This is a genomic window from Bradyrhizobium sp. CCBAU 051011, from assembly GCF_009930815.1.
Lineage (GTDB): Bacteria > Pseudomonadota > Alphaproteobacteria > Rhizobiales > Xanthobacteraceae > Bradyrhizobium.
In genome coordinates, this window is the sequence record NZ_CP022222.1 from 1,827,937 (window position 1) to 2,058,622 (window position 230,686).

193 protein-coding genes, 2 tRNA genes and 4 pseudogenes (2 of these 199 running past the window's edge) are annotated in these 230,686 nt (G+C 62.5%); 97 read left to right on the plus strand and 102 right to left on the minus strand.

Going from position 1 to position 230,686, the window contains the following annotated elements; translation table 11 throughout:
* From ACH79_RS08750 to ACH79_RS08780, 7 genes are all read right to left on the minus strand, one after another.
* A protein-coding gene (locus ACH79_RS08750) for an acetyl-CoA carboxylase biotin carboxylase subunit (protein ID WP_161856281.1) crosses the window boundary here: on the minus strand, positions 1-276 show its beginning. Its footprint begins 1,686 nt before the window's first position; 276 of the gene's 1,962 nt are visible here — the first part of the coding sequence; its start codon is at positions 274-276; its stop codon lies beyond the left edge, outside the window.
* An 11-nt stretch (positions 277-287) separates the two neighbouring features.
* Complete coding sequence (locus tag ACH79_RS08755) at positions 288-1,904, minus strand: acyl-CoA carboxylase subunit beta (RefSeq protein ID WP_161850659.1); 1,617 nt, start codon at positions 1,902-1,904, stop codon at positions 288-290.
* Between the two features lie 93 nt (positions 1,905-1,997).
* Entirely contained in the window at positions 1,998-2,864 is an 867-nt protein-coding gene (locus ACH79_RS08760) for a 3-keto-5-aminohexanoate cleavage protein (RefSeq protein WP_161850660.1), read from the minus strand.
* Between the two features lie 91 nt (positions 2,865-2,955).
* On the minus strand, positions 2,956-3,750 hold the full coding sequence (locus ACH79_RS08765) for a helix-turn-helix domain-containing protein (protein ID WP_161850661.1): 795 nt from the start codon (positions 3,748-3,750) through the stop codon (positions 2,956-2,958).
* A gap of 162 nt (positions 3,751-3,912) precedes the next feature.
* Entirely contained in the window at positions 3,913-4,569 is a 657-nt protein-coding gene (locus ACH79_RS08770) for a glutathione S-transferase family protein (RefSeq protein WP_161850662.1), read from the minus strand.
* A gap of 16 nt (positions 4,570-4,585) precedes the next feature.
* Positions 4,586-5,755, minus strand: coding sequence for an acyl-CoA dehydrogenase family protein (locus ACH79_RS08775; protein ID WP_161850663.1), 1,170 nt, complete (start codon positions 5,753-5,755; stop codon positions 4,586-4,588).
* Between the two features lie 137 nt (positions 5,756-5,892).
* Positions 5,893-7,047, minus strand: coding sequence for an acyl-CoA dehydrogenase family protein (locus tag ACH79_RS08780; protein ID WP_161850664.1), 1,155 nt, complete (start codon positions 7,045-7,047; stop codon positions 5,893-5,895).
* Positions 7,048-7,261: 214 nt separating this feature from the next.
* Between ACH79_RS08780 and ACH79_RS08785 the strand changes: the two genes are divergently transcribed.
* Positions 7,262-8,476, plus strand: coding sequence for an ABC transporter substrate-binding protein (locus tag ACH79_RS08785; RefSeq protein WP_161850665.1), 1,215 nt, complete (start codon positions 7,262-7,264; stop codon positions 8,474-8,476).
* A gap of 72 nt (positions 8,477-8,548) precedes the next feature.
* Entirely contained in the window at positions 8,549-10,102 is a 1,554-nt protein-coding gene (locus tag ACH79_RS08790) for a long-chain fatty acid--CoA ligase (protein ID WP_161850666.1), read from the plus strand.
* Positions 10,103-10,216: 114 nt separating this feature from the next.
* Here ACH79_RS08790 and ACH79_RS08795 read toward each other — a convergent pair whose 3' ends face one another.
* A complete protein-coding gene (locus tag ACH79_RS08795) occupies positions 10,217-10,426 on the minus strand; it encodes a cold-shock protein (RefSeq protein ID WP_161850667.1) in 210 nt (69 codons plus the stop codon).
* A gap of 280 nt (positions 10,427-10,706) precedes the next feature.
* Positions 10,707-11,471, minus strand: a complete 765-nt coding sequence (locus tag ACH79_RS08800; protein ID WP_161856282.1) for a helix-turn-helix transcriptional regulator — start codon at positions 11,469-11,471, stop codon at positions 10,707-10,709.
* 190 nt (positions 11,472-11,661) lie between these two features.
* Here ACH79_RS08800 and ACH79_RS08805 point away from each other — a divergent pair, with 190 nt between their 5' ends.
* The 3 genes from ACH79_RS08805 (at position 11,662) to ACH79_RS08815 (ending at position 17,108) form a co-directional block, all read left to right on the plus strand.
* Positions 11,662-13,935, plus strand: coding sequence for a marine proteobacterial sortase target protein (locus ACH79_RS08805; protein WP_161850668.1), 2,274 nt, complete (start codon positions 11,662-11,664; stop codon positions 13,933-13,935).
* A gap of 225 nt (positions 13,936-14,160) precedes the next feature.
* Positions 14,161-14,811, plus strand: a complete 651-nt coding sequence (locus tag ACH79_RS08810) for a class GN sortase (protein WP_161850669.1) — start codon at positions 14,161-14,163, stop codon at positions 14,809-14,811.
* 74 nt (positions 14,812-14,885) lie between these two features.
* Complete coding sequence (locus tag ACH79_RS08815) at positions 14,886-17,108, plus strand: acetate--CoA ligase family protein (RefSeq protein ID WP_161850670.1); 2,223 nt, start codon at positions 14,886-14,888, stop codon at positions 17,106-17,108.
* Positions 17,109-17,257: 149 nt separating this feature from the next.
* On the opposite strand, the gene ACH79_RS08820 is transcribed toward ACH79_RS08815, so the two are convergent.
* Positions 17,258-18,019 (minus strand): trypsin-like serine protease, encoded by a 762-nt coding sequence (locus ACH79_RS08820; protein ID WP_161850671.1) that lies wholly within the window; start codon positions 18,017-18,019, stop codon positions 17,258-17,260.
* 107 nt (positions 18,020-18,126) lie between these two features.
* On the opposite strand from ACH79_RS08820, the gene ACH79_RS08825 reads away from it, so the two are divergent.
* The 4 genes from ACH79_RS08825 to recQ all read left to right on the plus strand — a co-directional run bounded on the left by ACH79_RS08825 (position 18,127) and on the right by recQ (position 23,048).
* Positions 18,127-18,762, plus strand: a complete 636-nt coding sequence (locus ACH79_RS08825; RefSeq protein WP_161850672.1) for an HAD-IA family hydrolase — start codon at positions 18,127-18,129, stop codon at positions 18,760-18,762.
* A 110-nt stretch (positions 18,763-18,872) separates the two neighbouring features.
* Positions 18,873-19,820, plus strand: a complete 948-nt coding sequence (locus ACH79_RS08830; protein WP_057860385.1) for a MoxR family ATPase — start codon at positions 18,873-18,875, stop codon at positions 19,818-19,820.
* A gap of 7 nt (positions 19,821-19,827) precedes the next feature.
* Entirely contained in the window at positions 19,828-21,192 is a 1,365-nt protein-coding gene (locus tag ACH79_RS08835; protein ID WP_161850673.1) for a VWA domain-containing protein, read from the plus strand.
* The gene (gene recQ, locus ACH79_RS08840) at positions 21,192-23,048 is read left to right on the plus strand and encodes a DNA helicase RecQ (RefSeq protein WP_161850674.1); all 1,857 of its coding nucleotides are present in this window, start codon (positions 21,192-21,194) and stop codon (positions 23,046-23,048) included. Before ACH79_RS08835 ends, recQ begins: the two co-directional genes overlap by 1 nt.
* A 107-nt stretch (positions 23,049-23,155) precedes the next feature.
* Here recQ and ACH79_RS08845 read toward each other — a convergent pair whose 3' ends face one another.
* Positions 23,156-24,169: a 1-aminocyclopropane-1-carboxylate deaminase gene (locus tag ACH79_RS08845; protein WP_161850675.1), complete on the minus strand. Its 1,014-nt coding sequence runs from the start codon at positions 24,167-24,169 to the stop codon at positions 23,156-23,158.
* A gap of 159 nt (positions 24,170-24,328) precedes the next feature.
* Here ACH79_RS08845 and ACH79_RS08850 point away from each other — a divergent pair, with 159 nt between their 5' ends.
* Entirely contained in the window at positions 24,329-24,793 is a 465-nt protein-coding gene (locus ACH79_RS08850; protein WP_161850676.1) for an Lrp/AsnC family transcriptional regulator, read from the plus strand.
* 27 nt (positions 24,794-24,820) lie between these two features.
* On the plus strand, positions 24,821-25,435 hold the full coding sequence (locus ACH79_RS08855) for a hypothetical protein (RefSeq protein ID WP_246738473.1): 615 nt from the start codon (positions 24,821-24,823) through the stop codon (positions 25,433-25,435).
* A 144-nt stretch (positions 25,436-25,579) separates the two neighbouring features.
* Here ACH79_RS08855 and ACH79_RS08860 read toward each other — a convergent pair whose 3' ends face one another.
* Both ACH79_RS08860 and ACH79_RS08865 read right to left on the minus strand, forming a co-directional pair.
* A complete protein-coding gene (locus tag ACH79_RS08860) occupies positions 25,580-25,849 on the minus strand; it encodes a hypothetical protein (RefSeq protein ID WP_161850677.1) in 270 nt (89 codons plus the stop codon).
* Between the two features lie 19 nt (positions 25,850-25,868).
* Positions 25,869-26,069, minus strand: coding sequence for a hypothetical protein (locus ACH79_RS08865; protein WP_161850678.1), 201 nt, complete (start codon positions 26,067-26,069; stop codon positions 25,869-25,871).
* Between the two features lie 256 nt (positions 26,070-26,325).
* Here ACH79_RS08865 and ACH79_RS08870 point away from each other — a divergent pair, with 256 nt between their 5' ends.
* On the plus strand, positions 26,326-26,631 hold the full coding sequence (locus ACH79_RS08870) for a hypothetical protein (RefSeq protein ID WP_161850679.1): 306 nt from the start codon (positions 26,326-26,328) through the stop codon (positions 26,629-26,631).
* 147 nt (positions 26,632-26,778) lie between these two features.
* On the opposite strand, the gene ACH79_RS08875 is transcribed toward ACH79_RS08870, so the two are convergent.
* Both ACH79_RS08875 and ACH79_RS08880 read right to left on the minus strand, forming a co-directional pair.
* The gene (locus ACH79_RS08875) at positions 26,779-27,357 is read right to left on the minus strand and encodes a hypothetical protein (protein WP_161850680.1); all 579 of its coding nucleotides are present in this window, start codon (positions 27,355-27,357) and stop codon (positions 26,779-26,781) included.
* 99 nt (positions 27,358-27,456) lie between these two features.
* Complete coding sequence (locus tag ACH79_RS08880; protein WP_161850681.1) at positions 27,457-28,722, minus strand: S1C family serine protease; 1,266 nt, start codon at positions 28,720-28,722, stop codon at positions 27,457-27,459.
* 269 nt (positions 28,723-28,991) lie between these two features.
* Between ACH79_RS08880 and ACH79_RS08885 the strand changes: the two genes are divergently transcribed.
* A complete protein-coding gene (locus ACH79_RS08885) occupies positions 28,992-30,230 on the plus strand; it encodes a glycosyltransferase family 87 protein (RefSeq protein WP_161850682.1) in 1,239 nt (412 codons plus the stop codon).
* Positions 30,231-30,463: 233 nt separating this feature from the next.
* Positions 30,464-31,444, plus strand: coding sequence for a tripartite tricarboxylate transporter substrate binding protein (locus ACH79_RS08890; RefSeq protein ID WP_246738474.1), 981 nt, complete (start codon positions 30,464-30,466; stop codon positions 31,442-31,444).
* A gap of 57 nt (positions 31,445-31,501) precedes the next feature.
* On the opposite strand, the gene ACH79_RS08895 is transcribed toward ACH79_RS08890, so the two are convergent.
* Both ACH79_RS08895 and ACH79_RS08900 read right to left on the minus strand, forming a co-directional pair.
* A complete protein-coding gene (locus ACH79_RS08895) occupies positions 31,502-32,371 on the minus strand; it encodes a tetratricopeptide repeat protein (RefSeq protein WP_161850683.1) in 870 nt (289 codons plus the stop codon).
* A 94-nt stretch (positions 32,372-32,465) separates the two neighbouring features.
* Complete coding sequence (locus ACH79_RS08900) at positions 32,466-33,005, minus strand: FecR domain-containing protein (RefSeq protein ID WP_246738475.1); 540 nt, start codon at positions 33,003-33,005, stop codon at positions 32,466-32,468.
* Between the two features lie 578 nt (positions 33,006-33,583).
* On the opposite strand from ACH79_RS08900, the gene ACH79_RS08905 reads away from it, so the two are divergent.
* On the plus strand, positions 33,584-35,992 hold the full coding sequence (locus tag ACH79_RS08905; RefSeq protein WP_246738476.1) for a VCBS domain-containing protein: 2,409 nt from the start codon (positions 33,584-33,586) through the stop codon (positions 35,990-35,992).
* A 49-nt stretch (positions 35,993-36,041) separates the two neighbouring features.
* Here the strand turns inward: ACH79_RS08905 and ACH79_RS08910 are convergent, their stop codons facing one another.
* Positions 36,042-37,034, minus strand: coding sequence for a tripartite tricarboxylate transporter substrate binding protein (locus ACH79_RS08910; protein ID WP_161850686.1), 993 nt, complete (start codon positions 37,032-37,034; stop codon positions 36,042-36,044).
* 275 nt (positions 37,035-37,309) lie between these two features.
* Between ACH79_RS08910 and ACH79_RS08915 the strand changes: the two genes are divergently transcribed.
* Together ACH79_RS08915 and ACH79_RS08920 are read left to right on the plus strand one after the other, a co-directional pair.
* The gene (locus ACH79_RS08915) at positions 37,310-38,224 is read left to right on the plus strand and encodes a 2-dehydro-3-deoxygalactonokinase (protein ID WP_161850687.1); all 915 of its coding nucleotides are present in this window, start codon (positions 37,310-37,312) and stop codon (positions 38,222-38,224) included.
* A 12-nt stretch (positions 38,225-38,236) separates the two neighbouring features.
* Complete coding sequence (locus ACH79_RS08920) at positions 38,237-38,875, plus strand: 2-dehydro-3-deoxy-6-phosphogalactonate aldolase (RefSeq protein ID WP_161850688.1); 639 nt, start codon at positions 38,237-38,239, stop codon at positions 38,873-38,875.
* Between the two features lie 58 nt (positions 38,876-38,933).
* On the opposite strand, the gene ACH79_RS08925 is transcribed toward ACH79_RS08920, so the two are convergent.
* Both ACH79_RS08925 and ACH79_RS08930 read right to left on the minus strand, forming a co-directional pair.
* Positions 38,934-39,410 carry a hypothetical protein gene (locus tag ACH79_RS08925; RefSeq protein ID WP_161850689.1) on the minus strand — a complete coding sequence of 159 codons (477 nt, stop codon included), beginning with the start codon at positions 39,408-39,410 and terminating at the stop codon, positions 38,934-38,936.
* A 72-nt stretch (positions 39,411-39,482) separates the two neighbouring features.
* A tRNA-Ser gene (locus ACH79_RS08930) sits at positions 39,483-39,572 on the minus strand.
* Positions 39,573-39,760: 188 nt separating this feature from the next.
* On the opposite strand from ACH79_RS08930, the gene ACH79_RS08935 reads away from it, so the two are divergent.
* On the plus strand, positions 39,761-40,105 hold the full coding sequence (locus ACH79_RS08935) for a hypothetical protein (RefSeq protein WP_161850690.1): 345 nt from the start codon (positions 39,761-39,763) through the stop codon (positions 40,103-40,105).
* A gap of 155 nt (positions 40,106-40,260) precedes the next feature.
* Here the strand turns inward: ACH79_RS08935 and ACH79_RS08940 are convergent, their stop codons facing one another.
* The 3 genes from ACH79_RS08940 to ACH79_RS08950 form a co-directional block, all read right to left on the minus strand.
* On the minus strand, positions 40,261-41,721 hold the full coding sequence (locus tag ACH79_RS08940) for a trehalose-6-phosphate synthase (protein WP_161850691.1): 1,461 nt from the start codon (positions 41,719-41,721) through the stop codon (positions 40,261-40,263).
* Between the two features lie 196 nt (positions 41,722-41,917).
* A complete protein-coding gene (gene otsB / locus ACH79_RS08945; protein ID WP_161850692.1) occupies positions 41,918-42,754 on the minus strand; it encodes a trehalose-phosphatase in 837 nt (278 codons plus the stop codon).
* A gap of 6 nt (positions 42,755-42,760) precedes the next feature.
* A complete protein-coding gene (locus tag ACH79_RS08950; protein ID WP_246738477.1) occupies positions 42,761-44,230 on the minus strand; it encodes an MFS transporter in 1,470 nt (489 codons plus the stop codon).
* A 306-nt stretch (positions 44,231-44,536) separates the two neighbouring features.
* On the opposite strand from ACH79_RS08950, the gene ACH79_RS08955 reads away from it, so the two are divergent.
* Positions 44,537-44,890: a DUF3175 domain-containing protein gene (locus tag ACH79_RS08955; protein WP_161850694.1), complete on the plus strand. Its 354-nt coding sequence runs from the start codon at positions 44,537-44,539 to the stop codon at positions 44,888-44,890.
* A gap of 191 nt (positions 44,891-45,081) precedes the next feature.
* On the opposite strand, the gene ACH79_RS08960 is transcribed toward ACH79_RS08955, so the two are convergent.
* Positions 45,082-47,052 carry a methyl-accepting chemotaxis protein gene (locus ACH79_RS08960; RefSeq protein WP_161856285.1) on the minus strand — a complete coding sequence of 657 codons (1,971 nt, stop codon included), beginning with the start codon at positions 47,050-47,052 and terminating at the stop codon, positions 45,082-45,084.
* Positions 47,053-47,533: 481 nt separating this feature from the next.
* On the opposite strand from ACH79_RS08960, the gene ACH79_RS08965 reads away from it, so the two are divergent.
* The 4 genes from ACH79_RS08965 to ACH79_RS08980 all read left to right on the plus strand — a co-directional run bounded on the left by ACH79_RS08965 (position 47,534) and on the right by ACH79_RS08980 (position 52,531).
* On the plus strand, positions 47,534-48,019 hold the full coding sequence (locus ACH79_RS08965) for a (2Fe-2S)-binding protein (protein WP_161850695.1): 486 nt from the start codon (positions 47,534-47,536) through the stop codon (positions 48,017-48,019).
* A gap of 84 nt (positions 48,020-48,103) precedes the next feature.
* Positions 48,104-50,443 (plus strand): xanthine dehydrogenase family protein molybdopterin-binding subunit, encoded by a 2,340-nt coding sequence (locus ACH79_RS08970; protein ID WP_161850696.1) that lies wholly within the window; start codon positions 48,104-48,106, stop codon positions 50,441-50,443.
* A 15-nt stretch (positions 50,444-50,458) separates the two neighbouring features.
* Positions 50,459-51,259, plus strand: coding sequence for a xanthine dehydrogenase family protein subunit M (locus tag ACH79_RS08975; protein ID WP_161850697.1), 801 nt, complete (start codon positions 50,459-50,461; stop codon positions 51,257-51,259).
* A gap of 165 nt (positions 51,260-51,424) precedes the next feature.
* Positions 51,425-52,531, plus strand: a complete 1,107-nt coding sequence (locus tag ACH79_RS08980; protein ID WP_161850698.1) for a CaiB/BaiF CoA-transferase family protein — start codon at positions 51,425-51,427, stop codon at positions 52,529-52,531.
* A gap of 97 nt (positions 52,532-52,628) precedes the next feature.
* On the opposite strand, the gene hppD is transcribed toward ACH79_RS08980, so the two are convergent.
* A complete protein-coding gene (hppD, locus tag ACH79_RS08985) occupies positions 52,629-53,747 on the minus strand; it encodes a 4-hydroxyphenylpyruvate dioxygenase (protein ID WP_161850699.1) in 1,119 nt (372 codons plus the stop codon).
* Positions 53,748-53,870: 123 nt separating this feature from the next.
* On the opposite strand from hppD, the gene ACH79_RS08990 reads away from it, so the two are divergent.
* Together ACH79_RS08990 and ACH79_RS08995 are read left to right on the plus strand one after the other, a co-directional pair.
* Entirely contained in the window at positions 53,871-54,338 is a 468-nt protein-coding gene (locus tag ACH79_RS08990; protein WP_161850700.1) for an Lrp/AsnC family transcriptional regulator, read from the plus strand.
* Between the two features lie 95 nt (positions 54,339-54,433).
* Entirely contained in the window at positions 54,434-54,745 is a 312-nt protein-coding gene (locus ACH79_RS08995) for a DUF1272 domain-containing protein (protein WP_161850701.1), read from the plus strand.
* A 102-nt stretch (positions 54,746-54,847) separates the two neighbouring features.
* Here ACH79_RS08995 and fahA read toward each other — a convergent pair whose 3' ends face one another.
* From fahA to ACH79_RS09020, 5 genes are all read right to left on the minus strand, one after another.
* Positions 54,848-56,119, minus strand: a complete 1,272-nt coding sequence (gene fahA, locus ACH79_RS09000) for a fumarylacetoacetase (RefSeq protein ID WP_161850702.1) — start codon at positions 56,117-56,119, stop codon at positions 54,848-54,850.
* Between the two features lie 103 nt (positions 56,120-56,222).
* Complete coding sequence (gene hmgA / locus ACH79_RS09005; RefSeq protein WP_161850703.1) at positions 56,223-57,569, minus strand: homogentisate 1,2-dioxygenase; 1,347 nt, start codon at positions 57,567-57,569, stop codon at positions 56,223-56,225.
* A gap of 2 nt (positions 57,570-57,571) precedes the next feature.
* Complete coding sequence (locus tag ACH79_RS09010) at positions 57,572-58,528, minus strand: MBL fold metallo-hydrolase (RefSeq protein ID WP_161850704.1); 957 nt, start codon at positions 58,526-58,528, stop codon at positions 57,572-57,574.
* A 33-nt stretch (positions 58,529-58,561) separates the two neighbouring features.
* Positions 58,562-58,801: a DUF2783 domain-containing protein gene (locus ACH79_RS09015; protein ID WP_161850705.1), complete on the minus strand. Its 240-nt coding sequence runs from the start codon at positions 58,799-58,801 to the stop codon at positions 58,562-58,564.
* 9 nt (positions 58,802-58,810) lie between these two features.
* Positions 58,811-60,424 carry an FAD-dependent oxidoreductase gene (locus ACH79_RS09020; RefSeq protein ID WP_161850706.1) on the minus strand — a complete coding sequence of 538 codons (1,614 nt, stop codon included), beginning with the start codon at positions 60,422-60,424 and terminating at the stop codon, positions 58,811-58,813.
* A gap of 199 nt (positions 60,425-60,623) precedes the next feature.
* Between ACH79_RS09020 and ACH79_RS09025 the strand changes: the two genes are divergently transcribed.
* On the plus strand, positions 60,624-61,139 hold the full coding sequence (locus ACH79_RS09025; protein WP_246738478.1) for a MarR family winged helix-turn-helix transcriptional regulator: 516 nt from the start codon (positions 60,624-60,626) through the stop codon (positions 61,137-61,139).
* A gap of 112 nt (positions 61,140-61,251) precedes the next feature.
* On the opposite strand, the gene ACH79_RS09030 is transcribed toward ACH79_RS09025, so the two are convergent.
* The 3 genes and pseudogenes from ACH79_RS09030 to ACH79_RS09040 form a co-directional block, all read right to left on the minus strand.
* Positions 61,252-61,596 carry a RidA family protein gene (locus ACH79_RS09030; RefSeq protein ID WP_161850707.1) on the minus strand — a complete coding sequence of 115 codons (345 nt, stop codon included), beginning with the start codon at positions 61,594-61,596 and terminating at the stop codon, positions 61,252-61,254.
* 12 nt (positions 61,597-61,608) lie between these two features.
* Positions 61,609-62,447: pseudogene (locus ACH79_RS09035) on the minus strand (NAD(P)-dependent oxidoreductase).
* A gap of 54 nt (positions 62,448-62,501) precedes the next feature.
* Positions 62,502-63,308, minus strand: coding sequence for an N-acyl homoserine lactonase family protein (locus ACH79_RS09040; protein WP_161850708.1), 807 nt, complete (start codon positions 63,306-63,308; stop codon positions 62,502-62,504).
* A 515-nt stretch (positions 63,309-63,823) separates the two neighbouring features.
* On the opposite strand from ACH79_RS09040, the gene ACH79_RS09045 reads away from it, so the two are divergent.
* The 4 genes from ACH79_RS09045 to ACH79_RS09060 all read left to right on the plus strand — a co-directional run bounded on the left by ACH79_RS09045 (position 63,824) and on the right by ACH79_RS09060 (position 70,361).
* A complete protein-coding gene (locus ACH79_RS09045; protein WP_161850709.1) occupies positions 63,824-65,317 on the plus strand; it encodes a caspase family protein in 1,494 nt (497 codons plus the stop codon).
* 144 nt (positions 65,318-65,461) lie between these two features.
* Positions 65,462-66,133, plus strand: coding sequence for an OmpA family protein (locus tag ACH79_RS09050; RefSeq protein WP_161850710.1), 672 nt, complete (start codon positions 65,462-65,464; stop codon positions 66,131-66,133).
* A 146-nt stretch (positions 66,134-66,279) separates the two neighbouring features.
* On the plus strand, positions 66,280-67,203 hold the full coding sequence (locus ACH79_RS09055; protein ID WP_161850711.1) for an efflux RND transporter periplasmic adaptor subunit: 924 nt from the start codon (positions 66,280-66,282) through the stop codon (positions 67,201-67,203).
* Complete coding sequence (locus ACH79_RS09060) at positions 67,203-70,361, plus strand: efflux RND transporter permease subunit (RefSeq protein WP_161850712.1); 3,159 nt, start codon at positions 67,203-67,205, stop codon at positions 70,359-70,361. The genes ACH79_RS09055 and ACH79_RS09060 overlap by 1 nt, the downstream gene beginning before the upstream one ends.
* Positions 70,362-70,458: 97 nt before the next feature.
* Here the strand turns inward: ACH79_RS09060 and ACH79_RS09065 are convergent, their stop codons facing one another.
* The gene (locus ACH79_RS09065; protein WP_161850713.1) at positions 70,459-71,133 is read right to left on the minus strand and encodes a Crp/Fnr family transcriptional regulator; all 675 of its coding nucleotides are present in this window, start codon (positions 71,131-71,133) and stop codon (positions 70,459-70,461) included.
* A gap of 217 nt (positions 71,134-71,350) precedes the next feature.
* Between ACH79_RS09065 and ACH79_RS09070 the strand changes: the two genes are divergently transcribed.
* The 3 genes from ACH79_RS09070 to ACH79_RS09080 all read left to right on the plus strand — a co-directional run bounded on the left by ACH79_RS09070 (position 71,351) and on the right by ACH79_RS09080 (position 77,561).
* The gene (locus tag ACH79_RS09070; protein WP_161850714.1) at positions 71,351-73,417 is read left to right on the plus strand and encodes an AsmA family protein; all 2,067 of its coding nucleotides are present in this window, start codon (positions 71,351-71,353) and stop codon (positions 73,415-73,417) included.
* A 208-nt stretch (positions 73,418-73,625) separates the two neighbouring features.
* On the plus strand, positions 73,626-76,091 hold the full coding sequence (locus tag ACH79_RS09075; protein WP_161850715.1) for an adenylate/guanylate cyclase domain-containing protein: 2,466 nt from the start codon (positions 73,626-73,628) through the stop codon (positions 76,089-76,091).
* Positions 76,092-76,532: 441 nt separating this feature from the next.
* Complete coding sequence (locus tag ACH79_RS09080; RefSeq protein ID WP_161849768.1) at positions 76,533-77,561, plus strand: IS110 family transposase; 1,029 nt, start codon at positions 76,533-76,535, stop codon at positions 77,559-77,561.
* A gap of 400 nt (positions 77,562-77,961) precedes the next feature.
* Here the strand turns inward: ACH79_RS09080 and ACH79_RS09085 are convergent, their stop codons facing one another.
* From ACH79_RS09085 to ACH79_RS09095, 3 genes are all read right to left on the minus strand, one after another.
* Positions 77,962-78,228 (minus strand): DUF1127 domain-containing protein, encoded by a 267-nt coding sequence (locus tag ACH79_RS09085; RefSeq protein ID WP_246738479.1) that lies wholly within the window; start codon positions 78,226-78,228, stop codon positions 77,962-77,964.
* 201 nt (positions 78,229-78,429) lie between these two features.
* Entirely contained in the window at positions 78,430-78,657 is a 228-nt protein-coding gene (locus ACH79_RS09090; protein WP_161850716.1) for a tautomerase family protein, read from the minus strand.
* 197 nt (positions 78,658-78,854) lie between these two features.
* A complete protein-coding gene (locus ACH79_RS09095) occupies positions 78,855-80,429 on the minus strand; it encodes a winged helix-turn-helix domain-containing protein (RefSeq protein WP_161850717.1) in 1,575 nt (524 codons plus the stop codon).
* 233 nt (positions 80,430-80,662) lie between these two features.
* On the opposite strand from ACH79_RS09095, the gene ACH79_RS09100 reads away from it, so the two are divergent.
* From ACH79_RS09100 to ACH79_RS09110, 3 genes are all read left to right on the plus strand, one after another.
* Entirely contained in the window at positions 80,663-81,523 is an 861-nt protein-coding gene (locus ACH79_RS09100) for a class I SAM-dependent methyltransferase (protein ID WP_161850718.1), read from the plus strand.
* 81 nt (positions 81,524-81,604) lie between these two features.
* On the plus strand, positions 81,605-82,474 hold the full coding sequence (locus ACH79_RS09105) for an alpha/beta fold hydrolase (RefSeq protein ID WP_161850719.1): 870 nt from the start codon (positions 81,605-81,607) through the stop codon (positions 82,472-82,474).
* Positions 82,475-82,545: 71 nt separating this feature from the next.
* Positions 82,546-83,442 carry an efflux RND transporter periplasmic adaptor subunit gene (locus ACH79_RS09110; protein WP_161850720.1) on the plus strand — a complete coding sequence of 299 codons (897 nt, stop codon included), beginning with the start codon at positions 82,546-82,548 and terminating at the stop codon, positions 83,440-83,442.
* Between the two features lie 446 nt (positions 83,443-83,888).
* Here ACH79_RS09110 and ACH79_RS09115 read toward each other — a convergent pair whose 3' ends face one another.
* Entirely contained in the window at positions 83,889-84,728 is an 840-nt protein-coding gene (locus tag ACH79_RS09115; RefSeq protein WP_161850721.1) for a caspase family protein, read from the minus strand.
* A 377-nt stretch (positions 84,729-85,105) separates the two neighbouring features.
* Between ACH79_RS09115 and ACH79_RS09120 the strand changes: the two genes are divergently transcribed.
* From ACH79_RS09120 to ACH79_RS09155, 8 genes are all read left to right on the plus strand, one after another.
* Entirely contained in the window at positions 85,106-86,836 is a 1,731-nt protein-coding gene (locus ACH79_RS09120) for a hypothetical protein (RefSeq protein WP_161850722.1), read from the plus strand.
* Positions 86,837-87,023: 187 nt separating this feature from the next.
* The gene (locus ACH79_RS09125; RefSeq protein ID WP_161850723.1) at positions 87,024-87,755 is read left to right on the plus strand and encodes a thermonuclease family protein; all 732 of its coding nucleotides are present in this window, start codon (positions 87,024-87,026) and stop codon (positions 87,753-87,755) included.
* 166 nt (positions 87,756-87,921) lie between these two features.
* Positions 87,922-88,764 (plus strand): LssY C-terminal domain-containing protein, encoded by an 843-nt coding sequence (locus tag ACH79_RS09130; RefSeq protein WP_161850724.1) that lies wholly within the window; start codon positions 87,922-87,924, stop codon positions 88,762-88,764.
* Positions 88,765-88,924: 160 nt separating this feature from the next.
* Positions 88,925-90,109 (plus strand): alanine--glyoxylate aminotransferase family protein, encoded by a 1,185-nt coding sequence (locus ACH79_RS09135; RefSeq protein WP_161850725.1) that lies wholly within the window; start codon positions 88,925-88,927, stop codon positions 90,107-90,109.
* A gap of 292 nt (positions 90,110-90,401) precedes the next feature.
* Complete coding sequence (locus ACH79_RS09140; RefSeq protein ID WP_246738480.1) at positions 90,402-91,472, plus strand: ABC transporter ATP-binding protein; 1,071 nt, start codon at positions 90,402-90,404, stop codon at positions 91,470-91,472.
* Between the two features lie 27 nt (positions 91,473-91,499).
* Positions 91,500-92,564, plus strand: a complete 1,065-nt coding sequence (locus tag ACH79_RS09145) for an ABC transporter substrate-binding protein (RefSeq protein ID WP_161850727.1) — start codon at positions 91,500-91,502, stop codon at positions 92,562-92,564.
* Between the two features lie 121 nt (positions 92,565-92,685).
* The gene (locus ACH79_RS09150) at positions 92,686-94,401 is read left to right on the plus strand and encodes an iron ABC transporter permease (RefSeq protein ID WP_161850728.1); all 1,716 of its coding nucleotides are present in this window, start codon (positions 92,686-92,688) and stop codon (positions 94,399-94,401) included.
* A 169-nt stretch (positions 94,402-94,570) separates the two neighbouring features.
* Positions 94,571-96,688, plus strand: coding sequence for a S9 family peptidase (locus ACH79_RS09155; RefSeq protein ID WP_246738481.1), 2,118 nt, complete (start codon positions 94,571-94,573; stop codon positions 96,686-96,688).
* A 109-nt stretch (positions 96,689-96,797) separates the two neighbouring features.
* Here the strand turns inward: ACH79_RS09155 and ACH79_RS09160 are convergent, their stop codons facing one another.
* From ACH79_RS09160 to ACH79_RS09190, 7 genes are all read right to left on the minus strand, one after another.
* Positions 96,798-98,240: an aldehyde dehydrogenase family protein gene (locus ACH79_RS09160; protein WP_161850730.1), complete on the minus strand. Its 1,443-nt coding sequence runs from the start codon at positions 98,238-98,240 to the stop codon at positions 96,798-96,800.
* 57 nt (positions 98,241-98,297) lie between these two features.
* Positions 98,298-99,017, minus strand: a complete 720-nt coding sequence (locus ACH79_RS09165; protein WP_161850731.1) for a ribonuclease activity regulator RraA — start codon at positions 99,015-99,017, stop codon at positions 98,298-98,300.
* A 114-nt stretch (positions 99,018-99,131) separates the two neighbouring features.
* Positions 99,132-100,223 (minus strand): SMP-30/gluconolactonase/LRE family protein, encoded by a 1,092-nt coding sequence (locus tag ACH79_RS09170; RefSeq protein ID WP_161850732.1) that lies wholly within the window; start codon positions 100,221-100,223, stop codon positions 99,132-99,134.
* A 113-nt stretch (positions 100,224-100,336) separates the two neighbouring features.
* On the minus strand, positions 100,337-102,073 hold the full coding sequence (gene araD, locus ACH79_RS09175; protein ID WP_161850733.1) for an L-arabinonate dehydratase: 1,737 nt from the start codon (positions 102,071-102,073) through the stop codon (positions 100,337-100,339).
* Positions 102,070-102,933: an ABC transporter permease gene (locus ACH79_RS09180; RefSeq protein ID WP_161850734.1), complete on the minus strand. Its 864-nt coding sequence runs from the start codon at positions 102,931-102,933 to the stop codon at positions 102,070-102,072. Before ACH79_RS09180 ends, araD begins: the two co-directional genes overlap by 4 nt.
* Before the next feature lie 12 nt (positions 102,934-102,945).
* On the minus strand, positions 102,946-103,710 hold the full coding sequence (locus tag ACH79_RS09185; RefSeq protein WP_161856288.1) for an ABC transporter ATP-binding protein: 765 nt from the start codon (positions 103,708-103,710) through the stop codon (positions 102,946-102,948).
* A 5-nt stretch (positions 103,711-103,715) separates the two neighbouring features.
* Positions 103,716-104,723, minus strand: coding sequence for an ABC transporter substrate-binding protein (locus ACH79_RS09190; protein WP_202639297.1), 1,008 nt, complete (start codon positions 104,721-104,723; stop codon positions 103,716-103,718).
* Between the two features lie 108 nt (positions 104,724-104,831).
* Here ACH79_RS09190 and ACH79_RS09195 point away from each other — a divergent pair, with 108 nt between their 5' ends.
* From ACH79_RS09195 to ACH79_RS09205, 3 genes are all read left to right on the plus strand, one after another.
* On the plus strand, positions 104,832-105,551 hold the full coding sequence (locus tag ACH79_RS09195; protein ID WP_161850736.1) for a GntR family transcriptional regulator: 720 nt from the start codon (positions 104,832-104,834) through the stop codon (positions 105,549-105,551).
* A gap of 226 nt (positions 105,552-105,777) precedes the next feature.
* Positions 105,778-106,209, plus strand: coding sequence for a response regulator (locus ACH79_RS09200; RefSeq protein WP_161850737.1), 432 nt, complete (start codon positions 105,778-105,780; stop codon positions 106,207-106,209).
* Between the two features lie 67 nt (positions 106,210-106,276).
* Entirely contained in the window at positions 106,277-109,783 is a 3,507-nt protein-coding gene (locus ACH79_RS09205; RefSeq protein ID WP_161850738.1) for a PAS domain S-box protein, read from the plus strand.
* A gap of 66 nt (positions 109,784-109,849) precedes the next feature.
* Here ACH79_RS09205 and ACH79_RS09210 read toward each other — a convergent pair whose 3' ends face one another.
* The gene (locus ACH79_RS09210) at positions 109,850-110,491 is read right to left on the minus strand and encodes a response regulator transcription factor (RefSeq protein WP_161850739.1); all 642 of its coding nucleotides are present in this window, start codon (positions 110,489-110,491) and stop codon (positions 109,850-109,852) included.
* Positions 110,492-110,633: 142 nt separating this feature from the next.
* Between ACH79_RS09210 and ACH79_RS09215 the strand changes: the two genes are divergently transcribed.
* The gene (locus tag ACH79_RS09215; protein WP_161850740.1) at positions 110,634-110,972 is read left to right on the plus strand and encodes a hypothetical protein; all 339 of its coding nucleotides are present in this window, start codon (positions 110,634-110,636) and stop codon (positions 110,970-110,972) included.
* A gap of 151 nt (positions 110,973-111,123) precedes the next feature.
* Positions 111,124-111,273 (plus strand): PAS-domain containing protein, encoded by a 150-nt coding sequence (locus ACH79_RS09220; RefSeq protein WP_246738483.1) that lies wholly within the window; start codon positions 111,124-111,126, stop codon positions 111,271-111,273.
* Between the two features lie 127 nt (positions 111,274-111,400).
* Here the strand turns inward: ACH79_RS09220 and ACH79_RS09225 are convergent, their stop codons facing one another.
* From ACH79_RS09225 to ACH79_RS09260, 8 genes are all read right to left on the minus strand, one after another.
* On the minus strand, positions 111,401-111,721 hold the full coding sequence (locus ACH79_RS09225; protein WP_161850741.1) for a PilZ domain-containing protein: 321 nt from the start codon (positions 111,719-111,721) through the stop codon (positions 111,401-111,403).
* Between the two features lie 3 nt (positions 111,722-111,724).
* Positions 111,725-112,597 carry a protein-glutamate O-methyltransferase CheR gene (locus ACH79_RS09230; protein WP_161850742.1) on the minus strand — a complete coding sequence of 291 codons (873 nt, stop codon included), beginning with the start codon at positions 112,595-112,597 and terminating at the stop codon, positions 111,725-111,727.
* Between the two features lie 30 nt (positions 112,598-112,627).
* The gene (locus tag ACH79_RS09235; RefSeq protein ID WP_161850743.1) at positions 112,628-113,017 is read right to left on the minus strand and encodes a PleD family two-component system response regulator; all 390 of its coding nucleotides are present in this window, start codon (positions 113,015-113,017) and stop codon (positions 112,628-112,630) included.
* A gap of 27 nt (positions 113,018-113,044) precedes the next feature.
* Entirely contained in the window at positions 113,045-113,521 is a 477-nt protein-coding gene (locus ACH79_RS09240; RefSeq protein ID WP_161850744.1) for a chemotaxis protein CheW, read from the minus strand.
* 55 nt (positions 113,522-113,576) lie between these two features.
* On the minus strand, positions 113,577-116,300 hold the full coding sequence (locus ACH79_RS09245; RefSeq protein WP_161850745.1) for a hybrid sensor histidine kinase/response regulator: 2,724 nt from the start codon (positions 116,298-116,300) through the stop codon (positions 113,577-113,579).
* A 236-nt stretch (positions 116,301-116,536) separates the two neighbouring features.
* Complete coding sequence (gene flbT, locus ACH79_RS09250; RefSeq protein ID WP_161850746.1) at positions 116,537-116,917, minus strand: flagellar biosynthesis repressor FlbT; 381 nt, start codon at positions 116,915-116,917, stop codon at positions 116,537-116,539.
* 169 nt (positions 116,918-117,086) lie between these two features.
* On the minus strand, positions 117,087-119,081 hold the full coding sequence (locus tag ACH79_RS09255) for a flagellin (protein WP_161850747.1): 1,995 nt from the start codon (positions 119,079-119,081) through the stop codon (positions 117,087-117,089).
* A gap of 265 nt (positions 119,082-119,346) precedes the next feature.
* The gene (locus tag ACH79_RS09260) at positions 119,347-119,763 is read right to left on the minus strand and encodes a response regulator (protein ID WP_161850748.1); all 417 of its coding nucleotides are present in this window, start codon (positions 119,761-119,763) and stop codon (positions 119,347-119,349) included.
* A 648-nt stretch (positions 119,764-120,411) separates the two neighbouring features.
* Here ACH79_RS09260 and ACH79_RS43765 point away from each other — a divergent pair.
* From ACH79_RS43765 to ACH79_RS09275, 4 genes are all read left to right on the plus strand, one after another.
* On the plus strand, positions 120,412-120,810 hold the full coding sequence (locus ACH79_RS43765) for a hypothetical protein (protein ID WP_246738792.1): 399 nt from the start codon (positions 120,412-120,414) through the stop codon (positions 120,808-120,810).
* 1 nt (position 120,811) lies between these two features.
* Complete coding sequence (locus tag ACH79_RS09265; protein WP_371419379.1) at positions 120,812-121,474, plus strand: Crp/Fnr family transcriptional regulator; 663 nt, start codon at positions 120,812-120,814, stop codon at positions 121,472-121,474.
* A gap of 284 nt (positions 121,475-121,758) precedes the next feature.
* On the plus strand, positions 121,759-122,151 hold the full coding sequence (locus ACH79_RS09270; protein WP_057838002.1) for a response regulator: 393 nt from the start codon (positions 121,759-121,761) through the stop codon (positions 122,149-122,151).
* A 233-nt stretch (positions 122,152-122,384) separates the two neighbouring features.
* Positions 122,385-122,630 (plus strand): hypothetical protein, encoded by a 246-nt coding sequence (locus tag ACH79_RS09275; RefSeq protein ID WP_161850750.1) that lies wholly within the window; start codon positions 122,385-122,387, stop codon positions 122,628-122,630.
* A gap of 109 nt (positions 122,631-122,739) precedes the next feature.
* Here ACH79_RS09275 and ACH79_RS09280 read toward each other — a convergent pair whose 3' ends face one another.
* Positions 122,740-123,360 carry a response regulator transcription factor gene (locus ACH79_RS09280; RefSeq protein WP_161850751.1) on the minus strand — a complete coding sequence of 207 codons (621 nt, stop codon included), beginning with the start codon at positions 123,358-123,360 and terminating at the stop codon, positions 122,740-122,742.
* 492 nt (positions 123,361-123,852) lie between these two features.
* Here ACH79_RS09280 and ACH79_RS09285 point away from each other — a divergent pair, with 492 nt between their 5' ends.
* Positions 123,853-124,260 carry a hypothetical protein gene (locus tag ACH79_RS09285; protein ID WP_202639206.1) on the plus strand — a complete coding sequence of 136 codons (408 nt, stop codon included), beginning with the start codon at positions 123,853-123,855 and terminating at the stop codon, positions 124,258-124,260.
* Between the two features lie 3 nt (positions 124,261-124,263).
* Here the strand turns inward: ACH79_RS09285 and ACH79_RS09290 are convergent, their stop codons facing one another.
* Entirely contained in the window at positions 124,264-125,289 is a 1,026-nt protein-coding gene (locus ACH79_RS09290; protein ID WP_246738484.1) for a glycoside hydrolase family 3 N-terminal domain-containing protein, read from the minus strand.
* Positions 125,290-125,443: 154 nt separating this feature from the next.
* Between ACH79_RS09290 and ACH79_RS42910 the strand changes: the two genes are divergently transcribed.
* The 6 genes from ACH79_RS42910 (at position 125,444) to ACH79_RS09320 (ending at position 131,419) form a co-directional block, all read left to right on the plus strand.
* Entirely contained in the window at positions 125,444-125,719 is a 276-nt protein-coding gene (locus tag ACH79_RS42910; protein ID WP_202639207.1) for a hypothetical protein, read from the plus strand.
* Positions 125,720-126,051: 332 nt separating this feature from the next.
* A complete protein-coding gene (locus ACH79_RS09300; RefSeq protein WP_161850752.1) occupies positions 126,052-127,092 on the plus strand; it encodes a serine hydrolase in 1,041 nt (346 codons plus the stop codon).
* Between the two features lie 348 nt (positions 127,093-127,440).
* Positions 127,441-128,217: a tetratricopeptide repeat protein gene (locus tag ACH79_RS09305; protein WP_161850753.1), complete on the plus strand. Its 777-nt coding sequence runs from the start codon at positions 127,441-127,443 to the stop codon at positions 128,215-128,217.
* A gap of 15 nt (positions 128,218-128,232) precedes the next feature.
* Positions 128,233-129,438, plus strand: coding sequence for an efflux RND transporter periplasmic adaptor subunit (locus ACH79_RS09310; protein ID WP_161850754.1), 1,206 nt, complete (start codon positions 128,233-128,235; stop codon positions 129,436-129,438).
* A 5-nt stretch (positions 129,439-129,443) separates the two neighbouring features.
* Positions 129,444-130,682, plus strand: coding sequence for an ABC transporter permease (locus ACH79_RS09315; RefSeq protein ID WP_161850755.1), 1,239 nt, complete (start codon positions 129,444-129,446; stop codon positions 130,680-130,682).
* Complete coding sequence (locus tag ACH79_RS09320) at positions 130,679-131,419, plus strand: ABC transporter ATP-binding protein (RefSeq protein WP_161850756.1); 741 nt, start codon at positions 130,679-130,681, stop codon at positions 131,417-131,419. Before ACH79_RS09315 ends, ACH79_RS09320 begins: the two co-directional genes overlap by 4 nt.
* A 225-nt stretch (positions 131,420-131,644) precedes the next feature.
* Here the strand turns inward: ACH79_RS09320 and ACH79_RS09325 are convergent, their stop codons facing one another.
* The 4 genes from ACH79_RS09325 to ACH79_RS09340 form a co-directional block, all read right to left on the minus strand.
* The gene (locus tag ACH79_RS09325) at positions 131,645-133,429 is read right to left on the minus strand and encodes a S8 family serine peptidase (protein ID WP_161850757.1); all 1,785 of its coding nucleotides are present in this window, start codon (positions 133,427-133,429) and stop codon (positions 131,645-131,647) included.
* 233 nt (positions 133,430-133,662) lie between these two features.
* Positions 133,663-133,893, minus strand: a complete 231-nt coding sequence (locus ACH79_RS09330; RefSeq protein WP_161850758.1) for a hypothetical protein — start codon at positions 133,891-133,893, stop codon at positions 133,663-133,665.
* Between the two features lie 62 nt (positions 133,894-133,955).
* Complete coding sequence (locus ACH79_RS09335) at positions 133,956-135,140, minus strand: hypothetical protein (protein ID WP_161850759.1); 1,185 nt, start codon at positions 135,138-135,140, stop codon at positions 133,956-133,958.
* A gap of 152 nt (positions 135,141-135,292) precedes the next feature.
* Complete coding sequence (locus ACH79_RS09340; RefSeq protein ID WP_161850760.1) at positions 135,293-136,021, minus strand: bacterial transcriptional activator domain-containing protein; 729 nt, start codon at positions 136,019-136,021, stop codon at positions 135,293-135,295.
* 391 nt (positions 136,022-136,412) lie between these two features.
* Here ACH79_RS09340 and ACH79_RS09345 point away from each other — a divergent pair, with 391 nt between their 5' ends.
* A complete protein-coding gene (locus tag ACH79_RS09345; RefSeq protein ID WP_161850761.1) occupies positions 136,413-136,667 on the plus strand; it encodes a hypothetical protein in 255 nt (84 codons plus the stop codon).
* 268 nt (positions 136,668-136,935) lie between these two features.
* Here ACH79_RS09345 and ACH79_RS09350 read toward each other — a convergent pair whose 3' ends face one another.
* The 11 genes and pseudogenes from ACH79_RS09350 to hflC (ACH79_RS09395) form a co-directional block, all read right to left on the minus strand.
* On the minus strand, positions 136,936-140,004 hold the full coding sequence (locus tag ACH79_RS09350) for an AAA family ATPase (protein WP_161850762.1): 3,069 nt from the start codon (positions 140,002-140,004) through the stop codon (positions 136,936-136,938).
* Positions 140,005-140,178: 174 nt separating this feature from the next.
* Complete coding sequence (locus ACH79_RS09355) at positions 140,179-143,742, minus strand: Dyp-type peroxidase domain-containing protein (RefSeq protein ID WP_161850763.1); 3,564 nt, start codon at positions 143,740-143,742, stop codon at positions 140,179-140,181.
* A gap of 39 nt (positions 143,743-143,781) precedes the next feature.
* Positions 143,782-145,866 carry a patatin-like phospholipase family protein gene (locus ACH79_RS09360; protein WP_161850764.1) on the minus strand — a complete coding sequence of 695 codons (2,085 nt, stop codon included), beginning with the start codon at positions 145,864-145,866 and terminating at the stop codon, positions 143,782-143,784.
* A gap of 992 nt (positions 145,867-146,858) precedes the next feature.
* Entirely contained in the window at positions 146,859-149,957 is a 3,099-nt protein-coding gene (locus tag ACH79_RS09365) for a CARDB domain-containing protein (RefSeq protein ID WP_161850765.1), read from the minus strand.
* Positions 149,958-151,005: 1,048 nt separating this feature from the next.
* Positions 151,006-151,458: a hypothetical protein gene (locus ACH79_RS09370; RefSeq protein ID WP_161850766.1), complete on the minus strand. Its 453-nt coding sequence runs from the start codon at positions 151,456-151,458 to the stop codon at positions 151,006-151,008.
* Between the two features lie 212 nt (positions 151,459-151,670).
* Entirely contained in the window at positions 151,671-152,642 is a 972-nt protein-coding gene (hflK, locus tag ACH79_RS09375) for an FtsH protease activity modulator HflK (protein WP_161850767.1), read from the minus strand.
* Positions 152,639-153,643 carry a protease modulator HflC gene (hflC, locus tag ACH79_RS09380; RefSeq protein WP_161850768.1) on the minus strand — a complete coding sequence of 335 codons (1,005 nt, stop codon included), beginning with the start codon at positions 153,641-153,643 and terminating at the stop codon, positions 152,639-152,641. The genes hflK (ACH79_RS09375) and hflC (ACH79_RS09380) overlap by 4 nt, the downstream gene beginning before the upstream one ends.
* A gap of 26 nt (positions 153,644-153,669) precedes the next feature.
* Positions 153,670-154,812 carry an FtsH protease activity modulator HflK gene (hflK, locus tag ACH79_RS09385; protein WP_246738657.1) on the minus strand — a complete coding sequence of 381 codons (1,143 nt, stop codon included), beginning with the start codon at positions 154,810-154,812 and terminating at the stop codon, positions 153,670-153,672.
* Positions 154,792-155,403, minus strand: a pseudogene (locus ACH79_RS43770) (cation transporter); the annotation flags it as partial. The gene hflK (ACH79_RS09385) and the pseudogene ACH79_RS43770, both read right to left, overlap by 21 nt.
* Before the next feature lie 43 nt (positions 155,404-155,446).
* Positions 155,447-156,481, minus strand: a complete 1,035-nt coding sequence (locus tag ACH79_RS09390) for an acetamidase/formamidase family protein (RefSeq protein ID WP_161850770.1) — start codon at positions 156,479-156,481, stop codon at positions 155,447-155,449.
* Between the two features lie 33 nt (positions 156,482-156,514).
* Positions 156,515-157,354 (minus strand): protease modulator HflC, encoded by an 840-nt coding sequence (gene hflC / locus ACH79_RS09395; protein ID WP_246738485.1) that lies wholly within the window; start codon positions 157,352-157,354, stop codon positions 156,515-156,517.
* A gap of 1,129 nt (positions 157,355-158,483) precedes the next feature.
* Between hflC (ACH79_RS09395) and ACH79_RS09400 the strand changes: the two genes are divergently transcribed.
* Both ACH79_RS09400 and ACH79_RS09405 read left to right on the plus strand, forming a co-directional pair.
* Positions 158,484-159,884, plus strand: a complete 1,401-nt coding sequence (locus ACH79_RS09400) for an adenylate/guanylate cyclase domain-containing protein (protein ID WP_161850772.1) — start codon at positions 158,484-158,486, stop codon at positions 159,882-159,884.
* Between the two features lie 796 nt (positions 159,885-160,680).
* Complete coding sequence (locus ACH79_RS09405) at positions 160,681-162,093, plus strand: TAXI family TRAP transporter solute-binding subunit (RefSeq protein ID WP_161850773.1); 1,413 nt, start codon at positions 160,681-160,683, stop codon at positions 162,091-162,093.
* Positions 162,094-162,362: 269 nt separating this feature from the next.
* On the opposite strand, the gene ACH79_RS09410 is transcribed toward ACH79_RS09405, so the two are convergent.
* Positions 162,363-162,860 (minus strand): hypothetical protein, encoded by a 498-nt coding sequence (locus ACH79_RS09410; RefSeq protein ID WP_161850774.1) that lies wholly within the window; start codon positions 162,858-162,860, stop codon positions 162,363-162,365.
* 613 nt (positions 162,861-163,473) lie between these two features.
* The gene (locus tag ACH79_RS09415; protein ID WP_246738486.1) at positions 163,474-163,656 is read right to left on the minus strand and encodes a hypothetical protein; all 183 of its coding nucleotides are present in this window, start codon (positions 163,654-163,656) and stop codon (positions 163,474-163,476) included.
* 286 nt (positions 163,657-163,942) lie between these two features.
* Here ACH79_RS09415 and ACH79_RS42915 point away from each other — a divergent pair, with 286 nt between their 5' ends.
* The 8 genes from ACH79_RS42915 (at position 163,943) to ACH79_RS09450 (ending at position 171,435) form a co-directional block, all read left to right on the plus strand.
* Complete coding sequence (locus ACH79_RS42915) at positions 163,943-164,152, plus strand: hypothetical protein (RefSeq protein WP_202639208.1); 210 nt, start codon at positions 163,943-163,945, stop codon at positions 164,150-164,152.
* Positions 164,153-165,278: 1,126 nt separating this feature from the next.
* Entirely contained in the window at positions 165,279-165,842 is a 564-nt protein-coding gene (locus ACH79_RS09420) for an OsmC family protein (protein WP_161850775.1), read from the plus strand.
* A gap of 28 nt (positions 165,843-165,870) precedes the next feature.
* Entirely contained in the window at positions 165,871-167,115 is a 1,245-nt protein-coding gene (locus ACH79_RS09425; protein WP_246738487.1) for an FAD-dependent oxidoreductase, read from the plus strand.
* 10 nt (positions 167,116-167,125) lie between these two features.
* Entirely contained in the window at positions 167,126-167,404 is a 279-nt protein-coding gene (locus tag ACH79_RS44725) for an NAD(P)/FAD-dependent oxidoreductase (RefSeq protein WP_161850777.1), read from the plus strand.
* Positions 167,317-168,294 carry an NAD(P)/FAD-dependent oxidoreductase gene (locus ACH79_RS09435; protein WP_161850778.1) on the plus strand — a complete coding sequence of 326 codons (978 nt, stop codon included), beginning with the start codon at positions 167,317-167,319 and terminating at the stop codon, positions 168,292-168,294. The genes ACH79_RS44725 and ACH79_RS09435 overlap by 88 nt, the downstream gene beginning before the upstream one ends.
* 12 nt (positions 168,295-168,306) lie before the next feature.
* The gene (locus ACH79_RS09440) at positions 168,307-168,759 is read left to right on the plus strand and encodes a MaoC family dehydratase (protein WP_161850779.1); all 453 of its coding nucleotides are present in this window, start codon (positions 168,307-168,309) and stop codon (positions 168,757-168,759) included.
* Positions 168,760-169,013: 254 nt separating this feature from the next.
* Positions 169,014-169,790, plus strand: a complete 777-nt coding sequence (locus ACH79_RS09445) for a DMT family transporter (RefSeq protein ID WP_246738488.1) — start codon at positions 169,014-169,016, stop codon at positions 169,788-169,790.
* A 394-nt stretch (positions 169,791-170,184) separates the two neighbouring features.
* Entirely contained in the window at positions 170,185-171,435 is a 1,251-nt protein-coding gene (locus tag ACH79_RS09450) for an adenylate/guanylate cyclase domain-containing protein (protein ID WP_161850781.1), read from the plus strand.
* A gap of 767 nt (positions 171,436-172,202) precedes the next feature.
* Here the strand turns inward: ACH79_RS09450 and ACH79_RS09455 are convergent.
* From ACH79_RS09455 to ACH79_RS09470, 4 genes and pseudogenes are all read right to left on the minus strand, one after another.
* Positions 172,203-173,211 (minus strand): annotated as a pseudogene (locus tag ACH79_RS09455) (transporter).
* 13 nt (positions 173,212-173,224) lie between these two features.
* Positions 173,225-173,503 (minus strand): annotated as a pseudogene (locus ACH79_RS09460) (efflux transporter periplasmic adaptor subunit); the annotation flags it as partial.
* A 276-nt stretch (positions 173,504-173,779) separates the two neighbouring features.
* A complete protein-coding gene (locus tag ACH79_RS09465) occupies positions 173,780-175,288 on the minus strand; it encodes a site-specific integrase (RefSeq protein WP_161850782.1) in 1,509 nt (502 codons plus the stop codon).
* Positions 175,289-175,373: 85 nt separating this feature from the next.
* Positions 175,374-175,463, minus strand: a tRNA-Ser gene (locus ACH79_RS09470).
* A 125-nt stretch (positions 175,464-175,588) separates the two neighbouring features.
* Here ACH79_RS09470 and ACH79_RS09475 point away from each other — a divergent pair.
* Positions 175,589-176,452: an alpha/beta fold hydrolase gene (locus ACH79_RS09475; protein WP_161850783.1), complete on the plus strand. Its 864-nt coding sequence runs from the start codon at positions 175,589-175,591 to the stop codon at positions 176,450-176,452.
* A gap of 201 nt (positions 176,453-176,653) precedes the next feature.
* Here ACH79_RS09475 and ACH79_RS09480 read toward each other — a convergent pair whose 3' ends face one another.
* Entirely contained in the window at positions 176,654-177,754 is a 1,101-nt protein-coding gene (locus tag ACH79_RS09480; protein WP_161850784.1) for an ROK family protein, read from the minus strand.
* A 372-nt stretch (positions 177,755-178,126) separates the two neighbouring features.
* Between ACH79_RS09480 and rplU the strand changes: the two genes are divergently transcribed.
* From rplU to ACH79_RS09495, 3 genes are all read left to right on the plus strand, one after another.
* The gene (gene rplU / locus ACH79_RS09485; protein WP_161850785.1) at positions 178,127-178,612 is read left to right on the plus strand and encodes a 50S ribosomal protein L21; all 486 of its coding nucleotides are present in this window, start codon (positions 178,127-178,129) and stop codon (positions 178,610-178,612) included.
* 92 nt (positions 178,613-178,704) lie between these two features.
* Complete coding sequence (gene rpmA, locus ACH79_RS09490; RefSeq protein ID WP_161850786.1) at positions 178,705-178,974, plus strand: 50S ribosomal protein L27; 270 nt, start codon at positions 178,705-178,707, stop codon at positions 178,972-178,974.
* Positions 178,975-179,098: 124 nt separating this feature from the next.
* The gene (locus ACH79_RS09495; RefSeq protein ID WP_161850787.1) at positions 179,099-179,695 is read left to right on the plus strand and encodes a GNAT family N-acetyltransferase; all 597 of its coding nucleotides are present in this window, start codon (positions 179,099-179,101) and stop codon (positions 179,693-179,695) included.
* A gap of 146 nt (positions 179,696-179,841) precedes the next feature.
* Here the strand turns inward: ACH79_RS09495 and ACH79_RS09500 are convergent, their stop codons facing one another.
* Complete coding sequence (locus ACH79_RS09500; RefSeq protein WP_161850788.1) at positions 179,842-180,756, minus strand: DMT family transporter; 915 nt, start codon at positions 180,754-180,756, stop codon at positions 179,842-179,844.
* A 186-nt stretch (positions 180,757-180,942) separates the two neighbouring features.
* Between ACH79_RS09500 and ACH79_RS09505 the strand changes: the two genes are divergently transcribed.
* From ACH79_RS09505 to ACH79_RS09560, 12 genes are all read left to right on the plus strand, one after another.
* Complete coding sequence (locus ACH79_RS09505; protein WP_161850789.1) at positions 180,943-181,425, plus strand: MaoC family dehydratase; 483 nt, start codon at positions 180,943-180,945, stop codon at positions 181,423-181,425.
* A 116-nt stretch (positions 181,426-181,541) separates the two neighbouring features.
* Complete coding sequence (gene obgE / locus ACH79_RS09510) at positions 181,542-182,594, plus strand: GTPase ObgE (protein ID WP_161850790.1); 1,053 nt, start codon at positions 181,542-181,544, stop codon at positions 182,592-182,594.
* Positions 182,595-182,687: 93 nt separating this feature from the next.
* Complete coding sequence (proB, locus tag ACH79_RS09515; protein WP_161850791.1) at positions 182,688-183,830, plus strand: glutamate 5-kinase; 1,143 nt, start codon at positions 182,688-182,690, stop codon at positions 183,828-183,830.
* 129 nt (positions 183,831-183,959) lie between these two features.
* A complete protein-coding gene (locus tag ACH79_RS09520) occupies positions 183,960-185,252 on the plus strand; it encodes a glutamate-5-semialdehyde dehydrogenase (RefSeq protein WP_161850792.1) in 1,293 nt (430 codons plus the stop codon).
* 31 nt (positions 185,253-185,283) lie between these two features.
* The gene (locus tag ACH79_RS09525; protein WP_161850793.1) at positions 185,284-185,913 is read left to right on the plus strand and encodes a nicotinate-nucleotide adenylyltransferase; all 630 of its coding nucleotides are present in this window, start codon (positions 185,284-185,286) and stop codon (positions 185,911-185,913) included.
* Between the two features lie 218 nt (positions 185,914-186,131).
* Positions 186,132-186,485 carry a ribosome silencing factor gene (gene rsfS, locus ACH79_RS09530; protein WP_161850794.1) on the plus strand — a complete coding sequence of 118 codons (354 nt, stop codon included), beginning with the start codon at positions 186,132-186,134 and terminating at the stop codon, positions 186,483-186,485.
* Between the two features lie 96 nt (positions 186,486-186,581).
* Complete coding sequence (gene rlmH, locus ACH79_RS09535) at positions 186,582-187,064, plus strand: 23S rRNA (pseudouridine(1915)-N(3))-methyltransferase RlmH (protein WP_161850795.1); 483 nt, start codon at positions 186,582-186,584, stop codon at positions 187,062-187,064.
* 40 nt (positions 187,065-187,104) lie between these two features.
* Positions 187,105-188,487, plus strand: a complete 1,383-nt coding sequence (locus tag ACH79_RS09540) for a murein hydrolase activator EnvC (protein ID WP_161850796.1) — start codon at positions 187,105-187,107, stop codon at positions 188,485-188,487.
* The gene (locus ACH79_RS09545; RefSeq protein ID WP_161850797.1) at positions 188,484-189,839 is read left to right on the plus strand and encodes a S41 family peptidase; all 1,356 of its coding nucleotides are present in this window, start codon (positions 188,484-188,486) and stop codon (positions 189,837-189,839) included. Before ACH79_RS09540 ends, ACH79_RS09545 begins: the two co-directional genes overlap by 4 nt.
* A 167-nt stretch (positions 189,840-190,006) precedes the next feature.
* On the plus strand, positions 190,007-191,194 hold the full coding sequence (locus tag ACH79_RS09550; protein WP_161850798.1) for a divergent polysaccharide deacetylase family protein: 1,188 nt from the start codon (positions 190,007-190,009) through the stop codon (positions 191,192-191,194).
* 94 nt (positions 191,195-191,288) lie between these two features.
* Complete coding sequence (locus ACH79_RS09555; RefSeq protein ID WP_161850799.1) at positions 191,289-191,795, plus strand: RNA pyrophosphohydrolase; 507 nt, start codon at positions 191,289-191,291, stop codon at positions 191,793-191,795.
* Positions 191,796-191,910: 115 nt separating this feature from the next.
* Positions 191,911-192,408, plus strand: a complete 498-nt coding sequence (locus ACH79_RS09560) for an RNA pyrophosphohydrolase (protein ID WP_161850800.1) — start codon at positions 191,911-191,913, stop codon at positions 192,406-192,408.
* Positions 192,409-192,832: 424 nt separating this feature from the next.
* Here the strand turns inward: ACH79_RS09560 and ACH79_RS09565 are convergent, their stop codons facing one another.
* From ACH79_RS09565 to ACH79_RS09590, 6 genes are all read right to left on the minus strand, one after another.
* Complete coding sequence (locus ACH79_RS09565; RefSeq protein WP_161850801.1) at positions 192,833-194,479, minus strand: adenylate/guanylate cyclase domain-containing protein; 1,647 nt, start codon at positions 194,477-194,479, stop codon at positions 192,833-192,835.
* A gap of 193 nt (positions 194,480-194,672) precedes the next feature.
* Complete coding sequence (locus ACH79_RS09570) at positions 194,673-195,080, minus strand: F0F1 ATP synthase subunit epsilon (RefSeq protein ID WP_161850802.1); 408 nt, start codon at positions 195,078-195,080, stop codon at positions 194,673-194,675.
* An 87-nt stretch (positions 195,081-195,167) separates the two neighbouring features.
* A complete protein-coding gene (gene atpD, locus ACH79_RS09575; RefSeq protein ID WP_161850803.1) occupies positions 195,168-196,610 on the minus strand; it encodes a F0F1 ATP synthase subunit beta in 1,443 nt (480 codons plus the stop codon).
* A 54-nt stretch (positions 196,611-196,664) separates the two neighbouring features.
* Complete coding sequence (locus tag ACH79_RS09580; RefSeq protein WP_161850804.1) at positions 196,665-197,543, minus strand: F0F1 ATP synthase subunit gamma; 879 nt, start codon at positions 197,541-197,543, stop codon at positions 196,665-196,667.
* A gap of 94 nt (positions 197,544-197,637) precedes the next feature.
* Positions 197,638-199,167, minus strand: a complete 1,530-nt coding sequence (atpA, locus tag ACH79_RS09585) for a F0F1 ATP synthase subunit alpha (RefSeq protein WP_161850805.1) — start codon at positions 199,165-199,167, stop codon at positions 197,638-197,640.
* The gene (locus ACH79_RS09590; protein WP_161850806.1) at positions 199,167-199,727 is read right to left on the minus strand and encodes a F0F1 ATP synthase subunit delta; all 561 of its coding nucleotides are present in this window, start codon (positions 199,725-199,727) and stop codon (positions 199,167-199,169) included. Before ACH79_RS09590 ends, atpA begins: the two co-directional genes overlap by 1 nt.
* Before the next feature lie 178 nt (positions 199,728-199,905).
* Here ACH79_RS09590 and ACH79_RS44730 point away from each other — a divergent pair, with 178 nt between their 5' ends.
* Positions 199,906-200,040 carry a hypothetical protein gene (locus ACH79_RS44730; protein WP_256380301.1) on the plus strand — a complete coding sequence of 45 codons (135 nt, stop codon included), beginning with the start codon at positions 199,906-199,908 and terminating at the stop codon, positions 200,038-200,040.
* A 345-nt stretch (positions 200,041-200,385) separates the two neighbouring features.
* Positions 200,386-200,886: a septal ring lytic transglycosylase RlpA family protein gene (locus ACH79_RS09595; protein WP_161850807.1), complete on the plus strand. Its 501-nt coding sequence runs from the start codon at positions 200,386-200,388 to the stop codon at positions 200,884-200,886.
* Between the two features lie 270 nt (positions 200,887-201,156).
* Here the strand turns inward: ACH79_RS09595 and ACH79_RS09600 are convergent, their stop codons facing one another.
* The gene (locus ACH79_RS09600) at positions 201,157-203,367 is read right to left on the minus strand and encodes a primosomal protein N' (RefSeq protein WP_161850808.1); all 2,211 of its coding nucleotides are present in this window, start codon (positions 203,365-203,367) and stop codon (positions 201,157-201,159) included.
* Positions 203,368-203,483: 116 nt separating this feature from the next.
* Between ACH79_RS09600 and ACH79_RS09605 the strand changes: the two genes are divergently transcribed.
* A complete protein-coding gene (locus ACH79_RS09605; protein ID WP_161850809.1) occupies positions 203,484-204,458 on the plus strand; it encodes a tyrosine recombinase XerC in 975 nt (324 codons plus the stop codon).
* A gap of 116 nt (positions 204,459-204,574) precedes the next feature.
* A complete protein-coding gene (locus ACH79_RS09610) occupies positions 204,575-205,165 on the plus strand; it encodes a DUF4337 domain-containing protein (RefSeq protein ID WP_161850810.1) in 591 nt (196 codons plus the stop codon).
* 169 nt (positions 205,166-205,334) lie between these two features.
* On the opposite strand, the gene ACH79_RS09615 is transcribed toward ACH79_RS09610, so the two are convergent.
* The 13 genes from ACH79_RS09615 to ACH79_RS09675 all read right to left on the minus strand — a co-directional run bounded on the left by ACH79_RS09615 (position 205,335) and on the right by ACH79_RS09675 (position 219,721).
* Positions 205,335-205,865 carry a hypothetical protein gene (locus tag ACH79_RS09615; protein ID WP_161850811.1) on the minus strand — a complete coding sequence of 177 codons (531 nt, stop codon included), beginning with the start codon at positions 205,863-205,865 and terminating at the stop codon, positions 205,335-205,337.
* Positions 205,866-205,969: 104 nt separating this feature from the next.
* The gene (gene lpdA, locus ACH79_RS09620) at positions 205,970-207,370 is read right to left on the minus strand and encodes a dihydrolipoyl dehydrogenase (protein WP_161850812.1); all 1,401 of its coding nucleotides are present in this window, start codon (positions 207,368-207,370) and stop codon (positions 205,970-205,972) included.
* A gap of 34 nt (positions 207,371-207,404) precedes the next feature.
* Positions 207,405-208,151 carry an SDR family oxidoreductase gene (locus ACH79_RS09625; RefSeq protein WP_161850813.1) on the minus strand — a complete coding sequence of 249 codons (747 nt, stop codon included), beginning with the start codon at positions 208,149-208,151 and terminating at the stop codon, positions 207,405-207,407.
* Positions 208,152-208,162: 11 nt separating this feature from the next.
* Complete coding sequence (locus ACH79_RS09630) at positions 208,163-208,408, minus strand: DUF2442 domain-containing protein (protein WP_161850814.1); 246 nt, start codon at positions 208,406-208,408, stop codon at positions 208,163-208,165.
* Between the two features lie 75 nt (positions 208,409-208,483).
* Positions 208,484-209,719 (minus strand): 2-oxoglutarate dehydrogenase complex dihydrolipoyllysine-residue succinyltransferase, encoded by a 1,236-nt coding sequence (odhB, locus tag ACH79_RS09635; protein WP_161850815.1) that lies wholly within the window; start codon positions 209,717-209,719, stop codon positions 208,484-208,486.
* 190 nt (positions 209,720-209,909) lie between these two features.
* Positions 209,910-212,867, minus strand: a complete 2,958-nt coding sequence (locus ACH79_RS09640) for a 2-oxoglutarate dehydrogenase E1 component (RefSeq protein WP_161850816.1) — start codon at positions 212,865-212,867, stop codon at positions 209,910-209,912.
* 135 nt (positions 212,868-213,002) lie between these two features.
* Positions 213,003-213,887: a succinate--CoA ligase subunit alpha gene (gene sucD / locus ACH79_RS09645; RefSeq protein ID WP_161850817.1), complete on the minus strand. Its 885-nt coding sequence runs from the start codon at positions 213,885-213,887 to the stop codon at positions 213,003-213,005.
* 39 nt (positions 213,888-213,926) lie between these two features.
* A complete protein-coding gene (locus ACH79_RS09650) occupies positions 213,927-214,403 on the minus strand; it encodes a DUF1579 family protein (protein ID WP_161850818.1) in 477 nt (158 codons plus the stop codon).
* Positions 214,404-214,405: 2 nt separating this feature from the next.
* The gene (sucC, locus tag ACH79_RS09655) at positions 214,406-215,602 is read right to left on the minus strand and encodes an ADP-forming succinate--CoA ligase subunit beta (protein WP_161850819.1); all 1,197 of its coding nucleotides are present in this window, start codon (positions 215,600-215,602) and stop codon (positions 214,406-214,408) included.
* Positions 215,603-215,737: 135 nt separating this feature from the next.
* Positions 215,738-216,706 (minus strand): malate dehydrogenase, encoded by a 969-nt coding sequence (gene mdh, locus ACH79_RS09660; RefSeq protein ID WP_057861534.1) that lies wholly within the window; start codon positions 216,704-216,706, stop codon positions 215,738-215,740.
* Positions 216,707-216,942: 236 nt separating this feature from the next.
* Positions 216,943-218,127 carry a cell division protein ZapE gene (gene zapE / locus ACH79_RS09665; protein ID WP_161850820.1) on the minus strand — a complete coding sequence of 395 codons (1,185 nt, stop codon included), beginning with the start codon at positions 218,125-218,127 and terminating at the stop codon, positions 216,943-216,945.
* 171 nt (positions 218,128-218,298) lie between these two features.
* Positions 218,299-218,835 (minus strand): RNA 2',3'-cyclic phosphodiesterase, encoded by a 537-nt coding sequence (thpR, locus tag ACH79_RS09670; protein ID WP_161850821.1) that lies wholly within the window; start codon positions 218,833-218,835, stop codon positions 218,299-218,301.
* A 181-nt stretch (positions 218,836-219,016) separates the two neighbouring features.
* Complete coding sequence (locus ACH79_RS09675) at positions 219,017-219,721, minus strand: arylesterase (protein WP_202639210.1); 705 nt, start codon at positions 219,719-219,721, stop codon at positions 219,017-219,019.
* On the opposite strand from ACH79_RS09675, the gene ACH79_RS09680 reads away from it, so the two are divergent.
* The 4 genes from ACH79_RS09680 (at position 219,720) to ACH79_RS09695 (ending at position 224,724) form a co-directional block, all read left to right on the plus strand.
* The gene (locus ACH79_RS09680; protein ID WP_161850822.1) at positions 219,720-220,433 is read left to right on the plus strand and encodes an ABC transporter ATP-binding protein; all 714 of its coding nucleotides are present in this window, start codon (positions 219,720-219,722) and stop codon (positions 220,431-220,433) included. The genes ACH79_RS09675 and ACH79_RS09680 overlap by 2 nt on opposite strands.
* A complete protein-coding gene (locus tag ACH79_RS09685; RefSeq protein WP_161850823.1) occupies positions 220,430-223,000 on the plus strand; it encodes an ABC transporter permease in 2,571 nt (856 codons plus the stop codon). Before ACH79_RS09680 ends, ACH79_RS09685 begins: the two co-directional genes overlap by 4 nt.
* Positions 223,001-223,243: 243 nt before the next feature.
* Entirely contained in the window at positions 223,244-224,035 is a 792-nt protein-coding gene (locus ACH79_RS09690; RefSeq protein WP_161850824.1) for a Bax inhibitor-1/YccA family protein, read from the plus strand.
* Between the two features lie 143 nt (positions 224,036-224,178).
* A complete protein-coding gene (locus tag ACH79_RS09695) occupies positions 224,179-224,724 on the plus strand; it encodes a GNAT family N-acetyltransferase (RefSeq protein WP_161850825.1) in 546 nt (181 codons plus the stop codon).
* A 146-nt stretch (positions 224,725-224,870) separates the two neighbouring features.
* Here ACH79_RS09695 and ACH79_RS09700 read toward each other — a convergent pair whose 3' ends face one another.
* The 3 genes from ACH79_RS09700 to acnA form a co-directional block, all read right to left on the minus strand.
* Entirely contained in the window at positions 224,871-225,242 is a 372-nt protein-coding gene (locus ACH79_RS09700; RefSeq protein ID WP_161850826.1) for a DUF2794 domain-containing protein, read from the minus strand.
* A 518-nt stretch (positions 225,243-225,760) separates the two neighbouring features.
* Entirely contained in the window at positions 225,761-226,519 is a 759-nt protein-coding gene (locus tag ACH79_RS09705; protein ID WP_161850827.1) for a thioredoxin family protein, read from the minus strand.
* Positions 226,520-226,677: 158 nt separating this feature from the next.
* On the minus strand, positions 226,678-229,398 hold the full coding sequence (gene acnA / locus ACH79_RS09710) for an aconitate hydratase AcnA (protein WP_161850828.1): 2,721 nt from the start codon (positions 229,396-229,398) through the stop codon (positions 226,678-226,680).
* A 226-nt stretch (positions 229,399-229,624) separates the two neighbouring features.
* Here acnA and ccmA point away from each other — a divergent pair, with 226 nt between their 5' ends.
* Positions 229,625-230,227, plus strand: a complete 603-nt coding sequence (ccmA, locus tag ACH79_RS09715; protein ID WP_161850829.1) for a heme ABC exporter ATP-binding protein CcmA — start codon at positions 229,625-229,627, stop codon at positions 230,225-230,227.
* Positions 230,224-230,686, plus strand: partial view of a heme exporter protein CcmB gene (ccmB, locus tag ACH79_RS09720; RefSeq protein WP_161850830.1) — the 5' portion only. 206 nt of this gene lie beyond the right edge of the window; only the first 463 of its 669 coding nucleotides appear in the window; it begins with the start codon at positions 230,224-230,226; its stop codon lies beyond the right edge, outside the window. Before ccmA ends, ccmB begins: the two co-directional genes overlap by 4 nt.

Sequence of the window (230,686 nt, forward strand, 5' to 3'; positions counted from 1 at the left end):
ATTCTCAGCGAGGAAGCCGTAGCCCGGATGCACCGCGCCGGCGCCGCTGGCTTTGGCGGCAGCGATGATCGCATCGACCCGCAAATACGACTGCGCCGGCAGCGCCTCACCAATGCGCACCGCCTGATCGGCCTCGCGGACATGCAGCGCGTCACGATCGGCGTCGGAATAGACGGCGACCACGCCATAACCTAGCCGGCGCGCCGTGCGCATGATCCGCAGCGCGATCTCGCCGCGGTTGGCGACGAGAACCTTGAAGAACGGCGTCCGCTTCATTGGCATCCCGCTCATGGCCGGGCGACCGAGAATTGCATGCGCTGCGGCGTGCGGGACTCGGCTTCGCGGCAGATCGCCAGCACTTCGGCAAGCACGCTGCGGGTATCGCGCGGGTCGATCACGCCGTCATCGAGCACGCGCGCGCTGGTCGAGAACACGTCCATCTGGCCGTCGAACACGCCGGTGATCTGCGCCTTCATCGCCTCCAGCTTTTCCTTCTCAATCGGCTTGCCGCGCCTGACAGCCGCAGCCTCGGTCACGATCGCCATGGTCTCGGCCGCCTGCTCGCCGCCCATCACGGCGGTCTTGGCGTTCGGCCAGGAGAAGCAGAAACGCGGATGGAAGCCGCGCCCGCACATGCCGTAATTGCCGGCGCCGAACGATGCCCCGCAATAGATCGTGATCTGCGGTACGGTCGCCGAGGTTACCGCCTGGATCATCTTGGAGCCGTGCTTGATCATGCCGGCTTCCTCATAGGCTCGGCCCACCATGTAGCCGGTGGTGTTGTTCATATAGAGGATCGGCGTGCGTGACTGGCAGCAGGCCTGGATGAAATGCGTCGCCTTGTTGGCGCCGGGCACGTCGAGCGGGCCGTTATTGGTGATGATCCCGATCGCCTGCCCTTCGATGCGGGCGTGGCCGCACACGGTCGCCGGGCCGTAATTGGCGCCGAACTCGGTAAAATCGGAATCGTCGACGAAACGCGCGATAGCCTGGCGCATGTCGACCGGGCGTTTGTGATCCATCGGCATGATGCCGAGCAACTCCTCCGCATCGTAGCGCGGCGGCTTGAAGGAAGCTTCCGCCGGCTTCGGCCGATCCCATTCCAGATTGGCCATGATATCGCGCGCGATCCGCAGTGCATCGCGGTCGTCCTCGGCCAGATAATCGCCAAGGCCGGAAATGGAGGTATGCATCTCGGCGCCGCCGAGTTCCTCCTCCGTCGCGATCTCTCCCGTCGCCGCCTTCAGCAGCGGTGGGCCAGCGAGGAATGCGCGGGTGCGGCCGCGGACCATCACGATGTAGTCGGATAATCCCGTTTGATAGGCGCCGCCGGCGGTCGACGATCCATGCGTCACAGTGACGACGGGCAGTCCGGCCGCCGACAGCCGCGCCAGGTTGCGAAAAATGTTGCCGCCGCGGATAAAGTCCTCGACGCGGTAGCGCAGCAGATTGGCGCCGGCGCTTTCAACGAGTTGCACATAAGGCAGCTCGTTCTCCAGCGCCAGTTCCTGCACCCGCAGCGTCTTGTCGAGACCGAACGGCTGCAATGCGCCGGCATCGATGCCGGAATCATTGGCGCTGACCATGCAGCGGATGCCGGAGACAAAGCCGATGCCTGCGATCACGCCACCGCCGGGTACGCTCTTTTCGGCGTCCGGCACGTCGAACATGTATCCGGCAAGCGTCGATAGTTCGATGAAGGGCGAGCCGGGATCGAGCACCAGCGCCACGCGCTCGCGCGGCAGCAATTGCCCGCGCTTGTGGAAGCGATCCTTGGCCGCGGCCGATGCGGCGCGCGTGCGATCCTCCAGCGAGCGCATCCGCGCGATCAGCGCCAGCATGCCGTCGCGATTGGCCTTGAAGGCGGCGCTCGAAGGCGAGATGGTGGTTTCGAGAATGGCCATAAACTATTTTACTCCGTCATTCCGGGATGGTCCGAAGGACCAGACCCGGAATCTCGAGATTCCGGGTTCGCTTCGCGCCCCGGAATGACGACCTCAATGCCTTGTCCCGAAAATCTGCCGCGCTTCTGCGGGGCTCGCGATCTCGCGGCCCGCGCGTCGCGCACAGGCGGCGATGGCTTCAATCAACTGCCCGTTAGAGGTCACCTTGGTGCCATCACCAAGATAAAAAGTATCCTCCAGTCCGGTACGCAGATGGCCGCCGAGATTGGCGCAGCGCTGGTGCAGCGGCCAGATTTCGGCGCGGCCGATCGCGGTGACCTGCCAATGCGCTTCCGGCAATTTCAGCTTCAACAGGATCGGAAGTAGTTCCGGATCGGCCGGCATGCCCGACGCGACGCCCATCACGAAGTTATATTCGAGCGGTCCGGAATACATGCCGGTCTGCCGGTACATGCCGACGCAGCGCACGATGCCGACGTCGAAACATTCGAACTCCGGGATCGTGCCGGCTTCCTTCATGACGTCGAGATAGTCCTGCACCTTCTCGACCGCGTTATCGAACATCATCGGCGGCCAGGCCCAGGTGTTGTCGGCCTTCACCTTGAGATAATTCAGCGAGCCGGCGTTGCAGGCAGCGATCTCGGGCCGGGTCTCGCGCACGCAATCAAGCGCGCCCTGATATTTCGGGCCGGAGGTACCCGTGGTGTGGTTGATGATGACGCCGGGACAAGCCTCGCGAATCGCCTGCTGGATCTCCCTGCTGACGCTCACGTCCCAGGACGGCAGATGCCCCTTGTTCGGCTCCTGCTGGCGCAGATGAACATGCATGATGCTGGCGCCGGCGTTGAAGGCAGCCCTGGCCTCGCGGGCCATCTGCTCCGGCGTGACCGGTACGTTATGCTGCTTTGGATCGGTCAGCACGCCATTCAGCGCGCAGGTAATGACGGCCTTGTCACCCATGAATCAACCTTCAAATGCGAGACGCGAAGGATCGCGAGAAAATCCAGCGCGATCATGCGTTCCGCATCAGTCGGCTTCTTGCGTCCACCCGCTATCCGGCGCTCGCATGGCGGTGGCTATAAATCGCCAGATCGCGCGAGCCGGAAAAGATCGCGCGCGGCTTCAGGCCATAGAAGCGGCGGATCGAATGGCTGAAATGCGTGGAATCGGGATAGCCGATATCCTGCGCCAGATGCGCAAGGTTGATGTCCTGGTTGGCGAAATGCAGCAGATGCCGCGCGCGCTTCCAGGCGCGGAACGAGCGGAAGGAGATGCCGGTCTCCTCCTTGAACAGATGCAGGAAGCGCGACGGTGATAATCCCGCCTCCGCGGCGCAGCTCGCCGCCGTCACCGGTTCGCCGGAGAATTTTCCGATCTGCAGAATCGCGCGCGCCACGCGAGGATCGAGTTCGCGCTGCGGCAGGACTTCGCCGAGGCAGAGGGAATCGAATTCGGCGCTGGAGAAGTCGTTGCCCGCGTGATGCTCGCGCAGCTCGCGATAGGCGGCGCGAATGCGGCTGGCGAAAATTGCGCCCTCCGGCCCCGTGAGACGCTGCGCCAGCACTTCGAGCGCACCGGGACGAACGCTCTCCGGTTCGATCACGACGCTGAGCACCGAGCGATAGTCGCTGGCGATGGTGTGCCTGACGTTCGGCAACAGCGCGACCATTTCACCATGGGTTTCACGGCCGTCAGCGGTGGTGAGCCAGAGACTTCCTTCAACCGCGACATAGATGTTGAACCCGCCCGAGCAGCGTTGCCGGGGCCGGCCGAGCAGGCCGGCATAGAACACGCGCTCCGGGGTGATCAGCATCAGATGGCCGGATTTGTGGCCGGTATCGTCCATGGCTCGTCCTCCTCGCGCGGCTCTCTGGCCGCTGCGATGGGGTCAACCATAGCGGAAAATCGTCGCCTGTCACCGACATAAGGGGACTGTCATTCCGGGGCGCGAAGCGAACCCGGAATCTCGAGATTCCGGGTTCGCTTCGTGCCCCGGAATGACACACCGTTAAGCCCGTATCCGTGGCGCGACGTTTTGCTCGACACCCGCCTTGCGTTCGGCCGCAACTGCGCGCTGGTAGCCCTCACGTTCCTGCAACCGAGCCCAATATGCCCTGACATTCGGCCCGAAATCCTTCGCGAGCCCGATATTGCCGGCCAGCCGCAGTGCATAGCCGTTGACGATATCGGCAGCGGTGAAGCGGCCAGCGCACAGGTTTTCGGCATTGGCGGTCGCTGCCTCAACCGCGCGCAGCCGGCCAAGGAACCATTTGGCATAGTCGCCGGCTACCTGCGGGTTCCGCCGTTCTTCCGGTTCGAGCTGGCTGTATCTCAGCACCAGCGTTTGCGGAAAGGTCAGCGTGGCGTCGCTGAAATACATCCAGTTCAGGAAAGCGCCATAGGCCGGATCATCCATCCCCACTACCAGCGGGGTCGGGCCGTATCTGGTACCGAGATAATAACAGATGCCTGACGACTCCGTCATTTTGGTCTCGCCGTCGATCATGAATGGAATGGTGCCGAGCGGATTGATCGCGAGATATTCCTTGGCAAGCACCCGCGGCGGGAATGGCAGCATCTTCAGCTCGTACGGCAGCCCCATCTCTTCCAGCATCCAGAGCGGGCGGAACGAGCGCGCACCGTCGCAGTGATAGAGCGTGATCATCAGGCGTTCCCTCTTGTTACTCTGGTCCGTTCTTATTGGCTTTCGGCAGCGTGCCCATCATCTTGCTCAGCACCGTCAGCATCACCTCGTCGGCGCCGCCGCCGATCGAGGTCAAACGGCTGTCGCGATAGGCCCGGCTGACCGGCGTCTCGTTCATGAATCCCATGCCGCCCCAGAATTGCAGGCAGGCATCGGTGAGTTCGCGGCCCAGCCGGCCGGCCTTCAGTTTGGCCATGGTCGCAAGCCGCGTCACGTCCTCGCCCGCAATCAGCGCCTCGGCGGCGCGGTAGACCAGCGCGCGCAACAGCTCGACCTCGGTCTGCATCTCCGCGAGCTTGAAATGAACGGTCTGGTTATCGAGGATCGACTTTCCAAACGCTTTTCGGTTGCGGGTATATTCGATCGTCTCTGCTATGATGAATTCATGCGCCTTGAGGCAGGCCGCCGCGCCCCACAGCCGCTCCTCCTGGAACTGCACCATCTGGTAGGTAAAACCCTTGCCTTCCTCGCCGATCCGGTTGCGCTTTGGGACGCGGACATTGTCGAAGAAGATCTGCGCGGTGTCGGACGAGCGCATGCCCAACTTGTCGAGCTTGCGCGCGACCTGCACACCCCTGGTCTTCATCGGCACGCAGATCAGCGACTTGTTGCGATGAACCTGGCCGTCGCTGGTATTGGCGAGCAGGCAGATCCAGTCGGCCTGCACGCCGTTGGTGATCCACATCTTGCCGCCGTTGATGACGTAATCGTCGCCATCGGAACGCGCCTGGGTCTTGATCGAGGCGACATCGGAGCCGGCGCCCGGCTCGGAAACGCCGACGCAGGCGACCGCATCGCCCGCGATCGCGGGCTCGAGAAATTCGCGGCGCACTTCATCGGAGCCGAACCGTGCCAGCGCGGGTGTCGCCATATCGGTCTGCACCCCGATCGCCATCGGCACGCCGCCGCATGTGATGGCGCCGAGCTCTTCGGCCATCATGACAGCGTAGGAATAATCCAGTCCCTGCCCGCCGAACTCGACCGGCTTGTTGAGGCCGAGGAAACCGAGATCGCCGAGCTTCTTGAACAGTTCATGCGCCGGGAAGATGTCGTTCTTCTCCCATTCATCAACGAAGGGATTGATCTCGGCAGCGATGAATTTTTGCAGGATGCGGCGGGGTTCGTCGTGGTCGGCGGTGAAGAGCATACGTTCCTTCCTGTCATTCCGGGGCGCGCAAAGCGCGAACCCGGAATCTCGACATTGTGTAACTCATCTCCAGATTCTCCGATGTACAATTGCACATCGTAGTTCGATGCTTCGCGTCGCCCCGGAATGACGGCAACTCACAGCCCCATCTGCCGCGAGGCGAGATCCTTCATGATCTCCTCGGTTCCGCCGCCGATGGCATTGACCTTGACCTCGCGGTAGATGCGCTCGACCTTGACGCCGCGCATGAAGCCGGCGCCGCCGAAAATCTGCACCGCCTCGGACGCGCAGAATGCCATGGTCTGGGTGGCCTGGTTCTTCATCATGCAGATTTCGGCAACCGGGCTCTCGCCCTGCCCGAGCCGCCACGCCAGCATTTCCAGCATCGCCTGCGACGCGGCGACCCTCTGCGCCATGTCGACCAGCTTGTGGCGGATCACCTGGTGCTGCGCGATCGGCTTGCCAAAGGTCTGGCGCTCCTTGGCATAGGCAATCGCTTCCTCGACGCAGACGCGGGCGTAGGCCGTGCAGCTTGCCGCCATGCCCATGCGCTCGCTGTTGAAATTATGCATGATGATCTTGAACCCCTGGCCCTCCTCGCCGATCAGGTTTTCGGCCGGCACGCGGCACTCGTCGAAGTGAAGCGTCGCGGTATCGGACGCCCACCAGCCCATCTTCTTCAGCTTCGTGCGCGACAGGCCCGGCGTGTCGCCCTCAATCAGAAGCAGGCTGACGCCGCCCGGCCCCTCGCCGCCGGTGCGCACCGCGACCGTCAGATAGTCGGCCCGCATGCCGGAGGTAATAAACGTCTTCTCGCCGCTGACGACATAATGGTCACCGTTACGCCGCGCCTTGGTGCGGAGATTGGCGACGTCGGAGCCGCCGCTCGGCTCGGTGATCGCAAGCGCGGAAATCTTCTCACCCGACAGAACCTGCGGCAGCACGCGCGCCTTGACCTCGGGCCGCGCGGCACGGGCGATCGGCGGCGAGCCGATGGTATGACTCATCAGGCTGGAGCTGACCCCGCCAGCGCCGGCGCGCGCCAGTTCCTGCGAGGCCACGATCCTCATAAACTGGTCGGCAGGCACACCGCCATACTCTTCCGGAAAGCCCAAGCCCAACAGCCCGATTTCGGATGCTTTCCGATAAAGCTCGCGCGGAAACTCGCCGGCCTCGTCCCACTCATGGGCATAGGGCGCGATCTCGCGCGCCACGAAGCGGCGCATCACGTCGCGAAACGCTTCATGGTCCGCCGTATAGAACGGGCTTTGCACTTTGGTGCGCTCCAGCATGCTTTCCTCCCGAAGGAAACACGATGCCCCGATTTGGCCTGCTCAAACTTGCGTTGAGCGGCTGGCATCATCGTGCAGGCGCGGCCTGCCGCACCGGCAAACCCGACGCGTGCTGTGTCCAGCAACTGAACGCAAGACCGGTTGCCCGAGCATGCCCTAGCCTTGATGCAAAACCAATAACAACATTGTCGGCCACTCGCCGGGAGAATGAAGCATGATCCGATCGAACAAATTCGTCCCGGCCGCCATCTTTTCAGTGTTGCTCTCCCTCACTGCTGCGACCACAGTCTCGGCTCAGCAACCCGGCATCACTGACACCGAGATCAAGTTCGGCAACATCATGCCGTATAGCGGCCCGGCGTCGGCGCTCAGCGTCACCGGCAGGGCCTTTGCGGCCTATTTCGACCTGATCAACGAGAAAGGCGGCGTCAACGGACGCAAGCTCAACATGATCTCGCTCGACGACGGCTTCTCGCCGCCAAAGACGGTCGAGGCGACGCGCCGATTGGTCGAGAATGACGACGTCGCCTTCATGTTCGGAACCATGGGCACCGCACCGAGTTCGGCGACCGCAAAGTATCTCAACGGCGCCAAGGTGCCGCATCTGTTCCTGATCAGCTCGGCATCCAAATGGAACGACCCGGTCAACCAGCGCTGGCTGATGGCGCTACCCTGGGCGCCCAACTATGTCGAGGAAGCCGGCATCGAGGTGCGCTTTGCCCGCGCCAAGAATCCCAATGCGCGCTTTGCGATCCTTTATCAGAACGACGACGCCGGAAAGGATTATCTGCGCGGCGTCAGGCAAGCGCTCGGCGCGGACGCCGACAAGGTGATCGCGCTGGCAACCAGCTTCGAGGTTGCCGATCCCACCGTGGATTCGCAGATCCTCACGCTCGCCAACACCAAGGCCGATGTCTTCCTGATCTACAGCGTAACGCCGCGCGCCTGCGCCCAGGCGATCCGAAAGGCGCACGAGACCGGCTGGCGGCCGATGCGTTTCATCTCCTCAGGCTGCGCCAACAAGGAATTGGTGATGGTGCCGGCAGGGCTTGAAGCGGCAACCGGTATCATGTCGGTCGGGGCGCTCAAACCCTATTCGGCTGACTCGACCGATCCCGACCTCGTCACCTATCGCGATTTCATGAAAGCGCGGCTGCCCAACATCGATCCGGCCAATCTGGCGGCGGGATATGGTTACATGGTGGCACAGGCGCTGGTCGTGGTGCTGACGCAGTGCAAGAACGACCTCAGCCGCGAAAACATCATGGCGCAAGCGGCCAACCTCAAGGACGTATCGCTGCCGATGCTGATGCCGGGCGTCAAGCTCAACACCTCGCCGACAGACTACCGTCCGATCAAGGACGGCTATATGGTCGAGTTTCGCGACAACCAGTTCAACGTGATCAGTGAGCTGCTGCGGGGTTCGTGAGCGTTGACGCGACAAGACAAGCAATGAGTCCAACGTAGCCGGCAGGTGATCGGGCAGTTTTCGGGAGGAAGCATGTCGTCGGTTCGCTATTACGACTGGATCGCGCATTTCGGCCGCCGCACGCCGGACAAGATCGCGGCCATCGACCTCGCCAGCGACCGCCGGTTGTCCTACGCGCAGTTCGATGCGCGCATCTCGCGGCTTGCCACTCATCTGCGCGACAAACTCGGTGTCACGCGCGGCGACCGGGTCGCCGTGCTCGCGCTCAACACCACCGATACGCTGGAGGTGCAGTTCGCCTGTTTCCGGATCGGCGCGGTGTTCCTGCCACTCAACACCCGCCTCACCGTTCCTGAATTGCAATTCATTGTCGGCGACGCCTCGCCAAAAGTGATGATCCACGACACCGATCTCGCCGAGGTCGCACTCGCGGTCGCAAAGCTCTGCAACGTTTCATCCGCGTTGCTGCTCGGCCCCGGCGGTTCCTACGAGGCGGCAATCGCGGCTTCGGCGCCGCTCGATCGCGCGGAGATGGTCACGCTCGATGACATCTCGACCATCATGTACACCTCGGGCACGACAGGTCAACCCAAGGGCGCGATCATCACCCATGGCATGACGTTCTGGAACTGCGTCAATCTCGGCGGCCCCGCCTACGTCTCGCCATCGACGGTGCTGCTCACCGTGCTGCCGCTGTTTCATACCGGCGGGCTCAATTGCTACACCAACCCGGTGCTGCATGCGGGCGGCACCGTGTTGATCATGCGCACATTCGACCCCGGCGTGGCGCTGCAACTGATCAGCGACCCCTCCTACGGCATTACCCAATTTTTCGGCGTGCCGTCGATCTACCAGTTCATGGCGCAGCATCCTTCGTTCGCGACGTCCGATTTCAGCCGCCTCGTGATCGGAGGCGTCGGCGGCGCGCCGATGCCCGTACCGCTCCTGAAAGTGTGGGAAGAACGCGGCGTGGCTCTGCAGCAGGGCTATGGCATGACCGAGACGTCACCGGCCGTGCTGGCGCTCGACCGCGAGGACGCCGCGCGCAAGGCCGGCTCCTCCGGCAAGCCGGTGCTGCACACGGAAGTGCGGATCGTGCGCCCCGACGGGACCGATGCGGATGTCGGCGAGCTCGGCGAACTCTGGGTCAGGGGACCGAACGTCACGCCGGGTTACTGGAACCGGCCAGATGCCAACCAGTCATCCTTCACCGACGGCTGGCTGCACACCGGCGATGCCACCCGCGTCGACGAAGAGGGCTTCTACTACATCGTCGATCGCTGGAAGGACATGTACATTTCCGGCGGCGAGAACGTCTATCCGGCCGAGGTGGAGAGCGTGCTGCATCAGCTCACGGCAATCGCCGAAGCTGCCGTGATCGGTATCCCGAACGAGCAATGGGGCGAGGTCGGCATGGCGATCGTGGCCGTCAAGCCCGGCCATACGCTGACACCAGCGGAGATTCACGCGCATTGCGCGGCCAATCTGGCGCGGTTCAAATGCCCGCGGCTGATCGAATTCGTCGATGCGTTGCCGCGCAATGCAACGGGGAAAATCCACAAGCCGACATTGCGAAAGAATTTCAGCGCGCCGAAGCCGACCGAAAAAGCGGCCATTGCTTCATGATCGTGCACCGGCATGCGACAAACGAAAAGCCCGCCGGTTCATGACCGGCGGGCTCTTGTCAGAAGCCAATTAGAGGATCCCAGTACATCCGTGGAAATCCAAAATCGGCAACCTTTAACCGACGCGAAGGTTCTCGGCGCTGGTCTTGCCGCGCATCGGGTCCTTCTTCGCTTCGAACGAGATCTTCTGACCTTCGTTGAGCGAGCTCAGACCCGCACGTTCGACGGCGCTGATGTGGACGAAAACGTCGGTGCTGCCATCATCGGGCTGAATGAAGCCAAAACCCTTGGTCGCGTTGAACCACTTAACTGTTCCGGTAGCCATGTAACTATCTCCAAGATGCGCGAAAGCGCTTTGCCCGCACGACTTCCGTGCAGGCTTGATCCGATTTCAACGATGTCTTGGGGATTGGAGCCGGTTCGGCGTGGTCAACAAGGCAGAGCGATAATTCGAATAGGGCTCATATAGTGTGTCTCGCCGGGAATGCAAGGCTGGAGCCTTTTCCGTTCCGATTGAATCGGAACGGGGCTCCAGATTCTTGATTTGACGCGTTTTCTTGACGCGAACCGGCCTCCACTTCGCTGGAAAACGCTCTGGGAGGGCCCTACCCCGGCAAGAACAGCGCGAACGATTCATCCGTCGTTCGCCGCAAATGCTGGCGGTACAGCGTGTAATTGGGATCGTCGGACGAAATCCTGCCAAAGGTCGGGTTAGCCACCATCTTGATCGGAATATAAGCGATTGGCGCTGCGATCGGCGTCAGCAACGAGCCGCGACCCGCAAGCAGCGTCGTGATGATCCCGTACATCTCGCCTGAAATCGCCAGGTGCGCCACCGTGATCAGGCGATGCTGGCCATGCCGGTTGGTGACGAGATAGATATGTCTCGACTGGTTCGGCACTGCCACTTCGCCGAACTGGGTGAAGGCTGCGTCCTGCCGCTCGCTCTCGTGAAACACCAGCGATGAGGCCGCGGTATCCCAGGTGATCTCGGTGCGGTAGGCAAAGATCGCGTCCTTGTCGCCGAACGACGGCCGCACCGTGACATAGGTTCCTTCGATCCACGCCACCGCGCGGCGCGAATAGGCGCCCAGGCCATCCGGCGCAACCTCGCCGTTGACGGCAGCGACAGACGCCGGTGCCTCCGGCGTCTTGCGCAAGGAAACGCCGAGCGCCTGTTCGAGGCGAACGGTGGTGGCCAGCGTAAACGGGCGGCGGCCGCCCAGCACCTTTTCCAGCGTCGAAAGGCTGAGTTTTGCGAGTTCGGCCAGAGACTGCCGGGAGATGCGGCGACGGGCGAGCTCTTCGCGAATGGTGTCGGCAATCTGCCGGCTCTGCTCGGCGGAAAGCTGCTTGTCCGGCGTCGGCATCGTCATCCCTGCTTCAACTCCCGTCATTGTACCAGACGCACAATCCATCACAAACCCGTACAAAGCCGCCCCAGCCGTGGCGGGGCACGGTGGCGGATGACCGAACAAGGCCGATCATTCCGCTCGCGCCAAATCGCTGAATTCCACACCCTTCTCGCACGGCGAAATCGCCGTTCGGGAGTTAAGCGACATGACGACATCAGACGAAATTGAGGCAGACAAATGCAGCGAACAGCCCAGCCTGATCAGGCTGATGCTGTTCTTCGTGATGCAGGGCGTTGCCGTAATCCTGGTCGGGTTTGCGGCATTATTTTTGAGTTTTGAGCCGGTCTGGTCAGCGGAGCGCCTGCAGTCGGCGTTCCTCAAGCCCGGCGACGTCCGCGCCGGTTCGCTGCTGCTGAAGATTGACGAGGGCTATGCCGATGCGTCGCGGCTCGGCGTCGATGTTGATCTCACCGTGTCGGGGCCGACGGTCCGCGCCCGCGTCACCCAGATTTTTCGCAACCCAACGAAGGACTGGGTCGAAGCCGTCTACGTCTATCCGCTGCCGTCGGGCGGCGCGGTCGATACGCTGAAGATGGTGATCGGCGATCGCGTCGTGGTCGGTGACATCAAGGAGCGGCAGCAAGCAAAGATCATCTACGAACAAGCGAAGCAGAGCGGACACAAGGCGGCACTGACCGAACAGGAACGGCCGAACATCTTCACCAATTCCGTCGCCAATATCGGTCCCGGCGAAACCGTGCTGGTACAGATCGAATATCAGGAGCCTGTCGCACAATCCGGCAACGAGTTCTCGCTGCGGGTGCCGATGGTGATCGCCCCACGTTACAATCCCGCGCCCGTCGTGCAGAGCGTCGATTTCAAGCCGGATAGCGGCGGCTGGGGTTCGGCCAAATCCGATGCCGTGCCGGATCGCGACCGCATCTCGCCCGAAGTGCTCGACCCCGCCACCAACGCGCCGGTCAATCCAACCCGCATCACCGTGCGGCTGCAGGCAGGCTTTCCGCTCGGCGAGGTCAGCAGTTACCACCATACGATCAAGACCGAGAAGCCAGACGCCAGTACGAGCATCATCCGCCTTGCTGAAGGCCCGGTGCCGGCGGACCGCGATTTCGAACTGACCTGGAAACCCGCGGCCGAGAAGGCGCCGTCGGTCGGGCTGTTCCGTGAGCATGTCGGCAATTCCGATTATCTGCTGGCGTTCGTGACACCGCCCGCGGTCGAGCAGGCGCAGCAGAAACCGATGCCGCGCGAAGTGATCTTCGTGATCGATAATTCCGGCTCGATGGGCGGCGTCTCGATCATTCAGGCCAAGGCGAGCCTCACCTACGCCCTCGGCCGTCTGCAGCCGAACGATCGTTTCAACGTGATCCGCTTCGATCACACCATGGATGTGCTGTTCCCGTCAGCGGTGCCCGCCGACAGGGAGCATATCGGCCGGGCCACCTCCTTCGTCGGCGCGCTGCAGGCCAATGGCGGCACGGAAATGGTGCCCGCGATGCGGGCGGCGCTGTCCGACAACAGCGGCGACACCGGTTACGTCCGCCAGGTCGTATTCCTGACCGACGGCGCCATCGGCAACGAACAGCAATTGTTCGAAACCATCAGCGCGTTGCGCGGCCGCTCGCGCGTCTTCATGGTGGGCATCGGCTCGGCGCCAAACACCTACCTGATGACGCGCGCCGCCGAACTCGGCCGCGGCACCTTCACCCATATCGGCGCGGTCGAGCAGGTCGAGGAGCGCATGCGCGGACTGTTCGCCAAGCTGGAGAATCCCGCGGTGACTAATCTGACCGCGAAATTCTCCGATGCCACGGCCGACATCACGCCGGTTGCGATCCCCGACGTCTACCGCGACGAGCCGCTGGTGCTGGCCGCAAAACTCGACAAGCTCGCGGGCTCGGTCGAGATCAAGGGCCGCATCGGCGATCGCCCGTGGGTCGTCACCCTTCCGCTAGCGAATGCGGCCGAAGGCAAGGGCCTGTCCAAGCTCTGGGCCCGCCGCAAGATCGCGGATGCGGAGGTTGGGCGCACCACGCGTCAGACGACGCCGGACGAAGCCGACAAGGCCATCCTCTCGCTGGCGCTCGAGCATCAGCTCGTCACGCGGCTGACGAGTCTGGTAGCCGTCGACAAGACGCCGAGCCGTCCGCAAGGAGAGCCGCTCAAGGTTTCGGAACTGCCGATCAACCTGCCTGCGGGATGGGACTTTGAAAAGGTGTTCGGCGAGCGCCCGCGCGTGCCGGCAACGCCGACGGAGCGGCGCGCCGATACGGAAGAGGCGCGCGTTCAGGTCGCGGCGCTGAAGCGGGTGCAGCCTGTCGTCACCCAGCCGCCCAGCACGCTCGCGCTGCCGAAGACGGCAACTGACGCCGAGCTGAAGATGATTGCCGGTGTGATCCTGCTCACGTTCAGCCTGATCCTGTTCGTGCTCAATCGACGTCAGATGTCACGGTGTTGACGTCGGCTGAAAGGAGGAGGGACCCCTGACCTCCTCTTTCCAGAGCGCGCGGCTCCCACCCGTCCCCCCAAGGCCGCGCGCGCCGCCTTTTCCTCAACCGCCGTCATTGCGAGCGAAGCGAAGCAATCCATCTCGCCGCGGAAAGAAAGATGGATTGCTTTGTGCCTTTCGCTCCCTTGCGCAAACGCCTCGCGTTTGTCGCAGGCAATGACGGATAGAGTGTCCATGCGTTTCATCCTCCCTCTCCTCCTCGCTCTCATCGGCCTGATCTTGTTCGGCCAGGGCGCCTACATCCACGCCAAGGCGCTGGTTGCACAGGTCCTGCTGGAACGCGCCTTCGAGAAAACCATCGCCACCGGACACGAGACGAAACCGTGGTCGTGGGCCGACACATGGCCGGTTGCCCGTATCGACGTGAAGCGGCTCCATGCCCGCACCATCGTGCTCGCAGGCAGCAGCGGCCAGGCGCTCGCCTTCGGTCCGGGTCATGTCGAACGGACACCCGATGCCGGCGAGCGCGGCGTCGCCGTTTATTCGGCGCATCGCGATACGCATTTCGTCTTTCTGAAGAACGTCGTCATAGGTGACGAGATCGAGGTCACGCGAAGCGACGGCAAGCAATTCCATTACCGGGTGGATGCCACTTCGGTCGTGCGCTTCGACGCCTCCGGCATCGATCCGCTCGCAGACGGATATCATCTGGTGCTGTCGACCTGCTGGCCATTCGAGGCGCTGACGCCGGGGCCGGAACGCTATCTTGTGCACGCCACCATGATTGTATCAGCTCCTGAATTCTCCGCGAGCCGGGAAATCGTTCGCGACGCGAATGGCACTGCGCGCGCAACGCGTGTTGCCACCCCTGCCAAGTCTCAATAAAAAGGTCGCAATCAAAAGAACGCACAGCGAGCGTTGTCGATCGCCGCTGCCAAACAGCAGAGTAAGGGACATCCATGGACGCTCAGGCAAGCACCGCATCGCATCAAGCCGAACAATGGTCGCCCTCGCCTGACGCCAGCGACATCGTCAAGAGCATCCATGCGATGCTGCACCCGCGCAATATCGTGCTGGTCGGCGCCACCGACAAGCCCGGCAACTATGCCGAGCGCATCTGGAACAATCTGATCAAATACAAATACGAAGGCGGCCTGTTCCCGGTCAACGCCAAGCGCGAAACGATCTGGGGCGTGCCCTGCTACAAGGATTTCGCCAGCCTCCCGGAGAAACCCGATCATGTGCTGGTGCTGGTGCCGGCGCGTTTTGCCGTGCAGGTGATCCGTGACGCGGCGGCAGCCGGCGCACGCTCGGCCACCATCGTCACCTCGGGCTTCAGCGAGTTGCAGGACGAGGAAAGCCAGCGGCTTGCAGTCGAACTGAAGCAGGCCGTGAAAGAGACCGGCCTTGCGGTCACGGGCCCGAACTGCCTCGGCAATCTGAGCGCCGGCGAAAAGCTGTTCACCAATATCGACGACCGCATTGTCACCATGGAAGCAGGCCCCGTGGCGATTGTCGGACAATCCGGCGCGATCGTGATGGCGATCCGCCAGACGCTGGAGGATCGCGGCGTCGGCGTCGGCTACATGGTCACGACCGGCAACGAGACCGGGCTCGAGACGCCCGACCTGATGGCCTATTTCGCGGCCGATCCCTCGATCCGCGTTATCGTGGTCTATCTCGAAGGCGTGCGGAACACAAAAGTGTTCCGCGAAGCCTGCAAGGCGGCCCGCGCCGCCGGCAAGCCCGTGATCGCGCTGAAACTTGGCGCCTCCGAAGGTGGCCGTGCCGCCGCGATGGCGCATACCGGCGCGCTTGCCGGCTCGATCGAAACCTTTGACGCGATCTCGACCCGCGAAGGCGTGATCCGCGTCCGCGGCCTCGACGAGCTGATCGAGACCACCGAATGTTTCGTCCATGCCGATCCGCCGAAGGGCAACCGTCTCGCCGCGGTGTCGCTGTCCGGCGGCAAGCGTGGCCTCCTGATCGATGCATTCTATTCGGCCGGCATGAACTTCGCGCCGCTCAGCGCGAACGCGACGGCGCAACTGGCGGAAATGCTCGGCCCCGGCAGCATTGTCGGCAATCCGCTTGACGCCGGCTTTGCCGCTGTCGTCGACCCTTCCGTCTACATGAAGTCGATCAAGATCATGATCGACGATCCCGACACCGACATCGTCATCATCGACGCCGAATTGCCGAAGGCGCCGCATGAATTGCGCGAGCGCAACTTACGGATCGTCAACGAGATGGCGGGCGCCGCCAGCAAGCCCGTGGTCTACATCAGCGCGATGTCGATCGGGTTCACCGAATTCACCAAGGGTTTGCGCAAATCGCTGCCGAACATCGCGGTCATGCAGGGCCTCGATCGCGCCGTCGGCGCGATCAAGTCGCTGATCGAGTATGCGTCCCTGCGCAAGGAGGTGCCAGACATCCTATCGAGCTCGAAGGCTTCCGCGCGCGCGGTGCTGGAGAAGACGCTCAAGGCCGCCAACGGCGCCGCAGCGTTGGACGAGGTCGCGTCGAAAAAGCTGCTCAAGGCTTATGGCATCCCGGTTTCAAAGGAAGAGATCGCGCAGACGGCGGCGGAGGCCGTGAAGATTGCCAAGAAGATCGGCTTTCCCGTCGTGGCCAAAGTCGTCAGTGCCGACATCCTGCACAAATCAGACATCGGCGGCGTGGTGCTGAACCTCAACAGCGCGGCCGAGGTGAAGAAGGCGTTCAACGACATCACCGCGCGGGTAAGGAAGATCAAGAGCAAGCCGAAACTCGAAGGCATTCTAATCGCGCAGCAGGTCAAGGCCGATCTCGAACTCGTGGTCGGCGCTTCGCTCGACGCCGAGATGGGGCCGGTGGTGCTGTTCGGCACCGGTGGCGTCGATATCGAGTTGATGAAGGACGTAGCGCTCGCCGGCGCGCCGCTGGACGAGGCCGAGGCGAAGCAATTGATCGCCAAGACCAAGGCCGGCGTGAAGCTGAAGGGGTATCGCGGCAAGCCGGCGCTGCACGAGGCTTCCGCCGTGAAGGCGCTGGTCGGCCTGTCCAATCTGATGGCCGATGCCGGCACGCGCATCGCCTCGATCGACGTCAATCCGTTCCTGATCAACAGCAAGGTCGGCGTCGCCGTCGACGGCTTGATCGTGCTGAACAACGATGCAGCGAACAAGGCGGCGAAGCATTAGGTCACTGGTTTAAATCGTCGTTGTCGTCCCTGCGAACGCAGGGACCCATAGCCACCGTCGTTAATTGTTACGAAGACAACCAGCTCCCGTCGTCTTGCCGATGAGCCGCGGCGTATGGGTCCCTGCGTTCGCAGGGACGACGGAAATAGCTACAACCCCGCGCCCCACTTCTGCGCGGTCTGTAAAACCCAGTCGCGATACAGCGTCAGCGGCGTAACCCCGGTCATGCCGCCGCAACCCGCCGAGCCATTCGGCCCCGTTGACCAGCTCACCACGCCGACGATCGCGGGACCGCCTTGCTTGTCCTCGAAAACAGGCGCGCCGGAATCGCCGGTGCAGGCACCGAGGCCGTCGCGCGTGCCCTGCCCCACGGGGTCGACAAGCCTAATCTGAAGTGTCCCCGGCCTGCCCGTCGCAACCAGGCCGGCGACGCGGATGGTGCCGCCGCTCCTGCCATCGCCGCGCACGGTCACGCCGATTCCTGCGATGGTAAAACGGCTCCCGACATTGATCGGGATCTCAGGCAATCCGAGTACGGCCGCCGTCTTGCCCTTGGGCGGCGCGGCCAATTGCAGCAACGCGACGTCTGCCGTCGCACGGTGCCCCGACATCGCCTGCATGTTGAAGCCGGGATGAATGGCGACGCTCTTCACATCCTGCAGCGTCGGCTGCCGGTCGGCGCCATATTCGACGATCTTGTAGTCCGCGCCTGATGGCACGCAATGCGCGGCCGTCAGCACCAGCTTTGGCGCAATCAACGCGCCGGTGCAGAAATTGCCGCGTGAGCCGACGATGGTAACGACCGAGCGGGCCACGCCTTCCGTCGACGGCGCACCGCCGCCGACAATGGCGTGCGCGGGAACGGACAGCAGCAGGACAAGGCTGGCAATCAAGCGAAGCAGGATCTTCATCGCTGCAGCAATAGCCTTTGGTGCGCGTATCGCCAAGCGCCGGATCGGGCTGGTTCTCAAGGGCATTCCGTGTTAGCCGCTCCGCAAAGATATTTTTCAGGCGGGGAATGATGATCGAGGCAGTGATCTGGGATTTCGGCGGAGTGCTGACCACTTCGCCCTTCGAGGCCTTTGCGCGGTACGAGACCGAGCGCGGGCTGCCGGCCGACATCATCCGGCGCACCAACGCCGCCAATCACCTGGAAAATGCCTGGGCCAAATTCGAGCGCGCCGAAGTCGACATCGAAGCTTTTGACGAATTGTTCGCGGCGGAATCGCTGGCGCTGGGCGCGGCGGTTCGCGGCAAGGAGGTGCTGCCGCTATTATCAGGCGATCTGCGGCCCGAGATGGTCGAGGCGCTCAAGCGCGTCAAGGCCAGGTTCAAGACCGGCTGCATCACCAACAATCTGCCCGCCAACGCCATCGGCAGCCACAGCGGCCGCACGCTCTATGTCGCCGAAGTGATGGCGCTGTTCGACCATGTCATCGAGTCCGCCAAAATCGGTCTCCGAAAGCCCGATCCGCGTATCTACCGGATGATGGTCGAGACACTGAAGGTCGATCCCAGGAACTGCGTTTACCTCGACGACCTCGGCATCAACCTGAAGCCGGCGCGCGAGATGGGCATGACCACGATCAAGGTGGTCAGTGCGGCGCAGGCGATCGGGGAGCTTGAGGCAGCTACCGGGCTGGCATTGCGCTAGGCGGAAAAATACCGGAACTTGCGCCCTCGTTATGCCCAAACGGCGCTTGTCCTTTGCCGGGAACGCAGGCAGAACATTCCGAAATCCATCGAATTCGGAGTTGAAAACCCGTGGCTGATACCAGGCCTTCGGCCTCGATCGAGGCAGTGGAAAGCGGTCTTGCGGCGCAGGGCTATATTGCGAGCCGCCAGATCGCGACCGCGGTCTATCTGGCGCAGCAGATCGAAAAGCCCATCCTGGTCGAAGGGCCCGCCGGCGTCGGCAAGACCGAACTGGCGAAAGCGATCGCTGCATGGCGCGGCATGAAGATGATCCGCCTGCAATGCTATGAGGGGCTCGACGAGGCCAAGGCGCTCTACGAGTGGAAATACGCCAAGCAGCTTCTTTACACGCAGATCCTGAAGGATAAGCTCGGCGAAGTGCTCGGCGGCGCGCCGACGCTGGAAGCGGCGCTGAACCAGCTTCACGATTTCGGCGACGTGTTCTTCTCCAAGGAATTCGTCGAGCCACGGCCGCTGTTGCAGGCGCTGGAGCAGCCCGCGGGCTGCGTGCTGCTGGTCGACGAAATCGACAAGTCGGACGCCGAATTCGAATCGCTGCTGCTGGAAATTCTCAGCGACTTCCAGGTCACGATTCCGGAACTCGGAACCGTGGTCGCGGTTTCGCCGCCGACCGTGATCCTGACCTCGAACAGCGAACGCGATCTCGGCGATGCGCTGAAGCGCCGCTGCCTGCATCTGCATATCGGTTTCCCCGAGCAGAAGCTTGAGGAGCGGATCGTCGAGAGCCGAGTATCAGGCATTTCGCAGACGTTGCGCCGGCAGATGGTGGGCTTCATCAACGAGGTCCGCACGCTGGACCTGAAGAAGCTGCCGTCGGTCAGCGAGACCATCGACTGGGCGCGCGTGCTGGTGCTGCTGCAGGCGCCCGAACTCGGCCATGAGGTGGTCAAGGACACGCTGAACGTCCTGCTGAAATACGAGGCGGATATCGAGGCCACCATGCCTCAGGTTTCCACCTTCATCGCCAAGGCTTCGCGTCAGGGCGTCTTCGGGTGAGGCGCGAATGAGGGAGAACCTGCATCGCTTCTTTCGTGCGGCGCGGGGCGCAGGCGTCAGGCTCTCGCCGGCCGAAAGCATCGATGCGATGCGGGCCGTCTCCAAGGTAGGCTTTACCGACCGCACGATCCTGCGCGACACGTTCCTGCTGACGCTCGCCAAGACGCAGGACGAGAAGAAGGCACTCGGCGACTGTTTTGACCTGTTCTTCGACCAGCCGGAGCCCGAAGACAGCAAAGCAGACGAGCAGGAGACACAAGGATCCAACGCGGGCTCCGATTCACCCGGCGAGACAAGCGGCGGCGACGAGCAGGCCGAGGGGCTCGGCCAGCTCGCGCAGATGCTGCTGGCGCAGGACCGTAACCAGATTTCGGCCGCCATCGCCAACGCGGCGAGCGCGGCCTCGCTGTCCGACATCCGCTATTTCACGCAGCGCGGTATCTTCTCGGGCCGCATCCTCGACCAGATGGGCATCCAGCGCCTGCGCGACGACCTCGACAACCTCACGGCAACCAATCCTGCACTGGCGGAACGGCTGACCAATGCACTGGATGGGCTGCGCGGCACCGTTCGCGATACGGTTTCGCAGGCGCTGATGTTGTACGGGCGCGAAGAAGCGGAAAATTTGCGCAACGAAATTTTGCGTAACGCGCCGCTGTCGCGGATCGAGCCGCGGCAGGTCGAGCAGATGCGGCATCTGATCCGCCAGATCGCCCGCCGCCTCCGCGAGCGCTACTCCAAGCCGCGCAAGCGCCAGCGCCGCGGGCATCTCGACGTGCGTCGTACCATCCGCCGCAACGCCGCCTGGGGCGGGGTGCCGTTCCTCACCGCCTGGAAACGCCGGCATCGCGACAAGCCGAAGATCGTCGCACTCTGCGACGTCTCGGGATCGGTGGCGCGGGTTTCAGATTTCTTCCTCCTTCTGATTCACAGCCTGCATGAGGTCGTGGATGACGTCCGCTCGTTCGCCTTTTCGGGGCATCTGATCGAGGTCAGCGACATCCTGGAATCCAAATCGCCGGAAGAGGCGATGGCCGAGATCATGTCCAAGGTCGGCTTCGGCTCCTCCGACTACGGCAGTTCGCTTGACGATTTCGAACACGGCTGGATGAACGCGATCACGCCACAGACGACCGTGATCGTGCTCGGCGACGCCCGCAGCAACAATCTCGATCCGCGCGCCGATATCCTTCGCCGTATCGCCGAGCGATCGAAGCGGCTGGTATGGCTCAATCCGGAGGGCCGCATGGCCTGGGGCTGGGGCGATTCCGAAATGCCGCGCTATTCGACCTTCTGCACCGTGGTCCGCCAATGCGCGACCGCGAAACAGCTCGAACGTGCGGTGTCCGATATCGTGGCGAGCTATCAGTAATGTCGTCTTCGGCAGTTCTTCCCCGTGACAATGCCCCCGACGCGCTGTCGGTGCTGAACTCCGTGTTCGGCCTGCCGACCTTCCGCGGTGCGCAGGAGGAAATCGTTCGTCACATCACCGAGGGCGGCAATTGCCTAGTGCTGATGCCGACCGGCGGCGGCAAGTCGCTGTGTTACCAGTTGCCCTCCTTGTTGCGCGAAGGCTGCGGCATCGTGGTGTCTCCCCTGATTGCGCTGATGCGCGATCAGGTCGCGGGACTGCTGGAGGCAGGCGTCAATGCGGCCGTTCTGAACTCGACGCTGTCGTTTGACGAAGCCTCGGAAGTCGAGCGGCGACTGCTGGCCGGCGACCTCGACCTGCTCTACGTCGCGCCCGAACGCTTGCTGACGCCGCGCTGTCTGTCCCTGCTCGGCCAAGCCGATATCGCGCTGTTTGCGATCGACGAGGCGCATTGCGTGTCGCAATGGGGGCACGACTTCCGTCCCGAGTATATTGGCCTGTCCGCGATTGCGGAGCGTTTTCCGGATGTGCCGCGCATCGCACTGACTGCGACCGCCGACGAGATGACGCGCAAGGAGATCGTGACCCGGCTCGGGCTATCGGGCGCGCCGAGCTTCATCTCGAGCTTCGACCGCCCGAACATCCGCTACGAAATCGTCGAGAAGCAGAACGCTCCGGCCCAGCTCAAGGCTTTCATCAGCGAGCGCCATGCCGGAGATGCCGGCATCGTCTATTGCCTGTCGCGCGCCAAGGTCGAGGACACCGCTGAAGCGCTGACCAGCGCCGGCATCCCCGCCCTGCCCTATCACGCGGGCCTCGACGCCGGCATGCGCGCCCGCAACCAGGACCGCTTCATCAACGAGGATGGCGTCGTCATCGTCGCCACCGTCGCGTTCGGCATGGGCATCGACAAGCCGGACGTGCGCTTCGTGGCGCATCTCGATCTGCCGAAGAGCATCGAGGCCTATTATCAGGAAACCGGCCGCGCCGGGCGCGACGGCAAGGCCTCCAGTGCCTGGATGGCCTACGGCCTCTCCGACATCGTGCAACAGCGCCGCATGATCGACGAATCCACCGCATCCGATGCGTTCAAGCGCGTGTCGATCGGCAAGCTCGATGCGCTGGTGGCGCTGGCGGAAACCGCCGGCTGCCGCCGCGGCCGCCTGCTCGGCTATTTCGGTGAGGACGTCACCGGCAGCAATTGCGGAAATTGCGACAACTGCCTGTCGCCGCCGCAACTCCGCGACGGCAAGGTCGCCGCGCAAAAACTATTGTCCTGCGCCTATCGCACCGGGCAGCGGTTCGGCGCCATGCACCTGATCGACGTGCTGGTCGGCCGCATGACCGAGAAGGTCACGCAGTTCAGCCACGACAAACTGTCCGTGTTCGGCATCGGCCGCGACCTCAACGAGAAGCAATGGCGTGCGGTAATCCGCCAATTGGTCGCGATGGGCCATCTGCGCGCCGATAGCGAGGCGTTCAACGCACTGAAGCTGACCGAGAGCGCGCGCGGCGTCCTGAAAGGCGAGACCGAGATCATGTTGCGCGAGGCGGCGCCCGGCACGCGTGTTCGCGCCAGCCGCGCCAAATCACGGCGCGGCGATCTGGCGCCGCGCGCCGACACCAAGCCCGCCGATGCCGGCCTGCAGGCCGCGTTGCGGGCATGGCGCTCCGACATCGCGCGCCAGCGAAGCGTGCCAGCCTATGTCGTGCTGCACGATTCCACCATCGACGGCATCGCCGCCGCGCGGCCAATGACGCTCAACGAACTCCGGAATATCCCCGGCATTGGCGACAAGAAGCTCGAGCATTACGGCGACGAATTGCTCGCGCTGGTGCGAGCGGCGGACGCGTAGAGCTTCGGTTCTGATTGAATCAAGAATCGAAGCTCTAGATTCTAGTGTTGACGCGTTTTCTTGACGCGAACCGGCATCCACTTCGCTCGAAAACGCTATGGTAGCCCTCAACCGTTGCGGAAGGTGTAGGCGTATCCGTTGATGGCGGGCGCACCGCCGAGATGGGCGTAGAGCACCTTCGATCCCTTCGGGAAATAGCCCTTGTTCACGAGGTCGATCATGCCCTGCATGGATTTTCCCTCGTAGACGGGATCGGTGATCATGCCTTCGAGCCGTGCGCAGAGTCGGATGGCTTCCTTGGTCTCTTCTGAGGGAACGCCGTAGGCCGGATAGGCGTAATCTTCGATCAGGACGACATCGTCTTCGACGAGTTCGCGGCCGAGCTCGACGAGCTTTGCGGTATTGCGTGCGATATCGAGCACCTGGGCCTTGGTTTGCGCGGGCGTGAAGGACGCATCGATGCCGATCACCTTGCGCTCGCGGCCGTCCTTGGCAAATCCCACCAGCATGCCGGCGTGGGTCGAGCCGGTGACCGTGCAGACCACGATATAGTCGAAGGCAAAGCCGAGTTCCTTCTCCTGCGCCCGCACCTCCTCGGCGAAGCCGACATAGCCGAGCCCACCATATTTGTGCACGGAGGCGCCGGCCGGAATCGCATAGGGCTTGCCGCCCTTGGCCTTCACGTCCGCAATCGCCTCTTCCCAGCTCTGGCGAATGCCGATGTCAAAGCCTTCGTCGACCAGCCGCACATCCGCGCCCATGACGCGGCTGAGCAGGATGTTGCCGACACGGTCATAGACGGCGTCCTCATGCGGCACCCAGCTTTCCTGCACGAGCCGGCACTTCATGCCGATCTTGGCCGCCACCGCAGCGACCATGCGGGTGTGGTTGGACTGCACGCCGCCGATCGAGACGAGCGTATCCGCGTTGGAGGCGATCGCATCGGGAATGATGTATTCGAGCTTGCGCAGCTTGTTGCCGCCAAAGGCAAGACCGGAATTGCAGTCCTCGCGCTTGGCGTAGAGTTCGACCTTGCCGCCGAGATGCTGCGACAGCCGCTCCAGCTTCTCGATATGGGTGGGCCCGAAGGTGAGCGGATAGCGTTCGAATTTCTCCAGCATCGTCATCCCCGTAGATGTCTGATCTCCGGAAACGCCCCTACCATTAAGGGCTGGAAAGGTGCTCTCTAAATGATCGGGTATTCTTCACGAAGATTGCAAACGAGCTCTATTTGACTACTATTTCATCCAGTATCCGGCATAATTTCGAGAGATTCTTTCATGGCCGGCAGGCTGGACCGTATCGACCTTAAGATATTGCGTTTGCTACAAAATAGCGGCCGGCTGACCAACGCCGAGCTGGCCGAAATGGCCGGCGTCAGCGCCGCCACCTGTCACCGCCGTACCCAGCGCCTGTTCGACGAGGGCTATATCGCCCAGGTCAGGGCGATGGTGGCGCCGCGCAAGGTTGGCAAGGGTGCACTGGTCATGGTCGGCGTCGTGCTCGACCGCTCCACGCCTGAAAGCTTTGCCGCCTTCGAGCGGGCGGTCGCGCAACTGAAATTCGTGCTGGACTGCCATCTGGTGGCGGGCGATTTCGACTATTTCCTCAAGATCCGCGTCGGCGACATGGAGGATTTCAACCGCATCCACGGCGACCAATTGATCGCGCTGCCAGGCGTCCGCCAGACCCGGACCTTCTTCGTCATGAAGGAAGTGGTCGACAACGCTCCGCTCGATTTCTGATGGGAAGCCAGTCGCGGAACTGGCGAGATGCTGGTCACATCGCACGCCATGTTCTATCAACCGGGCATGATCAGAAAGCTTTGCCGGCGGGCTTTGGCGCTTGCCACCATTTTTATTGCGCCGCCGGCCTTCGCCTCGGACGAACTGCAGCGGCAAGAGCCCGATACCGTCATCTTCGCGATGATGTCCGGCAAGTGCGCTACGCTCAAGGTCGCGGGCCGGGATTTTGGCTGCCGGGCCGTGGCCTTCTTCCAGACCGAGGAAGGCAGGGCGAATTTTACCGTGGCGCTCGACGACCCCGGCGACGACAGCCACATCATCACGTTTTCCGGCGACAACGGGCGAAGGCCGGAGGCCAATCTGTACGAACTGCCGATCGACCGGATGCTGCTGAAATCCAAGGACCGGCCCAAGGCCGATGGCCTGCCGGTGCCGTCAGTCGAATCGACCGCCGGCCTCTGCAAGCAAGTCGGCAACTTCGTGACGCTGGAGCTTTCCTCCATCTCCTGCATTGCGGTCGACAGGAACGGCAAGAAGTACGAGCTGCAGTATCAGTCCGACGGCGCGCCGATGGCGGTGCGTCGCATCAAGCGGATGCGCGTCGGCAGTCCCGCGGTGTCGCCGTTCGACGACGCCAAATGAAAGGCCGCCGGCGGTAAACCGACGGCGGCCAGTGTCGATCCACGCATGGCTCGCGACTGCGCGGACAGCGTCAGGCTAGTTCGAAATTCCTCGTAAGGCGTGCAGGCTATCAGTCAAAGTCGAGCGATTGCCTTCATACCGGCTTTACCGTGAGCCACCGCGCTCGCGCCCGCTCCTCATCGGCAGAATCGAGCTCGCGATATCAAACGCGATCGCCCATCTCGGCTTTTCTTCCTCGTCGCCCGGCACGTTGATTTGAACGCCACCACCATCGCTGACAGTATCGGCCGCAGCCACTACGGCGGCTTCGAGGGCGGCGCCGCGCGAATCGTAGACGCCGCCGATCTTGACGTTATCCGCAAACACCGACCAGCCCAGCGGCGCCTTCACGACTTCGAACACCGATCGTTCCATTAGGTCTCCTGTATCGGCTTCACCGGTATCGCTTCCGCCCCTCGCCGACGCGGCGAATCCTGGCGAAGGAAGCGTGGTGCCGGGACGCCGGCTTGTCGCCGGCGGTGGCCTTGGTCCGCCACTCGAAAGCCCGCAACCCCGTCGGCAAATTCACCACCGGTGCCAGCGCGATTTCCTTCCGCACGGCATCGACAATCCGATCGAACTCAACTTCGCTCATTCGCACGCTCCATTGCGCCAGGCCGGCATTCTGCCGCCAGGACGATAAGAGGGGACCGCGCTGAGCACAGATCGCCATGCAAGTTTGTTGTTTGAAGGCTCGCCCGCGGTCGCTTCGATGGCAAAAAGAGGCCGAAATCGGGAAGGCTCGAATCGTTCCGTGCGAAACCAGTGGCTCCCGAGGAACCCGCCGGTGGCCCCCTTGGCCGAACTTGCCCCTTGCGTGCTAGATTCGGCCGCGAATCAGGAGGGTTTGCATGCCGGTAGACAGTGACAGCGCCATTGCGTGGCACCGCGCCCAGCTCAAGAAGCTTCGTGAGACCTTGAGGAACATCGAGACGACGAGGTTCATGGTGGGCGAGTCCGCCCAGGCAACCAGGACCGGCAAGACCCAGAAGACAGTTGCCGAGCTCGAACAGAAAATCCGGCAGTCGCAGCACATCATCGCCGCCTATGAGCGGCAGACCCGGCGGCCGCTTGCAACGGACCAGCGCAGCCTCGCCAGCGTGAGCTGGAGTAGTTGGACTGCCCAGACGGCGCACGGCCGTGGCAATTCGCGGTAAGCCTTCGCCAGCGTGAGTGCCGCCGGATTAACCGGCGGGTCTCGCACAAGGTTTCGAACCAGCGGTCACCCTTGGCGCGCAGAGAATGCGCCCACTCATTCGCGGCCGGCCGACGCGGTCGACCCCAACTCCATCCAGCGATGGCGCTTAGGGATGGTGCCCTCCCTTCGGCGGCCGCGGGCCCCCGACCCGAGAGCAATAGAGGAGATTCTCCCCGTCGTCGTCCCAAGCTTTGGTCTCAAGGACCGCCTTCCAGCCAAGCTTCGTTTCGTCAAGCTCCAGCACCCGTGGCTTGACCTCAATAAGCGGTGCGGTTTGCACCTCGATTTTCTCGATCTTCCAATCGTAGACCAGTGCGAGCGCGCCCGGCTGATGCGCCAGCCGCTCGAAGTAGAAGAACGGATCGATCCCGATAGAGATTTTCCCACGCAACCAACTTCCCGGTCGCACAGTTGCCGGGGGCTCCCCTTCCTGAAAGACGAGCACACCTACATCAATAACCCACCAATCATTCGCAACGTGGGTAACTCGGCCGACAATCTCGTCGTCAGCATCTCGGATGCGAATTAGGGCCGGAACCGTCTGGAGGTTCGACTCGAATATCTCCAGCGGCGCCGAGGCGTAAAACTCAAGGGCGAAAGCCGCCTTCATACCCCGTGCAAAATCGCCGTAGTTGCCGTCCTGGATTATCCATGAATGGAGCCCTACAACCAGGGTATCAGCCATCTGCACTCCGGCCTTGCTTGGGTCTAAGAACTTTCCTTGAGCTCCCGAGGCAAAAACCAGCTAAGGGCTCCCAAGAGCGAAACGGCGCCACCGCGGCCTTCATCCCGCGTTCTTCGTCATCTCTTTTTCTCTCGCCTTGGCCTTGCACGAAATCAAGAATGTAAACGCCCGCGCGTTGCGCGCGATGTCGGCCGTCTTCAGCTCGGCCCTGGCGTCGGAGATCTGATATGGCACCACGCTGTTGTCGAGAAAATCCCGTAAAGCGCCCATCTTGATGGCGAAGTTGATGTTCTCGGGAATGTTGCCGGTTGCCCGCGCGAACCTGAATGCATTCAGCTTGGCGGCGACGACGCCGACCACGTCGCCGCTCGAGGCCAGCAACGGTCCCCCGCTGTTGCCGGGCTGAACGGCCGCGCTGATCTGCAGAAAGCGCGTATCGTTCAGGATGCCGCTGAGCGAGCTCACGATCCCGGTCGTCACCGTGAAATCGGACGTCAGCAGTCCATGAAAGGGATAGCCGATCGCCACCACGCTGTCGCCGGACTGGATCGCCTTGTCGCGGATTTTGGTAACGTCCTTGAACGAGCCGGTCACCTGCAGCAGCGCCAGGTCGTTGGTCTCATCGCTCGACACCAGGCGCAGTTTGGCGGACGCCTCGCCGGACAGATTGCCCTGGATATCGCCGACGCAGCCCTGCACGACGTGGGCGTTGGTGACGAGGTGCCCGTTCGTGCTCACCAGGAAGCCGGTGCCGGTCTGGTCAAGCAGCCTGTCGGGCTTGGCCGGCGCAGCATCCGGCGCCGCCGCTGCGGCGATCGGCTTAGCCACGGGAAGGACCGAGAGATCGCCGGCACTGGCCAATCCCGACTGCTTGATCTTGGCAACACAGTTCGCCAGCACCGGCAAGAGCTGTCCGGTCTGGTCGAGGTTGAACTGGAAGAGCTGCCCCTGCGTATAGGCGGTCATGGCCTTCGCCCGCCGGAACTGGCCGATCAGCGAGGAATTGTTCGGCATCGGCACGCGAACCAGCTTGTCGGCGATCGGGATGCCATGAACGTTGAACGGTTGCTGGCCGTCGAATGTCAGGGTCAGCGGAAAGGCCTGCCCGGTCGTGAGCCGCCATTCTTCATGCATGAAGCCGAGGCTCCAGCCGCCGGTGTGATCGATCATCACCAGAAAATAGACGCCGCTGGCGTACGAAGCGCCTGCCGCACAGTGCGAGAACGATCCGGTCTGGTCGTTGGTGTAGGCCCCGCCCTTCCAGTTGCCGACGCTGATCGAACCATAGGGTCCGCGCGCATGCGCATTCGCACTGGCAAAAATCGTACACAACAAAGCTGCAACCGCAGCAGCACGGCATTTCATATGCATATTCCCCACATTCCCAGGGTGAGCATATTTATCTTTGCAACCGGAGTCTATTTGGACCGGCACGGGGGGGGCCGAAAATTCTCCCGCGGGGTAGCAGGAAAACAGGCTCGCCGTTGGTCACACACGGTGCGGCAGCGGCGGCCTGAAGCTCACTTCGTTAAGTTCTTTGCCGGATATTCTGCCTATCGTCCCGATCGTCGTAAGATCGAGACCGATTCGCGTCCGCCCGTCGCAAGGCGGCTCATCGCTTGGCAGGACAACGCATGGACTTGGCACACGGCGGAGGCAACTTCGAGAGGGCCGAGCTGCGTCCGCCTGCGGTCGTGCTGATCCCCGCCCTGGCGATGTCGTTTTACATTTGGCTGATTCTCGTCACGACCATTCCCTACCCGGGCAAGATCGGGCTCGACTACAATACCCTTGGCACCGACTGGATGGTGTTCTACGGCGCGATCCGCTCGGTGCTCGACGGCAATGCGCCGCTGATCTTCGATGGCGATCGCTTCACCGACTTCATCAACACCGCGTTTGCCGGCTGGCTCTCCGCGCCGCTGGAATTCCGGCCATGGGCCTATCCGCCGAGCTTTCTCTTGATCCTGCTGCCGTTTGCGCCGTTGGGTTTCTTCGGCTCCTATGTGGCATTTCAGATCGCGACCGCCGCCGCGCTGGCGGTAGCGCTGCGCGCGTCCGCGGCAAAGAGCCTGCCATCAGGCGCCCTGCTTGCAGCCGTGCTGATTTGCCCGGCATCTGCCATCAATGCGATCAACGGTCAGGCCGCCTTTCTGGTCGCAGCCCTGATTGTCGGCGGATTTTCCCTTCTCAAGCGGCGCCCTTACCTGGGCGGATTGGTGTTGGGACTGCTGACGTTCAAACCTCAATTCTGCGTCCTGGTTCCGATCGCACTCGTCGCCGCCGGGCAGTGGCGCGCGTTTTTGGCATCGGGCCTGTCTGCGCTCGCCATGATGATCGCGAGCGGACTGGTTTTCGGATGGGACCTGTGGCTGCGCTGGCTTCCCCTCATCCTCGAAAATCTCAACAGCCCGAACCCGAAATGGATCGAGTACGGCCGCATGTGGGGCCACAGCGTCTATACCTGTGCGGTTCTGCTCGGCGCGCCGCAACGGCTGGCGTCGTGGATTCAGCTGCTCGCTACGTTGGGCGCGGCCATATCCGTCGTCATCGCTTTCCGGTCGAGGTTGGGGATGCCGGAAAAGATCGCGGTTTTTCTCGCCGCCACCGTCCTCGCCGCGCCGCATTCCGGCGCCTATGATGGAACGCTATTGGTGATCGCTGCAGCCTTCTGGTTGATGGCCCGGGCCTCTTCCCTACCGCTGTGGTGCTGGACCCTGGCTTTCATGATCTGGCTGCTGCCGATGCTGAGCCCACCGCTGGTGTTCCCCGTGGGCCGGATCGCCCCGCTTTTGCCCGTGCTGCTGATCGTGCTTCTGCTTCGTCCCGCAGGCCCCGCGGAGAGCGTAAAAGCGCCGGTTCCTGCCGGATAGCTTTGCGCAGCCCTCTCTGGAACGATGGCACGGAAATGTCCAGCGGTAGCGACCAAACGCCCCGGTGCCGCCCTCTTTCCAGCCGATCATTTTGATGGATCGCGCCTGGCATCTTGCATACGGTAGGCGTCCCATTGCCCTGTCCATTCCGGGCGAACGCCGGAACCAGGAAGGCAAAAACAATCGCGCCGCCGACAGCGGACGCCAATTTGCAATAACCGGAGGAAAATGCCGTGAAGCCAAGAGTTGTCCGGTCCGCCCTGTTTACACTTCTGGCGGTCGTATCCGCCATGGCCGGCCAGGCGCAGGCCCAATCATGGCCGGAGAAACCGATCACCTTCATCGTGCCGTTCGCGGCCGGCGGCGGCACCGATGCCTTTGCCCGCCCGCTGGCGGCCCAGCTCGATACGCAACTGGGCAAGCGCGTGCTGATCGAGAACCGCGCCGGCGCCGGCGGCACGGTCGGCGCCTCCGCTGCGGCGAAGGCTGCTCCCGATGGCTACACCTTCTTCGTGGGCGCGGCGCATCACGCCATTGCCCCCTCGCTCTATCCCAGCCTCGATTACAATATCGAGAAGGATTTCATTGCGGTGGCGCTGATCGCGCGTCCGCCGCAGGTGGTTGTCGTCAATCCGGACAAGGTCGCCGCCAAGACGCTGGCCGAGTTCATCACCTATGCCAAAGCCAATCCCGGCAAGCTGAACTACGGCTCCGCCGGAGCCGGCACCACGCATCATCTCGCGGGTGAACTATTCAAGATTTTGACCAAGACCAACATCCAGCACGTCCCCTACCGCGGGGCTGGTCCCGCGATGCAGGATCTCATCGCTGGCCATGTGCCTGTTGTGTTCGACGGGCTCGGTTCGTCGGCAGGACCGGTCAGGGCCGGACAGCTCCGTGCCCTCGCCGTCGCCGCGCCAAAGCGGGTGCCAGCCTTCCCCGATCTTCCGACCGCCGCGGAAGCGGGTCTGGCCGGCTATGAAGTGTCGACCTGGTACGGCCTGTTCGCGCCGAAGAACACGCCGCCGGCGATCGTCGAACAGATGGTCAAGGAGTTGCAGAAAGCGATGCAGACTCCCGCCATCAAGGAGGCCTGGGAGCGCAATGGCTCCGATGTCCCCGACGTCGCTGGTCCTGCGTTCGCAAAAATGGTGTCCGCGGAAGTCGAGCGCTGGCGCAAGGTCGTGACCGAGGCGAACGTGAAGCTGGATTAGCCTGGCGGCCTGGGCGCGGCACCGCTTCATCACGCGTCGCCGCGCCAGGCTTGCTGACTAATTGCCGTGGCGTACGCCATAGCGCGTGAAGTCGTCGTCGATCCCGGCCTGGATCGTCCTTGCCGCGGAGATATCGGCATCGCCGCCGGTCTTGTCACCGCTCTTTAGCCTGGCGAGCCCGCGCCCGTAGAGCGCACTTGCCAGCTTCGGATCTACCCGCAGCGCCGAACTGAAATCATTGATCGCCGCATCTGCTTGCCCCATCTTCAGGCGGATCAATCCACGCGAGTCATAGGTGGCGGCGTCGTTCGGCCACGACTGCAGCACCTTGTTGCAGTCGTCGAGCGCTGCTTGCAACGAGCCGAGAATGGCCCGGGTCCAGCAGCGTCCGCTCCACGCGGCTTCCAGATTGGGCTCGAGGCGGATCGCCTCGTCGTAGTCCCGTGCGGCGCGATCGTACTCGTGCTTTTTCAGGTAGACCCTGGCACGGTTCGCGAAGGCCCTGCCGTAGTTCGGATTGAGCTTGATCGCCTGATCGAAAGATTTGATGGCGAGGTCGTATTCGCCTTTCGTCAGGTAAGCCGCGCCGCGGTTGTTGAAGGGCTTGGCATAAGTCGCATCGAGCTTGATCGATTGCTCGAAATCCAGCAGAGCGCGGTCAATGTCTCCGCTTGCCGTATGGGCATTGCCACGATTGTTATAGGCAATTGCAAGAGCCGTCGTCGTAGCTTGACCAGACTCGATGAGCGCCGTGCAGCCTTTGATGCGGATTGCAAACGACGTGCGATCCGAGCCGTTGCACAGCGCGATGTTCTCGATATAGTCGCTCTTCTTGGGGCTCTGCGCGGCAGCCAGAGACCCGAGCAGCAGCAAGGCAAGAGCCGACGCGAGGCCCTGGATGACGCGCCCGCTCGCACCGACTTTCATGTCAGACTCCCCGATCCTAGCACCAGCGAATGAGCAACCGTCGAAATGAGTTTCCGGACCTGGTTGGCCGACAATTCCCGCGCCGCGAACGGGCCTAGCACCCCCGGCATATGTTCAGATTTGATTTTGGAGGCGGCTTTTGATCGGGTTGCTGCGCCGCCGGTGCGCCGGGCTTTCGCGGGCCCTTGCTCTTGCCTTCTTCAATGAGGGTGGAAAATCTGACTGTCCCGTCATCCGAAATCTCGACGCGTGGCGTGGTGCCTCGAACACCCATGGTCGCGACCGGAGTGTCGATCTTCATGTCGCCGGTCTTCGCGACTTTACCTGCGATAAAGGTGAAGGTTCCCTTGGTCAGACTGAACACGGTCGAGTTGGATAGACTTTTTGGGTCGTACACGAACTCGTCCAAAGCCATGCGCGCATTGTTCGACAGATTGAAGGACGAGCCATCGGTGAAGTTGATGCCGACCCGGCCGTCGGCGCCGGTTGCAACGATATCGCCCTGATAGACGAGATCGCCCTCTTTCGCCTGACCAGCCGGACCTGAGGTGCTCGCCTGAACCACCACCGCATTCGCGCGTTCAATCGTGACCGAACCTGTGGCAACAACAACTTTTCCAATTGGTTTTGCCACGACATCCTGAACGGCGGGCCTGACTTGCGCGTGAGCTGGCGCGACGAAAAGCCCGCCTGTCGCCAGAACGGCGCCTGTCACCAATGCGGCAATCGCATGCGTGCACATGATCCCCCCTTCCTGAGAAGATCTTGTCTGAGATAACGCTCACGGGCTCTTTGAACGCCGGTCGGCAGCGACATTAAACCCGATGTCCGGGGAAGACATCATCTCTCCTTCGCTCGAAAGGATTACTCCTTTTGAGCCTAAAGCCTAATGCCCGTGGATTGGCTAACTTGAAGCAGGAACTCTCGGCTCCGGCCGCCCGGCCGGCAGCAGCGCGATTATTTGACTTCATGGGCCTCGACAAGGCCAGCCGTTGAAAATCGCACGGGGTAAGTTGCAAACGGGGTTGGGCCATGCTGGTCGGGTCCCACGCCGGGACTGGGGATGAACGTAAGGCCGCTGTGGCCCCGCCTCCCCGCATCGGCAACGTTCAGACTGCGGCCGGGTTCGGCACCCTCGAGGGCGCGCCCTGCGCCGCCGCTCAAGTCGCGGATGGTAATCTGCGAAGCCGGGCTCGTGCCGGCAGGTTTGGCATGCTGTGGCTCACGGCACTAACCTTCTTGTTTGGGAAGCAGGCCCAGGCTGCCGGTCCTGATGTCACGTTCCTTGACGACGGCAACATCACATACAAAGACCTCGAACATGGATCATTCGAGCTTGTCACCAAGGAGGCGATCCCTCGACACATCCTCGTTGACGATCCCGGACAGACCATCATTCTGCGTTCGCAAGGGTCCTCGGTCAGCGTAAGTCAGAGCACGAACTCGGCTGCGCGGATGGCTGAATTGCAGGCGGCCCAGCAGGATGCGCTCGCCACCTACGAGAAGGGACTGGGGTCGACGGGATCGAGCACGCCGCCTCCGCTCGAGCAGCTGCCGGTGCAACCGATCAATTTCATCCAGACTGATGACTCTCCCCCAGAGCAGGATGTGCCTGCTTTGCCCGCGGTGATCCTCGCATCGGCCCCGGAGATGATTATCGGGCAAATACCGCCACCACCGCCAACGCCGCCAACGCTGAATGCGGTGATCGGGCCGACCGAAATCGACACCAGCGTCTTTGACCTCTTCACCGCAACAAGCGGCACTTTCATTGCCAGCAGCCCCAACAGCGCGACACTGACCTTCGGCATCAGCGGGGGAACCGTCGGCAGCACCGTCATCGATGGCGTGACCTACAACGTGTCAAGGACTGGTCCCTACGGCACGCTTTACGTCGATAGCACCACCGGCGCCTATGCGTTCGTTCCGGACAATGACGCGATCAATGCGCTTGTTGCGCCGACCACCACGGATTTCACGATCACCGTTTTCGACGGGACGCTCTCGGCCGCGCAGCCCTTCACGATCGCCATCAACGGCACCAACGACGCGGCCATCATCGCGGGCGCCACCGATGGCACAGCGATCGAAGCCAGCGGTGTCGCCAGCACCGCGCTCGGCCCGCTGAGCGCCAGCGGGACGCTCACCAGCGCCGACGTCGACGACGCACCCAATACTTTCACGGTGGTTGACACTCCGACCGCGAGCGCGCGCGGCTTTGGCGCCTTCACGATGACGGCGGACGGCGTCTGGACCTACACGGTAGATGATTCCAACAGCGCGGTTCAGGCGCTCAATATCGGCGACACGCTGACCGACTCCTTCACGGTGACCACCATCGACGGCACTGCACAGGTGGTGACGCTCATCATCAAGGGCGCGAACGACGCAGCGGTCATTTCCGGCACCACGACCGGCTCCGTGACCGAGGACGATGGCTCCAAATGCGATCCACCTACAGCGACCGGCACACTCACCGTTACCGATGTCGATAACGCGTCCGGTTTTGTGGCAGTCAATTGTCCGACGGCCAGCGATGGCGGCTATGGCACCTTCACCATGACGGCGGACGGCGTGTGGACCTACACGCTCGACAACGCCGATTGCGCGGTGCAGGCACTCAATGTCGGAGACACGCTGACCGACACTTTCAAGGTGACCTCACTGGACGGCACCGTGCAGCTGGTGACGGTTACCATCAACGGCACCAATGACGCCGCCATCATTTGCGGAACCAAGGAGGGCTCGGTCATCGAGGCCGGAGGCGTGGCCAATTCCGCATCTTGCAAACCAACCGCGACCGGCACGCTCACCGATACTGACATCGACAACACACCGAACACCTTTACGACGATCGATACGCCGAAGGCGAGCGCGGGCGGCTATGGCACTTTCACCATGACGAAGGATGGCGTCTGGACCTATACGCTCGATAACAACAACTGCACCGTGCAGGCACTCAATTCCTGCGACACGTTGACGGACTGTTTTACGGTAACGACCATCGACGGCACGCCGCAGGTGGTGAAGATCACCATCAACGGCGCCAACGACGCTGCCGTCATTTGTGGCACCACGACCGGCTCGGTAACCGAAGCTGGCGCTTGCACATACGGTACGCCGATCGCGACCGGCACGCTCACCGATACCGACGTCGACAACACGCCCAATACCTTCACGGAGGTATGCAGACCCAAGGCGAGCGATGGCGGCTACGGCAGCTTCACGATGACGGCGGATGGCGTCTGGACCTACAAGCTCGACAACAACAATTGCGAGGTGCAGGCGCTCAACGACTGCGACACGCTGACCGACTGCTTTAAGGTGACCACTATCGATGGCACCGTGCAGGTGGTGACAATCACCATCAATGGCGCCGACGACTCGTTCCACTTCAAGGACAAGATATCCGACGTCAGCAGTTCGAATATCATCGACGTTGCAGAGGACAGCCCGGCGCCAATCAGCTCGCCCGAAAACGCTGCGGGAACCAGTGGCCAGCCAGCGATTTCAGAGGCAGCCCAAACAGCCGAGCCGTCTTCACAATGGTCCGACAGCTTTGCTTGGAACCAGCAAGGTAACGCCGTTACTACCTACGCGCCGCACGATCTGATCGTGTGACGGAGCTGCGCCGGTTTCAGCGCAGCGGCTTCACCCGGCACAGGACGCCCTACTTCGCTTCGCTCGCCTTGATGCCGGAGCTTTCGATGAGCTTTGCCACGCGTGGCAAGTCGTCGGCGAACAGGCGCGCATGCGCCTCGGGCGTCAACTCGTTGGCCGGGAATGGCAAGGTCCCGAGCTGCTTGAGTTTCTCCACAAGCTCCGGCTCCGACAGCGCACCGCGGAGCGCCGAATTCAGCGCATTGATGGTCTCCTTCGGCGTGCCCTTTGCCACGTAGAGCCCATGCCACATCGAGTAGCTGACCTCGGGCATGCCGAGCTCGGCGGTGGTCGGCACGTCCTTCAACTGTTCGAGACGTCCCGGCGACGTGATGGCGATGCCGTGCAGCGTTCCGGCCTGAATCTGCGGCAGCGCGTTGGTCACCTGATCCCACAGCAAATCGATCTGCCCTGCCAGCAGATCGGCGATCGCCGGAGCGGATCCGCGATAAGCCACGATCGTCGGCTTGAAGCCGAGCACGTTACCCATCATCACGGCACACAGGTGGCTATTGGTCCCGAGGCCGCCATGCGCGAAGTTCGCCTTGTCGCGTTGCGCCTTGATCCAGGCCACATGGTCCTTCGGGCCTTCGCCAGGGATCGACTTCCTTCCGATCAAAACCATCGGCGCATTGTTGACGAGGCCGACCGCCTCGAACGCGGTCTTGGTATCGTACCGCAAATTGGTGAACAGGCTGGGCGCCGCGAGCAGCGCGACGTGATTGATCAGGATCGTGGAGCCGTCAGGCGCCGAGCGCGCCACGCGATCGTTGGCTAGCGTGCTGCCGCCGCCGACGACGTTCTCGACGATGACGGTCTGGCCGAGCGTCCTCGACATCCGCTCGCCGATCAAGCGGGCGACCGTATCCGTGCCGCCGCCGGCCGCAAACGGCACTACCAGCGTCACCGTCTTCGCGGTTGATTGGGCATAGGCCTGCGGCGCAAGCGCCGCGATCAAGAGGCCAAGGCCGATAAGCGCGCTGTTACCAAACCGATTGATCACGATGGCGTCCTCCACAGTCTTGTTTGTTGTTATGGCGCATTCTTTTCGATGCGCACTCATTGGCGAAGCCCCCGCTGCTGGCAAGCAGCGTGACCCCGCATGACGTCAGATCATGCTGATTGCATTTCTACAAATCAACTGCAAAGCGAGTGTAATTCGCCCAGGCGAAGCGGCATTTGGTCCATCGCTACACCATCGATCCAGCATCGGGACGCCGGGCAGATCGGCGTGATAACATGTCCAGAAGGCGCAGATAGCATCGGGACGGATTTGAAATGAGCCAGCCTGCATATGTCGCAGTCGATTGGGGCACGAGCAGTTTTCGGCTTTGGCTCGTCGACCGGAGCGGCGACATCCTCGGGGAACGGCGCAGCCAGGAAGGCATGATAGCGGCGGGCAAGCTTGGCTTTCCGGCCGTGCTGCAATCGCATCTGGACGCCGTCGGCGCCGCGAATGGGCTGCCCGTTATCGTCTGCGGCATGGCCGGCGCCCGGCAGGGATGGGTTGAGGCCGGATACGTCGACACGCCGGCGCCGCTCGCATCGATCCTGAAGCAGGCCGTCGCGGTGCCGGGACAGGATCGCGACATCCGCATCCTTCCGGGCATCGCGCAACGAGACCCAAGGGCGCCCGATGTCATGCGGGGCGAGGAAACACAATTGCTCGGCGTCTTGGGCATGGACGCTGCGGGGGATGCGCTCGTCTGCATGCCGGGCACCCATTCGAAGTGGGTCAAAGCCAATGGAGCGACCGTCGAACGCTTCGCCACCTTCATGACCGGAGAGCTGTTCGACGTCATATCGCGCGAAACGATTCTGTCCCACGCGGTGGCCGGCGCTGATGAAGAGACGGAGTGTGAAGCCTTCCAGTCCGCCGTCACGCGCGCATTCGAGACGCCAGCGAACGCCGCCAACCTGCTGCTCCAGGTGCGATCGGGGCAACTCCTCTATGGCGGCACGCCATCCTCGGCCCGAGAGAAAATATCGGGCACCCTGATCGGTCTCGAATTGGCGGGCGGGCTCGCCGGAGGAGCGCCGAGGGCCGCGATTACGCTGGTGGCGTCAGGGAGGCTCCAGACGCTCTACCAATTGGCGTTTGACACGGTCGCCGTTCCCGTCAGATCAATCGGCGCCGAGGATGCGGTCCGTCGCGGTCTTTCGATGGCCGCTCAATCGATTTGGAATGTCTAGAGGATCAGTCGAATGCGCGTTATCCCATTTCCCCCGATGAAGCGTCCGCTGGTCGCGATCCTGCGTGGCGTGAAACCCGACGAGGCGGGCGACATCGTCAGCGCGCTGATCGACAGCGGCATGACGGCAATCGAGATTCCACTCAACTCGCCGGATCCGTTCCGCTCGATCGAGATCGCCGTCAAGAAGGCCCCTGCCGAAATCCTGGTTGGCGCGGGCACCGTGTTGACGCTGGACGATGTCGCGCGGCTCCACGACGTGGGCGGCCGGCTCCTGGTGAGCCCCAATGTCGATCCCGAAATCATTGCCGGCGCCCGGGCGCGCGGCATGGTCACGATGCCCGGCGTCTTTACCCCGACGGAGGCGTTGCTGGCCGCCAAAGCTGGCGCCTCAAGCCTCAAATTCTTTCCGGCGAGCGTGCTCGGCGCCGCCGGCATTACCGCCATCCGCGCCGTGCTCCCCCCGGACCTGATGATCGCCGCGGTGGGCGGCGTCTCCGACAAGAACTTCGCGGACTACACCAGGGCCGGCATTCTGGCGTTCGGCCTCGGCAGCAGCCTCTACAAGCCCGGCATGACGGCAGCGGAAGTAGCCGATCGCGCCAAGGCGACGATCAAGGCGTATGACGCGGCGATTCAGCAGGCGGGGTAGATCAACGAGAGAGCGCTGCGTTCCAGATAACCTTCAGGACCTGGGACGCAGATTTCAGCTATCGCAAGCGCTGAACGCCGATGGCTTTAGACGTACCGTCCACTTTCATCTTGTAGCCGCCGTCTGATGGATATATTTGAACCTTCGGCATGTAGGCGTAGATGTATTCGTAGTGATACTCTGTCTGCTGCCAGATTTGGCCGGTCATCAACTTCACTATCGTTTGACCCTCCCAGCCTTTGAAGTCTCCATCTACTTGTGTCTCGGCCACGCCTGTGCCGATGACCGGGCTTGCTCGGTCCGTACCTTGGGCAGCGCGATAACCCTGTCGGTACATTCTGATTAGCGCGCCACGCATTGCATCGCGTTTGTCGGGCGGCATCGTTGAGATGCCAAGCTTTGTTTGTTCTTCCTTGGTCAGCAACCGCTCCAGCTGCACGGCGTCTTGCGCCGTGGCGGATATGCCGCTGGCAATCCAGGCCCCGATGGCAAGAATTGCAACTTGCGTGCGCGACCGTGCGCCAGTTGTGTTCATTCGGCCATACGCGCAGTTCGAGGGGCGGTACGCGGCGAGATAATCTTGGATATCAAACGCCTGGGCAGATACTGGCGGAGAGAGTGGGATTCGAACCCACGGTACGGTTTCCCGCACACACGCTTTCCAAGCGTGCGCCTTAAGCCACTCGGCCATCTCTCCGGAGGCCCTCTCTTGAAGGGGCAGCACTGATTTTGCAAGGGACGCCGGCCACCACGGCTAAAATTTCCCCAATTCGTTGAATTTGTTTAGAAATTTTGCCCCTCTGCCCTCCGATGTCCGGGTCTTGAACCGGAATCCGGCCACGATCGATGACGATAAGTGACAGCGCAATTGGTGGAGGACGCACAATGATCGCACGGACGCTCTTGCTCTCGGCTCTGGTCGCAACTTTAGCGGCAGCGGCGGCCAGCCCGGCGCTGGCGCAGGCCTGCACCAAGCAGGGCGTGGACGTAACCTGCGACGACGGCCGGCGCGGCATCTTCGCGGGCGACTCCATCGTGTGGGCCGACGGCTCGAAATCGAGGCTGGCATCGCCGCATCCGAGCGTCATCATCGGCAACAAGTCGTCCGTCGTGATCGGCCCCGGCGTATTCGCCGGCAACGGCAAGGGCGGCTACGTGCCGATGGAAAATCCGAGCGCGCCGAGCAAGGCGCGCTGCCCGGTGCTGGATGGCGTGTCGTATTGTTATTGAGCGGGGCCTCGTCGGCCGAGCTCCGTTATCTTGATGCACGGCCGATATGCGGGCCATCGTCCTTCGAGACGCGCGCTATTGCGTGCTCCTCGCAATGGCGGGGAGACAGTTTCACAATCTCTCAGGATGGCAGATCGGCAGATCGAGTGCTAGCACTAGTGATACCGCGCACCGCCATTGGTGGCGGAGCGAACCGGCCATAGCGCGGGCTCCGTCATAACCGGCGCCAACTCGCTCTTGTCGAGCTGGCAGTCGTGCAGCGCTTCGGTGAAGTCGGCGAACCATTGCTGGATGGTATGGCTGCGCAACTTATCCATCATCGCTTCCCAGCGCATCCGCCGTTCGGTGAGCGGCATCGACAATGCGATGGCGATGGTGCGCGCCATGCCGTCGATATCGTGGGGATTGACCAGCAGTGCCGTATCGAGCTCGTTGGCGGCGCCGGCGAATTTCGACAGCACGAGCACGCCGGGGTCGACCGGGTTCTGGGCTGCGACATATTCCTTGGCGACGAGGTTCATGCCGTCCTGCAGCGGCGTCACCACGCCGACCTGCGCGGTGCGGTAGAGGCCCGCAAGCACGGCCTGGCCGTAACCCTTGTTGAGATAGCGGATCGGCGTCCAGTCGACCTCGCCATGCGCGCCGTTGACGTCGGTGACGAGCTTGGCAACCTCGCTCTGCAGATTGCCATAGGCCTCGATCGCGCCGCGCGAGGGCGTCGCGATCTGCAGCAGCGAGACGGTGCGCGCCAGCGACGGATGCAGCGTCCACATCCGGTCGAACGCCTTGATACGGTTGATCAGGCCCTTGGAATAGTCCAGCCGGTCGACGCCGATCGCAAGCTTCTCGCCGTTCAGGCTGCGCCGCAGCCGCGAGACATCCGGATGGGTCGACGCCTTCGTCGCCAACTGGGCGAACTGCTTCGGATCGATGCCGATCGGAAATACCGCGGCACGCGTCCGGCCGTAGCGCGAGATGATCACGCCGTCATGCACGACGAGGCCGAGGTCGGACTGCGCGTAGGACAGGAAGTTCTCGCAATCTTCCTCGGTCTGGAAACCGATCAGATCATAGGCCAGCATCGCCTCGATCAGTTCGCGATGATGCGGCACGCCTGATATCACCGCACGCGACGGCCACGGCGTGTGCAGGAAGAAGCCGATCGGCTCGGTGACGCCGAGATCGCGCAGTTCGGCGCCGAGCGCCAGGAAATGGTAATCCTGAACCCAGAACGCGGAATCGGTTTTCCGGAATCGCAGCAGCGCACGCGCCATGAAGGCGTTCACTTCGCGATAGCTGAGATAGTCCTCCTGCGAGGCGCGAATCAGGTCGGCGCGCGAATGCAGTGCCGGCCACAGCGCGGAATTCGCAAAGCCTTCGTAATAACCGCCGTAGTGCGCGGCCGGCAGATCCAGCATAGCCAGCGCGCCGGCGCCAAGCGCCTCGATTTCGGCAAATGGTTCCTTCTGGTTCCCGTCGCGGACCCTTCCGCTGGAACCAACCCAGATAGCGCCCGACTTCTCGACAATCGGCAATAACGCCGCCGCGAGGCCCCCCGTCATGGGTTCGTTGGGTTTTCCGCGGGAAACGCGGTTAGAAACGACGACGAGGTTCAAAGGTCCCCTCCCGTTGGTACGCTCGCGTTAACAACCGTTCATCAATATGGTTCCTGATCACCCTTTCAACGAATTGAAACCAAATTCGGGCTGCGGCGTGCCGGAACTCACCGGAACTCACGAAAAATAAATTTTGTCGTGAACCTCGGCGTCAAGCGCGAGAATCTATGTTCGAAACTCGTCGAGACGAGAAACATTATGGCAGCGGCGCGTCCCTTTCGTCGTCAAGCAGGTGCGCGAGGAATTCGCGAACGTCGCTCGGCGTATCGAAGTGCCCGGCAACGCCCTTGGCGCGGCGGCCGACGGAGAAGGCAAGCCCGTCGAGGTCGGGCATGATCGCAAATACCGTTTCGTCGGTAACGTCGTCGCCGATGAAGAACGGACGGCGCCCCTTGAACGGCTCGCGTGTCATCAACTCGTGCACGCCGGTCGCCTTGGTGAAGCCGGAATGCTTGATCTCGCAGACGCACTTGCCGGGCAGCACCTCGATCGGCGCGTTGGGAAGATCGGCCCTGATCAGCGACACCGCGGCATAGATCGCCTTTTCGGCATGCGGCGCGAGGCGGTAATGCAGTGCCAGCGAATAACCCTTGTCTTCCAGCAATATTCCCGGGCTGAGCTTGGCGATCGCCGCCAGCCGGCGCTTCAATTCCTTGTCCAGTGGCGGCGCATGAGCGTCTACTGACTCGCTATCCGGCTCGATCCGCATCTCGGCGCCGTGACCGCCGACGGCCGGGAATTGATCAGGCGCGAAAATCAGATCGATGTCATTGAGCGAGCGGCCGCTGACCAGCGCGAGCGCGCCGTTGGTTCGCACAAGCAGACGATTCAGGGTTTTCACCAGGCCCGGCGGCACCCAGACTTCGCGCGGCGTCGGCATCAAATCGAGCAGCGTGCCGTCGATGTCGAGCAGGATCGCCGTCTCGCTCAGGTGCGGCACCAGCGAACTCGGCACCGGTACAGTTTCCGGTGCGGCATCGTCTTCGCGGACGAAATCTTCTTCCAATGGCATTTCCAACAGATCCTCGTTCATCTCATCCTACTCCACAAATGCGAGTGGCCGTGCGACAGATTCGAGCGACTTGCGCTCGGCCGCGATGGCATACCGCCACGCGACGGCAGCGGCCACGATCATCAATGCCGACCCGAACAGGTAGCCGGCGAAGACACTGTTGCGCGATCCGGTATCGATCAGCGCGCCGAACAGCGCGGGCCCTGCCACGCCGCCGATGCCTGTTCCGATCGCGTAGAACAGCGCAATGGCCAGCGCGCGCACCTCCAGCGGAAACGTCTCGCTGACGGTGAGATAGGCCGCGCTCGCCGCCGGCGAGGCAAAGAAGAAGATAACCATCCAGGCGATGGTCTGAGTCTGTGCAGTCAGAACGCCGATCGAGAACAGATAGCCCGACAGCGCGAGCAAAATGCCCGAGACGCCATAGGTTACCGTGATCATCATGCGCCGGCCCAGCGTGTCGAACAGGCGGCCGAGCAGCAGAGGTCCCAGGAAATTACCTGCCGCGAAGGGCAAAATGTACCAGCCGACATGGTTGGACGGGATGCCGAAGAAATCGGTCAGTATCAGCGCGAAGGTAAAGAAGATGGCGTTGTAGAAGAACGCCTGCGAGGCCATCAGCACCAATCCGACCATCGAACGCTGCCGATAGGTCGTGAACAACGTATGCGCCACCTCACCAAGCGGCGTGTGGGTACGCATCTTCAGCCTGATCTTCGGGAATACCTCATCGGCCGGATGATCCGAATGTCGCGTCGACGATCTCTCGATGTCGTCGACAATTGCGTGCGCCTCCTCGGGACGGCCATGAATCATCAGCCAGCGCGGACTTTCCGGAATCCACATCCGCATCACGAACACGATCAGGCCAAGGGCTGCGCCGATGAAATAGGCCAGCCGCCAGCCGAGATCCGGCGCCAGCACGTTGGGATCGAGCAGCACGATAGCGGCGACCGCACCGATCGCAGCGCCGATCCAGAAGCTGCCGTTGATCACGAGATCGGTCCAGCCGCGATAGCGCGCCGGCACCAGTTCCTGGATGGTCGAATTGATCGCGGTATATTCGCCGCCGATTCCCGCGCCGGTCAGGAAGCGAAACAGCGAGTAACTCGCCACATCCCACGACAGCGCGGTGGCGGCGGTCGCGGAGAGGTAGACCGCGAGCGTAATGAAGAACAGTTTCTTGCGCCCGATCCGGTCCGTTAGCCAGCCGAAACCGAGGGCACCGAGCACGGCGCCGGCGAGATAGGCGCTGTTGGCGAGACCAACATCGAAATTCGAGAATTGCAGCGTCGGGCTTTCCTTCAGCGCGCCCGACAGAGCGCCCGCAAGGGTGACTTCCAGCCCGTCCAGAATCCAGGTGATGCCGAGCGCGGCCACGACGCGGGTATGAAAACCGCCCCACCGCAAGCAATCGAGCCGCGCAGGTATACTGGTCTCGACGACGCGGTCCTTGTCCTGCGCCGCCGGTGCGGAGATGGAGACATTCTCACTCACTGCCGCACCGTGCCGTATTGCTGTCGGACCCATCAGATTGGACCAATGAAAAAATACCCCGGAACGCCCCAGCCCCAGGGTTTTCTCGCTCAATTGCGGCAAACATGCTGCCCGCGACCGAGATAACGCCCTCGGCTGGCAGGGGTTCCGGCGATTCTCGCGCCGCGAAAATGCATAGCTGTCATGGTGTGTCGGGGCGTGCAAGATGCTTGCTGCGGCCTTTCTGGGTCATTGCGAGCGCAGCGAATGAAAGGAACAGAACCATCGACCGACCGTTCTTCGGCGAAACAGCAATGGAGCCGATCAATGGCCGAACGCCGGAAGACCGCGCGTCCACACAAAACCACGGCGCGCAAGAGCAGCCGCAAGACCACCGCGAAGAAATCATCGCCGAAGCGCTGGTCGCAGCGCGTGACAACGGAAAGCGACGCGCTCGATCTGAAACGTGGCGTCTTCAAGCAGACCAGCGCCAGGAAGATCGCGGCATCGCTCAAGCGTTCTGCCGAGCATAGTTCGCGCCGCAAGTCCGGCGCCTATCGCTCGGCGCTATCGATGCTGACCTTCTACATCAACCGCGCGGGCAAGACCTTGCCGAAGACGCAACGCGCACGGCTGGAGCGGGCGAAGGTGGAATTGAAACATCAGTTCGGGAGGGAGTAAGTAAGTAAAAGCAGCTCTGGCACGTCAATCAATTCTAGCCGTCATACCCCGCGAAGGCGGGGTATCCAGTACGCCGCTGCTTCTCGATTGATCACAACTGTCTCTGGAATACTGGGTCGCCCGGTCAAGCCGGGCGATGACAGCGGAGGTCTGGTGACGCTTCCGGCTACGACGACCGATTGTAGTCGTCCTCACGCCGCCCTGATATTCTCCATGAAGCGGTCGAGCTCTTCGCGCAGCCGCGTGCTTTCGCTCGATAGCGTTCGCGCCGAATTCAGCACTTCTTCGGAGGCCGAGCCGGTTTCGGTCGCGCCGCGGTTGACGTGCATGACGTTGGTGGCGGCCTCCTGCGTGCCTTGCGCGACGTTCTGGACGCTGCGCGCGATTTCCTGCGTCGCCGAGCTCTGCTGCTCGACGGCGCTCGCGATCGTCGCGGCGATGTCGGAGATTTTTCCGATAGTGCCGCCGATCTCCTTGATCGCGGCGACCGATTCCTGCGTCGCGCCCTGCATGCCCGTGATGTGATTGGAAATCTCGTCGGTCGCCTTCGCGGTCTGGCTTGCGAGCGATTTGACTTCGGAGGCGACCACGGCAAAGCCGCGGCCGGCATCGCCGGCGCGGGCCGCCTCGATGGTGGCGTTCAGCGCCAACAGGTTGGTCTGCTCTGCGATCGCCGTGATCAGCTTGACGACATCGCCGATCTCCTGCGCGGCGCGCGACAGCTTGCCGATCCGTCCGTCGGTCTGTTCGGCCTGACGGACGGCGGCTTCCGCAATCTGGCTGGATTCCTTGACGCGACGCCCGATCTCGTCGACGGAGGCCGACAATTCCTCGGTCGCGGACGCCACCGACTGCATGTTGCTGGAAGCTTCTTCCGAGGCGCCGGCGACCTGGCTCGACAGGCTCTGGGTGGTTTCCGCCGTCCGCGTCAACTTGCCGGCGGCGGATTCGAGCTGCACGGCCGAGGACGACACGTTGGAGACGATGGCACCGACCGCGGCTTCGAACTCATCGGCGAAACGAATGAGTTCGGCGCGGCGCGCGGCGCTCGCCGCCTTGTTCTGAGCTTCCTGTGTGGCGGCGTCGCGCTCGGCGCGGGCGATCGCCTGCACCTTGAACTCCTCGACCGCGCTCGCCATCTGGCCGAGTTCGTCGTTGCGGCCGAGACCGGGCAGCACGACTTCGAAATTGCCAGCGGCGAGTTCGCGCATCGCGCTGCACATCGCAATCATCGGCCGGGAAATGCCGGTGCCGAGCAGGAACGCCCAGACGCAGCCGAGCAGGAAGCCGCCGGCGGCAAGGATCAGGATCAGCTGCTCGGTCTCGCCGATGGTCGCGTTCGATTCGGCTTCGAGCCGCTTCTGATCGGCCAGCAAATCCGACTTCATCGCGAGCGAGCCCTTGTTGATGGCGGCGGCTGAGTCCGCCATTTCCTGGGTCAGCTCATCGATTTCCTTGGCATTGTCGATCAGCTTGGCGAGCGATTGCTGGTATTCCGCCAGCATCCCGGAAACTTCCTTGATCCCCTCGCGGATCTTTTCATTGTTCGACGAAATCGCCTTCAGCGAATTCTCGACGAACTTCAGGCGAGCCAGCGCGCTGGCTGCGACGGTCTTGTCAGAATTGACCACGAACGTATTGGCGAGCGCGGAGACCGCCTGGAACTGCTCGGTCACCTTCTTGGCGCCGAGCGTGATCGCCTGCATTTCGTCATCGTCGGCATTGCTCGGGAGATCGTCGAGCTTGTAGCGCAGCGAGTTGCCGGTGCGCGTGAGCTGGTTCTGCGTGATGCGCGCGCTCTCGTCCTTGACCTTGACGATATCGGCGAAAATCTTGGTGAAGGTGCGGAACTCGCGCTCGAGCTTGGCGACCTGCTCGAGCCGGGTCGGGTTGGTGGTGCCCTTCATCGAGGCGATGATCGCATCTTTCAGGCCGGCCTCGGCTGATAGCGCCGCCTTGCCGTCCTCTTCCTTGCCCGTCGCCACGAAATAGCGGGCGAGCGAGCGATAGGAAATCAGTTCGCGATCGATGTCGCGCGACAGGTCGGCCTCCTGCACGCTGCGCCGGTAAGACTCCACGCCGGCAGAAACATGTTCGAATCCGAGATAGGCAAACCCCATGCTGGCGGCCGAAATCGCCAGCACGACGGCAAAGCCGAGCATGATCTTGGCGCGGAACCGCAGGGTCGGGATCTTGAAAGACGAGCCGCTACGCTTCGAAAATCGCACGTCACCCCCCGTTTTCGTTCTGAAAAACAGGCATCGGAGACCCCCGCCCCCGATCCGGTGCGCAAACTTAAGGCAGAATGGATAAAGGTGCGTAAATCCGGGAAAGATTGGCAAGGGGTGCTTACACCCTCCCCTGGAGGGGGAGGGTCGACGCGAAGCGGCGGGGTGGGGTGACGGTCTCTCCACATCCAACGGTGCCCGAGTGGAGAGATCACCCCACCCCGTTTCGCATTTTCGCTTCGCTCCATGCGAACCGACCTCCTCCTCCAGGGGTAAGAAGAATTCGCATCGCAAGTTTTTCGCGCGCTTTCCGCGAATGTCATCACAATGACAGGGCCACCCAAAATCCTAGTTGCAAGTTCCCTCGCCGCTGTTTCTAATTGGAATAATTATAAAACATCGGGAGGTACCACGCGTGTCTACAGTCAAGCTGACGGTAAACGGCAAGGCCGTCTCGGCCGAGGTCGAGGACCGGACCCTTCTCGTCCATCTCCTGCGCGACCATCTGAACCTGACCGGCACCCATGTCGGCTGCGACACCAGCCAGTGCGGCGCCTGCGTCGTCCATATCGATGGCCGGGCGGTCAAATCCTGCACCGTACTGGCCGGACAGGCCGCCGGCTCCAGCGTCACCACCATCGAGGGCATCGCCAAGGGCGACGAACTGCACCCGATGCAGGCGGCGTTCCGTGACAATCACGGCCTGCAGTGCGGTTACTGCACCCCGGGCATGATCATGTCGGCGATCGATATTGTGCACCGCCATAGCGGCCAACTCGATGAAGAGACCGTCCGGCAGGAGCTGGAAGGCAACATCTGCCGCTGCACCGGCTACCACAACATCGTCAAGGCGGTGCTCGATGCGGCCGGACGCATGAAGGTCGCGCAGGCCGCGGAATAGAAGCCGCGGACGGCAAACTTCGAATTCAATACCGCGTTTCGAAAAGGAACAGCGGAAACAATATTCCGGTCGGGAGGACAGGACATGGGCGTTGAAGGCATTGGCGCAAGCGTCGTGCGCAAGGAAGACCGCCGTTTCATTACCGGCAAAGGACGCTACGTCGACGACATCAAGCTGGTGGGCATGACCCACGCACACTTCATCCGCAGCCCGCACGCGCATGCGAAGATCAAAAGCATCGACACGTCAGAGGCGATGAAGATGCCGGGCGTGGTCGGCGTGCTGACCGGCCAGCAACTCGTCGACGACAAGATCGGCAATCTGATCTGCGGCTGGGCCATCACCTCCAAGGACGGCACCGGCATGAAGATGGGCGCATGGCCGGCGATGGCGCCGGAGACCGTGCGCTTCGTCGGCCAGGCCGTCGCGGTCGTGATCGCGGAAACCAAGAACCTGGCGAGGGACGCGGCCGAGGCTGTCGTCGTTACTTACGAGGAATTGCCTGCCGTTCACGACATCCGCGCCGCGATCGCGCCAGGCGCGCCGCAATTGCACCCGGAAGCGCCGGGCAACGTGATCTACGACTGGACCATCGGCGACGAAGGCGCGACCGATGCCGCCTTCAAGTCGGCGGCCAATGTCATCTCGCTCGACATCACCAACAACCGCCTGGTGCCGAATGCGATGGAGCCGCGCGCGGCGATTGCGGAATATAACGAGCCGGAAGAGCATTTTACGCTCTACACGACCTCGCAGAATCCGCATGTCGCCCGCCTCGTGCTGTCGGCGTTCTACAACATCGCGCAGGAGCACAAGCTGCGCGTGGTGGCTCCCGACGTCGGCGGCGGCTTCGGCTCAAAAATCTTCATCTATCCCGAAGAGATGGTGGCGCTGTGGGCCTCCAAGAAGGTCGGGCGGCCGGTGAAATGGACCGGCGACCGTACCGAGGCCTTCCTGACCGATGCCCACGGCCGCGACCACCTCACAAAGGCGGAGATGGCGCTCGACAAGGACAACAAGATCACCGGTTTGCGCGTAAAGACCTACGCCAATCTCGGCGGCTACATGTCGCTGTTCTCTTCGTCGGTGCCGACCTATCTCTATGCGACGCTGCTGTCGGGGCAGTACAACATCCCCAACATCTTCGCCGAGGTAATCAGCGTCTACACCAACACCGTGCCGGTCGATGCCTACCGCGGCGCGGGCCGTCCCGAAGCGAGTTTCGTGGTGGAGCGATTGGTGGAGACGGCGGCGCGGCAGTTGAAGGTCGATCCGGCCGAGTTGCGGAAGAAGAATTTCATCACGCAATTCCCGCACCAGACGCCCGTCATCATGGCCTATGACATCGGCGACTTCCATGCCTCGCTCGATGCGGCGATGAAGGCGATCGACTATGCCGGGTTCCCAGTCCGCAAGGCAACGGCCAAGTCCGAAGGCAAGCTGCGCGGCATCGGCATCTCCTGCTACATCGAGGCCTGCGGCATCGCGCCCTCAAAGGCGGTCGGCAGCCTCGGCGCCGGCGTCGGTCTATGGGAATCCGCCGAAGTCCGCGTCAATCCGGTCGGCACCATCGAGATCCTGACGGGATCGCACAGCCACGGCCAGGGCCATGAGACGACGTTCTGCCAGTTGGTGGCCGAACGTCTCGGCATCCCGATCAGCCAGGTCTCGATCGTCCATGGCGACACTGACAAGGTTCAGTTCGGCATGGGCACCTATGGCTCGCGCTCGGCGGCCGTGGGTCTCACCGCGATCCTGAAGGCGATGGAGAAGGTCGAGGCCAAGGCCAAGAAGATCGCGGCCCATCAGCTCGAGGCATCCGAGAACGACATCGTGATCGAGAACGGCGAGTTCAAGGTCACCGGCACCGATAAGTCGCTTGCGCTGCCGATGGTCGCGCTCGCCGCCTACACCGCGCACAATCTGCCTGATGGGATGGAGCCCGGCCTGAAGGAAGGCGCGTTCTACGACCCGACCAACTTCACCTTCCCGGCCGGCGCCTATATCTGCGAAATGGAAGTCGACGCCGCCACCGGCAAGACGTCCTTCGTCAACTTCGTGGCGGCGGACGATTTCGGCCGGCTGATCAATCCGATGATCGTCGAAGGCCAGGTCCATGGCGGTCTCGCCCAGGGCATCGGCCAGGCGCTGCTTGAAAACGCGGCCTACGATACATCGGGCCAGCTTCTGACGGCCTCGTTCATGGACTACGCGATGCCGCGGGCGGACGATCTGCCATCGTTCAAGCTATCGCACACCACGACGCTGTGTCCGGGCAATCCACTCGGCGTCAAGGGCTGCGGCGAGGCCGGTGCGATCGGTGCATCGGCTGCCGTCATCAACGCCATCACGGATGCCATCGGCAATAACAAGCTGGAAATGCCCGCGACGCCCGATCGCGTCTGGCATGCGATTCACGGTTGAGAGGGAGGAAGCACCATGTACCAGACCACCTATCACCGCCCCTCCTCGATCGACGAAGCGGCGGCCGCGTTCGCCAAGGGCTCGGACTCCAAATACCTGGCCGGCGGCCACACGCTGATCCCCGTGATGAAACAGCGGCTGGCTTCGCCATCCGACGTGATCGATCTCGGCAAGATCAAGGAGCTGGTCGGCATCGAGGCATCGGGCGATGCGCTGACCATCAAGGCGGCCACGACCTATTACGACATCATGCAAAACGCCGATGTTAAAAAGTCGATCCCGGCTATCGCCTACCTCACCTCGGTGCTCGGCGACCCCGCCGTGCGCCATCGCGGCACCATCGGCGGCTCGATCGCCAACAACGATCCGGCGGCGGATTTTCCCGCCGCCCTGGTCTCGCTCGACGCCACCGTGAAGACCAACAAGCGGTCGATTTCGGCCGATGACTTCTTCAAGGGCCTGTTCACGACGGCCCTTGAGGACGGCGAGATCATCACCGCGGTGTCGTTCCCGATCCCCGCCAAGGCCGGCTACGCCAAGATGCGGCATCCGGCCTCGCGCTTCGCGCTGACCGGCGTGTTCGTCACCAAGACCAAGGCCGGTGACGTCCGCGTCGCGGCGACCGGCGCATCGCAGGACGGCGTCATGCGGGTGCCGGCGATCGAGTCGGCGCTGAAGGCCAACTGGTCGGCGGGCGCGATCGACGGCGTCACGATTTCCGCCGACGGCATGATCAGCGATATTCACGGCACGTCGGATTATCGCGCCAACCTGGTGAAAGTGATGGCACAACGCGCCGTGGACGCCGCGGGCTGATAGCGCCTAGACACAACTTCCACTCGAGGCGGCGTGCAGCGATGCGCGCCGCTTTCGCATTTTTGGTCCGATTCTCGGCAAAAGAAGCTTGCCACGCTATCGCTTCGGCGGGACAATTTAGCTAATCAACTAATTAAGACGCGTCCGCCTTGGGAGAGAAAACAAGTGCTCGACAAACCAGCCACCCAATCCGCTACCCGCACCTCCGGCCCGCTTGCCGGCTTCCGCATCGTCGAATTCGCCGGCATCGGCCCGGGTCCGTTCGCCTGCATGATGCTGGCCGACATGGGCGCGGAGGTCGTGACGCTTGATCGCGTCGGCGCGAAGAAGAATTTGAAATCGGTGGCGGGGCGCGGCCGCAAGGTCGTCGAGCTCGATTTGAAGGACAAGGCCGCGGTCGCACAGGTGCTCGACTTGCTCGCCAACGCCGACGCACTGATCGAAGGTTTTCGTCCGGGCGTGATGGAGCGGCTGGGCCTCGGCCCCGATGTGGTGATGGCGCGCAATCCGCGCCTGGTGTTCGGTCGCATGACCGGCTGGGGCCAGGAAGGTCCGCTGGCGCACGCCGCCGGCCATGACATCAACTACATCTCGGTGACTGGCGCGCTCGCGGCGATCGGCACCAAGGAAAAACCGGTGCCGCCGCTCAATCTGGTCGGCGACTTCGGCGGCGGCGCGCTCTATCTCGTGGTCGGCGTGCTGGCGGCGCTGCTCGAAGCGTCGAAATCCGGCAAGGGCCAGGTGGTGGATGCCGCCATGTGCGACGGCGCGGCATCATTGATGTCGATGTTCTTCGACATGACCGCGGTCGGCCGCTGGGTCGAAGGCCGCGAACAGAATTTTCTCGACGGCGGCGCGCATTTCTACGGCATCTACGAATGCTCCTGCGGCAATTTCATTTCGATCGGCTCGATCGAACCGCAGTTCTACGCGCTGCTGCGCCAGCACGCCGGCCTCACCGACGCCGATTTCGACGCGCAGATGGACCGCAAGGCATGGCCCGGCCTGAAGGACAAGCTGACGAACGTATTCAAGAGCAAGAGCCGCGAGGACTGGTGCAAGATCATGGAAGGCACCGACATCTGCTTCGCGCCGATCCTGACCATGGCCGAAGCGCCGAAGCACCCGCACAACGCCGCGCGCAACATTTTCGTCGAGCGCCACGGCGTGACGCAACCGGCACCCGCGCCGCGGTTTTCGCGGACGCCCTCGGCGATCAGGGATGCGGAGAAGGCGGATATCGGGGAATTGACGAGCGCGTGGAAGCAGTAGCGTAACCTCCTCGTCATTGCGAGGAGCGAAGCGACGAAGCAATCCATCCTTGCGCTTGCGGCGCGATGGATTGCTTCGCTTCGCTCGCAATGACGGATCAGGCCGCGTTCCCCACCTTCAGCACACCACGGCGAATCTGATCCTCCTCGATCGATTCGAACAGCGCCTTGAAATTGCCCTCGCCGAACCCGTCGTCGCCCTTGCGCTGGATGAATTCGAAGAAGATCGGCCCGATCGCATTCGCCGAAAAGATCTGCAGCAGCACCTTGGTGTGGCCGCCGTCGACGACGCCCTCGCCGTCAATCAGAATGCCGTCGCGCTGCAAGCGGACGACGTCCTCGCCATGCTGCGGCAGCCGCGCGTCGATCTTCTCAAAGTAAGTATCGGGCGGCGACGGCATGAACGGCAATCCCGCCTCGCGCAGCGTCTCTACGGTGCGGTAGATATCCCGCGCGCCGCAGGCGATGTGCTGGATGCCCTCGCCGCGGTAGATGTTGAGATACTCCTCGATCTGCCCGGAATCGCCGGCGTCCTCGTTGATCGGAATCCGGATCTTGCCGTCGGGACTCGTGAGCGCGCGCGAGAACAGGCCGGAGGCGCGACCCTCGATGTCGAAGAAGCGGATCTGTCGGAAGTTGAAAAGCTTTTCGTAGAAGCCGGTCCACACATCCATGCGGCCGCGATGGACGTTGTGGGTGAGGTGATCGATGTAATAGAGCCCGGCGCCTGATGGACGCGGGTTCTTTTCGCCAAGCCATTCAAACTCGATGTCATAAGCCGAGCCCTTGGCGCCGTAACGATCCACGAAATAGAGCAGACTGCCGCCGATGCCCTTGATCGCGGGAACATCGAGCGTCTTCTGCGGCGCGGGGATATCGGCCGCCTCCGCGCCGAGCGAGAGCGCCCGCTCATAGGCCTGCTTCGCATCGACGACGCGAAACGCCATCGACGGCGCGCAAGGCCCGTGCGCGGCGACGAAGCCATGGCCATGGGTGCCGGGCTCCTCGTTGACGAGGTAATTGATGTCGCCCTGGCGATAAACCGTGATCTTCTTGGACCTGTGGCGCGCGACCGGCGCGTAGCCCATCAGGCGGAATAGCGCGTGCAGTTCTTCGGGTTGCGGGTGCGCATATTCGACGAACTCGAAACCGTCGGTGCCCATCGGGTTGTCGGCGCTGATGGTGGCGGCCGGCGCGTCGTGCGGAAACGGACCCATGGCGAAATCTCCCGAAAATTGATCTGGCTCAATATCGGTCGAAACGGACGCAAAGTGCATGCAAAGGAGGGCGCATTCGGCTATCATGGCGCACAATCCGTGCATCAAGCCGGTAATTTACGCATGATCTCCGTAGACGCCTTCGACCTCAAAATGCTGGCCGCGCTGCAGGACGACGGCCGGCTGACCAACCAGCAACTGGCCGACCTCGTCGGCCTCTCCGCCTCGCAATGCTCGCGGCGGCGCATGCGGCTGGAGGAAGAAAAGGTCATCGCAGGCTATCACGCCGACCTCGCCGGCGAGGCGCTCGGCTTCAACCTGATCGCCTTCGTCCACATCACCCTGGCGACGCATTCGCCCGACAACGCCAAGAAATTCCGCGAACTGGTCAACCGCGTCGATGATATCCAGGAGGCCTACTCGCTCACCGGCGATGCCGACTACGTGCTGAAGGTCGTGCTGCGCGACCTCAAGGACCTCTCCGGCCTCGTCAACGATGTGCTGATGCCGCACCAGAGCGTCGCGCATGTGCGCTCGTCGATCGTGCTCGACCGGCTGAAGGAGAGTTCGAGGCTGCCGTTACGCGGCTAGATCCGGACCGCATGGCCAAATTCGAGGGAAATTCGTCATTCGCGTTTTCCGTCCGATTTGCGATGATGCGACAGCAAATCACTCACGAGACGACCATGGCGCTGCAACTTCGGCCGAACTGCGAATATTGCGACAAGGACCTGCCGCCGAACGCGACGGATGCGTGGATCTGTTCCTATGAATGCACGTTCTGCTCGGACTGCGTGGACAACAAGCTGCACAATGTCTGCCCGAACTGCGGCGGCGGTTTTGAGCGGCGGCCGATCCGCCCCTCCACCGAACGGCGGCCGGGTGTGTGCGTGACGAAGCAGTTGCCGTCGGACAAGCGGGTACATTTGAAGTACAGCGTGGAGGATGTTGCCGCGCATTCGGCGCGACTACGGGATATTCCGCCGCAGGAACGCTGAACCATCCACGTCATTGCGAGGAGAGCCAGCGACGAAGCAATCCATGCCAACGCTTGCAGCGCGATGGATTGCTTCGCTTCGCTCGCAATAACGGAGAGAGCGTCACTCCGCCGCCAGAATCGTCCCCTCGACCTCGCCGAAGCCGACGCGATAGCCGTCGCCCTGGCACCAGCCGCGCATGACGAGTGAATCGCCGTCTTCCAGGAACGAGCGCGTGACGCCGGACGCCAGCTCGACCGGCTCGGTGCCGTTCCAGCTTATCTCAAGCAAGCTGCCGCGCTGATCTTTCTCGGGGCCCGAGATGGTGCCGGACCCCAGGAGATCGCCGACATTCATGGCGCAGCCGCAGGCCGCGTGGTGCACAAGCTGCTGCACCGAAGACCAGTACATGTACTTGAAATTGGTGCGGCTGATGTTTTTTGGCGCCTTCATCGGCGTGGCGCGCAGGTCCACCTCAAGCGCCATGTCGTAATTGTTCGGCTGCGCCTGCTGCAAATAGGGCAGCGGCTTCGGATCCTGCGCCGGACCATGAAGCCGGAACGGCTCCAGCGCCTCGCGCGTCACCACCCATGGGCTGATCGAGGTCGCGAACACTTTTGCCTGGAACGGCCCGAGCGGGACGTATTCCCATTGCTGGATGTCGCGCGCGCTCCAGTCGTTGAGGATGACGAAGCCGAAGATCATGTCCTCGGCCTGCTTCTCGGTCAGCATCTCGCCCATCGCCGAGGCCTGGCCGACGACTACGCCCATTTCGAGTTCGAAATCGAGCCGCTTGCACGGCCCGAAGCTGGGCAGGTCGGCGCTCGGCGGTTTCAATTGCCCGCGCGGACGGCGCACCGGCGTGCCGCTGACGACCACCGTCGAGGCGCGGCCGTTATAGCCGATCGGCATGTGCAGCCAGTTCGGCTGCAGCGCATTGTCCTTGCCGCGGAACATGACGCCGACATTGGTGGCGTGCTCCTTGGACGAATAGAAATCGGTGTAGCCGGAGACGGCGAACGGCAGATGCAGCGTGACATCCGCCATCGGCACCAGCGCGCGCTTGCGCAAGCTTTCATTGTCGCGCAGCTCGGGATGGTCATGCCGCAGAAGCTCGCTGATACGCGCGCGGGTGCTCGACCAGACTTTTGGGCCCAGCGCCATGAACGGATTGAGCTGGGATGCAGCAAATACGGCGGGTTCGACGAGGTCGAAGCGGCAATCCTGCGCGAGCTGCCAGAGATCGAGTACGTAGTCGCCGATCGCAACGCCAACGCGCGGAGCGAGCCCGTCCTTGGCGGAGAATACGCCGTAGGGGAGATTCTGGATCGGAAAGTGGGACTCGGCCGCGACGTCGATGAAAGAGCGGAGTTTTGGGTCGTTGGGATGGGGCACTTGATTCTCCATTCGGGACGCCGTCATGCCCGGGCCTGACCCGGGCATCCATCCAAGAGTGAGGGATCGCCGGGTCAAGCCCGGCGATGACGAATTGCGCGCGTTACGGCTTGTTCGGATCGAACCGCTTCTCAAGGCCCTTCCAGCAATCGGCGTAGTCATCCTGCAGCGTCGACGCCGTCGCGGCATGCTGCGTAACCCGCTGCGGAAAGCGCGTTTCGAACATGAAGGCCATGGTGCCGGTCAGTTTCACCGGCTTCAGTTCGCCATTGCTGGCGTGATCGAAGGCCTCGCGGTCGGGGCCGTGCGGCAGCATACAGTTGTGCAGGCTGATGCCGCCGGGGACAAAGCCTTGCGGCTTGGCGTCGTAGACGCCGTAGATCAGGCCCATGAACTCACTCATGATGTTCATGTGATACCAGGGCGGACGGAACGTGTTTTCGGCGACCGCCCAGCGTTCCGGGAAGATGACGAAGTCGATATTCGCAGTGCCCGCGGTCTCCGACGGCGAGGTCAGCACCGTGAAGATCGAGGGATCGGGATGGTCGAAGCCGATGGCGCCGACCGGCGAGAAGGTGCGCAGGTCGTATTTGTAGGGCGCGTAATTGCCGTGCCATGCGACGACATCGATCGGCGAATGCGGCAGCGTGGTCTTGAACAGCGAGCCGCCCCATTTCACGTAGAGCTCGGTCGGCGTGTCCTTGTCCTCGTACGACGCCACTGGCGTCAGGAAGTCGCGCGAATTGGCGAGGCAATTGGCGCCGATCGGCCCACGTTCCGGCAGCGTGAAGGCGCCACCGTAATTTTCGCAGAGATAGCCGCGCGCAGGTCCGTTGGGAATCTCGACCCGGAATTTCACGCCACGCGGGATCACCGCGATCTCGCCCGGCTCGATGTCGATACGGCCGAACTCGGTGACGAGACGCAGATTGCCCTGCTGAGCCACGAACATCATCTCGCCGTCGGCATTGTAGAAATGCTGATCCACCATCGATTTGGTGATGAGGTAGACATGCGCGGCCATGCCGGCCTGCGTATTGGCATCGCCGGCGGTCGTCATGGTCTGCACGCCCTGCAGGAAGGTCGTGTCCTCCTTCGGGATCGGCGCCGGATCCCAGCGCAGTTGCGCGATCGGCAGGTCGTATTCGTGGCACGGCGCGGTGCGCCACAGCCCGGCATCCGCTTTCTCAAAGCGGCCGGAGTGTTTCACCGAAGGGCGGATGCGATAGAGCCACGACCGCTCATTGGTGCCGCGCGGCGCGGTGAAGGGCGAGCCGGACAACTGCTCGGCATAGAGTCCGTAGGCACAGCGCTGCGGCGAGTTGCGGCCCATCGGAAGCGCACCGGGCAGCGCCTCGGTCTCAAAGCTATTGCCGAAGCCGGACATGTATCCGGGCGTCACTTGCGCCGTACCTCGGACGATCTGATCAGGCGAGGTGTTGATATTCATGGTCATCCTCCTCCTTGCAGGGCGGCCCACATTTCCTGGTCGCGCTTGTCGGTCCAGATCACGGGATCGTCGATTCCGGACGCTTCGTCGAACGCGCGCGAGACGTTGAACGGCAGGCAGTGCTCGTAGATGGCGAAGCTGGAGAATTTCGGGTCCATCACCTCGCGCGTCGCCGCAAAGGTCTCTTTCAGCGTGCGGCCCTTGGCGACCGAGCTTTCCGCCGCGCCATAGAGCGAGGTGACGAAATCGCGCGTCATCGCGATCGCGTCGCGTCCGGTGGATAGCCCTTTCAGCGCATCGCCGCGGCCCGGCGCGATGGCCTTGGGATTGAAGGCGCGGATTTCATTCAGCGTGGCCGGCCATTCGCGCAAATGCGCGTCGCCGCAATAGCAGGCCGAGTGATATTCGATGAGGTCACCGGAGAACATCACTTCGGCATCCGGCACCCAGGCCACGATGTCGCCCGACGTATGCCCGGCGCCGAGCTGCATCAGCCGCACCTCGCGCTTGCCGAGATAGATCGACATCTCGCCTTCGAAGGTCAGCGTCGGCCAGGTCAGGCCGGGAATGCTCTCGGCATCCTGGAACAGGCGGGGAAAGCGGCCATATTCGGAATCCCAATCCTGCTGACCGCGCTCCTCGATCAGCCGATAGGTTTCGGCCGAGGCCACGATGCCCTGCGCCTTGTAGGCAGAAGCGCCGAGCACGCGCACCGCATGATAATGCGACAGCACGACATATTTGATCGGCTTGTCGGTGACGGTGCGAACGCGCTCGATCACCTTGTTGGCCATCGCCGGCGTCGACTGCGCGTCGAACACCAGGCAGCCATCATCGCCGACGATAATCGCGGAGTTCGGATCGCCCTCGGCGGTGAAGGCGTAGAGATCGGTGCCGATTTCGGAGAAGGTGATCTGCTTCTCCGCCAGATCGGTGGTGGACGCGAAACCTTTAGCCATCAATTCGATTCCTGACTTCGTTCGGGACGTGAACTATTGCTGCGATTGCTGTTGTTGTTGCTGTTGCTGCTGGCTCGCACCGAGCATGCGCTGGGCGGCGAGCGCGATGGCCTCCTTCAGCACATCGAGGTCGCCAATGTGATTGGCGAGAATGAGAACCAGCGCCGCATCGAGATCGGCGCTTTGTTCGTCGTTGAGCCCATGATGCGCCTCGACGATGGCGCGGAACGCGTCGTCGGGCTTCGCAAAGTTCGAACTGGTCGATAGCGCCATGACGAAACCTCAGTTGTGGCCTGCGGCACGCGCCAGCGCGGCATCGAGCGCCGCCCGCGTCGGGTGGCGGAAGCGCGCCGCCACGTAGCCGTCGGGGCGCAGCAGATAGGCGGTGCCGGGCTCGGCATCGTAACGCCTGGCGGCAAGGCCTGCAGAATCGGCCAGCCCCCCTTTGCCGCCAATCCGGATCGTGCCCAATCCGTCGGGCCGTTCCGGCGGAACGCCATTGCTAAACTCCAGCAGCGTGAATCCCGTTCCGGCGCCGATGAAGGCATCGGTAAGATAGGTCGGTTCGCCGCCCTGCCCCGCGACCGGCGCGTCCGGCATCGAGGCACCGGGACGCGGGCCGCCGCGCCAGCAATCGCCATCAGCGGTCGACAGTGGCGTCTCGTAAATCGAGGGCGTCGAGAGCCGTCCGCCATTCACCATGCGCTTGCCGAACTCGGTTTCCTTGGCGAGCGACAGCACCGCCTTGCGCAGCCGCGCCTCCTGGTGGGAGTTGGGCGCCATGAAATCGGTCGAGCGGGTGGATTCGCGGATGTTCTCATCGGCCGCGGCGCTTCGCTCGATGTGGTAGCTGTCAAGCAGCGCCTCGGGCGAGGTTCCCCGCAGCACCCGATCGAGCTTCCACGCCAGATTTTCGGCATCCTCGAGCCCCGAATTGGCACCGCGGGCGCCGAACGGGGAGACTTGATGCGCCGCATCGCCGGCAAAGATCACGCGGCCGTGGATGAACTTGTTCATGCGCCGGCACTGGAATTTGTACAGTGAGATCCATTCGAAATCGAACTTGTCGTGGCCGAGCATGCGGGCGATGCGTGGCCGCACATTCTCGGGCAGCTTTTCAACGGCGGGATCGGCAAAACGATTGAGCTGCAGGTCGATCCGCCAGATGTCGTCCGGCTGCTTGTGCAGCAGCGCGGAGCGCCCGGCGTGGAACGGCGGATCAAACCAGAACCAGCGCTCGGTCGGGAATGCCGCGGTCATCTTGACGTCGGCGATCAGGAACTGGTCCTCGAACACCTGCCCCGCAAATTCCGCGCCCACCATCTGCCGCAACGAGGACCGGGCGCCGTCGCAGGCGACGACATATTGCGCCGCCAGCCGATAGGGACCGTCCGGCGTCTGGACCGTCAGCACCACACCGTCGTTGCGCGGCTCGAGCCCCGTCACCTTGTTGCGCCAGCGCAGGTCGATGGCAGGAAGTTCCTCGACGCGGTCGACCAGATAGGCCTCCGCATAGAATTGCTGCAGGTTGATGAAGGCCGGCCGCTTGTGGCCCTCCTCCGGCAGCAGGTTGAATTGATAGAGCTGGGACTCGCCGTGGAAGATCTTGCCGACGCTCCACACCACGCCCTTGTCCACCATGCGCTGCCCGATGCCGAGCCGGTCCCAGAATTCGAGCGAGCGTTTTGAGAAGCAGATCGCCCGTGAACCCTCGCCGATCCGGTCAGCATCGTCGAGCAGCACGACCGATTGCCCGCGCTGCGCCAGATCGATCGCCAGCGACAGCCCGATGGGACCCGCGCCGACCACCACGATCGCGTGTTCGGCCGTGTTGGCGCCTACCCGGTCCTGGTCGGGGTGGCGACGATAGCCGAACTGGGTTTTAGTCAGCGCCATGCGGGCTCAACCCCGTGACTAGAGATCTTGTTTTGACGCGTTTTCTTCACGCGAACCGGTATCCACTTCGCTCGAAAACGCTAGCTAGTAACCTGTGGTCCTGCTAAATTAGTCTCACCTGCAACTATCTTAAACCCCGGACCGGGTCCGGCGTCAACCCAAATCGAGGCGATTCTTGCCAAAAGCGATGTCAGGCGAAATGGCTGCCGGCCCAGAGGAAGAGAGCGCGCCGAAAAAAGCCGCGCGGCTCGATCTCTTCAAATTCGTACCGTTCCAGCTCAACCGGCTGGCGGCGGAAGTCAGTTCCGCGCTCTCGGTCGAATATGCAGCCCGCTACGGCCTCGACATTCCGGAATGGCGCGTGCTGGCGACGCTCGGCTTCCGTCACGATGCCTGCAGCGCGCAATACATCGCCCACTGCACCCGCACCCACAAATCCACCATCAGCCGCGCGGTCACGTCGCTGATGAAGCGACAGATCATCGAGCGCGTCGAGAACGAGGATGACCGACGCGAATTCCGCCTGCGCCTGACGCGCAAGGGCGCGCAGCTCTATGAGGAACTGATCCCGCGCCTGTTGCGCAAGGAGCAGGAGATTTTGTCCTGCCTTTCCGCGCAGGAGCGGCGGGATCTCGCGCGGCTGCTCGGCAAGATCGAAGAAAGCCTTGAGCTGGTGCAGACCAGCGAAGAGGCAGATGCGAAGGAAGCGTACTGAGCTCCCTCCCCGTCATTGCGAGCGAAGCGAAGCAATCCATTTGTCCGCGCGCGCGGAAAGATGGATGGCTTCATTGCTATCGCCCTCGCAATGACGGCTGGGGCAGCTACGACTACTTCACCGCCGTGACTACGATCTCCACGATATGCGGCGGCTCGAGATCGACACCGAGGCAGGCGCGCATCGGCGGATTCTTGCGATCGACCCATTCGTCCCAGGCCCGGTTCATCTCGCCCTTCTGCTTGATGTCAGCGATATAGACGATCGCCGACAGGATCTTGCTCTTGTCCGTGCCGCACAGCGCGAGGCTTTCGTCGATCCGGGCGAGCGCCCTGACACTCTGCTCGTACATCGAGGGGCTGACGGGATCGGGCGCGACCGCCACCGTGAAGACCAGATCGTCGTGCGCGACGGCGCGACTACGGGTCGGCGTAAGCCCTGCAAAGCGTTGGATCATGATCGTCTCCGGTTAGCGGCTGCCAATATGTTTCGCGATGACAGGGAAATAATTTTCTCCGGACCCGGCATCGATCGCTTCCTGCAACACGGTGCCGATCAACTCCGCACCGCGAATCCGCAATCCGGCGTCGGACGCGAGCTCCAGCGCGTAGGACAAATCCTTCAGCGCATATTCGGTGGAGAATGCGCGTTCCGGGAAATTGCCTGTTACGATCGCCTTCATGCCGTGATTGCGGAGCGCAAAGCTGTCGGCCGAGCTTTTGAAAGCGTATCGAGCAGCAGCTTCGGATCGACGCCATTGTGCTTTGCGACCGCAACAGCCTCGGCCAGCGCGTTGACGGTTTCGAACAGCACCATGTTGTTGAGGATTTTTGTCACCTGTCCCGCGCCGACGTCGCCGCAATGGGTGACGTCGGTGGCAAAGCAGCGGATCAGCGGCTCGATATCGGCGTAAAGCGAAGCCGTCGTTCCTACCATGACGCTGAGCGTGCCATCCTGCGCCGCCTGCCGCGTGCGCGCGATCGGCGCATCGGCCCAGAACGCGCCTTTGGCCTGCAATTGGCGCGCGAAATCGCGGGTCTGACTAACCGAGGACGTGCCGAGATCGACCACGACCTGACCGCTGCGAATATTCTCGAGAATACCGTTGCCCTCGAACACCGCCCGCACATGCTTGGCGCTCGGCAGGCACAGGAACAGCAAATCGCTTTGCTTGATGACGTCGGCAACGGAAGCCGCAATGTTGGTACCGTCGGCCTTGAGCCGCGCCAGCGGCTCCGGCGACAGATCAAAGGCAAGGACGGGCTTGCCGCTCTTCTTCACGAGATTGCGGCAGATCGGCTCGCCCATCACGCCGAGGCCAATGAAGCCCAGAGTCTTGTACTCGGTCATTTCCCTGAGAACCTATTTCGCGAAAGAACGCGATGGCGCGAGATGCAGCGCGAACGCATCGACCTTGTCACTGGCGCGCGGATAAATCTCGCTGACGATCGGATCGTGGCCGGGAATGAAACGGTCGGGATGGCCGGCCAGCCGCTCGACGGTCTCCCAGCCCTGCGCCATGTCACCGACATTGTAGACGATCGGAAACGGGCTGCGCTTGTGCAGATTGGCGTAGTAATGCGCCGCGTCCGACGCCAGCACCACCGGTCCGCGCGCGGTTTCCACCCGCACCACCTGCAACCCGTCGGAATGGCCGCCGACGCGATGCACCGTCACGCCGGGCGCGATCTCGCCATCGCCGGAATGAAAGGTGACGCGCTCGCCATAGACATGACGCACCATGGTCGTGACGTGCTCGACCGAAAACGGATGCCGCAGCATGCCGTTGCACATGCAGCGCCCCGTCGCGTAGCTCATCTCGCGCTCCTGCAGATGAAACCGCGCGTTCGGAAAGCGATCGAGATTGCCGGCATGGTCGTAGTGCAAATGGGTGACGATCACGTCGCGGATCGCGTCGGCGGCGACGCCAAAGCCCGCCAGCGCGTCGACCGGATTGAGCGTAAGCTTGCGCGCACGTGCCTTGGCTTCTTCGGCATTGAAGCCGGTATCGACCAGGATGTCGCGGCCGCCCCCTCGGATCAGCCAGACGAAATAATCGAGATCCTGCGCCGTGGTCTCGTGCGGATCGGGGACCAGAAAATTCAAACGGGGCGTGCGCGGCGACATCGTCGCGTAGCGCAGTGCGTAGATTTCGTAGGCATTTCCCATCGGTGTCGCTTTTTCTTTTGTTGTGAACTTGGCCGATGCGGCAGCAAGCCATCGTCATCCGCAAAGGTCAAACGCAGCGCGCGAATGACGACCGGGTAACAATTGCAGAGCTATGTGAGAGGGATCACATTACCATCGGCGGTTGCCAACCCCACGGGCTCCTCGCAATTCCAGAGCAGCAGCAATCAACGCGACCGGCCGCGACATACCGGACGCCCCGCCTTCGCGGGCCACGACCGCGATATCCAGACGCAGCCGGCTATCGGCGAAAGGATGGCCAAACGGATCGGGAACCTATTGCACGAACCCGATCACGCCTTTGGGTGTTGCCGCCGTTCAACAGTGTTAACTCCGCTTCATTCGCGACGTGCGGTCGCGGTTAATTGTCGCAATTAGTGACGATATCGCAAGCGGTTGACGGGCAGTGCACGCGGTTTGATAATGCAGGGAGCGTAGAGTATGGTCGCCGCGGCGCAAGCTGGTATCGGCGCCATTTTGGCTGGATTGCCGTCAATATGAAAACCCGCCTTGTATTGTTTTTCTCCCTGTTTTTTGCGGTGGCGTCGGTCGCCCCGTCGTTCGCAGCCGGCGAACGTTATGCGCTGGTGATCGGCAACGCGAAATATCCGGACGCCGAGGCGCCGCTCAAGGAGCCGATCAACGATGCGCGCGACATCGCCGAGGAGCTGAAGCGCGACGGCTTCAATGTCGATATCGGCGAGAACCTGACCGGCGAGCAGATGCGCCGCGCCTTCGAGCGCCTGTACGCCAAGATCAAGCCGGGCTCGGTCGCACTGATCTTCTTCTCCGGCTTTGGCGTGCAATCGAGCCGCCAGAGCTACATGATCCCGGTCGACGCGCAGATCTGGACCGAGCCCGACGTTCGCCGCGACGGTTTCAGCCTCGAGACCGTGCTCGGCGAGATCAACAGTCGCGGCGCCGGGGTCAAGATCGCGCTGATCGACGCCTCCAGGCGCAATCCGTTCGAGCGCCGGTTTCGTAGTTTTTCCGCCGGCCTTGCGCCGGTGATTGCGCCGAACGGCACGCTGGTGATGTATTCGGCCGCGCTCTCGTCGGTCGTTTCCGACAATGGCAGCGACCGCAGCCTGTTTGTGAAAGAGCTACTGAAGGAAATCCGCACCCCCGATCTGATGGCGGAAGAAACGCTGAACCGCACCCGCGTCGGCGTCACCCGCGCCTCGCGCCAGGAGCAGGTGCCGTGGATCTCGTCGTCGCTGGCGGAAGATTTCTCCTTTATCCCGAGCGGTACCGGTCCGCGGCCGGCCAGTCCGCCGCCAGCTCCGGTGGCCGCAGCGCCACCTCCACCTCCCGCACCCGCCCCCGCTCCGCCTCCGCCGGCTCCCGCACCTGCCACGCCCCAGGTGGCCGCGCCTGCGCCGCCGCCCGCACCACCTCCTCCGGCGCCGACGAAACCGGTTGAAGCCGCGATTCCGCCGCCTCCGCCACCGGCCAAGCCGGTCGAGAGCCCCAGCCCGACCGTGCTCGCGCTGGCCGACGACCCGACGATCAAGAGCCTGACCACCAAGCTCAATGACAATCCGGACGACGCTGCCGCGCTATACCGGCGCGGGCAGGTCTATGCCAGCAAGGGCGCCTACGAACTCGCCATCAAGGACTTCAACAATTCGCTGCGGCTGAACCCGAAGGATGTGGAAGCCTACAACAACCGCTGCTGGGCGCGCACGGTGATCGGTGACCTGCAAGCGGCCCTGAAGGATTGCAACGAAGCGCTGCGGCTGCGGCCGAATTTCGTCGACGCGCTCGACAGCCGCGGTCTCGTCAACCTGAAGAGCGGCCAGAACAAGAATGCAATCGCTGATTTCGACGCCGCTCTCAAGATCAACCCGAGATTGACCTCGTCGCTGTACGGCCGCGGCCTTGCCAAGAAGCGCAACGGCTCGATTTCGGAAGGCGATCTCGACATTAACAATGCGAAGGCGATGGACCCCAATATCGTCAAGGAATTCGCTGATTACGGGGTGCAGTGACGATTTTTTTAAGTGAAGGCTGTCGGCCACTCGAACCCTGTGGCCGGCGCAAAGACTAAAGCATAGCAGCCGGCCGCAATCGGGCTCGGCAGCTCATTTGGACGATATTGGAACCGCGTGGGAAGCCCGCAGGAGGGGACAGCAATGGCGAATTTCTCAGCAACGAAAACCCTAACCGCAATCGTCTCGGTTGCGGCGCTCGGCACCGCCGTTTGCTTGAGTGCGGGAACTGCCCTGGCACAGGATAAGAACGTCACCGAGGATCAGATCGTCCGCGCACTGGCGCCCGAAAAGAAGCCGCTCACCCGTGGCCTCTCGGTCGGACCGCAAACGACCGTCGATCCGACCGTATCCGCCGCCGAAAGCAAATTCGTGCAGAAGATCCGCGGCCGCTCCACGCGTTCGCTCTCGACCGCCGAGCGCGAGGAAATCGCCGCCATCGTCAAGGACAAGCCGAAGATCGATCTTGAGATCAATTTCGACTACAACTCGGCCGACATCAGCGCGAAGTCGCTGCCGTCGGTGCAGGCGCTCGGCCGCGCCCTCACGAACAATGACCTCAAGGGCTCGACCTTCGTGGTCGCGGGCCACACCGATGCGGCAGGCGGCGAGGCCTACAATCAGGACCTCAGCGAACGCCGCGCCGACTCGATCAAGCGCTATCTCGTCGACAAATATGGCATCAACGGCACCGATCTCGTCACCGTCGGATATGGCAAGAGCAAGCTCAAGGATCCGGGCCAGCCGTTGGCGGAAGTGAACCGCCGCGTCCAGGTCGTCAACATGGAAAACAAGGCCACGGCGTCGGCCAAGTAAGGGCGTGGCGTCGAGCAATAGTTTCCGGCTACAATACGTCCCGCAGCCCCCCGTGCGGGACGTATTCGTTTTGGGCGCCATTGCAGGCCTTCGGCCGGCTCAATGTGCCTGTTTAAATTTGACTTTCAGTCTGGATTGATGCGGCGATGAAATTCTCCGAATACCTCAAACCTGCGCTCGGAACGGCCTTCGTTGCCGTTGTGGCCGTTGGTTATTACTGGTTCGAGCACCGTCCTCGTGCCGAACCAAAGGACACGCCGGGCCAGGCGCTGGTGATCGTGACCAAATCCACCAATGCCTGCTTCTCCGACATGGTCCGCGTTACCGGCTTCATCGTGCCGCGCCGCGAGGCTCAGGTCGGCGTCGATCAGGAAGGCTCCCGGGTCACCGATCTGTTCGTCAAGGAAGGCGATACGGTCACCGAAAACCAGGAGATGGCGCGCCTCACTGCCCCGCCGCAAATGCCAGGCGCCCCCGCCGGCCGGCCCGGACCGGTCTCGCTTCGCGCGCCGGCGGCCGGCCTTGTTACCGAGGCCCGGACCGCGATCGGCGCGCCGGCTTCGCCCCAGGCGGGTCCGATGTTCCGCATTTCCGTGAACAATGAAATCGAGCTCGAAGCCGAAGTGCCGAGCGTTCATCTGCTCAAGCTCAATCCGGGTGCCACGGTGCGCATCAGTCGTGACGACGCGCCCGATGTCGTCGGCAAGGTCCGGCAGATCTCGCCGCAGATCGATCGCACCACCCAGCTCGGCAAGGTGCGGATTTCGCTCAACAACAATCCCTCGCTCAAGGTCGGCATGTTTGCCCGCGCCAATATCGACGCCAAGCGCTCCTGCGGCGTCGCCGTCCCGCGCACCGCCATCGACCGCCTGACCCTGCAGGTGGTCAAGGGCAACACCATCGAGACTCGAAAGGTCCGGGTCGGCCTGACTTCCGAAACCTCAACTGAAATTCTTGAAGGCCTCGACGTCGGCGAAATCGTCGTGGCCGATGCTGGCACCTCGCTGCATGACGGGGACCAGGTCAAGACCATGTTCGCCGACGAACTCGAGCGCACGCGGGCACGCTAATGGCTTTGAACATCTCGGCTTGGTCGATCCGGAATCCGCTTCCATCGATCGTCTTTTCAATCATTCTCCTGGTCCTGGGCTGGGTCAGCTTCACCAAGCTCGCGGTGACGCGGCTGCCAAGCGCCGACATCCCCGTGATTTCGGTCGCGGTCGCGCAGTTCGGCGCGGCTCCGGCCGAGCTGGAAGCGCAGGTCACCAAGACCATCGAGGACGGCGTATCCGGCGTCGAGGGCGTGCGGCATATTTCGTCGTCGATCACCGACGGCCTCTCGGTGACCACGATCCAGTTCGCGCTGGAGACCAACACCGATCGCGCGCTGAACGACGTCAAGGATGCCGTCACCCGCGTCCGCGCCAACCTGCCGCAAAACGTCAACGAGCCGCTGATCCAGCGCGTCGACGTGATCGGCCTGCCGATCGTGACTTATGCCGCGATCTCGCCCGGCAAGACGCCGGAGCAGCTTTCCTATTTCGTCGACGACGTCGTCAAACGCGCGCTACAGGGCGTGCGAGGCGTGGCGCAAGTCGAGCGCATCGGCGGTGTCGAGCGCGAGATCCTGGTGTCGCTCGATCCCGACCGCCTGCAGGCGGCCGGCTTGACGGCGGTCAACGTCAGCCAGATCCTGCGCGGCACCAATGTCGACCTCGCCGGCGGCCGCGCCGAAATCGGCAAGAACGACCAGGCGATCCGCACACTGGCCGGCGCCAAGACGCTGAACGAACTCGCCGGCACCATGATTCCGCTGTTCGGCGGCGGCGAGGTACGGCTCGACGATCTCGGCACTGTCACCGACACCATCGCCGACCGACGGACCTTTGCCCGCTTCAACGGCGAGCCGGTGGTGGCGCTCGGCATCAAGCGCTCGAAGGGCGCCAGCGACGTGGTGGTCGCCGCCGCGGTGCAGAAGCGCATCGATGCGCTGAAGGTTGCCTATCCCGACGTCGACCTCAAGCTGATCGACACCTCGGTCGACTTCACCAAGGGCAATTACGATGCGGCGATCTCGACCTTGTTCGAGGGCGCAATCCTCGCGGTGATCGTCGTGCTGCTGTTCCTGCGCGATATCAGAGCCACCATCATCGCCGCGATCTCGCTGCCGCTGTCGATTTTCCCGGCGTTCTGGGCGATGGATCTGCTCGGCTTCTCGCTGAACCTGGTGTCCTTCCTCGCCATCACGCTGTCGACGGGCATTCTGGTCGACGACGCCATCGTCGAGATCGAGAACATCGTGCGCCACATACGCATGGGCAAATCGCCCTATCGTGCCGCGCTGGAAGCGGCCGACGAAATCGGCCTCGCCGTGATCGCGATTTCGCTGACCATCATCGCGATCTTTGCGCCCGCCAGCTTCATGTCAGGGATCGCCGGGCAGTTCTTCAAGCAGTTCGGCATCACCGTGTCGGTGCAGGTGTTCTTCTCGCTGCTTGCCGCCCGCTTCGTCACACCGGTGCTCGCCGCCTATTTTCTGAAGGATCACCCGCACGACGACCCGCCGCCTGGCCGTATCCTGCAAACCTACGCCAAACTCGTGACCTGGTCGGTGAAACACTATTTCATCACCGTCTTGATCGGCTTCGGCGTGTTCGCCGCCTCGATCTGGAGCATCACGCTGCTGCCGCAAGGCTTCCTGCCGGCGCAGGATACAGCGCGCTCGCTGCTGGCGATGGAGCTGCCGCCGGGTTCGCAGCTCGCCTACACCGAGAAGGTGACGGAAGAAATCGTGGCGCGGCTGCGCAAGCGGCCCGAGGTGAAGAGCATCTTCGTCGACGGCGGACGGGTGCCGCCCGGGACGCAGGAAGTTCGCCGCGCTGCGCTGATCATCAATTACACGCCGAAGGCCGATCGCAAGATAACCCAGCGGCAGCTCGAACTCGAGATCGGCCAGGAACTGGAGAACGTTCCCGATATTCGGTTCTGGTTCCTCGACGAAAACGGCTTGCGCGCGATTTCGCTGGTCGTCACCGGTGTCGACAGCAACATCGTCAACAACGTCGCCAGCGAGCTGGCGACGCAGATGAAGCGGATTCCGATCATCGCCAACGTGATTTCGGAAACCTCGCTCGACCGGCCCGAACTGCGCATCCGGCCGCGGGCAGAACTGGCGGCAAGGCTTGGCGTCTCCACCGAAAGCCTGTCGCAGACGATCCGCGTGGCCACCATCGGCGACGTCGGTCCGGCATTGGCGAAATTCGATGCCGGCGACCGTCAGGTGCCGATCCGCGTCCAGCTCGAGGACAGCGCGCGCAGCGATCTGCAGATGCTGCAGCAATTGCGGGTGCCGCTCGGCCAGCGCGGCGAACGCGGCGGCGTGCCGCTGTCGGTTGTCGCCGACATCCAGCTCGATCAGGGGCCGACCAGCATCAACCGTTACGATCGCGAACGGCAGGCAACTGTCGCCGCCGATCTCGTCGGCAACGCAGCGCTCGGCGACGCCACCAAGATGATCTACGAACTGCCAGTCATGAAGAGCCTGCCGAAAGGCGTGAAGGTGAGCCCATCGGGCGACGCCGAGAGCCTGAACGAATTGTCGGAAGGCTTTGCCACCGCCATCACCGCCGGCCTGATGATGGTCTACGCAGTGCTGGTGCTGCTGTTCGGCACCTTCCTGCAGCCGATCACCATTCTGTTCTCGCTGCCGCTCTCGATCGGCGGCGCGATCGTGGCGTTGCTGCTGACCGGCAAGCAGCTCACGACGCCGGTGTGGATCGGCATCCTGATGCTGATGGGTATCGTCACCAAGAACGCCATTATGCTGGTCGAATTCGCGGTCGAGGCAATCCGCGAGGGCAAGAAGCGCGAAGACGCCATGATCGACGCCGGCATGAAGCGCGCGCGCCCGATTGTGATGACGACGATCGCGATGGCCGCGGGCATGATGCCTTCTGCGCTCGCTTTCGGCGCCGGTGGCGAGTTCCGCTCCCCGATGGCGCTCGCCGTGATCGGCGGCCTGATCTTCTCCACCATCCTGTCGCTGGTGTTCGTGCCGGCGATGTTCATGGTGATGGACGATCTCGGCGCCCTGTGCTGGCGCTTCGGCCAGAAGCTCCTGGTGTCAAGCGGCGAGACGGAGACTGGCGACCACGGATCGGATCACAAGGAGCCACCGGCCAAGGGTCCGCCTTCAGCGCCGCCGGCGATGTGGCCTGCGGCGAAGTAGAAGTGCGGCACCTCAAGCGACCCCGTTAGCGATCGCTTTTCCACGCTCTCCGGAATATGTGCCGGATATCTCTATCGCGTCACGCACGCGATAGAGCCTACTCGTTCCTCGCTACCGCCGTCAGCTTGGTCATGTTCTGCAGCAGGATCCGTCCGCGCTGCAGGTCGAGAATGCCGTCCTTGCGCCAGAGCTGCAATTGACGGTTGACGCTTTCGCGGGCGGCGCCGACGAAGACGCCGAGTTGCTCCTGCGAGATGTGCACTTCGGAGCCGAAATCGGAAGCCAGTGCACAGAGCCGTCGTGCCAAGCGGACCGGCAGCGGTTGCAGCACGGACTCTTCCATCCGTTCGCTCTGCCAGCGGATACGCTGGCACAGCAGCATGATGATCTTGATCGCGACCTTGGGCTCGCGCTCCAGGAAGGCGAGGAAATCCTCGCGCCGCAGCACGAACAGTTCCGACGGCTCGCCGGCGGTAGCGTCCGCGGTACGGCTCTGGCCGTCGAGCACGGCGACCTCGCCAAAGAGATCGCCGGGACCCATGAAATTCAGCGTCAGGCGGCTGCCGTCGGAGGCGCCGGTTTCGATCCGGATCTGGCCGCGGCGGACCCCGTACAGGGCATTGCCGGGATCCCCCTTCTGGAACAACATTTCGCCAACGCCGAGCTGCTGGGTGTGGCAAAGGCCGGAAATGCGCTGCAATTCGTCGGCGCCCAAATCGGCGAACATCGGGTTCATTTTCAAAATGACCGCAAATTCGGCCTGTTTGCTCATTGTATTGCCTTCCAGATCGGCTTTACCGCCCCCGAACGCCGTTAGCAGGTTTCTCCTGCCGGCGAGTGTGTCATAAGTCACATAAGTTTGCAGCACCTGCGGAATATTTTTGGCTGCTTTGGGCGCTATCCCTTCCGGGATAAGCTCGCCTGACCGGGTTGCGACGGCGTGTCGAACCACCGAAATAAGAGCCGTTTGCGCGGTCTGGAATATCGATATGAAAGCACTGAAAATTGCCGGCGCCGCCATTGCCGCCGTGATCGTCGTCATCGCGCTGCTGCTGGTGATCGGCGTCCCCTCCGGCTACCTGACGGCGCAGATACAGGAGCGGGTCGAGCGCGAAACCGGCTACAAGCTCGCCATCAATGGCGGCGCCAAGATCGGCCTGTGGCCGCAGCTCAACATTCGGCTGAACGATGTCACGCTGGAGAATCCCAGGGATCGCGACATCAATCGCCGTTTCACGGCCGCGAGCATTGAGGCGGACGTGACGCTTGCGAGCCTGTGGGCCGGCAAGCCGCAGATCACCGACCTCGTCATCATCCGCCCCGTGGTGAATCTGCCGCTGCAACGCGAGCGCGCGAGGGACACTACTCCTGCCACGAAGCCCGCGAGCGGCAAGTCCGCTGATGCCTTTTCGATCGAGCATGTCAGCATCACTGGCGGCACCATCGTGCTCTCCAATGTGCGCGACCGCGTCGAGAGAAGGATCGAGACCGTCAACGCCGACATCACTGTCGACGCCGACCGCAAGGTCGTGCTGACCGGCAGCGGGCGCAGCAGTGGCTCTCCGCTGAAATTCGAGGTCAAGGCGGCGCTGCCCGCAGCACCGGTCGAGCGGCAGAACATCCCGGCCGAGATCAAGATCGACGCGCCCGGCCTGCTGACCGCGCAGCTCACGGCCAAGGCCGAAGCCCGGCTCAACGGCTCGGTCGTGATGATCAACAGCGTCACCGGCGCGCTTGGTGACGGCGCATTCAACGGCTGGGCCTCGGTCGATCTGTCGAGCAAGCCGCTGGTAAAACTCGATCTCGATTTCCAGCGGCTCACGGTCGAGATGTCGCGCAGCACCGATTCCTCGGCGCAGCCCTGGAGCAATGCGACGATCGACGTCAACGGCCTCAATTACGTCGACCTGCAGGCGCGCATTTCCGCGGCCGAACTCAAGATCGGCGACGCCCGCTTCACCCCCGCCGCGATCGACGCCAACCTTACAAGCGGTGTCCTGAAGGCGCAGGTTTCCAATCTCGGCGCCTACGAGGGCAACGCCAGCGGCGACCTGACCGCCGACGTCTCCACCGCCACTCCCACCTATGCGATGCGGGCCGATCTCACCGGCGTGCGCGCGCTGCCGCTGCTGAGCGGCCTTGCCGATTTCGACAAGCTCGACGGCAAGATGCAGGCGAAGATCAGCGTGCGCTCCTCCGGCATCAGCCAGCGCGCGATCATGTCGAACATGGCCGGCACCGCCTTCGTCGTGTTCCAGGACGGCGCGATCAAGGGGCTCAATGTCGCGCAGATGATCCGCTCGCTGACGGCGAGTACGCTGTCGGGCTGGCAGGAGAGCGCGGAAAAGGCGACGGATCTGTCGCAATTGTCGGCGTCGTTCAGGATCGACAAGGGCCAGGCGCAGACCACCGATCTCAACCTCGTCGGGCCGCTGGTGAAGATGACCGGCGTCGGCACCATCGATCTCGGCACCAAGCAGATCGGTTTTCGCGTCGAGCCAAAACTCGTGATGACCACCGAAGGCCAGGGCCGCGCCGGCGATCCGGTCGGGTTCGGCATTCCCGTGATGATCGAGGGCCCGTGGGGGAGCCCACGGATCTATCCGGAGATGCAGGGCATCCTCGACAATCCGGAAGCGGGCTATGCCAAGCTGAAAGAAATGGGCAAGGGCCTGTTCGGGCCCAATGGCGCCGGGCTTGGTGCTGCGATCGGCAACCTGCTCGGCGGACAGCCGGGAACGGCCGGCGGACAGGGCAATGCATCCGGCACCGGCCAGGCCGGCAAGCCGAACGAGCCGCTCGGCGGCCAGCTCGGCGAGACCATCGGCAATCTGATTCAGCAGGGCTTGAGCGGATTAGGACAAGGCCAGGGCGGCGCGCGGCCGGGCGGTCAACGCAGCCTGACGCCGACCTCGCCAGCCGAGGCGCCAACCCAGGCTGCGCCACCCCAAGCCGCACCGGCCGAGCCCGCCGCTCCCACGCCGCCCGGCGATACGACCGCGCAGCAGGACAGCCAGCCGATGAACGAGGTGTTACGGCAATTGTTCAATCGGTGAGTGCGGCGCTCCCTCGCCCCGCGCCCGGCCGCGACGACGAATCCCACGATTTTCTGCCTGGAATCGTGGCTAACCATGCTGGCGGACGGACCGCCGGTCCTGTCAATTCGTGCTAAACAGGCCCTCATCCGGGGCGCCAATTGTGGCATGCCCCACAAGCGACGAACGGATGCGCGCGCTATTCTGGGCGTGGCGCACGAGGGTCCGGATGAGCGAGGGCAAGGACAGGGTCTGGTTTCTGCGCGAGGGGCTGTTCGCCAAATACGTCGTCGCGCTGGTCGGGCTCGTCGTGTTCGTGCTGGCCGTCAACGGCGCGATGGAAATCTGGATCACCTATCGCGGCATCAAGAGCTCGCTCCACGACGGCATGTCGGACAAGGCGGAGGCGACCGCCAAGCGCATCCAGCAGTCGCTCTCCGACCTCGAACGGCAGATTTCCTGGGTGACGCGCGCCAGCGCCACCAAGGACAGCGAAGCCGCAACGCTGGAGCTCCGCCGCGCCGACTACGCCCAATTGCTGCGTCAGGTTTCTCAGGTCAGCCAGCTCTCGCTGCTGAATGCCCAGGGCCGCGAACAGCTTCGCATGACGCGCCAGATCGTCACGCCCGGCAGCAACGCGGACTTCTCCCGGGACGTCAGGTTGACCGAGACCGCCGCACGCGGCACCAGTTTTGCCCCGGCCTACTTCCGCGGCGAGCGGCCATTCATGTCGATCGTGCTGTCGCATGCCGATGGCGCCGTCACGGTGGCCGAAATCGATCTTGATTTCCTCTCTGAATTTCTGATCGACGCCCAGATCGGCAGGGTGGCGTACGCCTATGTCACGGACGCCAGGGGCGACGTGCTGGCCACTTCCTCGAACGGGCCCGAGGTCGGCAAGAATTTGTCGAAGCTGCCGCAGGTCTTGGCCGTCAGCAAGCCCGGCGGCGTCGCGCCCGCGTCAGGCACCGATGTCAGGGGCGACGCCGTGCTGACGACATCGAGCGTGGTGCCGAAACTCGGCTGGCGCGTATTCTTCGAGCAGCCGACGGCGCAGGCGCTGACACCGATCCGCGACCAGCTGGTGCGGATCGCGCTTCTGATCGGGCTCGGCCTCGTGGTCGCGATCATCGCCGGCACCATCATGGCGCGGCGCATGCTGGTGCCGATCACGGCGCTGCAGGCCGGCGCGCGGCGGCTCGGCGCCGGCGATTTCGGCCACCGCATCGAGGTGAAGACGGCGGACGAGCTGGAGGAGCTCGCCAACCAGTTCAACGGCATGGCCGGGCAGCTCGCCGAGACCTATTCGAACCTCGAATCCAAGGTCAAGGAGCGGACGCGGGACCTGGCGCAATCGATCAACGAGCTCAAGGTGCTCGAGGAGGTCGGCCGCGCGGTCGCCTCCTCGCTCGACCTCAACGCCGTGCTGCCGACGGTCGCCGCGCGCGCGCTCGAAATCACCCATGCCGACGCCGTGCTGATTTATGGCTATGACGCCGGCAATCATCAGTTCAACCTGACGGAGGCGATCGGCATCGACAAGGACGCCGAGGGCCGCCACCGCGCCATCGACGCTGACCACTCGCCGCTCGGCGAAGCCGCGACCAGCGGCGAGCCGATCGCGATCCCGCAGCTCAGCGCGATATCCGAACATCCCTTGCGCGATGTCGCTGTTGAGGCCGGCTTCCACTCGGTGCTGGTGGTGCCGCTGGTGGACCAGACCGGCATTCTGGGATCGCTGGTGGTGCTGCGGCGGAACGAGGGCGAATTCTCCGCCAATTTGATCGGCCTGATGAAGACCTTCGCGCACCAGGCGGTGCTGGCGATGCGCAATGCACGGCTGTTCACCGAAGTGGACCACAAGAGCCGCGAGCTGCAGGACGCCAACGACATCGTGCGCCAGCAGGCCGGCAAGCTGCAGGAGCAGACCGACCAGCTCCGCGACTGGAACAGATCGCTGGAGGAGCGGGTGGAGACGCAGCTCGGCGAGATCGAGCGCATCCGGCGGCTGGAGCGTTTCCTGGCGCCGCAGGTGGCGCAACTGATCGCCTCCTCCGATGGCCATGCGGGCCTGCTCGACAGCCACCGCCGCGAGGTGACGGTCGTGTTCTGCGACCTGCGCGGCTTTACGGCATTCACCGAGACCACCGAGCCGGAAGAGGCGATGAACGTGCTGCGCGAATATCACGCAGCGCTCGGCGAGCTGATCTTCAAGTACGAGGGCACGCTCGACCGTTATGCCGGCGACGGCGTGATGATCCTGTTCAACGCGCCGATCCAGTTCGACGATCACACCGCGCGCGCGGTGCGGATGGCGGTGGAAATGCGCGACACGGTCGGCGGCCTGACCGAGAAGTGGCGCAACCGTGGCCACAATCTCGGCTTCGGCATCGGCATCGCGCTCGGCTACGCCACGCTCGGCCAGATCGGTTTCGAGCAGCGGCTTGAATATGCAGCAATCGGCAGCGTCACCAATCTGGCGTCGCGCCTGTGCGACGAGGCCAAGGCCAACCAGATCGTGGTGAGCCGTCGCGTCTACGGCATGGTGGAGCAGTGGGTCGAGGGCCGGCCGATCGATGATCTGAACCTGAAGGGATTCAATCATCCGATCCTGGCGGCGGAGATCGTGAGCTGGCGCGAGGCGGTGGATAATGTGGTGGATGCAGCGGCCGCGCGACGGAAGAAGATGCAGTAACTGCTTTGCAGGGTAGGTAAAGCGAAGGCGTGCCTACCATTCCCTCGGGAGCGTGACGTTGCACGGTGGGGGGCACGGCTCCGCTTTGCCTGCCCTACGAGGCTGTTGCGGCCGTCCAGCCAAAAATATGGAAAACAACCCCATGCAAGGTAGCCGGCGACTGCCGGCGTGATGCCAGGCTGCATCAGCTCTCGACGAGGGCTTGCAAAACCCAGATCGGACTTTTTTCCTATCGCAAATTGAGGCGCGCTGAAGCAACTAGCTGCCGTAGATGGGGTAACGGGCCCCGGTCCACCCTCCAGGCAAGCCGCGCTTGCTACGGCGGTGTTGGGTGGCGCGCTTCGCGCGACCTGCCTGGAAGGCGGGCGGTCGTCCCTCACATTGATGGTGTTACGGAGTCAGAGGGATGAGCCTCGCTCCAAGCATCAAGGAGAGACGACCATGGAGCATTATGCCGGAATCGACGTGTCATTGGAATGCTCGAGCGTGTGCGTTGTCGACGCCAATGGCAAGATCGTGCGCGAGGCCAAGGTGGCGAGCGAGCCGCAAGCCCTAATCGCCTGGTTCGGTTCGCTGGGCTTCGGCCTGGAGCGGATCGGGCTGGAGGCCGGACCATTGTCGCAATGGCTGTTTGCGGCCATGAAGATAGCCGGCCTTGCCGTGGAACTGCTGGAGACGCGGCACGTGCGGAAGGCGTTCGAGGCGATGCCGGTCAAGTCGGATCGCAACGATGCCCGCGGCATCGCGCAACTGATGCGGCTGGGCTGGTTCCGGCCAGTGCATTGCAAATCGATGAGTGCGCAAGAGACCCGATCGCTGCTGACGGCGCGCAAGCTGGTGCAATCGAAGCTTCACGACGTGGAGAACAGTCTGCGCGGGATCCTGCGCGGTTTTGGCCTGAAGGTTGGCAAGACGACCGGGCAGACGTTCGCGGGACGGATCGAGGAGCTCGTGGCGGGCCACCCGCACCTGCAAACGATCGCCAAGGCGCTGCTAGCGGTGCGAACAGTGCTGCGGGCCGAGTTCGCAGCCTTCGAGAAGCAGATCCGCAGGATGGTGCGATCCGACATGCAAGCACGGCTGCTGACGTCAGTCCCGGCGGTCGGCCCAATCGTGGCGCTAACCTATGCCAGCGCGATCGACGATCCAGCCCGGTTCAAATCGTCGAAGCAGGCAGGAGCCCATTTCGGGTTGACCCCGAAGAAGCATCAATCCGGCGAGACCGACTACACCGGCCGGATCAGCAAGATCGGTGATGCTTCGGTGCGCACGGTGCTTTACGAAGCCGCCAACGTCATGCTGACCAAGCCGGTCAAAGGCTGTTCGCAATTGAAGAGCTGGGCCATGCGGATCAAACGGCGCGCCGGCACGAACAAAGCCAAAGTGGCGCTGGCGCGCCGGCTCGCGGTGATCATGCATCGCATGCTCGCCGACGGAACACCCTTTAACGCCGCTGCTGCCGCAGCCTAACAGGAGAGACACAACAGTTTTCGGGCGGGTCACAACACCAGGCCTTCTCGAAGCGAAGTCCCTTCGCCGGGACGATGGATCAGGTCAGGCCGTTGCCCACCAGGTCGCCCTCGTGAGCACGCACAACGTAGATTGGTCGACCTATCCTCTTCCAACCCCATCAGGTGGCGGCCCTGCGCCGACCCCGTACAGAAGCGAGACCCCGGCGGGCGGACAACGCAAAGGGATTGACTAATCGAGGCCCGTTACAGAAGGGTGGGCAAAGCGCAAGCGTGCCCACCAAGCTATGAACGTGGGAGAAGATGGTGGGCATGCGGAGCCTGTCATCGGGCGCGCATTCGCGCGACCCGTTGGCTTTGCCCGCCCTACGAATCCTGCGAACGTTCCGTCGCCCCATCCCTCAATGCCACCCCGGCTGCTGCATTCGCGCGCGGGTCTGCGCCAATTCTTCGAGCCTGCTTTCGATCTCGGAGCGGCTCATCGCGATATCCTGGAGCTGGCGGTCGTCGAGCCTGTGCAGGGCTACGCGCGCGGCGTGGCGCTCGTGGCGCGCGATCACCGACGCAATGAAGCGGTTGATGAGACGGCGCAGGTGCGCCGGCCAAAGCGCAGGTCTCCAAGCAAATGGCCTGGTGGCGGAGGTCGGAATGGTGCTCAGCATCGTCATGGCAATTTTCTTTCAAAGAGTAGCCGGAACCCGGCGATCTTGCCGGCCCCCTCTCTATCGAAGGCCTGCTGCCAGCATGGTGTCAGCAGGCTTCGGCGCGGCAACGAGCACCGGACACGGCTGCGTGATGGATCCAAATAAGCAAGCGATGCACCGCAACGCCGGCAGGGCCAGCCCGCCGGCGACGCAAGGCGCAGCGCGTCAGGCCACCTTTCGGCCGGCCGCGAGATCCTTGACGGCTTCCGTGGTCACCGGCTGACCGCCGATGCCCCAATCGCCGCTCGCGACTTCGGAAATCTTGACCCAGGTGACGCCGCGCATGTTCTCGCCTTCGATCGACACCATGGCGTCCGTGAGCTTGCTGATCATCTGGCGCTTCTGCTCGGCATTGAACACGTTCTCGATGACGTGAACCTCTATCAATGGCATGTCGTTCTTCCTGCTCTTACTTTTGACGCGTTTTCTTCACGCGAACCGGTATCCACTTCGCTCGAAAACGCTCTGGACCTCGCGGAAGCGAGGGCAGCGTCAACATGCCCGTGACAGTCGGCGAAGACTTTTAGACAGCTGTGATTTACCGTCCATATCCGCTTGAGATATCGCCGCGCAGCTATTGCAGACCTCAATTATCGCAAGCCCGCGCGCCGAAACCCTTCCAGGTAATGCGCCTTGTCCGCCTCGTGCTCGAACGGCAATCCGGTCGTCAGCCAGGCGAGCGAGATGTTGGGCTGGGCGCGGCGGAGGCCCTCGAGCGCAGCCTTGGCGGCATCAGTGCCGCCGGCCATGCCGAGGGCAGCGGTCAGCACGCGGTGGGCGCCGACAAAGTCGGCGCGCTGCCGCAGCGCTTCGCGCGACAGCCGAATCGCCTCCGCGTAATTCTTGCCGACATACTGGCAATAGGCGGCGACGCCGCAATAGATCGCGGCAAAGGGATCACGGGGCGAGAATTTCAGTGCCTCGCGCGCGGCACGATCGCCCTCCTCCCAGCGCCCGCGATAGGAAAGCGCAACGCCGTAAATGCCGCGAGCGGGCGAGAAATTGGGGTTGAGCCGCAGTGCCAGTTCGAATTCGGCGATGCAATCATCAAAACGTCCCTGGAACAGATAGACGCTGGCGAGCGCATAGTGCGCCCACGCGTCCTCACTGTCGGCCCGGATCGCCGCCAACGCCGCGCGTTCCGCGACCGGAATGACCTTGGGCAATTCCTGCCAGCCCATATGGGCGCTGAATGTATGGCAGGCCGCAAGCAGGCTGAGCGCCTGGCCGTAAGCGGGATCGACAGCGATCGCCTTTTCCAAAAGCGCCTGCGCGACCAGATTGTCCTGCCTCGTCACGCGCCAGTAATGCGACAGCGCCCGCATCACCAGGTCCCACGCATCCATATTGTCAGGCGTCTTGCGCCGGGCCCTAAAATCCTCGGCGGCGTAGAGCTGCGGCTCGATCGCCGCCACGACGGCCTGGGTGATTTCATCCTGCACGGCGAAAACGTCGGCGAGATTGCGGTCGTAGCGCTCCGCCCAGAGGTGACTGCCGGTTGCCACGTCGACCAACTGGGCCGTGATGCGGACGTGGTCGCCATCCTTGCGCACGCTGCCTTCGACGACGTAGCCGACACCGAGTTCCTCGCCGATCTGCCGGTGGTGGACGGATTTCTGCTTGTAGATGAACGAGGAGTTCCGCGCGATCACGTAAAACCAGCGCAGCTTCGACAGCGCGGTGATGATGTCCTCGCTGATGCCTTCGGAAAAATATTCCTGCCCCGGCTCGCCGCTGAGATTGGCAAACGGCAACACCGCAATCGCGGTTCGGTCAAACGCCTGATGTGGCGGGTGCAGCGGCTCGCCGGTGAGGTCGAGCTGGGGCGAACCCGCGTGCACTTCACCAGCGCCGGGCTGCGGCTGCACGTCGCCGACGAAGCGAAAGCCTTTTCGCGGAAGCGTGCGGATCATGATTTGATCCTTGCCGCTGTCGCCGATCGCCCTGCGCGCGGCGTTGATCCGGCTCGTCAACGTGGATTCGGAGACGATGCGGCCATCCCACACCGTCTCGATCAGATCGTCCTTGGTGACGACGTGGTCGCGGTTTTCGATCAGGTGAACCAGGAGATCGAACACCTGCGGCTCGACCGCCACGCTCTCGCCGCCGCGGGTCAGCTCGCGAAGATCGACATCAAGCACATGGTTTGAAAAATGAAATTGCACGGCTTCATCCCGGTTAAATCATCCTAGATCACTTCGTCCCGCAAGCGAGGGTAGAGCGAATTTACTTTCAGGAATGTGTGAGAAATCTCACAGAAGAAGAAATCTCACTGAAAAATCAGGATCCTCTCAAGGCAAAATCAGCCCGGCATCACAGTCTTTAGGTCCTGACAGGGCCATGTTCGGTTCATCGCGGCCGCCTCCCGTGGCCGCCCCATCCGGACAAGGAGACATCGATGGCCGGCCAGACTGCGGTTGCAGCAACCCAGACCCAATCCGATTCTGCCCAACCAGCCCCCGACCTCGCAGCCCTCAAGACGCGTCAACAAGCCGCATGGTCGTCAGGCAATTACGCCATTGTCGGCTCGACGCTGCAGATCGTCGGCGAAGAACTCTGCGAGGCGCTCGATCTCAAGGCCGGCTCAAAGGTGCTCGATGTCGCCGCCGGCAATGGCATGGCGAGCCTCGCCGCGGCGCGGCGGTGGTGCGACGTCACTTCGACCGATTACGTGCCGGCACTGCTGGAGCGCGGCCGGGCGCGCGCCGCGGCCGAAGGCATGCAAATCGAATTCAGGGAGGCAGACGCGGAAAATCTGCCGTTCGACGATGGCAGTTTCGACACGGTGCTCTCCACCTTCGGCGTCATGTTCACGCCGAACCAGGACCGCGCGGCCGCCGAACTGATGCGGGTCTGCAAGCCCAAGGGCCAGATCGGCCTGGCGAACTGGACGCCGGAAGGCTTCATCGGACAGGTCTTCAAGACGCTCGGCAAATATCTGCCGCCCCCCGCCGGCGCCAAATCGCCGGCGCTGTGGGGAACGCGCGCGCGGCTGACCGAAATGTTCGACACTGATGCGCGCGCGATCAGGGCGGAATCGCGCCTGTTCAAGTTCCGCTATCGCTCGCCGGCACACTTCCTCGACGTGTTCAAGACGTATTACGGCCCGGTGCTGAAGGCCTTCGCAGCCCTTGAGCCGGCAAAACAGGAAGAGCTGCACGACGATCTGAACGCCCTGATCGTTCGCATGAACAGATCCGGCGACGGCACGATGGTCGTGCCCAGCGAATATCTCGAGGTTGTCATCACCAAGCGCTGAAACGTCCGCTCCGGTGATTCAAGCGGGGCCCTTCGCATGGCCCCGCTGGTGACGTCCCATCTACAAATCAGGATTATTCCGATGACGAATGTAATTCAGATTTCGCGCGCGGAGCGCGACAAGGCTTGCGTCGTGGCCCTGCATTGCTCGCTCGGCTCGGGCCGCCAGTGGAAGGCGCTCGCCGATGAACTCGGGCGCAGTCATTCATTTTTCACCCCCGATATCTCGGGCTATGGCGCCAATGGATGCGCCCTGGATCTGCCCCTGACGCTCGCAGAAGAAGTCCGAGCCTTAAGCGGCACGCTCAACGACGCGAAGGGGCCCATCCATCTCGTCGGCCATTCCTACGGCGGCGCGATTGCGTTCAAGGTCGCGACCTGTTCCCCGTTCGCGCATCGGGTACGAAGCCTGACGCTGATCGAACCGGTTCTGCCGACGCTGCTGTGCGAGAGCGATGCGGACCGGCGGTTGCACGCGCGTTTCGCGCAGGTCGCGCGTGACGTTTCCGAAGACCTCTGGAACGGATCGGTGCTCGAGGCGATCGACATGTTCATCGCGTTCTGGAACGGCTCCGGTCCGCAGGATCCGCTGCCGGCCAGCGCGCGCCTTCGCATGGTCGAGCGCGGCCACAAGCTCGCTTTCGATTTCACGGCGGCGTTCGCCGAAGAGAACGTCGCGGTCGCGGCGGCCTCGCTTCGCGTTCCGACGCTGCTGTTTTCAGGCGGGCTGTCGCCCTATCTCACCCAACGCATCGTGCAGCGGCTCGGTGCTATCATTGATGGCGCCGAGGTCCGGCATTTATCGGCCGCCGGCCATATGCTCCCGCTCACCCATGTGTCATCAGTCAATCCCGCGATCGTGCGGCACATCGCTCGCGCGGATGAACTGGCTGGCGTTCCGCTGGCGCTCGAGGGGGCGCCGGCGGAGGCTGCCAGCCTGGCGGAAGGGTGACATTCTTGGCGCTTGGCTGCGAGGCGCGCTTTCTGATATTCCAACACCCTGAATTTGAGAGGGAATTGCCGATGCCCGCCTTTGCCGCGCGCGACCTTGCACCGAAACTCACTGCCCTGATTACCGCGGGCATGATCTGTCTTTCCACCACCCCCCTGCTCGCCGCCGACGAGGACGCCGCCCCGAAAGGCGCCGCCGTCACCGTGCTCAAGGCCGCGAAATCCTGTTTCGCCAATATCGTCGAGGTCTCCGGCACCATCATTCCGCGCGAGGAGACGCAAGTGCGGCCCGAGCGGATGGGGCTGAAGGTGACCGAGGTGATGGTGGATGCGGGCGACAGCGTCAGCGCGGGCCAGGTGATGGCGAAGCTGAGCCCGCCGGAGGGCGGGTCGATCTCGGTGCAGGCGCCGGTGGCGGGGGTGATCTCGGCGTCCACCGCGTCGGTCGGCGCGATGGCATCAGCCAAGGGCGAGGCGCTGTTCTCGATCATCGCGCGCGGCGAGTTCGACCTGGTCGGCATGGTGCCGACGCGCGATATCCAAAAGCTGCAGGTGAACCAGACCGCGCGCATCAAGGTGATCGGCGCCGGCGAGGTCGACGGCAAGGTGCGGCGGCTGTCGACCACGGTGGAGCCGAACAGCCAGCTCGCGCAGGTGTTCGTCGGCGTCACCACCAACCGCCGCCTGCTGGTCAATTCATCGGGCCGCGCGCAGATCAAGACCGGGCAGAGCTGCGGCGTCGCGGTGCCGCTGACCGCGATCCTCTACGGCAGCGCCGGCACCGTGGTGCAGGTGGTGCGGCGCGCCCGCGTCGAAACGCGGCGGGTGGAAACCGGGCTGATGGCGGCCGGCCAGGTCGAGATCACCTCTGGCCTGCAGGAAGGCGACATCGTGGTGGCGCGCGCCGGCGCGCTCTTGCGCGAGGGCGATCCGGTGCGGGCAGTGACGGCGAGCGCGGACGCGAAGTAGGCGGGTCGATAATCGATTGCTCTCAGTAAAGCCGGCGAATGCCGGTGCGCTCCCTCTCCCGCTTGCGGGCTCGCAGGCGGGAGAGGGAGAGCACCTGCTTTGCGGCAGCGGCTCGTTTCGCAGTGAGATGATGCCCCCCCCCCCGCTCAGTAGCGCGCGGCGACGAGCGGCTGCGGGGTGAAGTGGTAGTTCACGCCGAACTTCACGAGGTGCAGGTCCTAGTTGATCTTGCTGGCCGTCGCGTTGAGCTGGGTGCCGGCGCCGAACCCCCCCGCCCGAAGCGATCCCGTTGAACTGGACCTGCTGCGCGAACATCCTGATGTAATCGTATTCGGCCTTGACCGACCAGTTCGGCGCGAAGGCATATTCGGCGCCGGGGCGCCACTCCATCCGTCGCCGCTGCGAAAGCAGGGACATCGGGGACGGAGGCGCGCGCGATGTCGCCGTTACCCGCCGATGCGGACGTCTTCCAGCAGGGACGAGGAAACCTGCGGCACCTGCTCGCCGTCGGAGGCGCGGGAGACGGAGATGCGGGTCTTGTTGAAGGCGCTGGCCGCGCCGGACTGCGAATTCAGATTGTTGAGCAGCTCGGTCACCAGCACGCTGTACTGGCCCTTGCCGTCGTCGGCGACCTTGCCCGGCGTGGCCGAGGTCAGGATCAGCGCGTTCTCCGGCGCCGAGATCGGCGCGAGGCCATGCGAGTAGGAGCGGAAGCGGCGCTCATAGGGGTTGCGGCGGGAAGCATCGACGACGACGAGCTTGGCCTTGGCGCCCTTCTCGGTCATCGTATCAAGCACCTGCTCGATGCTGACGCCGTCGCGGCGAACGTCGCCTTCCTTCCAGATCGCGGCATCGACCGGGATCATAAAGCTCTCGCGGCCGACCTGGACGCCGTAGCCGCCGAAGAACAGCATCGCCACGGTGTCCGGCTTGATCTTGTCTTTCAGGCGGGCGACGGCGCGGGCCATGTCGTCCTTGGTGGCGTCCTCGACCACGTCGACGTCGAAACCCTTGGCACGCAGCGCAGCCGTGAGGCCGCGAGCGTCGTTGATGGGCTGGGACAACGGCGCTGACGCATCCGGATAATGGCCGTTGCCGATCACCAGCGCGACGCGGTTGCCGGTGGTGCCGATCGAGCCGGTCTGCTCGGTGCCGATCGCCTTGGCAACGTCGAGCGAACGCTTGTTCAGCGCGGCATGGGCGCCGATCGCCAGCGACACCAGGCCGACGAACGCCACGGCAATGGTGACGCTGCGGCGGGAAATGTGGAGCTGACCGAGGTTCATCGCGTTACCATTCCCAAGTTTCTGTCTGAAGGCGCCAAGCAAGACCGCGCCAGTTAGTCGCGTGAGCAGCATTCAGGTTTGAAGGGGTTGCAAGGTGTGTGCCGTCCAATTGCGCTCAATTTGCGGCACCGCAACAACCCGGCTTTTAGCCTGTCAGCCCCTCCCGAACAACCTCATTTGATGCATGGAGCCGCCCGCGACAGACTATGGATAAAGGTTAAGATTTCCTATGTGACCTACATCACCGTTTGTGTTTTCTGCGGATTTGTATAGTTTTCAAGGGCTTGCAGGCCCGATCCGGCCGGCGGTGGCCGCGTTAAGCTATTTGCCATGCTCAACGCGGCCCTCCCTTCACCGTTCCGGCGGAAAGAAACTGCATGGGTTTTCACACCATCGCCGGCGCCGCATTTCGGGCGCTGACCGCGCGGAAAGACGGCCCGTCGCTCTACGACGTCTGCGATCCCGTGCTGCTGAAATACCGCGGCGGCGACCCGCATCTGGGGAAGTTCTATCGTACCGCGCTCGGCAACCCGGCGCTGCGGCCGCTGCTACGGCGGACCGGGTTACCCTCCTTACGCGATGAGAAGCGGCTCGGCGCCTTGCGCGAGGCGCTGGTCCGGGCGCGCGACGATGCCGAGCCGGACTGGGCCGCGGTTGGGCAGCCGATCGCCGAGCTGATGGCCGACATCGACGTCCGCCACCCTTCCCCGCCCCACCTGAAGGCGCCGGCGCAGATGCCCGATGCCGGCGAGATCGACCGGGTGATCCGCCGCTGCGGCGCGCATTTGCTGCGCTCGTTCGCCAGGAACGGCTTCATCCCGACCTATGCCGCCTTCAACCTGATCGGCGACCCTGACATGGGCGGGCGCGAAATGCTGATGGCGCTGACCGGGCTGAATTCGCGCGGCTACAAGAACTCGACGCTCTTGTTCAGCCTGGCGCGGATCTTCATCGCACATTCGCCGGCGCGCGCGCTGATCAACCCGCCCTGGCGGGGGATCGCCGAGCCGATGTGGGAACCGGTGCAGATCCGCCATCGCTCGGCCTATTATGATGCCTTCTTCACCGAAGCGCTGCTGAGCTACCTCGAGACCGGGCTGGCGTCTGCCGAAGAGACCGCGGCCTCAAAGCGCGCCATCGACGAGATGGTGGATTTCTGCCTGAAGACCTCGGCCGAGGAAGTGCCCTCGCATGACGGCTCGACGGTGCGGGTGATCACCGCGCTGGCGCCATTGCCGCACCCGCGCTTCTCGCGCTTCTTCGCCCAGATCAAGCAGGACTTAGGCTTCGGCATCTACGTACCGGATTGCGACACCACCGCGTGCTCGTTCTCGGCAGCAACGCAGGCGGGCTCGACCGATCCGATCCTCGACCAGCCACTCCTGGACTTCTACCGCGGCTACCAGGTGCGCGAGGGCGCCAACGAGCCGCGCGTCACCGTGCCCCTCAACGACAATATCGATTACGAGGGCGGCGTCGTCACCTGGATCGACAATATCAAGGGCGAGCGCCCCTACGGCAACGACCTCGATCCCACGCTCAATCTCGACATTCTCGAAGTCTCTTTCCGCAATCTCAAGCGCTGGAAGATCCTGGAGACGCCGCAGCGGCTGGAGACCGTGCATCGCATCCTCGGCTTCCAGCGGCGGCTCGCCGAAAGCGGCGCCTTCGCCGAGCCGCGCTCGCACATCTATTACCTGCCGGAATTGTACTCCGCCTATTTCGGCCGCTGCCATGCCGCGTTCATGGCATTGCCCGAGGCCGCGCGGCGGGCGATCGATCCGAACGGCGCGTTCGAATTCATCCGGGGCAAGGTGCTCGACTATGTCGAGACTGAGCTGATCGCGCGCGAGATGAACCCGTTCGACGCCGCGCTGGCGCTGATGGCGCTGGCGCATCTCGGCGCCGACGTCTCGACGTTTGCGCCGGCGCTCAACTGCATCGTTGCCCAGTTCGGCGAAGGCGGCCGACACGGGCCGTACCGCGCCTATGAATGGAACAAGATGAAGACGCCGACGCGGATTCTGGTCGGCGGCCCCGAAGTGACGTCAGCGTTCGTGCTGATGGGCCTGGCGCTGGCGAAAAGGGCGATGGCGAAGAAGTCGTAGTCGTAGGGTGGGTTAGGCGAAGCCGTAGCCCACCACCTCAGGCGCGGTGCAAGTTTCGGTGGGTTACGCTTCGCTAACCCCCCCTACATTCCGATGACGGGAAGTTGAAAGCGATGCGACGTCCCTGCACTGGCAAGCTGGCCCCATTGTCCGCACAATCCGCATCATTGCTTTGCCGGGATTGCCGATGAAACTATGGACGTTGCTTGCTGCCATCGTGCTGCTCTCGCTCCCTGCCGTCTCCCACGCGGCCGACATCACCGGCGTTCCGAAAATCCGTGAAGGCGATCAGCTCCAGATCGGCAACCACCGCATCCGCCTCGGCGGCATCGACGCGCCGGCCGTCGATCAGCTCTGCCTCAATACCAAGGCCGAGCGCTGGACCTGCGGCGCGGCGGCACGCGACGAGCTGACAAAACACTTCGGCAACAAGAGCTGGACCTGCCAGACCAGGGGCGCGGTCGATCGCCGCGGCCGCATCGTGGCGCGCTGCCAGGCGGACGGCGAGGACATCCAGAAATGGCTGGTGTCGAACGGCTGGGCGCTGGCGCTGACGCGGATCTCGCGCGATTACGAGGCGGACGAAAAGGCCGCGCGCGAAGCCAAGGTCGGGATGTGGCAAGGCGCGTTCATCGCGCCGTGGGATTGGCGCATCCGCAACAAGAAGACCGCCATTCTCGGCGCCGTTACACCGCCGGAAAATGCCAGGGCGGTCCTGCTGGCATCGGCATCCGGCCCGGTCGCGCCATCGCCGGACTGCACCATCAAGGGCAACGTCAACCGCTCCGGCGAATGTATCTATCATCAGCCGACCAGCCGCTGGTATGCGAAGATCGAGATGAAGATTTCAAAGGGCACGCGCTGGTTCTGCTCGGTTGAGGAGGCCGAAGCCGCCGGCTGTCGCGAGACGCGGCGGTAGTTTTTTTCTTACCTCGCCCCGCTTGCGGGGAGAGGTCGGATCACATCGACAGATGTGATCCGGGTGAGGGGGTACAGGTCTGTCCATTGGCATCAGAATTCGCGGAGAGAGCCCCTCACGCCGACCCTCTCCCCGCGAAGAGCGGGGAGAGGGAGAACGAACTGGAGTGCCGGATAATCCAACCGATCAACAATCGCGACCGCCGTTGAAGAAACGCGGCGGATGGCGGCGCGCCTTGTTGCTCGCCCTCGTCATCCTCGGCGGCTACGGTCTGCTCGCCTATCTGGTGCTGCCGGGTTTCTGGACACACTACGAGCATCAGCGCGGGCTCGCCGAGATGCCGATGGTGACGCGCACGGCGCAAGGTATTCCCGGCGATCCCATGAATGTCGGGTTGATCGGCGAGCTCGGCGAAGTCGTCTGCGCGATGCATGCGGCCGGCTGGTATCCGGCCGACCGGATCACACTGAAATCCTCGATCGAGATCATCGGCAGCGTGCTGCTCGATCGTCCCTACAAGGAGGCGCCGGTGAGCAATCTCTATTATCTCGGCCGCCGCGAGGACTTGGCCTTTGAAAAACCGATCGGGACCAGCGCCGACCGCCGCAATCATGTGCGCTACTGGAAAGTGCTGGAGAGCGGCGAGGAGAAGCGCCCGGTCTGGCTCGGCGCCGCAACGGAAGATCGCGGCGTCGGCGTCAGCCGATATACCGGCGCGGTCACGCATCACATCAGCCCCGATCTCGACGCCGAGCGCGCATTGCTTGCGGCTGATTTGGAAAATGCCGGCATGGTGGAGGCGAAATACCAGGTCACGGGCATCGGGCCGACACTCGCGGGGCGCAATGGCGGCGGCGACCCCTATTACACCGACGGCGAAATCTGGGTGCTGCGGCTGGTGGAAGCCTGCAAGAAGCGCGAGGGACCCGCGGTGACGATCCCAAGCCCACCGGCGACCGCATTGAAGGACCAGATCTGGCGCGCGATCGCGGACGCGGTGGGAAAATAACGTGCCGAGCAAGTGCGAGGCGCGGAGCAATCAGAGCAATTTGATCTTTTTTGCTACTCTGGATTGCTTCGCTGCGCTCGCAATGACGGCTCCGATCGAATATTATCTGGCCGAACCTCACGCCTCGATTCCGCGTGCTTGCCCATAAGGAAAACCAACAATGACCGTTCGCGCGGGCCGGGAGTTTCTGGCCATCCCGGGACCCACCACCATGCCCGACGAGGTGCTGCAGGCGATGCATCGCCCGGCGCTCGACATCTATTCCGATCAGATGGTGCAGTTGACCGAAAGCCTGCTCGCCGATCTATCAAAACTGTTCGCGACCAAAGGGAAATCCTACATCTACATCGCCAACGGCCATGGCGCCTGGGAGGCCACACTCTCCAACGTGCTGTCGCGCGGCGACAAGGTGCTGGTGCTGGAAAGCGGACGCTTTGCGATCGGCTGGGGCCAGGCTGCGGCCGCGATGGGCGCCGAGGTCGAGGTGCTTAAGGGCGACTGGCGTCGCGCGGTCCGTGCGGGCGAGGTCGAGGCGCGGCTGAGACAGGACAAGGATCACAGCATCAAGGCGATCGTCGCCGTGCAGGTCGATACGGCTTCCGGCGCCTATAACGATATCGAGGCGATCGGCAAGGCGATCAAATCGACGGGACATCCGGCGCTGTTCATGGTCGACACCGTGGCCTCCCTCGGCTGCATGCCGTTCGAGATGGACAAATGGGGCATCGATGTCGCGATGTCCGGCTCGCAAAAGGGCCTGATGACGCCGCCGGGCTTAGGCTTCGTCGCCGCCAATGAGCGCGCGCGGCAGGCCCACAAGAAGGCCAATCTGCGGACTCCCTACTGGGACTGGACCGAGCGCGAAGGCAGCGAGCACTACCGCAAATATGCCGGCACCGCGCCGGTACATTTGCTGTTCGCGCTGCGCAAGGCGATCGACATGTTGCAGACCGAAGGGCTGGAAAATGCCTTTGAGCGCCACCGTCTGCTCGGCGAAGCGGTGCGCCGCGCGGTAGCGGTCTGGAGCGAGGGCCAGGTGCTCGGCTTCAACATCACCGAGGCCAGTGAGCGCTCCAACACGGTGACGACGGTGACCATGAACGGTCACGATCCCATGGCGCTGCAGCGCTACTGCAAGGAGAAATGCGGCGTGGTGCTCGGCACCGGGATCGGCGATTTGTCGGGACAGGCTTTTCGCATCGCCCATATGGGCCATGTGAATGCACCGATGATTTTGGGCACGCTCGGCGTGGTCGAAGTCGGCCTCACCGCGCTCGGCATTCCCCACGGCAAGGGCGGAACCGAAGCCGCGATCGAATATCTCGGCGAGAACGTCGGGGCGTAAGTCCGATCTTTGGTAGGATGGGTGGAGCGGAGCGATACCCATCAGCGATTTAGTCCGATTGATGGGTATCGCCGCGCTCCACCCATCCTACGCACTGTCGGCTCTGCGAAACGCGGCGACTCGTGGTCACCATTTCACATGGTGAGAGAGGCCGCGTCTCCCGTGCCTCTCAGCCGCATCTAAATAATGGGTATCGCTTCGCTCCATCCATCCTACTCTTTCCCAACACGTATTAGTGCGTATACTGGCATACCAAGCCGGGCGCTGATCCGTGCAAGAACAAAGAGTGGGAGTGAGGCGATTGGCGTCCGTTGATTTGCGCGGTCTGACCAAGCGATTTGGCACGCTTGCGGTGGTCGATAACGTCTCGCTGAAAATCGATCACGGGCAACTGGTCTGCCTGCTCGGCCCGTCCGGCTGCGGCAAGACCACGACGCTGCGGCTGATCGCCGGCTTCCTGGAACCTTCCGACGGCGAGATCCATGTCGGGGACCGGCTGGTGTCTTCACGCGCGCGCACGCTGCCGCCCGAGCAGCGCAACATGTCGATGATCTTTCAGAGCTACGCGCTGTGGCCGCACATGACGGCGACGGAAAACATCGTCTACGGCCTGCGCCTGCGCAAGCTCGACCGCGACACCATCGCCAAGAAACTGGCGGCGATCCTGGCTACGACAAAACTCGAGGCGCTGTCGCAGCGCTATCCCGGCGAACTCTCCGGCGGGCAGCAGCAGCGCGTGGCGTTGGCGCGCGCGCTGATCGTCGAACCGGAGACGCTGCTGCTCGACGAGCCGCTCTCCAATCTCGACGCGAATTTGCGCGAAGAGATGCGGTTCGAGATTCGCCGGCTGCATGACGAATATCGCTACACGACGGTCTATGTCACCCACGACCAGTCCGAGGCCATGACCACGGCCGACCTGATCGCTGTCATGAACGGCGGCCGGATCGACCAGCTCGGTACGCCTGAAGATATTTACGCGCGGCCGGAATCCGAATTCGTCGCGCGCTTCATCGGCGCCAGTAACGTGATCAAGGGCACCGCGCGCGACGCCAACCATGTCTCCTTCGCGGGCGCGACGTTGAAGGTGGTCGGCGCGCCGCTCACAGCGGGCCAAAGCGCCGTGGTCACGATCCGTCAGCACGATATCGGCCTGTCAACGCAGGCGCCGGCGTCACCGGAGAATGCGATCAAGGCGGTCGTCACGCGGCAGGTCTATCTCGGCGCGGCGCGCGACTACATGGTCGAGGTCGCCGACGGCACCAGCCTGCGCGCCACCACGCCAACCGAAACCAATGTGCCAAAGGGCAGCGAGGTCTGGCTGACACTCCCACCCGAGCGTTGCCGGGCACTCAGCCGATAACAAGAAACAACAACCCGGGAGGACGCGATGAGAAGACAAAAGCTTTCGAGACGCGAAATCCTGCAAGGCTCAGTTGCGCTTGCCGCAGGAACCGTGTTCGCTTCCCCCTTGCGCGCCCAGGCGCCGGAGCCGGTTGCGGTCACGCCGGCACTGGTGGAGGCGGCGAAGAAGGAAGGCAAGCTGATCTTTTATTCCTCGATGGATCTGCCGGTCGGCGAAAAGCTCGGCAAGGCATTCGAAGCGGCCTTTCCCGGCATCACCATTCAGATCGAGCGTTCCGGCTCGGAGCGGCTGTTTCAGCGGATCGACCAGGAGTTTGCCAGCAACATTCGCGCCGCCGATATCGTCAACTCCTCCGATGCCTCGCACTTCATCAGTTGGAAGAAGAACGGCTGGCTGATGCCGTTCGTGCCGGAGGATGTCGCCAAGCATTTTCCGCAAAGCTATCGCGATCCCGACGGCCTGTTCGCTACCTCGCGGGTGTGGCTGTCGTCGATCGCCTACAACACCAACCTGATAAAGCCGGAGGACGCGCCGAAGAGCTTTGCCGACCTGCTCGATCCCAAATGGTCGGGCAAGATGGTGAAGGGACATCCGGCCTATAGCGGCACCATCATGACCGCGACGTTCCAGATGGTGCGCGAGCTCGGCTGGGAATACATGGAAAAGCTCGCCAAGCAGCGCGTGATGCAGGTGCAGTCGTCGACCGATCCGCCGAAGAAGCTGTCGCTCGGCGAACGCGCCGTGATGGCCGACGGCAACGAATACGGCATCGTGCTTCTGAAGGAAGCCGGCCAGCCGGTCGAGCCGGTCTATCCGACCGAGGGCACGCCGACGATTTCGGGGCCGACCGGCATCTTCAAGACCGCGCAGCACCCCAACGCCGCAAAGCTGTTCCAGGCCTGGCTGCATACCCGCGAGACGCAACAGTTCTTTGTCGACTTCAGCGCGCAATATTCGGTTCATGCGCAGGTGCAGTCGAAGCCGGGCCGGAAGATTTCGGACATCAAGCTGATGAAGGAAGATGCAGAGGGCGTCGAGAAGATGACCGAAGAAATCAAGACGCGCTATGCGCGCCTGTTCAGGGTTTGAGGATGCTGTCCGTCACGAACACCGCCGTCATTCCGGGATGGTCCGAAGGACCAGACCCGGAATCTCGAGATTCCGGGTTCGATGCTTCGCATCGCCCCGGAATGACGGAGAGAAACTTCGCATGACCACCATCACCAGCACCGACGCGCCAAAATCCCGCATCGACGTCACGCGCCCCGTGTTGTGGCTGTTCGCCGCGTTCATGATCCTGCTGATCGTGCTGCCGCTGTCGTGGCTGATGGTCTACGCCTTCACCGACAAGGCGCGGCGGCCGACGCTGCAGAATTTCGTCACGCTGTTCACCGACCCCGCCTTTCTCGATCCCTTGCTGACGACCGCGATCATCGCCACCACGTCGGCGGCGATCTGCTGCCTGGTCGCCGCCCCGATCGGCTGGCTGGTGTCGCGCACCGACATGCCGGGGCGGCAGATCATCCGCGCGCTGGTGACGGCCTCGTTCGTGACGCCACCGTTTCTCGGCGCGGTCGCCTGGGAACTGCTGGCGGCGCCGAACAGCGGCATGCTGAACCAGCTCTATCGCTACCTCACCGGCGCCGAAGATCCCCTGTTCGATATCTATTCGCTGACCGGGCTGATCTTCGTGATCTCCTGCTACACCTTTCCGTTCGTGTTCGTGCTGGTCGCCAACGCGCTCGACAACATGCCGGGCGAACTGGAAGACGCTTCCGCCATTCTCGGCGGCAAGGCGTGGACCACGGCGCGGCGCGTCACGATTCCCTTGGCACTGCCCGCGCTGGTCGCCGGTGCGCTGATCGCCTTCCTGCAGGCGATGACGCTGTTCGGATCGCCTGCGATCCTGGCACTGCCTGCCGGCTTCCACACCATGACGACGAAGATCTGGAGCCTGTTCCAGTATCCGCCCAAGCTCGAATTGGCTGCAGCCGCCGCCGTGCCTTTATTGCTGCTGACGATCCTGCTGCTGCAGGGCCAAAAATTCCTGCTCGGCCGCCGCGGCTTTTCCGTGGTCGGCGGCAAGTATGGCGCGCCGCGGCCGATCGAGATGGGAGGATGGCGCTGGGTGGCGCTGGCGTTCTGCCTCCTCGTGCTGCTCAATCCTGTGTTCCTGCCCTATTTCGCGCTGCTCAACGCGGCATTCTCCCCGAACGCGACCACGCTGGTGACGCCATCGACGGCCACGCTGCACAATATCGTGTTTGTGTTCACCGAATTGTCGTCGACCCAGCTCGCACTGAAGAACACGGTGATCCTTGGCGCATCGACGGCGACCGTCGGCACAATCCTCGCGCTCGTGGTCGCCTATGTCACCACCCGCCGCGTGATCGCGAGCCATCGCATGCTCGGCTTTCTCGCGACCGCCCCGGTCGCCGTGCCCGGTATCGTGCTCGGCGTCGGATTGTTCTTAAGTTACACGCGCCCGCCCTTCGTGCTCTACGGCACGCTGTGGATCCTGCTGCTGGCGTTTCTCACCATCAACCTGCCCTCGGCCTATCAGCAATTGCAGGCAGCGTTTGCGACCATCCACCCCGAACTGGAAGACGCCAGCCGCATCCTCGGCGCGACACGGCTGCAGGCGCTACGCCAGATCACGGCGCCGCTGCTCCGTACCGGCGTGATCGCGACCTGGTGCTTCATCTTCATCGGCGTGATGCGCGAACTATCCGCCGCGATCGTGCTGTTCACCTCGCAGACCAAGGTGCTGTCGGTTCTAATCTACGACCTCAATGAAAGCGGCGACCTGGCCGCGATTGCGGTGCTCGGCATCGCGATGCTGGTGATCACATTCACGGTGGTGCTGGCCGTGAACCGGATCCCGATGTTCGGTGGCGGCGCGGGGGCGAGGTTAAGGAATAGTTAGGCTGTCTACCAGTCATTGCGAGGAGCGAAGCGACGAAGCAATCCATCTATCCGTTATGCTGCGCGATGGATTGCTTCGCTTCGCTCGCAATGACGGCCTGCAGGCATCTAGTAATCCGCCACATTCACCCCGATATAAGGCCCAATCATTGAGCCTGACGAGGAACCGCGTGACCCAAGCCGCCACCAAAAAGCCTGCCCTATCGCCGCCCATCGCCTCGCGCCGCCCGTATACCTTCACCACGCACGGCATCGCGGTGACGGACGATTACGCCTGGCTGAAAGACGCCCGATGGCAGGAAGTGCTGCGCGATCCCTCGATCCTGGATCCGGATATCAGAAAATATCTGGAAGCCGAAAACGACTACACCGAGAGCCTGCTCGGCCATACCGCGCCGTTGCAGAAGAAGCTGGTCGCGGAGATGCGCGGACGGATCAAGGAAGACGATTCCAGCGTGCCGGCGCCGGACGGTCCGTTTGCATACTTGCGAAAGTTCCGTGAGGGCGGGCAGCACGAGATGTTTGGCCGCACGCCGCGCGATGGCGGCGATGTGGAGATCGTGCTCGACGGCGATGCGCTGGCCAAGGATCATGAATATTTCAAGTTCGGCAGCGCGCGGCATTCGCATGACCATAAGCTCCAGGCATGGAGCGCCGACACCAAGGGCTCGGAATATTTCTCGATCCGCGTGCGCGACTGGGCCACGGGTACCGATCGCGACGATCTCGTCGAGGAGACCGACGGCGGCATCGTCTGGAGCAAGGATTGCCAGAGCTTCTTCTATGTGAAGCTCGACGACAACCATCGGCCGATGCAGGTGTGGCGGCACCGGCTTGGCACGAAGCAGGCCGACGATACGCTTGTTTATGAAGAGCAGGATTCCGGCTGGTTCACCCATCTGCATGAAAGCTCGTCCGGGCGCTTTTGCGTGATCGCAGGCGGCGACCACGAAACCTCGGAGCAGCGGCTGATCGATCTCGCCAACCCCGAAGCGCCGCCGCGGCTGGTCGCCGCGCGCGAGGAAGGCGTGCAATATTCGATTGCCGACCGCGGCGATGAACTGTTCATCCTCACCAATGCGGACGATGCCATCGACTTCAAGGTCGTCACCGCGCCGCTCGCCTCGCCAGAACGTGCCAACTGGCGCGACCTGATCCCGTATCGTGAGGGCGTTTACGTGCTCGATGTCGAGCTCTATGCCGGCCACATGGTGCGGCTGGAGCGCGCCAATGCGCTGCCCGCGATCATCATCCGGGATCTGGCGACCGGAGAAGAGCACGCCATCGCCTTCGATGAAGCGGCCTACTCGCTCGACACCATGGGCAGCTACGAATTCGAGACAACGAATTTGCGATTTTCTTATTCGTCGATGACGACGCCGGCTGAAGTCTATGACTACGACATGGCGACGCGGGCGCGCGTATTGCGCAAGCGGCAGGAAATCCCGTCGGGCCACAACCCGGCCGACTACGTCACCACGCGCATCATGGCGACCTCGCATGACGGCGCGCAGGTGCCGGTCTCGATCCTGCACCGCAAGGACCTGGTGCGCGACGGAAGCGCGCCGCTATTGCTCTACGGCTACGGCTCCTACGGGATGGCGATGCCGGCGTCGTTTGCAGCCAATCGGCTGTCGCTGGTCGATCGTGGTTTTGTCTACGCGATCGCGCATATCCGCGGCGGCGCGGACAAGGGTTGGGGCTGGTATCTCGATGGCAAGCGCGAGAAGAAGACGAATTCGTTCGATGATTTCGCCGCCGCGGGCCGCGCGCTGATCGAGGCGAAATACACGAATGCAAAACGTATCGTCGGCCATGGCGGCAGCGCGGGCGGTATGCTGATGGGCGCGGTCGCCAACCGATCAGGCGAGTTGTTCGCCGGCATCGTCGCGGAGGTGCCGTTCGTCGACGTGCTGAATACGATGCTCGACGACACGCTGCCGCTGACGCCGCCGGAATGGCCGGAATGGGGCAACCCGATCGAGAGTGAGAAGGATTTCCGCACCATTTTGTCCTATTCGCCCTACGATAACCTTCAGGCCAAGGACTATCCGGCGATCCTTGCGATGGGCGGACTGACCGATCCGCGCGTCACCTATTGGGAGCCGGCGAAATGGATCGCGCGGCTGCGCGCCACGATGAGCGGCGGCGGCCCGGTGCTGCTGCGCACCAACATGGGCGCCGGCCACGGTGGCGCATCCGGGCGCTTCAACCGGCTGGATGAAGTCGCGATCGCCTATGCGTTCGCGCTGTGGGCGGTGGGATTGGCGGAGAAGGCGAAGGTCTAAATTGATCCCGATGGACTGAGGATTATCTGGGTACGATCAGACGGGACTTCATTAGGCATGAAGGCGCGTGGCTGGCCACGCGCCTATAGCGACGACCTGAATCATCGCCTCACGGCATCGTGTAGGCCGTCTTCACCGTCGTATAAAATTCGGCGGCATAGCGGCCCTGCTCGCGGGCGCCGAAGCTGGAGCCTTTTCGGCCACCGAACGGCACGTGGTAATCGACGCCGGCGATCGGCAGATTGACCATCACCATGCCGGCTTCGGAATTGCGCTTGTAGTCGCTGGCGTATTTCAGGCTGGTGGTGCAGATGCCGGATGACAGGCCGAAATCGGTGTCGTTCGCGGTCGCCAGCGCTTCGGCATAATCCTTGACCCGGATGACCGCGGCCACCGGCCCAAAGATCTCCTCGCGCGCAATCCGCATCTTGTTGCTCACATCGGTGAACAACGCCGGCTGCAGGTAGAAGCCGGGCGCCTCGCGGTTGAGCCGCTCGCCGCCGAAGGCGAGCTTGGCGCCTTCGTCCTTGCCGATGCTGATATATTTGAGGTCCTGATCGAGCTGGCTCTGATCGACGACGGGGCCGATATCGGTGCCGGCCTTCACCGCGTCATCAACCTTCAGGCCGCGCATCCGCTCGGTTAGGGCCTCGACGAATTTGTCGTGAATGCCTGATGTGACGATCAGCCGCGAGGCGGCGGTGCAGCGCTGGCCGGTGGAAAAGAACGCGCTGTTGGCGGCGCATTCCACGGCGACCTTCAGATCCGCGTCGTCGAGCACGACCAGCGGATTCTTACCACCCATTTCGAGCTGAAACTTCTTCATCGGCCGCGAGGCGATGCAGGCCGCAGCCACCTTCTGGCCGGTGGCCACCGAGCCGGTGAAGCTGATCGCGGCAACATCGGGATGCTCAAGCAGGACCGCGCCGACTTCCGAGCCGCGCCCGATCACAAGGTTGAGCACGCCCTTGGGCAGGCCGGCGCGATGCAGGATATCGACCAGCGCCCAGGTCGAGCCCGGAACAAGATCTGCAGGCTTGATCACCACGGTATTGCCATAGGCCAAAGCCGGGGCGATCTTCCAGGCCGGAATGGCGATCGGGAAATTCCACGGCGTGATCAGGCCGACAACACCCAGCGCTTCGCGTGTAATCTCGATGTCGATGTCGGGGCGCACGGAAGCCAGTTTCTCACCGGCCATCCGCAGGCATTCGCCGGCAAAGAACGCAAAGATCTGGCCGGCGCGCGCGACTTCGCCGACGCCTTCCGGCAGCGTCTTGCCTTCCTCGCGTGACAACAGCCGGCCCAGTTCGTCCTTGCGGGCCAGGATTTCGTCCGACGCCTTTTTCAGGATGTCGTAGCGCGCTTGCGGCGTCGATCGCGACCATGCCGGAAACGCCGCTTTGGCAGCCGCAATCGCAGCCTCGGCTTGCGCACGCGTGCCGCGCACGGCTTCGCCGACGATGTCCTTGGTATCGGATGGATTGACGTTCGGCGCGCGAGCGCCATCGGACAACCATTCGCCGTCGATCAGATTGTTGAACATCAGCATGGTGGTCTCTCCACTGTTACGTCGTTTTTGGATCCCGCGTCCGGCGGGAATAGAAGACTATCGTCCGTTGGCCTTGCGCCAAGCAGCAAAATCCTTCGACGTCTGCTCGTCGGTTGCGGGATAGAGGCCGAGAATCGAGCGGCCCTTGCGCACCTCCTCGGTAACAAAATCCTCGAACGCCGTCATCTCGACCGCTTCATCCGCGATTTCGTCGGCGAGGTGTGCGGGGATCACGATGACGCCGTCCGCATCACCCAGGATGACGTCGCCGGGAAACACCGGCGCGTCACCGCAGCCGATCGGCACGTTGATCTCGATCGCCTGATGCAGCGTCAGATTGGTCGGCGCGCTCGGGCGGTGGTGATAGGCGGGAAAGCCGAGAGCCGCGATTTCAGCGGAATCACGGAAGCCGCCATCGGTGATCACGCCGGCACAGCCGCGCTGCATCAGCCGCGTCACCAGGATGGCGCCGGCCGACGCGGCACGCGCGTCCTTGCGGCTGTCCATCACCAGCACCGCGCCCGGCGGGCAATCCTCGACTGCCTTGCGCTGCGGATGGGCGCGATCACGAAACACGTCGATCTTGTTGAGGTCCTCGCGCGCCGGCATGTAGCGCAGCGTAAAGGCCTCGCCGACCAGCACCGGCTGGTTCGGGCCGATGGGATGCACATCCTGGATCATCTGGATGCGGAAGCCGCGCTTGAACAGCGCGGTGGCGACGGTGGCGGTGGAGACGGTCTTGAGTTTGTTGCGGGTGGCGTCGCTCAGTTTTGTCATGGTCCTTCGCATTCCTTTCATCCGTCATTCCGGAGCGCTCGCGTCAGCGAGCGAATCCGGAATCTCGAGATTCCGGGTCTGGTCCTTCGGACCATCCCGGAATGACAACAACACTCACACCGCCCCGTGCGCTTCCACATACAGCGCGTAGACCGAGTGGCAGCTCGTCATGTAGAGGCGGTTGTTCTTCGGGCCGCCGAAGGTGAGGTTGGCGCAACGCTCCGGCAAGCGGATGTGGGCGAGCGGCTTCCCGGCGGGGCTGAACACCATCACGCCGTCGAGATCTTCCGACTTGCCCTTGAGCTGGAACACCTTTCGGCCGCCGACCTCGGTCGGCTCGGATTGCAGCGCGCCGTTGGAGCCCCAGCCGCACCACAGATTGCCGTCGCGGTCGACGCGGAAACCATCGAGCGCGCCCTGATCGGCGGCATCGATCAGCTTGGTCTTGTTGCCGACCGTGCCGTCATCGTTGACGTCAAAGCTCCAGATGCTGCGGTTCGGCGTGCCCTTCCACTCCACCACATAGAGCTTCTTCTCGTCCGGCGAGAAGGCGAGGCCGTTGGGATTGAAGATGTCGGTGATAACCGCCGAGAGCTTGCCGTCCTTGGTCAGGCGATAGACGTTGGTGGTGGCCTGTTCCGGCTTTTCCTTCTTGCCTTCCCACTCGCCATTGATGCCGAACAAGGGATCGGTGAACCAGATAGTGTCGTCGGACTTGACCACGATGTCGTTCGGCGCGTTCAGCCGCTTGCCCTCGAACTTGTCGACCAGCACCGTGATCTTGCCGTCCTTCTCGGTGCGGGTGACGCGGCGGGTGACCGAATGCTCGCAGGTGACGAGACGGCCCTGCCGGTCGCGGGCGTTGCCGTTGGCATAGTTGGCGTTGGCGCGGAAGACCGAAGTCTGGTTGGTCTTCTCGTCGAACTTCATGATGCGGTTGTTGGGAATGTCGGAGAACAGGAGATAGCCGCCTTCGGGGAAGTAGGCCGGCCCTTCTGCCCAGCGCATGCCGGTGGCGACCTGCTCGACCGTCGACGAATAGATCCGGTATTTTGCGAAGCTCGGATCGAGGATCTGCACCGCCGGATCGGGATAACGCTGGTTCGGCGTGAACGGAAACGATTGTGCGCCGGCTGCACGGGAAAGAAGCGTGGAAGCGGCAGCGGTGCCTGCGCCTGCGATTAGATTGCGTCGGCTCATATTCATTTGTCGTCCTCCCCTGCGATGTTTTTGTTTGGCGGTCATTCCGGGGCGATGCGAAGCATCGAACCCGGAATCTCGAGGTTCCGGGTTCGCTTCGCGCCCCGGAACGACGACGGCTAATAAATCGACGGCTCCTCCACCGGCTTCCCAAACCCGGTCTCCAGGAAATCGAAGTCGCAGCCTTCATTGGCCTGCTTGATGTGGCGGGTGAACATCCAGCCATAGCCGCGCTCGTAGCGCGGCTCCGGCGCCTTCCACTCGGCGCGGCGCTTTGCCAGCTCCGCTTGGGGCACATCGAGGTTGATGGTGCGGGCGCTGACATCGAGCGTGATCTGGTCGCCGTTGCGCACCAGCGCCAGCGGACCGCCGATATAGGATTCCGGCGACACATGCAGGATGCAGGCGCCATAGCTGGTGCCGCTCATCCGCGCATCCGACAACCGCACCATGTCGCGCACGCCCTGCTTCACCAGTTTTGTGGGGATCGGCAGCATGCCCCATTCCGGCATTCCCGGTCCGCCCTGCGGTCCGGCATTGCGGAGGATCAGGACGTGATCGGCGGTAACATCCAGATTCGGATCGTCGATCGCCTTCTTCATCGAGGGGTAATCGTCGAACACCAGCGCCGGTCCGGTGTGCTTGAGGAAGCGCGGCTCGCAGGCGCTCGGCTTGATCACGCAGCCGTCGGGCGCGAGATTGCCCTTGAGCACGGCCAGCGCGCCCTCGGCATAGATCGGGTCCTTCACGGTACGGATGACGTCGTCATTATACACTTCGGCGCGGGCGATGTTGTCGCCGAGCGTATGGCCGGTGACGGTCATGACATCGAGATGCAGATGCTCCCTGATGCGGCTCATCAGCCCCGGCAGCCCGCCGGCGTAGAAGAAGTCCTCCATCAGATATTTGTCGCCGCTCGGCCGCACATTGGCGATCACAGGCACCTTGCGGCTCGCCTTCTCGAAATCGTCGAGCCCGATATCCTGGCCGGCGCGGCGCGCCTGCGCGATCAGATGGATGATCGCATTGGTCGAGCAGCCCATCGCCATCGCCACCGTGATCGCGTTCTCGAAAGCTTTTCGGGTCTGGATCTTCTCCGGCGTCAGGTCCTCCCACACCATCTCGACGATGCGGCGGCCGCATTCGGAAGCCATGCGGATATGGCCGGCGTCGGCGGCGGGGATCGAGGACGCGCCCGGCAGCGTCATGCCGATCGATTCCGCGATCGCCGTCATGGTGGACGCCGTGCCCATCGTCATGCAGGTGCCGTAGCTGCGGGCGATGCCGGCCTCGACATCGACCCAGTCCTTGTCGGAGATTTTTCCGGCGCGCCGCTCGTCCCAGTACTTCCAGGCGTCCGAGCCCGAGCCGAGCGTCTTGCCCTTCCAGTTACCGCGCAGCATCGGCCCGGCAGGAAGATAGATGGTCGGAAGGTTCATGCTGGTGGCACCCAGCAGCAGGCCCGGCGTGGTCTTGTCGCAGCCGCCCATCAGCACCACGCCGTCGACGGGATGGCCGCGCAGCAATTCCTCGGCGTCCATCGCCAGCATGTTGCGATAGAGCATGGTGGTCGGTTTCAGAAACGATTCCGACAGCGACAGCGCCGGCAGCTCCATCGGGAAGCCGCCGGCCATCAGGATGCCGCGCTTGACGTCGTCGACGCGGCTCTTGAAGTGCATGTGGCAGGGCTGCGCGTCCGACCAGGTGTTGAGGATCGCGATGACCGGCCGGCCCTTCCACTCCTCCGGCGCGTAACCCATCTGCATTGCGCGCGAGCGATGGCCGAAGGCACGGAGATCGTCAGGCGCGAACCAGCGCGCGCTGCGGAGGTCGGCGGGGTTCTTCCTGTTGCTCATGACTGGGTACCCCATTTCTGGACGGTGTTGCGTTCGATCGTGCGGAAGATCAGGTTCTCCACGATCAGACCAATCACGATCACGGTCAACAGGCCGGCGAACACGGCGGGAATGTCCAGCAGATTACGGTTCTCGAAGATGAACCAGCCGAGACCGCCCTGCCCCGAGGACACGCCGAACACCAGCTCGGCGGCGATCAGCGTGCGCCAGGCGAAAGCCCAGCCGATCTTCAACCCGGTGAGGATCGAAGCGAAGGCGGCTGGGATCAGGATGCGGAACACATAAGGCAGCCCGCGCAGGCCATAGTTGCGGCCGACCATGCGCAGCGTGTTCGACACGCTCTTGAATCCGGAATGGGTGTTGAGCGCGACCGGCCACAGCACCGAATGGATTAGCACGAACACAAGACTGCCATTGCCGAGCCCGAACCAGATCAGCGCCAGCGGCAACAGCGCGATCGCCGGCAAGGGATTGAACATCGCCGTGATGGTTTCGAGAAAGTCGGTGCCGATCCGGGTCGAGATCGCGAGAATGGTGAAGATGGCGGCCAGTGCGATGCCGGCGGCATAGCCCATGAACAGCACTTTCAGCGATGCCCAGGCACGCATGGGAATGGTGCCGTCGCGCACCTTCTCGAACATGGTGACGATGGTGTCGTGGAAGGTCGGAAACAGCAGCGGATTGTTGAGGATGGTGCCGTAGGTCTCCCATGCCGCGGCGAGGAAGATGATGATCACGGATTTGCGGACGAAGCCGTCGTTCCACAATAGCTCCAGCACCGAGAGCTTGCGCTCGACTTCTGCCGGCACCGCCGCCGTGAGATCGGCGGCATCGCGCAGCAGGATTTTTGCCTCACCCATCGCGCGCTCCCTTCAATGTGCCGTAGCGTTATCGGCGAACAGCAGATCGTGGATCTGCTTTTCCAGCCGCGCGGCGCTGCCGTCCTCGCCGTTGACCTTGTCGACGTCGATCACCTCGGCCTTGACCCGTCCGGGATGCGGCGATAGCAGCAGAATGCGGTTGCCGATCTTGATCGCCTCTGCGATCGAATGGGTAACGAACAGCACGGTGAACTTGGTTTCCGCCCAGAGCTGCAGCAATTCGTCCTGGCAGGTACGCCGCGTCAGCGCGTCGAGCGCCGCGAACGGCTCGTCCATCAGGAGAATGTCCGGCTCCATCGCCATGCCGCGCGCGATCGCGACGCGCTGCTTCATGCCACCGGACAGCGTATGCGGATAGGCGTCGACGACGCGGGTGAGGCTGACCTTCTCGATATAGGCCCGCGCACGCATCTCCGCGTCCCTGCGCGGCAGCCGGCGCGTCATCAGCAGCGGGAACATCACGTTTTCCAGCACCGTCTTCCACGGCAGCAACTGGTCGAACTCCTGGAAGATCATCATGCGGTCGGCGCCGGGCTCGGATATTTCGCGGCCCGAAATCCGCATTTTCCCTTCGCTCGGCGTCATATATCCGCCGACCGCCTTCAACAGCGTCGACTTGCCGCAACCGGAAGGGCCTAGCAGCACGAAGCGATCGGAACGATCGACCGTGAAGCTGACCCGCTCGGTCGCGGTCACGACCGCGCTCGAAGTCTTGTAGCGCAGCGTTACGTCACTGACATCGAGAAGCGCGGCCATGTCGATCAATTGCCATTCAGGTCGTGGGAGACCGGCAGGTAGTAATCAGTGAACGCCTTGGGCATGGTCTTCAGCGTGCCGACCTTGTGCAGATGGGCGGCGAATTTCATGGTGCCCTGCGGCTGCAGGTTCCATTCCATCATGCCGGGCTCCTTGAGCCACGCCAGCAGTTCCTCGACGCTGGTCTTGTCGCCGGTCACCTCCTTGTAGATCTCGACCGCGGCCTTGGTGTCGCTGCGGATCAAGTCCTGCGCTTCCTTGGTGGCGTCGCGCACCGCCTGCACGATCTTCGGATTGGCGTCGGCGAATTTGGTCGTGGTGAAGAATTGCGCCTGGCTGAGCGGACCGCCCATCACGTCGGGCGAGGACAGCACCACATGCGCGCCGGGCACGTTCTTCAATTCGAGGAAGGTAAACGGCGGAATGGCAAAGTGATTGCGTACCTCGTGCTGGGCGTTGGTCATCGCGACATAGGCATCGGGATGGCCGAGCTGCACCGTATTGGCGTCGAGTTTCGACCACTGGTCGGCGCCAAGGGCTTCGGCGGCTGCGATCTGCAGCACGATCGCCTGGGTCGAGACCTTGACCGTCGGCACCGCGATCTTGTCGTTCGGGCCGAAATCCTTGATCGACTTGATGTGCGGATCGCGGCTGATCAGCGTCATCGGCTGCGCAGAGGTGGCGACGATGCCCTTGACGCCGCCGCGGGTGCGGTCCCACAGCAGCAGAAGATTGCCGGTTCCGGTATTGAGGATGTCGACGCTGCCGGCCAAGAGCGCATCGGTCTGAGCGCCGCCGCCGCTCAGATTGATCCATTTCGTGGTGACGCCTGATACGCCGAGAGAGGCTGCGTGCTTCTCGATCAGCTTGTGCTTTTCCATGATGTGCGAGGGCATGTAGAAAATGCCCGGCTGCCGCGACAGCGAAATCTCTGATTTCTGCTGGGCCACAGCCGGCGAGCCCGGCAGCACCATGGCGAGAACCATAGCGGCGCCCGCGCAGGCGCTCCACATCCTGTTTTTCATTGTGCGTCTCCTCCGGTCTATCGTTGACGTCCCTGGGGGAGATGCACTAATGTATTAGTGCATTTGAAGCAAGCCCTTCTGGAACGACCGGCTCGAATGGCACCACCGCAAGTCGCTCCCCGTCGCGCTCCCCCGCGTTCCGCTGACCGGCTCGATCGCGACCGTCAGGCGGCACCGCAGGTGTTTGAGCGCTTGCGCGGCATGATCATTTCACTGGAGCTGCCGCCTGGATCGCCGTTGTCGCGCGCCGCGCTGGCCGGACAGTTCGGCGTCAGTTCGACGCCGATCCGCGATGCGCTGATGCGGCTCGAGGAGGAGGGGCTGGTCGACGTGTTCCCGCAATACGCCACCGTGGTCAGCCGGGTCGACGTGCGGCTGGCACAGCAAGCGCATTTCCTGCGCCAGGCGGTCGAGCTCGAAATCGTGCGCGGGCTGGCAATCCAGCACGACGAAGCGCTGCCCGCCGCACTCAATGCGACGATCGCCCGCCAGCAGCAATTCGCAAAGGCCGGCGACTTCGAAAAATTCATGGCCGCCGACAACGAGTTCCACGCCCAGCTCTATGCCGCCACCGACAAGCAGGACATCTGGTCGCTGGTGCGCAGCCGTAGCGGACATATCGACCGGCTGCGCCGGATGCATCTGCCCTCCCCCGGCAAGGCGCAGGATATCGTGCGGCATCACAAGCTGATTGCGAAGGCGATCGACGCCGGCGAACCCGAAGAAGCGCAGAAGCACCTGCGCACCCATTTGTCAGGCACGCTCAGCGAACTCGCACAGATTCGTTCGCGCTACCCCGAATATCTCAGCAATTGACGATAAGCGGCCCCGCCGCATGCATTCGTGCCCGCGAATCACCCTCCCAGTCGGCTGCGCCGGCGTCTGTCTGCCTGACATCATGCGCATAAGGGTACTTTATAAGGCACTTTTTGACGGCGCAGCCGGAACGTCGCCGCCGTGGAACCAGTTGCAGCAATATGGGGATTCGACAAAACTCGATCGCCGTGCGCTTGATCCCAGCGGGGCCCGGAGAACTTTTACTTTGGCACGAATATTGGTCGTGGATGACGATGCGGCGGTCCAGTTGACCATCCGCCTGCTGCTGGAGCGTGCCGGCCACAGCGTGGTCACGGCGAGTGACGGCCGAAAAGGCCTCGCACTGTGTCAGACCGGAAATTTCGATCTGTTGTTCCTCGACATTTTTATGCCAGGAATGGACGGATTTGAAACCATGCGGATGGTTCGTCAGCAGCGGTCGCAAATCCCGATCATCGTCATCTCCGGCCGGCCGGTCTCGCCGGAATCGGACTTGGCCCCGGACTTCCTGACCATGGCGACCAAGCTCGGCGCGGTTTCCAGTCTGCAGAAGCCGTTCCGGCCAGCCGACCTTCTGGCTGCCGTCGCGGGCTGCCTGGAGGCCGCTGATCGTGACTTGCCGCCACGCCCTGCCGGCGGTGTTGCTTCCTCCCCATAATGCGCCATAGCATCGGGTTCGTCCGGCGGACTTGCCGGCCGCAGCGGGAGGACGAGCGGACACCGACATGACGCTCACAACGAGGCTTGCCATCGCGATGATTGCGTTGGTCGCGATCGCGGTTTCCGCGGTCGGATGGCTGAGCTATCGCAACCTGGAACAGGCGCTCCTGCTGCGCGCTCGCGACCGCATCGAGACGCATTCGCGGCAACTGGCCACCGACCTCGAATATTACGCGGCCAGCGCGACCGGCGATGTTGCGGCCTCTCGTTCCGCGGTGTCGCTGCAGGGACTGATGCGCGCCCGCAAAGCCGGAGGCATCGATCCAATCGATGGCGTCTCCGAAAAGACGTGGCGCGACCGGCTGGCATCACGTTTCGTGGCCGAACTCGAAGCCAAGCCCGCCTATGCGATGCTTCGGGTCATAGGGATCGATGATGATGGCCGTGAGCTCGTCCGCGTCGACCGCGCGGGACCGAATGACACAGTTCGGATCGTACCCGAAGAGGGATTGCTGAAGAGAAACACTCGCAGCTACTTCCCGGAAACGATCCGGCTGGGCCCCGGACAAATCTACGTCTCGTCGCTCGATCTGGGGCGCCGCAACGGGCTGATCGAGGCGGTACACAGGCCGACGCTTCGCATCGCGACGCCGATCTTCGCAGACGACGGCAAGCTGTTCGGCATTTTCATGATCAATGTCGACATGCGGCGCGCGTTCGACCGCATCAGGTCGTCGGTGTTGCCTGGCGAGACCATCTACGTCGTTAACAAGCAGGGCGACTATCTCATTCATCCAGATCGTTCACGCGAATTCGGCGCGTTGCTCGGCAAGCCGAACAACTGGAAAGCCGACTTCCCGCATCTGGCGTCGCAGGCCGGGGCAACGCAAGCCAGCGCTGACATCGTTCCGGATCAAGCCGGACGGCCGGGCGGGATAGCCTTCGCGCCCGCGCTTCTGGCCGGGGTCGAATGGGCTGGCGTCATTGAAACGACGCCCAACTCCGTCATCATGGCGCCGGCCGCGAGCATCAGGAATGCTTCCCTTCTTGTCGGTGGCATTGCGATGTCGGGCGCGGTAGTGCTGGCGCTGCTGGTCGCGAGATCGCTGACCCGCCCGATCGTCCAGTTGACCGAAGCCGTGCAGGGCGTGGCCAGTAACAAGAAGATCGCCATTCCGGTCGAAGCACGCGGCGAGACCGGCGTACTTGCGCGCGCGTTTGCGCAGGCGATCGACGAAGTGAATGCAAAGACTGCTGCTCTCGAGCGGGAGGTGCAGGAGCATCGCCGCACCGTGGCCGCGCGCGACCATCATGCCGAACGGGAACGGCTGTTCAGCGCTGCGGTCGAATCGTCCAACGACGCCATCATCACGACGTCGCTTGACGGCACCATTACCGGCTGGAACTCGGCGGCGGAGCGGCTGTTCGGTTACACCGCCGCGGAAGCCGCGGGCAAGAACATCACCCTGCTGGTGCCCAAAGACCGGCTGCCGGAGTTGCAGGACGCGCTGCGCCGGATCGGCTGGGGTGAAAGCATCGAGCACAATGAATCGGTGCGCGTGCATAAGGACGGAAGACGCATCGAAGTCTCGCTCGGCATTTCCCCGATCAAGTCGCCCTCGGGAGCGACCATCGGCATCTCGAATGTGGCGCGCGACATCACCGAAACCAACAAGACCAGGCAGGTGCTGCGACGGCAGACCGAAGAGCTTCGCCGCATCTTCGAGACCTCGCAGGATCTGATCATGGTGATGGATTCCGGGGGGGTTCTGGTTCAGATCAGCCCGAGCTGCGAGGCCATCCTGGGCTACCGGCCGGAGGAAATGATCGGCCATAGCGGGGAGGACTTTATTCATCCCGACCATCTGGAAAATTCCCGTGCGGAAATGCGGGCGTCGCGGCGCGGGCAACGCCCGAAGATGTCCGACACGCGCTGCATTCACAAGGATGGACATTACGTCTGGCTGTCCTGGCTCGGTACATGGTCCGAGCCGGCCAAGCGATTCTTCTTCGTCGGCCGCGACATGACCGAGAGCCGGCTGGCACAGGAAGCGCTGCGCGAAAGCGAGCAACTTGCCCGCGGTATCGTCGACACGGCGCTCGACGCCTTCGTCCAGGTCGACGAGCAGGGATTCATCCGGGACTGGAATGCGCAGGCAGAAAATATCTTCGGCTGGCCGCGCGATGAAGCATTCGGAAAGAATGTGTTCGACCTGATGGGCCAGCCGGACGGGCAAGGCCCTCTCAAGAAAGCCCTGCAAGCATTCCTGCTTTCCGGCAGCGAGGCGGTCCGTCAGCCCCGACGCGAGCTTCAGATCAGGCGGAGAGATGGGAAGGAGATCACGGTGGAGCTGAGCATCGCCGCGCTGAGGACGCGCGGTGGCTTCGTATTCAACGCATTCGTCCGCGACCTCACCGACAAGATCGCCGCCGAGGACAGGATCCGGCAGGCCGAGAAGATGGAGGCGATGGGACAGCTCACCGGCGGCATCGCGCACGACTTCAACAACATCCTGACGGTGATCACCGGAACGATCGAAATTCTTGCGGATGCCGTCAAGGGTGAGCCGCAGCTTGCCGCCATCACGCGAATGATCGACGAGGCGGCCTCGCGCGGCGCCGACCTCACCCAGCACCTGCTCGCCTTCGCGCGCAAGCAGCCGCTCGAGCCGAAGGTAACCGACGTCAACACGCTGATCATCGACACCGCGAAACTGTTGCAGCGAACACTCGGCGAGCACGTCGAGATCGAATCCGTGTTCGAGGACGAGACGTGCCCGGCGATCGTCGATCCCAATCAGCTCGCCACCGCGATTCTCAATCTGGCCCTCAACGCCCGCGACGCCATGCCCGATGGCGGCAAGCTGATCATCGAGACCGGCTTCGTCGTGCTCGACGAGAATTATGCGAGGATGCACAGCGACGTCCGGCCGGGCCGCTACGCCATGATCGCGGTCAGCGATACCGGCACCGGCATCCCGGCTGCGGTGCTCGACAAGGTATTCAATCCGTTCTTCACCTCGAAGGGGCCCGGCAAGGGCACCGGCCTTGGGCTCAGCATGGTGTACGGCTTCGTCAAGCAATCGGCCGGCCACATCATGATCTACAGCGAAGAGGGCCATGGCACGACGATCAAGATGTACCTGCCGCCCGCCATGGGCACATTGCCGGCGGCCGAGGCGCCGCTGGCGCCGGCCGTCACGGGCGGCCACGAGACCATCCTGGTGGTGGAAGACGACAAGCTGGTGCGCGACTATGTATTGGCGCAACTCCACTCACTCGGTTACGTCACGCTGGATGCGGCGAACGCGACCGAAGCTCTCGCGCTCGTCCACACCGGTCACCCCTTCGACCTTCTGTTCACCGACGTGATCATGCCCGGCATGAACGGCCGCCAGCTCGCGAACGAGATATTGAAAGTGAGGCCCGAGCTAAAGGTATTGTTCACGTCGGGCTATACCGAGAACGCCATCATCCATCACGGTCGGCTGGATGAAGGTGTGATGCTGCTCGCCAAGCCCTATCGGAAATCCGACATGGCGATCATGATCCGGAAAGCGCTCGCCGATTGAACGCCGCACGCGCAGATCTGCGCTGGGTGCAGCGGTTTGTCTGCGATCAGGCCACTGCGCCTGCGATCAGATCTGGCCCTGACGCTGGGTGGTCATCACGATGCGGACCAGGTCGGCGGCATTCCGAGCGCCAAGCTTCTTCATGATATTGGCGCGGTGATCCTCGATCGTGCGCGGGCTGATCCCGAGATGCCGCCCCGCTTCCTTGTTGGAAGCGCCGGCGGTGAACTGCTCCAGCACCTCGCGCTCGCGCCGCGTGAGCGGTTCCCGTCCCGGAAAATGCAGGGTCGCAATGCGCGACGGGGCGTTTTGCGCCTGCCGGCGGGCGTAAGCCTCGATCGCGTCATCGAGCCTTGCTACGATTTCGCTGCCGCGGAACGGCTTTTCGATGAAATCCAGCGCGCCGTTCTTGATGGCGCTGACCGCCATGGCGATATCGCCCTGCCCTGAGATCATGAAGATCGGCGCGGGGTAGTCCTCGCCATGCAGCTCTCGCAGAATGTCGAGACCGGACTTACCGGGGATATGCACATCGAGAAGGATGCAGGCTGGCGTCCGCGTTCGTGCAATCGCCAGCAGGGCAGCGCCGTCGGCGAAACAGATGACCTGATAGCCGCCTGCCGTCAGGACCATCGAAAGCGTGTCGCGAACGGCAGGGTCGTCATCGACTACGAAAATCTCCCCACGGGAGGGGGCCTTTTCAGCCATGTTCCATCGTCCATGCGTGGTTGAATGTGACTCACACTCGGATAACGGTATTCAACTCCATACCGGACCGTATTTGTACGGGACCACGGCTTAACGCACAAGTAGCAACGCGCTCTTTAAAAAGTAACTAAGGAGTGCACTCATGCAGAACGCAGCTAGCGACGGCGTCGCACAGGTGCCCCACGACCCGGATGCCGCCCACCCGCGCCGTGATTTTGGACCTCGTCGGCCTGATCGAGCACGTCCAGAGCGGCCTGCGCGGATTGAAGAGACGATCGCCAGGGAAACCTCGCCCGGCGGCCCCGAGAGTTCCACTGGTGCCATCGTGCTGGACGACGTGTCGCCTCGCTACATGAAGGCGGCCGCCGCGGTGCAGGCCTGCGACGTCAATCTCGGCATCGCCCTGCGTTCCCTGCTCGACTCCGGCGCAGACGATCCAAGCGCCGCCTGCCTGCCGGCGCTTGCGGTCGTCGGGGCGTAAGGCGACACGGCGCCGACCTGCTGGAGCCTACGAAGTTCCCTCGCCGCAATTTTCTCGCCAACTTTCCCGGGCCGTTAACCACCTGCTGCGATCGCTGCCTGGCGTCCGGCATGCCATCGGCGCACCGTCTGACCCGGATGCCGCGACGACGATGGAGAAGCTCGACGCGGCGCTCAACAATATGAGCCACGGCCTTTGCATGCTCGGGCCGGACAACCGCCTGCTGCTGTGGAACGATCGCTATGTAAAAATGTACAAGGCTGGCGCCCGACCGCCTGCGCGTCGGATGCACGCTCGATGAAATGCTCGAAGCGCGCAAGGCGGCGGGCACGGCCTATCGCGATCTCGGGCAATACGGATGAGGGCGCGAGAACATCACGGCGATGAATTAGCCTGATGTTGGCGCTGGAAGGGGCCGCTACACCACCTTAGGCGTCAGCTTCGGCCTTTGACGAAGCACCCGACTTTTTCTTGCCGTGCTTGCCGCGCAGGAAGCGGATGTCCATTTCCGTGCCGTTGACGCGAACGAGCTCGCAGCGGCGATAGGCGAGGCCGGTCGAGGACAAGAGCAGGAAGAACTCCTTGAGATTAAGGCCTTGAATGGAGCCTTCCACGGTCAGCGTGGCGTCGGTGTCCGAGATCGCGTTGAGTTGGCAGTCCCTGCGCCAGGTGCCGTCGATCGCCATGAGGCAGACATCATAGCCCCGGCTGAACGTGACCCGCTCCGCGCCCTTGCCGTCATCCGTCATCGCTCACCGTCCCGCCATCGCGGCGATTCTTGGCATCGACGCGCCGGCCTGCGGGGATGCCGCCCGCGCGCCGCTCGGCCGATAGAGGCCGCGCTTGTCCGGGAACGGCTTGAAGACATCGGTCAGGCCGACGACCGTTTCCGCCGCGCCGAGCACCAGGAAGCCATCGCCTTCCATCGCCTTGGCAAGACGGCCGAAGATATTGATCTTGGTTTCCTGATCGAAATAGATCAGCACGTTGCGGCAGAAGACGACGTCGAAATTGCCGAGCAGGGAGAAATCGTGCAGCAGATTGAGCTGGCGATGCTGCACCATGCCGCGCAGCTCCGGGCTGATCTGCCACAATTCTCCGTTCTGCTTGAAATATTTGACGAGCAGCTGAATCGGAAGACCGCGCTGGACCTCGAACTGGCTGTAGATGCCCGATTTCGATTTCTCCAGCACTTCCTGCGACAGGTCGGTGGCGATGATCTCGGTCCGCCAGCCGGCGAGCGCCGGGCCCATTTCCTTCAGCGACATCGCAAGCGAATACGGCTCCTGGCCGGTCGAGCCGGCGGCGCACCATATCCTGATGCTCTTGCGGCCGGCGCGCGCCTTCAACATCTCCGGCACGATCGTATCGCGGAAATGCTCGAACGGAATCTTGTCGCGGAAGAAGAAGGTCTCGTTGGTGGTCATGGCTTCGACCACCTGAGCGATGATCGTCGACGATCCGCCCTTCATTTTCTGCACGAGTTCGCCGATGCCCGCCACGCCACATTTGCGCGATAGCGGAAGCAGACGGCTCTCGATCAGATATTGCTTGTCTGCGGACAGGTCGAGACCGGAATGATCCTTCAAGAGCTTACGCAGATACTCATAGTCTGGCGGGGTCACGGTGGCCTCTCAAGGGCAAGCGGATAAGATTCAGATCGAGCTCTGGTCGACCAGCTCGACCAAGCCGACTTCCTGGAACTTCGCGGCGACGATGTCCTTGTCGAACGGCTTCATGATGTACTCGTTGGCGCCGGCATGCAGCGCGCGCGAAATATGGTCCATGCCGTTCTCGGTGGTGCAGAAAACCACCTTGGGCGCGTCGCCACCGGGCATGCGGCGCAGATGGCCGAGGAATTCGTAGCCGTCCATGACCGGCATATTCCAATCGAGCAGGACGGCGGTGGGCATGGCGTTCTTGCAGGCTTCCAGCGCCTGCTCGCCGTCCTCGGCCTCGACGATCTGAAAGTCCATTTCTTCCAGGATGCGGCGCGCGATCTTTCGCACCACGCTGGAATCATCGACGACCAGACAGGTTTTCATGTTGGCCTCCTTGCTTGATGCGCGGCGCTAAGCTGCGAGGGCTGTTTTCGGCACGATTTCGAGAACGCGATCGACGTCGAGGACGACCATGAGCTGGCCGTCGAGGCGGTGCACGCCGCCGGCGAGCTTGGCCATGCGGGGATCGAGGTTGACGGGGTTTTCCTCGCAGCTGGCGTCGGGCAGCCGCAGCACCTCGCCGATCTGGTCGATCAAGAGGCCGTAGGACTCGCCGCGCAGGTCGACGCCGACCGCCATCGGCGGCTTGCCGTCGTCGTTCCTGGGCAGCCCGAGCCGGGCGCGCATGTCGACCACGGTGACGATGCGGCCGCGCAGATTGAGCACGCCGGCGATCTCGGCGGATGCCAGCGGCACCCGCGTCAGCCGTTCCGGCATGAACACGTCCTGCACCCGCGAGATCGGCAGGCCGAACAATTGTCCCCCGATCACGGCGGTGACGTATTCGGCCACGGTGCCGTCGATGGTGTCGGTCTTGGTTGTTGTCATGTGCTGGGTTCCTTAGGCCGTGCGGCTGAACTTGTTCATGCCGGGCTGAACTTGTTCATGCCGCGCGCCTGTCGTCGGCGGTCTGTTCCTTCAGCGCCGCGATCAGGCCGGGACGGTCGAACTTGGCGACATAATCGTGGAAGCCGGCCTGCCGCCCGCGCTCGATCGCCGCCGGCGACACCAGCGAGGACAACGCGATGATCGGCAGTTGGCCCAGATTGTGGTCGGCGCGGATCGTCTCGGCGAACTCGAAGCCGTTCATGTCCGGCATTTCGATGTCGGTCAGCACCACGTCGAAGTTGTAACCCGAGCGCAGCGCAGAAAGGCCTTCCTGGGCGTTGACGGCGACCCGCACCTTGTAGCCGGCGGCCTTCAAGACCGGGGCCAGCATGTTGCGGAAGAACGCGGAGTCATCGACCAGCAGCACCGACTGCGCCGTCGATGAGGCCCGCATCTCCTTGCGCGAGAACCAGTCGGCAAACGCCATCGGCAGGAAGTGGCCGACGTCGATCACCTCGGTGGCTTGGCCCTTGATCACGGCCGAGCCCAAAATGCCCTCCTGCTGGCCGGCGACCTCGATGTGCAGCCGCTCCTCGACGATGTCGATGATCTCGTCGACCACGAGCCCCATCGAGCGGCCGTCGTCGGCGAACACCAGGATCGGCTGCGAGCCCGAGGTCTGGACGCTGACCCCGTTCATCTGCACCAAGGGCATCAGCTGCTCGCGGTACTGCACCATGTGGCGGCCGTTCGAGAGCTCGATCTTGTCGGTGGCGATCTCCTCGAGCCGGGTGACGAGGCCGAGCGGCACCGCCTTGGGCTGGCTGGAGCCGGCGCGGAACACCAGCAGCGAGGTCAGCTGTTCGCCGCCGATCGCATGCGCGGCCGAGGCTTCATCGGCCATCTCATGGGCCGAGGCGCCGGAGGCGCCGAGCGCCTTGGCAATGCCGTTGGGGTCGATGATCATGATGACGGCGCCATCGCCCAGAATGGTGTTGCCGGAGAACATGTCGATGTGCCGCAGTTTGGTCGACATCGGCTTGACCACGATTTCTTCGGTGTGGAACACGCCGTCGACCACGATGCCGAAGGTCTGGCTGCCCACTTGCGTCACCACGATGAAGCCGTTCTCGGGGTCGCTGGAGGAGCCGTCGTCGATCTTCAGCAGCTTCTTCAGGTGCATCAGCGGCAGCAGCTTGTTGCGCAGCCGCAAGACCGCGGTGTCCTTGATGCGCTCGATGCGGTGTTCGGAGTTGGCCCGCGCCCGGACCAGCTCGACCACCGAGAGCTGCGGGATCGCAAAGCGGTCACCGCCGGCTTCGACGATCAGGGCCGAGACGATGGCGAGCGTCAGCGGGATCTTGATGGTGACGGACGAGCCCTCGCCGGCGACCGACTTGATGTCGATGGTGCCGCCGATCTGGTCGATATTGGTGCGCACCACGTCCATGCCGACGCCGCGGCCGGAGACCGAGGTGACGGTGGCAGCGGTCGAGAAGCCCGGCGCGAAGATGAACTTGTGGATCTGGGCTTCGGTCATCTTCTCCAGCTCGGCCTCGGTGACGAGACCGTTCTGCAGTGCTTTGGCCTTGATCCGCTCGGTGTTGAGACCGCGGCCATTGTCGGCGATGCAGATGATGATGTGGCCGCCCTCGTGATAGGCGGACAGCCGGATGGTGCCCTGCTCGCCCTTGCCGCTAGCCAGCCGCTCGGCCGGGGTCTCCAGGCCGTGGTCGGCGGAGTTGCGCACCATGTGCGTCAGCGGATCCTTGATCAGGTCGAGCACCTGGCGGTCGAGCTCGGTGTCGGCGCCGTGCATCTCCAGTTCGATCTGCTTGCCGAGTTCGCCGGAGAGGTCGCGGACGATCCGCGGCAGCTTCTGCCAGGCGTTGCCGATCGGCTGCATCCGCGTCTTCATGACGCCTTCCTGCAGCTCGGCGGTGACGTTGGAGAGCCGCTGCAGCGGCACCTTGAACTCGGTGTCCTCGTTGCGGCGGGAGATTTCCAGAAGCTGGTTGCGGGTCAACACCAGCTCGGAGACCATGGTCATCAGGTGTTCGAGGGTGTCGACGTTGACGCGGATCGACTGGTTGGCGATCTTGTCGGCGACCTCGCCATCGGCCTCGACAGCGGCGGCACGCTTGGCCGGTTTGGCCTTGGCTTCCTTCGCGGCTTCCTTGACTTCGGGCGCGGCCTTGGCGACGGGCGCCGGCGCGGCTGCAACTTCGGTCTCGGTCTCGCGGAAGGCGCGCTCGAGGTCGTCGAGCGAGACTTCGCCCGGACGCAACGGGCGTTCCAGCACCTGCTCGACCAGCGTGCCCTTGGTCATCGCGGGCGGAGCCGGCGGCGCTACGGGGGCCGGCGCGGGCGCGGGTGCGGGCGGCGCTGCGGCCTCGGCATGATGGCCGCCTTCGGCCATCGCGTGCAGCTTTTCGATCAGGTCTTCGTCGGTGCCTTCGGGCTCGGTCTCGGTGGCCTCAAGCCCGGCGAGGATTTCCTTGATGCGGTCGATCGAGGACAGGATCAGCGTCACGGCTTCGGCCTTGACCGGCATGCCGTCGCGGAATTTGCCCATCAAGGTCTCGCCGGCATGGGCGAGCGCTTCCAGCCGCGGCAGCCCCAGAAAGCCGCAGGTGCCCTTGATGGTGTGGACCAGGCGGAAGATGTTATCCAGAATCTTCGCGTCGCTCGGGTCCTGCTCGAACCGCACCAACTGATTGTCGACCGTATCCAGGCTCTCGCTGGTCTCTGTCAGGAACTCCCGTAACAGGTCATCCATATGAGCACGCCTTCAAAAAATCCGGATACTGGCCTTCTCCAGAAATAACCCTTCGGATTTCACGGCTACGTTAATTTCACAGTCCGTGCTAATACGGATATGGTGAATATGTCGTGATGAACGGTTGGGGACGGCGGTCCGTCGAGACGGTCGACGACATTTGCAAGCCGCGGCGACAAACGGCCAGCGCACCGGATGACGACCTGGAAACAAAACGTGCGCGAAGGTCGAGCGGATCAGGCTGCGAGCAGTTCGTCTTCGCGCTTCACCAGCTTCCTGATTTCCTTGAGCGCTTTGTAGAGTGCGCCTGCGGCCACATGGTTATTGGCGGCGTCGATTGTGAGGCGGTCGCCCGGCCTGGCATCGCGCAGTTCGCGCAAGTAACCTTGATAGGCGGTCCGGTAACGCGGGATGTCGTTCTTCAGATACATGGTCTGAATGCAGAGATAGAGCCGCTTTGCGGGCGTATTGGCTGTCTCCGCATTGATGGTGTCCCGCTCGCGCAGGATTGGCGCCTCACCGTCGATCAGGAACGAGGTGCGGATGCCGGAATTGACGAGAACGGTTTCCCCGATAACGATCCGTTCAAATGGCTTCAGTTCAACGCGTAGCGGCACAATCGTCCCCCGTTCGAAGACGCGTGAGCGGCAGGGCTCACGACGTTTGCGAAACATCGTTCGTGCAAATGCGCGGCGGATACGCCGCCAGACAATATTCAGGAAATCTGGATCGATGGTGGCGGCGGGGTTTTCCCCGCCGCCTTGATCGTTGACGTCGCCGTCCCGCTTAGCGCAGGAGCTGCAGCACGCTCTGCTGGCTCTGGTTGGCCAGCGCCAGCGCGGACACCGCGATCGACTGGCGGGTCGACAGCGCCTGGCTGTTCGCCGCTTCCTCGTTGGTGTCAGCCAGCGTCAGGTTCGACGAGCCGGTCTGCAGCACGTTGATCAGGTTCTTCGAGAAATCCTGACGGATCTGCACGATCGAAAGGTTCGAACCGAAGGCCGAAGCCTGCGAGCGGAGCGTGGACGACGCGCCGTTAAGCGCCGTCACGATCTCGTTGATCGCAGCGTTGTCCTTGAAGGCGCCCGAACTCAGAACGTCGAGGCCGAGGCCGGCCGGGTTGAAGTTCACGCCCTGGATGCTCAGCGTGGACTTGCCGGTTTCGTTGAACGTCAGCTTCAGGGTGTCGCCGCCGAGCAGGTTGATGCCGTTGAAGGACGCGTCCTGCGTGGTGGTGGTGATCTGATTGATGATGTTGTTGTACTGGGTGACCAGGTTGTCACGGGCCAGCTTGGCGTCTGCGTCAACGACCGGAGCCGGAGCCGTGGTGCCGGCAGCGAACGCCTGGCCGGCGCCAACCGCGGAACCGGTGATGGCACCGATCGTGGCCGAAGCCGCTTCGTTCGTCGTGGTGATCGTCAGCTTGCCGGACACGAAAGTGGCCTGCAGGTTGTTGGCGGCGAGAGCCTCGTTCAGTTGGTTGAGCGAGGAGACACGGCCGGGGGCGGCGCCGAACACGATGTCGGTGGCAGTGCCGCCGCCGGTCGCACCAATCTTCAAGGTCTTGCCTTCCAGCACGCCCAGGACCTGGGTGCGAGCCTGGGTTACGCCGCCGGCCAGACCGAGCGAGCTGAGAGCGCCGGCGTTGCTGCTGGTGATCGAGAGGTCGCTCAGCGTGCCGGTGTTCAGCGTGATCTTGCCGCCGGTGATGGTCGAAGCCGTCGTCGAGCCGGTCAGACCGTCGATCTTCGCCAGCAGGCCAGTGACGTCGCTGTCGACCTTGATTTCGTTCGGATCGTTGCCGGTCGCGGTGGCGGCCACGAAGGTCAGCGTCTTGCCGTTGACGGTGATGGTATCACCCACGGCGAAGGCGTTTGCAATCGAAGCAGCCGTGCCGTCGCCGACGCTCAGCTTGGTGGTGCCGGCCAGAGCGCCGGCCGTCACGGCGCCACCGCCACGAGTGGCGGTGCTTTGAGCGGCAGTGTTGATTTCGAGCGCGACGGCCGCGGTACCGGTCACGACGAGGTCGGCGGCCGTACCGGACCTCAGGGTGATGATGCCGCCCGTTGCTGTCGAGGCGTTGGCCGGGGTGGTGTTGCCCGACAGGGTGTCGATCGCTGTCATCAAATCGCTCAGCGAGGTATCGACACCCATCGTATAGGCGTTGCCCGAACCGACGAGGCCATTCGCGCCCGCCTGGAACGTGATCGTCTTGCCGTTGACGACCAGCGTGTCGTTAGCAGCAACCGCAACGGTGAGTTGGGACAGCAGCGACGAGGGGGTCGCGTTGACCGGGCCGGCCGTCTCGAGCTGGCCGCCCGGGGTGGCCACCGCGGTGCTGGTATACGCACCGCGCTGCGGAGCGGAAGTGCCGGTGAACGCGGCGTTGGTCGGGGCCTGATCGGCGACGAGATTGTCGGCGGTTGCGCCATCGATCACGACCGAGGTGAACGACGACTTGGTCGAGAAGCCGACCGTGGTCTGCAGCGCCTGATTGGCGACAGACTTGGCGGAGTCGACGAGCTTCTGCAGCGAGGTGATGCCGGTGTTGGCAGCCTGCAGGACCTGCACGCCGTTGCCGATGCCGTCGAGCAGATTGTTGATGTCGCTGGCGCGGCTGTCGAGCGAGGCGGCGGTGAAATAGTTGGTGGGGTTGTCGAGGGCCGTGTTGACCTTCTTGCCCGTGGCAAGGCGATTCTGCGTGGTGGCGAGCAGATCAGCGGTCGACTGCAGCGAGAGGAGGTTCTGGCGAACCGACGAGGAGAGAACAATACCTGACATAACTCATACCCTTCTGGATGAACACGATTGACGCAACGCCACAAACTTCTTTGGGCGATGCTGCCACACTGGTCCTCCACCGCTACCTGCAGGTTAACGCGCCGATCCGTACAAATACGAAAGGCGAAGAAAACCTTCACGAATTTTATTTATGGTGAACAGAGTCTTAACTGCGCAAAGCGGGGTCTCGTCGCAGCAACGGCTTCAATCGCGGACACGCGATTATTGGGTGCTGGATGAATAAGGTGCTGGATGTCCGCGAGATCTAGCTCGACTGCACGGCGCCGCTGAACCCGGACCGGGCTTCGGCCAAACATTCATTGACGATCGCCAGCAGCGCCCCCGGCGTGAACGGCTTGCGCAGGCAGCGCGCGGCACCGAGTTCGAGCGCCATGCGCAGGAAGTCCGGCGCCGGCGAGTCGAGATTGGCAAAGGCGTATCCCGACATCGCAACCAGGGGAATTTTCGGCGCACGCTCGTGGAATATCCTGATCGATTCGAAGCCGCGCATGTGCGGCATGAAGATATCGACGAGCATCAGGTCGAAGGAGGAATCTTCCAGCGCGCGAAGCCCGGCTTCGCCGCCGTCGGCTATCGTCACCTCAAAGCCGTGACGCTCGAGATAGATCTCGATGGCCGTACAGACCATGGGATCGTCATCGACGATGAGAACGCGAGTCATGTTTAGCCCCCGGCAGCCGACGATGTACCTTCAGTCCAATAATCCTCAGTCAGAATCGCATTGGGGCTGTCTGGTTTTCTGTTTGGTGTGAAGTGCCGGCGGCTTCCGCCGCCTCGTCGTAACAGACGAAATCAGCGACCGCCGCGTAGCCTCTCCCTGGCAGTTCAGCCCGTACTCAGCCTCACTCTCGAGATGTTCGGTGGCGCGCTCCCGGCGGCCGCCAGCCTTGCCGTAAGTCTTCGACGTTGTTCCGCTTCCGACAGGCACTCGTCGATCACGCCGAGCAGCGTTACCGGACGAAACGGCTTGCGCCGGTATCGCGCTCCGGCGCCGGATTTGCGTTCCCGCAATGGAACCTTCGGTTCCAAGCGCGTGGCCGTTTTATCTTGGCGAATCAGCTCGCTACCGCATTTCCGCGGCAAATGGACCGCTTTGTCTGCCCTTTACGGTGTATAAGACTGGTTCCACCGCTTGCGGCGGAAACGGAAACTTGTATCCAGCCCGCCGCACTACAGCCCAGGCCATTGTTGATCCGATACACCCGGGCTTTTTCATTGATGCAAACCCGCACGTGCGCGCTCCGCATCGATTGCTTGCAGGTCTTCTTCGCAGTGGAGTTCGCATCGCTGCGTCCACGAACGCCCGTGCATGAATCTACGTTTGCTCGACAGCAGCGTATCGACGATGCGATCATTTGATAGCGACGACCTTGTCGGGAAGATGCCACGCGACGGAGCGTGCGCCCGTCGCGGCATCGGCACGGCCTGCTGCGGCCGACGCTGCAGATTTTTGCGTCATCGACGCGAGGAGCGGCGCGCCTCCAAAATCCTGTCACGGCAGGAGCAGCCCTGGCGACGCGGCATTGGCGCCAAGCCCGTGCGTCCTTTTGGCAATTTTTTCTTGCCAATGAAATATGCAAGGATCATCCTGCATTTCGGACAGTACGCAGCAGAGACCGGCTTGGCCCGTAAGGCAGGAGACTGCTTTGGATTCAGCCCCTCGTTCTCCGAATGGTTTTTTGTCCTCGCTGACCGCGGACGATTTTGAATTGATTCGCCCGCACCTGCGTGCCACGGACCTCAGTCCGGAGACGGTCCTGGTCGAAGTCGACGAAACGCTCAAGCGCGCATATCTTCCGCACAAGGGCGTTATCTCGCTGGTCGTGAATCTGGCGCGCGGCGAGCATGTCCAGGTCGCGATGATCGGCCGCGACAGCATTTTCGGTGCATTCGCTGCGCTTGGCGACGCGGTTGCGCTCAACAGCGCCGTGGTGATGGTGCCCGGCGCCGCCTCGACGATCGATCTCGACCAGCTTCGTTTTGCCGCAGATCAGAGCACAACGTTGCGCACCGCGCTGGTGCGGCACGGCCTCGCCGTCTATGCGCAGATCCAGCAGACTGCAGGCTGCAACGCCTCGCACACGGTGGAATCGCGGCTGGCGCGATGCCTGTTGCACACGCGCGACCTCTCCGGCAGCGACAAGATCGTCCTAACCCAGGAAGCGATGGCCCAGATGATCGGTGCGCGCCGCAACAGCGTTTCGCTGGTGGCCAACACCCTGCAGCAGGCTAACTTCATCCACTACAGCCGCGGGCATATCGAAATCACCAACGTGGACGGCCTGATCAAGACGTCCTGCGAGTGCTACGGGACGGTCAAGGCGCAGTACACGAGGCTGCTGCATCCGCGCACCCACAGCGTAGCCGCATGACCGCTTTCCGCGATCGACGACGGCCGCAGCCCGATCTGTGATACGCATCGCGATACCGTTGCGCGCGATGATTGAGCCATTCCCGCGATACCTCACCGTATTACTACGGCCAATGGCGCCCCTGCGGCTCTCAGCGGGCTTCGAATTAACGCGCTGTTCAACGAGCCCTGATAGTCGTCACGGTGCTGACGGGTGCGGGTTCGAGAAAAGGCAATCGAGACTCTTTCGCGTGCAACGCGCATTCACCTGTGTTCGGCGGCATGTTGCTTGCGCGGAGTACGAACATGGCTTTTGACCTGTCGATGCCGATCCTGGTGGTCGATGACTACAGCACCATGATCCGCATCATCCGTAACCTTCTCAAGCAGCTCGGATTCGAGAATGTCGACGAGGCCAGCGATGGATCGGCCGCGCTCGCCAAGATGCAGACCAAGCGATACGGCCTCGTGATCTCCGACTGGAACATGGAGCCGATGACCGGTTACGACCTGCTCAAGGAAGTCCGCGCCAGCCCTGAATTTTCCAAGACGCCTTTCATCATGATCACGGCGGAATCCAAGACCGAAAACGTCATCGCCGCGAAGAAGGCCGGCGTCAACAATTACATTGTGAAGCCGTTCAACGCCGCGACGCTGAAGACCAAGATGGAAGCGGTATTCCCGGACGCCGCCGGCTGACATCGTCCCGAAAGGCGCCGCCAACCGCAAGGCCGCGCCTGCCTCCGGTCATCCTCCTCGACGCCCGATGCGACGACATGCATGCGGCGCTCCTCGCGAGAATTGCTTTCAACAACCGGACCGGCTTGGCCCGCGCCGCGGATGCGCGGGCTGGCCGTACTTCTACGGTTAGAGATTTTCACCTCCGGATAACGTTGACTGAGGATAGTTGCGTGGATCAAGGGAGTCCCCTCATGTTCACGTTTGAAACGAGCGATCGGAAAGAAGTGCGGCGTTTCCGTATCGCGCAGTTCAATGGCAGAACCGCCACCGTGCGTTCGGGCGGATCGGCAGTCACCGGCCACGTTCGATCCATCGTGGAAAGCAAGTCGAGTGTGCCGGCGGCGTGGACCATCACGATCATCCCGGAAGAGCCGAGGCCGACGGTCTCGATGCGGCCCGCGCCCCGCGGTCGACCCCTCATGGAAGATTTCTGCTGAACGGCAGAACGGGCGATCCTGCGAAGATCGCCGGCATGCCCGCGGCCCCACATCGATAGCTTGACACTGCGCGCTCAGCCGCACATCACAGATATTGCTTCGGGAAGGATCAGGCGGGCTGCAGCAGCGCCTTGCGAACCAGATCCGCGGTATTGCGGGCGCCAAGCTTGCGCATGGCCTCGGCGCGATGGCTCTCAAACGTCCTTGGGCTGATGTTCATGCGCAAGGCGCCCTGCTTGTTGGAGCAACCCTCGCTGATCAGGCTGAGCACCTCGCGCTCGCGCTTGGTCAGCGGCTTCTGGCCGGACTCCGGGGCGAGCACCAGGCCCGGCTTTCGGCTGCCATCCGCCGGCCGACCGGCGTGCCCCTCGCCGGCCTGCTTGCAAAGGGCATCGGAGACCGCCGCTGGATGACTGTCCGATATCTGCTTCACCAGAGCGCAGACACGTTCGGTTTGCTGAAGCGCGTTCTCCACCACCTGCTGCAGATAGAGCCGGGTGCCGGGGGTCTGCGAAAACTGATGGCTGTGCTGCTTGATCTCATTCATGTAGAGCAGCAACGCCGTCAGCGGCCCGTTCAACTGCCGGGCAATCGCCGCTCCTGCCTCGTCCGCGGCCCGCGCGCGCGCGACGGACAGTTGGACGATGTCAGGATTCTCGTCGAGAGGCGTGACGCTTTCCATCCACTTCATGAAGTGCGAATCAGAGGCTCGATGGTCTTGTCCTGACATATAACTATTTTATCGGTTTCACCCTTTATCATGGTTAATTTCGCACACGGTAAGAATACGGAGAAAACCGCCGACTCACCCTGATAACCGGCCGAAATTCGCTGAAAGTCGCTCAAAATTGGGAGCGAACTTGACTTTTTTTGACCCAAGCGAACAAATCGCGGTTAAGCATTGCGTCCGTTCTGCTCCGTATTTTCACGGTAGCTGCATTTACTTTGTTAATAGATCACAACCGACTTCCCCGATTTTTCCGACCTCTCGACGCCCCAGATCCGCGCCGGCTCGGGGCGGCCACGTTTCGTCGCGGATGAGCGCAGGCCCTGTCGTGCAGGCGTGAATGGCCTTCATAACCGCGCCGCGAAGCCACTGCTTATGGTCTCCATTTTGATCGATTCCAATTTACAGGCTGCGGCAGCCTCGCAATGATCGAGGCTCAAAATCATCCCGCAACGAATCCAAAAAGGAGACGGCGATGTCGCAAGCAAAGGGATCGTGGATGAGAATGGCCGTGCTGGCCGCTGCCCTGGCGTTCACTCGGGCGTAGCGGCACAGACCGCGCCTGCACCGGCGGAGAATGCGCCGCCGACGGCCGACAACGCCGTGATGCTCACCGTCTTCCTGAAGCACGACCAGTCGCGCCCCTTAAGCGAGCTCAATGCGCAGTTGCAGCGCCAGGGCTACTACAAGGCCTTCCCGCCCGACGGCGTCGAAGTCGTGAGCTGGTACGTCATGATGGGCATCGGGCAGGTGGTGACGCTGCGGCTGCCGGCGTCGCGGCTGCGCGAGGTCAACCGCATCCTCGAGAACACCGCCTGGGGCAGCTATCGCACCGAGTTCTATCCGACCTATGATTACAAGGCGATCGGCGTAGCGGCACACGAAAAGGCGCAGCAGCAATAGGCGTCAGGCCGTCAACAGCGACTTCCGCTTGCGAACCCGCGCGATGGATTGCTCTATCGCCGACGTGGACAGGATTCCGTCGCGCAGGCTTTCACCGATGTACTCGGCGACTGCGGCCATCTCCTGTTCCTGATCGAGCAGGTTGTTGCCGATGCAGAGCATGTCCATGCCCGCTTTGAGCGATTGCAGGCTGGCTTCTGTCGTGCCCAGAGCCTTCTGCAATCCCTGCATCTGCATGTCGTCGGTGATCAGGAGCGAATCCGGAAGGCGCTTGCGCAAGCGACCAAGCCCTGCCGCCGACAGGGTCATCGGGCGTTCCCGATCCCATTGCCTGACGATCGCATGGCTGACCAGCACCGCATCGCCGAACATTTTTGACGCGAGCGAATAGAACAGCTCTTCCTGCTCCGGTGGCAGCGCATCCGAAATATCCATGAACTCCTGATGCGAATCCACCATCGCGCCGCCGATGCCGGGAAAATGCTTGAGGCACAGGCCGACGCGCTGCGCCCGCGCCACCTCGCTCGCCAGCAACGCATTGGCTTCCACCTCGGCGATATCTGCGGAATAGGAACGCTTGATCCTGCCGATATTTGGATTGTCGGGGTTGTAGTCGACGTCGATGACAGGCGCGAAATCATAGTGGATGCCGAGCCGCCGCATCTCGGCAAAGCTCGTGGTGAGGATCGCGCGCTTTCGATCCGGCGCGAGATGGTTGAACTCCTTCGCGCTCGGCAATGGCGCAAAGCCGCGGCCCTCCTTCAACCGCCGCACCAGGCCGCCCTCCTGATCGATGAACACCATCGGCGCAGAAGGAAGCGCTGATATCTCCGCGCAGAGGCGCTGCACCTGCCCCGGTGAATCGATGTTGTTGTCGTATGCTCGCGTCTGGCAGGAATAGTCGAACAGGATCACACCGCCGAGGCCGTAGCGCATCGCGAATTGCTTCAGCCAGTCCGGAACGATCTTGCCGAAGAAGCCGAGGATGAAGAGCTCGCCGATGGGCATGGTGATAGCCTCAACTGTCATGTTTCGGTTTGGCAAACTCCAGCAAATGACCGGACCACGCAATGAGATGTCGGGTCACGCCATCCGAGTGACGTTGATCACATCTTATCGCAACCGGCGCGTCCAGGGTGGAGCATCGCAGGGCGATTTCGCGCTGCATACCCAGGAGACCCCCATGACGAGCATCAAGAAAATCATTCCGGCTGCTATTGCTGCCCTGGCGCTGACCTCGGCGTCTCTGACTTTATCGAGCCAGGCCTTCGCCGGCGGGCACCGGCATGGCCATCACGGGCACGGCCATGGCCACCACGGTCATCACCACGGTCATGGCCATGGCTTTTTTGGGCACGGCCATCACCATCACCACCACCACCGCCCTCACTTCCACGTTTATAACAGCTGCTGGAAGTGGAGCCCCTACGGCCCGATCAATGTCTGCTACCGCTATTGATTCGAGACGAAGAAAAACCTCGCCCGGGCCGAACGCTCGGGCGAGTTTGGCGGAGGAAGCGTGTGAAGCCCGGCATTATCAAACAATCGTGCACGGATCGCCGTTTGAAGTGATTGGGCTCTCGCGCTGCGGTTTTCTAGCTTTGCCATGCGTGGGCTTCCGACAGGCAGCTTCATATCGCCGGTTGATTTGCCCGCGTGTGGCAATCTCGCATGCAGGTCCGGATGACGGCGGGTTCAACGAGATCATGGCTTTGCCGCTCAGGCGCAGTTCTATGCCTCTCGCTTTTATTTCTGTTCGGCGGAGCGCGAGTCATTCGCGCGGATCCTGAAATGGACGCGCACGTTAGAGAGATCGTGACGGAGAACCTTGCTCCGCTGGCGACGGCCGACCATCCAGGCGGCGTCGCGGCGGCCGCTTACGTCGCCGGTCGAATACAGTTCTTCAATTTCGGCTTTGCTGATGAGGCCGAGAAACGGCCCGTCACGTCGGACACGCTGTTCAATGTCGCGTCGGTGCGAAAGCTGTTTGAGGCCACACTGCTCGCGCTCGGCGTGCTCCACGGCGAGTTGAGGTTGGACGACCCCGTCAACAAATTCATCCCCGAATTGCGCGGCGACTATATCAGTCGGGTCACCCTTGGCCAGCTCGCTGCCCACACATCCGGTCTCTTGCTGGCGACAGATCATCCGCCGTGGCCAAACGCCTCGTACTCCCAGGCTGAATTCATCGACATGCTCAACGCCTGGACGCCGCACGCCGGCGAGGAGCCGGGCAAGCAGCGCATCTATACTCACGCGGGTTACGTCCTGCTCCAGCTGGCACTCGAGCGTCGCTATGGTGTTCCGATCCGACAACTTGTCGAAAGCCGTATTTTGACGCCGCTCGGCATGCATTCCACGCTGATGCCGGAACGCGGACGGGACAACCGTGCGATCATGGCTCCGGAACGATTGCAGAAAACCGTCCAGGGTTACTCCGACCAGGGCACGCCGATCGGCGCTCCCGGAAACCAGCAGAGCTATTTCGATTTTCCCGGCACCGGACAGATGTTCTCCACTGCCCGGGACCTCGCCACCTTCATGGCTGCCTGCATCGACGGCAACGCGGCCGACCCGCAGTTGCGCGAGGCCTTGCGAATGACCCAGCGCGAGGCGTTCCATATTGACCAGCAGTTCGGCCAAGCGATGGCCTGGGAAAATATTGCTCTTAGCGGAGTCGACATCGTCGACAAACCGGGCGGCCTCAACAATGCGTCAGCCTATGTAGGCCTGGTGCCGGGGAGAAGGATCGGGTTGCTTCTCCTGGCGAACCGCGGCGAATTTTCTCATGAGATCGGCCGCTATCACATCCTCCCGGCGTTAGCGCGATAGCGGGCTGAGGGTCTCGATCGAGCGGCCCGGAGGGCAGCAGGCCCCTCTGCGCGGCTTGAACGTGGGGCCGCCAGGCCTCGGCGATTGCACGCGCCGCGAATCGGGTTCCGGAGGCAGCAAGCGCATTATGTGACAGGCCGCACATTTGTCCGCGCGCAAGTGAGCTAGGCTTCACTTCACGAGAGGCGCTGTGGGGGGACGTCCCGCGCTAGCCGCTCGACGACTTTCCGGCGTGACACAACAAAGCTGAAAGCGTGTACGATGCAGCGCATCTCCAATTTCCGATCGATTAACCCGTTGGCAACCCGATCATTGCGGCCACGATCTCGTTACGCGATTTCGAAGGCCATGAAACGGACAGTCGTCGTTGTTGCCTGCTGCCTCACTGTGCTGACCGGCCTCCGCACTGCTGCTGCCGACTCCGCGTCCGATCGGGAAATGGCCAATCGCTACGAGCAGGCGGCGCAGGCGGGCGATGACGAGGCGCAGTTCTATCTCGGTGCGCTCTATTCAGCGGGCGTCGGCCGCTCGCGCAGCGACCAGGAAGCATTTCGCTGGTTCTCACGCGCGACCGATCAGGGACATGCCCACGCCATGCTGATCGTTGCCGGCCTCCACGCCAGCGGGCGCGGCACACCGAAGGACAATGTAAAGGCCTATAGCTGGGCCCATATCGTAGCCTCTGCGAGCAAGCTCGACGAGGACCGCAACGGCGCGCGGCAACTGATGTCGCTGCTGATGAAGAAGATGACGAGCGACGAAATCGGCCGTGCTGTGGTGGCCGCAAGAGCCTGGCGCGCCGTCCGGGTCGCCGGCATGATCAGGGATTCGGTCAAGGCTTCGAACAAGGCTTCGATTATCGAAAGAGCTGCAGACGACCAGCCGGACCCACCCGCGATGGCTGCGCCTTCACCGGTACCGGTACCTGCACCCGCGGCCGTGCAGCCAGCGCCCGCAGCCGCGCCGGCGGCGGCGATCGCACAGCCGGCGCCATCCAACGTCACGGTATCGCCGGCATCTCCCAAGGTCACGTCGGCAAGTCCAGCGAAGAGCGCAAGGAGAGACGACGTTCGTGATCTGATGGACCAGGTTCCCACGGGCCTGCGCAAGCGGTTCGGCTTCTGACTCACAGGACGCGCCATGAAATTGAAACATCTCATCGCCACCGGCATTCTGACTATCACTGCGGCAGGGGTCGGCCATTACGCCTATTCCCATTTCCTTCATGCGCCACTGGTGACCACCAGCATTGCGAGCCTCGCGCCGGTTTCCGAAGCCGTTTACGGAACCGGCATCGTCGAGCCCGAGCGCTGGGCCAAGGTGGTGCCGCTGCAGCGCCGCCGGCTGGTCGAGCTGTGCCGATGCGAGGGACAGGTGGTCAAGTCCGGCCAGATCCTCGGCCGCCAGGACGACGCCGAGGAGCGCAGCGCGCTGGACCAGATGGAAATCAATCGGGGCCAGCTCGAGCGCGATCTGGCGCGCGCCGAGAAGGATCGCGACAAGAACGACGCCACGCGCACCGAATACGAGCAGCGCTGGACCAAGCTCGAGGAAGCAAAATCGCGGATCGTCGCGCAGAAGGTGCGGCTCGATTCGATGGTGCTGAGAGCTCCGCTCGACGGCATGGTGCTGCGGCGCGACGGCGAGGTCGGCGAGATCGCCGGCCCCACCGATGTCTTGTTCGTGGTGGGGCCGCCTGCTCCGATGCAGGTCGTTGCCGAGATCAATGAGGAGGAAATCAACCGCCTTGCGGCCGGTCAGAAGGCTTTTCTGCGAAGCGAGGCTTTCCCAGGAAGAGCCCTGCGCGCCGCGGTCTCCCAGATCACGCCCAAGGGCGACCCGACCCGCAAGACCTTCCGTGTCTATCTGCGGCTGCCGCAGGATACGCCGCTGCGGATCGGCATGTCGGTTGAGGTCAACATCATCTTCCGCGAGAAGCAGGCGGCCATGGTCGTGCCGGCAGAAGCCGTTGCGGGCGATGCGGTGCAGATGGTCGATGACGGCCGGGTCAAACGCGTGCCGGTGAAAGTCGGCATCCGCGGCAACCGCAACATCGAGATCATCGGCGACGTATCCAGGGGCACCCCGGTGCTTTCGCCCGCACGCGTGGACCTTGCTGACGGCGCCAGGATTCGCATCGACAACAGCTTGACCAGAGCCGTGGAGCCTGCGCCCGCGAGTGAACCGGCCGACCAGCCCGATGCAGCACCCGCCACTGCCGCTGTAGCCGTGGCGAATACAGGTCGGTCAGACCCCGATGACGCGGTGATTTCGGCAGCCATGACCGCCCACATCGACTCTGTCGTCAACGACGCCCGTCGCAACATGATCAGCAACAGCCGGTAGCCGCCGTGAAGCTTCTGTTCAACATCGCATGGACGCATGTCACCACCCGGGTGCGGCAGACTCTCGTGGGCATGGCGGGCGTATCCATGGGCGTCGGCTTCACCATCATGATGGCCGGCCTGATGCAGGGGTCGCAGATCGACTTCCTGCGGCAGCTCGTCGACACCATGCCGCATGTCACGGTCGAGGATGAGCGGCGGTCCGTGCCGACGCAGCCCGCCGAGCAGGAATATGCAGCGGTGCAAATGGCCGACATCGCCAATGTCGGCAAACGTCCCGGCATCAAATATCCTGAGACGGTGATGGGCTCGCTGCGCTCCTGGATACCCGGCAACGTGGCACCCTCGGTGAAGACCACCGCGATCATCGATCACGGCGGCGCGCGCATCGGTATCACCCTGACCGGCATCGACCCCCGCCGCGAGGTTCATGTCTCGAAACTCGCCTCGCAAATGCGCGAGGGCAAGCTTGACGACCTCTCACGCGCGCCGAACGGCATCATCGTCGGCGAGGCACTGGCCGAGAAACTCGGCGTGAAAGCCGGCAACACCGTCCTCCTGGTCGGCGGCCAGGGTATCCAGTTGAATTCGACGGTGGCCGGGGTGTTTCGCTCCGGCTTGAAGCGCGTCGACGAGAGCCAGATCTATTCGCTGGCCGGGACGGCGCAGGTCATGATGGGACAAAGCGGCGTCGTCAACCAGCTGCGACTGCGGTTGAACGATCCCATGGCGGCGCAAAAGGTCGCGGCCCAGGTCGAGGCGCAGACCGGCTACAAGGCGGTATCCTGGCAGGAAGCCAATGCCGACCTGCTGTCGACCTTCACCGTGCGCGATTTCATCGTGCTCACCGTGATGGGCGCGATGCTGCTGACATCGTCCTTTGCCACCTACAACATCATCTCGACGATCACGCACGAGAAGCGCCAGGATATCGCGATCATGAAATCGGTCGGCATGCGCGAGTATGCGGTGCGACGGATTTTCATCATCGAATCCATCATCATCGGCGTGGTCGGGATCCTGTTCGGATGGGTCCTCGGTTACCTGCTCTGCTATGGCTGGTCGAAGATCACGATCTTCAATCCGCTGACCGGCACGACCGTTCCGCTGCAGATCTACTACTCGGCGATGCACTATCTGGTCGCCGGTGGCATATCCCTGCTCTGCTGCGCCGGCGCGGCCTATTTCCCGGCACGCAAGGCGACGCGGGTTCATCCAGTTGAAATCATCCGGGGAGCGTCATGACCGAAGTTGCTTTGCAGGCGGTGGAGCTGATCCGTCGCATCGAAGGCGATGTTTCACACACCCTCGTCAACGGCATCGATCTTGCGGTGAACAAGGGCGAATTCGTCGCCATTACCGGCCCGTCGGGATCGGGCAAATCGTCCCTGCTTTATCTGTTGGGCCTGCTCGATGCTCCCAGCGAAGGCGAGGTGATGATCTGCGGCCAGCCGACTTCAAAACTGTCGGAATCGGAGCGCGCCGACGTCCGCCTGACCAAATGCGGCTTCGTGTTCCAGTTTCACTTCCTGCTGCCGGAGTTCACCTCGCTCGACAATGTGCTGCTGCCGATGCGCGCCGCGGGCGTGATGGCCGAAGGCGAGATGCGCGAGCGCGGCCTTGCGCTGCTCGGCTCGCTCGGACTTGCCGAGCACGCCAACAAGCGTCCCAACCAACTCTCCGGCGGCCAGCGCCAGCGCGTTGCGATTGCCCGCGCGCTGGCCAACCGCCCCGAGATCATCGTCGCCGACGAGCCGACCGGCGCGCTCGACACCAAATCGACGGAACAGGTGTTCTCGATCCTTCGCGACATCGCCGACAACGGCCAGACCGTGGTCGTGGTGACCCACGACCCGGCGCTCGCCGCCCGCGCCGATCGCCGCATCCACATCGTCGACGGCAAGATCGCCGAGATCACCGCACGGGGTGGAGCCGAGCTGGTTTCACCTTCCATCGCGCCGTGTGAAATCTCGCACGCTTGAATAGGGAGCCGTCGACGAGACGTCGAGGCTGCTGCTCACTTACGCAATCGTCTAGCCTCTGCCGAGCTTCGCTCGGCGGAGAAGCTCTCGGCGTTTTCGGCAAACGCGCCCGCACGAGCGGTGCTGATCTGCGCGCTGTTGCGGCTTTTGTTCATGCTGACATGCGCGAGGCACAGCTGCTGTTGCAGCTGTGCCCCGTTGCGGCATGCACCCAAAGCCTTGGCGTTACAGCAATCCGACCTTGTGCATGATCTCCCGAATCTGAGCCGGATTGGGGTCCATCATTGTTGGCGCAAGTGTCGCGCCCATCGTTTGTGCCGGACCGCGCGCGATGTGGCTCGCACCGTTTTGCATCGGATGGACGGACTGCGGTGCCGTTGCACCGGCCGGAACCATGCTCGGTGCATCGACTTGCGCCAGTCCCAGCAGACGACGGAGAGTGTCCAGCGAGGGATCGGCTCCAGGCGCGGCGGCGCCCGGGGCGACGCCCGTTTCGAGGCCAAGCGCCCGCATCGCGTTCGGCAGTCCGGCGCCTGTACGGTTTGGATCACCGAATTGCAGCGGCGTCGCCGTCTCCTTCAGGATCTGGAACAGCCGTTCCACACGGCGACCGTCGCGATTCTGGAACGCCCCCTTGAAGTCCGGGTGATGCGCCAGCACAAGCGCGGCCAGGCCTGTGACGTGCGGCGTCGCCATCGAGGTGCCGTCCCATGCGCCGAAGCCGTCCGCTGGAAGCGACGAGATGATGCCAACGCCGGGCGCGCAGACGTCGATCTCCGGCCCGAAGCAACTGAACTTTGCCGGAAAATATCCGTCGCGGCTCCGGAAACCATCCAACGCTTGCTGCGCATGGTAGCTGTCCTCGGGGAATTCGCCCCATTTGCCCATCGCGGCAACCGCCAGACAATGCGGTGTCGAAGCCGGAAATTGTACCGGCCCCGAGGAATTCCCGGCAGCGATGATACAGGCCATACCCAATTGTTTGGCCCGAACGATACGATCCTCGATGATCTTCGAAGGCTCGCCACCACCCAGGCTCATGTTGGCGACGTCGATGCCCTGCTCCATGCAGTAATCGAGCGCCTGGACGAGATCGCTGAACCGACCGCCGGGGAAGATCCGGCAGACATGGATCTCCGCCGCGGGCGCGAAGCCGCGGATGCCGCCTCCACCGGGAACCGGCCCGCCGGCGATGATTCCGGCGCAATGCGAGCCGTGGCCGATCGTATCGACGGTCCAGGCCGTTTTATCATTGCCGACGATGCTGGCGCCGCGGGTTACGCCACGCAGATTGCGATGGGTTGGCGCCGCGCCGGAATCGATCACCGCGATTTTCACGCCGGCGCCATCATAGCCCGGGGGCACGCGATCAAGACCCATCGCGCGCTCACCCCACCCCATCAACTGCCGGCCGGGGAAGTCGCGCAGTGACGCAGCGAGGGCTCTCACGACAATCCGGTTGACACTATTGGGAACGAGCTGCGGGCGATCGAGCCAGAAAGTCCAGTAGTCGACCTTGGCTTTGACGAGGATCGAGCGGATGGTATCCGGCCTTTCGCCTTGAATGGTCAGCGTGACACGGCCGGCGGCATCGGTGACACCCTGGGTCGGCCACATGCTGCCGAACACATAGACTTCGGCGTCCGGCAGCGGACCGGTCTGGCCCAACACCTCGATCGTCGCCGAGAAGCCGTCAGCCAACGGCGTGAGTACCCCGGGATTTGGCATTTGCGGTGTGGTTGGGTCGAGCATGTAGCTCAGCCGCTCATCGCGCTCCACCGCAAGACGCGTTCCCGCCTGGGTCTGCAACAGCTTGGCCTTGTCGGGAGCCATGCGGGCGAGCACCAGCGGACTGAGCGGCGCTTGTCCAAGCTCCGCGCTCTGAAATCCGAACAGGCGCGGCGGCTGCACCGTCTTCAGCACCTCGATGTCAGGACTATTGGTGAGCTGCTGGGTCACAAAATCGGCACTGAAGGTCGCAACCCCGCTTTGCTGCTGCGGCGCGATCATGAATTGCGCCGGGCGCGGTGCGATTGTTGCGGCCTCATGCCCCGACGGAGGCGTTGCCGTAGCTCCACCATTTGTCGCCGATGCTGCCGACGCTGGCGCTTGCTCCGAATGCGCGCCGCCGTCGCTTGCTACCGTTTCATCATGATCACTGTGGCCCGGAGTTCCTGATTTGCTTCTTGCGGCCATATGCGGCCTCCTTAATGGTTTGCGAGTTATGGGCTTGCCCACCAAAATCAATCGGGGTCGAATTGCTTCAGCGTTGAGTTCGGCTCCACCACGATGGTGGTGAACGCCGATTTGAGGCGATTGGCCTGCGTGTTCGTCATGGAAAGAATGACGACGTCGGGCGCAATTTGCGCGACCCGTCTGACGCCGGGTTCGCGCTTCAAGTAATCGGCAAACTGACCGGATTTGACCGGCTCGCCTTGCACGATGAATTCCTGCGGCGAGTTTGAATCCGCCATCTAGGCTCCATTCACATCTGCTGCGCGAAGGGCGGACTTGCGTCCGCCCTTCGTCGTCAGGTCTAGTGCATCGTGCCGCCGGGCTGGCCGGCGTCGAAGACACCGATTTGCCGACCGATATTCACGCCGGTCTGCACACCCTGGCCGATCTTCTTCAGCACGCTCCAGAAGCTCTGCAGCTCCATCTCCGTCGGCGGCGCTTCCGCGGCAGACTGGAAGCCGGGCTGACCGGCGCTGAAAATGCCCAGTTGTTTACCGATATCCAGGCCGGTCTGCGCACCCTGACCGATCTTCTTCAGCACACTCCAGAAGCTCTGCAGCTCCATATCCGTCGGCGGCGTTGCCGCGGCAGGCTGGAAGCCGGGCTGACCGGCTTCGAAGACGCCGAGCTGGCGGCCGACATTCACACCGGTCTGCACGCCCCGGCCGATCTTCTTCAGCACGCTCCAGAAGCTCTGCAGCTCCATGTCCGTCGGCGGTGCTTCCGCGGCGGCGGGCTGGAAGCCGGGCTGACCGGCGTCGAAGACCCCGAGCTGGCGACCGACATTTACACCCGTCTGCACACCCCGACCGATCTTCTTCAGCACGCTCCAGAAGCTCTGCAGCTCCATATCCGTTGGCGGCGCTTCCGCGGCGGGCTGGAAGCCCGGCTGACCGGCGTCGAAGACGCCGAGCTGGCGACCAACATTCACGCCGGTCTGCACACCCCGGCCGATCTTCTTCAGCACGCTCCAGAAGCTCTGCAGCTCCATATCCGTCGGCGGCGCTTCCGCGGCGGCAGGCTGGAAGCCGGGCTGACCGGCGTCGAAGACGCCGAGCTGGCGACCGACATTCACACCGGTCTGCACACCGCGGCCGATCTTCTTCAGCACGCTCCAGAAGCTCTGCAGCTCCATATCCGTCGGCGGTGCTTCCGCGGCGGCAGGCTGGAAGCCGGGCTGGCCGGCGCTGAAAATGCCCAGTTGTTTACCGATATCCAGGCCGGTCTGCGCACCCTGACCGATCTTCTTCAGCACGCTCCAGAAGCTCTGCAGCTCCATGTCCGTTGGTTGAGCCGTGTCTGGTCCGGTGGAGAATGGCAGGAACCCGCCGCCAACCTTGCCCACGATACCACCGACATTTTTCCCGGTCTTGCCGCCGATCAGGCCGCCGATCAATCTTCCGGCGGCGCCGCCGAGGATGGAGCCGAATATCCCTTGCGGATCCAATTGACTGTAGTCTTCAATTCCTTGCTGCGTTCCATTCATGAGTAAAGCCTCCTTCAATATGTTGCCTGGCCCGCAAGCGACGCGCGCCTACGGTGCAGGACCTGGATCACTTCGCGTACGAAGGTGAGGCTGATGTTACGCGCATGATCGTGATCCAAGTGTCATGCGGAGCGTGAAAGTAGCGTCAAAGTCTATGGCACCGTGCAAGTTGAGTGAGGCGGACGCGAATTGTCAGTGCGGAACATGCGCCTGATGTCGCGCTGCAATTGTTCGGTTTCCCCTTCCGGCACAGCGCGAACTTCCTTCCACAGCACCGTGCGGCAAAGATCGTACTGACGCAAAGCGTCCGCCCGGCGGCCCTGCTGCGCATAACAGCGCATCAATATGCGGTGCATGTCCTCCTGCAGTGGATCGATTGCAAGAATACGCAACGCAAGGGCGATGGCGATGTCCATTCGCTCGCGCCCGCCGGCGTCCAGCAGGCCAACAACGGCCCGCATGGCTTGCATCCGGAGGCGCTGGCGCTCGGCAGACAGCCAGGCTTCAAACGCACATGAGGTTGAGCTGATGCCATCGAGAAGTTCGCCGCGATAAAGCGCTGCCGCTCGCGCCAGCCGTTCGGGGTCCCCTTCCTTCAGGAGTTGTTCGAATTCCCCGACATCGGTCTTGACGGCGTCCGGACAGATGCGGATGTCACCGCGATCCACCGAGATCACGTCGGCGTATTGCGGCAGCACACGGCGCAATGTGAGCAGGGCCTGTCGAAGGCTGGCGCGCGCGCGATCTGCAAAGTGTCCGTCCCACAGCAGCGAAGCGAGCTTGCCGCGTGAAATGCCGCGAGGGGAGCTGAGGGCTACATAGCCTAGAAGCGTCGCGGCCTTTCGACTCGGGATCGATACCGACTCGCCGGAGACCTGCATTACCTCGACGCCGCCGAACAGATTGATCTGCAGCAGAGGCATGTCATGACCCTCAGTTAATAACTGACCCGAAGCAGTTCGATACCGAGCAATTACTTATCAGCATGATCGTCCACAAATGGGACGCCGCCACCTGTAAAAACGTCGGCGGCCAGGACCGAGATACTTCTGACAATCCTACAACCTTAGTTAGACAAGACAATGGACCACCTCATATCTTTTTAGTGATTGCAAGTTTCCTTCGATAGTGAACTGCTTCATATGCGCGAGGTTGCGTATGCAAAGCTGTCTGATCGCATCGGCCGTCACGAGCGCATGACTCTCACCCTCAAAAGGACGCGACACGTCCACGCGGCTTCAACGGTCTGCAGCGCCGGATCGCTTCGACGCCTTGGTTGGTGAGTTCAACACAGAGCCGCCGCATGAAGCGCTCGACACGAAGTGTCCCAACAAACTCAACACGAACTCACCACGCCGCTACGACGGGTTGCCCGAACCGGCTTATCCGTTCCATGATCGCGACGGGTCGTCACAGCATGCGATCGCCTCCATCGGCACACGAAAAACCTCTTCACCCGTGCTGACCGGCCAAAGGCTTGGCATCACAGAAAACGCCAGCACTGCTCGCCAGCTTCATGCACTTTAATTTCGGGTACTTTGACTTGGAGCACAGACGATGGCGGAGAGGGAGCGATTGCCGCGCGGCTCAGACAAATCAAATAAAATCAGCGACTTATTGTACGCCCGATTGCTGCGCGTGTGTACCAGCCGCGTATCCCGAGTTCGGATGCGGTCGGGCATAGCGTGTGGTCCTATATCCTTCGAACGCTTTTTGAGCACTCACGCGCGTCCAAAAGCGGGAAACGGGACCGTTCATCGGCAAGGCATAGTCACCAAGCACATGAAGTTGCCGCTCACTTTGATCGTCGACGCAAATTACGGGCTGCTTCGATGTGCCAGGACATCCCCATTGCCTCAAACAGGCCCTCTGCCTGGTCTAGCAGTTCGGCTACGTGCTCATGTTCTCCGCGAGCAGCGCGCATCTCGGCGTCACAGAGCTGCGTGATCGCAATCTCATGGCGCGCTCCTCTGGCAAGAGCGTTCTTCATCGCCAGAGCGAGATATATTTCCGGCGAAGTCCGGCCGTGTCCGGCAGCCGAGGCGCGAGCCATCGCGCGATAGGCCATGGCTTCGCCCAACCGATCATGCTGTCGACTGCGCAACACCGCGCGCGCCGCGTGATGCCTCGCCTGCTGCCATCGTTCACTTTCAACCAAGCCGTCTGCCAACCAACCATGATTCAACGAGACAAACAGTCCTCGATTACGCTTCTCAAGCCATGACGTGGCATCTACGATCGCCTGCAACGATTTCTGGGATCTTTGCGTCATCCAACTCGCATATCCGCCCAATGAAAGGCTCTGCGCATACAAATACAGGCTCTTCACCCGCTCCGCGACATGCTGGCCCTTCACCGCGGATGTTCGCGCGTCCTCCCAGCGGCCCTGCCACAAGCTGACGGCGCTTCGCAAACATAAAACCGATGCCTCAACCTCATGGCCCGAGTTCTGAACTGCATCCAATGCTTCCTCGAAACATGCGTGTGCCTGCTCGAACAGCCCACGGTCACCGAGCACCGATGCTTTGCAAGCCAACGAATAAGCAAGTGCAACGGCGGGCCGGCCGCTTTTGCGGAATTGGCGCTTTATCGAGATTGCCTCGTCAAGCAGTACGAGGGACTTGTCGTATTCCGCGGCCGCCGCGCAGGCCTGCCCCAATACCGCTTGAATTTGCACAGCAAGCGGTTCGTCGCCGACGGCCGTGGCACGCGCAAGCGCGGTTTCCAAACAGCTTGTAGCATAAGCCAGTTCCCCTAGCGCATAGTTGATATTTCCGACCCAGTATTCAGCCCGTGCAAGCGCGCGCTGATCCTGGCGAGCAGTCGCAAGGACGACGGCACGTTGCAGGAACTGAAGCTGATCCCTTGACGGATCAAATACGCAGGCCAAAGCCAGCCGTTGCGCGATAGAGAGCCAACGTTCATAGTTTTCTTGAGAAGAATCCGGATCGAGAGCAGAGAGAGCAGCACCATATTGTATTTGGGCACGGTCCAAAGCCGAGGCGGCGGCCGCTTTATCTCCCGCGGCCTCAGCGTACTGAGCGGCCTCGACCACCTGCCCGCATGCGCCGTAGTGATATGCAAGTAGCTCCCAGGCTTCTTCTTGCGCGCCCGACGGCCCGTCTTCTTTCAGCGTGTCAGCGATACGTTTATGCAGTGCATTGCGCTGGCGCAGACCGACTGAGTCGTAGATCACATCGCGCGCAATGCCGTGCTTGAATCGAAGGGTTCCCGATTGCTCGCCAGGAAAAATGATATCTTGCACAGCGAGCGTTGCGACAAGTGGATGATTTCCCCCACAGCCAGTGAGCCTTTCAAGCAGCCAGATGGGAATGACATTGCCAATGACGGCTGCCGTGCGAACCAGATCAATCTGCTCGGGCTGCAGTCGCTCGACACGGGATTCTATGAGCTTGTCCAACCACGCCTCGCCGATGTGAATGCGGCCAATGCGGTGGTGATGTGGACTGTCGTGAGCAACGGAGTGGCATAGCTCCTCAATAAACAGCGGATTGCCACCAGAGAGCTCCCTAATCTTTGTAACGGTGAAAGGATTGCTTCCAGGAACCAGTTGACGAATGATTTCCTCAGCTTCGTCGGCGCTGAAAGGGGCAAGGGTCAAGATAGTCGCGTCACCGACTGCCACATTACCAGCACCAAGCTCGCGGCTTGCGACGAGCACGAACAATGTCCGATTATCAAGGCGTCTTATTGCTTCGAGTACCTGACGCGACGCGGCGTCCGCCCATTGCCAATCGTCGATGAACAGCACCACAGGTTTCGAGGTGGCCAACACATCGAAAAGCTTGCATATTGCGGCAATTGTGTTTTCCGGAGCAACATTGCGCGCTTCCAATTGACTGTTCACGGGATCCAGCGAAAGAGCGCGCAGGAATTCAGGCCGATAGTTGAGGAGGTCGGGATCGATCTCGCCGAGTGTTTTCTCGAGCACCTCAGCGGCGCGCGCAGCTGTCATTCCATGATCCAGGCCTAGCAACGATCGGAGAATCTGGAGGAATGGCTGTAAAGGTTCAGCGCTTAGATAGCTTTCGCAGTAGCCTCGCAGTATCCGGCAATCGGAATTTGCCGAGCCGCGGAGAAATTCCTCGACGAGCCGGGTCTTTCCCATGCCTGCTGGTCCAACGATAGCAACATATTGCGGCTTGTCTCTTATGACGTCGTAGAGGCTTCCCTTCAGAGCCTGGAGCTCGGTTTGACGGCCTATGAAGGATGTTAGCCCCCGCATCGATCTGGCTTCGAATCGTGTGCCGACGGCAGCGCGACCGAGGATTCCGTAGACCGCGATCGGCGGGATTATCCCTTGAAGGTTGAGGGAGCGCCTGGGCGTGGTCGCATAGAAATGGCTTTCAGCACCTAGCGTCTCTTCGCTCACTATAATCTCGTCGCTTTGCGCAACGTCGGAAAGGCGCGCTGCAACATTTACAGCGTTGCCCAACAGATCAAGTCGTCCGTGAAGATCATCCCCATCGGCAAGAAGTACCAAGCCGGAGTGAATTCCGGTATGCAAATACAGGGGCGGCAAGGTGCGGGGTGAGAGGTCGAGTGGAATTCTTCGAACGAATTCGTGAAGATCAAGTGCGGCCTCGGTCGCTCGGCGTCCATCGTCCTCATGTGTTTCCGGATAGCCGAAGCTAGCCAGTAGGCCGTCCCCCCGAATCTGGACAATCGTTCCACCATGCCTTGGGATGATGTCCTCATAGGCGCGGCGGAGGTGATTCAGCAGATCCGAAAAGTCTTCGGCCTCCATACCTGCCGCGAGGCGAGCAGAATCGGACAAATCCGAAAAGAGGATCGCAAGATATCTACGCTGTGATCTTGCCTCTTCCTGTCTTCGATTGGTCATCGCACTCACTGTGCCGCGTAAAGGGCTTCCTCTTGGGACGGCAGTTGGCAGCGGAAGCTCGCATCGCCAGATTGAGTGCCACGAACCTATACCTTTTTGCACATGCGTGCGAGCGCAGAAGTTCAGCCGCGAAACGGGAGGTGTTTGCGCGGTATTCGAGTGGCCCGCCGTGCGTCAGCCGCCGTTACGTAGGCTCACGGTCAGTTGCACGGGCGACATCGTCGGCCGCAGCCGGGTGAATTCCAGCAATCCGGCCAGCATGCCTAGCATGACACCGATAGCCATCTTGTGGGCCGGGCAAGCATGGGTGGGGTGGTCCTTCTCGCTGCGCTTGCCGCCGAAGATGAGGTACAGGCCGTCATCGTCGCCCTTGCTCAGGCATTCTTGCGTCGCGGAGACGATGCTCACCACGATTCGGTCGCCCGGACGGACCTCAACTGGCCCGATAAAATGCGGCACCAGCGCGGTACGCCACACGAGTTCTGGCACAGGACGCAACAGCAAGGTTTCCTCCAATTGCGGCATCAGGACCTGCCTGGCTCTCTCCAGGCGGTCCTCGGTTGCATCGGCCAGATAGGCGAGCTGATGGTCCCAAAGCGAGCGGTCGGTGATCCACTCAAGAAGCGCTCCACGGATATTGCCGTCGACAGTCGGAAGAAATCCCATCATTACGCCGATCAGCGTGCTCGTACGCTGGTCCCCTTGATATCCCTCGAAGATCGCCTTCCCGAGTTTCCCCTGTGGTGTCCCGCCGGCTTCGAAGAACCTCCCGATCGCAGCTTTCAGCAGTTGGCCATGTTGCTGTCCTGCCAGGCTCGCCGGCGGTCCCGGATTGGGCTGGAACATGTAGCGCGACGGCGAGTGAAAGTGGCCGGGGCAGGTCGGAGGGCCGGCGGATCGCCAATCCCACCCCCCGCGCTCGACAAATTTGTCATCCGGCACGCCGAACCACTCGTTACTGATGCGCGCCAGAACGTCGTCCACGAAGTCCTTCACCTCCAGTCTTGTCTCGGCGCCGTCCGGGACGAGGTGATTCAGGGCATCCCGCGTATGCTTGAACGCGCTCTCGAACCCATCTCGAATGGTGACACCCATGAGAGCGTCGTTGGCCGGGCGGGACTCCTTGCAGTAGCTCGACATGGGCAGCCCGTCATCGTCCTTGCCCAGGAAGATTTCGCCAAAGGAGGCCTTCATGCGCTCCGCATAGCCCGTCACCGTGTAGTGCCGGTCGCGGTTATTGAACACGCGATTGACCAACTCCTTGCTGCATATCAACACGCCATATGGCGTTCGGAGCACCCCTCCGTGCAACTCCCGTACAGCCGTCCACACCACCTGGCTGATGCCCGACGTACGTGCGGATAAATCCTCCAGCACGATCTTCCATTGCTCCGCCGCCGCGTCAAAGCCCTTGAATTGCTCGGCACGGCGCAGTTTGGCAATGAACTCCTCACCCCTGCGCGCCTCCATCGCCAGTCGCAAGGTGCGCTGATCTTCCTTCGTCTTGCGGTGGCGGTCGTCTGCGCCCTCCTCAATCTTCGCAGCCAGGTCTGCGATCGACTTAAGTTCGGCGATCGCCTTGATCGACGGGACGAAGGCGTAGAGACCCCATTCCAGCTTGACGACCGGCCTTTCGGGATCCAGCTTCACGACTACCCTCGCTCCGCCGTTATCGTAAAAGACGAAGCTGTGCGGGTCGCCGTCGTGCGGCACACCGAGGAACGGGTCGCGCATGGCGGAGTACGTATTCTGGTTGCTGCTGTTGCTGCCGCTCAGCCAGGCCTGGATAATCTCGAACTGCTCGGCGATCGACGCATTATAGGCCATGAAAAACAAGCCGCGTTCGGCGTCGGCGTTCGCGCCATCGAAGGGTGGACCATACGACATACCTCGTCGCATGATCCGGGGCACGGTGCGAATGTCATCCCGAGGCTCCTCGGAGCGGATGCGTGGATTGGCGCGCCGCATATGGGACTGGAACGGGCATGCCATTCCATCCGGGTCTCTCGAATAGTCAAAGTCGTTGCCCTTCCTATCCGTGATCGTCTTGTCATCGATCAGGATTTCGCCGTCACTCGTACGGCCCATAAACTTCGCCTTTGTGCCCTTCGGGTCTTTGTTTTGTTCGAGCATAGCGTTCAGCGCTTTGACGTCCTGCTTCAGCTTGCGCACGACGAGAAAGGTGCTGTCATCCCACAGCTTGCCGGTCAGCGGCGGATCGCTGAGCGAGTTCCCGTATCCCAGCAACAAGTCGCCAGGCACGATTTCGTCGGAATAGGTCCGCCTTTTCGGAGGAGCTCCGAGCGTTGGTTGGCTGATGCCATCCACGAAATCGAAGTGGCCCCTCGGACGGTCTTCGCGGGGCTTGAGGTAGCGCTGCATGCACTGCACCGAAAGGATCTGCACGCCCTTGCCGGAGAGCGCGCGATCGAACTGGCGGATCGCATCCGCCAGCGGATGCTTGCCGTTGGCGAGATCGTGCCATCGGTCGGACGGCCCTGCGCAGGTGTACTGGACGATCGCGTGGACCGTGGTCAGCTCCACGCGGTCGGACTCGTTCGGCCGCGGCCAATTGCGTTCAGGGAGAGACCATCTGGTCGGGTGATTGTAGAGCCGGTCGCCGAGAATACTGGCTCGCGCCGCCATACCTTCGCGGAACTCGAACGGCAGCAGCGCGAGGGTACCGTTCGGCACACCCGCGCGTGCCAGTCCCTGGAACGTGAATCCGAGGTTAACCCATGGGACTTTATTCGCTTCGCCCTGTGTGGCGGCGGTTCGCTTTATTTCCGGTTCAAGGTACGCGAGCATATCGCGCGCCGCCGCGGAGTCCTTGAGGGCGACCAGCAACAGACACGCGTGGGTGGCGCCCTCGTACTGGTCGATGATGCCGCCCTGGACGTTGTCCTTGCCGAATTCCGCTGCTGCGGGGCCAGAGGGATCGCGCGACCGCGATTTAGCGAACCACCTCAGCGCTGCTCGTTCAGTAGGATTGCGCCCCTCTTTCGGGGCGGTCCCGCTGAGTTGCTCAGCGCGGTATCCCAGCAGATGCCTTGCGGCGCGCAGCAGAAAGTCACCGTCTGTTTCAAGCGGCGGATACAGATCGGTCAAGCGATACAGAGCGGTGAGGGCCGGAAGTGCCTGCTTCAGAATCAAATTGGGATCGGCTTCCTCACGGTCGAGCGCAACGTCGTGCGGCCGCTCCTCGCCCACCCCATTCAGGTCCGTCGCGACCTTGCGCCGAAGATAATGCAGGTCGCTCACTGTGAGCGAACTGGCGTTGTAGAAGAACTGAGTATCGACCTGCGCCGACCGAACCCAACCTGCGTACGCGGGGTAGTCGTGGCTGAAGGAGTCTAAGTAGCCTTCGCAGTTGCAGAAGATCACGTCCAACAGTGGCCCCAGATCGCGCCATATGCGGCGCATGTAAGGCTCCCACCCACCGTCGAATGCGACGGAAAGGAGAAGCCGCCTTGGCGGGTCTTCTCCGATAATCGCAAGTCGGAAGGAGTGAAGCGCCCGGATTCGGTCGACCGCGTCGCCGATCAGCGGCGTCGGTTCCGCCTCCACCGACGAAACACGCAACGCATTCAGGGTTCTCAGCAGCAGCCGCACCCGGGTTTCGTAGGTGCGCGAGTCCAGCGCCGGGATCAGCCCGGACTTGATCGTTGCCACCAGGGTAAGGTCGCTGACACCCAACAAGCTCAAGCTCTTCGATTTGCTCTGTACATCGATCTGCATGGCGCTTCCCCTCGTTCCCGATCCTTGCGATTGAGTTCGCTAGAGTGGCGGCCGCACCCGCATGACCGGCCGCGGCAACGGCTTGTAGGGCTGCCCCACTGTCGGCAGGTTCAACGCACGCTCCGCCTGCATCAGGGCGTCCAACACGCCCTCCAATGCGGCCGCCTGCGCCGCGAGCAATTGCGAATCGTTGTCCGTTGCCGGCGCGGCTTCATCCTTGTCCTTTTTCAGTATTGGTTCGTCGATTGCCTGACGGATCAGGTCGCGAAGCGGCTTGCCGTTATCAGGCTGCGAGGCCGCCCAGGTCAGACCGGCCAGGCTCCTCGCCAGGCTGTCTCGCATTACATTGAGTCGCACCCAGCGATGCTCATTCCAGCCGTCCGACAGTTCACCGGAACTGCGCGCGACGGGGAAGGCATATCGCTTGATCAGCTTGAGTGCCGCCACCCGCCCCAGATCGGCCAGGCCCCTGATGTCCTGCTCCTTCATCAGGATGTTCAGGCCGCCGATCCCGCTACGCAGCCCCACCTGCACGACGCGTTCGCGCACCCCGGGCAGGCGAGCTAGCGTGGCGTCGCTCCAGTTAATCGTTGTCGATGCAAGCGCACTGAAGAAGCCGTAGAGCCTTTCGATAGGCTCGGGCTCGGTCTCGAACTCGTTCCAGTGGTCCTCCCCCAGCTGGAGGTGGTCTTTCGGCAACCACACGTCACCGTAATAATCTTCCTGCGCTTGCGTCGGCGGGGAAGAAGGGGCTTCCGCCGTCCCTTCCTTGCTCGTGGAAATCTCGTGCAGCGAGATGCCGAAAGTAGGCCAGGAGGGAATGGGGCTGTCGAAGAGATGGATCGGAAAGTTCGAACAGATGCCGCCGTCGCAGAACAGGCAGCGCCTGAACACATGCTTCTTCTTGTCCCGCTTGTCCAGGATCCAGAGCGGTACTGCGCTGAACAGGACCGGAAAGCTGATGCTCATGCGCGCGGCCACCAGGATCGGCAGGTGCTTTGTCGGCAGCCGATACATCGGCTCCTCACTGCTCCCAACGACCGGCGATTTGCCCATGAGGAGTGACCAAAGCCAGTGGAATCCACTGGAGGGAAAGGCTTTCGCACGAGGCGGCGCTGGCCGGGCAAGCCCTCGATACTCATTTGACCGGCCCGTGACCGGATCGACCTCCATGTCCCTGACCACATCGGGCGGGAAGAGCCGGCGCATCTCGCTCAAGCGAAAGTAAAGCTCGCGGTCATCCTCTTCGCCTTCATTCTGCGGAAAGACGTATGGACGCCCGTGGGTAACGTTGGCGGTGAACATCTGGAGATTGATCGAAGCGGCACCCACCGGGTTCGGATCGTTCAAGGTCTCCCGCGGCGAGCCCGGCGCGGCGGCGAGGTCTGCGAAGGTCAGCGGCCGGTCGTCTACTTTCCGCCCGGCAATCTCCTGGATGAGGCTGTGCAGCCAGTCAGTGAAGGGCGGGAGCCGCGCGTCCCCCGAGCGCGTGCCGCTGCACAAACCGTAGTCGTGCCGCACCATACGTCCGACGTCGCGTACGATTAACACGAATACCGCGGCAACGCTCACAATGAGGGCGAGCATCGTCGCACTGAACCCAATCAGGAAAGCGAACAGCCAGTTGATGTCGCCTTGTCCGGCGCTCACGAGCGCGAGGAGCCAGACGATCGCGAGGGCGATCCAGATCGTCAGCACGATCCACGACTTTGCGTAGGCGAAAACGACGCCGCGTACCAACGCCGCCAGTTTACCGGTTGGCTTGGCGAAGCCGGGCAACAGCGCATCGAACAGACGCTTGTTTTCTTTCTCGGGTTGGAAAAGCCATGCGAGGCGCGTCTTGCCGTCTTTTTCCTCGGCGACAGAATCGGCGCGCTCCAGCATGATCCGGAAGCCGTCCGACGATCCGTGCCGACGCCGGTATTCGGCGGCGGCGGCCAATGCTGCAGCGCCGGCGCCTGACGACGCTCCGCCGATACTGTTGAAGCGATAGACAGTCGCCAGCGCGAATATGGCCGGCGGATAGGCAATCGAACTCGTGACGCCACCGGTGAGAATCAGATCGCAATAGCGATCTCTCGGCGCCCGATCATCGAAGCCAGGTAGCGGTTCCCTGGTGGACATTCGAACTTCCTCACTCGAACCACCGACACTACCGCCACTGCAGAATAGACCTGCCGTTGGCAACTCATGGTGAGCTAGTTCACATTCTGAGACTCATTTTGCGCTGCTACTGGAGATCAATGTGCGCCAGCCTTGGGCTTCGCCGTTTTCGCACTTGTTTAATTGTCCAGACACTATGGACCGTGTCTGACGGGCGGTTCGGTAGGGCTCATTCAGGCCCGCAAGGCGACTACAAAGGCGATATCGTCGGCTCGAATCTCGAATGACCTCCGGCGCGGAGAGCAAGGGCTCCAAATGCAAGGCGCTTCGGCCGTACTGGTCCAGGGATCAAGTGCGGCAAACGGACGAGTTCGTGGGCCAAAGCGCCGCTGAGCAAAGCAAGAAGGCCTTAATTTATTAGCTCTTTCGAGAAGCTGGCGGAGAGGGAGGGATTGCCGCGCTGCGCCAGCAACGCCAATAAAATCAATGACTTGACGTTCGCCCGATTGACTCGTGTGTACCAGTGTTGTGCCCTGAAGTCGAGCGCCGATCGCCGTTCGCAACTGAACCACGCTAGCTCCCCGAGCGCTCCCCCTCACTGGGCTTGCTCCAGCAAACATTCCTTCTTCGCTGTTGCCTAAAGACCTGGAGCTCAACCCTGCGCAGGTTAAGCTCTAAGCGCTATGACGCTTCGATATTCAGACCATCTGCTGCCCGCGCCCAGGATTCCGTTCTATATCATTTCGATCGGCGAAATGCATTGGCGCGGCTCGGCGCCGGTGTTCTCTGGAGGCTCGACGATCGAAGGGGCTTAGCTGGCTCCGACGTTACTAACGAACGGTAATGCTTGGCCGCGACGCCTAAGTCGTGCCCCGTCCACCAATCGCTCCAGAAGGAGCACCCCGCCGGTCTTGTCTCGCTGATAGCGAGCACGCATCGCGCTCGAGCATCGCTTCCCATTCACCATGCAGGAACCAAGCTCCAAGTCGAAGGCGCCTGATGGCTCCGGCCGTTCATCCCCGACAAAGGCCATCGGCAACATTATTGGCCTCGTTGGACTCCTGCACTTCAGTTGCTGCATCAACGATGATCTGGAACCCGCAGTCCGGGGTGAAGCAGCCCGATGGAATGGTTGCTGCGACGTCAACAGAATTGCCGGCCAGGATCATGGGCGTGTTGACGATGACGGGCGACACCGTCCCGCCAGTGAGGAAGTTCACCGTGGTATGTGAGGCTCCCGCTGGAGCAACACCCTGATTCCTGACCGTGACCAGAAGTTTACCGCCGGCCGGATCTCGCCGGCAGAACCCCAACTTGCCAGCGTCCGGCTTTGGATTAACAGGCACTAGGTCCGGCTGACCCGGTGCCTGCGCAATAGCCCGCTCGCGGATTTGCACCACGTCGATGCTCGGAGTCGCACTCAAGGTTCGGCAACATTCATCCTTGCCCCCCGTGCCGGTCGAATAGACGGCCGTTACATCAAGGCTGACGATGCTCCGGATGACCACAAAGCCCTCTATATACGACGCAGGAAAACCGTTGGGAAAGAGTCGCTTTTTGACATCGAGGCAATCTACTGCCAGAGCCTCATCTTCGCGCAATTTATCATGGCTGATCGGTAGGATCTCGCCCGGACGCTGCTCGGCCGGCGGAAAGGTTAGCGCTAGCTTTTTCTTGAAGACAGCTGTTTGTGGGTTGGGATTGTGGACGTTGATGGTGGTCGCATACAGCCCACGTGCCAGTCGAAGATCGGCTGGATCGTCCTGGATCCCGCATACGAGTTTTGCAGCATACTCGAAACGCGGTTGCGGCGGCTCGAACTCGGCCCGCCAGACACCTCGGCCCTGTGTGCCAATGTAGAGCTTCACGCGGTTGGCCGGCTCGTGGTCGAACTGCACGAACCATGGACGGGGCAGATGCGGCTTGCCGGACATTCCGGAGGAGATCGGATCTGTGATCACCGTCCAGCTGCTCCCGCCATCTGTGCTGAGAAATACTCCCGAATCGGCGCCGCCAGCTACCAGGATATTAGGATCTTGCGGGTCGAAGGCGACGAGTGTCGGTTGGGGATAGCCGCCGAATCCCGTAAACGCGGTGGGACCGCGCCGGTTCTGGTACCGAAAGGCCCCTCCACCTGTCATGGCATTATCAAGGCCGGCATCGTTGACCCAAGTTGTCCCGCCATCAGTAGAGAACATCATGCGCGGCCCGGCTGCGGTCAGGTTCGAGGCGTAGAGCCTGTTCGGGTTGGCGGGGTCGACAGCAAAGATTCCGACACCCCCGCTTGGCAGATTGCTGTCGATCCGAACCCACGCACTTGCCGGGTTGGTTCCGACATACCTCCATAATTGATCGGGAGCCCGTCCGTCGCATGCGCCCGCCTCCACGAAAAACGTTGGCTGTCCGCCGGCCAAGGCAACGCGGATGCCACATGCACCGGCTGGAGACGTAGCTGCTCCGATCTGAGTCCAAACTATCGGATTCGCTGTCACGTTGTTGGTGATGAACACGCCTTGCGTCGTAACCACGACGAAATCGGTCGGCCCGAAAGTCCCGACGACGTCGATAGGCCGGAAGCCTGGAATGATCCCCGGCGGATAAGTGTTTACTTCGGCTCCTCCTGCCATTCCGGGATTACGAAGAAACAGGCGGTTCGCAGGAGGAGGAGAGAAACAGCAGACAGTGTAGAGGACGCGCGCCGGATTGGAGCTGTCGTCGAAGGCGTCGCAACAATCCCGGTTCGTCCAGGTCGGACTTGGCGCCCCAGCATTGGTTGTTCCAAAGCTGCCGTTGTCTTGATTACCGAAATAGAGATCTTCGGCGAGCACGCCGGGTTGATCGGCACCCGCCAAAGCCCAAAGCCAGAGCGCATGCGGAGTGACATTGGGTTGCTGCCAGAATGGACGGTGGCAATCCGGGCTCGTCTCCCTGGTGTTGAAGTAAACACCGCCATCTGACGAGAAAAGGACGGGGCAGGCATTTTCGTTGACTCCCGGGGCGAACGCGATAGCCGCGACGTCGTCATGACCACCTGCGCTTCGCGTAAAGGGACCATCCCAGCCGGTCGGCGGCGTCGGCGGCAGCACAGTACCTGTCGTTGCCATCGGGCAACGAAGGCCGCCGCCGGAAGGATTGCTTCGACAGCCACCGCGATAAAGCCGCACATCGCCATACCAGAGATCGAAAGCCTGGGCCTCAGCGCCAGGCACCGTCCGAGCGTTTGTCTCCACAAAGGGAATACGGCCTTGGCGGCGTGAGTCAGGAGTGCCCAGTCGAACCCAGTTGGCTCCGCCGTTATCAGTCTCCCACACGTCTGCGCCTACAGCCGCAAACACGACGTCACGCTCGTGCGGAGAGGCTGCTATCGAGCATAGGCCGGACGGCAAACCGCTACCTGCAGTCCACGTAACCCCTGCATCCAAAGACCGAAAATGTCCGTCGTCCCCGCAGATGTCCACGACCCGACCGTGGTGTGCGACCACATCCCACACGTTGGTTGCAGGGTCATTCGGCGTCGGATCGACAAAGGTCCAGGTTGAGCCAGCGTCATTGCTGATCGCGAGACCGCAATTCGTTCCAGCATAGACGCGGTCCGGATTCCGCCGGTCGATGCTGATGCCGAACGCAGACGGTTCTTCGCTGCGCGCTTGAATGCAGGCACCCGCTGGGGGAACGCTGCTGATTGGCCTCGTCCAGGTCGCACCGCCATCATTGCTGACATTGATGCCCGCTCGGCTGCCAAGGCGACCATCGTAGAACGAAGTGGCGATCACCCGCTGGGGCTGCTCCGGCAACACCTCGATATCCCAAGTAACAACCGGCAGATGGCCATCAAGCCGCGCCCAGGTCCGGCCACGATCTGTGCTCTTGTAGATGCCGCCCCACTCTGTCGCCGCATAGAACGTATTCGGGTCACGCTCTACTGAGGCTAGTCCGTTCACTCGGCCTCCGCTGGCGCCGTCCGGATCCGTTGGATGAAGCGTTGATTGATTGGGGTTGATGTCCGTGAACGAAACTTGGCCGAAAGCAGGAGTTCCGGCCATCAATGCACTGGAAAGCAGCCAAAGGCCAAGGACTCGATGGCCCACATTCGCAATAAAATCGCTCCACATAGCTGCGCTCCTAATTCAATCGATCGCAAAAAAGACAATCAGCAGGTGGCGGCTGTCTGTGGCGTCACTCTCCATCTATCGGGGCGGTCGGGGAGGTTCTACAAAATCGACTGGACAGATCGGCGCTTCGTAACGCGCCGTTTCGCTAGAAATCCAGCCCTGGGCCGTCAGCACCAGGACTCGCCAGTAGTAATTAATGCCGGGTCGAGCATCGTCCCAAACCAATCGATTTTGGGCGCTGGGCACACGGGCGACCGTCTCAAATCTTTCTGTTTGAAAACCATCTCTGAACATCGAAATGTCGATGCGTTGCGCCTGAACCTCAGTCGTAGGGGATGCCCAGGTGAACTCCGCTACTCCCTTTCCGAGATTCACATCGCTGCAGCGCGCGACCACCCGTAGCGCGCTAGGCGATTGCGAGCCGCCTGTTTCTAATATGCGTTCCGGTTGAGTGCCGCGGTCACGAGGCGGCCGCGCCTCATCGACTTGGGCGCGGGCTGGCGGCAGGATAGCCAACAGTACACAAGCAGCCTGTAGGTAAGACGCAACTCTCATGAGGCGCCTCCACGATCAACTGTCCGCAAGGGCCCGCGTATCTCGGTACAAACATAACATAGCCGCTTCTTGTCGACAACGTGGCGTTGTATCGGTGCCCCCGGAACTTGCGGAGTGGGCTCGCTCGGAATGGATGGTCTGAATTTCCCCATCCTTGCAGAGTTTTAGAATAGAGCCCGAGCAGCAGGATTTCTAGGATTGGTTCATAAGAATACCCGACGACTCCCCTGAGGAGCACTTAACGCCCGCGAAAACAATTATTGCTGAGACTTTTCGGGTGCGAGCTCAACCCTGCGGAGGTTAAGCTCCGCAGGGTGGTCCGCTAGGATGTCAGCCTTCAGGGGTGAAGCGGAAAAACATCTGCTCGCTGGGCACCTTCCGCCTTTGGACCCACAGCGGAAGTTGGCCAGCATTCCGGTTTTCTGATTCAGGAGGGTGTCGCACGGCCATACGCGCGGAGGCGGCAGAAATGCCGGCGCTCCCCCCGCATCGATCACATCTCGGCCATCTTCGTAAGCACCCGCTGCACGAGCGTGGGATGGCGATAGACGCTGCGCGGCTTCAATAGATGTTGGACCTCAATGGTCAGCTTGTGGACGGCCGGATCTTCGTCGGCGAGCCGGGTCAGGGCGATCCCGAATTTGAGCGTGGTCTCAAAATCCGCCGGACGTTGCCCCCGGATATCGGGAAACACGAAGTCAAGTTTGGCCACCGACCACGGCGTCTCGATCAACGTCTGCACCTCGGCGAAGAAAGCGGGCGCCAGCGCAGCGATTGGATTGCTGTATTCCCCTAGCTCGAGCAGCCTCTGCAGCAGGCACGCCTCCAGCGCAGCCACGCTCATGCCCTGACCGTAGACGGGATTGAAGCGGCAGATTGCGTCGCTGATGGGCAAGAGCCCGCGGGGGAAGACGTCAAGTCGCTCGAAATGGCTCCTGAATTTCATTTGGTCCGCCGATGGCACGCGCGATAGTGGCCGTATCAGAGAAGGTCACATCGAGACCGTCGCAGCATATCTAAGCGGAAGCATCAGGAACTCAGGCTGTTAAACCGCTGCCTGGCAACCTCGCTGAAGCTGTGGCAGGAGGGCTCGACCGGTTCTGGTCGAGCGGCTAGAGCTGGGCCGAAAGGCACCCGTGATGCTGTGCTGGACAGAATCTACCGGCCTCTCACTCGCAAGTTGACCGGGGCCTGTCCACCCTCTGTATCCAGGATGTAAGCTTTCACTCTGGGCAGAGCCCTCTCCATGGCTTCAAGATAGAGGCGGGTGCGCGTGAGTTCGGGGGCCTTCGCATACTCTTGCTGCAAAGCTTTGAGGCGAGTGGTCGTGCCTATGGCTTGCGCTATACGCTGCTCACGCCGGCTCTGCGCTGCCTGGACCAGTGTGTGCGCCTCCCCGCGAGCCTTGGGCAGAAGGTTGGCCGCATAGACCCGCGCCTCGTTGCGCGAGCGCTCGCGATCGGCCATGGCGTCCGCCACGTCTTGAAAGGCCTGTGCCACCGCCGCGTCAAGCGTCATGGCCATGATGCTGGAAGCCGTGATCTGAACCCCGCTTCGGTAGCGATCGAGGAGCTCCTGAGTCCGTATCTTCACTCTATCCTGGATGGCAAGCCGGCCTGTGGTCAAGACCTCATCAACCGACATGCCGGCCAAAACCTCTGTGAGCACACTTTCGGCAAGCCCGCCGATCAGTGCTCTTGTGTCTTCCACATGCAGCAGGAAGTCGGCAGGATCGCGTATCACGTATTGTAGCACGAGCGCGATGCTTAGGATGTTCGTGTCACCAGTCAGCAGCTCCATTCCAATCACGGTCTCCTGCTCGCCCTCGGGCAAAGCGAAGCCCACGCCGACTTTCGAGACACTTGTGGTCTTAAGCACATCGACCCGGTCGACGGGCCAGGGGAAACGCCAGTGCATGCCGGGGCCCAGGCGGGCATGGGGCGCGCCGAGGCGGCGCGCCAAAGCTTGCTCGTCCGTTGCGACGAGATGGAAGCCCGTGGCGAAGTAGGCCGCGATCAGCAGGAGCAAGAAGACGATACCGCCCCGGAGTGCGTAAGCGCGCCACCGCGGTTGCCTGGGGGCACTTTCCGCGCCGTCCTGTGGCACCACATGTTCGTGGCTGGCCGTCATGGCGATTCCCCGCGTGACGGTGGCTGCTGACCTTCCACACCAGCGCCCACGGACTCGCCGTTCCTGGGACGAGCCTTGGGCGGCGGGCTAAGATCCCGCGCGACCGATGCGCTAGGCTGCAGCATCTGCAGGAGTTCGGACTCGGCCGGCAGGAACAGGGTCGTCTTGTCGTCGAGGATACGATCATAGGCCTCGAGCGTGCGGACGAGCTTGAAGAAGGGTAGGTCAGCGCCAAACTCGCGCGCGTAGACACGCATCGCCTCAGCGTCGCCTTCGCCGTCGAGTCGCCTTGCAAGTTCGTTGGCATCGGCGAGGATGCGTGCCTTCTGCCGATCAGCTTCGGCGATGATCCGCCTCGACTCGGCCTTCCCGTCGGAGCGCAGCTGCATGGTGATGCGGGCCCGCTCCGCTTTCATCCGCTCGAAGACGCTCTGCCGGTTTAGCTGAGGCAGGGCGAGTTCACGCACACCGAGATCGATCACCTCGATACCGTAGGCGGGCGCAACAAGAGCCTGAACACCGGCTCGTACCTCCGCGACTATGGCCCCGAACCGGTTCTCCGAAGCATGCGGCGCGATGAGGGAGGCGAAGCTGTGGCGGCCGAGCACTGCACCGACTTCACCGACGATAGCCTCCGTAAGCCGCTGCTCGGCATCGTCGCGCGTGGCAAGCGTCGCGAGGAAGCGCGTCGGTTCGGCGATGCGCCAGGTAGCGAGCGTGGCAACGGACACGTTCTTCCGGTCCGCCGTGACGTACTCAACGGGCCGAGTGCTCAAGTATAGGAGGCGTTTGTCGAACCGCTGCACACGCTCGAAGGGCAGTTTGAAGCCTAGGCCCGGCTCTTCAACGAGTTGCACGATCCGGCCGAAGCGCGTGACCATCCCGTTCTCAGTGATATCTAACGTGAAGAGGCTCGCAAGGGCCGACAGAACCAGCACGGCGATAGCGGCAGGCGTCAGCACCCGGAGCGCCACCCTCCGTCTGCCGCCCGCGCGGCTCATCCTGCCAACTCCAGGGTGAGCTGCCTTCATCGGTTGCCCCCCGCGCTGATCGGAGGATCAAGGAGCCAAAGGTCGAGGTCTTTGATGGCACTCGCCTTCGGCCGGACAAGCTTGTGCACCTTCGGCAACACGTCCTCGATCGTCTCCATCTGCAAGCGGAATGCGGCCAATTCGGGCGCTTGCCGAAATGCCTCGACCTGTAGGCTGAACGCCAGCGCCTCGCCGCGAGCGCGGCGGACCTGTTCCTCCTGGACGGCGAGGGCACCCTCGACCGTCGCCGCGGCCTCTCCTTTCGCTTCGTTTACCTCCTCGGCGGCGAACCCCTTGGCGCGGTTGATCGTGCGCAGCTTGTCCTCTTGTGCACTAGCCACGTCCCGCTCGGCGTCGTGTGCCTCCTGGGGCGAATGCACGTAGACCAAGCGCACCGAGACGAGCGCGATGCCGGCGTTCAGACGATCTAGGCGCGCCTGAACGAACTCATGCAGTCGCGCCTCGACCTCGGCTCTGGCGTTTGTTAGCAACGCGTCGATTCGCTGAGTGGCAACAACGCTGCGCAGCGCTGATCGAGTAAGGCTCCGGACGAGCGCCTCAGGCTCCGCCAGGTTTGTGACGTAGACCACCGGATCCCTGACGCGGTACTGCACGGTTAACCGAAGATCGATGAGGTTGGCATCACCGGTCAGGAGGAAGGACTCGCCCTCCAGCACCTCGCGCTGGAACCAGGAGCCCTTGGCCTTGATCGCCTCCGGCACTGGATTCGAGGGCCCGCCTACTGTGAGCCGCTCGCGGGCGAGTGTGCGCGTCGTCAAGCTCTCGTCCGCCTGACTGCGGAAACCGAGCTCTGCACTCCGCGTGCGTTCGGTTTCGACGAGACGGTGCGTCTCGATTGGCCAGGGCAGGCGGTAGTGTAGACCTGGGCCAAGGTCGGCCGCGACGATGCGAGCAAACCGGAGGCGCAGGCCGATCTCCCCGGACTGGATCGTAAAGAAGCCGCTTGCGAGCCAGAGGAGGACCAGGCTTGCCAATGCCCCGATCTTCACGCGGGTGTCAGTAACAAACACGCGGGTCGCGGGCGCAAACCTCTCGCGCAGCCGGACCCACTCCGGCGGCGCGTGCGAGTGCGGCACGTGCGTGTGGCGCGAGATTTCCCCGGTCCGGAGCTCACGCACCGCCTGTCGCAGGATTTGAGCGGATGACCACAGGAACAATCCCGCCATGATGGCGGCCACGATCAGGTCGGGCCACTTGGTCGCGGTTGCCCAAACGCCGATCGCAGCGAGCATCACGGCGACGTTGCCGATCGCATCGTTACGCGAGCAAAGCCACACGGACCGCACGTTGGCGTCGCCATCCTTGTAGCGCACGAGGATGACGACACTAGCCACGTTGGCAGCGAGAGCCAGGAAACCGATGGCGCCCATGATCTCGGCGCGCGGCACACCGAGCACAAGCACGTGATAGGCGGTCGCCCCAAACACCCACAAGCCCATCAGCGTGAGGCTGACGCCTTTCACAAAGGCCGCACGCGCCCGGACCCGAACGGATGCACCGATGACCGCGAGGCTGATACCGTAGGTCGCCGCGTCGCCCAGAAAGTCGAGAGCGTCGGCCTGCAGCGCTTGTGAGCCGGCGAGTGCGCCGGCGCCCATTTCCACCAGGAACATCGCGGCATTGATTGCAATGACGATCCAAAGTCGCCGCTTGTAATCAGCCGACAAGCCTTCGAAGGTGGCGCCTTCTCCGCAACAGCCTACGCCCATGTTCAGAGCCCTACGCTTCCTGAAGTCTCCATTTAGTGCAACCTCACCGCGGCAGGTACCGCTTGTCGAGTTGACAAGCCACGGAGTAATTTGGATCGACAACGTTGGCGATCTCGAGCTGCGCTGCTTGGCCTAGAAGCTGAACCGCCTCGATCTTGTCGTAGCCGTGATCCTGCACCAGCCAGTTGACGAGATCGACGCAGGCGATCCGCAGCGCATCGATCAACGGCCGCGTGCTGCCGATCGACATGATCATTCTGTCGTTCTCTAGCCGGGGCCAGTTGATCTTTTTTCCCTTGATGAGATTCACCGTGAAGGTGACGTCAAACGAGGTCTCGATAGCGGCGCCGTCCACCTCGCCGTCACCCTGCGCGGCGTGCCCGTCGCCCAGCATGAAGAGCGCACCCGGCTCGAAAACCGGGAAAGACATCGTCACACCCTCAACGACCTCATTGAAGTCCATGTTCGCGCCATGAGGGCCAGGTATAAGCGAACTGATGCATTCCTTGCCAGGAGGTGCAGTGCCGATTGTCCCGAAGAATGGCCGCAATGGGACCTCGACTTTGCCGATTTTGCTGTTGGGCAGGTCGAGCACACCGACCATCCTCGATCTGTCGAATCGCCAGATAAAGAGCCGGTCCGGCACCGGGTCAGTTATCATCGCCGTCTTGTATTCGGGCGCCAATGCTCCGAAGTAGGGGATCGAAGCTCCCCAGCCCCAGTCTCTGTTGAGCCCGATCCTGTCGATACGCACGACGAGCGTATCGCCGGGCTCAGCGCCCTCGATGAAGAATGGCCCAGTCTGCGGGTTGACTCTGGTAAGGTCGAGCCTCGGAAACACCGTCTTGTCGGTCGGCTGGAAGACGTCGTTCGCCGCGTCCTTGGTCCTTGTGATCACCGTGTCGCCTGGCTTGATGCGGATCGCAGGTGGATGCGCATGGCAATAGGTGAAGTAAACAGTGTCTCCCGGGTCATAGCGGACTTCCGCGGCCGAGGCAGGTGCGATTCCAATAACTACGAGTGCCGAAGATAGAGCCACGATCGCCGCTCGTGCCGACTGCTCGCTCATTCGAATCATAGATTCCTCCTTTTTTGGCAGCGTAGATTGTTGCTATGGTGGCGGCGTAAGATCTCCGCTCGTCATCTCATGGGCGTCCTTTCTCGCACTGTCGGCCAAGCTTGCCGACGGCTTGGCGCGCTCATGGAAGCGGCTGTCGTACAGTAGGCCGAAAAGAGCGGAGTTCGCCGGCAACACCATCGTCGTGCCCTCCTTGACGAACTTGCGCGACGCGTCGAGCGTCCGCCGCAGCGCATAGAACTGCGGTGCCTCGCGAAGTGAGTCGGCGTAGATGCGGGCGGCCTCTGCTTCGCCAGCGCCGCGGTGCCGCTGGGCGACCTTGAAGGCCTCGGCTAGAATGCTCGTCTTCTCGCCATGAGCCGCGGAACGGATCTTGAGGCCTTCCTCCTCGCCCTCAGAGCGGTAGCGCATGCTTATTGCGGCGCGCTCGGAGCGCATGCGAGCGTAGACCGTGAGCCGGTTGCGCTTAGGGAAGTCAAAGCGCAACAGCTCCACGTCAAGGACCTCGATGCCGTAGTCCCGAAGCGCAACATTCCGGCACTTTGCGGCGACCTCGGCGAGCAAGGCCTCTGCTCGATAGGCTTCGGCGGAGACGAAGGCAGCGAGCGGACTTCGGCCGATGGCGGCGCCAAGTTCCGCAGAGAGGATGTCGCCCAAGCGCGATTCCGCACCCGCCTTGTTGCGAACCGTCTCAAAGAAACGTTTGGGCTCGGCTATGCGCCACATGACGACGCCCGTTGCCGTCACGGCAGTCTTCTCAAGCGTCAGGAATTCGCTAAGTGGGGGCTGGTAAACAAAAAGCCGGCCGTCGAACTTGGTCACGCTTTCGTAAGGCAGCTTCAGGCCAAGACCCGAAGTGGTGACTACCTGCACCGGCCTGCCGAAGGACGTGACAACGGCCCGCTCCCCATCGCCAACGGCGAAAAGACATAACGTGGTCGCCGCGACAGCGCCAAGCACTCCCGCGGCGCCCAGAATAGCTTGCCTAGGCTTCGAGCTTGAGCGCGCCATGGCTCATTTGCCTAACGAGCTGGGGCTTTTCTCATTCTGTAGGGCGTGTTTCGAGTGGTCAAGGCATTTGTCTCCGGTGAGCCGCTTGTATGGGCTTCCGTCCGCAGTCCCGCCGGTTGGGTCTGGTCGACGCCGCCGGTCCCAACGAGCACCTCGAGAAGCTGGGCAACTCGCCGCGGGTACCCGGAATGATCAACTGCTAAACCAACATTCTGAAAGCCTGCAAAGACCGGCCAAGTGTGAACGTTGGCAGCGAACTCTTCGCGCTTGGAGAGTTGTGGCCAGCAGCCAGTTACTCTAAGGCCTTCGTTCCAATAGATGGAACCATGGCCATCGTTCGCGCGAAACAATTTCCAAGCCTGTAACTTAAGTGGATCGGGGGAAAATCGAGATAGCGCGAAATGGAACCAGGCGAATGTCCGAGCACATCGAACATAAGACTGCCCGGTCGATCTGTGACGAGGTGGGTGACCGATTGCAGCAGGACTTAGCTCTCGAAGCCTCGCCTCTGCCGCCCTACTCGAACGCCTAGTTGATGAATTACGCAAGCAGGAGCGTCGTCTCATTGATGGCGTCGAAAGCTGGCGCTATCGCTGACTGTTTCTTTATCAGGCGATAGTCGCGGCCATGTGAGCGCGTAACGAACGCCGTCGCCGCTCTTAACCCGGCGGCGGCTTGTTCTGCTAATCTTATCGCTGAGTGCGGTTAATGTTGCGCCGGCAAATCAACTGATTACAGACCGAATAATTGATGCGGTGCATGAGTCTCTTCTTGGCCCGATTGAGACCTTCCCACCAGTACTGAAGACGTCCGCTCGCAAGGGCTGACCGGAAGTCTTGGCCGCAGGGCCAAACGACGCGATTGATCCAGAGAGGACATTGGCCTCTACCGCGGTCCAACGCTCCGGAGCCGACTTCCTGCCATGGCGCGAAACTGAGAATTTGCATAAGATTGATCCCCCTCCTTGTCCTGACCCACCCGAGGGAGCGAGATGCGAAAACGCGGTGGAAGCAAACAACAAGTCAAAGGTCGGCGCGCGAATAGGGCTCACAAAGTATCCATCGCCGCCGCATCCATCGCCGACCTACAGAATCAGGTAGGCGCTCTCGCTGGCGAACTGAAAGAGGCGCTTGAGCAGCAGTCGGCTACCGCGGAGATTCTCCGCCTGATCAGCGCCGTGCCGGCCGATCCGCAGCCGGTATTCGAGTTGATCGTGCGCCGCGCCGTCGCGCTTTGCGGCAGTTTGTTCGCGAACGTGTTCCGCTTTGATGGAGACCTCATCCATTTCGTCGCCAGTCACAACGTCGGGCCGAGCTACGTCGATATGCTTCGAGCGACGTACCCGATGCGGCCCGATCATTCTCAGGTATCCGGACGCGTACTGCTTAATCAATCAGTGGTCCGGCTCGCCGATGCGCTTGCCGATCCAGACTACGATCAGCGGTTTCCGCGCGCCATGGGTTGGCGTCGCATGCTGGGAATGCCTATAATGCGCGATCGCGATGTGCTCGGCGTCATCGTGGTGGGTTGGGCCGAGGCCGGACCTGTCGCTAAGGCCCAGGAGGATCTTCTGAAGACCTTCGCCGACCAGGCGGTAATCGCGATCGAGAATGCCAGGCTGTTGAACGAACTACGCGAGCGCAACGAGGAGATCGCCGGCTGGAACCGCGATCTGAAAGCGCGGGTCAAGGAGCAGGTTGAGGAGCTGGGCCGCGTTGGGCGGCTGAAGCGGTTCCTTGCGCCACAGCTTGCCGAAATGATCGTCTCGCAGGGCAATGAAAAGATCCTGGAGAGTCATCGCCGTGAGATCGTTGTCGTATTCTGCGATCTTCGCGGCTACACCGCCTTCACCGAGACCGCCGAGCCCGAGGAAGTTTTGGATTTCCTGCGCGAGTATCACGGCGAGCTGGGGCGTCTAATCAGCCAGTTCGAGGGGACGCTCGACCAATTCTCGGGCGATGGGATCATGGTGTTCTTCAACGATCCCGTGCCTGTCCCCAACCCGGCCGAACGTGCGGTCAAGATGGCCGTCGCGATGCGCGAGGCTGTGTCGACCCTGATCGCCGCGTGGCGCGAGCGAGGTCGCGAGTTGGGCTTTGGTGCTGGCATCGCCCAGGGTTACGCGACCTTGGGCCAGATCGGATATTCCGAGCGCTCCGGATACACTGCGATAGGCACAGTGTGCAATGTCGCGGCACGGCTCTGCGGCGAGGCCAAGGACGGCCAAATTCTGCTCAGTAAGCGCGTAAACGTGGCGCTCAACGGAAGCGTAGCGACTGAACAAATTGGCGCTCTCGCATTGAAGGGTCTCACCCAGCCGGTCGTCACCTACAATGTTCCGCTCACCGCTAGTCAACCGACTCTCCGCGTTATAGACGGAGGTAATCACTAGACAGCCAGTCAGCGAATAGAGTCCGGTTGTGTGAAGGGTTTCGGATGCCGGCCGCTTGAGGAACGGCGCCGCGTATTCGGCGGCCAGCGTCCGAAAGCCTCCAAGGGAGGCAGACGAACGCGAGGATAGCCATGATGTCCGCTGTTGGGACGATTGTGTTGCAAAAGTCGATTTTCGCCGATGACCAAAATTCCGCGGGCCGCGGGCGCGACTTTCGTGTACAAGATGTGAGGGACCTCACGGCCTCACGCAAATTCACAGGCGACTTCGGTAACGCGATTGAGGTCATGCGACTGAGCAATCGCTCGCTGCTTAGTGTTTTCGCGAGAAATCTTGAGCCCAGCAACTTTCGACTTTTGCAACAGTATCGGGACTAGAGCCGACTGCTGCCGTCGTGCTGCGACTTCCAAGCAGGAGCTGCGGTTGTCCGCGCCGGCCCGCCTTGCCGGCTCCCCCATGGCTCCCCGACCCCATCCATATTCCAATCAATGTAAGCTACTTGAGGCGATTGTCACTTCGATCCTAACCTTCACAGGGTGGAGCTCTCTTAGGGAGAATGTTGTTGTCCCGCCCGGAGGCAATGACGGCGTCCTGCGCCGGTTGAGGCTCTCCGCGCCCATTACATCCTCCAATTCCGGTCATGGCTCTTTCCTGTTGGGCAAACGTCCCATCGCATTCGGCCGCAAGTGGCATTACACTCTTGAAACCAAGGTTGCTGCTGCGACGTTGTTTCTTGAAATTGTGGTATTCCTGCGAGGCAGGAAGGGCTACTCCTGATCTCCGACTGGCAACGGCAATGTCCTCATCCGATGGTGCAAATGAATCTAGTGACGCAGCCCGCCGACGACGCCGAAGGAGCAACACCTTACTACTGGTCTTGGCGATAGGATTTCTTGTTTTTGGCGCTGCAGCGGGCGCACTGTATTATGCGTTGCAGCCGGTAACTCTTCGGATTGCCGTCGGACCGCCGGGAAGCGACGATCACAAAGTGATTCAGGCCACGGCCGGGGCCTTCGCCAGCGAAAGCAGAACAGTCAGGCTGTCTCTGATCACGACCGACGGCGCGGTCGAAGCCCTCGCCCTGCTTGGTGCTGGCAAGGCCGATCTTGCGGTCGGTCGTGGCGATCTGGAGATGCCGACCGACGCGCAGAGCGTCGCCATCGTGCGTAAGAACTTCGTTGTGCTATGGGCGCCTTCCGGACTTGCGGACAAGAGCTCCAAGAAAAAGCCGGCGCCGAAAATCCAGGAGATCGCCGATCTCGCAGGGCACAGGGTTGGCGTGATTGGCCTGACGCCGGCGAACGTCGCGTTGATGCGGGTCATTCTGAGCGCCTCCGGCGTGGAGGCAGATAAGGTCGTAGAAACGCAATTTGGCACGGACCAAATCGAGGAGCTGGCGCGCGACCCAACTCTCGATGCATTCATGGCGGTCGGTCCGCTCGATAGCAAAATCACCTCCGACGCCATCGCCGCAACGGCCCGGTCGCGAGGCGAGCCGAAGTTTCTCGCGATCGAGGCATCGGAAGCCATCGCCCTGAAGCAACCGCGCTATGAATCTGAGGAAGTTCCACCCAGCATCTTCAATGCGAATCCGGCCTGGCCGGATGACAAGGTCGAGACGATCAGCGTCAGCCACCTGATCATGGCGCGGAAGGCTTTGTCTGAAACGACGGCTGCGGCTTTTTTTCGGCAGCTATTCGCTGTTCGTCAGGCGATTGCTAGGGAGGTGCCTGGCGCTGCGCACATCACCAAGCCGGACACCGAAAAAGACGCCGAGCTGCCGGTCCATCGAGGAGCGGCAGCAGTGATCGACGGCACCGAACGCACCTTCCTCGACAGGTATGGCGATTACTTTTGGTTTGCGCTTCTGTCATTGTCCGGGATTGGTTCGGCTGGTGCCTGGTTACGTCACTATTTGAATCGGGATGAAAGGGACGAAAACACCAGCCATCGCAACAGAATCCTGGCCATGGTTTCCAGGGTCCGTACCGCGGAATCCAACCAGAGACTCCTGGCTATGCAACGCGAGGTCGACGCCATCATATGTGAAACGCTCGAATGTTACGATGACGGCGCCATCGAGGAAGAGGAACTATCGGCCTTTGGCCTGGTGCTCGAACTATTCAATCACGCCATCGTCGAGAGGCGCGCGGCGTTGCAAGCGATCACACTCGAACCGGCTCGCGGCCACAACCTCACGTCACGATAACGTAGTGGTGTGCCAAAGACATGGAGACGCTAACAGAGCTGAGACTCATTTTCATCAAAATACAGAGACCGCGCTGCAAGCAGCGGGGTTTTAGTGCACCACATGCGTGGCATCCGCCCGCTTAGAATGGCGCTAGCGACCCCTTCTGCTCGGACCACTTCTCGTCACTGGCCCGGCTCCCATGAATGTCGCTCAGCTGCTTGCATCGTTGAAAAAGCTCAACCATCGTCACGTTATGAATAGTGACGTCAGCCCGTCGGCCCCACCGCTCAAGCGCCCAAAGCAGTTGATATTTCCGTAAGCGTTGCCTTTTCCGCGTCACTTACTTGAACCCCACCGATTCCGAACAGACCACCGCCCTCGCTGGCCGCTTCAGCGGTGGCCTGACTGATCTGACGAAGCCAAGCTTTAAACGCAGCTGCATCCCCTGGGGCCTTAGCATCGAGCAGCCCTGCGACTTGCCGTAGCGAGTCGATGGCTTTGACCTTGAGGTCTGATGGCTGACTAGCCGCAAACTTTGCTTTTAAACCGTCTCGCGCCGCGCTCCGTCCCTCGCTATTAGAAAAATCGGTGACTACGGCCTTTACCAGAGCGTTGGTGTCGGCGCCGGCTATCGCTTTGGTCAACGCACTGCCTCCAGCGAACGATTCCTTGAGGAGTCCCCAAAGTCCGCTTGGATCAGCGGCCGTGACAGCCATACCAGCTATCATGGGGCTCTCCAGCAGCAACGTCCATTCTTCCTTGGTAAAATTCGTCTTGTCAGCCAATGCGTCCTCCATAAGTTAGTGCAGGATTACTCTTGACCTGCCGCCTATCTTGATTACGCGCACATCTATAACCGCGACGAATGATTTTGCAGTTTTCGGGAAGCTAGCGATCATTTTCCTTGCTTTGCCCAGCCGCCGTCGTCGCTAATGGCGCATAACGACGACGCGACAATCTCCATGGAAGCACAAAAAGCAGCCGCACCGAAGTCGGCAACGAGGTGATGGCTGCATCTTACGCTGTTCCTTTGGGCACCTAATTCAATCAGCTCCTTCGAGTGCTTTCCTAACAGGGCGATCCGCTTCGCGGCTATTTTCGGGCTGCGCGCTTGCTTTGACCCCGTTTACGTTTGCTCATCTTACGCTCCGGAGGATGGAATGGATTGGGATCACGGCCGCCCATTTGGAAGGACAACAGGCCGTGCGGGTTAACGTTCCAAGCTGCAGGCTATGGAGGTTCCCGTGCGACTGTCCTTTTCCAGACTGATTTCTGGCCAGATGGTCTATGCCTGCAGCGCTACTTATGGCCAACGCTTACGGCGGCGTCGTGTTCGCTTACGGCTCCGGCCCGATAGCCGTTTTGCATTTTTCGCTATGTGCTGTCGGTATCGATGAACTATCTCGCCGCGGTTGCACCAGCTGCTAGACTTGCTGTAGCTTCGATAGTCGCCTTTATCTTTTCGCTGACCATTAAATTAGCTTCGCGCCGCGCGCTTCTACCGCCTAGCATCAGCTTCATCATCCGAAGCGCAATTACTCCGCTTGCTTCGGCTGCCAGCAACATCAAAGGATTGAACATACGGTGCGCTCCACCTGTGACAAGGTGAACGGTCACGTACTGTTCCGTGCGTGACTATCTGGTTCCTAGGGAAGGTATACGGTGGAACGAAAGCCGACCGTCGCACTTGGTTCGAGCGACCGGGTGTTGCTATCCCCCCGTAGCGCATCCGATGAAAAGACGGCCCCAGTCGCTGCCCCGCCGCTGGGGCCGTTTTCCAATATGACAAGCTAGGCTCGCCGTAACGCGGTAGAAGCGTGAACCCTTGATCAGACGTGAGAGCACCCATTTTCAGCGGGAGGCCGAAATGTCAAAAGCCAGTGATTGGGAAGGCCCACAGGATATGGGCGGCAAGCATGGTGGCCAGGCTGGCATGTCGAAGCCTGATCGAAGCGCGGCGCAGCAAGGCATCGTGTTAGATGAGAAAGGGCAGGAACAGCCAACAGACAAAACCCGGGCGCAGCATAGCCGAAAAGACCGAGGCAACGACCCACCTGGTGATCCGAGGCAATCGTAGAGACATAAGAAGCCGAGTTCGTTCCCTTCGGCAGCGGCAAAGAAAATAATCACGGCATCGCTGGCGACATTCTCAGCAACATCCCGACCTGATCAATATGTCGAAGATTCGCCTCCCGCTATTAGATCTGCACCGACGGGTTTTGGCAGAAATCCGGCGGATGCCCGGTTGTCATAATGTTCAAGAAATTGCCATCAACCGCGTTACGGAAGGTGCTGACTTCAACTGGTCCACATGTGTACTCTCTTCAGGCAGCGCCGATGCCAATACTGCGGCCCGCGCGGCGATTCACGTCCAGAGCGTTTTACGCCGAGACTATGATCTCCTCACTGATTGATCGGCCAAAGTATTGGCGGGTGGTCAGCATTCGTTCCTGCCGGCACCGCACGAACTTCTTGGACATACTATCCTGGATGGATCAATGGGCCCAATTGGGAAACAGCCAGCTCCGCCACGCGTCATTTTTTACTTAGGCACCCGCAGTCGTGGCCCATGTGCGCGCGCGCCAGTTTCCCCTGATCCGCCCTTGAAGAATCGCCTCGCACACGGCAGCGGTAGCTAACGCAAATACTGCGATTTTCCATAACCTTGATGAGACGGCTCTGGCGCGGGGCTGGGGCTAATGTGCCAGAGCCGTCTCACAAGACGCTCTCTCTAGAGAGCAGAATCATCGTGCGCGAACAAAGCGGCAAATCCGGTGTGAGCCGACTAGCCTCCTAGGATAGAGAAAGGCCCGGCGCGGCATGGATCGGCCGACACATCTTCCTCCGATGGAGGCGTCGTTGCTCTACAGCGAGTCATCGAGCGCTCGACTTGGAACCTGCTTCTTCGTAACAGCCGCCTGCAGCAACGGCGCTGCCGATCAAAATCTGTAGCGGCAAATCACATCGGCGGTGGTTCATCGAACTCATTCTCTTTCTTCTGCGATGCGTTGATCACGCATTCGAGAGCGCGACGTGATCGCCAAGCTACCTCTCGACTTAAAAATCCACGACGTCTGAAGGATTTCTGAAGGCCCGCTCCAAGCACGTGTGTTCCGTAGCCCGTATACGATCGCACATTAGAACGGGCAAAGCCGAGCCCAGCACAGGTTAGAGAGCGGCTTTAACAGGTAGGAGAATGCAAAATGACGAACGCGACAAACCCAATCGTGAACAACGGTGTTAACGTCGATGCGTTGATGGGTGCCCGCAAAGCACTTGAGCAGGCGCCAGAGGCTGCTCAGTTCAAGTGGCGCGCGAGCTGCGAATGGGTCAATGGTACGCACAGCCGCTCCGCTATAGGCGGTTTCTTTGGACTCGGAGCCGAACAGTCCCGCAGCAAGATGTTCACTGTCGAAGCTGACCATCCTGAACTCTTCGCCGCCGAAGACAAGGCTCCGACCCCGGTAGAGCTCGTTCTCTCCGGGCTTGCCAGCTGCCTCACGGCTGGCGTTGCCGCCGTCGCTCAGCGGCGCGGCATACAGCTCCGCTCGGTAAAGGCGTCGCTCGAGGCGGATATGGATATCCAGGGCATTCTCGGCATCGACGACGAGGTGCGCAACGGCTTTGGCAGTATCCGTGTTCACTTCGACATTCGCGCTGATGCGAATGAGGACGACATTAAGGCGCTGGTTGCCCAATCGCAGAAGCGATCGGCCGTATTCGACATCGTCACTAATCCGACGAACGTCTTCGTCAGCGTCAACTGAAGGTAAAGCAGGAAAAGGAGCGAGTGTTGTGAAGTTTGCGACCGCCATCATTATCGGCGCCGGCCAATCTGGATTGGCCATGAGCTGGCATCTTACAGCCCGCTCGATCGACCACGTGGTCCTCGAGCGCGGCGAGGTGGCTAACTCATGGTCGACGGAGCGGTGGGACTCGCTTCGCCTCCTAACGCCCAACTGGCAGACGCGTCTGCCGGCATATGCCTACACCGGCGATGATCCCGATGGTTTTATGACGATGCCGGAGGTCGTCCGCTTCCTGCAGCGATATGCCAACCTTTTGGGCGCTCCGATCAGGACGGGAACGCGCGTCACGCAAGTCAGGCAGAAGGATGGTGGTTTCGAGGTCGAAACCAACCACGGGCCGTGGCGCTGCCGCAAGCTCGTGATAGCGACCGGAGCTTGCAATCTTGCCTCGATCCCATCGGCCAGCGCCGGTTTGCCGGTGAAGGTGGCCAGCCTCACACCGTTGCAGTACAGGAATCCCGCTGTCCTGCCGGACGGCGGCGTGATGATCGTCGGTGCATCGGCGAGTGGTATTCAGCTCGCCCGGGAAATCAATGCGGCCGGCCGCCGGGTGGTGCTTTGCGTCGGAGAACACGTCCGGATGCCGCGGACCTACCGCGGACGGGATATCCAATGGTGGATGGACGCCATTGGCGCCATGGATCTTCGCTACGACACCATCATCGAGGACATTGGAAGGGCGCGACGGTTGCCGTCGCTTCAGCTCATCGGAACGCCGGAGCGCGTGACGGTCGATCTTAACAGTCTGCGCAAAGCAGGCGTCGAGCTCGTGGGCCGCCTGGTCGGTCTTTGCGATGGCAAGGCACAGTTTTCAGGATCGCTCGCCAACCATTGCGCGCTTGCGGATCTGAAAATGAATCGGCTTCTCGCCAGCATAGATGACTGGGTCAACGCGTCTGGAACAGCGCAGCAATTTCTCGAACCGCATCGTTACGAGCCAACGGCTGTCGATTCCGAAGCCACGCTCGGCTTGGATCTGGTCGGTGCCGGAATTGGATCGGTGATTTGGGCGACAGGCTATCGCCCCGACTACTCCTGGCTGGCCGCCCCAGTGTTCGATCGCAAGGGGCGCATCCAACACGAAGGCGGGGTCGTTGCCGCGCCCGGGATGTACGTTATGGGTCTGCCATTCATGCGGCGACGCAAATCATCTTTCATTGACGGAGCCGGCGATGATGCCGCGGATCTTGCTGCTCACTTAATTCACAACCTCGATCGTGCTGCCGCTTGAGAGAATTGTCATGAACGGTCTCCACAATCTTGACTCGCATTATGATGTGATTGTTGTCGGTGCTCGCTGTGCAGGTGCTGCTACGGCATTTCTTTTGGCGCGGTCAGGTGCAAAGGTCCTCCTGATCGATCGGCAGCAATGCGGCTCTGATACGATGTCGACGCACGCGCTGATGCGATCTGCGGTTCTGCAGCTCAATCGGTGGGGATTAATTCCGCGCCTCGCAGCCGTGGGGACGCCGGCGATTCGATCGACCACGTTCCATTACGGCGACGAGGGGTCCAAGTAGACATTAAGCCAGAACATGGCGTCGATAGCCTGCTGGCGCCACGACGCACGACGCTGGATCCGTTGCTCGTCGATGCGGCGCGTGAAGCGGGTGCGGTAGTTCGCCACGGCGTCGCTCTTTCTGAACTGCGATTTGCATCGAGCGGCCGAGTCATTGGTGTTTCGCTGAGGGATGGCAGCGGTGCGTGCATGACCGTCGGATCAGATATCGTTGTTGGTGCGGACGGTCGCCAGTCGACCGTCGCGCAACTCGTCAATGCGGAAATCTCGGCCGAAGGCTCCAATGCTTCGGGCATCGTATTTGGCTATTTTGCAGATCTGAAGGGCGAAGGTCTGCATTGGCATTTCGCAAAGAACGTCGCGGCGGGAGTGATTCCGACGAACTCAGGGCACTGTGTCTTCGCAGCAGTTCCGGCTTCGCAATTCGTCAGCACGTTTCGCCGCGACGCGATGGGCGGTTTTCTCAAGGTTCTCGCGTCAAACTCTCCCGAGCTGCGCGCCAATGTTGAGAGAGCGACACTGATCGACCGCCTGCGGAGCTTTGGGGGTGCCAAGAGCTACCTCAGACATTGTCACGGAGCAGGGTGGGCCCTCGTCGGTGATGCCGGCTATTTCAAGGATCCCCTGACGGCGCACGGCATCACTGACGCCCTTCGCGATGCGCAACTGTTGTCACGAGGAATCGTCGAGGGTGGTGCCCGCGGATTGGAGATCTATCAACGCGAACGCGACGCACTGTCTTTCCCGCTGATGCGTACCACTGATGCAATCGCCTCGTTCTCATGGGACTTTGATGAGGTCAAGCAACTTCATGCTGACCTGAGTGCAGCAATGAAGACCGAGGCCAATCACATTGCGAACTCGTGCCAACCCGCCTCTCTAGCAGCATAGGAGAACACGAAGATGACGATAGCTTCACCATGGACCCGAACGCTGGCTGGTCGGCCTGTGCTGGGCCGGCGCGCGGAAAGAAGTCGTACGACCACCATGCGCGATGTGGAAATGTTTACCGAGATGACAGGCGACAAGAATCCCATTCATTACGATGTCGAGCTGGCAACAAACTCACCCTTCGGCGGGCTTATCGTCCAAGGCGGGGTCACGACGGGTCTGATGAATGCCGTTGTCGCTGAGGATTTGCCGGGACCGGGCACGGTGTTTCTTGAAACGAACTGGCGTTTCGTTAAGGCAGTTCGCGTCGGCGAGACCATTACTGCGAGCGTAAAGGTCGAGGACGTTCGGGATGATAAACCGATCTGCAAGCTCGAGACCATTGTCCGGAACGCCAGCGGAGAGCCATGTATCGTTGGTACCGCTACAACCTATACCATGCCGCTCTCACCAGCGACCGGTTAGGAGCAAGCCAGCGCGTAATGGTTGACGCGCCTACCGGACCATCACTGCGTTACTGGCATGCTTTTTAGGTTGTCGCTGGCACCGCAGTTATAGTGGGCTCGGTGCTAGCGATGACGACCCTCATTCCTCGCTGATAAGACATCTCGTTCATTTGATCTTTCGGTTGCCATTCCATGCCCAAGATGCGGACAATAGGCTTAACGGGTCTGGCGATGGTTGCATTCGCGGCAAATTCGGTACTCTGCAGGGTTGCTTTGTCCGAGACCGCGATCGATCCCGCTACTTTTACTATTGTGCGGCTTGCGTCAGGCACGGGCGTGCTTTCGCTTATTCTGTTGGTCACCCAGAAGGTCAAAAAGGCCGGGGGATCCTGGCCCGCATCTGTGGCGTTATTCGCTTATGCGGCAGCATTTTCGTTTGCATATGTCTCCGTTCCTGCCGGAGCTGGAGCGCTTTTGTTGTTTGGGGCGGTTCAGGCGACAATGGTCACCTATGGGCTCCTCCGCGGTGAGCGGTTGTCCACCTTACAGTGGCTCGGCTTGGCGATTGCCATCGCAGGGCTGGCCGTGCTCGTTGCTCCTGGTGCGTCAGCGCCATCTCTGAAGGGCGCGTGCCTTATGCTGATCGCTGGCTTTGCATGGGGAGTCTACTCCTTGCTTGGTCGTGGCACCGCGGATCCCCTTGCTGCGACGGCCGGCAATTTCCTGCGTTCTTTACCAATTGCAGCTTGTCTTTCTTTAAGCGCCGTAGTGTTCGACACGAACCTCAGCGCTACTGGGATTGTCTGCGCAATCCTTTCTGGCGCAATCGCGTCCGGGCTCGGATATACAATCTGGTACGCCGCTCTCCCGGAGCTGACCACCGCGCAAAGCGGGTCTGTACAGTTGAGCGTTCCGGTTATTACTGCGCTGGGGGCCACTTTGGTGCTTGGAGAGGTCATCACCTTTCGACTGTCTGCATCTTCGCTCGCGATCCTTGGCGGAATTGCACTGGTCATAGGCAGTCGAGAACGCGTGCTCCGGACCGGTTGATTGTGGACGGAAGTCCGTCTAGTACCAGCACGGCAAGCTTGGCCTGCCCCCTCTGAAATGGCGCGGGGTAAGGCCGCCTTACGTCCCCGAGCGCTCCCCCATCGGAAGACTGTTGAGCTTAATTAAGGCGAAATCCAAGCATGTTCGGCGCGGGACCTAACCTTGAGAAGGTTGAGCTCACCGAATCCTCGAATTCCAGCGAGATTAGCTTTGAGCTGCAAAGGACGTCCAAAACGGACATCGCCGACGCTGTGTCAACCTCGCCGGTCGATTAGCCCGCCCACGCGCCCAGAGCTTGCGAGGCAATTTGCACCGCTGCTGACAATCCACTGTTGAGGTGATCTTCTTCGACGGTAAGACTGATCACGCATCCGAATTGGCAGGGAGGTCAACGATGGTGTGGGCCAATTTGTCAGCGCAATACACTTCTATTCTGACCCGAGTCGTAAATTATGGTACAGAGCACTACTCCGAGCGGACCGCCCGGCGGCTTCGGCAGACCAATGCCTTCAATGGCATTGTCGTCGTCTTGTACGCGGTGTTCGCTTCGTTCTATGCGGCGCTGGATTGGCGGGCGCTGCAGCCGTTGGTGCTCGCCATCGTGCTGACGATGCCGCTGTTCGTAATCCCGCCCTTGCTCCATCGCCTGAACGACTATGCGGCGATCGTGTCGATAGCTGCAATTAACGGCGTGACCCTTCTGCTTTTCGCCTACATCGTCGGTACTACCGCCGGCATACACTTTTTCCTGTTTGCAGCACCTGCCGCGATCGTCTTCTTCGGTCCTCAACACGTGCGGATCGCGGCGTTCACCAGCCTATGCGTCTTGATCCTGTTTCTGTTCGTCGAACTGTATTTCCCCTCGCAGACGTCGATCGCGCCTGCTTCGCAAGTCGTGCTGAGGATGATGAGGATTGCGTGCGCGAGTGCTGTTACGGCCCTTATCTTTGTCGCAGTATATTTTGCCATCCGCATGGCCGAGAATGCAGAAGCCGCCTTAGAACGTGAATTCGCTCGATCGGAAAACCTTCTTCTGAATTTGATGCCAAACTCAATTGCAATGCGGCTGAAGAATAATCCAAATGAGATCATCGCCGATCACTTTGACGAGGTGACGATCCTGTTCGCCGACATCGTTGGGTTTACCCCTCGCGCCAGCCAGTTTCCGCCCCGCGACGTCGTAAAATATCTCAATCGGGTATTCTCCCGGTTCGATCGGCTGGCCGAAAAATACCGCCTTGAAAAGGTCAAGACCATCGGCGACGCGTACATGGTCGCCGGCGGCATGCCGGACCCGCGAGTTGGGCACGCGGCGGACGTTGCCAACATGGCACTCGAAATGCTGGAAGTAACAATTGGGTTGAGCGCCGAGCTAAAAGACGAGTTGACCGTGCGTGTTGGCATTCACACCGGTCCAGCCGTGGCCGGGGTAATCGGCACTCGGAAGCTATTCTATGATGTGTGGGGCGACACCGTGAACACTGCTTCCCGAATGGAGTCACATGGCACTGCTGGCAAGATTCAGGTGACCGAAGACGCGAAGCGAGTGTTGGGCGACGCGTTTCAATTCGAAAGCCGCGGCGCGGTCGAAATCAAGGGAAAAGGCGCAATGGAACTCTACTACCTCACAGGACGGCGAAGCTGATCTTATGGCTCTTTGACGACCGCCATTGGCCGATAGGTGGACACAAGAGCTAAGCCTGGGAATGTTTTGCTCTTACGCTGCAAGAAGCCGGAGCCGCCCGTGTCTCAGTTGGTTCAATTTGTGACTTCGTTGGGCGCGCGCCAGACGTGTGCTTCACCTTCAACATCGGACATCCCATGGAAGGCTGCGCCGGCTGTCGCGTTTTATCTTGGGTCCGTTCACGAGAGTAATTCGGTTCGAAGTCGGAGCGACCTGGTCTGCTAGGCGGCGCAGGTGCAAGATCTAAGGATTTATGTGCCTGACAGCGACTCGCAACTTTGAACTGCTGCTTGCCAGCTGCGGGATATCCTCTTCAACGCGCGTTCAGCGCGACCCTGACCTATGCAGGGTTGAGGTCGCCGCACCAATTCGGCCGTGTTTGCCGCTTTTTGACTTTCAAAGTGTCTTTCGGGGAGCGTCAGGGGAGTACGGGCGACCGAGGTTGTCGGTACGTCAGGTGTTGAAGCGAGAGCGCACATTGACGGCTCATGTGAGGACTTCGGCTTTTGACCTTGGCTGTGTAAAAAAGGCGAAAGTCGAAGCATGGCTAGAATTACATTTTTCAATTCGTTTTCTAAGTTGAATGCGCTTGCTAGTTTGATCGACAAGACGGTCACAAACGAATGACTTCTTCTCTCGCCGTCAAGCTTCCTGGCGTTTTCACACACAGCCAAGACCCATAAGCGACATCGATGACTAACCATACCGGTGCGAACTTGGAAGATCTGCTACTTGCGCGGCATCGGCCTGCTTGCGGCTTCTGGCGGCGCTGCGGAGACCGCAAAAGTTACCCAGGTGCTCCACGTCGAAGCCCGGTTCTCGACCTCGACGTCCTTGTAGCCTTTGATGTTGAGGTACCCTTGGTAGCCGTCCGACATCGGAATGATGAAGCCGACTTGGGGGCCAATCCCGATCGCGCGCCCCCGGAACCCACCCAGCGTGGCGCCCGGTCCGGAGTCGTCGGTGAGCTGCTGGTAGAAGTAGCCGGCAATGCCGATCTGGAAATTTTTGCTCAGGAACTGCGAAGCCGCCCAGTCGACGTGAAAGTCGATGCCGTTCTGATATTGCAGGTACGGGTTCATCAGATTGTAGGTGACGCCGGCGACCGCCGAGAATTCGTGCCCGGTCTTGGGGTCGAAATACGTGTAGCCGCCGCCGAACCCATGCGACGAAGCCCAGATTGAGGTTGGCGAGCCGGTTCGGGTCGTAGGTGCCGCTCGGAATGTTGCTGGTAATGTAGACCATCTCGCTGTGGACGCCCTGGTTCCATTTGAGCGCACCTTGATAGTAGACGTCCGACAGCGTCGTCCGGTTGTCGGTCAAAGCGCCGGAGATGGCGTTCCCGCGCGGCCCGGTCAGCGTCGCATCCACTCCGAGGCCGACATTACCAGGGGCGGTGACGATCCCGAAAGATGCCTGGCCCCCGAGGACGGGCGTCGGAGAGACGTAGGTAATTCCCAGCGCGAGGGCGTCGCCATGTGCGTTGAGGCCGGCGACGACGGAGCCGCGGACGCCGTTGCTGGTGACGAAGTTCTGCGCGGCCCCGGCGTTGGCCTGCAGGTGCAGATAGATCGAGGCGTACGCCCAGCCGGGCACGGTCGGCGTCGCGGCAAGGCTGCCGAATATGCCGGGCAGCCAAAATCCGACACCGCCCGCATCAGCCCAAGCCTGCGTGGGCATTGAGGCGACCGCCAACCCGAGCAGTCCGAGCGCCCTATAGGAAACCTTGCTGTTCATCGTGCTCACCTGTTCAGAACGGGACGACGTAATTCAGGATCGCGATCTGCCGCAGCAGCACGCGGCGGATGACGTGGCTGACCTTGACGCGGTCGGTAAAGACGGCGGCACTACCCGTGGCGCCCGCCGGCAGCCGCGCCGCGAACGCGCCATCGTCGAGATCGACGTTCACGACGAAGGGAACGGTTGCGATCTCCTTCGGGTTCGCGGCCAGACCGGAGACTTGGGTCTGCCCGGTCGCGACGGCCTGCAGCAGGCTTTCGACCTTGCCCGTCGCGATCCGGCCCGGCGCCGGAATTCACCTATGAGATCAGGAACAAGAACACCATCCTGATCCTGCAGATTACGCCGAAGCGATTCACCGAGGTCATCTGGAACACCCGATATTTCACCTTGGTCATGCCGGGAAACCTGCCTTCCCTCTAAGCGGCCGAATCGTGGTTCGCGAAATCACCAACCAAGAAGTGGAGGAAACCGGAGCTACTTGCCAATCGGGCGACGAATAAACGGATGCTGTATCGCAAGCACCCGCGTGACAGGCCGACAATCCTCAATGTCTATCCCACGTTCATAGCTTAAGGGTTGGGATTTTTCTGAGTTCTCGCAGCATCGCGTCGGGAGGAAATTCGCCGTAAGTATCCGCCACCGTTTTTCGGCCATGCCCGGTCATCGCATCAAGGATATCAACTGCAAGCCCATTGCGACGGCCCAACGTCTTAATGCGATGACGCCACGAATGGTTTGGAGCGAGCCGCTTGTCGACGACACCAATCGACTTGATCCATCTGCCCAATATTTTTGACCCGTTACCGCCGGGGCGACCGAACCGATCTCGCGCAAGATCTGGAAATATTGGTCCCTTGCCCGCAGATGCCACAAATTTCAGAAATCCTTCGTCGATCAACGCCGGGTGTACGGGAAGAACACGCTCGGAGTTCACGTTTTTCAACGAGCCGGCTTCGGCGGCGAAGGCGATGCACCAGATGTCGTCGATCTGCTTAACATCCTCCGAGCGCAACTGGCAGACCTCCGCAATGCGCGCACCAGTATAGGCGCATACCCAGGGGACCCATCGCTTGTGGGCCTCCCTTTCTGTGCGAGCCGCCCTCAGTATGACCCTGGCTTCGTCGTCCGTATATCCCCGTCTCTTCTCCGAAGGCCGGCTCTTCAAATCGATGCTGATGCGAGCCGCGGGATTCATGTCGAGTTTTCGGTTATCAACCGCCCATTGAAAAATGGCTCGCACCGGAGCCAGCTTGCTATCGCGAATAGTCTTGGCAGCGAGCTGCTTGGCGAGGAGTTCTTCCTTCCACTTCACAAGGTCATCCGCGGTAACCCGGCGTGCGTCGTCATGGCCCAAGACTCTCGACAGCTCGCTCATTACACCCCGCCACGAGTATTCTGTTTTCTTGTTTGCCTTCTTCTCAAGAAGCCAGCCCTCAATCATCCTTTCGAAAGTCAGTGGCGCAGCCGGGGCCCGAGGCTGTAGCAGCTCAAATCCACCGACGCGCACCTCTTGCTCGCCACGCAAATAGGCTTCGTGATTTTGAACGACCCGTTGGACCTCAATAGTGACTGCGCGAGCCAACCTCTCGCGATCTTCGGCAGGTGGGGACAAGCCCTTTCCTTCGAAATACTGGTCGACGAGCCCATAACAGACGCTCTGTTGATCAAACCGCGTTTGATCAACTGGGGGCAGTGGTTGGGTGACGTCCACGTAGAGCTCGCCCTTGCGCGCACTCCAAAGGATTGCTCCGATTTCCACGTTCCATTGCAGCTGCTGATAGGGGTCTGCTTCAACTTGGCGCCAAAGATGCTCGCCAATTGCGGCTGCGTGTCGCGCAATTTCGTCAGAAGACAACGGGCGTTGGCCACTCCGCAAATTGGACCAGCGTTCCTCGACTTCTGCGAGCTTCAGCGCATGTAGCCGCTTCGCCTCGCTGGGATCCCGCGTCCCCAAACTAAAGCGTTCCTCGCGCTTCCCGATCAGGTTGCGGAGATCATCCGGAACACGTTTCCGGAACCAGTAGTAGCCGCTGTCGGGATGCTTCCAGGGTCGCGTCATCGAAAGGGTCACGTGTACCACCCGTGTGTACCAATCCGGGCGGCAAAAGCCTATGCCAATCAATGACCTGTTGATTTTATTGGATTTCTGTGTGTGCTGGCGGAGAGGGAGGGATTCGAACCCCCGATAGGCTTGCACCTATGCCGCATTTCGAGTGCGGTGCATTCAACCACTCTGCCACCTCTCCAGGCGCCAAGACGGGCCAGATTCGGCCCTGTGGTCGGGGCGTGTTCTAGGCGAGGATGGCGGGCCAGACAAGGCGCGGGGCCAAGAAATCCGTGCCGGCCCTGGGAAACAAAAAAGGAGCCCAAAATGGAGCATTTGACGGTTCAGGCCAATGGCGCGGCGCTTCACGTCGCCCGCATGGGCGCCGGGCGACCGCTGCTGTTGCTGCATGGCTGGCCCGAATTCTGGCTGACCTGGGAGCCGGTGATGACGCGTCTCGCCGACCGCTTCGCCCTGCATGCACCCGACCTGCGCGGCTTCGGCGACAGCGACAAGCCCGAGGGGCCCTTCGGACCCGACCAGCAGGCCGCCGACATGCTGGCATTGATGGATGCGCTTGGCCTCGCGCAGGCCGGCATTATCGGTCACGATGTCGGCGGTGCATTGATGCAGTCGCTGGCGCGGCTGGCGCAGGAGCGCATCGCCGGCCTGTTCTTTTTCGATTTTGTCTATCCCGGAATCGGGCCCCGCATGGCGGAGCCGGAGCGGCTCAACAACATCTGGTATCAATCCTTTCACCAGATGGAGATGGCGCCTGCCCTCATCGGCGCGAGCCGCGAAAGCTGCCGGCTCTATATTGGGCATTTTCTCAAAGCGTGGTCGCATCGCAAGCACGTCTTTGACGATCAACTCGAGGCCTTCACCGACAATTTCCTTAAAGCGGGAAACCTTGCCGGTGGCTTCGCGCATTACCGCGCAGCCCATGCTGGCCGGGTCAGGATGATGAAGGGTGAAGCGCCGGCGTTAACGCCGATCGGCGTGCCGACCTGTGTTCGCTGGGCCGAGCATGATCCGCTGTTTCCCTATGAATGGACCGACCGTCTTGGCGAGACCTTTACAAATCTCGATCTCGCGATGTTTCCGGGTGTCGGCCACTTCCCCCATCGCGAGGATCCCGATCGCGCAGCAGCGGAGATCGCGGCGTTCTTTACGCGTATCGGCTGGAGCTGAAGAAAATGGGTGGGACCGTCAGACGCGACAAAAACTGACGGTCCCGTGCCGCTGCTTTGAAATTCTGGCCGGGAAGTGCGGCTTCGCCGGTCAGCGGAGCGACGCGGGGGACGGTAGCAAGGCGCGGCGAAACGGCAACGCGAAGTGGATCTTAACCTAACCAGTCAACCTTACTACCCGCGCAAAACGTTAATCCAAGTGCTAATCTTTGCCCTTCTTGGCCTTTTTCTCGTCCTTGCCGTTGTCTTTCCGCCGGTTGGTGAAGCGCGCATTGCCGAGGCCGGTGCCGATGGTCAGCACGCCCCAGTGCTCGACGTCCTGCATGAAGGGCACTTCCGAAAGGCCCTGCACCACGCCGTCATTGTGCATCAGCACGGCGGTGTCGTGATCGCCGATCTGCGGGATCGCTTCCACCAGGCTGGCCGGCAGGTTGAACTTGCTGCTCTCCCAATTGCCCGGCAGGTTCTGCGCTCCCTTCTCGATCGAGCCGTCCGCGTCGATCACACCGGGACAGGCGATGCCGATGAAAGGCGCAAGCTTCAAGCCGTCGGTCTCGGCCGCCGTGATCAGGTCCTTCAGCATCTTGACCAGCCGCTTCACCGCGCCTTCGCGCGTCGGCTCGTCGTCGGCGTGCCGCCACAACTCGGACTTCCACACCCCGGCCTTGGAAAGATCGGGCGCCTTCTTCCAGCGCGTATCCACGACGCCGCAACGGATGTTGGTGCCGCCGATATCGACCGCGAGAATGCTGTCATGGCCCTCGAAAATCCACGACGGCGCCAGATGCAGCGTGCCAAGCAGGCCGGCGTCATCGGGATGAAAGCGGATCGGCACCAGATCGACGTCGAAGTCTTCGGCCTTGAGGATGATGTCGGTGCGGGCGATGGCGAGCTCGCCGACCCGGCTCTGCCGAAAGCCGCCGCCGACCACGATGCGCTCGGTATCGGCCCATGCCTTGGTCTTCAGGAACCGCCCCGTCACATAGGCCAATTCCTGGGCGAATTCTTCGATCGCACCGTGCACCAGGGCTGCGGCGCCGACGTCGTCTCCAATCAGAGCCAGATCGAGGTCGCCCTTGGGGATCTCGCCCGCAGATTTCTTCCCTAAGGGATCGTCGCCGTTTTTTTGCAGCGGCTTGCGCAAGCCGTCCAGTATCTTGCGGAAAGCCCCCTTGCTGGCGCGGTCGCCGAGAAAGCCTTCGTCGTCCTTCAGTTCGACGTTGAAGCTGTCGACCTCGACCGACGGCAGACGGGTGGCCCCGTGGCGGGCGATGCCCGTGGTTGTTATGATGTCTTCCGCCATTGCCCTCGCCCTGCCGAATCTTGCGGGCGACAACGGACGGGGAACCCTTTGGTTTCAAAGAGAGCGCGAATGGAAGGTGGCAAATGACCTCCCCTATTCGCTATTCGCCACTCGCATGCGCCTGTTTCGGCCCAAATCCTTCATTTTTGGCGGGTTTTCAGGGCGTTTCGCCTTGACTCCCGGCATTCTCAGGCTATAAGTCCCCGCATCCGGCGCGGGATTTCTCGCGCCGCTTGTTTTTGCGCGAAATCTCAAGGGGTTTGCTCCCCGGCCGCGCGAAAATCGTACCCATAACGACTGACCAAAAAGCCGACCCGGACAACCCTTTCGGGAATATGTCCGAGGCCGGGATCGAACACGAAGGAAAAAAAGATGTTCGCAGTCATCAAAACCGGCGGCCGGCAGTACCGCGTCGTTCCGGATGATGTGCTCGAGATAGGCAAGATCGCCGGCGACGTCGGCACGATCGTGCAGCTTGGTGAAGTTCTGGTGGTCGGCGGTGACACGCCGGTGCTGGGCACGCCGACGGTGGCAGGCGCTTCCGTCGCAGCCGAAGTGCTGGACCACAAGCGCGGCCCCAAGGTGATCGCGTTCAAGAAGCGTCGCCGCAAGAATTCGCGCCGCAAGCGCGGCTATCGCGACGAGATCACGGTGCTTCGCATCACCGAGATCCTGACCGATAGCAAGAAGCCTTCGATCGGCCCGCGGCCGAAGAAGGAAAAGGTCGCAGCTCCTGCCGCCGAGGGCGACGAAGCGCCGGCCAAGAAGAAGGCGCCCGCGAAAAAGGTTGCGGCGAAGCCTGCGGCAAAGAAGGCCCCGGCCAAGAAGGCCGCCGCGAAGGGCAAGAGCGAGAAGTAAGGCGCCTCTACGAAAAGTTGAGGCGTGAGAAAAAGTGAAATGATTCCGTCAAGGAATTGATCTAGAAATATTCGAGAAGTCGGAGACGAGCCATGGCTCACAAGAAAGCAGGCGGTTCATCGCGAAACGGTCGCGATTCAGCGGGCAAGCGCCTTGGCATCAAGGCGTACGGCGGCGAACGCGTGATTCCCGGCAACATCATCGCGCGTCAACGCGGCACCACCTGGCATCCCGGCCTTAATGTCGGCATGGGCACCGACCATACTCTCTTTGCCAAGGTCGAAGGTCATGTCGAGTTCCGTGCAAAAGCCAATGGTCGCACTTTCGTATCGGTAATTCCGATGACGGAGGCGGCCGAATAGACGGTGGACAAAATTCGAGTCCGCCGGGTCCTGTTGAACCGGCGGAGTCGAAAAGGGCTCCAGGGGAGGCGGGATACCGGCCTCCCCTTTTTAATTTGCGCATTTTCGCAATCAGGAGCCCGACATGTTGCAGGACATCCCGATCCAAGCCTCGCCCTTGCGTCAGGCGAGTAGCTGCGTCCTCGAGACCGAACGGCTGACGTTGCGTCGGCCGACGCTCGCGGACGTAAAAGCGATTGCGCATCTCGCCAATGATCGCCGCATTGCGGAAAATACCCGCCGCCTGCCGCATCCCTACCTGCAGGACCATGCGGTCGAGTTCGTGCGCGCCAAGGCCGCCGACAACAGCGAGACGGTGTTTCTGATCGAACAGAACTATTCGCCGATCGGCATGGTCGGCATCGACGGCAGCGAGCCGGACGCACCGGAGCTCGGCTACTGGCTCGGCGTCGCGCATTGGGGCCAGGGTTTCGGCACCGAAGCCGCGCGCGCGGTGATCGATTTCTTCTTCGAAGAATTCGATGCCGAGCACCTGATTTCCGGCGCCCGCGTCGCCAACCCGGCGTCGCGCAACATCCTGGAGAAATGCGGCTTCCAGTGGAGCGGCGTCGAACTGCACCGCTTCGAGGCGCTGGGATCCTCAACCCCGGTCGACCGCTTTCGCCTGACGCGCAGCGTGTGGACGTCGCTGAAGAACTGGGGAAGCTCGACGCGGAGATAGCGCTGAACTCTCCCCGTCATTGCGAGCCAACGGGTCGCGCGAATGCGCGCCCGATGACAGGCTCCGCGAAGCAATCCATCGGGCCGCAAGGAAAGAATGGATTGCTTCGTCGCTTTGCTCCTTTGCAATGACGGCGAGAGCGCGACTCATGCCGGCGGATTCACCACTGCTTCCTCGCGACCCAACTTCTGCTCGCGCAGGAAAATATAGAAGCCGGCGCCGATAATGATCGCCGCGCCGATCAGCGTCGAGATCGACGGCACGTCACCCCACACCACGAAGCCGAAAATCACGGCCCATACGATCATCGAATATTGATACGGCACCACGACGCTGGCCGGCGCCAGCTTCAGCGAACGGTTGATGCACAAGAGCGCAAAGACGGAAATCACGCCCGCCGCGGCAAACAGGCCGAGACTGCCAAGCGTCGGCGTCACCCAGCCGATCGGCGACATCAGCGCGCCGAGCAGAAAGGTGCCGCCGAACTGCGACGTCGTCAGCACGATATCCGGCGTGTCCCGCAGCGAGCGCGTGATCAGCATCAGGAACGCAAACGACAGGCTGCCGCCGAGCGCGATCATTGCGGGCCAGCTTACCGTCTGCGTCGACGGACGCAGCGCAATCAGCACGCCGCAGAACCCGATCAGGATCGCAGTCCAGCGCCGCCAGCCGACGCGCTCGCCGAGCACGATGCCTGACAACGCCGTGACGAAGATCGGCGAAGCCAGATAGTAGGTGATGACGTCGGCGAGCGGCAGATAGACGGTGGCGAGAAAGAAAGCCGCGACCTCGAGCGTCGAAAGCGTCACGCGCAGCAATTGAAGCCACGGCCGTTCGAGGCGCTTGAACTCGGCGCGCTGACTCCAGATCACCGGCAACAGCACGAGCAGCGCCGCGCAGGCGCGTAGCCACAACAACTGGCCGACCGAATAGGTCGCGACCATGAATTTTCCGAGCGCGTCGCCGAACGAGAACATGAAGATCGACAGTAGCATCAAGCCGATGCCGGCCAGCCGCGCCGAACGCTCGTCGTAGGTGGAAATTTTGGCGAACAGGCTCATGACGTTTCCTGTTTATTGCTCTTCGTCATGGCCAGCACCCCGGCCATCCATGTCCTTTGTGCAGCACGTTGTAAAGGCGTGGATGCGCGGGGCAAGCCCGGGTATGACGAATTGAGGCGTATTGATTGCCGCAGTTCCATCTCTGCGATACCGGTACGCCTCTAAGAAGCGCCACAGGAAATCGACATGACCGACTTCGACCCCGCCCAACACCGCATGGTGAGCGAACAGCGCTGGTTCGAGGATTTTGTGCTCGGCGAACGCTTCGTGATTCCGAGCCGGACCCAGACGTCGGCGGTGTTCGCCGCATTCCAGACCGCGAGCGGCGACACCCATCCGATCCATTACGACGTCGAATATTGCCGCGCCCGCGGCATGCCGGACCTGCTCGCGCATGGCTTCCAGACCCTGGTCCACACCGCGCCAGGTGCAGGCCTGTTTCCCTACATCGTCGAGGAATCGCTGGTCGGCTTCCTCGAACAGTCGAGCAAGTTCTTGAAGCCGGTCTATGCCGGCGACACCATCTACCCCGCGCTCGAAGTGACCGAACTTGTCCCCGGCCGCAGCACCGGCGTGGTGACGCTGCGCTCGACCGTGTTCAACCAGCGCAAGGAATTGGTGCTGGAGGGAATGCAGAAATTCCTGATCCGGCGCCGGCCGCCCTCATAAGAAGCCCGGCCTCCCGTTCGGAACCGCGAAAAAGGCCCGAAAATTAAGGCTTTTCGCCAATGTTGCGGGCCTTGAGGGTTGCCGCACGGGGCCCCCTGCCCTAACTAGTACAAATCATGAAATTCCTTGACGAGGCAAAGGTCTATATCCGCTCCGGCGACGGCGGCAACGGCTGCGTGGCGTTCCGCCGCGAGAAGTTCATCGAGTTCGGTGGACCCTCCGGCGGCAATGGCGGCCGCGGCGGCGACGTCATCGTCGAGGTGGTCGACGGGCTGAACACGCTGATCGACTACCGCTATCAGCAGCACTTCAAGGCACAGAAGGGCACCAATGGCATGGGCAAGGACCGCCATGGCGCCAACGGCAAATCGATCGTTCTCAAGGTGCCGGTCGGCACGCAGATTTTTGATGAGGACCGCGAAACGCTGATCCACGACTTCACCGAGCTTGGCGAAAAGTTCGTGCTGGCGCAGGGCGGCAATGGCGGCTTCGGCAACGCGCATTTCAAATCCTCGACCAACCGCGCGCCGCGCAACGCCAATCCCGGCCAGGAAGGCGAGGAGCGCTGGATCTGGCTGCGGCTGAAGCTGATTGCGGATGCCGGCCTCGTCGGCCTGCCCAATGCCGGCAAATCAACCTTCCTTTCCGTCGTCAGCGCGGCGAAACCGAAGATCGCCGACTATCCCTTCACCACGCTGCATCCGCAGCTCGGCGTCGTGAACGCGCAGGGCCGCGAATTCGTGCTCGCCGACATTCCCGGACTGATCGAGGGCGCGCATGAAGGCGCCGGCCTCGGCGACCGCTTTCTCGGTCATGTCGAGCGTTGCCGCGTGCTGCTGCATCTGATTGATGCGACCTGCGAGCATGCCGGCAAGGCCTACAAGACCGTGCGGACCGAGCTCGAGGCCTATGAGGGGCATCTCGCCGACAAGATCGAGATCGTGGCGCTGAACAAGATCGATGCGGTAGCACCAGACGAATTGAAGAAGCAGAAGGAGCGCCTGAAGCGCGCCGCCAAGAAGACGCCGCTTCTGCTCTCCGCCGCCACCCGCGAAGGGGTGCAGCAAGCGCTCAACGCGCTGGTCGAGGTGATCGGCGAGGCCCCGGTGTCGCTCAAGGCCAAGGGTGGGCAGGCGCCGTGGGCACCGGTGACGCCGCCGCAGGGCTAGCTCAAACTTAGCCTTTGCCGCGGCCGCGCCACTTCCAAATCGCGGAGCTGGCGCGTATTGCTTCCCGACAATCCCTTTCATTCGACCACATCCATGAAACACCCCGCGCTCAAAAACTTCCGCCGCATCGTCGTCAAGGTCGGCTCCTCGCTGCTGGTCGATTCTGATGCCGGCGAGGTCCGCGCCAAATGGCTATCGGCGCTGGTCGCCGATATCGCCAAGTTGCACGGTGAAGGCCGCGACGTTCTCGTGGTCTCGTCGGGCTCGATCGCGCTCGGGCGCAGCCGCCTGAAGCTACCGCGCGGGCCGTTGAAGCTCGAAGAGAGTCAGGGCGCCGCCGCCGTGGGACAGATTGCGCTGGCGCGGATCTGGTCGGAGGTGCTTGGCGCGCACGGTATTGGCTCCGGGCAGATCCTGGTGACGCTGCAGGATACCGAGGAGCGCCGTCGCTACCTCAACGCCCGCTCGACCATTGCCAAACTCTTGGAATGGCGCGCGGTGCCCGTGATCAACGAAAACGATACGGTTGCCACCAACGAGATTCGCTATGGCGACAATGATCGTCTCGCCGCACGCGTCGCCACCATGGCGAGCGCTGATCTGCTGATCCTGCTGTCCGACATCGACGGGCTTTACGACGCGCCGCCCGGCGCCAATCCGAACGCAAAACTGATTCCGATCGTGGAGTCCGTCACCTCGGAGATCGAGGGCATGGCGGGCGCGGCCGAATCCGAATTGTCGCGCGGCGGCATGTTCACCAAGATCGAGGCGGCGAAGATTGCGACCACCTCAGGCACGCATATGCTGATCGCCTCGGGCAAGATCGAGCATCCGCTGCAGGCTGTTGCGGACGGCGGACGCTGCACCTGGTTCCTGACGCCGGCCAATCCTGTCACCGCGCGAAAACGCTGGATCGCGGGCTCGCTGGAGCCGAAGGGTACGCTGACCATCGATGCCGGCGCGGTCGCGGCGCTGCGTGCAGGCAAGAGCCTGCTGCCGGCCGGGGTGATCAGGATCGACGGCCAGTTCGCCCGCGGCGATGCGGTGGTGGTGCGCGGACCCGATACCCACGAAATCGGCCGCGGTCTCGTCGCCTACGACGCCGAGGACGCCGAAAAGATCAAGGGCCGCTCCTCGCCGGACGTGATGGCGATCCTAGGCATCTCAGGCCGGGCGGAGATGATCCATCGGGATGATCTCGTGGTGGGGCCGGCCGGGACCGTTCCGGTCAAATAGACATTCAACTAGGCCTTTGGCCGAGCTACCGTTTTCCGATTTCGCCAACCAGCCATGCCGGTTCCGGACCTCGCAAAAGCGCGATTTCCGTGCTAGGGCATGGCCTTAACTCCAGACTCGAGACCTCCGATGACCGCCTTCCTGAAGGCAATCGACGGCAACGCCGATCTGCCCGCTTTGATGACCGAGCTCGCTTCGCAAGCGCGCGCTGCCGCGCGGGTGCTGGCGCTGGCGCCGCCGGCGCAGAAGGACCGGGCGCTGGAGGCGATCGAACGGGCGATCCGCGCCAATGCGGCAAAGATCCTCGCGGCCAATGCCGAAGACGTGGTGGAAGTGAAGGCCGGCGGCGCGACCTCGGCTTTCATCGACCGGCTGACGCTGACGCCGGCGCGGATCGATTCCATGGCTGACGGTGTCGCCACGGTGCGCGCCATTCCCGACCCCGTCGGCACCGTGACCGAGAGCTGGCAGCGGCCGAACGGCATGACCATCGAGCGCGTGCGCGTGCCGCTCGGCGTGATTGGCGTAATCTTCGAAAGCCGTCCCAATGTCGCGGCGGATGCCGGCGTGCTGTGCCTGAAGTCCGGCAACGCCGTGATCCTGCGCGGCGGCTCCGACAGCTTTCGCTCGTGCCGCGCCATCCACGAATGCCTCACGCAGGGCCTGCGCGAGGCCGGCCTGCCGGAAGCCGCGATCACGCTGGTGCCGACCCGCGACCGCGCGGCCGTCGGTCTGATGTTGTCCGGACTGAACGGCGGCATCGACGTGATCGTGCCACGCGGCGGCAAGAGCCTGGTGGCGCGGGTCGAAGCGGAAGCGCGCGTACCGGTGTTTGCGCATCTCGAAGGCGTCAACCACGTCTATGTCGATGCCAGCGCCAAGCTCGACATGGCCAAGTCGATCGTGCTGAACGCCAAGATGCGCCGCACCGGCGTCTGCGGCGCGGCCGAGACGTTGCTGGTCGATCGCGCCGGCGCCGCAACTACGCTCAAACCGCTGGTCGAAATGTTGCTCGAATCCGGCTGCGAGGTGCGCGGCGACGACGCCGTGCAGAACATCGATGTGCGCGTGAAGCCGGCAACGGATGAGGATTGGGATACCGAGTATCTCGATGCCGTCATTGCCGCGCGCGTCGTCGACGGTGTCGATGGGGCGATCGCCCATGTCCAGAATCATGGCTCGCGCCACACCGACGCGATCGTCGCCGAAGATGCCAAGGCGGCCGAAAAATTCCTCAACGAGGTCGATTCGGCGATCGTGCTGCACAACGCCTCGACGCAGTTTGCCGATGGCGGCGAGTTCGGCTTCGGCGCGGAGATCGGGATCGCCACCGGCAAATTCCACGCCCGCGGCCCGGTCGGCGCCGAACAACTGACGACCTTCAAGTACCGCGTTCACGGCACCGGGCAGACGCGGCCGTGAACGCGAGCCCGCGCCCGCGGTGACCCGGCTGATGCAACTGCAATCCGCCGCGCAGGCTATCCCCTTTCACGCCAACGGTATGCGGATCGGCCTGCTCGGCGGCTCGTTCAATCCGCCGCACGCGGCGCATCGCGCGATCAGCCTGTTTGCGCTCAAGCGTCTGAAGCTCGATCGCGTCTGGTGGCTGCTGACGCCAGGCAATCCGCTCAAGGATAACGGCCAGCTGCACGGCTTTGCAGAACGCGCTAATGCCGCACTTGATATCGCCGACGATCCGCGCATCGACGTCAGCTGTCTCGAAGCTGTCATTGGCACCCGATACACTGTCGATACGATCATCCACTTGCGCCGCCGCGTTTCCGGCGTGCATTTCGTCTGGATCATGGGCGCCGACAATCTTGCGCAATTCCATCGTTGGCAGAACTGGCGGCGCATTGCCGCAGAGGTGCCGATTGCAGTGATCGACCGTCCGCCGGAAAGTTTCCGCGCGCTGGCCGCGCCGGCCGCACAGGCCCTGGCGCGCTATCGGTTGCCTGCAAATCAGGCGGCCCGGCTAGCAGATCAACGCGCTCCCGCCTGGGTTTTCCTCACCGGTCTGAAACTGAACATGTCGTCAACCGGCCTGCGGAACCCAGACGGTAGCTGGAAGGCAAAGAAGTGACAGTCTGGTCTGAACCGGCAGTTGGGGACACTGGAATATTGAAACCGTTAACCCCACATGCCTAATATGGTCCGCGACGCCGGGATTCGGCGTTTGCGATACAGTGAAAGGAATGGTCCCTGGCCACATCTGTATTGTCCAAGTCAAAGTCTGTTTTACCCAAGGTTCCCAGCAAGTCTGCCAAGACCCCGCGTAAAACATCGACACAAGCTGCGGCCTTGAAGGCGCAACCCGACGCCGACAAGACGCTGAATATGATCCTCTCCCGCCTCGACGATATGAAGGCGGAAGAAACGGTCACCATCGACCTTCGCGGCAAATCCGCCTTTTCCGACTACATGATCGTCACGTCAGGACGCGCCAACCGGCACGTCGGCGCGATCGCGGAAAACGTCACCAAAGCCCTGAAGGAAACCGGCATCAAGAACATCCATGTCGAGGGCTTGCCCAATTGCGACTGGGTGCTGATCGATTCCGGCGATGTGGTCGTGCACGTATTCAGACCCGAGGTGCGCGAATTCTACAACCTCGAAAGGTTGTGGGCGCAGAACCCGGCGGCGGCAGCGATCTGAACGCCCTGCCGATGCGAATCGGCTGAGGCGTATTTAGTCTGCTTGACGCGCGCGAGAAGCGCGCGTGGCGAAAAGTGCACGCCAGAAACAGCAATCATGCGCCTTGTCGTGGTCTCGATCGGCCGGCTGAAACAGGGGCCGGAACAGGAGCTGGCCGAACGCTATCGCGAGCGCTTCGAGGACATCGGCCGCAAGCTGGGCTTCCGCGGCCTTGCGATTCATGAAATTCCCGAAAGCCGCGCGCGCGACATCGCGACCCGGATCGCGGAGGAAGCCGCGGCGATTTCGGCGGCGATACCGGAGAAATCGGTGCTGGTGGCGCTGGACGAGCACGGCAGGAGCATCGATAGCGCGACGTTTGCCCGGCAGCTCGGCCAGTGGCGGGACGAAGGGATCGCCAACACAATTTTCGCCATCGGAGGCGCGGACGGACTTTCGCCCGAATTGCAGCGCAAGGCTAAATTGCGCATTGCGTTCGGCCCGGCGACCTGGCCGCATCAAATGGTCCGCGTCATGCTTCTTGAACAGATTTACCGGGCCGCCACCATTCTGGCCGGCCACCCCTACCATCGCGCGTAAGGCACGGTGACGTGAACACAGACAACGCAGCATAGGCCGGATGCATTCAACGCGGGACATACATTCATACCCTGGCACCGCCAATCGCGGCGCGCCGTTGACGCCCGCCGTTTCACTTCCCCTGATCCTGCTTTCCGCAAGCTTCGCTGCGGCATGGCTTTCGCCAGCGGTCGCGCAGTCCGCAGCGCCGGCGCAGCAGGCGACCGCTGCTTCTCCCGACGCCCTCAAGCAGCGCGAGCAGGAATTGGAGGCCGCCCGCCAGGAGCAGCGCAAGGCGGCCGAGTTGCAACAAAAGCTGAAGGCCGACATTGCGGCGATCGGTCAGGACCGCTCCAAGCTCAACCAGCAAGTGATCGACATCGCCGCTCAGGTGCGCAACGTCGAGACCCGCATCGGCGAGACTGAGGGGCGGCTGCGGCCGCTCGATAGTCGCGAGATGCAGATCCGCACTTCGCTCGATTCACGCCGCTCCGAAATCGTCGAGGTGCTGGCGGCGCTGCAGCGGGCCGGACGGCGCACCCCGCCCGCGTTGTTGGTGCGGCCCGAGGACGCGCTGCAGTCGCTGCGCACTGCCATGCTGCTTGGGTCCGTCGTCCCCGAGTTGCGCGGCCGCGCGGAAAAACTTACGGCCGACCTCACCGAACTTGTGAATCTGCGCAAGGACATCGCCAACCAGCGCGACGTACTGGCTCGGGACCGCGACAGGCTGAAGGACGATTCCATCAGGCTGGCCGCGCTGGTGGAAGAGCGGCAGCGCAAGCAGAGCGCGATCGAAAAGGACATGGAGGCCGAAGGTGCGCGCGCCATCAACCTGTCCAAGCAGGTCGACAGTTTGCAGGGCCTGATCACGAAAATGGAGCAGGACCTGAAGAGCGCCGCCAAGGCGGCCGCCACCGCCAGCCTGAAGGGCACCCCGCCCGCCCCCGGCGGCAAGCCTAATCTTGGGGCACTGAAGGATCCCGCCCGGCTCAGCCCCGCGATCGCATTTGCTTCCGCGAAGGGGCTATTCGCCTTTCCGGTCAATGGCCGCAAGATTCGCGATTTTGGCGGTTCCGACGGCGCGGGTGGCGTCGAAAAAGGCATTTCTTTGACAACCCGAGCCGGGGCTCAGGTCACAACACCGTGTGACGGCTGGGTTGTTTACGCCGGGCCCTTCCGGAGCTACGGACAACTCTTGATCCTCAATGCCGGGGGCGGGTATCATGTCCTGATCGCCGGGATGGAGCGCATTTCGGTAAACATCGGCCAGTTTGTACTTACGGGAGAGCCGGTCGCGACCATGGGGACGACGTCCCAGGTCGCATCCATTCTCGCGACGACCGCGAGCCAGCCGGTGCTCTATGTCGAGTTCCGTAAGGACGGCACTCCAATCGACTCAGGCCCATGGTGGGCCGCTAACGAAGGCGAAAAGGTTCGCGGATGATGCGCAAGACTTCTGTAATTCTTCTCAGCGCCGCCACCGGTGCGGCTTTGACGCTCTTCGTCACGCAGCCTCGTTCCGTGCTGATGGGATCGAGTGCGCGTGCCGCAACCTCGGACACCTATCGCCAGCTCAATCTGTTCGGCGACGTGTTCGAGCGCGTGCGCAGCGATTATGTCGAGAAGCCTGACGACGGCAAGCTGGTCGAGTCGGCGATCTCAGGCATGCTGGCCGGACTCGATCCGCATTCCAGCTACATGGACGCGAAGAGTTTCCGCGACATGCAGGTGCAGACCCGCGGTGAATTCGGCGGACTCGGCATCGAGGTCACGATGGAAGACGGTCTGATCAAGGTCGTCTCGCCGATCGACGACACGCCGGCATCGAAGGCCGGCATCATGGCCAACGACATCATCACCAATCTCGACGACGAAGCCGTACAGGGTCTCACCCTCAACCAGGCGGTCGAGAAGATGCGCGGACCGGTCAATACCAAGATCCGTCTCAAGATCATCCGCAAGGGCCAGGACAATCCGATCGAAGTGACACTGGTGCGCGACAACATCCGCGTCCGCTCGGTCCGTGCGCGCGTCGAGCAGGACGACATTGCCTATATCCGCGTCACTACTTTCAACGAACAGACCACCGAAGGCCTGAAGCGCGAGATCGGCAGCCTCACGAATCAGATCGGCGACAAGCTGAAGGGCTTCATCATCGATCTCAGAAACAATCCCGGCGGTCTGCTGGAGGAAGCGGTGACGGTTTCCGACACCTTCCTTGAGAAGGGCGAGATCGTTTCGACCCGCGGCCGCAATGCCGAAGAGACCCAGCGCCGCGCCGCCCATGCGGGTGACCTGACGAAGGGCAAGCCGATCATCGTGCTGGTCAATGGCGGCTCGGCCTCAGCCTCTGAAATCGTCGCCGGCGCGCTGCAGGACCACAAGCGTGCGACGCTGGTCGGCACCCGCTCGTTCGGCAAGGGCTCGGTGCAGACCATCATCCCGCTCGGCAGCGGCAACGGCGCGCTGCGCCTGACCACCGCGCGCTATTACACGCCGTCCGGCAAGTCGATCCAGGCCAAGGGTATCGTGCCCGACATCGAGGTGCTGCAGGATGTCCCGGATGAGCTGAAGTCGCGTACCGACACCAAGGGCGAGGCTTCGCTGCGCGGCCATCTGAAGAACGACGGCGACGAAAAGACCGGCTCGCAATCCTACGTGCCGCCGGACGCCAAGGACGACAAGGCGCTGAAGACCGCGGCCGACCTGCTGCACGGCATCAAGTCGACGGCGAGCGCGCCGGCGACCGGAGACAAGGCGGCAGTCGACAAACCCGCCACCAAGGCGGCGAACTGATCCGGCGACCGGGATTTTAGTCACAACAAAAGGGGCGGCTCTCGGCCGCCCCTTTTTCGTTGCCAGTTCGTCTCCGGGGGCGACGACCGGTGCTTTTGCGGGGCCGGTGCAGGCGCTCGAATCCGGCCCATCGTGGTATCGTCGACGTGGTTGATTCGGGGAGGTCTATGACGGAAACGGCCGACGAGCTGAGCACGCCGCTCGGGCAGAAAACCGAGCGCAAAAAACGCCGGTTTCGGCTGCCGTTCACCGCAATGCAAGCGCTGGCGGTGTTGCTCGGCCTGTTCCTGGTCGGCTTCCTGACCGTCGCCCTCTTTGTCGACAACCCGCTGGGAGGCGAGCCCGTCGCCCGCGTCGCCTTGCGCACGCCGGCGACGGACGAAAAGCAGCCTGTCACCGAGAAAGCTGCGAAATCGGCATCCCAGCATTCCCCGGCCAGCGACAACAAGACCGTCACCATCATCGACGGCTCCAGCGGCAAGCGCCAGGACATCGTGATCGGCGGCGATGCCGGCGACAAGGCAGGCGCGGAATCCGCGCCGGCAAGCCCGATGGCCGGCATCGACCAGCGGCTCCTGGAAAAGTCGCGCTACGGCATGATCCCGGTGGTGGCCGATGGCCTCAAACCCTTTACGGTCTACGCGGCCGACGCCGACCGCACCAAGGCCGCCAAGATGCCGGTGATCGCGATCGTCGTCGGCGGCCTCGGCGTCGGCGCCGCCAAGACCACCGATGCCATCATGAAACTGCCGCCGGCCGTGACGCTGGCGTTCACGCCTTACGGCGCGGATCCCGCCAAACTGGCCGAACGGGCCCGGGCGCAGCGCCACGAGATCCTGCTGCAGGTTCCGATGGAGCCGTTCGATTACCCCGATAACGATCCCGGTCCGCAGACCCTGCTGACGACGCTGACATCCGAGCAGAACATCGACCGGCTGTACTGGCACCTTAGCCGGTTTCAGGGTTATGCCGGGATCGCCAACTTCATGGGCGCGCGTTTCACGGCAACGGATACCGTGATGCAGCCGATCATCCGCGAGGCGGCCAAGCGCGGCCTTGGCTATCTCGATGACGGCTCCTCGCCGCGCAGCGCCGCCGGATCGCTCACGGCAGCCCAATCGATGCCCTTTGCCAAGGCCGATTTTACCATCGACGCCGTGCCGACCTCGGCCGAGATCGACCGGACGCTGGTCAAGTTGGAAACGCTCGCCAAGGAACGCGGAACGGCAGTGGGTGTCGCCTCGGCCCTGCCAATTTCGATCGAGCGCCTTGCCGCCTGGATCAAGACGCTGGACAGCCGCGGCATCATGCTTGTGCCATTGACAACGGCGATGCTGAAATCAAAATCAGGCTAGAGATCAAGCTGATGGCGGCGAACCGGGCTTCCCCGACTGCGCCAGCCCAACCAATTGTGGGTGAGTTGATGCAGGCAAGGGAGTCCTGACGGAAATGGCGCGCTACGAGGACCTGCCTTACCGGACCTGCGTCGGCATGATGCTGATCAACGCGGCCGGGTTGGTCTTCATTGGCCGGCGCGCCGGCGGCATCGAACATGTCGATGAAACCCATGTCTGGCAGATGCCGCAGGGCGGGGTCGATCCCGGCGAGGATACCTGGGAGGCCGCCAAGCGCGAGCTTTATGAGGAAACCAGCGTCCGCTCGGTGGAGAAGCTCGGCGAAGTCCCGGATTGGCTGATCTACGACATTCCCCGCACGGTGGCCGGCCGCGCCTGGAAGGGCCGCTATCGCGGGCAACGACAGAAATGGTACGCGGTGCGCTTCACCGGCAAGGACGCGGAGATCAATGTTGCGAGCCCCGGCGGCGGCGGACACAAGGCCGAGTTCGTGAGCTGGCGCTGGGAGCCGATGAAGAATCTCCCGACCCTGATCGTTCCGTTCAAGCGGCCGGTCTATGAGCGCGTGGTCAAGGAATTCTCCGGCCTCGCGGGCGGTTAGCATGACGCATCTTCCAAGTAGTGCCCGGTCATTCCGGGGCATGCGAAGCATGAACCCGGAATCTCGAGATTCCGGGTTCGCGCTACCGCGCGCCCCGGAATGACGGTGACCGAAAATGTCCGACAAACCCTATCGGCCCAATGTGGGAATTGCGCTGTTCAACGCCTCGGGCCGGGTGCTGATCGGCCGCCGTTTCCGCGACGATGGGCCGGAAATCATTCTTCCCGGGTTGGAATGGCAGATGCCGCAGGGCGGCATCGACGCCGACGAGAACCCGCGCGATGCCGTAATGCGCGAGCTATGGGAAGAGACCGGGGCGGTCAGCGCCGAATACCTCGGCGAGGCCGATTGGATGAATTACGAATTTCCGCCCTATGACGGTCCGCCCGACCATCGCCTGGCGAAGTTCCGCGGCCAGCGGCAGAAATGGTTCGCGCTGCGGTTCACCGGTCGCGACGAGGAGATCGACCCGCTGACGCCGCGCAATGGCCAGCCGGCTGAATTCGATTCCTGGCGCTGGGAAAGGCTGGAGCGCGTGGCTGACCTCGTGGTGCCGTTCCGGCGCGACGTGTACCGGATGGTGGCGCAGGTATTTGCGGAGTTCGCCCGTTAGATTGTCTCGCCACAGCCGCGGGACGCGAGACGCTTGACAGCCTTTTGTCGCTCAATAGTTTTCGGCCGGCCTAGCTCGCAGAAGGCACCTGATACCGTCGGTGGTTTGGTATCAGCGAACCTTTTTGTGTCGGCCGCAGACTAAAAGGCTCAGCCTTGAAATAACCCGCCACTGTACGGTGTCTTGCCTCTCATGATGGACGTGACTGTAGCCAAGCGCCGCCGGAGCTTCGAATGGCGGGTGCATGACCGGAATGGCAGGCTGATGTTCAGCGGGCGGGAACGCACCCGTCCGGCCGCCAGGTACCAAGGCTACCGGCACCTGTTCATCCTGCTGGCGATCGGCCGGCGGTCACCTAAGGTTCGGACTCTCGAGATATTCCCGACGTCGGACGAACTGGACGCAGGCGCCAACCCCTCTTGGACTAGTTCGGCCCGACCGAAAACGGGCCAATCCCGATAATCTGGCAATTGCTGTCGCGCTTGACGCAGTCGGCCAGCGCTTCGTTGATCGCCGCCTGTTCGCTCGTCGCCTTCAGCGCCAGTCCGGGCCGGCCAGCCGCGCCAACCGCGACCGCGTTCCAACCACTCTGCGCTTCCGAAATCCGCCGCGCGACATCCTCGCGCGCGTCAGCTGATATCATCGTACTGCCGGTGGCCCTGAAGAAGCCGGTGACCTTCAGCGTGGTCGGAATCGGCACCACGAAATCGTCGTTGACGGCAACGACGATGCACGGCACGCTGGCGATCCCCCCGCAAGACTCCAGGGCGCGTCGCACCGCCTCCTCCGTCGTCTCGAGCGCGATGGGAAAGAACAGTACGCCGCCGCCAGGTCCAATCGCGAGCGCTTTGTTTCTTCGTGCCGGCACGTAGACCGCTTCGAGGCGGGCCTTGGCGGGGTCCCGGGCGAGCGGGACATTCTTCGCGACGAACGGCTGCTCGGTCGCGCCGTCACGCCGGATCCAGGGCAATGGCGGCAGCGGCGGTTTGCCATGGGCGTACACGATCGCATCACCGACCGCGTATAGTTCGCATTTGCGCGGCGATTGCGCCGCCTCCGCGCGCTTCTGGCATTGCTCGATCGCAGCGCCCCTCGCCACTTCCTCGCTCGGTTGCGCGGTGACGAAGGCATTGAACCCGCCGACATTGAGCGCGAACGCCTTGAAGTCGGCCGCCGGGACGTAGTCGGTGGCGAATGAGGCGCGGGCCCTGTCGCTGATGAAGGGAATACTTGCCGCAACAAACCTGTCGACCGACGCGACCACCGATGGCGACGGCGACGGAGGTTGTGGCGATGGGCTGTCCGGGGCTTTGGCTGCGGGCACCGGCGCTGGCACCGCCGCGATCGCTGACGGTGCCGGCGCAGGGCGTGCCATGCTGCTGGGAGATGCGACCTTGGTCGCCGAGCTCTCCAGCTTGGTGAAGTAAAGAAAGCCGCCGACACCGATCGCCGCGAGGCTGACCACCGTGACCGCAACCGGCCACATCCAGTTCGGCTGTGTGGCGCCTTGCGGCTTAGCCGACTTCTTGACCTGCGGCGTGGCGTAGGTGCCGTCGTCGCGGCGCATCGCCACCATATAGGCGTGCACCGGCGTCGGGATGTTCTTCACTTCCTGCGCGCCGATATCGGCGAACTGCACCGACAGCTTGTTGGCGACCTGCTCGTGAACCGCGCGCGAGATGCAGATGCCGCCGACCTCGGCGAGACCCTCCAGGCGCGCGGCGATGTTGACGCCGTCGCCAAGCAGATCGCCGTCGCGCTCGACCACGTCGCCTATCGTGATGCCCATGCGAAAGGCCATCTGCCGGCTGGGCGGATACGCCATATTACGGGTGCGCAGGCTCTCCTGGATATCGATGGCACAACGCACGGCTTCGACCGCGCTCGGAAATTCGGCGAGCACGGCGTCGCCGGCGGTATTGAAAATGCGGCCGCCACCCTTGGCGATGAAATCGTCGGTCACCTGGCGGTAGGAGGCCAGCCGGCGCAGCGTCTCCTCTTCGTCCTCGGCAACCAGTCTGGAATAGCCGGCAATATCGGCCGCAAAAATCGCCGCGATCTTGCGCTTCATGAATAGCAGCCCCGAACCACAATCCGCGGCAGCATGCCGCCAGAAGTTCCCGGACGCAACCATGGCGGTTCCGGGCGATGGCGGGCGGCCTTGCAAGACCAACACTGCCGCAAAAAGCGCAGCGCCCGTCACGGTGTGACGAGCGCTGATGCAGCCCGGGCCTTCATTGCGCCCCGGAGCAGTGCCCCGGGGCTTAGTGCATAGCCGTGGCGCTGAGCTCTTGCTGAATGCTCTTGAAGTGGTCCAGCCGCTCGATAGCGTGATCGAGCTCGGAGCCTTCCTTCTCGGCTAGCTTGGCTTCCATCTCGGCGATGGTCTCGGCGAACTGCGCGCGGTCGACGTCAGCGATCGAGGTGGCGACGTCGGCGAGCACGGTGAGGCCGTTTTCCGACATTTCGGCAAGTCCGCCGAGTACGATCACCTTTTCACGGGTGCCGCCGGCGGTGATGGTCAGGATGCCCGGGCGGACCGCGGCTACGACCGGCGCGTGACCCGCCAGCACACCGAAATCGCCTTCCAGACCGGGAACGTCAACCTGATCGACTTCGCCGGAGAAGGCGAGCTTTTCGGGGGAGACGAGATCGAAATGAAAGGTAGCCATGGAGAACCTGCGAGTAGCGAGTAGCGAACAGCGAGTGGGAAGAATGGGAGCAGCGCTATCCGCTACTCCGTATTCGTCATTCGCCCCTTAGGCCGCTTCGGCAGCCAGCCTCCTGCCCTTCTCGACGGCTTCTTCGATGGTGCCGACCATGTAGAAGGCCGCTTCCGGCAGATGGTCGTACTTGCCTTCGCAGAGACCGCGGAAGCCCTTGATGGTGTCGGCGAGGTCGACGAACTTGCCCGGCGAACCGGTGAAGACTTCGGCAACGTGGAACGGCTGCGACAGGAAGCGCTCGACCTTGCGGGCGCGGGCCACGGTGATCTTGTCCTCTTCCGACAGTTCGTCCATGCCGAGAATGGCGATGATGTCCTGCAGCGACTTGTACTTCTGCAGCACCTGCTGAACCATGCGCGCGGTCTGATAGTGCTCTTCGCCGACGACGAGCGGGGAGAGCATGCGCGAGGTGGAGTCGAGCGGGTCGACCGCCGGATAGATGCCCTTTTCCGAGATCGCGCGGCTCAGCACCGTGGTGGCGTCCAAGTGGGCGAACGAGGTGGCGGGCGCCGGGTCGGTCAAGTCGTCGGCGGGCACGTAGATCGCCTGCACCGAAGTGATCGAGCCCTTCTGCGTGGTGGTGATGCGCTCCTGCAGCGCGCCCATGTCGGTCGCGAGCGTCGGCTGATAACCCACCGCTGAAGGAATACGACCGAGCAGCGCCGACACTTCGGAGCCGGCCTGCGTGAAGCGGAAGATGTTGTCGACGAAGAACAGCACGTCCTGGCCCTGGTCGCGGAAGTGCTCGGCGACCGTCAGACCGGTGAGGCCGACGCGAGCGCGGGCGCCGGGCGGCTCGTTCATCTGGCCGAACACCAGTGCGCACTTCGACTTCACGTTCGGATCCGGATTGTGCGGATCGGCGTTGACCTTGGATTCGATGAACTCGTGATAGAGGTCGTTGCCTTCGCGGGTACGCTCGCCGACGCCGGCGAACACCGAGTAACCACCGTGCGCCTTGGCGACGTTGTTGATCAGTTCCTGAATCAGCACGGTCTTGCCGACGCCGGCGCCGCCGAACAGGCCGATCTTGCCGCCCTTGGCGTAGGGCGCGAGCAGGTCGACGACCTTGATGCCGGTCACGAGAATCTCGGCTTCGGTGGACTGGTCGGTGTAGGACGGCGCTTCCTGGTGGATGGCGCGCTTGCCTTCGAACTTGATCGGACCGGCTTCGTCGATCGGTTCGCCGATGACGTTCATGATGCGCCCCAGTGTGCCGTCACCGACCGGAATTGCGATGGGCTCGCCGGTGTCGGTCACTTCCTGACCGCGCACCAGACCTTCGGTAGCGTCCATCGCAATCGTGCGCACGGTGGATTCACCGAGGTGCTGCGCGACTTCCAGCACCAGGCGGTTGCCGCCGTTCTTGGTTTCCAGCGAATTGAGAATGGCCGGCAGATGACCCTCGAACTGCACGTCGACAACGGCGCCCATGACTTGGGTGACGCGACCGATCTGGTTAGCTGCTGTGGCCATGAATTGCTCTCCTTCGAAATTCTGTACTTGAACGACCGTCGGTTGGTTCGTGCGCTAGACCGCCTCGGCGCCGGAGATGATCTCGATCAGCTCCTTGGTGATCTGGGCTTGACGGGTTCGGTTGTAGACCAGGGTTTGCTTGCGGATCATTTCGCCGGCGTTGCGGGTGGCGTTATCCATCGCGCTCATCTGCGCGCCGTAGAAAGAGGCGTTGTTTTCCAAGAGCGCGCGGAAGATCTGCACCGCAAGATTGCGCGGCAACAGCCGCGTCAGAATCTCGTCTTCCTCCGGCTCATATTCGTAAGCGGTCGACGGACCGGCATTGGCGGCCGGCTCTTCGACCACCAGCGGAATCACCTGCTGGGCGGTCGGGATCTGCGCGATGACGGATTTGAAGCGCGAATAGAACAGCGTGCAGACGTCGAACTCGCCGGCTTCGAACCGTGCCAGGACCTTCTTGGCGATATCCTCGGCGTTGACGAAACCGAGCTGGCGAACCCCGCGCAGATCGACGTGCTCGATAATCTGCTTGTCGAAGGTGCGGCGAAGCTGGTCGTAGCCCTTGCGGCCGACGCAGAAAATCTTGACGTCCTTGCCCTGGTTTATCAGGGAGAGCGCGCGCTCACGCGCCAGACGTACGATCGCCGAATTGAACGCGCCGCACAGGCCGCGTTCGCCGGTGCAGACCAGCAGCAGGTGCACCTGGTCCCTGCCGGTGCCGGCCAGCAGCGCCGGAGCGCCGGGAGAACTGGCGGCAGCAGCGGCGATATTGGAAATCACCGCATCCATCTTTTCGGCGTAGGGACGGGCCGCTTCGGCCGCGCTCTGCGCGCGCCGCAGCTTCGAGGCCGCGACCATCTGCATCGCCTTGGTGATCTTCTGCGTCGCCTTGGTCGAGGCGATGCGGACCCGCATGTCTTTAAGTGAAGCCATTCTCAGTTCACCCCGGCGATCCGGCCATCAGGCCCCGACCGCAAGCCACTCTTTCGTCGGGTCCGGCCGAAGGCCGGGCCGCAACGGCAAATCATCAAGCAAACGCCTTGGCGTAACCGTCGACCACGCTCTTCAGCTTGCCGGCGAGATCGTCGGAGAGATCGCGGCTGTCACGGATGCCGTTGAGAATGTCGACGTTCTTGCCGCGCAGCAGCGACAGCAAGCCGTCCTCGAAGGCGCGCACCTTGTTGAGCGGGAGCGCATCGAGATAACCGTTGGTGCCGGCCCAGATCACGCAGACCTGCTCTTCCATCTTCAGCGGCGAGAACTGCGGCTGCTTCAGGAGTTCGGTCAGGCGCGAACCACGGTTCAGGAGGCGCTGCGTCGAGGCGTCGAGGTCGGAGCCGAACTGCGCGAACGCAGCCATTTCGCGGTACTGCGCCAGCTCACCCTTGATCTTGCCGGCGACCTTCTTCATCGCCTTGGTCTGCGCCGAAGAGCCGACGCGCGACACCGACAGACCGACGTTCACCGCGGGACGGATGCCCTGGAAGAACAGGTCGGTTTCCAGGAAGATCTGGCCGTCGGTAATCGAAATCACGTTGGTCGGGATGTAGGCCGACACGTCGTTGGCCTGGGTTTCGATGACCGGCAGCGCCGTCAGCGAGCCGGAGCCCTGGTCCTTGTTGAGCTTCGCCGCGCGCTCGAGCAGGCGGGAGTGCAGGTAGAACACGTCGCCCGGATAGGCTTCGCGGCCCGGCGGACGGCGCAGCAAGAGCGACATCTGACGGTAAGCGACGGCCTGCTTGGACAAGTCGTCATAGATGATGACGGCGTGCATGCCGTTGTCGCGGAAGTACTCGCCCATGGTGCAGCCGGTGAACGGCGCGATGTACTGCATCGGCGCCGGATCGGATGCGGTGGCGGCGACGATGATCGAATATTCCAGCGCGCCCTGCTCTTCCAGCACCTTGACGAACTGGGCAACGGTCGAACGCTTCTGGCCGATCGCGACGTAGACGCAATACAGCTTGATGTTCTCGTCGGGCTGCGCGTTGAGCGGCTTCTGGTTCAGGATGGTGTCGAGCGCGATCGCGGTCTTGCCGGTCTGGCGGTCGCCGATGATCAGCTCGCGCTGGCCGCGGCCGACCGGGATCAGCGCATCGATCGCCTTGAGGCCGGTCGCCATCGGCTCGCTCACCGACTTGCGCGGAATGATGCCGGGCGCCTTGACGTCGACGCGCATGCGCTTGTCGGCCTGGATCGGACCCTTGCCGTCGATCGGGTTACCCAGCGCGTCGACGACGCGGCCGAGCAGACCCTTGCCGACCGGCGTGTCCACGATGGCGCGGGTGCGCTTGACGGTCTGGCCTTCCTTGATCTCGCGGTCGGCGCCGAAGATCACGATACCGACGTTGTCGGTTTCGAGGTTGAGCGCCATGCCGCGGGTGCCGTTCTCGAACTCGACCATTTCACCGGCCTGGACGTTGTCCAGACCGTAGACGCGGGCAATACCGTCGCCGACGGACAGCACCTGTCCGACTTCGGTGACCTCAGCCTCCTGGCCGAAATTCTTGATCTGGTCCTTGAGGATCGCGGAAATTTCCGCGGCGCGGATGTCCATCAGCCTGCCTCTTTCATCGCGTGCTTGATCGAATTGAGTTTGGTGCGAAGCGAACTATCCACCATGCGGCTGCCGAGCTTGACCACAAGGCCGCCGATGATGGAGGGATCGACTTTCACGTTGAGCGCGACGTCCTTGCCCGTCACTGATTTCAGTGCGGTCTTCAGCGCGTCGAGATTCTTTTCATTGAGCTGTTCGGCGACGGTAACGTCGGCGGTCGCCTCGCCCTTGAACTTCGCCACCAGCGCCCGGTAGGCGCGGATCACATCGGCCACGGCAAACAGCCGGCGGTTGGCGGTCAACACTTTGAGGAATTTGGCTGAGGTAGCGGTAATGCCGGCTTTGTCGAGCAGGGCATTGAGCGCTTTGGCTTGTGCATCTGCCGAGAAGACCGGGCTGCGGACGAGACGCTTGAGATCGGCGCTTTCGTTCAGCATGGCCTCGAATTTATCGAGATCGGCCTTCACTGCGTCGATGGATTTCTCCTCGCGCGCCAACTCGAACAAGGCCGTAGCATAACGGCCGGACACCCCGGAAACGGACGGATCTTCTGCAGCCACAGACTCGCTCTTTTTTCAGCTGTCAAACTCGCAAGGGAAAAACCGTCGCCACGGGTAGCGGCGCCTAGCGATCCAAGCCCTTGGAATTCAAGCGGGACTTCGATTTTCGACCGGCACGAGAAGTGCCGGGATCGTTAAAATCGCGGCTTTGCTAACATAGCAAGCGCGCAGGTGCAACATGACCGCGCGTTCGGGCGATGCCTTGTCGCATGTCGATTTTCAGGCCCGGTTGAAGGTTGTTTTGAGCCAACTCCGCACGCCCGAATTTGGCCCGCTCCCGACCCGCGACGCCGCACCCTTCCCCGAGCGGTGAATTGGTTCCGAGCGTATTTGCATGGCGGCTATGAACCGAGACGTGCGGAACGAATCGGGCCGGCCCGCTCCATTTGCCCATTACTTGCCTAAATCTTTCCCCTCCTGAGGAGAACTGTATTCGCAAGTAATAGACAGTATTGAATTAGTTAAAATTGGGTTAACGCGCAAGATTACGGAACATCACCTGATTAGTTGCACGCGGTAACAAGATATGTCAGCCGCCAACAAACAGGAACTACTGCCCAATTCATGCCTTATTGGCTGATCAAACGGCAACCGCTGAAACTGGGACGGGGGTTCCATTTGTCACGTATGTGGCAATACTACCTGAGGGACTAGTTTAATGTTGCATACCAATAAGATCGTGCCGGGAACTCTAACCCGGTCGCGTACAGCGTTCGCGTTGATCGCCGCAACTCTCCTGGTCGGCGGCAGCATCACCGAAGCTTCCGCCAAATCCAGGCATCACCGCCACCACCACCATTCCCACCACGCCAAGGCTCAGCCGGCCGGCGATAGCTGGCTGAACGCCAACGCCTCGATCGGCTCCGAGAGCACCGGGCGCGGCTTCTCGGGAAAGGCTTCCTTTTACGGCAATGAATCCGGCAGCAAGACTGCCTCCGGACAGCGCTTCAATCAGAACGCCATGACCGCAGCCCACCGCTCGCTGCCGTTCGGCACCAAGCTCCGGGTGACCCATCGCGGCCAGAGCGTGATCGTCACGATCAACGACCGCGGCCCCTTCATCAAGGGACGCGTGCTCGACCTCTCCAAGGGCGCGGCCCGTGCCATCGGCCTGACCGGCGCCGGCGTCGGCCACGTCACTGCCGAGGTTATCTCCTAAAGGCGCGCCGATCGCGCACCGTTTTCCGTAAGCGTTGCGTTGCGTAACCGTCGCGGGGCTTGCCGCGGCAACAAAGGCCTGTCGTCGCAAATGACGGCAGGCTTTTTTTGTTGTTCCGAAGCTCTTCCACGTCATTGCGAGCCAACGGGTCGGCGCGAAGCGCCGCCCGATGACAGGCTCCGCGAAGCAATCCATCCCGCCGCGCATGAGGAGCGATGGATTGCTTCGTCGCGTCGCTCTTCGCAATGACGCGGAGAGGTTTCGCTTCAGCTACAAAAAGCTCTGCGGATCGACGTCGACTTCGAGCTTGAGATTGCCCTTGGTCTTCGGCCCGGCAGCCAGCCATTCGCGCAAATACTCCGACAAATCGACGTTGCGCAGCGACTTCACCAAAATCCGGAACCGGTAGCGGCCCTTGATCACTGCAAGCGGCGCCTCCGCAGGGCCCAGTACCTGGATGCGCTCGTCGATCGGGGCTATGGCGGCGAGCCTGCGCGCAAAGCCTTCCGCACTCGGCCGATCGCCTGCGGAGATGATCAAGCTGGCGAGACGGCCGAACGGCGGATAGCCGGTGCGCTCGCGCGCCTCGATCTCGCTGGCGTAGAACGCCTCGCGGCCGCTCGCGACCAGGGCCTTCATCACGGGATGTTCGGGCTGATGGGTCTGCAAAAAGCCTATGCCGCGGCCCTGCTCGCGCCCCGCGCGCCCGATCACCTGGTTGAGCAATTGGAACGTGCGTTCGGCGGCGCGCGGATCGCCATTGCCGAGGCCCAGATCGGCGTCGACCACGCCGACCAAATTGAGCCGCGGAAAGTTATGTCCCTTCGCCACCAGTTGCGTGCCGATAATGATGTCGACGCGGCCTTCAGCGATTTCGTTCAGTTCGCTGCGCATGGTCTCGATCGAGGTGATGAGATCACTCGACAGCACCATGGTGCGCGCTTCCGGAAACAGCGCTGCCGCCTCTTCCTGCAGCCGCTCGACGCCGGGGCCGACTGCCACCAGCGATTCCTCGGCCTGGCAATGCGGGCAGATGTTCGGGCGCGGCATCGAGAAGCCGCAATGGTGGCAGACCAGCCGCTGGCGGAAGCGATGATCGACCAGCCAAGCGTCGCAAATGGTGCAGGCGAAGCGGTGGCCGCAGGCGCGGCATAGCGTCAGCGGCGCATAGCCACGGCGGTTGAGGAACAACAGCGCCTGTTCGCGCTTCTCGATCGCGAAGCGAATCTGCTCGGCGAGCGGCGGCGAGATGAAGCGACCGCGCGGCGGTGGTGCGCGGCGCAGATCGATCGCCTCGATATGCGGCATGTGCTGACCGCCGAAGCGCGACGGCAGTGCGACGCGCTGATAGCGCCCCTTGCGCGCATTGACCTCGGTCTCGACCGACGGCGTCGCGGACGCCAGCACGATCGGAATCTTGGCTATATGCGCGCGCACCACAGCCATGTCGCGGGCGTGATAGTGTGCGCCATCGTCCTGCTTGTAGGCCTGGTCGTGTTCTTCATCGACGATGATCAGGCCGAGATCGGCGTAAGGCAGAAATAGCGCCGAGCGCGCGCCGACCACGACCGGCGCTTCGCCGGCCGATATCGCGGCCCAATTGCGCTGCCGCGTGCGCGGCGTCAGTTCGGAGTGCCACTCGATCGGGCGCACGCCAAAACGCTGGGCAAAACGGTCGAGGAATTGCCCTGTCAGCGCGATCTCCGGCATCAGGATCAGCGTCTGCTTGCCGCGCCGGACGACCTCCGCAATCGCCTCGAAATAGACTTCGGTCTTGCCCGAGCCGGTGACGCCGTCGAGCAGCGCGACATGGAACGTGCCATTGGCGGCGAGCGCGCGCATCGCATCCACCGCCGCGCGCTGCTGATGGGAGAATTCCGGCTGCGCGAAGGCGGGATCGGGCGGCGGCGGCGCCAGCGGCGGCGGCATCGCCTCGATCGCCAGCGTGCCCTCGTCGACCAGCCCGTCGACCACGCCTGAGCTGACGCCGGCCTCCCGCGCCGCATCCGACTTGCCGTGCAAGAGGCCATCGGACAGCACTTCGATCAGCCGCCGCCTTGCCGGCGTCAGCCGCCGTGGCGGCTCACCGACCAGCCGCACGCCGAGGCGCATCCGCTCGGGGCCGAGATTTTCGCCCATCCGCAATGCCATGCGCAGCACCATGCCGCGCGCTGAGAGCGTGTAGTTGGCGACCCAGTCGACCAGGCTGCGCAGTTCTTCCTTCAGCGGCGGCACGTCGAGCTTTTCGCCGACGTCCTTCAGGCGGTTGTGTAGCCGCGGATCGGGATTGGCATTTTCCGCCCACACCACCGCCACCACCTCGCGCGGCCCGAGCGGCACGCAGACGACATCGCCCGCCGTCAGCTCCATGCCGCGCGGCACGCGGTAGGAATAGTTTTGATTGAGCGCGACCGGCACCAGCACGTCGACCACACGGGTCGACGAGGCCGAGGAGCTGGTTTGGCGGGTGGCGTGGTCCATCAGGGAATCAGGCTTGGGGCAATCCGCAGCGAGGCTAGCGCCGCTCCGGCCAGTTAGCGAACGGTAAACGAAAGAGGTGCCATATAATGCGTTGAATCCCCGTCTCCAAGGCAGAGATGATGGCAAGCGAAGTTCCGGCACTGCAAGCGGTCGAGCTCGATTGCGCCGACGAAGCGTTCGCGCGGGAGGTCGGGCGCTGGCTGACGCATCTGCGCGCGGAACGGCGGCTGTCGCCGAAGACGCTCGAAGCCTACGCCCGCGACCTCCGCCAATGCCTTGCGTTCCTCGCCGAACATTGGGGAAGCCAGATTACGCTGAAACGGTTTGCCGCGCTGGAGGCCACCGACGTCAGGGCCTTTATGGCGATGCGCCGCGCCGACGACATTGCCGGGCGCTCGCTGATGCGAGCGCTGGCGGGCTTGCGCTCGTTCGGGCGCTTTCTGGAACGGGAAGGCAAAGGCAGGGTCGGCGCCCTATCGGCGATTCGGGCGCCGAAAATTGCGAAGAGCCTGCCGAAGCCGATCCAGATGGACGCTGCCAAACGCTTTGCCGATGCCGACGAGCGTGCCGGCGAGGAACGCGAGCCCTGGATCCTGGCGCGCGACGCCGCTGTCATGGCGCTGCTCTACGGATCGGGCCTGCGCATCTCCGAAGCGCTGGGACTAAAGCGGCGCGATGTGCCCAAGCCGGGCGAAGGCGACGTCATCGTCGTCACCGGCAAGGGCAACAAGACCCGGATGGTGCCGGTGCTGCAGAACGTGCTGGCGCTGATCGCCGACTATGTTGCGATGTGCCCGCATTCATTGCCGCCGGCCGGGCCAATCTTCGTCGGCGCGCGCGGCGGGCCGCTTTCCCCGCGAATCATCCAGCTCACCATGGAGCGGCTGCGCGGCGCGCTCGGACTTCCCGACAGCGCCACGCCCCACGCGCTGCGGCATTCCTTCGCAACCCATCTGCTCAGCCGCGGCGGCGATTTGCGCGCGATTCAGGAACTGCTCGGCCACGCCTCGCTTTCGACCACCCAGATCTATACCGGCATCGACAGCGAGCGGCTGCTGGAAGTCTATCGCAGCGCGCATCCGCGCGGCTGATCGTCGGCGCCCGCCGCCGACACACTCCCGTCACATCGATGGCCTCTTAAGCTTGCCTCTTGCGCTCGTATTGCGGTTCGGCAATCGTGCGCGCGTCAACCGCCAGGAGGGGAATTATGGGCGCACATGAAAGCATGGAGCATGCGGAGCATGCCGAGCACGCGTCGGGCTCGAACAAGAAGATCGCGTTGCTGATCGCGGTGATCGCCCTGTTTCTGGCGCTGTCGGAAACGCTGGGCAAGGGCGCGCAGACCGAGGCCATCAGCAAGAACGTGGAGGCTTCGAACCTTTGGGCGTTCTTCCAGGCCAAGAGCATTCGCCGCACCACGGTTCAAGCCACCGCGGAGCACGCCAAGCTCAGCCTGGGGACCATCGGCGACGATGCTGCGAAAGCGGCCTTGCAAAAGCAGATCGACGACTGGAACAAGACCGCGGCGCGTTACCGTTCGGAGCCCGAAACCGGGGAGGGCTCGGAAGAACTCGCCAAGCGCGCCAAGCACGCCGAAAAACAGCGCGACGACGCCACCGCAAAATACCACCACTACGAAATCGCCTCGGCCGCCTTCCAGATCGGCATCGTGCTGGCCTCGGCCACCATCATCACCGGCATGATCGCTCTGGCCTGGGTGTCAGGCGTGTTGGCGATCGCGGGCATCGGCATTACCGCGCTGGGCCTCTACGCGCCGCATCTGCTGCATTTGCATTGAACGGATAAACTCCCTCTCCCGCTTGCGGGGGAGGGTCGGGGTGGGGGTGCCGCCGCGAGTCATACTGTTCGTGTGGAGAGAGTTTCCCCCACCCGTATCGCATCTTTCGATGCGATACGACCTCCCCCGCAAGCGGGAGAGGTAAAAGCATCAGCGGAAGTCGGCGCCTCTACCGCGCCTGGTGCACGCTCTTGCGAAAGCGTGCGATGGTCCGCAGCATGCGCGATGACCAGCCGTCGCCGTCGCCACGCAGGACGTCCCGGATGCGCTGCTTGATCGGCTGGACCAGGGCCGCTGCCTTGGCGCGCATCGCCATGATGAATTCATAGACCGTCTTGAACCACGCCATCTGCAGCAGCTTCTCCCGCGTCACATCGAAGATGAATGCGGTGACGCCGACGCCGACGAGTTTCCCGAACACGATGACAACGGCGGCGCTCAGCCAATACTCATTCGCCAGCAGCCAGAGACCGACCAGCTTGAGCGGAAACAGCGGGATCACCGGCACGGCGAAGACGATCAGCGTCATCGCAGGCGACAAGGTATCGACGCGATCGGAGAGCCATTGCTTGAAGGCGCGTAGCGGGATCAGCGCAACGATACGCTCGACGATCGGCTCGAGATGATCCCACAGCCAGGCTTCGATCAGGAAGATGACCGCGAGCAGGACCCAGAAAGGCTGTAACAGGCGGCGCATCATCGAGCGTGGTCTCTAGAGCGGAATGACGTTCATTGATTGGTCGCTCCGCTCAATCTCTTCGTTCAAAGCGTGGCCTTTTCGAGAACCGGATACCCGGGTCCCCATCACATGTGGATGGCGCGTTTTCCGACCGCAAGCGCGGCTTCCTTGACGGCTTCCGAGCGGGTCGGGTGAGCATGGCATGTGCGCGCGAGATCTTCGGCGGAGCCGCCAAACTCCATCAGAACGCAGGCTTCGTGGATCATTTCGCCGGCCTCGCGGCCGACGATATGCACGCCGAGCACGCGGTCGGTCTTCGCATCCGCGAGAATCTTCACGAAACCGTCGGTGGTCTGGTTGACCTTGGAACGGCCGTTGGCGGTGAACGGAAACTTGCCCGAAGTGTAAGCGACGCCCGCCTGCTTCAGCTCTTCCTCGGTCTTGCCGACCGACGACACTTCCGGCGTGGTATACACCACGCCTGGGATAACATCGTAGTTCACGTGGCCGGCCTTCCCTGCGATGATCTCGGCGCAGGCGACGCCTTCGTCCTCGGCCTTGTGCGCGAGCATCGGCCCCGCCACCACGTCGCCGATCGCATAGACGCCCTTCAGGCTGGTGGCGAAATGCGAATCGATCTGCACGCGCCCGCGATTGTCGAGCGCGACGCCGGCTTCTTTGAGGCCCAGCCCTTCGGTGTAGGGCACGCGGCCGATGCAGACCAGCACCACATCGGTTTCGAGCGTCGCCGCCGGTCCGCCGGCTGCCGGTTCGACACTGACCTTCAACATCTTGCCCGACGCATCGACGCCGGTGACCTTGGAGCCGAGCTTGAATGCAAAGCCCTGCTTTTCGAGCATCCGCTGAAATTGTTTCGCCACTTCGCCATCCATGCCGGGCAGGATGCGGTCGAGGAATTCGACGACCATGATCTCCGCCCCCAGCCGGCGCCACACCGAGCCGAGTTCGAGTCCGATCACGCCGGCGCCGATGATCAGCATTTTTTCCGGCACTTTCTCCAACGAAAGCGCGCCGGTCGACGATACGATGCGCTTCTCGTCGATCTCGATGCCTTTCAGCCGCGTGATATCGGAGCCGGTGGCAATGACGATGTTCCTGGTCTCAACCGTCTCGGTCTTGCCGTTGCCGCTGACTTCAACCTTGCCGGTACCGAGGATCTTGCCGGCGCCCTTCAGCACGTCGATCTTGTTCTTCTTCATCAGGAACTCGACGCCCTTGACGTTGCCGTCGATGCCCTGCTGCTTGAAGTTCATCATCGCCGGCAAATCGAGCTTTGGCGCGGAAACGCTGACGCCCATTTTCGCAAAGGAATGCGCGGCTTCCTCGAACATTTCGGACGCATGCAACAACGCCTTCGACGGCATGCAGCCGACATTGAGGCAGGTGCCGCCCAGCGTGGCGTTCTTCTCGACCACGGCGACCTTCATGCCGAGTTGCGCCGCGCGCACCGCGCAGACATATCCGCCCGGACCGGTGCCGATGACGACGAGATCGTAGGTAGCCATGATGAAGTCCTGTAGCTGAGAAAGATGTCAGGTATTACCGCCCACCCGAGACGTCGAGGATGGCGCTGGTGACGTAGGATGCCTCGTCCGAGATCAGCCAGACGATGGCGTTGGCGATTTCTTCCGCGCTGCCGACGCGCTTCATTGGCACCAGATGCGCGAGCCGATGCGCGCGATCGGGTTCGCCGCCCGCTGCGTGGATTTCGGTATCGATCAGGCCGGGACGGATCGCGGCGACGCGGATGCCTTCGCCGGCGACCTCATAGCCGAGGCCGACGGTGAAGGAATCGACCGCGCCCTTGGAGGCGGCATAGTCGACGTAAGTGTTGGGTGCGCCGAGCCTGGCAGCAACCGACGACAGGTTGACGATGACGCCGCCCTTGCCGCCATGCTTGGTCGACATCCGCTTCACCGCCTCGCGCGCGCAGAGGATGGAGCCTGTGACGTTGACCGCCATGACACGCTGGATGCGCTCAGCCGACATCTCGTCGACGCGCACGCCGCTCTTGCCTACAATACCGCCATTGTTGACGAGCGCACCGAGTGTGCCGAACTTGTCCGCCGCCTTGAACAGTTCGAGGATGTCGCTTTCCTCGGCGACATCGCATTTCACCGCGATGGCCTTGCCGTTGCTGGCCTCGATCAGCGCGACGACCTCATCGGCCGCCGCCTTGTTGCTGGCGTAGCCGACGACGATGCGATAGCCGCGTGCGGCCGCCGCGAGTGCGGTAGCGCGGCCGATGCCGCGACTGCCGCCAGTGATCACAACAACCTTGTCCATCTGCACTCCAACTACCAATGCGTCGATCTAAGCAACGTTTCCTGGCGCTCGCAGGTCACGCGAACGCCGTCTGCAGGAAGCTCCGTAGCGCCACGTCCCTTCGGCCAGGACACGTGACCGCCGAACTGCTCCAACTCGACCTCGAAGAAATCTTCCTTCGTACGAATATTCTGCCAGATCCCCCGTCCCATGACCGACCGCAGGTCCAGAACACCTTCGTATCCGTCATCGAACACAACACGGAGAACGCCAAACATAACTGGCTCAACACTGGTGATAAGCGGGAAACCCGCTTTGCCCTTGCTAGTTCGGTGCACTTCCATGGATGTCCGTCACAGATCGAGCACCAGCCGCGCCGGATCTTCCAGGCTTTCCTTGACGCGGACCAGGAATGTCACCGCTTCCTTGCCGTCGATCACGCGGTGATCGTAGGACAGCGCCAGATACATCATCGGGCGCACCTCGATCTTGCCGCCGACCACCATCGGCCGCTCCTGGATCTTGTGCATGCCGAGAATGCCGGACTGCGGCGCGTTGAGGATCGGCGTCGACATCAGCGAACCGTAGATGCCGCCATTGGTGATGGTGAAGGTGCCGCCCTGCATCTCGTCGATCTTGAGCTGGCCATCGCGGGCGCGGCGGCCGAAATCGGCGATCGACTTTTCGATGTCGGAGATCGACTTGTGGTCGCAGTCGCGCACCACGGGCACGACCAGGCCCTTGTCGGTGCCGACGGCGACGCCGATGTGGTAGTAGTTCTTGTAGATCAGGTCAGAGCCGTCGATCTCGGCGTTGACGGCCGGAATGTCCTTTAGCGCCTGCACCACCGCCTTGGTGAAAAAGCCCATGAAGCCGAGCTTGGAGCCGTGCTTCTTCTCGAATACGTCCTTGTACTGCGTGCGCATCGCCATGATGTGGCTCATGTCGACCTCGTTGAAGGTCGTCAGCATCGCAGCCGTGTTCTGCACGTCCTTCAGCCGCCGCGCGATGGTCTGGCGCAGCCGCGTCATCTTCACGCGCTCTTCGCGCGCGGCGTCATCGGCCGGCGACGGCGCGCGCACCTGCACGGAAGCAGCCGGCTGATTCACCGGCGTCGGCGCAGAAGCCGCCTTCTCGATCGCGGCCAGCATGTCGCCCTTGGTCACGCGGCCATCCTTGCCGGAGCCAGGCACGGTCGCGGCATCGATGCCGCTCTCGGCGGAGAGCTTGCGAACCGATGGCGCCAGCGGCGCATCCGCTGCGACCGCCTTCGGAGCCGCTGCAGGCGCGGCGGCGGGCGCTGCCGCCGGAGCAGCGGCCTTGGCGGGCGCTGCCGCGGCCGGCTTGGCGGCGCCGCCTTCATTGATCTGCCCGAGCAGCGCGCCGACGGCGACGGTCTCGCCGTCCTTGGCCGCGATCTCGCCGAGCACGCCGGCGGACGGCGCCGGCACTTCGATGGTGACCTTGTCGGTCTCGAGCTCGACCAACGGCTCATCCACCGCCACTGCGTCGCCCGCCTTCTTGAACCAGCGGCCGATGGTGGCTTCCGTCACGGATTCACCCAGCGTCGGAACACGAATTTCAGTCATGATATGGTTTCCTTGGTATCCTTAAGAGATCTCAAATTCCAAAGCTGTCGTCGCCCGCTCTGTGCGCGATTGCGCATTTGGGCGGGCGATCCAGTACGCCGGGATGGTCATGATTGAATTCCAGCGGCGCGGCGTACTGGATGCCCCGCTCCAGTGCGCAACTGCGCACAAGGCGGGGCATGACGGGTTCTTAATTCAGCGCCTCGTCCAGCATCGCCTTGAGCTGTGCCAGGTGCTTAGACATCAGACCGGTGGCGGTTGCCGCCGACGCCGCACGACCGGCGTAACGCGGACGCCGGTTCGGCGCATGGATCTGGTTCAGCACCCATTCGAGATAGGGCTCGATGAAGTGCCACGAGCCCATGTTGCGCGGCTCTTCCTGGCACCACACGACTTCAGCGTTCTTGAAGCGAATGAGTTCCTGCACCAGCGCCTTCAGCGGTACCGGATAGAGCTGCTCGACGCGCAGGATGTAGATGTCGTCGATGCCGCGCTTCTCGCGCTCCTCGTAGAGATCGTAATAGACCTTGCCCGAGCACAGCACGACGCGGCGGATCTTGTCGTCCGGCGCCAGCTTGATCTTCTCGTCGGGCAGCATCTGCGCGTCATCGTACAGGATGCGGTGGAACGTCGTGTCCTTGCCGAGCTCGTCGAGCCGCGAAACCGCGCGCTTGTGGCGCAACAGCGACTTCGGCGTCATCATGATCAACGGCTTGCGGATCTCGCGATGCAACTGGCGCCGCAGCACGTGGAAGTAATTCGCCGGCGTGGTCGGATACACCACCTGCATGTTGTCTTCCGCGCACATCTGCAAAAAGCGCTCGAGCCGCGCCGAGGAATGCTCCGGCCCCTGCCCTTCATAGCCATGCGGCAGCAGACAGACGAGACCGGACATGCGCAGCCATTTGCGTTCACCCGACGAGATGAACTGGTCGAACACCACCTGGGCGCCGTTGGCGAAGTCGCCGAACTGCGCTTCCCACATCGCCAGCGCGTTCGGCTCGGCCAGCGAATAGCCGTACTCGAAGCCGAGCACCGCCTCTTCCGACAATAGTGAGTTGATGACCTCGTAATGGCCCTGGTCGTGGCCGAGATGGTTGAACGGCGTGTAGCGGCTCTCGTCTTCCTGGTCGATCAAGACTGAATGGCGCTGCGAGAAGGTGCCGCGCTCACTGTCTTGTCCCGACAGGCGGACATGATGGCCTTCCTGCATCAGCGTGCAGAACGCCAGCGCCTCGCCGGTCGCCCAGTCGATGCCGACGCCGTTGTCGATCGCCTTGGCGCGGTTGTCGAGGAAGCGCTGGATGGTGCGGTGGACGCGGAAGCCATCCGGCACCTTGGTGATCTTGCGGCCGATGTCCTTGAGGACACTGATATCGACGCCGGTGACGCCGCGGCGGGCATCTTCTTCCTGATCGGCGGACTTGAAGCCGGCCCATTTGCCGTCGAGCCAATCGGCTTTGTTGGGCTTGTAGCCGGAGCCCGCCTCGAGCTCGGCGTCGAGCCGCGCGCGCCAGTCGGCCTTGGCCTTCTCGACCTCGCCTTCGGTCAAAACGCCCTCGGCGACCAGGCGCTTGGCGTAGAGTTCGAGCGTCGAGGGATGCGAGGCGATGTGCTTGTACATCACCGGCTGGGTGAACGCTGGCTCGTCGCCCTCGTTATGGCCGTGACGGCGATAGCAGAACATGTCGATCACGACCGGCTTGTGGAACTTCTGCCGGAACTCGATCGCGACCTTGGCGGCGAACACCACGGCTTCCGGATCGTCGCCATTCACGTGGAAGATCGGCGCATCGATCATCTTCGCCACGTCGGAGGGATACGGCGAGGAGCGCGAATAGCGCGGATACGTCGTAAAGCCGATCTGGTTGTTGACGATGAAATGCAGCGAACCGCCAGTGCGGTAGCCCTTCAGGTCGGAGAGGCTGAAGCATTCCGCCACCACGCCCTGGCCAGCGAACGCCGCGTCGCCGTGCAGCAGCAGCGGCAGCACCGAAATACGCATGTCGGGCGGATCGCCGTGCTGGTCCTGCTTGGCGCGCACCTTGCCGAGCACGACGGGATCGACGATTTCCAGATGCGACGGGTTGGCGGTCAGCGACAGATGGATCTTGTTGCCGTCGAACTCGCGGTCGCTTGACGCGCCGAGGTGATACTTCACGTCGCCGGAGCCTTCGACGTCCTCGGGATTGGCAGAGCCTCCCTTGAATTCGTGGAACAGCGCACGGTGCGACTTGCCCATCACCTGGGTCAGAACGTTGAGGCGGCCGCGATGCGGCATGCCGAGCACGATTTCCTTCACGCCGAGATTGCCGCCGCGCTTGATGATCTGCTCCAGCGCGGGAATCAGCGACTCGGCGCCGTCAAGACCGAAGCGCTTGGTGCCGGTGAACTTGAGATCGGCGAACTTCTCGAAGCCTTCGGCCTCGACCAGCTTGTTGAGAATGGCGCGGCGGCCTTCTGGGGTGAAGCTGATTTCCTTGTCGGGACCCTCGATACGCTCCTGAATCCAGGCCTTCTGCGCCGCGTTGGAGATGTGCATGAACTCAACGCCGAGCGTCTGGCAATAGGTACGCTCGCAGATCGCGACGATCTCGCGCAGCGTGCCGTATTCGAGACCGAGCACATGGTCGAGGAAGATCTTGCGGTCGAAATCGGCCTCGGTGAAGCCGTAGGTGCGCGGGTCGAGCTCTTCGCGATCGCGCGGCGCCTCGATGCCGAGCGGATCGAGCTTGGCGTGGAAATGACCGCGCATGCGGTAGGCGCGGATCAGCATCAGGGCACGGACGGAATCGCGCGTCGCCTGATTGACGTCGGCCGGGGACAGCTCGGCGCCGGGGGCCTTTGCCTTGGCGGCCAGCTTGGCGCCGACGGCCTTCTCGACGGTGATCCAGTTACCGTCCAGCGCCGAGGTCAGTTCATCCTGCGGCGTCAGCGGCCAGTTGTTGCGGCCCCAGGATGGGCCCTCGGCGTTCTTCTGGACGTCGGCCGGGGTATCTTTCAGGCTCTTGAAGAATTCCTGCCACTCGCCGTCGACCGAGCCGGGGTCCTGCTCGTAGCGGGCATAGAGCTCGTCGATGTAGGTGGCGTTGGTGCCCTGCAAGAATGAGGAAAGGGCAAATGCTGCGTTCGCGTCCTGGCGAGACATGATGGCGTCCTGGTAATTTTCGGTTTGCGCGTGGTAGACGGCGCATCGACCGATCCGGGAACCGGATCAGCGGGATAAAGTACCCTTTACCCCATCTAATCCGAAACTTCGCCCCGAAAAGAACCAAGGACTGAATTAAGATTTCAACTTTTCGGCAAGGGTGTGTCCGAGCCGTGCCGGCGACGGGGATACCGTAATTCCGGCGGCTTCCATCGCCGCCGTCTTGGATCCGGCGTCGCCCTTGCCGCCGGAGATGATGGCGCCGGCATGGCCCATGCGGCGGCCGGGAGGGGCGGTAACGCCGGCGATAAAGCCGACCATCGGCTTTTTCCGGCCACGCTTGGCCTCGTCCTTGATGAACTGCGCCGCGTCTTCCTCGGCGGAGCCGCCGATTTCACCAATCATGATGATGGAGGTGGTTTTCTCGTCCTTGAGGAACATCTCCAGCACGTCGATGAATTCGGTGCCCTTCACCGGGTCACCGCCGATGCCGACCGCGGTGGTCTGGCCGAGGCCCTCCTGGGTGGTCTGGAACACGGCTTCATAGGTCAACGTGCCCGAGCGCGAAACGATCCCGACGCTGCCCGGTTTGAAGATGTTGGCCGGCATGATGCCGATCTTGCACTCGCCCGCGGTCATCACGCCCGGGCAGTTCGGCCCGATCAGGCGCGATTTCGATCCGCTCAACGATCTTTTGACGCGCACCATGTCGAGCACCGGGATGCCTTCGGTGATGCAGACGATCAGCGGAATTTCCGCATCGATCGCCTCGCAGATCGCATCCGCAGCACCCGGCGGCGGCACGTAGATCACGGACGCATCCGCGCCGGTCTTTTCGCGCGCCTCGGCAACGGTGTCGAAGACAGGCAGATTGAGATGCTTGGAGCCGCCTTTGCCCGGCGAGGTGCCGCCGACCATCTTGGTGCCGTACGCGATCGCGGCCTCCGAATGGAACGTGCCGTTCTTGCCCGTAAAACCCTGGCAGATGACTTTGGTATTCTTGTCGATCAGAACGGACATGGTTGCGAACGCTTTCTTCGGTGACCGTGAACGAGGGGGTTAATGGATGCGCCTATACGTGCCGGTGAGCACGTCGGCCCAGCCTTCGGCATCGGGCGAGAACTGGATCTTCATGGTGTAGCTGTCGGCGTCGACGACTTCATAGACATGCCGCGCGTTGCCGCGCAGCGAGCCGCGCACCAGGGTCAGCTTGTTGCCGACCCAGGCGCCGGAGGCCGGCGCCGGCGAATAGTAGCCAAGCGAATCGTGCCAGAACAATTTGTAGGTCCGGTCGTCGCGGTCGTAGGTGAACACGCCGTGGGTGGCGAAGCTCTCCTTGCCGTCGCGGATCTGGCGGGTATCCTGGATCAGATAGAAGCCGTTGAGATCCACGCGCGCCACCACGTGAGAGGTTGCAGGACCGCCCGCGGTCCAGCGCGACGGATAGACCATTTCCTCGCCGGCCCATTCGCCCGCGAATGCCGCGAGTTTCTGATGCTCCGGAAGCGGTGTCGGTGCGGCGAGATGGTCAGCCATCGCTAGCCTCCCTTGACGGCTTTCACGATCTTCTGTGCGGCATCGTCGAGATTGTCGGCCGACACCACGTTGAGCCCGGACTGGCTGATGATCTTCTTGCCGGCGTCGACATTGGTGCCTTCGAGCCGGACCACCAGCGGCACTTTCAGGCCGACTTCCTTGACGGCGGCGACCACGCCTTCGGCGATGATATCGCACTTCATGATGCCGCCGAAGATGTTGACGAGGATGCCCTTCACGTTCGGATCGGCGGTGATGATCTTGAAGGCCGCCGCGACCTTCTCCTTGCTGGCGCCGCCGCCGACGTCGAGGAAGTTGGCGGGCTCCATGCCATAGAGCTTGATGATGTCCATCGTCGCCATGGCAAGGCCGGCGCCGTTGACCATGCAGCCGATGGTGCCGTCGAGCGCGACATAGTTGAGATCGTATTTCGACGCCTCGATTTCCTTGGCGTCCTCTTCGGTCTCGTCGCGCAGCGCGGCCACTTCCGGATGACGGAACATCGCGTTGTCGTCGAACGACACCTTGGCGTCGAGCACGCGGAGCTGGCCCTGCTTGGTGACGACGAGCGGATTGATTTCCAGCATCGCCATGTCCTTGGCGGTGAAGGCGTTGTAGAGCTGCACCACCAGCTTCTCGGCCTGCTTGGCGAGCTCGCCGGAGAGGTTGAGCGCCTTTGCGACCGTGCGGCCGTGATGGCCCATGATGCCGGTCGCCGGATCGACCGAGAAGGTCACGATCTTCTCGGGGTTATTGTGCGCGACTTCCTCGATGTTGACGCCGCCCTCGGTCGAAACCACGAACGACACTTTGGAAGATTCGCGGTCGACCAGGATCGAGAGATAGAACTCCTTGTCGATGTCGGAGCCTTCCTCGATGTAGAGGCGGTTGACTTGCTTGCCGTGCGCGCCGGTCTGGATCGTGACGAGCGTCGCGCCCAGCATCTGCTTGGCGAATTCGTTGACCTCGGCGACGGACTTGGCGATGCGGACGCCGCCCTTGTCACCGGCGGAAGCTTCCTTGAACTTGCCCTTGCCGCGGCCGCCGGCATGGATCTGGCTCTTCACCACCCAGATCGGGCCGGGGAGCTGCTTGGCGGCGGCTTCAGAATCCGAGGCCTTCAACACAGCCACGCCGCGCGAAATCGGCACGCCGAATTCATGCAGCAGAGCCTTGGCCTGGTATTCGTGGATATTCATCTTGGACGCTCCCCAAAACCCTTAAGCGGCGAGTTCTACAGTTCACCGGCATTGGTAGTTGGCATACCATATACCAATAGAACTGCAACCCTGAAAAAGGCTTTCGCCCCGTCTAGGGGCGAAAGCAGTGCAAAATCAACGTCCGAGCAGGTCGGGCGCGATCTTCTTGCAGGCGTCGACCAGGCCCTGAACCGCGCCGACCGACTTGTCGAAGGCTTCGCGGTCCTTGCCGGCGAGTTCGATCTCGACCACGCGCTCGACGCCCTTCGAGCCGATCACGACGGGAACGCCGACATACATGTCCTTCACGTTGTATTCGCCGTTGAGATAGGCGGCGCAGGGCAGCACGCGCTTCTTGTCCTTGAGGTAGCTCTCCGCCATCGCGATTGCGGAGGCGGCGGGCGCGTAGAAGGCCGAACCGGTCTTGAGGAGGTTGACGATCTCGGCGCCGCCATTGCGGGTACGGTCGACGATCTCGTCGATGCGGGCCTGCGAGGTCCAGCCCATCTTGACGAGGTCGGGCAGCGGAATGCCGGCAACGGTGGAATAGCGGGTCAGCGGCACCATGGTATCGCCGTGGCCGCCGAGCACGAAAGCGGTGACGTCCTCGACCGAGACGTTGAATTCGTCGGCCAGGAAATAGCGGAAACGCGCGGAATCGAGCACGCCGGCCATGCCGACCACCTTCTTGTGCGGCAGGCCGGAAGCCTTCTGCAGCGCCCACACCATCGCATCCAGCGGGTTGGTGATGCAGATGACGAACGCGTCGGGGGCATACTTCTTGATGCCGGCGCCGACCTGTTCCATGACCTTGAGATTAATGCTGAGCAGATCGTCGCGGCTCATGCCGGGCTTGCGCGGCACGCCGGCGGTGACGATGCAGACCTTGGCGCCATCAAGCGCCTCGTAGGAATTGGCGCCGGTGAGATTGGAGTCGAAACCGTCGACCGGGGACGACTGCGCGATGTCGAGCGCCTTGCCCTGGGGAACGCCTTCGGCGATGTCGAACAGCACGACGTCACCAAGCTCCTTCAGGCCGATGAGGTGAGCCAGCGTTCCGCCGATCTGACCGGAGCCAATCAAAGCAATCTTGTCGCGCGCCATGGGAAATTTGTCCTTCTGAGACGAAGAGTGAGGGGTGGATTAGTCAGCCGGATGGCTGGTTATCCCTTTCGATTGACCGGTTCAAGCCGGGGCGAGCCCAATTCTAAGGCCATGCCTTGAATTCGGTCAGGTATGCCAACGATCGTCATTCCGGGGCGCGCGACAGCGCGAACCCGGAATCCAGAAGTGTGGCTCGAGATTCCGGGTTCGCGCTTCGCGCGCCCCGGAATGACGGATCATGTCTCCACCAACCCCGTACTCGACCCGCTCGCCGCAGAGTCCTTCCGCCCGTGCGGGAGCGCCAGATAGGACTCCGAACTCATTTCGATCAGCCGCGACGCGGTTCGCTTGAACTCCATGGCCTCAATACCTTCGGTCGCCAGATACAGCGACACCGGATCGGCCTCGGCCGAGGCCATCAGCTTCACGGCGTTGTCATAGAGCGTGTCGATCAGCGAGATGAAACGCTTGGCGGCGTTGCGCTCGGCGTAATCCATCACCGGAATGCGGTCGATCAGGATGGTGTGATAATCATGCGCCAGCCGCAGGTAATCCGATGCGGCGAGCGGCTTTTCGCAAATGTCGGCAAATGAAAACCGCGCAATGCCGTGCGCCGAACAGGGCACGCGCAGCACGCGGCCCTTGATCGCGATATCGCGCGGCTTGCAGGGCGCATTGCCCGTCATCTTGCGCCAGGCTCGGTCGAGCGCTGCGCCGGCTTCATCATCCGGCGGCACCAGCCACATCTTCACGCCGGCGAGTTTTTCGAGGCGAAAATCAGTGCGCGCGTCGAGCCGCAGCACATCCATGCGATCTTCGATCTGCGCGATGAAGGGCAGGAACAGCGCGCGGTTGAGGCCGCCCTTGTAGAGGTCCTCGGGCGCGACGTTCGAGGTCGCCACCACGACCGTGCCGAGTTCGAACAGTTTTGAGAACAGCCGTCCCAGAATCATGGCGTCGGCGATGTCGGTGACGTGGAATTCGTCGAAGCACAGCAGCCACGCCTCGTCGAAGATGGCGTTGGCCGTCAGCTCGATCACGTCGCTATCCGCGATTTCCCCGCGGGCGATGTTCTGGCGATAGGCGTAGATCTTCTCATGCGCCTCGGCCATGAATTCGTGGAAATGGGCGCGGCGCTTGTGCTGGACCGGCGAGTGCTGAAAGAACAGATCCATCAGCATGGTCTTGCCGCGGCCGACCTCGCCATGAACATAAAGCCCGCGCGGCGGCGGCTCGCTCTTGTCGCCGAACAGCCGGCCAAGCAGGCTGAGCTTGCGCGCCGGCTTGTAGCTCGACAGCCGCTCCTCGAGCGCGGCAAACGCCTCGGCGGCCTCGGCCTGCGCGGGATCGGCCTCGATCGCGCCGGAGGAAACCAGCGCCTGATATTGTGCGTGGAACGAGGAGGGATCGGTCGAGAGCATGGCCCCCTTTCGGCCTCAAGCGAGCGAAAATTGCAAGCCGAGAATCGGTGCTGGGGGTATGCAAATGACGCTACGTAGCCCGAATGGAGCGCAGCGCAATCCGGAGTTCTGCGACAAGCGGATAGACCTGCCCCGGATTTCGCTTCACTCCATCCGGACTACATCTATGCCTCACGCACTCAGCGCGTAGGAATCCTCGACCACGTAGGGCCCGCCGCCGGTGGAAGCGCGGGACGAGAACAGCACGAAGCGCGAGGCCATGAATGTCCGGCTCGGAAAGTAGCCGCGCACCGAGAGATAATCGGCGACGTCCTGGCTCGACGCATCATACAGCCGCGCCAGCGTCACGTGCGGCGTGAATTTGCGCCCCTCGGGATCGAGACCGATCCGCTGCATCAGCCGTTCGAGCTCGGCCTGCAACTCGATCAGCGGCCGGCTCGGCTCGACGGAGGCGACCACCGCGCGCGGTTTCTTGCCGCCAAAACTCTGCAGGCCCTGCACCTTGACCTCGAACGGCTTGCGGTTGACCCGAAATAGCATCGAGGCGATTTCATTCGCCGACATGCCATCGATGTCGCCGATGAAGCGCAAGGTAACGTGATAATTTTCGGGATCGATCCAGCGTGCGCCGGGAAGGCCGCCACGCAAATTGGAAAGGCTCTGGCCGATCTCGGCCGGAATTTCCAGTCCAGCAAACAAACGCGGCATCGCATGACTCCCGATGCTTGGGCATGACCTTGAAAAGGACCATGTCCTGTAACAGCGCCCGGTGACGAATCACCGATAGTTATTTTCTACCCGACTTATGTGACTCTGCGAAGCGCGCGGCGCGAGCACACCGCAATGCTACGGGAAAACCTTTGGGTAACGTTATCAGTTGCTCCTTTTTTCAACTCCGCTGCCCGGAGATCGTGCCGAGAAATGCTTCCACCATAGGCAGAATGTTCTTCACGATGATATCGACGCCCTCGGCGGTCGGGTGAATTCCGTCGGCCTGGTTGAGCTTGGCCTCCGCCGCGACCCCCTCCAGGAAAAACGGGTAGAGCGGCACGCCGAACGCTTTCGCAAGCTCCGGATAGATGGCGTTGAAGCGCGCCGCATAGTCGCTGCCGTAATTGGGCGGCGCCAGCATTCCGCACAAGAGAACGGCGATGTTGCGCGCCTTCAGCCGGGTCAGGATGTCGGTCAAGGCGGCGCGGGTGACGGCGGGGTCGATCCCACGCAAGGCGTCGTTGGCGCCGAGTTCGACGATCACCGCCTCGGTTCCCTCCGGGATCGACCAGTCCAGCCGGTCGCGGCCGCCGGAAGTCGTGTCGCCGGACACCCCGGCGTTGGTCATGTCGACCTTTATCCCCTTGTCAGCTAACGCTTTTTGCAAGCGGGCGGGGAATGCGGCCGAAGCCTGCAGGCCAAGGCCGGCGCTCAGGGAATCGCCGAGAACGACCACTTTGACGGGTTTGGCGGGTGCGGTGGCCGGGGTCTGAGCCCAAACCGGCCCGGCCGTCATCAAAGCCATAATCAACACGCGTATGTGCGCGAACATCCGTTTCAAGCCCTCGACCCGAGCGGCGGAAGTGCCATATGACCGAGCCATGGACAGTCTCATCGAACCCTCTTCGCTGACCGGCCTCGAGCCGGACACCATTTCCATTTCCAACGTCAACCTCTCGCTCGGCACCGGCGCGGCCCGCGTTCATATCCTGAAAGATATCAGCCTTCGTGTGGCATCGGGCGAGGCGATCGGCCTGATCGGACCTTCAGGCTCGGGCAAATCGACCTTGCTGATGGTAATGGCGGGGTTGGAACGTCCTGACAGCGGAGAGGTGGTGGTGAACGGCACGCCGTTCAATGCCCTCGACGAGGATGCGCTGGCCCGCTTCCGCGGCCGCCAGGTCGGCATCGTGTTCCAGTCGTTTCATCTGATCCCGACCATGACCGCGCTGGAAAACGTCGCGGTACCGCTGGAGCTCGCCGGCAGTCCCGACGCGGCGGAGCGCGCGGCGAAGGAGCTGGCGTCCGTCGGCCTCGGCGAACGCCTGCATCACTATCCGACACAACTGTCCGGCGGCGAACAGCAGCGCGTGGCGCTCGCTCGCGCGCTGGCGCCAGATCCCGCCATTCTCGTTGCCGACGAGCCGACCGGCAATCTCGACGAGGCCACCGGCAAGCAGATCGTCGACATGCTCTTCACCAAACATGCCGAGCGCGGCATGACCTTGGTGCTGGTGACACATGACAGCTCGCTGGCGCAGCGTTGCGACCGCGTGGTGCGGCTGCGCTCGGGCCGGATCGACAGCCACTCATGACCACCGTTTCCGAACCCGTCTACCGTAGCCGCGCATCGTCGCTGGCCCTGCGTTACGCGCTGCGCGAATTGCGCGGGGGCTTGCGCGGCTTCTACGTCTTCATCGCCTGCATCGCGCTCGGCGTCATGGCGATTGCCGGCGTCGGCTCGGTCGCCGCGAGCCTCGGCGAAGGTTTGACGCGCGAGGGCCGCACGTTGCTGGGCGGCGACGTCGCCTTCTCGCTGATCCAGCGCGAAGCCAAGCCGGAGGAAATCGGTTTCCTGCGGGCGCGCGGCCAGGTTTCGGTGGCGGCCGCGCTGCGCGTCATGGCCCGAAGCCATGACGGCAAGCTGGCGCTGGTCGAGCTCAAGGCCGTGGACGGCAACTACCCGATGCTCGGAGAGGTGACGCTCGAGCCGAAAATGCCGATGGCAGATCTGCTGGCCGAGCGTGACGGCGCGTTCGGGGCGGCGGTGGATTCCACGCTGCTGGCGCGGCTCGACCTCAAGCTCGGCGACCGTATTACGATCGGCAACGCCACGTTCCAGATTCGCAGCATCGTTGGCGCCGAGCCGGACAAGCTGGCCGGCAATGTCGGGTTGGGCCCACGCGTTCTGGTCAGCGAGGCGAGCCTGCGCGCCAGCGGATTGCTGCAGCCCGGCAGCCTGGTGCGCTGGATCTACCGTGTGAAGCTGCCGAATAACGCGGCTGACGACCGCGCCGCGACCCAATTGATCGAGAGTGCGCGGAGCGCCCTCCCCGAGGCCGGCTGGTGGATCCGCAGCAGCAGCAACGCCTCCCCGCAACTCGAGCGCACCATCAGCCGCTTCAGCCAGTTCCTGACGCTGGTCGGCCTCGCCGCGCTCCTGGTCGGCGGCGTCGGCGTCGCCAACGCGGTCAAGAGCCATATCGACCGGCGCCGCGACGTCATTGCCTCGTTCAAGGCGCTGGGCGCCACAGGGCGCGACGTCTTCACGATCTATCTGACGCAGGTGGTCCTGCTCGCCGCGGTCGGTTCGGTGATCGGGCTGGCGGCCGGCGCGGCTCTGCCGTTCCTCATCGTCGGGGTGTTCGGCAAGCTGCTCCCGCTGCCGGTGATCCCCGCCCTGCATCCGGACGAACTGGCGCTGTCGTTCGTCTACGGCCTGCTCACCGCGCTCGCCTTCGGACTATGGCCGCTCGGCCGGGTGCACGACGTGCCGGTCGCCGCGCTGTTTCGCGAGGAAGTCGCGCGCGAATGGCACCGGCCGCGCTGGGCTTATCTCGCGCTGATGGCCGCGGTGATCGTGCTGCTGGTCGCCGTCGCCATCGGGCTTTCCTATGACAAACGGGTTGCGGCGGTGTTCGTCGTATCCTCGGTGGCGGTATTCGCGCTGCTGCGCGGCGTCGCCGCCGGGCTGATGGCGCTGGCACGCCGAATGCCACGAAGCCGCATCACCATGCTGCGGCTGGCGATCGCCAACGTCTACCGGCCCGGCGCGCTGACGCCCTCGGTCGTGATGTCGCTCGGCCTCGGGCTCGCGGTGCTCGTCACCATCACCCAGATCGACGGCAATCTGCGCCGGCAATTCCTGGCCGCGCTGCCGGAACGCGCGCCCTCGTTCTACTTCATAGACATCCCGACTGCCGATGCCGACCGCTTCGGCGCCTTCCTCAAGCAGGTCGCGCCGCAATCGACGGTTGAGGACGTGCCGATGCTGCGAGGACGCATCGTCGCGGCCCGCGGCGTCAAGGCAGACGAGCTCAATCCGTCGCAGGAGTCCGAGTGGGTGTTGCAGAGCGACCGCGGCCTGACCTACACCAACGAAGTTCCCAAGGGCTCGAAGGTGGTCGAAGGCGAATGGTGGAGCGCGGACTATAAGGGGCCGCCGCTGGTCTCGCTGGAGAAGAAGATCGCCGACGGGCTGAAGCTCAGAATAGGCGACGAGATCGTCGTCAACGTGCTCGGCCGCGACATTCCGGCCCGGATCAGCAATCTCCGCAACGTCGACTGGCAGGGGCTCGGCATCAATTTCGTGCTGGTGTTCTCGCCCAACGCGTTCAAGGGCGCGCCGCACAGCCATGTCGCGACCCTGTCGGAGGTCCACCCGGATCCGGCGGGCGACGCGCGAATCATCAAGCAGGTGGCGGACGCCTTTCCGATGGTGACCAGCGTGCGGGTCCGCGAAGCGCTGGAAACCGTCGGCACCGTCGTCACCAACCTCGTGCTCGCCATCCGCGGCGCCAGCGCCGTGACGCTGATCTCGGCGATCCTGGTGCTGGGCGGCGCGCTGGCCGCAGGCCACCGCCACCGGGTCTATGACGCGGTGATCCTGAAGACGCTGGGCGCAACCCGGGCACGGCTGCTCGGCGCCTACGCACTGGAATACCTGATGATCGGCCTTGCCACCGCGGTATTCGGCGTCATCGCTGGCTCGATCGCAGCGTGGCTGATCGTGACCCGGCTGATGACGTTGAGTTTCATCTGGCAAGCCGGCAGCGCGGCTGGCGTGGTCATAGCCGCCCTGATCGTCACGGTGGGGCTGGGGCTCGCCGGGACGTTGCTGGCGCTGAACCAGAAGCCCGCCAGCGTGTTGCGGAATTTGTGACAATTTGTAGCGGCGGAAAGCCGGGTTAACGCAAGCTTTACGCGCAAATGGCGGGGAGAAGCGACATTCAGCCGCGCGTGGAAGCTTGCGTCGAATGTGTTAGTTTCCCACATACCAGCCAAGATCAGTGGCCGGGTTCATGACGTGAAATTAGCGTCGGCAGATCGGGACATCTGAGCTAAGAAATCTAACCGGCGCCGCAAACCCCTTGCGCTCCGCCGGGCAACCAACGGGAATTCGACCATGTCGGACCTAGACCGTAACTACGTATCTCCTTTCGGCCGGGCCGCCGGACGCGTTGACGCAGCGGCCGTCGATGCCGGTCTGCGCGCCTACATGCTGCGCATCTACAACTACATGAGCATCGGCCTGGCCATCACCGGCCTTGCGGCGCTCGGCGTCTACATGGCCGCCGTGACCACCGACCAGGCCGGCGCCGCCGCCCGGTTCGGCAACGCCTTCCTGACGCCGTTCGGCTACGCGATGTATGTCAGCCCGCTGAAGTGGCTGTTCATCCTCGCGCCGCTGGTCATGGTGTTCGCGATCTCGTTCGGCATCAACCGGCTGCGGCCCGCGACGGCACAATTGCTGTTCTGGGCGTTCGCGGCCCTGATGGGCATTTCGCTGTCGTCGATCTTCCTGGTGTACACCCACACCTCGATCGTGCGGGTGTTCTTCATCACCGCGGCGACCTTCGGCGCGCTGAGCCTCTACGGCTACACCACCAAGCGTGACATGAGCGGCATGGGGTCGTTCCTGTTCATGGGCTTGATCGGCGTCATCATCGCGAGCCTGGTCAACCTGTTCCTGGCGAGCTCGATGCTGCAGTTCATCGTCTCGGTGGTCGGCGTGCTGGTGTTTGCTGGCCTCACCGCCTGGGATACCCAGCGGCTGAAGAACGACTACATCTATGGCTACGCCTCCGAGGGCGGCGAGATAGCGGACAAGGCGGCGATTACCGGCGCACTGTCGCTCTATCTGAACTTCATCAACCTGTTCACGCTGCTGCTGCAGCTCCTCGGCCAGCGCGAATAAGCGCCCCCGATCAGGTTCACGAGTTGAAGCCCCGGCCTCGCGCCGGGGCTTTTCTTTTGATCCGTGATCGTCATGGCCGGGCCTCACCCGGGCCATGACGGAAAGAGCGTTGATCCAGAGCTGTCTGCTGGTATCTTTTTGCCATGCCCGCTTCTGAAACGTCCGCTCCTGAAATCCGGCCCGCCACCGAGGCCGACCTTCCTGCCATCACCGACATCTACGAGCACGCGGTGCGCTACGGCACCGCGACGTTCGAACTGATCCCGCCCGATCTCGCCGAGATGACCCGGCGGTTCAAAGTCCTGATGGATGGCGGCTTTCCCTATTTCACCGCCGCCGTCGAAGGCGAGGTGATCGGCTATGCCTATGCCGGCCCCTATCGGCCGCGGCCTGCCTATCGTTTCACGGTGGAGAACTCAATCTATCTGAAGCCCTCGACCCACCGCCGCGGCATCGGCCTGCAGCTGATGCAGCCGCTGATCGCCGAATGCGAGGCCCGCGGCTACCGGCAAATGATCGCCGTGATTGGCGATTCCGCCAACGCCGGCTCGATCGGCCTTCATACCAAATGCGGTTTCCAGATGATTGGGACGCATCGCAATGTCGGCCTCAAGTTCGGCCGCTGGCTCGACACCGTGATGATGCAGCGCACGCTCGGCGAAGGCGGCTCGACGGTGCCGAAGGATTGAGAAGGCTTCGTAGAAGCCCCGGATGGAGCGCAGCGCAATCCGGGACGATCTCGCAAGCGGATATGGTCTTCCCGGAGTTCGCGGAGCATGTCATCGGGCGCGCGTTCGCGCGACCCGTTGGCTCCATCCGGGCGACAGGATCCCGCCTAAACCAACGCCAGCTTGCGGTCGATCACCAAGAGTACGCGTTCGAGCTCGTGGCCGCGGCGCAGGATCAGCCCGGTCGCCGAGATCACGCTGTACATGCCCTGCTTGCGCGCGAGCCGCGGGTCCTTCTCGATGCGGTAAAGCGGGACTTCGGAAGCGCGGCGAAACACCGAAAACACCGCGCGGTCTTTCATGAAGTCGATGGCGTAGTCGCGCCATTCGCCGTCGGCGACCATGCGGCCATACAGATTGAGGATACGGTTGAGTTCGAGACGATTGAACGTGACCCGATTCGGCGGAGGAACTGCAGTGGCGGGGCGCGCCACTGCGCGGCTCGCGCTTGGATCGGTGTCCTCCGATATCGGGTTCATGGAGCGCCTCCTGTCATCCGACCGACATGATCGCGCTAACCGCGAAAAGCCGCAAGGGGGCTGGAAATGCGAGGAAACCGCATGGAACCGGCGAAATAACGGAAATACCGATCCCCGGGGATTCACGGGATCGTTAGCGGAATCTTATTGCTGCCCCACTTCCGCCAACCGCCTGCCCCGCTGGGTTGCGAGAAAACAATCCTGCGTTGGCCCGGTCCTTTCGGTTCCGGATTCCTCAGCCCCCAGCCCCCCGGGGCCGTCGGGATCGGGCCTGTTCGCAGAAGGGAGTTAATCCCGATACTGGGCCAACGAGAGTTGGTCCTTTTTCGTTTGTGGGCGGGCTTTCGTAAATGCCACGCTCAACTCTGGCTTCGCCGGCTGCAGCACAGCACCCAGTTTGAAATCCTCAGCATCGTAGCCCGGATGGAGCGCAGCGTAATCCGGGGATCATCACTGGCGGAGAAAGCTGTCCCGGATTGCGCTGCGCTCCATCCGGGCTACGGAAGCGCCAGCGTTAATCAGCGCAACGCGGTGTAGGCGGCGCCGAGCATCGCGCCCGGCTTGTCGCGACTGCCGTCCTGGACATAGACGACCGCACCGTCGACGCCGTCGCGGGAAATATTTTCCAGCGGAATGGTCCAGCTTCCCGAGCTTCCGTTCCAGTCGCCGACCTTCACCAGATTGCGCACCACGTTGTAGTAGGTGATCTGCTGGCCACGGTTCTCGCCGCGCCCGATCGAAATCGGTACCGCCTTCGAGACGGAGCAGAGCCAGATTTCGCCGCGGCCCGGCGTTGACACCTTGCTCGCATCGACCGAGACATTGAGCAGCTTGCCCGACAACGTCATCGTCACCGGCACCGACATCACGCCTTCGGTCTTGCCGGTCGTCTTGATGGCGCCTTCGATGGCGGCGCGATCGCTGCCGATCACTTGTGCGGAGCCGTTAACGATCATCTGCGGCGTGTAGAGGTTGCGATCGCCGCGCACATGCGAATAGGCTTTCTGACGCGCGCTGAAGCGCGAGTCTGCCAGCGTGTCCTTCCAGCCGAGATAATCCCAGTAGTCGACCGGCATGCTCAGCGCGATCACCGACGGATCCTTGGCCAGTTCGCCGACGATTTTGTCGGCCGGCGGACACGACGAACAGCCCTGCGAGGTGAACAGTTCAACGACGGCGCGCGGATCGGCATGAGCCGGGCGGATGACCGCGATGATTGCACAGACTCCGAGCGCTCCGGACCATCGCGAAATGTTGTAGGCCATCATCGCTGACATGCTGCGAACCGGCGGTAGTGTTTTCGATCCGTATTTATACGGGGCATCATTTGAGCTCCTGAAAGCGTGCCCCAGACGCGCGAAAGCGGCCTTGTCATAGGCCGCCTTCTTTCTTGTCGCCACTCACTTCGAAGTGAGGCACTGATCACAAATCCGCGTTAAGCCGCGAGTTTGCGCAGCACATAATGCAGAATGCCGCCGTTTCGGTAGTACTCGAGCTCGTCGAGGGTATCGATGCGGCACAGCAGCGGCACGCGCTGCAGCGAACCGTCGCCGGATACGATCTCGGCCGTCAGCGTCTGGCGCGGCTTCAGGTCGCCCTGCAGCCCCCGGATCGTCACCGTCTCGTCGCCCTTGAGGCCGAGCGATGTCCACGACGTGCCGTCCTCGAAGGTGAGCGGCAACACACCCATGCCGACCAGGTTGGAGCGATGGATGCGCTCGAAGCTCTGGCAGATCACGGCGCGAACGCCGAGCAGGCGGGTGCCCTTCGCGGCCCAGTCGCGCGAGGAGCCGTTGCCGTATTCGGCGCCGGCGAACACCACCAGCGGCACGCTCTCCTGCTGGTACTTCATCGCCGCGTCGTAGATCGACATCTGCTCGCCGTCGGGCCAGTGCTTGGTTAGTCCGCCCTCCGGAATATTCCCGTCGGCGCCCTTCAGCATGAAGTTCTTGATGCGGATGTTGGCGAAGGTGCCGCGCATCATGATCTCGTGATTGCCGCGCCGCGTGCCGTACTGGTTGAAGTCGGCGGGACGCACCTGGTGCTCACTGAGGAATTTTCCGGCCGGCGAGGTCAGCTTGATCGAGCCGGCCGGCGAGATATGGTCGGTGGTGATCTTGTCGCCGAACATCGCAAGAATCCGCGCGTCGACCACGTCGACCACGGGATCGGGCTGCTTCTTCATGCCCTCGAAGTAGGGCGGGTTCTGCACATAGGTCGACGACATGTTCCAGCGATAGGTCTCGCTGTCGGTGGTCTTGATCTTGCGCCAGTTGGTGTCGCCCTTGAACACGTCGGCATAGCGCTTCTTGAAGATCGTAGCTGTCACGAATTTCTTCATGAAGGCGTTGATCTCCTTCGTGGTCGGCCAGATGTCCTTCAGGTACACCGGCTTGCCGTCCTTGCCGGTGCCGATCGGCTCGACCGCAAGATCCTTGGTCACGGTGCCGGCCAGCGCATAGGCCACCACCAGCGGCGGCGAGGCCAGATAGTTCGCCTGCACGTCCGGCGAGACGCGACCTTCAAAGTTACGGTTACCCGACAGCACGGCCGCCGCAACGATGCCGTTGTCGTTGATCGACTTCGAAATCTCCTCCGGCAGCGGACCGGAATTGCCGATGCAGGTGGTGCAGCCGAAGCCGACCAGGTTGAAGCCGACCTTGTCGAGATCTTTCTGCAGACCCGAATTGGCGAGATATTCCGCGACCACCTGGCTGCCCGGGGCAAGAGACGTCTTCACCCACGGCTTGGCCGTCAACCCCTTGGCGGCGGCGTTGCGCGCCAGCAGGCCTGCGCCGATCAGGACGCTCGGGTTAGAGGTGTTGGTGCAGGAGGTGATCGCGGCGATCACGACGTCACCATGGCCGAGATCGAAATCGCGGTTCTCGACCGAATAGCGGTTATCGGCACCATCAGGCTTCTTGTACTCGCCGGCGAGCGCGGTGGCGAAGCCGGTGGAAACCGCGGGCAGCGCGACGCGGCCTTCGGGGCGCTTCGGGCCGGCCATCGACGGCACGACGTCCTTCAGATCGAGCGTCAGGGTTTCCGTGAACACCGGATCGGTCGATTTCGCCGTACGGAACAGGCCCTGCGCCTTGGCATAGGCCGCCACCAGCGCGACGCGATCAGCCTTGCGGCCGGAGGTCTTGAGATAATCGATGGTTGCGGCATCGACCGGGAAGAAGCCGCAGGTCGCGCCGTATTCCGGCGCCATGTTGCCGATGGTCGCCTTGTCCGCGACCGAGAGATAGTCGAGGCCGGGGCCGAAGAACTCGACGAACTTGCCGACCACGCCCTGCTTGCGCAGCATCTGCGTGACCGTCAGCACGAGGTCGGTCGCGGTGACGCCTTCCTTGAGCTGGCCCTTCAGCTTGAAGCCGACGACTTCCGGCAGCAGCATCGACAGCGGCTGGCCGAGCATGCAGGCCTCCGCCTCGATGCCGCCGACACCCCAGCCGAGCACGGCGAGGCCGTTGACCATGGTGGTGTGCGAGTCGGTGCCAACAAGCGAATCCGGATAGGCGACCTCGAAGGTGCCGGTCTTCTTGCCGACCGTCATCTTCTCCTTCTTGGTCCACACCGTCTGGGCGAGATATTCGAGATTGACCTGGTGGCAGATGCCGGTGCCGGGCGGCACCACGGAGAAATTCGAAAACGCCTTCTGGCCCCACTTCAGAAACTCATAGCGTTCCTGGTTCTGCTTGTATTCCTCGACGACGTTCTTGCCGAACGCCTTGTTGTCACCGAAGAAGTTGACGATCACCGAGTGGTCGATGACGAGATCGACCGGCACCAGCGGGTTGATCTTCTCGGCATCGCCGCCGAGCGCCTGCATTGCGTTGCGCATCGCGGCGAGATCGACCACCGCCGGCACGCCGGTGAAATCCTGCATCAGCACGCGCGCCGGACGGAACGCCACTTCATGCTCAAGCTTGCGCTTTCTGAGCCACTTCGACACCGCAACGATGTCTTCCTTCTTGACCGTGCGGTCGTCCTCGTTGCGCAGCAGGTTTTCCAGGAGCACCTTCATCGAATAGGGCAGCTTGGAAATTCCCTTCAGACCGTTCTTCTCGGCGGCGGGCAGGCTGTAATACACGTAGGTCTTGCTGCCGACCTTGAGGGTCTTGCGGCATTTGAAGCTGTCGAGCGAGGTCATGTCAGGAAATCCCAAATTCTAGTTATACCCGGCAAGGGTATTTAAACACCTTCAGCGTGAGGCTTGGCCTGATGGCTTGCAGCCGCCGATTGTGTGCTGCATCAAGTTCCGGGCTTATAGAATCTTTCTAGAAGCGCCGCCACACCGACAAACGTGCTGCAGCAATGCGGTACCCACAAATTCTGACGCGGTACCCATCAATTTCAGAGGGCTGTGACGAAGCGAAATGCGGCTCTCGGGGCGCCAAATCGACTGTATCAGAGGCGGCCGCGGGGTGTTCTCCGGCCTCGATTTCGAGGCCTCGTCCGGCGAGGTGCTGGCCGTGGTCGGGCCGAACGGCTCCGGCAAGACCTCGCTGTTGCGCCTGATCGCGGGTCTTCTGGTGCCAGCGGGCGGATCGCTCGCGCTGGAAGGCGGCGAGACCGAGCTGACGCTGCCGGAACAGGCCCACTATCTCGGCCATCGCGATGCGCTGAAGCCCGCGCTGAGTGTGCACGAAAACCTCTCATTCTGGCGCGATTTCCTGGGCGGCAAGGTCGGCGAAGTCGGCCAATGCCTCACCGCCGTGGGCCTCGGCCACGCCACGCATCTGCCGGCGGCCTTCCTCTCGGCCGGCCAGCGGCGGCGGCTGTCGATCGCCCGCCTCTTGGTGGTGCGGCGGCCGGTCTGGCTTCTGGACGAGCCGACCTCGGCGCTCGATACCGCCGGGCAAGCTCTGTTCGTGGGCGTGATGCGGGACCATCTCGCCGGCGGCGGCATCATCGTAGCGGCTACGCACACGCCGCTCGGGATTGAGGCGCGGGAGCTGCGGATGGGGGGTGCGACATGACCGCCCTCGCCGCATTGATTCGCCGGGACATCCGAATCGCGCTCCGCGTCGGCGGCGGCGCGCTGATCGGTGTCTTGTTCTTCCTGACCGTCACGGTGCTGATGCCGTTTGCGATCGGGCCCGACCTGCCGCTGCTGACGCGGCTCGGACCCGCGATCCTCTGGCTCGGGGCGCTACTTGCCAGCCTACTCACGCTCGACCGCCTGTTCACGGCCGACCATGAGGACGGCTCGCTCGACCTGATCGTGATGGGTCGCACCCCATTGGAACTGGCCTGCGCCGCGAAGGCGCTGGCCCACTGGCTCGCCGCCGGTGTGCCGCTGATCGTAGCAACCCCCGTACTCGGGCTATTGCTCAATCTCGACGTCTCGGCGACGTCAGCCGTGGCGCTGACGCTTTTGGTAGGAACGCCGGCGCTGACGTTCACGGGCATGATCGGCGCCGCGCTTGCCGTGACAT

What these genes read in the sequence shown, in the direction of transcription:
- ACH79_RS08755 (WP_161850659.1), bottom strand. Translation starts at nt 1,904, where the DNA reads ATGGCCATTCTCGAAACCACCATCTCGCCTTCGAGCGCCGCCTTCAAG.
- ACH79_RS08760 (WP_161850660.1), bottom strand. Translation starts at nt 2,864, where the DNA reads ATGGGTGACAAGGCCGTCATTACCTGCGCGCTGAATGGCGTGCTGACC.
- ACH79_RS08765 (WP_161850661.1), bottom strand. Translation starts at nt 3,750, where the DNA reads ATGGACGATACCGGCCACAAATCCGGCCATCTGATGCTGATCACCCCG.
- ACH79_RS08770 (WP_161850662.1), bottom strand. Translation starts at nt 4,569, where the DNA reads ATGATCACGCTCTATCACTGCGACGGTGCGCGCTCGTTCCGCCCGCTC.
- ACH79_RS08775 (WP_161850663.1), bottom strand. Translation starts at nt 5,755, where the DNA reads ATGCTCTTCACCGCCGACCACGACGAACCCCGCCGCATCCTGCAAAAA.
- ACH79_RS08780 (WP_161850664.1), bottom strand. Translation starts at nt 7,047, where the DNA reads ATGCTGGAGCGCACCAAAGTGCAAAGCCCGTTCTATACGGCGGACCAT.
- ACH79_RS08785 (WP_161850665.1), top strand. Translation starts at nt 7,262, where the DNA reads ATGATCCGATCGAACAAATTCGTCCCGGCCGCCATCTTTTCAGTGTTG.
- ACH79_RS08790 (WP_161850666.1), top strand. Translation starts at nt 8,549, where the DNA reads ATGTCGTCGGTTCGCTATTACGACTGGATCGCGCATTTCGGCCGCCGC.
- ACH79_RS08795 (WP_161850667.1), bottom strand. Translation starts at nt 10,426, where the DNA reads ATGGCTACCGGAACAGTTAAGTGGTTCAACGCGACCAAGGGTTTTGGC.
- ACH79_RS08800 (WP_161856282.1), bottom strand. Translation starts at nt 11,471, where the DNA reads ATGCCGACGCCGGACAAGCAGCTTTCCGCCGAGCAGAGCCGGCAGATT.
- ACH79_RS08805 (WP_161850668.1), top strand. Translation starts at nt 11,662, where the DNA reads ATGACGACATCAGACGAAATTGAGGCAGACAAATGCAGCGAACAGCCC.
- ACH79_RS08810 (WP_161850669.1), top strand. Translation starts at nt 14,161, where the DNA reads ATGCGTTTCATCCTCCCTCTCCTCCTCGCTCTCATCGGCCTGATCTTG.
- ACH79_RS08815 (WP_161850670.1), top strand. Translation starts at nt 14,886, where the DNA reads ATGGACGCTCAGGCAAGCACCGCATCGCATCAAGCCGAACAATGGTCG.
- ACH79_RS08820 (WP_161850671.1), bottom strand. Translation starts at nt 18,019, where the DNA reads ATGAAGATCCTGCTTCGCTTGATTGCCAGCCTTGTCCTGCTGCTGTCC.
- ACH79_RS08825 (WP_161850672.1), top strand. Translation starts at nt 18,127, where the DNA reads ATGATGATCGAGGCAGTGATCTGGGATTTCGGCGGAGTGCTGACCACT.
- ACH79_RS08835 (WP_161850673.1), top strand. Translation starts at nt 19,828, where the DNA reads ATGAGGGAGAACCTGCATCGCTTCTTTCGTGCGGCGCGGGGCGCAGGC.
- recQ (WP_161850674.1), top strand. Translation starts at nt 21,192, where the DNA reads ATGTCGTCTTCGGCAGTTCTTCCCCGTGACAATGCCCCCGACGCGCTG.
- ACH79_RS08845 (WP_161850675.1), bottom strand. Translation starts at nt 24,169, where the DNA reads ATGCTGGAGAAATTCGAACGCTATCCGCTCACCTTCGGGCCCACCCAT.
- ACH79_RS08850 (WP_161850676.1), top strand. Translation starts at nt 24,329, where the DNA reads ATGGCCGGCAGGCTGGACCGTATCGACCTTAAGATATTGCGTTTGCTA.
- ACH79_RS08855 (WP_246738473.1), top strand. Translation starts at nt 24,821, where the DNA reads ATGCTGGTCACATCGCACGCCATGTTCTATCAACCGGGCATGATCAGA.
- ACH79_RS08860 (WP_161850677.1), bottom strand. Translation starts at nt 25,849, where the DNA reads ATGGAACGATCGGTGTTCGAAGTCGTGAAGGCGCCGCTGGGCTGGTCG.
- ACH79_RS08865 (WP_161850678.1), bottom strand. Translation starts at nt 26,069, where the DNA reads ATGAGCGAAGTTGAGTTCGATCGGATTGTCGATGCCGTGCGGAAGGAA.
- ACH79_RS08870 (WP_161850679.1), top strand. Translation starts at nt 26,326, where the DNA reads ATGCCGGTAGACAGTGACAGCGCCATTGCGTGGCACCGCGCCCAGCTC.
- ACH79_RS08875 (WP_161850680.1), bottom strand. Translation starts at nt 27,357, where the DNA reads ATGGCTGATACCCTGGTTGTAGGGCTCCATTCATGGATAATCCAGGAC.
- ACH79_RS08880 (WP_161850681.1), bottom strand. Translation starts at nt 28,722, where the DNA reads ATGAAATGCCGTGCTGCTGCGGTTGCAGCTTTGTTGTGTACGATTTTT.
- ACH79_RS08885 (WP_161850682.1), top strand. Translation starts at nt 28,992, where the DNA reads ATGGACTTGGCACACGGCGGAGGCAACTTCGAGAGGGCCGAGCTGCGT.
- ACH79_RS08895 (WP_161850683.1), bottom strand. Translation starts at nt 32,371, where the DNA reads ATGAAAGTCGGTGCGAGCGGGCGCGTCATCCAGGGCCTCGCGTCGGCT.
- ACH79_RS08905 (WP_246738476.1), top strand. Translation starts at nt 33,584, where the DNA reads ATGCTGTGGCTCACGGCACTAACCTTCTTGTTTGGGAAGCAGGCCCAG.
- ACH79_RS08915 (WP_161850687.1), top strand. Translation starts at nt 37,310, where the DNA reads ATGAGCCAGCCTGCATATGTCGCAGTCGATTGGGGCACGAGCAGTTTT.
- ACH79_RS08920 (WP_161850688.1), top strand. Translation starts at nt 38,237, where the DNA reads ATGCGCGTTATCCCATTTCCCCCGATGAAGCGTCCGCTGGTCGCGATC.
- ACH79_RS08925 (WP_161850689.1), bottom strand. Translation starts at nt 39,410, where the DNA reads ATGAACACAACTGGCGCACGGTCGCGCACGCAAGTTGCAATTCTTGCC.
- ACH79_RS08935 (WP_161850690.1), top strand. Translation starts at nt 39,761, where the DNA reads ATGATCGCACGGACGCTCTTGCTCTCGGCTCTGGTCGCAACTTTAGCG.
- otsB (WP_161850692.1), bottom strand. Translation starts at nt 42,754, where the DNA reads ATGAACGAGGATCTGTTGGAAATGCCATTGGAAGAAGATTTCGTCCGC.
- ACH79_RS08955 (WP_161850694.1), top strand. Translation starts at nt 44,537, where the DNA reads ATGGCCGAACGCCGGAAGACCGCGCGTCCACACAAAACCACGGCGCGC.
- ACH79_RS08960 (WP_161856285.1), bottom strand. Translation starts at nt 47,052, where the DNA reads ATGCTCGGCTTTGCCGTCGTGCTGGCGATTTCGGCCGCCAGCATGGGG.
- ACH79_RS08970 (WP_161850696.1), top strand. Translation starts at nt 48,104, where the DNA reads ATGGGCGTTGAAGGCATTGGCGCAAGCGTCGTGCGCAAGGAAGACCGC.
- ACH79_RS08975 (WP_161850697.1), top strand. Translation starts at nt 50,459, where the DNA reads ATGTACCAGACCACCTATCACCGCCCCTCCTCGATCGACGAAGCGGCG.
- hppD (WP_161850699.1), bottom strand. Translation starts at nt 53,747, where the DNA reads ATGGGTCCGTTTCCGCACGACGCGCCGGCCGCCACCATCAGCGCCGAC.
- ACH79_RS08990 (WP_161850700.1), top strand. Translation starts at nt 53,871, where the DNA reads ATGATCTCCGTAGACGCCTTCGACCTCAAAATGCTGGCCGCGCTGCAG.
- ACH79_RS08995 (WP_161850701.1), top strand. Translation starts at nt 54,434, where the DNA reads ATGGCGCTGCAACTTCGGCCGAACTGCGAATATTGCGACAAGGACCTG.
- hmgA (WP_161850703.1), bottom strand. Translation starts at nt 57,569, where the DNA reads ATGAATATCAACACCTCGCCTGATCAGATCGTCCGAGGTACGGCGCAA.
- ACH79_RS09010 (WP_161850704.1), bottom strand. Translation starts at nt 58,528, where the DNA reads ATGGCTAAAGGTTTCGCGTCCACCACCGATCTGGCGGAGAAGCAGATC.
- ACH79_RS09015 (WP_161850705.1), bottom strand. Translation starts at nt 58,801, where the DNA reads ATGGCGCTATCGACCAGTTCGAACTTTGCGAAGCCCGACGACGCGTTC.
- ACH79_RS09020 (WP_161850706.1), bottom strand. Translation starts at nt 60,424, where the DNA reads ATGGCGCTGACTAAAACCCAGTTCGGCTATCGTCGCCACCCCGACCAG.
- ACH79_RS09025 (WP_246738478.1), top strand. Translation starts at nt 60,624, where the DNA reads ATGGCTGCCGGCCCAGAGGAAGAGAGCGCGCCGAAAAAAGCCGCGCGG.
- ACH79_RS09030 (WP_161850707.1), bottom strand. Translation starts at nt 61,596, where the DNA reads ATGATCCAACGCTTTGCAGGGCTTACGCCGACCCGTAGTCGCGCCGTC.
- ACH79_RS09040 (WP_161850708.1), bottom strand. Translation starts at nt 63,308, where the DNA reads ATGGGAAATGCCTACGAAATCTACGCACTGCGCTACGCGACGATGTCG.
- ACH79_RS09045 (WP_161850709.1), top strand. Translation starts at nt 63,824, where the DNA reads ATGAAAACCCGCCTTGTATTGTTTTTCTCCCTGTTTTTTGCGGTGGCG.
- ACH79_RS09050 (WP_161850710.1), top strand. Translation starts at nt 65,462, where the DNA reads ATGGCGAATTTCTCAGCAACGAAAACCCTAACCGCAATCGTCTCGGTT.
- ACH79_RS09055 (WP_161850711.1), top strand. Translation starts at nt 66,280, where the DNA reads ATGAAATTCTCCGAATACCTCAAACCTGCGCTCGGAACGGCCTTCGTT.
- ACH79_RS09060 (WP_161850712.1), top strand. Translation starts at nt 67,203, where the DNA reads ATGGCTTTGAACATCTCGGCTTGGTCGATCCGGAATCCGCTTCCATCG.
- ACH79_RS09065 (WP_161850713.1), bottom strand. Translation starts at nt 71,133, where the DNA reads ATGAGCAAACAGGCCGAATTTGCGGTCATTTTGAAAATGAACCCGATG.
- ACH79_RS09070 (WP_161850714.1), top strand. Translation starts at nt 71,351, where the DNA reads ATGAAAGCACTGAAAATTGCCGGCGCCGCCATTGCCGCCGTGATCGTC.
- ACH79_RS09075 (WP_161850715.1), top strand. Translation starts at nt 73,626, where the DNA reads ATGAGCGAGGGCAAGGACAGGGTCTGGTTTCTGCGCGAGGGGCTGTTC.
- ACH79_RS09080 (WP_161849768.1), top strand. Translation starts at nt 76,533, where the DNA reads ATGGAGCATTATGCCGGAATCGACGTGTCATTGGAATGCTCGAGCGTG.
- ACH79_RS09085 (WP_246738479.1), bottom strand. Translation starts at nt 78,228, where the DNA reads ATGACGATGCTGAGCACCATTCCGACCTCCGCCACCAGGCCATTTGCT.
- ACH79_RS09090 (WP_161850716.1), bottom strand. Translation starts at nt 78,657, where the DNA reads ATGCCATTGATAGAGGTTCACGTCATCGAGAACGTGTTCAATGCCGAG.
- ACH79_RS09100 (WP_161850718.1), top strand. Translation starts at nt 80,663, where the DNA reads ATGGCCGGCCAGACTGCGGTTGCAGCAACCCAGACCCAATCCGATTCT.
- ACH79_RS09105 (WP_161850719.1), top strand. Translation starts at nt 81,605, where the DNA reads ATGACGAATGTAATTCAGATTTCGCGCGCGGAGCGCGACAAGGCTTGC.
- ACH79_RS09110 (WP_161850720.1), top strand. Translation starts at nt 82,546, where the DNA reads ATGCCCGCCTTTGCCGCGCGCGACCTTGCACCGAAACTCACTGCCCTG.
- ACH79_RS09115 (WP_161850721.1), bottom strand. Translation starts at nt 84,728, where the DNA reads ATGAACCTCGGTCAGCTCCACATTTCCCGCCGCAGCGTCACCATTGCC.
- ACH79_RS09120 (WP_161850722.1), top strand. Translation starts at nt 85,106, where the DNA reads ATGGGTTTTCACACCATCGCCGGCGCCGCATTTCGGGCGCTGACCGCG.
- ACH79_RS09125 (WP_161850723.1), top strand. Translation starts at nt 87,024, where the DNA reads ATGAAACTATGGACGTTGCTTGCTGCCATCGTGCTGCTCTCGCTCCCT.
- ACH79_RS09135 (WP_161850725.1), top strand. Translation starts at nt 88,925, where the DNA reads ATGACCGTTCGCGCGGGCCGGGAGTTTCTGGCCATCCCGGGACCCACC.
- ACH79_RS09145 (WP_161850727.1), top strand. Translation starts at nt 91,500, where the DNA reads ATGAGAAGACAAAAGCTTTCGAGACGCGAAATCCTGCAAGGCTCAGTT.
- ACH79_RS09150 (WP_161850728.1), top strand. Translation starts at nt 92,686, where the DNA reads ATGACCACCATCACCAGCACCGACGCGCCAAAATCCCGCATCGACGTC.
- ACH79_RS09160 (WP_161850730.1), bottom strand. Translation starts at nt 98,240, where the DNA reads ATGCTGATGTTCAACAATCTGATCGACGGCGAATGGTTGTCCGATGGC.
- ACH79_RS09165 (WP_161850731.1), bottom strand. Translation starts at nt 99,017, where the DNA reads ATGACAAAACTGAGCGACGCCACCCGCAACAAACTCAAGACCGTCTCC.
- ACH79_RS09170 (WP_161850732.1), bottom strand. Translation starts at nt 100,223, where the DNA reads ATGAATATGAGCCGACGCAATCTAATCGCAGGCGCAGGCACCGCTGCC.
- araD (WP_161850733.1), bottom strand. Translation starts at nt 102,073, where the DNA reads ATGAGCAACAGGAAGAACCCCGCCGACCTCCGCAGCGCGCGCTGGTTC.
- ACH79_RS09180 (WP_161850734.1), bottom strand. Translation starts at nt 102,933, where the DNA reads ATGGGTGAGGCAAAAATCCTGCTGCGCGATGCCGCCGATCTCACGGCG.
- ACH79_RS09185 (WP_161856288.1), bottom strand. Translation starts at nt 103,710, where the DNA reads ATGGCCGCGCTTCTCGATGTCAGTGACGTAACGCTGCGCTACAAGACT.
- ACH79_RS09190 (WP_202639297.1), bottom strand. Translation starts at nt 104,723, where the DNA reads ATGTGGAGCGCCTGCGCGGGCGCCGCTATGGTTCTCGCCATGGTGCTG.
- ACH79_RS09195 (WP_161850736.1), top strand. Translation starts at nt 104,832, where the DNA reads ATGGCACCACCGCAAGTCGCTCCCCGTCGCGCTCCCCCGCGTTCCGCT.
- ACH79_RS09205 (WP_161850738.1), top strand. Translation starts at nt 106,277, where the DNA reads ATGACGCTCACAACGAGGCTTGCCATCGCGATGATTGCGTTGGTCGCG.
- ACH79_RS09210 (WP_161850739.1), bottom strand. Translation starts at nt 110,491, where the DNA reads ATGGCTGAAAAGGCCCCCTCCCGTGGGGAGATTTTCGTAGTCGATGAC.
- ACH79_RS09215 (WP_161850740.1), top strand. Translation starts at nt 110,634, where the DNA reads ATGCAGAACGCAGCTAGCGACGGCGTCGCACAGGTGCCCCACGACCCG.
- ACH79_RS09220 (WP_246738483.1), top strand. Translation starts at nt 111,124, where the DNA reads ATGGAGAAGCTCGACGCGGCGCTCAACAATATGAGCCACGGCCTTTGC.
- ACH79_RS09225 (WP_161850741.1), bottom strand. Translation starts at nt 111,721, where the DNA reads ATGACGGATGACGGCAAGGGCGCGGAGCGGGTCACGTTCAGCCGGGGC.
- ACH79_RS09235 (WP_161850743.1), bottom strand. Translation starts at nt 113,017, where the DNA reads ATGAAAACCTGTCTGGTCGTCGATGATTCCAGCGTGGTGCGAAAGATC.
- ACH79_RS09240 (WP_161850744.1), bottom strand. Translation starts at nt 113,521, where the DNA reads ATGACAACAACCAAGACCGACACCATCGACGGCACCGTGGCCGAATAC.
- ACH79_RS09245 (WP_161850745.1), bottom strand. Translation starts at nt 116,300, where the DNA reads ATGGATGACCTGTTACGGGAGTTCCTGACAGAGACCAGCGAGAGCCTG.
- ACH79_RS09255 (WP_161850747.1), bottom strand. Translation starts at nt 119,081, where the DNA reads ATGTCAGGTATTGTTCTCTCCTCGTCGGTTCGCCAGAACCTCCTCTCG.
- ACH79_RS09260 (WP_161850748.1), bottom strand. Translation starts at nt 119,763, where the DNA reads ATGACTCGCGTTCTCATCGTCGATGACGATCCCATGGTCTGTACGGCC.
- ACH79_RS43765 (WP_246738792.1), top strand. Translation starts at nt 120,412, where the DNA reads ATGAATCTACGTTTGCTCGACAGCAGCGTATCGACGATGCGATCATTT.
- ACH79_RS09270 (WP_057838002.1), top strand. Translation starts at nt 121,759, where the DNA reads ATGGCTTTTGACCTGTCGATGCCGATCCTGGTGGTCGATGACTACAGC.
- ACH79_RS09275 (WP_161850750.1), top strand. Translation starts at nt 122,385, where the DNA reads ATGTTCACGTTTGAAACGAGCGATCGGAAAGAAGTGCGGCGTTTCCGT.
- ACH79_RS09280 (WP_161850751.1), bottom strand. Translation starts at nt 123,360, where the DNA reads ATGTCAGGACAAGACCATCGAGCCTCTGATTCGCACTTCATGAAGTGG.
- ACH79_RS09290 (WP_246738484.1), bottom strand. Translation starts at nt 125,289, where the DNA reads ATGACAGTTGAGGCTATCACCATGCCCATCGGCGAGCTCTTCATCCTC.
- ACH79_RS42910 (WP_202639207.1), top strand. Translation starts at nt 125,444, where the DNA reads ATGACGAGCATCAAGAAAATCATTCCGGCTGCTATTGCTGCCCTGGCG.
- ACH79_RS09300 (WP_161850752.1), top strand. Translation starts at nt 126,052, where the DNA reads ATGGACGCGCACGTTAGAGAGATCGTGACGGAGAACCTTGCTCCGCTG.
- ACH79_RS09305 (WP_161850753.1), top strand. Translation starts at nt 127,441, where the DNA reads ATGAAACGGACAGTCGTCGTTGTTGCCTGCTGCCTCACTGTGCTGACC.
- ACH79_RS09310 (WP_161850754.1), top strand. Translation starts at nt 128,233, where the DNA reads ATGAAATTGAAACATCTCATCGCCACCGGCATTCTGACTATCACTGCG.
- ACH79_RS09320 (WP_161850756.1), top strand. Translation starts at nt 130,679, where the DNA reads ATGACCGAAGTTGCTTTGCAGGCGGTGGAGCTGATCCGTCGCATCGAA.
- ACH79_RS09325 (WP_161850757.1), bottom strand. Translation starts at nt 133,429, where the DNA reads ATGATCGCGCCGCAGCAGCAAAGCGGGGTTGCGACCTTCAGTGCCGAT.
- ACH79_RS09330 (WP_161850758.1), bottom strand. Translation starts at nt 133,893, where the DNA reads ATGGCGGATTCAAACTCGCCGCAGGAATTCATCGTGCAAGGCGAGCCG.
- ACH79_RS09335 (WP_161850759.1), bottom strand. Translation starts at nt 135,140, where the DNA reads ATGAATGGAACGCAGCAAGGAATTGAAGACTACAGTCAATTGGATCCG.
- ACH79_RS09340 (WP_161850760.1), bottom strand. Translation starts at nt 136,021, where the DNA reads ATGCAGGTCTCCGGCGAGTCGGTATCGATCCCGAGTCGAAAGGCCGCG.
- ACH79_RS09350 (WP_161850762.1), bottom strand. Translation starts at nt 140,004, where the DNA reads ATGACCAATCGAAGACAGGAAGAGGCAAGATCACAGCGTAGATATCTT.
- ACH79_RS09355 (WP_161850763.1), bottom strand. Translation starts at nt 143,742, where the DNA reads ATGCAGATCGATGTACAGAGCAAATCGAAGAGCTTGAGCTTGTTGGGT.
- ACH79_RS09360 (WP_161850764.1), bottom strand. Translation starts at nt 145,866, where the DNA reads ATGTCCACCAGGGAACCGCTACCTGGCTTCGATGATCGGGCGCCGAGA.
- ACH79_RS09365 (WP_161850765.1), bottom strand. Translation starts at nt 149,957, where the DNA reads ATGTGGAGCGATTTTATTGCGAATGTGGGCCATCGAGTCCTTGGCCTT.
- ACH79_RS09370 (WP_161850766.1), bottom strand. Translation starts at nt 151,458, where the DNA reads ATGAAATTCAGGAGCCATTTCGAGCGACTTGACGTCTTCCCCCGCGGG.
- hflK (WP_161850767.1), bottom strand. Translation starts at nt 152,642, where the DNA reads ATGACGGCCAGCCACGAACATGTGGTGCCACAGGACGGCGCGGAAAGT.
- hflC (WP_161850768.1), bottom strand. Translation starts at nt 153,643, where the DNA reads ATGAGCCGCGCGGGCGGCAGACGGAGGGTGGCGCTCCGGGTGCTGACG.
- ACH79_RS09390 (WP_161850770.1), bottom strand. Translation starts at nt 156,481, where the DNA reads ATGATTCGAATGAGCGAGCAGTCGGCACGAGCGGCGATCGTGGCTCTA.
- ACH79_RS09400 (WP_161850772.1), top strand. Translation starts at nt 158,484, where the DNA reads ATGCGAAAACGCGGTGGAAGCAAACAACAAGTCAAAGGTCGGCGCGCG.
- ACH79_RS09405 (WP_161850773.1), top strand. Translation starts at nt 160,681, where the DNA reads ATGTCCTCATCCGATGGTGCAAATGAATCTAGTGACGCAGCCCGCCGA.
- ACH79_RS09415 (WP_246738486.1), bottom strand. Translation starts at nt 163,656, where the DNA reads ATGTTCAATCCTTTGATGTTGCTGGCAGCCGAAGCAAGCGGAGTAATT.
- ACH79_RS42915 (WP_202639208.1), top strand. Translation starts at nt 163,943, where the DNA reads ATGTCAAAAGCCAGTGATTGGGAAGGCCCACAGGATATGGGCGGCAAG.
- ACH79_RS09420 (WP_161850775.1), top strand. Translation starts at nt 165,279, where the DNA reads ATGACGAACGCGACAAACCCAATCGTGAACAACGGTGTTAACGTCGAT.
- ACH79_RS44725 (WP_161850777.1), top strand. Translation starts at nt 167,126, where the DNA reads ATGAACGGTCTCCACAATCTTGACTCGCATTATGATGTGATTGTTGTC.
- ACH79_RS09440 (WP_161850779.1), top strand. Translation starts at nt 168,307, where the DNA reads ATGACGATAGCTTCACCATGGACCCGAACGCTGGCTGGTCGGCCTGTG.
- ACH79_RS09450 (WP_161850781.1), top strand. Translation starts at nt 170,185, where the DNA reads ATGGTGTGGGCCAATTTGTCAGCGCAATACACTTCTATTCTGACCCGA.
- ACH79_RS09475 (WP_161850783.1), top strand. Translation starts at nt 175,589, where the DNA reads ATGGAGCATTTGACGGTTCAGGCCAATGGCGCGGCGCTTCACGTCGCC.
- ACH79_RS09480 (WP_161850784.1), bottom strand. Translation starts at nt 177,754, where the DNA reads ATGGCGGAAGACATCATAACAACCACGGGCATCGCCCGCCACGGGGCC.
- rplU (WP_161850785.1), top strand. Translation starts at nt 178,127, where the DNA reads ATGTTCGCAGTCATCAAAACCGGCGGCCGGCAGTACCGCGTCGTTCCG.
- rpmA (WP_161850786.1), top strand. Translation starts at nt 178,705, where the DNA reads ATGGCTCACAAGAAAGCAGGCGGTTCATCGCGAAACGGTCGCGATTCA.
- ACH79_RS09495 (WP_161850787.1), top strand. Translation starts at nt 179,099, where the DNA reads ATGTTGCAGGACATCCCGATCCAAGCCTCGCCCTTGCGTCAGGCGAGT.
- ACH79_RS09500 (WP_161850788.1), bottom strand. Translation starts at nt 180,756, where the DNA reads ATGAGCCTGTTCGCCAAAATTTCCACCTACGACGAGCGTTCGGCGCGG.
- ACH79_RS09505 (WP_161850789.1), top strand. Translation starts at nt 180,943, where the DNA reads ATGACCGACTTCGACCCCGCCCAACACCGCATGGTGAGCGAACAGCGC.
- obgE (WP_161850790.1), top strand. Translation starts at nt 181,542, where the DNA reads ATGAAATTCCTTGACGAGGCAAAGGTCTATATCCGCTCCGGCGACGGC.
- proB (WP_161850791.1), top strand. Translation starts at nt 182,688, where the DNA reads ATGAAACACCCCGCGCTCAAAAACTTCCGCCGCATCGTCGTCAAGGTC.
- ACH79_RS09520 (WP_161850792.1), top strand. Translation starts at nt 183,960, where the DNA reads ATGACCGCCTTCCTGAAGGCAATCGACGGCAACGCCGATCTGCCCGCT.
- ACH79_RS09525 (WP_161850793.1), top strand. Translation starts at nt 185,284, where the DNA reads ATGCAACTGCAATCCGCCGCGCAGGCTATCCCCTTTCACGCCAACGGT.
- rlmH (WP_161850795.1), top strand. Translation starts at nt 186,582, where the DNA reads ATGCGCCTTGTCGTGGTCTCGATCGGCCGGCTGAAACAGGGGCCGGAA.
- ACH79_RS09540 (WP_161850796.1), top strand. Translation starts at nt 187,105, where the DNA reads ATGCATTCAACGCGGGACATACATTCATACCCTGGCACCGCCAATCGC.
- ACH79_RS09545 (WP_161850797.1), top strand. Translation starts at nt 188,484, where the DNA reads ATGATGCGCAAGACTTCTGTAATTCTTCTCAGCGCCGCCACCGGTGCG.
- ACH79_RS09550 (WP_161850798.1), top strand. Translation starts at nt 190,007, where the DNA reads ATGACGGAAACGGCCGACGAGCTGAGCACGCCGCTCGGGCAGAAAACC.
- ACH79_RS09555 (WP_161850799.1), top strand. Translation starts at nt 191,289, where the DNA reads ATGGCGCGCTACGAGGACCTGCCTTACCGGACCTGCGTCGGCATGATG.
- ACH79_RS09560 (WP_161850800.1), top strand. Translation starts at nt 191,911, where the DNA reads ATGTCCGACAAACCCTATCGGCCCAATGTGGGAATTGCGCTGTTCAAC.
- ACH79_RS09565 (WP_161850801.1), bottom strand. Translation starts at nt 194,479, where the DNA reads ATGAAGCGCAAGATCGCGGCGATTTTTGCGGCCGATATTGCCGGCTAT.
- ACH79_RS09570 (WP_161850802.1), bottom strand. Translation starts at nt 195,080, where the DNA reads ATGGCTACCTTTCATTTCGATCTCGTCTCCCCCGAAAAGCTCGCCTTC.
- atpD (WP_161850803.1), bottom strand. Translation starts at nt 196,610, where the DNA reads ATGGCCACAGCAGCTAACCAGATCGGTCGCGTCACCCAAGTCATGGGC.
- ACH79_RS09580 (WP_161850804.1), bottom strand. Translation starts at nt 197,543, where the DNA reads ATGGCTTCACTTAAAGACATGCGGGTCCGCATCGCCTCGACCAAGGCG.
- atpA (WP_161850805.1), bottom strand. Translation starts at nt 199,167, where the DNA reads ATGGACATCCGCGCCGCGGAAATTTCCGCGATCCTCAAGGACCAGATC.
- ACH79_RS44730 (WP_256380301.1), top strand. Translation starts at nt 199,906, where the DNA reads ATGACCGCGCGTTCGGGCGATGCCTTGTCGCATGTCGATTTTCAGGCC.
- ACH79_RS09595 (WP_161850807.1), top strand. Translation starts at nt 200,386, where the DNA reads ATGTTGCATACCAATAAGATCGTGCCGGGAACTCTAACCCGGTCGCGT.
- ACH79_RS09600 (WP_161850808.1), bottom strand. Translation starts at nt 203,367, where the DNA reads ATGGACCACGCCACCCGCCAAACCAGCTCCTCGGCCTCGTCGACCCGT.
- ACH79_RS09605 (WP_161850809.1), top strand. Translation starts at nt 203,484, where the DNA reads ATGATGGCAAGCGAAGTTCCGGCACTGCAAGCGGTCGAGCTCGATTGC.
- ACH79_RS09610 (WP_161850810.1), top strand. Translation starts at nt 204,575, where the DNA reads ATGGGCGCACATGAAAGCATGGAGCATGCGGAGCATGCCGAGCACGCG.
- ACH79_RS09615 (WP_161850811.1), bottom strand. Translation starts at nt 205,865, where the DNA reads ATGATGCGCCGCCTGTTACAGCCTTTCTGGGTCCTGCTCGCGGTCATC.
- lpdA (WP_161850812.1), bottom strand. Translation starts at nt 207,370, where the DNA reads ATGGCTACCTACGATCTCGTCGTCATCGGCACCGGTCCGGGCGGATAT.
- ACH79_RS09625 (WP_161850813.1), bottom strand. Translation starts at nt 208,151, where the DNA reads ATGGACAAGGTTGTTGTGATCACTGGCGGCAGTCGCGGCATCGGCCGC.
- ACH79_RS09630 (WP_161850814.1), bottom strand. Translation starts at nt 208,408, where the DNA reads ATGTTTGGCGTTCTCCGTGTTGTGTTCGATGACGGATACGAAGGTGTT.
- odhB (WP_161850815.1), bottom strand. Translation starts at nt 209,719, where the DNA reads ATGACTGAAATTCGTGTTCCGACGCTGGGTGAATCCGTGACGGAAGCC.
- ACH79_RS09640 (WP_161850816.1), bottom strand. Translation starts at nt 212,867, where the DNA reads ATGTCTCGCCAGGACGCGAACGCAGCATTTGCCCTTTCCTCATTCTTG.
- sucD (WP_161850817.1), bottom strand. Translation starts at nt 213,887, where the DNA reads ATGTCCGTTCTGATCGACAAGAATACCAAAGTCATCTGCCAGGGTTTT.
- ACH79_RS09650 (WP_161850818.1), bottom strand. Translation starts at nt 214,403, where the DNA reads ATGGCTGACCATCTCGCCGCACCGACACCGCTTCCGGAGCATCAGAAA.
- sucC (WP_161850819.1), bottom strand. Translation starts at nt 215,602, where the DNA reads ATGAATATCCACGAATACCAGGCCAAGGCTCTGCTGCATGAATTCGGC.
- mdh (WP_057861534.1), bottom strand. Translation starts at nt 216,706, where the DNA reads ATGGCGCGCGACAAGATTGCTTTGATTGGCTCCGGTCAGATCGGCGGA.
- zapE (WP_161850820.1), bottom strand. Translation starts at nt 218,127, where the DNA reads ATGCTCTCGACCGATCCCTCCTCGTTCCACGCACAATATCAGGCGCTG.
- thpR (WP_161850821.1), bottom strand. Translation starts at nt 218,835, where the DNA reads ATGCCGCGTTTGTTTGCTGGACTGGAAATTCCGGCCGAGATCGGCCAG.
- ACH79_RS09680 (WP_161850822.1), top strand. Translation starts at nt 219,720, where the DNA reads ATGGACAGTCTCATCGAACCCTCTTCGCTGACCGGCCTCGAGCCGGAC.
- ACH79_RS09675 (WP_202639210.1), bottom strand. Translation starts at nt 219,721, where the DNA reads ATGGCTCGGTCATATGGCACTTCCGCCGCTCGGGTCGAGGGCTTGAAA.
- ACH79_RS09685 (WP_161850823.1), top strand. Translation starts at nt 220,430, where the DNA reads ATGACCACCGTTTCCGAACCCGTCTACCGTAGCCGCGCATCGTCGCTG.
- ACH79_RS09690 (WP_161850824.1), top strand. Translation starts at nt 223,244, where the DNA reads ATGTCGGACCTAGACCGTAACTACGTATCTCCTTTCGGCCGGGCCGCC.
- ACH79_RS09695 (WP_161850825.1), top strand. Translation starts at nt 224,179, where the DNA reads ATGCCCGCTTCTGAAACGTCCGCTCCTGAAATCCGGCCCGCCACCGAG.
- ACH79_RS09700 (WP_161850826.1), bottom strand. Translation starts at nt 225,242, where the DNA reads ATGAACCCGATATCGGAGGACACCGATCCAAGCGCGAGCCGCGCAGTG.
- ACH79_RS09705 (WP_161850827.1), bottom strand. Translation starts at nt 226,519, where the DNA reads ATGTCAGCGATGATGGCCTACAACATTTCGCGATGGTCCGGAGCGCTC.
- acnA (WP_161850828.1), bottom strand. Translation starts at nt 229,398, where the DNA reads ATGACCTCGCTCGACAGCTTCAAATGCCGCAAGACCCTCAAGGTCGGC.
- ccmA (WP_161850829.1), top strand. Translation starts at nt 229,625, where the DNA reads ATGCGGCTCTCGGGGCGCCAAATCGACTGTATCAGAGGCGGCCGCGGG.